Origin of the sequence: Acidovorax sp. LjRoot74, from assembly GCF_964254355.1 — a bacterium.
Classification (GTDB): Bacteria; Pseudomonadota; Gammaproteobacteria; order Burkholderiales; family Burkholderiaceae_C; genus Acidovorax.
In genome coordinates, this window is record NZ_CAXUTI020000001.1 from 5279009 (window position 1) to 5501496 (window position 222488).

Annotated in this window: 203 protein-coding genes and 1 pseudogene (2 of these 204 running past the window's edge); 93 read left to right on the forward strand and 111 right to left on the reverse strand. The window is 65.9% G+C overall.

The features are described from left to right. Window positions 1-199 carry the start of a D-alanyl-D-alanine carboxypeptidase/D-alanyl-D-alanine endopeptidase gene (dacB, locus tag ACSQ3O_RS25065; RefSeq protein ID WP_436140830.1) on the reverse strand. Its footprint begins 1274 nt before the window's first position, so 199 of the gene's 1473 nt are visible here — the first part of the coding sequence; it begins with the start codon at window positions 197-199; its stop codon lies beyond the left edge, outside the window. A 76-nt stretch (window positions 200-275) separates the two neighbouring features. On the opposite strand from dacB, the gene ACSQ3O_RS25070 reads away from it, so the two are divergent. The 5 genes from ACSQ3O_RS25070 (at window position 276) to corA (ending at window position 4536) form a co-directional block, all read left to right on the forward strand. After that, window positions 276-1271 (forward strand): DMT family transporter, encoded by a 996-nt coding sequence (locus tag ACSQ3O_RS25070; protein WP_436140831.1) that lies wholly within the window; start codon window positions 276-278, stop codon window positions 1269-1271. Window positions 1272-1319: 48 nt separating this feature from the next. Next, a complete protein-coding gene (gene tsaB / locus ACSQ3O_RS25075; protein ID WP_436140832.1) occupies window positions 1320-2057 on the forward strand; it encodes a tRNA (adenosine(37)-N6)-threonylcarbamoyltransferase complex dimerization subunit type 1 TsaB in 738 nt (245 codons plus the stop codon). Next, complete coding sequence (rimI, locus tag ACSQ3O_RS25080; protein ID WP_436140833.1) at window positions 2054-2557, forward strand: ribosomal protein S18-alanine N-acetyltransferase; 504 nt, start codon at window positions 2054-2056, stop codon at window positions 2555-2557. Before tsaB ends, rimI begins: the two co-directional genes overlap by 4 nt. 58 nt (window positions 2558-2615) lie before the next feature. Then, window positions 2616-3362: a uracil-DNA glycosylase family protein gene (locus ACSQ3O_RS25085; RefSeq protein ID WP_436140834.1), complete on the forward strand. Its 747-nt coding sequence runs from the start codon at window positions 2616-2618 to the stop codon at window positions 3360-3362. A 184-nt stretch (window positions 3363-3546) separates the two neighbouring features. Next, on the forward strand, window positions 3547-4536 hold the full coding sequence (gene corA, locus ACSQ3O_RS25090; RefSeq protein WP_436140835.1) for a magnesium/cobalt transporter CorA: 990 nt from the start codon (window positions 3547-3549) through the stop codon (window positions 4534-4536). 203 nt (window positions 4537-4739) lie between these two features. Here corA and ACSQ3O_RS25095 read toward each other — a convergent pair whose 3' ends face one another. The 9 genes from ACSQ3O_RS25095 to ACSQ3O_RS25135 form a co-directional block, all read right to left on the reverse strand. Next, a complete protein-coding gene (locus ACSQ3O_RS25095) occupies window positions 4740-5495 on the reverse strand; it encodes a 5'-methylthioadenosine/adenosylhomocysteine nucleosidase (protein WP_436140836.1) in 756 nt (251 codons plus the stop codon). A gap of 127 nt (window positions 5496-5622) precedes the next feature. Beyond that, on the reverse strand, window positions 5623-7302 hold the full coding sequence (locus ACSQ3O_RS25100) for a long-chain-fatty-acid--CoA ligase (RefSeq protein WP_137749226.1): 1680 nt from the start codon (window positions 7300-7302) through the stop codon (window positions 5623-5625). Window positions 7303-7397: 95 nt separating this feature from the next. Continuing rightward, a complete protein-coding gene (pntB, locus tag ACSQ3O_RS25105) occupies window positions 7398-8810 on the reverse strand; it encodes a Re/Si-specific NAD(P)(+) transhydrogenase subunit beta (protein ID WP_137749227.1) in 1413 nt (470 codons plus the stop codon). A gap of 34 nt (window positions 8811-8844) precedes the next feature. Beyond that, a complete protein-coding gene (locus ACSQ3O_RS25110) occupies window positions 8845-10446 on the reverse strand; it encodes a Re/Si-specific NAD(P)(+) transhydrogenase subunit alpha (protein ID WP_436140837.1) in 1602 nt (533 codons plus the stop codon). A 62-nt stretch (window positions 10447-10508) separates the two neighbouring features. Further along, complete coding sequence (locus tag ACSQ3O_RS25115) at window positions 10509-11048, reverse strand: phenylacetic acid degradation protein (protein ID WP_436140838.1); 540 nt, start codon at window positions 11046-11048, stop codon at window positions 10509-10511. A 62-nt stretch (window positions 11049-11110) separates the two neighbouring features. Further along, window positions 11111-11815, reverse strand: a complete 705-nt coding sequence (locus ACSQ3O_RS25120; RefSeq protein WP_298455044.1) for a hypothetical protein — start codon at window positions 11813-11815, stop codon at window positions 11111-11113. Between the two features lie 297 nt (window positions 11816-12112). After that, the gene (gene fba, locus ACSQ3O_RS25125; RefSeq protein WP_137749231.1) at window positions 12113-13177 is read right to left on the reverse strand and encodes a class II fructose-bisphosphate aldolase; all 1065 of its coding nucleotides are present in this window, start codon (window positions 13175-13177) and stop codon (window positions 12113-12115) included. 79 nt (window positions 13178-13256) lie between these two features. After that, on the reverse strand, window positions 13257-14648 hold the full coding sequence (locus tag ACSQ3O_RS25130; protein ID WP_436140839.1) for a histidine kinase dimerization/phospho-acceptor domain-containing protein: 1392 nt from the start codon (window positions 14646-14648) through the stop codon (window positions 13257-13259). Further along, window positions 14645-15349, reverse strand: a complete 705-nt coding sequence (locus tag ACSQ3O_RS25135) for a response regulator transcription factor (RefSeq protein ID WP_137749233.1) — start codon at window positions 15347-15349, stop codon at window positions 14645-14647. The genes ACSQ3O_RS25130 and ACSQ3O_RS25135 overlap by 4 nt, the downstream gene beginning before the upstream one ends. Window positions 15350-15440: 91 nt before the next feature. On the opposite strand from ACSQ3O_RS25135, the gene ACSQ3O_RS25140 reads away from it, so the two are divergent. Both ACSQ3O_RS25140 and ACSQ3O_RS25145 read left to right on the forward strand, forming a co-directional pair. Then, a complete protein-coding gene (locus ACSQ3O_RS25140) occupies window positions 15441-16202 on the forward strand; it encodes a phosphatase PAP2 family protein (RefSeq protein ID WP_436140840.1) in 762 nt (253 codons plus the stop codon). After that, complete coding sequence (locus tag ACSQ3O_RS25145) at window positions 16195-16758, forward strand: phosphatase PAP2 family protein (protein ID WP_436140841.1); 564 nt, start codon at window positions 16195-16197, stop codon at window positions 16756-16758. The genes ACSQ3O_RS25140 and ACSQ3O_RS25145 overlap by 8 nt, the downstream gene beginning before the upstream one ends. 70 nt (window positions 16759-16828) lie before the next feature. On the opposite strand, the gene pyk is transcribed toward ACSQ3O_RS25145, so the two are convergent. The 3 genes from pyk to ACSQ3O_RS25160 form a co-directional block, all read right to left on the reverse strand. Continuing rightward, window positions 16829-18265: a pyruvate kinase gene (gene pyk / locus ACSQ3O_RS25150; protein WP_436141172.1), complete on the reverse strand. Its 1437-nt coding sequence runs from the start codon at window positions 18263-18265 to the stop codon at window positions 16829-16831. A 106-nt stretch (window positions 18266-18371) separates the two neighbouring features. Beyond that, a complete protein-coding gene (locus tag ACSQ3O_RS25155) occupies window positions 18372-19157 on the reverse strand; it encodes a CPBP family glutamic-type intramembrane protease (RefSeq protein WP_436140842.1) in 786 nt (261 codons plus the stop codon). 14 nt (window positions 19158-19171) lie between these two features. Further along, window positions 19172-20569 carry an aminopeptidase P N-terminal domain-containing protein gene (locus ACSQ3O_RS25160; RefSeq protein ID WP_436140843.1) on the reverse strand — a complete coding sequence of 466 codons (1398 nt, stop codon included), beginning with the start codon at window positions 20567-20569 and terminating at the stop codon, window positions 19172-19174. Window positions 20570-20715: 146 nt separating this feature from the next. On the opposite strand from ACSQ3O_RS25160, the gene ACSQ3O_RS25165 reads away from it, so the two are divergent. The 4 genes from ACSQ3O_RS25165 (at window position 20716) to ACSQ3O_RS25180 (ending at window position 24318) form a co-directional block, all read left to right on the forward strand. Then, complete coding sequence (locus tag ACSQ3O_RS25165) at window positions 20716-21225, forward strand: hypothetical protein (protein WP_436140844.1); 510 nt, start codon at window positions 20716-20718, stop codon at window positions 21223-21225. Window position 21226: 1 nt separating this feature from the next. Beyond that, complete coding sequence (locus tag ACSQ3O_RS25170; protein ID WP_436140845.1) at window positions 21227-21901, forward strand: PspA/IM30 family protein; 675 nt, start codon at window positions 21227-21229, stop codon at window positions 21899-21901. After that, window positions 21898-22530: a YqiJ family protein gene (locus ACSQ3O_RS25175; protein WP_436140846.1), complete on the forward strand. Its 633-nt coding sequence runs from the start codon at window positions 21898-21900 to the stop codon at window positions 22528-22530. The genes ACSQ3O_RS25170 and ACSQ3O_RS25175 overlap by 4 nt, the downstream gene beginning before the upstream one ends. Before the next feature lie 81 nt (window positions 22531-22611). Beyond that, window positions 22612-24318, forward strand: coding sequence for a flotillin family protein (locus tag ACSQ3O_RS25180; RefSeq protein WP_436140847.1), 1707 nt, complete (start codon window positions 22612-22614; stop codon window positions 24316-24318). A gap of 24 nt (window positions 24319-24342) precedes the next feature. On the opposite strand, the gene ACSQ3O_RS25185 is transcribed toward ACSQ3O_RS25180, so the two are convergent. Together ACSQ3O_RS25185 and speD are read right to left on the reverse strand one after the other, a co-directional pair. Next, a complete protein-coding gene (locus tag ACSQ3O_RS25185; RefSeq protein ID WP_436140848.1) occupies window positions 24343-25107 on the reverse strand; it encodes a nucleotidyltransferase family protein in 765 nt (254 codons plus the stop codon). Next, complete coding sequence (gene speD, locus ACSQ3O_RS25190; protein WP_298455062.1) at window positions 25104-25493, reverse strand: adenosylmethionine decarboxylase; 390 nt, start codon at window positions 25491-25493, stop codon at window positions 25104-25106. Before speD ends, ACSQ3O_RS25185 begins: the two co-directional genes overlap by 4 nt. A gap of 120 nt (window positions 25494-25613) precedes the next feature. On the opposite strand from speD, the pseudogene tkt reads away from it, so the two are divergent. Together tkt and gap are read left to right on the forward strand one after the other, a co-directional pair. Further along, window positions 25614-27686, forward strand: a pseudogene (gene tkt / locus ACSQ3O_RS25195) (transketolase); the annotation flags it as partial. 88 nt (window positions 27687-27774) lie between these two features. Next, window positions 27775-28773, forward strand: a complete 999-nt coding sequence (gap, locus tag ACSQ3O_RS25200) for a type I glyceraldehyde-3-phosphate dehydrogenase (RefSeq protein ID WP_063461695.1) — start codon at window positions 27775-27777, stop codon at window positions 28771-28773. Between the two features lie 108 nt (window positions 28774-28881). Here gap and ACSQ3O_RS25205 read toward each other — a convergent pair whose 3' ends face one another. Further along, window positions 28882-29985 (reverse strand): mechanosensitive ion channel family protein, encoded by a 1104-nt coding sequence (locus ACSQ3O_RS25205; protein WP_137749240.1) that lies wholly within the window; start codon window positions 29983-29985, stop codon window positions 28882-28884. A 373-nt stretch (window positions 29986-30358) separates the two neighbouring features. On the opposite strand from ACSQ3O_RS25205, the gene ACSQ3O_RS25210 reads away from it, so the two are divergent. Further along, window positions 30359-30736, forward strand: coding sequence for a DUF4398 domain-containing protein (locus ACSQ3O_RS25210; protein WP_056643773.1), 378 nt, complete (start codon window positions 30359-30361; stop codon window positions 30734-30736). Window positions 30737-30847: 111 nt separating this feature from the next. Beyond that, window positions 30848-31768, forward strand: a complete 921-nt coding sequence (locus tag ACSQ3O_RS25215; RefSeq protein ID WP_436140849.1) for an OmpA family protein — start codon at window positions 30848-30850, stop codon at window positions 31766-31768. Between the two features lie 194 nt (window positions 31769-31962). On the opposite strand, the gene ACSQ3O_RS25220 is transcribed toward ACSQ3O_RS25215, so the two are convergent. The 3 genes from ACSQ3O_RS25220 to ACSQ3O_RS25230 form a co-directional block, all read right to left on the reverse strand. Continuing rightward, window positions 31963-32982, reverse strand: a complete 1020-nt coding sequence (locus tag ACSQ3O_RS25220) for an aldo/keto reductase (RefSeq protein ID WP_436140850.1) — start codon at window positions 32980-32982, stop codon at window positions 31963-31965. A gap of 67 nt (window positions 32983-33049) precedes the next feature. Next, window positions 33050-33658 carry a YdeI/OmpD-associated family protein gene (locus tag ACSQ3O_RS25225; RefSeq protein ID WP_436140851.1) on the reverse strand — a complete coding sequence of 203 codons (609 nt, stop codon included), beginning with the start codon at window positions 33656-33658 and terminating at the stop codon, window positions 33050-33052. 62 nt (window positions 33659-33720) lie between these two features. Continuing rightward, complete coding sequence (locus ACSQ3O_RS25230) at window positions 33721-34539, reverse strand: RNA polymerase sigma factor (protein WP_436140852.1); 819 nt, start codon at window positions 34537-34539, stop codon at window positions 33721-33723. Between the two features lie 172 nt (window positions 34540-34711). On the opposite strand from ACSQ3O_RS25230, the gene ACSQ3O_RS25235 reads away from it, so the two are divergent. The 3 genes from ACSQ3O_RS25235 (at window position 34712) to ACSQ3O_RS25245 (ending at window position 37578) form a co-directional block, all read left to right on the forward strand. Continuing rightward, on the forward strand, window positions 34712-35206 hold the full coding sequence (locus ACSQ3O_RS25235) for an ASCH domain-containing protein (RefSeq protein WP_298455095.1): 495 nt from the start codon (window positions 34712-34714) through the stop codon (window positions 35204-35206). Between the two features lie 186 nt (window positions 35207-35392). Continuing rightward, complete coding sequence (locus ACSQ3O_RS25240) at window positions 35393-36709, forward strand: flavin-dependent oxidoreductase (protein ID WP_436140853.1); 1317 nt, start codon at window positions 35393-35395, stop codon at window positions 36707-36709. A 269-nt stretch (window positions 36710-36978) separates the two neighbouring features. Beyond that, a complete protein-coding gene (locus tag ACSQ3O_RS25245) occupies window positions 36979-37578 on the forward strand; it encodes an ATP-dependent Clp protease proteolytic subunit (RefSeq protein ID WP_436140854.1) in 600 nt (199 codons plus the stop codon). A gap of 79 nt (window positions 37579-37657) precedes the next feature. Here the strand turns inward: ACSQ3O_RS25245 and ACSQ3O_RS25250 are convergent, their stop codons facing one another. The 8 genes from ACSQ3O_RS25250 to ACSQ3O_RS25285 form a co-directional block, all read right to left on the reverse strand. Further along, window positions 37658-38611, reverse strand: a complete 954-nt coding sequence (locus tag ACSQ3O_RS25250; protein WP_298455104.1) for a Gfo/Idh/MocA family oxidoreductase — start codon at window positions 38609-38611, stop codon at window positions 37658-37660. A gap of 24 nt (window positions 38612-38635) precedes the next feature. Next, a complete protein-coding gene (locus tag ACSQ3O_RS25255) occupies window positions 38636-39502 on the reverse strand; it encodes a class III extradiol dioxygenase subunit beta (protein ID WP_436140855.1) in 867 nt (288 codons plus the stop codon). Between the two features lie 2 nt (window positions 39503-39504). After that, window positions 39505-39945 (reverse strand): protocatechuate 4,5-dioxygenase subunit alpha, encoded by a 441-nt coding sequence (ligA, locus tag ACSQ3O_RS25260; protein WP_298455110.1) that lies wholly within the window; start codon window positions 39943-39945, stop codon window positions 39505-39507. A gap of 4 nt (window positions 39946-39949) precedes the next feature. Then, window positions 39950-40879: an amidohydrolase family protein gene (locus ACSQ3O_RS25265; protein ID WP_436140856.1), complete on the reverse strand. Its 930-nt coding sequence runs from the start codon at window positions 40877-40879 to the stop codon at window positions 39950-39952. A gap of 34 nt (window positions 40880-40913) precedes the next feature. Next, window positions 40914-41921 (reverse strand): Bug family tripartite tricarboxylate transporter substrate binding protein, encoded by a 1008-nt coding sequence (locus ACSQ3O_RS25270; protein WP_137749252.1) that lies wholly within the window; start codon window positions 41919-41921, stop codon window positions 40914-40916. 90 nt (window positions 41922-42011) lie between these two features. Continuing rightward, entirely contained in the window at window positions 42012-42695 is a 684-nt protein-coding gene (ligK, locus tag ACSQ3O_RS25275) for a 4-carboxy-4-hydroxy-2-oxoadipate aldolase/oxaloacetate decarboxylase (protein ID WP_298455120.1), read from the reverse strand. A gap of 160 nt (window positions 42696-42855) precedes the next feature. Next, window positions 42856-43890 (reverse strand): amidohydrolase family protein, encoded by a 1035-nt coding sequence (locus ACSQ3O_RS25280; RefSeq protein WP_436140857.1) that lies wholly within the window; start codon window positions 43888-43890, stop codon window positions 42856-42858. Window positions 43891-43929: 39 nt separating this feature from the next. After that, window positions 43930-44622, reverse strand: coding sequence for a substrate-binding domain-containing protein (locus ACSQ3O_RS25285; protein WP_436140858.1), 693 nt, complete (start codon window positions 44620-44622; stop codon window positions 43930-43932). Between the two features lie 163 nt (window positions 44623-44785). On the opposite strand from ACSQ3O_RS25285, the gene ACSQ3O_RS25290 reads away from it, so the two are divergent. Further along, a complete protein-coding gene (locus tag ACSQ3O_RS25290; RefSeq protein ID WP_436140859.1) occupies window positions 44786-45751 on the forward strand; it encodes a LysR substrate-binding domain-containing protein in 966 nt (321 codons plus the stop codon). Window positions 45752-45876: 125 nt separating this feature from the next. Here the strand turns inward: ACSQ3O_RS25290 and ACSQ3O_RS25295 are convergent, their stop codons facing one another. The 8 genes from ACSQ3O_RS25295 to ACSQ3O_RS25330 all read right to left on the reverse strand — a co-directional run bounded on the left by ACSQ3O_RS25295 (window position 45877) and on the right by ACSQ3O_RS25330 (window position 53661). Continuing rightward, a complete protein-coding gene (locus tag ACSQ3O_RS25295) occupies window positions 45877-46791 on the reverse strand; it encodes a DUF1932 domain-containing protein (RefSeq protein ID WP_436140860.1) in 915 nt (304 codons plus the stop codon). Between the two features lie 52 nt (window positions 46792-46843). Next, entirely contained in the window at window positions 46844-47824 is a 981-nt protein-coding gene (locus tag ACSQ3O_RS25300) for a tripartite tricarboxylate transporter substrate binding protein (protein ID WP_436140861.1), read from the reverse strand. A gap of 8 nt (window positions 47825-47832) precedes the next feature. After that, a complete protein-coding gene (locus ACSQ3O_RS25305) occupies window positions 47833-48564 on the reverse strand; it encodes an ABC transporter ATP-binding protein (protein ID WP_137749259.1) in 732 nt (243 codons plus the stop codon). Further along, window positions 48557-49330, reverse strand: coding sequence for an ABC transporter ATP-binding protein (locus tag ACSQ3O_RS25310; RefSeq protein ID WP_436140862.1), 774 nt, complete (start codon window positions 49328-49330; stop codon window positions 48557-48559). The genes ACSQ3O_RS25305 and ACSQ3O_RS25310 overlap by 8 nt, the downstream gene beginning before the upstream one ends. A gap of 1 nt (window position 49331) precedes the next feature. After that, entirely contained in the window at window positions 49332-50342 is a 1011-nt protein-coding gene (locus ACSQ3O_RS25315) for a branched-chain amino acid ABC transporter permease (protein ID WP_436140863.1), read from the reverse strand. A gap of 134 nt (window positions 50343-50476) precedes the next feature. Beyond that, entirely contained in the window at window positions 50477-51349 is an 873-nt protein-coding gene (locus ACSQ3O_RS25320) for a branched-chain amino acid ABC transporter permease (RefSeq protein WP_436140864.1), read from the reverse strand. A gap of 203 nt (window positions 51350-51552) precedes the next feature. Beyond that, window positions 51553-52737 (reverse strand): ABC transporter substrate-binding protein, encoded by a 1185-nt coding sequence (locus ACSQ3O_RS25325; protein ID WP_137749261.1) that lies wholly within the window; start codon window positions 52735-52737, stop codon window positions 51553-51555. 147 nt (window positions 52738-52884) lie between these two features. Further along, window positions 52885-53661, reverse strand: coding sequence for a GntR family transcriptional regulator (locus ACSQ3O_RS25330; RefSeq protein WP_436140865.1), 777 nt, complete (start codon window positions 53659-53661; stop codon window positions 52885-52887). A gap of 267 nt (window positions 53662-53928) precedes the next feature. Here ACSQ3O_RS25330 and ACSQ3O_RS25335 point away from each other — a divergent pair, with 267 nt between their 5' ends. Next, entirely contained in the window at window positions 53929-54981 is a 1053-nt protein-coding gene (locus ACSQ3O_RS25335) for an aromatic ring-hydroxylating dioxygenase subunit alpha (protein WP_436140866.1), read from the forward strand. Then, on the forward strand, window positions 54978-55943 hold the full coding sequence (locus ACSQ3O_RS25340) for a PDR/VanB family oxidoreductase (RefSeq protein WP_436140867.1): 966 nt from the start codon (window positions 54978-54980) through the stop codon (window positions 55941-55943). The genes ACSQ3O_RS25335 and ACSQ3O_RS25340 overlap by 4 nt, the downstream gene beginning before the upstream one ends. A gap of 174 nt (window positions 55944-56117) precedes the next feature. Here ACSQ3O_RS25340 and ACSQ3O_RS25345 read toward each other — a convergent pair whose 3' ends face one another. From ACSQ3O_RS25345 to ACSQ3O_RS25355, 3 genes are all read right to left on the reverse strand, one after another. Then, a complete protein-coding gene (locus tag ACSQ3O_RS25345; RefSeq protein WP_436140868.1) occupies window positions 56118-56471 on the reverse strand; it encodes an HPF/RaiA family ribosome-associated protein in 354 nt (117 codons plus the stop codon). A 99-nt stretch (window positions 56472-56570) separates the two neighbouring features. Continuing rightward, complete coding sequence (locus ACSQ3O_RS25350) at window positions 56571-58583, reverse strand: CHASE2 domain-containing protein (RefSeq protein WP_436140869.1); 2013 nt, start codon at window positions 58581-58583, stop codon at window positions 56571-56573. Continuing rightward, complete coding sequence (locus ACSQ3O_RS25355) at window positions 58555-62121, reverse strand: TonB-dependent receptor domain-containing protein (RefSeq protein WP_436140870.1); 3567 nt, start codon at window positions 62119-62121, stop codon at window positions 58555-58557. Before ACSQ3O_RS25355 ends, ACSQ3O_RS25350 begins: the two co-directional genes overlap by 29 nt. Window positions 62122-62717: 596 nt before the next feature. Between ACSQ3O_RS25355 and ACSQ3O_RS25360 the strand changes: the two genes are divergently transcribed. Both ACSQ3O_RS25360 and ACSQ3O_RS25365 read left to right on the forward strand, forming a co-directional pair. Further along, complete coding sequence (locus ACSQ3O_RS25360; RefSeq protein WP_137749268.1) at window positions 62718-63602, forward strand: gamma-glutamyl-gamma-aminobutyrate hydrolase family protein; 885 nt, start codon at window positions 62718-62720, stop codon at window positions 63600-63602. Between the two features lie 60 nt (window positions 63603-63662). Continuing rightward, complete coding sequence (locus ACSQ3O_RS25365) at window positions 63663-63827, forward strand: hypothetical protein (RefSeq protein WP_436140871.1); 165 nt, start codon at window positions 63663-63665, stop codon at window positions 63825-63827. 6 nt (window positions 63828-63833) lie between these two features. On the opposite strand, the gene ACSQ3O_RS25370 is transcribed toward ACSQ3O_RS25365, so the two are convergent. Further along, window positions 63834-64757 carry a LysR family transcriptional regulator gene (locus ACSQ3O_RS25370; protein ID WP_436141173.1) on the reverse strand — a complete coding sequence of 308 codons (924 nt, stop codon included), beginning with the start codon at window positions 64755-64757 and terminating at the stop codon, window positions 63834-63836. A gap of 76 nt (window positions 64758-64833) precedes the next feature. Here ACSQ3O_RS25370 and ACSQ3O_RS25375 point away from each other — a divergent pair, with 76 nt between their 5' ends. Both ACSQ3O_RS25375 and ACSQ3O_RS25380 read left to right on the forward strand, forming a co-directional pair. After that, on the forward strand, window positions 64834-65181 hold the full coding sequence (locus tag ACSQ3O_RS25375) for a protocatechuate 4,5-dioxygenase subunit alpha (RefSeq protein WP_436140872.1): 348 nt from the start codon (window positions 64834-64836) through the stop codon (window positions 65179-65181). Between the two features lie 11 nt (window positions 65182-65192). Continuing rightward, window positions 65193-66038: a class III extradiol dioxygenase family protein gene (locus tag ACSQ3O_RS25380; RefSeq protein WP_436140873.1), complete on the forward strand. Its 846-nt coding sequence runs from the start codon at window positions 65193-65195 to the stop codon at window positions 66036-66038. 25 nt (window positions 66039-66063) lie between these two features. Here the strand turns inward: ACSQ3O_RS25380 and ACSQ3O_RS25385 are convergent, their stop codons facing one another. Together ACSQ3O_RS25385 and ACSQ3O_RS25390 are read right to left on the reverse strand one after the other, a co-directional pair. Beyond that, window positions 66064-66408 carry a VOC family protein gene (locus ACSQ3O_RS25385; RefSeq protein ID WP_436140874.1) on the reverse strand — a complete coding sequence of 115 codons (345 nt, stop codon included), beginning with the start codon at window positions 66406-66408 and terminating at the stop codon, window positions 66064-66066. Window positions 66409-66508: 100 nt separating this feature from the next. Beyond that, window positions 66509-67378: a helix-turn-helix domain-containing protein gene (locus ACSQ3O_RS25390; protein WP_436140875.1), complete on the reverse strand. Its 870-nt coding sequence runs from the start codon at window positions 67376-67378 to the stop codon at window positions 66509-66511. A 222-nt stretch (window positions 67379-67600) separates the two neighbouring features. Here ACSQ3O_RS25390 and ACSQ3O_RS25395 point away from each other — a divergent pair, with 222 nt between their 5' ends. Beyond that, window positions 67601-68875: a putative DNA modification/repair radical SAM protein gene (locus tag ACSQ3O_RS25395; RefSeq protein WP_436140876.1), complete on the forward strand. Its 1275-nt coding sequence runs from the start codon at window positions 67601-67603 to the stop codon at window positions 68873-68875. A 15-nt stretch (window positions 68876-68890) separates the two neighbouring features. Continuing rightward, complete coding sequence (locus ACSQ3O_RS25400) at window positions 68891-69766, forward strand: TIGR03915 family putative DNA repair protein (protein WP_436140877.1); 876 nt, start codon at window positions 68891-68893, stop codon at window positions 69764-69766. A gap of 107 nt (window positions 69767-69873) precedes the next feature. Here ACSQ3O_RS25400 and ACSQ3O_RS25405 read toward each other — a convergent pair whose 3' ends face one another. Then, window positions 69874-70902, reverse strand: coding sequence for a flavin-nucleotide-binding protein (locus tag ACSQ3O_RS25405; protein ID WP_436140878.1), 1029 nt, complete (start codon window positions 70900-70902; stop codon window positions 69874-69876). Next, the gene (locus ACSQ3O_RS25410; RefSeq protein WP_436140879.1) at window positions 70899-71564 is read right to left on the reverse strand and encodes a glutathione S-transferase family protein; all 666 of its coding nucleotides are present in this window, start codon (window positions 71562-71564) and stop codon (window positions 70899-70901) included. Before ACSQ3O_RS25410 ends, ACSQ3O_RS25405 begins: the two co-directional genes overlap by 4 nt. Before the next feature lie 109 nt (window positions 71565-71673). Between ACSQ3O_RS25410 and ACSQ3O_RS25415 the strand changes: the two genes are divergently transcribed. Beyond that, the gene (locus ACSQ3O_RS25415) at window positions 71674-72597 is read left to right on the forward strand and encodes a LysR family transcriptional regulator (RefSeq protein WP_436140880.1); all 924 of its coding nucleotides are present in this window, start codon (window positions 71674-71676) and stop codon (window positions 72595-72597) included. A gap of 68 nt (window positions 72598-72665) precedes the next feature. Here the strand turns inward: ACSQ3O_RS25415 and ACSQ3O_RS25420 are convergent, their stop codons facing one another. The 6 genes from ACSQ3O_RS25420 to ACSQ3O_RS25445 all read right to left on the reverse strand — a co-directional run bounded on the left by ACSQ3O_RS25420 (window position 72666) and on the right by ACSQ3O_RS25445 (window position 77642). Next, a complete protein-coding gene (locus ACSQ3O_RS25420) occupies window positions 72666-73016 on the reverse strand; it encodes a hypothetical protein (protein WP_436140881.1) in 351 nt (116 codons plus the stop codon). A 38-nt stretch (window positions 73017-73054) separates the two neighbouring features. Next, a complete protein-coding gene (locus ACSQ3O_RS25425) occupies window positions 73055-73525 on the reverse strand; it encodes an FKBP-type peptidyl-prolyl cis-trans isomerase (protein ID WP_137749279.1) in 471 nt (156 codons plus the stop codon). A gap of 185 nt (window positions 73526-73710) precedes the next feature. Further along, window positions 73711-74802, reverse strand: coding sequence for a pirin family protein (locus tag ACSQ3O_RS25430; RefSeq protein WP_436140882.1), 1092 nt, complete (start codon window positions 74800-74802; stop codon window positions 73711-73713). A gap of 226 nt (window positions 74803-75028) precedes the next feature. Further along, window positions 75029-76468, reverse strand: coding sequence for an MFS transporter (locus ACSQ3O_RS25435; RefSeq protein WP_436140883.1), 1440 nt, complete (start codon window positions 76466-76468; stop codon window positions 75029-75031). Between the two features lie 175 nt (window positions 76469-76643). Beyond that, the gene (locus ACSQ3O_RS25440) at window positions 76644-77129 is read right to left on the reverse strand and encodes a DUF1579 domain-containing protein (RefSeq protein ID WP_436140884.1); all 486 of its coding nucleotides are present in this window, start codon (window positions 77127-77129) and stop codon (window positions 76644-76646) included. 84 nt (window positions 77130-77213) lie between these two features. Next, on the reverse strand, window positions 77214-77642 hold the full coding sequence (locus ACSQ3O_RS25445) for a VOC family protein (protein WP_298455214.1): 429 nt from the start codon (window positions 77640-77642) through the stop codon (window positions 77214-77216). Window positions 77643-77752: 110 nt separating this feature from the next. On the opposite strand from ACSQ3O_RS25445, the gene ACSQ3O_RS25450 reads away from it, so the two are divergent. Next, window positions 77753-78415, forward strand: a complete 663-nt coding sequence (locus tag ACSQ3O_RS25450; RefSeq protein ID WP_298455217.1) for a TetR/AcrR family transcriptional regulator — start codon at window positions 77753-77755, stop codon at window positions 78413-78415. Between the two features lie 75 nt (window positions 78416-78490). On the opposite strand, the gene ACSQ3O_RS25455 is transcribed toward ACSQ3O_RS25450, so the two are convergent. Next, entirely contained in the window at window positions 78491-79504 is a 1014-nt protein-coding gene (locus ACSQ3O_RS25455; RefSeq protein WP_436140885.1) for a helix-turn-helix transcriptional regulator, read from the reverse strand. 264 nt (window positions 79505-79768) lie between these two features. On the opposite strand from ACSQ3O_RS25455, the gene ACSQ3O_RS25460 reads away from it, so the two are divergent. Both ACSQ3O_RS25460 and ACSQ3O_RS25465 read left to right on the forward strand, forming a co-directional pair. After that, a complete protein-coding gene (locus ACSQ3O_RS25460; protein WP_436140886.1) occupies window positions 79769-80542 on the forward strand; it encodes an NIPSNAP family protein in 774 nt (257 codons plus the stop codon). Window positions 80543-80562: 20 nt separating this feature from the next. Next, complete coding sequence (locus tag ACSQ3O_RS25465; protein WP_436140887.1) at window positions 80563-81096, forward strand: hypothetical protein; 534 nt, start codon at window positions 80563-80565, stop codon at window positions 81094-81096. Between the two features lie 128 nt (window positions 81097-81224). On the opposite strand, the gene ACSQ3O_RS25470 is transcribed toward ACSQ3O_RS25465, so the two are convergent. Next, complete coding sequence (locus ACSQ3O_RS25470) at window positions 81225-82121, reverse strand: oxidoreductase (protein WP_436140888.1); 897 nt, start codon at window positions 82119-82121, stop codon at window positions 81225-81227. Window positions 82122-82283: 162 nt separating this feature from the next. Here ACSQ3O_RS25470 and ACSQ3O_RS25475 point away from each other — a divergent pair, with 162 nt between their 5' ends. Then, the gene (locus ACSQ3O_RS25475; RefSeq protein ID WP_436140889.1) at window positions 82284-83273 is read left to right on the forward strand and encodes a LysR family transcriptional regulator; all 990 of its coding nucleotides are present in this window, start codon (window positions 82284-82286) and stop codon (window positions 83271-83273) included. 18 nt (window positions 83274-83291) lie between these two features. On the opposite strand, the gene ACSQ3O_RS25480 is transcribed toward ACSQ3O_RS25475, so the two are convergent. Next, entirely contained in the window at window positions 83292-84071 is a 780-nt protein-coding gene (locus tag ACSQ3O_RS25480; RefSeq protein ID WP_436140890.1) for an SDR family oxidoreductase, read from the reverse strand. Between the two features lie 139 nt (window positions 84072-84210). Between ACSQ3O_RS25480 and ACSQ3O_RS25485 the strand changes: the two genes are divergently transcribed. Further along, the gene (locus ACSQ3O_RS25485) at window positions 84211-85134 is read left to right on the forward strand and encodes a LysR family transcriptional regulator (RefSeq protein ID WP_137749447.1); all 924 of its coding nucleotides are present in this window, start codon (window positions 84211-84213) and stop codon (window positions 85132-85134) included. A 109-nt stretch (window positions 85135-85243) separates the two neighbouring features. Beyond that, the gene (locus ACSQ3O_RS25490; protein WP_436140891.1) at window positions 85244-86314 is read left to right on the forward strand and encodes a serine hydrolase domain-containing protein; all 1071 of its coding nucleotides are present in this window, start codon (window positions 85244-85246) and stop codon (window positions 86312-86314) included. A gap of 124 nt (window positions 86315-86438) precedes the next feature. On the opposite strand, the gene ACSQ3O_RS25495 is transcribed toward ACSQ3O_RS25490, so the two are convergent. The 6 genes from ACSQ3O_RS25495 to ACSQ3O_RS25520 form a co-directional block, all read right to left on the reverse strand. Further along, on the reverse strand, window positions 86439-87011 hold the full coding sequence (locus ACSQ3O_RS25495; RefSeq protein WP_436140892.1) for a DUF1439 domain-containing protein: 573 nt from the start codon (window positions 87009-87011) through the stop codon (window positions 86439-86441). Between the two features lie 245 nt (window positions 87012-87256). Further along, window positions 87257-87508, reverse strand: coding sequence for a hypothetical protein (locus ACSQ3O_RS25500; protein WP_063459727.1), 252 nt, complete (start codon window positions 87506-87508; stop codon window positions 87257-87259). Window positions 87509-87693: 185 nt separating this feature from the next. Beyond that, the gene (locus ACSQ3O_RS25505) at window positions 87694-88167 is read right to left on the reverse strand and encodes a GNAT family N-acetyltransferase (protein WP_436140893.1); all 474 of its coding nucleotides are present in this window, start codon (window positions 88165-88167) and stop codon (window positions 87694-87696) included. A gap of 137 nt (window positions 88168-88304) precedes the next feature. Then, complete coding sequence (locus ACSQ3O_RS25510) at window positions 88305-88727, reverse strand: hypothetical protein (RefSeq protein ID WP_436140894.1); 423 nt, start codon at window positions 88725-88727, stop codon at window positions 88305-88307. A gap of 254 nt (window positions 88728-88981) precedes the next feature. After that, window positions 88982-89761: a tRNA-uridine aminocarboxypropyltransferase gene (locus ACSQ3O_RS25515; RefSeq protein ID WP_436140895.1), complete on the reverse strand. Its 780-nt coding sequence runs from the start codon at window positions 89759-89761 to the stop codon at window positions 88982-88984. Then, window positions 89758-90366, reverse strand: coding sequence for a class I SAM-dependent methyltransferase (locus ACSQ3O_RS25520; RefSeq protein ID WP_137749294.1), 609 nt, complete (start codon window positions 90364-90366; stop codon window positions 89758-89760). The genes ACSQ3O_RS25515 and ACSQ3O_RS25520 overlap by 4 nt, the downstream gene beginning before the upstream one ends. Window positions 90367-90468: 102 nt before the next feature. On the opposite strand from ACSQ3O_RS25520, the gene ACSQ3O_RS25525 reads away from it, so the two are divergent. Both ACSQ3O_RS25525 and ACSQ3O_RS25530 read left to right on the forward strand, forming a co-directional pair. Continuing rightward, on the forward strand, window positions 90469-91713 hold the full coding sequence (locus ACSQ3O_RS25525) for a helix-turn-helix domain-containing protein (protein ID WP_436140896.1): 1245 nt from the start codon (window positions 90469-90471) through the stop codon (window positions 91711-91713). Between the two features lie 68 nt (window positions 91714-91781). Then, window positions 91782-92516, forward strand: a complete 735-nt coding sequence (locus tag ACSQ3O_RS25530; RefSeq protein WP_436140897.1) for a Vgb family protein — start codon at window positions 91782-91784, stop codon at window positions 92514-92516. A gap of 7 nt (window positions 92517-92523) precedes the next feature. On the opposite strand, the gene ACSQ3O_RS25535 is transcribed toward ACSQ3O_RS25530, so the two are convergent. Beyond that, on the reverse strand, window positions 92524-92904 hold the full coding sequence (locus ACSQ3O_RS25535; RefSeq protein WP_137749296.1) for a VOC family protein: 381 nt from the start codon (window positions 92902-92904) through the stop codon (window positions 92524-92526). 242 nt (window positions 92905-93146) lie between these two features. Here ACSQ3O_RS25535 and ACSQ3O_RS25540 point away from each other — a divergent pair, with 242 nt between their 5' ends. Next, window positions 93147-93734 (forward strand): flavin reductase family protein, encoded by a 588-nt coding sequence (locus ACSQ3O_RS25540; RefSeq protein WP_436140898.1) that lies wholly within the window; start codon window positions 93147-93149, stop codon window positions 93732-93734. A 115-nt stretch (window positions 93735-93849) separates the two neighbouring features. On the opposite strand, the gene ACSQ3O_RS25545 is transcribed toward ACSQ3O_RS25540, so the two are convergent. From ACSQ3O_RS25545 to ACSQ3O_RS25565, 5 genes are all read right to left on the reverse strand, one after another. Then, entirely contained in the window at window positions 93850-95271 is a 1422-nt protein-coding gene (locus ACSQ3O_RS25545) for a DUF2130 domain-containing protein (RefSeq protein ID WP_137749298.1), read from the reverse strand. Window positions 95272-95318: 47 nt separating this feature from the next. After that, window positions 95319-97433: an ATP-dependent nuclease gene (locus ACSQ3O_RS25550; protein WP_436140899.1), complete on the reverse strand. Its 2115-nt coding sequence runs from the start codon at window positions 97431-97433 to the stop codon at window positions 95319-95321. Between the two features lie 29 nt (window positions 97434-97462). Continuing rightward, window positions 97463-99286 carry a DEAD/DEAH box helicase gene (locus ACSQ3O_RS25555; protein ID WP_171012384.1) on the reverse strand — a complete coding sequence of 608 codons (1824 nt, stop codon included), beginning with the start codon at window positions 99284-99286 and terminating at the stop codon, window positions 97463-97465. Window positions 99287-99728: 442 nt separating this feature from the next. Further along, window positions 99729-100214, reverse strand: coding sequence for a hypothetical protein (locus tag ACSQ3O_RS25560; RefSeq protein ID WP_436140900.1), 486 nt, complete (start codon window positions 100212-100214; stop codon window positions 99729-99731). Window positions 100215-100382: 168 nt separating this feature from the next. Beyond that, window positions 100383-101132, reverse strand: a complete 750-nt coding sequence (locus ACSQ3O_RS25565; RefSeq protein WP_436140901.1) for a tyrosine-protein phosphatase — start codon at window positions 101130-101132, stop codon at window positions 100383-100385. Window positions 101133-101287: 155 nt separating this feature from the next. Between ACSQ3O_RS25565 and ACSQ3O_RS25570 the strand changes: the two genes are divergently transcribed. Then, a complete protein-coding gene (locus ACSQ3O_RS25570; protein WP_436140902.1) occupies window positions 101288-102118 on the forward strand; it encodes a helix-turn-helix domain-containing protein in 831 nt (276 codons plus the stop codon). On the opposite strand, the gene ACSQ3O_RS25575 is transcribed toward ACSQ3O_RS25570, so the two are convergent. The 6 genes from ACSQ3O_RS25575 to ACSQ3O_RS25600 all read right to left on the reverse strand — a co-directional run bounded on the left by ACSQ3O_RS25575 (window position 102079) and on the right by ACSQ3O_RS25600 (window position 107781). Further along, on the reverse strand, window positions 102079-102426 hold the full coding sequence (locus ACSQ3O_RS25575; protein ID WP_298455282.1) for a DUF2834 domain-containing protein: 348 nt from the start codon (window positions 102424-102426) through the stop codon (window positions 102079-102081). The two genes, ACSQ3O_RS25570 and ACSQ3O_RS25575, sit on opposite strands and share 40 nt — an antisense overlap. Before the next feature lie 141 nt (window positions 102427-102567). Next, window positions 102568-102918: a DUF4124 domain-containing protein gene (locus tag ACSQ3O_RS25580; protein WP_137749305.1), complete on the reverse strand. Its 351-nt coding sequence runs from the start codon at window positions 102916-102918 to the stop codon at window positions 102568-102570. A gap of 67 nt (window positions 102919-102985) precedes the next feature. Beyond that, window positions 102986-103579, reverse strand: coding sequence for a YbhB/YbcL family Raf kinase inhibitor-like protein (locus ACSQ3O_RS25585; protein ID WP_436140903.1), 594 nt, complete (start codon window positions 103577-103579; stop codon window positions 102986-102988). A gap of 231 nt (window positions 103580-103810) precedes the next feature. Further along, window positions 103811-104587, reverse strand: a complete 777-nt coding sequence (locus ACSQ3O_RS25590) for a helix-turn-helix transcriptional regulator (RefSeq protein WP_137749307.1) — start codon at window positions 104585-104587, stop codon at window positions 103811-103813. 63 nt (window positions 104588-104650) lie between these two features. Next, on the reverse strand, window positions 104651-104875 hold the full coding sequence (locus ACSQ3O_RS25595; RefSeq protein ID WP_436140904.1) for a hypothetical protein: 225 nt from the start codon (window positions 104873-104875) through the stop codon (window positions 104651-104653). Continuing rightward, a complete protein-coding gene (locus ACSQ3O_RS25600) occupies window positions 104872-107781 on the reverse strand; it encodes a DNA topoisomerase III (RefSeq protein ID WP_436140905.1) in 2910 nt (969 codons plus the stop codon). Before ACSQ3O_RS25600 ends, ACSQ3O_RS25595 begins: the two co-directional genes overlap by 4 nt. A gap of 137 nt (window positions 107782-107918) precedes the next feature. Here ACSQ3O_RS25600 and ACSQ3O_RS25605 point away from each other — a divergent pair, with 137 nt between their 5' ends. The 3 genes from ACSQ3O_RS25605 to ACSQ3O_RS25615 are packed head-to-tail and all read left to right on the forward strand — an operon-like array spanning window position 107919 to window position 110081. After that, on the forward strand, window positions 107919-108473 hold the full coding sequence (locus tag ACSQ3O_RS25605; protein WP_137749309.1) for an SET domain-containing protein: 555 nt from the start codon (window positions 107919-107921) through the stop codon (window positions 108471-108473). Then, the gene (locus ACSQ3O_RS25610; RefSeq protein ID WP_436140906.1) at window positions 108470-109324 is read left to right on the forward strand and encodes a biotin--[acetyl-CoA-carboxylase] ligase; all 855 of its coding nucleotides are present in this window, start codon (window positions 108470-108472) and stop codon (window positions 109322-109324) included. The genes ACSQ3O_RS25605 and ACSQ3O_RS25610 overlap by 4 nt, the downstream gene beginning before the upstream one ends. 37 nt (window positions 109325-109361) lie before the next feature. Beyond that, entirely contained in the window at window positions 109362-110081 is a 720-nt protein-coding gene (locus ACSQ3O_RS25615) for an SPOR domain-containing protein (protein ID WP_436140907.1), read from the forward strand. Window positions 110082-110160: 79 nt separating this feature from the next. On the opposite strand, the gene ACSQ3O_RS25620 is transcribed toward ACSQ3O_RS25615, so the two are convergent. Beyond that, window positions 110161-111612 carry a sensor histidine kinase N-terminal domain-containing protein gene (locus ACSQ3O_RS25620; RefSeq protein ID WP_436140908.1) on the reverse strand — a complete coding sequence of 484 codons (1452 nt, stop codon included), beginning with the start codon at window positions 111610-111612 and terminating at the stop codon, window positions 110161-110163. Window positions 111613-111692: 80 nt separating this feature from the next. Further along, window positions 111693-112367 carry a response regulator gene (locus ACSQ3O_RS25625; RefSeq protein WP_063459706.1) on the reverse strand — a complete coding sequence of 225 codons (675 nt, stop codon included), beginning with the start codon at window positions 112365-112367 and terminating at the stop codon, window positions 111693-111695. Window positions 112368-112527: 160 nt separating this feature from the next. Here ACSQ3O_RS25625 and ACSQ3O_RS25630 point away from each other — a divergent pair, with 160 nt between their 5' ends. The 3 genes from ACSQ3O_RS25630 (at window position 112528) to ACSQ3O_RS25640 (ending at window position 115905) form a co-directional block, all read left to right on the forward strand. Continuing rightward, on the forward strand, window positions 112528-113184 hold the full coding sequence (locus tag ACSQ3O_RS25630; RefSeq protein ID WP_436140909.1) for a response regulator: 657 nt from the start codon (window positions 112528-112530) through the stop codon (window positions 113182-113184). Beyond that, window positions 113181-114593: a sensor histidine kinase gene (locus tag ACSQ3O_RS25635; protein ID WP_436140910.1), complete on the forward strand. Its 1413-nt coding sequence runs from the start codon at window positions 113181-113183 to the stop codon at window positions 114591-114593. Before ACSQ3O_RS25630 ends, ACSQ3O_RS25635 begins: the two co-directional genes overlap by 4 nt. Before the next feature lie 100 nt (window positions 114594-114693). Next, window positions 114694-115905 carry a serine hydrolase domain-containing protein gene (locus tag ACSQ3O_RS25640; protein ID WP_436140911.1) on the forward strand — a complete coding sequence of 404 codons (1212 nt, stop codon included), beginning with the start codon at window positions 114694-114696 and terminating at the stop codon, window positions 115903-115905. A 23-nt stretch (window positions 115906-115928) separates the two neighbouring features. Here ACSQ3O_RS25640 and ACSQ3O_RS25645 read toward each other — a convergent pair whose 3' ends face one another. Together ACSQ3O_RS25645 and ACSQ3O_RS25650 are read right to left on the reverse strand one after the other, a co-directional pair. Then, window positions 115929-116864, reverse strand: a complete 936-nt coding sequence (locus ACSQ3O_RS25645) for an N-formylglutamate amidohydrolase (protein WP_436140912.1) — start codon at window positions 116862-116864, stop codon at window positions 115929-115931. Between the two features lie 157 nt (window positions 116865-117021). Further along, window positions 117022-117987: a tripartite tricarboxylate transporter substrate binding protein BugE gene (locus ACSQ3O_RS25650; RefSeq protein ID WP_137749316.1), complete on the reverse strand. Its 966-nt coding sequence runs from the start codon at window positions 117985-117987 to the stop codon at window positions 117022-117024. 107 nt (window positions 117988-118094) lie between these two features. Here ACSQ3O_RS25650 and ACSQ3O_RS25655 point away from each other — a divergent pair, with 107 nt between their 5' ends. Next, on the forward strand, window positions 118095-119063 hold the full coding sequence (locus ACSQ3O_RS25655; RefSeq protein ID WP_436140913.1) for a LysR substrate-binding domain-containing protein: 969 nt from the start codon (window positions 118095-118097) through the stop codon (window positions 119061-119063). Here the strand turns inward: ACSQ3O_RS25655 and ACSQ3O_RS25660 are convergent. Beyond that, entirely contained in the window at window positions 119036-119536 is a 501-nt protein-coding gene (locus ACSQ3O_RS25660; RefSeq protein WP_436140914.1) for a MarR family winged helix-turn-helix transcriptional regulator, read from the reverse strand. The two genes, ACSQ3O_RS25655 and ACSQ3O_RS25660, sit on opposite strands and share 28 nt — an antisense overlap. Window positions 119537-119677: 141 nt before the next feature. Between ACSQ3O_RS25660 and recA the strand changes: the two genes are divergently transcribed. Together recA and recX are read left to right on the forward strand one after the other, a co-directional pair. Next, on the forward strand, window positions 119678-120763 hold the full coding sequence (gene recA, locus ACSQ3O_RS25665) for a recombinase RecA (RefSeq protein ID WP_137749319.1): 1086 nt from the start codon (window positions 119678-119680) through the stop codon (window positions 120761-120763). Between the two features lie 154 nt (window positions 120764-120917). Next, window positions 120918-121376, forward strand: a complete 459-nt coding sequence (recX, locus tag ACSQ3O_RS25670) for a recombination regulator RecX (RefSeq protein ID WP_436140915.1) — start codon at window positions 120918-120920, stop codon at window positions 121374-121376. A gap of 57 nt (window positions 121377-121433) precedes the next feature. Here recX and argC read toward each other — a convergent pair whose 3' ends face one another. After that, the gene (argC, locus tag ACSQ3O_RS25675; protein ID WP_436140916.1) at window positions 121434-122366 is read right to left on the reverse strand and encodes an N-acetyl-gamma-glutamyl-phosphate reductase; all 933 of its coding nucleotides are present in this window, start codon (window positions 122364-122366) and stop codon (window positions 121434-121436) included. Window positions 122367-122546: 180 nt separating this feature from the next. Between argC and sucC the strand changes: the two genes are divergently transcribed. The 10 genes from sucC (at window position 122547) to tfpZ (ending at window position 135719) form a co-directional block, all read left to right on the forward strand. Next, window positions 122547-123707, forward strand: coding sequence for an ADP-forming succinate--CoA ligase subunit beta (gene sucC, locus ACSQ3O_RS25680; RefSeq protein WP_137749322.1), 1161 nt, complete (start codon window positions 122547-122549; stop codon window positions 123705-123707). A gap of 15 nt (window positions 123708-123722) precedes the next feature. After that, window positions 123723-124619 carry a succinate--CoA ligase subunit alpha gene (sucD, locus tag ACSQ3O_RS25685; RefSeq protein ID WP_137749323.1) on the forward strand — a complete coding sequence of 299 codons (897 nt, stop codon included), beginning with the start codon at window positions 123723-123725 and terminating at the stop codon, window positions 124617-124619. Window positions 124620-125091: 472 nt separating this feature from the next. Continuing rightward, the gene (locus ACSQ3O_RS25690) at window positions 125092-127683 is read left to right on the forward strand and encodes a CHASE2 domain-containing serine/threonine-protein kinase (RefSeq protein WP_436140917.1); all 2592 of its coding nucleotides are present in this window, start codon (window positions 125092-125094) and stop codon (window positions 127681-127683) included. Between the two features lie 17 nt (window positions 127684-127700). Next, entirely contained in the window at window positions 127701-128489 is a 789-nt protein-coding gene (locus ACSQ3O_RS25695; protein WP_137749325.1) for a Stp1/IreP family PP2C-type Ser/Thr phosphatase, read from the forward strand. Between the two features lie 41 nt (window positions 128490-128530). After that, complete coding sequence (locus ACSQ3O_RS25700) at window positions 128531-129181, forward strand: FHA domain-containing protein (RefSeq protein ID WP_436140918.1); 651 nt, start codon at window positions 128531-128533, stop codon at window positions 129179-129181. Window positions 129182-129263: 82 nt separating this feature from the next. Then, the gene (locus ACSQ3O_RS25705; protein WP_436140919.1) at window positions 129264-131528 is read left to right on the forward strand and encodes a CHASE2 domain-containing protein; all 2265 of its coding nucleotides are present in this window, start codon (window positions 129264-129266) and stop codon (window positions 131526-131528) included. 47 nt (window positions 131529-131575) lie between these two features. After that, a complete protein-coding gene (locus ACSQ3O_RS25710; RefSeq protein WP_436140920.1) occupies window positions 131576-132364 on the forward strand; it encodes an MBL fold metallo-hydrolase in 789 nt (262 codons plus the stop codon). Window positions 132365-132676: 312 nt separating this feature from the next. Further along, window positions 132677-133192, forward strand: coding sequence for a pilin (locus tag ACSQ3O_RS25715; RefSeq protein WP_436140921.1), 516 nt, complete (start codon window positions 132677-132679; stop codon window positions 133190-133192). A gap of 7 nt (window positions 133193-133199) precedes the next feature. Then, on the forward strand, window positions 133200-134921 hold the full coding sequence (locus ACSQ3O_RS25720) for a Wzy polymerase domain-containing protein (RefSeq protein ID WP_436140922.1): 1722 nt from the start codon (window positions 133200-133202) through the stop codon (window positions 134919-134921). A 21-nt stretch (window positions 134922-134942) separates the two neighbouring features. Then, window positions 134943-135719 carry a TfpX/TfpZ family type IV pilin accessory protein gene (gene tfpZ / locus ACSQ3O_RS25725; RefSeq protein ID WP_436140923.1) on the forward strand — a complete coding sequence of 259 codons (777 nt, stop codon included), beginning with the start codon at window positions 134943-134945 and terminating at the stop codon, window positions 135717-135719. A gap of 12 nt (window positions 135720-135731) precedes the next feature. Here tfpZ and moaC read toward each other — a convergent pair whose 3' ends face one another. After that, the gene (moaC, locus tag ACSQ3O_RS25730; protein ID WP_436140924.1) at window positions 135732-136205 is read right to left on the reverse strand and encodes a cyclic pyranopterin monophosphate synthase MoaC; all 474 of its coding nucleotides are present in this window, start codon (window positions 136203-136205) and stop codon (window positions 135732-135734) included. A 194-nt stretch (window positions 136206-136399) separates the two neighbouring features. On the opposite strand from moaC, the gene ACSQ3O_RS25735 reads away from it, so the two are divergent. Next, a complete protein-coding gene (locus ACSQ3O_RS25735; protein WP_436140925.1) occupies window positions 136400-137860 on the forward strand; it encodes a M48 family metalloprotease in 1461 nt (486 codons plus the stop codon). Here the strand turns inward: ACSQ3O_RS25735 and ACSQ3O_RS25740 are convergent. From ACSQ3O_RS25740 to ACSQ3O_RS25750, 3 genes are all read right to left on the reverse strand, one after another. Beyond that, complete coding sequence (locus ACSQ3O_RS25740) at window positions 137828-138181, reverse strand: phage holin family protein (protein ID WP_137749333.1); 354 nt, start codon at window positions 138179-138181, stop codon at window positions 137828-137830. The genes ACSQ3O_RS25735 and ACSQ3O_RS25740 overlap by 33 nt on opposite strands. 119 nt (window positions 138182-138300) lie before the next feature. Continuing rightward, on the reverse strand, window positions 138301-138768 hold the full coding sequence (locus ACSQ3O_RS25745; RefSeq protein WP_137749334.1) for a hypothetical protein: 468 nt from the start codon (window positions 138766-138768) through the stop codon (window positions 138301-138303). Window positions 138769-138835: 67 nt separating this feature from the next. Further along, the gene (locus ACSQ3O_RS25750; protein ID WP_137749335.1) at window positions 138836-139588 is read right to left on the reverse strand and encodes a TerC family protein; all 753 of its coding nucleotides are present in this window, start codon (window positions 139586-139588) and stop codon (window positions 138836-138838) included. A 481-nt stretch (window positions 139589-140069) separates the two neighbouring features. On the opposite strand from ACSQ3O_RS25750, the gene ACSQ3O_RS25755 reads away from it, so the two are divergent. Together ACSQ3O_RS25755 and ACSQ3O_RS25760 are read left to right on the forward strand one after the other, a co-directional pair. Then, entirely contained in the window at window positions 140070-140504 is a 435-nt protein-coding gene (locus ACSQ3O_RS25755; RefSeq protein WP_436140926.1) for a DUF3717 domain-containing protein, read from the forward strand. Between the two features lie 54 nt (window positions 140505-140558). Beyond that, window positions 140559-140864 carry a DUF2007 domain-containing protein gene (locus ACSQ3O_RS25760; RefSeq protein WP_298455401.1) on the forward strand — a complete coding sequence of 102 codons (306 nt, stop codon included), beginning with the start codon at window positions 140559-140561 and terminating at the stop codon, window positions 140862-140864. Between the two features lie 104 nt (window positions 140865-140968). Here ACSQ3O_RS25760 and ACSQ3O_RS25765 read toward each other — a convergent pair whose 3' ends face one another. Both ACSQ3O_RS25765 and purB read right to left on the reverse strand, forming a co-directional pair. Continuing rightward, complete coding sequence (locus ACSQ3O_RS25765; RefSeq protein ID WP_298455404.1) at window positions 140969-141529, reverse strand: YaeQ family protein; 561 nt, start codon at window positions 141527-141529, stop codon at window positions 140969-140971. An 80-nt stretch (window positions 141530-141609) separates the two neighbouring features. Next, complete coding sequence (gene purB, locus ACSQ3O_RS25770; RefSeq protein ID WP_436140927.1) at window positions 141610-142989, reverse strand: adenylosuccinate lyase; 1380 nt, start codon at window positions 142987-142989, stop codon at window positions 141610-141612. A 131-nt stretch (window positions 142990-143120) separates the two neighbouring features. On the opposite strand from purB, the gene ACSQ3O_RS25775 reads away from it, so the two are divergent. The 8 genes from ACSQ3O_RS25775 to ACSQ3O_RS25810 all read left to right on the forward strand — a co-directional run bounded on the left by ACSQ3O_RS25775 (window position 143121) and on the right by ACSQ3O_RS25810 (window position 150502). Next, window positions 143121-143735 carry a glutathione S-transferase N-terminal domain-containing protein gene (locus ACSQ3O_RS25775; RefSeq protein ID WP_436140928.1) on the forward strand — a complete coding sequence of 205 codons (615 nt, stop codon included), beginning with the start codon at window positions 143121-143123 and terminating at the stop codon, window positions 143733-143735. A 67-nt stretch (window positions 143736-143802) separates the two neighbouring features. After that, entirely contained in the window at window positions 143803-144519 is a 717-nt protein-coding gene (locus ACSQ3O_RS25780; RefSeq protein WP_298455412.1) for a TetR/AcrR family transcriptional regulator, read from the forward strand. Window positions 144520-144706: 187 nt separating this feature from the next. After that, window positions 144707-145291, forward strand: coding sequence for a TRAP transporter small permease (locus tag ACSQ3O_RS25785; RefSeq protein ID WP_436140929.1), 585 nt, complete (start codon window positions 144707-144709; stop codon window positions 145289-145291). 27 nt (window positions 145292-145318) lie between these two features. After that, window positions 145319-146599: a TRAP transporter large permease gene (locus tag ACSQ3O_RS25790; RefSeq protein ID WP_436140930.1), complete on the forward strand. Its 1281-nt coding sequence runs from the start codon at window positions 145319-145321 to the stop codon at window positions 146597-146599. Between the two features lie 55 nt (window positions 146600-146654). Next, window positions 146655-147659, forward strand: coding sequence for a TRAP transporter substrate-binding protein (locus ACSQ3O_RS25795; RefSeq protein WP_436140931.1), 1005 nt, complete (start codon window positions 146655-146657; stop codon window positions 147657-147659). Between the two features lie 129 nt (window positions 147660-147788). After that, complete coding sequence (locus tag ACSQ3O_RS25800) at window positions 147789-148649, forward strand: shikimate dehydrogenase (protein WP_436141174.1); 861 nt, start codon at window positions 147789-147791, stop codon at window positions 148647-148649. Window positions 148650-148681: 32 nt separating this feature from the next. Beyond that, a complete protein-coding gene (locus ACSQ3O_RS25805) occupies window positions 148682-149581 on the forward strand; it encodes a VOC family protein (protein ID WP_436140932.1) in 900 nt (299 codons plus the stop codon). Window positions 149582-149596: 15 nt separating this feature from the next. Further along, window positions 149597-150502: a sugar phosphate isomerase/epimerase family protein gene (locus tag ACSQ3O_RS25810; protein WP_436140933.1), complete on the forward strand. Its 906-nt coding sequence runs from the start codon at window positions 149597-149599 to the stop codon at window positions 150500-150502. A 15-nt stretch (window positions 150503-150517) separates the two neighbouring features. On the opposite strand, the gene ACSQ3O_RS25815 is transcribed toward ACSQ3O_RS25810, so the two are convergent. The 15 genes from ACSQ3O_RS25815 to glnE form a co-directional block, all read right to left on the reverse strand. After that, complete coding sequence (locus tag ACSQ3O_RS25815) at window positions 150518-150973, reverse strand: nuclear transport factor 2 family protein (protein ID WP_137749348.1); 456 nt, start codon at window positions 150971-150973, stop codon at window positions 150518-150520. A gap of 6 nt (window positions 150974-150979) precedes the next feature. Further along, window positions 150980-151762, reverse strand: a complete 783-nt coding sequence (locus tag ACSQ3O_RS25820) for an SDR family NAD(P)-dependent oxidoreductase (protein WP_137749349.1) — start codon at window positions 151760-151762, stop codon at window positions 150980-150982. Then, window positions 151759-152298, reverse strand: a complete 540-nt coding sequence (locus tag ACSQ3O_RS25825) for a DUF3833 domain-containing protein (RefSeq protein ID WP_298455438.1) — start codon at window positions 152296-152298, stop codon at window positions 151759-151761. The genes ACSQ3O_RS25820 and ACSQ3O_RS25825 overlap by 4 nt, the downstream gene beginning before the upstream one ends. 20 nt (window positions 152299-152318) lie before the next feature. Then, window positions 152319-153611 carry an MFS transporter gene (locus ACSQ3O_RS25830; RefSeq protein ID WP_436140934.1) on the reverse strand — a complete coding sequence of 431 codons (1293 nt, stop codon included), beginning with the start codon at window positions 153609-153611 and terminating at the stop codon, window positions 152319-152321. Then, window positions 153608-154129, reverse strand: coding sequence for a chalcone isomerase family protein (locus ACSQ3O_RS25835; RefSeq protein WP_298455444.1), 522 nt, complete (start codon window positions 154127-154129; stop codon window positions 153608-153610). Before ACSQ3O_RS25835 ends, ACSQ3O_RS25830 begins: the two co-directional genes overlap by 4 nt. 71 nt (window positions 154130-154200) lie before the next feature. Beyond that, entirely contained in the window at window positions 154201-155424 is a 1224-nt protein-coding gene (locus ACSQ3O_RS25840; protein ID WP_436141175.1) for a class I SAM-dependent methyltransferase, read from the reverse strand. A 26-nt stretch (window positions 155425-155450) separates the two neighbouring features. Then, window positions 155451-156254: a DUF1365 domain-containing protein gene (locus ACSQ3O_RS25845; RefSeq protein ID WP_137749353.1), complete on the reverse strand. Its 804-nt coding sequence runs from the start codon at window positions 156252-156254 to the stop codon at window positions 155451-155453. Next, window positions 156251-157561, reverse strand: coding sequence for an NAD(P)/FAD-dependent oxidoreductase (locus ACSQ3O_RS25850; protein WP_436140935.1), 1311 nt, complete (start codon window positions 157559-157561; stop codon window positions 156251-156253). The genes ACSQ3O_RS25845 and ACSQ3O_RS25850 overlap by 4 nt, the downstream gene beginning before the upstream one ends. A gap of 244 nt (window positions 157562-157805) precedes the next feature. Further along, window positions 157806-158390, reverse strand: a complete 585-nt coding sequence (locus ACSQ3O_RS25855) for a glutathione peroxidase (RefSeq protein ID WP_436140936.1) — start codon at window positions 158388-158390, stop codon at window positions 157806-157808. Window positions 158391-158673: 283 nt separating this feature from the next. Then, window positions 158674-159885, reverse strand: a complete 1212-nt coding sequence (locus tag ACSQ3O_RS25860; RefSeq protein ID WP_436140937.1) for an HD-GYP domain-containing protein — start codon at window positions 159883-159885, stop codon at window positions 158674-158676. Between the two features lie 109 nt (window positions 159886-159994). Beyond that, window positions 159995-163114 (reverse strand): efflux RND transporter permease subunit, encoded by a 3120-nt coding sequence (locus tag ACSQ3O_RS25865; RefSeq protein ID WP_436140938.1) that lies wholly within the window; start codon window positions 163112-163114, stop codon window positions 159995-159997. Window positions 163115-163125: 11 nt separating this feature from the next. Beyond that, entirely contained in the window at window positions 163126-164337 is a 1212-nt protein-coding gene (locus tag ACSQ3O_RS25870) for an efflux RND transporter periplasmic adaptor subunit (protein ID WP_436140939.1), read from the reverse strand. Window positions 164338-164409: 72 nt separating this feature from the next. After that, window positions 164410-165846: an efflux transporter outer membrane subunit gene (locus tag ACSQ3O_RS25875; protein ID WP_137749358.1), complete on the reverse strand. Its 1437-nt coding sequence runs from the start codon at window positions 165844-165846 to the stop codon at window positions 164410-164412. Continuing rightward, complete coding sequence (locus tag ACSQ3O_RS25880) at window positions 165843-166574, reverse strand: TetR/AcrR family transcriptional regulator (RefSeq protein WP_137749359.1); 732 nt, start codon at window positions 166572-166574, stop codon at window positions 165843-165845. Before ACSQ3O_RS25880 ends, ACSQ3O_RS25875 begins: the two co-directional genes overlap by 4 nt. Window positions 166575-166691: 117 nt before the next feature. Next, a complete protein-coding gene (gene glnE, locus ACSQ3O_RS25885) occupies window positions 166692-169448 on the reverse strand; it encodes a bifunctional [glutamate--ammonia ligase]-adenylyl-L-tyrosine phosphorylase/[glutamate--ammonia-ligase] adenylyltransferase (RefSeq protein ID WP_436140940.1) in 2757 nt (918 codons plus the stop codon). A gap of 98 nt (window positions 169449-169546) precedes the next feature. Here glnE and ACSQ3O_RS25890 point away from each other — a divergent pair, with 98 nt between their 5' ends. From ACSQ3O_RS25890 to ACSQ3O_RS25905, 4 genes are read left to right on the forward strand one after another with little or no spacing between them, the layout of a single operon-like run. Beyond that, the gene (locus ACSQ3O_RS25890; RefSeq protein WP_436140941.1) at window positions 169547-173695 is read left to right on the forward strand and encodes a YhdP family protein; all 4149 of its coding nucleotides are present in this window, start codon (window positions 169547-169549) and stop codon (window positions 173693-173695) included. Continuing rightward, the gene (locus ACSQ3O_RS25895; RefSeq protein ID WP_436140942.1) at window positions 173692-174510 is read left to right on the forward strand and encodes a carbon-nitrogen hydrolase family protein; all 819 of its coding nucleotides are present in this window, start codon (window positions 173692-173694) and stop codon (window positions 174508-174510) included. Before ACSQ3O_RS25890 ends, ACSQ3O_RS25895 begins: the two co-directional genes overlap by 4 nt. Next, window positions 174507-176606, forward strand: coding sequence for a two-component system sensor histidine kinase NtrB (locus ACSQ3O_RS25900; protein ID WP_436140943.1), 2100 nt, complete (start codon window positions 174507-174509; stop codon window positions 176604-176606). The genes ACSQ3O_RS25895 and ACSQ3O_RS25900 overlap by 4 nt, the downstream gene beginning before the upstream one ends. Continuing rightward, window positions 176606-177235, forward strand: a complete 630-nt coding sequence (locus ACSQ3O_RS25905; protein ID WP_137749364.1) for a response regulator transcription factor — start codon at window positions 176606-176608, stop codon at window positions 177233-177235. The genes ACSQ3O_RS25900 and ACSQ3O_RS25905 overlap by 1 nt, the downstream gene beginning before the upstream one ends. Window positions 177236-177321: 86 nt before the next feature. Here ACSQ3O_RS25905 and ACSQ3O_RS25910 read toward each other — a convergent pair whose 3' ends face one another. Beyond that, on the reverse strand, window positions 177322-177450 hold the full coding sequence (locus tag ACSQ3O_RS25910; protein ID WP_283202047.1) for a hypothetical protein: 129 nt from the start codon (window positions 177448-177450) through the stop codon (window positions 177322-177324). On the opposite strand from ACSQ3O_RS25910, the gene mltA reads away from it, so the two are divergent. Both mltA and ACSQ3O_RS25920 read left to right on the forward strand, forming a co-directional pair. Beyond that, entirely contained in the window at window positions 177398-178606 is a 1209-nt protein-coding gene (gene mltA, locus ACSQ3O_RS25915) for a murein transglycosylase A (protein WP_436140944.1), read from the forward strand. The two genes, ACSQ3O_RS25910 and mltA, sit on opposite strands and share 53 nt — an antisense overlap. A gap of 63 nt (window positions 178607-178669) precedes the next feature. Continuing rightward, window positions 178670-180706 (forward strand): DUF3482 domain-containing protein, encoded by a 2037-nt coding sequence (locus ACSQ3O_RS25920; RefSeq protein ID WP_436140945.1) that lies wholly within the window; start codon window positions 178670-178672, stop codon window positions 180704-180706. A gap of 74 nt (window positions 180707-180780) precedes the next feature. On the opposite strand, the gene ACSQ3O_RS25925 is transcribed toward ACSQ3O_RS25920, so the two are convergent. The 5 genes from ACSQ3O_RS25925 to ACSQ3O_RS25945 form a co-directional block, all read right to left on the reverse strand. Further along, entirely contained in the window at window positions 180781-181212 is a 432-nt protein-coding gene (locus ACSQ3O_RS25925) for a hypothetical protein (RefSeq protein WP_249368352.1), read from the reverse strand. Between the two features lie 103 nt (window positions 181213-181315). Beyond that, complete coding sequence (locus tag ACSQ3O_RS25930; protein WP_436140946.1) at window positions 181316-183079, reverse strand: MFS transporter; 1764 nt, start codon at window positions 183077-183079, stop codon at window positions 181316-181318. A gap of 81 nt (window positions 183080-183160) precedes the next feature. Further along, complete coding sequence (locus ACSQ3O_RS25935) at window positions 183161-184657, reverse strand: DUF3999 family protein (protein ID WP_436140947.1); 1497 nt, start codon at window positions 184655-184657, stop codon at window positions 183161-183163. After that, entirely contained in the window at window positions 184654-187617 is a 2964-nt protein-coding gene (locus ACSQ3O_RS25940; protein WP_436140948.1) for a DUF2339 domain-containing protein, read from the reverse strand. Before ACSQ3O_RS25940 ends, ACSQ3O_RS25935 begins: the two co-directional genes overlap by 4 nt. A 343-nt stretch (window positions 187618-187960) precedes the next feature. After that, window positions 187961-188446, reverse strand: a complete 486-nt coding sequence (locus ACSQ3O_RS25945; protein WP_137749371.1) for an Lrp/AsnC family transcriptional regulator — start codon at window positions 188444-188446, stop codon at window positions 187961-187963. A gap of 188 nt (window positions 188447-188634) precedes the next feature. On the opposite strand from ACSQ3O_RS25945, the gene ACSQ3O_RS25950 reads away from it, so the two are divergent. From ACSQ3O_RS25950 to ACSQ3O_RS25970, 5 genes are all read left to right on the forward strand, one after another. Beyond that, window positions 188635-192210 (forward strand): indolepyruvate ferredoxin oxidoreductase family protein, encoded by a 3576-nt coding sequence (locus ACSQ3O_RS25950; RefSeq protein ID WP_436140949.1) that lies wholly within the window; start codon window positions 188635-188637, stop codon window positions 192208-192210. A gap of 300 nt (window positions 192211-192510) precedes the next feature. After that, window positions 192511-192846, forward strand: coding sequence for a preprotein translocase subunit YajC (yajC, locus tag ACSQ3O_RS25955; protein WP_094289651.1), 336 nt, complete (start codon window positions 192511-192513; stop codon window positions 192844-192846). Window positions 192847-192980: 134 nt separating this feature from the next. Then, on the forward strand, window positions 192981-194864 hold the full coding sequence (gene secD, locus ACSQ3O_RS25960; RefSeq protein ID WP_436140950.1) for a protein translocase subunit SecD: 1884 nt from the start codon (window positions 192981-192983) through the stop codon (window positions 194862-194864). A 12-nt stretch (window positions 194865-194876) separates the two neighbouring features. After that, entirely contained in the window at window positions 194877-195827 is a 951-nt protein-coding gene (gene secF / locus ACSQ3O_RS25965; protein WP_436140951.1) for a protein translocase subunit SecF, read from the forward strand. 17 nt (window positions 195828-195844) lie between these two features. Further along, on the forward strand, window positions 195845-198199 hold the full coding sequence (locus ACSQ3O_RS25970) for a DUF1631 domain-containing protein (protein ID WP_436140952.1): 2355 nt from the start codon (window positions 195845-195847) through the stop codon (window positions 198197-198199). 70 nt (window positions 198200-198269) lie between these two features. On the opposite strand, the gene dprA is transcribed toward ACSQ3O_RS25970, so the two are convergent. Further along, the gene (gene dprA, locus ACSQ3O_RS25975) at window positions 198270-199454 is read right to left on the reverse strand and encodes a DNA-processing protein DprA (RefSeq protein ID WP_436140953.1); all 1185 of its coding nucleotides are present in this window, start codon (window positions 199452-199454) and stop codon (window positions 198270-198272) included. A gap of 85 nt (window positions 199455-199539) precedes the next feature. Then, entirely contained in the window at window positions 199540-200751 is a 1212-nt protein-coding gene (locus ACSQ3O_RS25980) for a LysM peptidoglycan-binding domain-containing protein (protein WP_298455528.1), read from the reverse strand. Window positions 200752-200950: 199 nt separating this feature from the next. Between ACSQ3O_RS25980 and def the strand changes: the two genes are divergently transcribed. The 10 genes from def (at window position 200951) to ACSQ3O_RS26030 (ending at window position 209471) form a co-directional block, all read left to right on the forward strand. Then, window positions 200951-201460: a peptide deformylase gene (gene def, locus ACSQ3O_RS25985; protein ID WP_298455530.1), complete on the forward strand. Its 510-nt coding sequence runs from the start codon at window positions 200951-200953 to the stop codon at window positions 201458-201460. Beyond that, a complete protein-coding gene (locus ACSQ3O_RS25990) occupies window positions 201457-201975 on the forward strand; it encodes a hypothetical protein (protein WP_436140954.1) in 519 nt (172 codons plus the stop codon). Before def ends, ACSQ3O_RS25990 begins: the two co-directional genes overlap by 4 nt. Before the next feature lie 32 nt (window positions 201976-202007). Beyond that, window positions 202008-202982 (forward strand): methionyl-tRNA formyltransferase, encoded by a 975-nt coding sequence (gene fmt, locus ACSQ3O_RS25995; protein ID WP_436140955.1) that lies wholly within the window; start codon window positions 202008-202010, stop codon window positions 202980-202982. Further along, window positions 202979-203803, forward strand: coding sequence for an AzlC family ABC transporter permease (locus ACSQ3O_RS26000; RefSeq protein ID WP_436140956.1), 825 nt, complete (start codon window positions 202979-202981; stop codon window positions 203801-203803). The genes fmt and ACSQ3O_RS26000 overlap by 4 nt, the downstream gene beginning before the upstream one ends. After that, window positions 203803-204138 (forward strand): AzlD domain-containing protein, encoded by a 336-nt coding sequence (locus tag ACSQ3O_RS26005; protein ID WP_436141176.1) that lies wholly within the window; start codon window positions 203803-203805, stop codon window positions 204136-204138. Before ACSQ3O_RS26000 ends, ACSQ3O_RS26005 begins: the two co-directional genes overlap by 1 nt. A 176-nt stretch (window positions 204139-204314) precedes the next feature. Then, entirely contained in the window at window positions 204315-205514 is a 1200-nt protein-coding gene (locus ACSQ3O_RS26010; RefSeq protein ID WP_436140957.1) for a phosphoglycerate kinase, read from the forward strand. Between the two features lie 206 nt (window positions 205515-205720). After that, entirely contained in the window at window positions 205721-206407 is a 687-nt protein-coding gene (locus ACSQ3O_RS26015) for a hypothetical protein (protein WP_436140958.1), read from the forward strand. Next, entirely contained in the window at window positions 206404-206961 is a 558-nt protein-coding gene (locus tag ACSQ3O_RS26020) for a FlgO family outer membrane protein (protein ID WP_063461550.1), read from the forward strand. The genes ACSQ3O_RS26015 and ACSQ3O_RS26020 overlap by 4 nt, the downstream gene beginning before the upstream one ends. 246 nt (window positions 206962-207207) lie before the next feature. Continuing rightward, window positions 207208-208407 carry a tyrosine-type recombinase/integrase gene (locus ACSQ3O_RS26025; protein ID WP_004883034.1) on the forward strand — a complete coding sequence of 400 codons (1200 nt, stop codon included), beginning with the start codon at window positions 207208-207210 and terminating at the stop codon, window positions 208405-208407. Next, window positions 208404-209471, forward strand: a complete 1068-nt coding sequence (locus ACSQ3O_RS26030) for a PDDEXK nuclease domain-containing protein (RefSeq protein WP_004883035.1) — start codon at window positions 208404-208406, stop codon at window positions 209469-209471. Before ACSQ3O_RS26025 ends, ACSQ3O_RS26030 begins: the two co-directional genes overlap by 4 nt. Window positions 209472-209710: 239 nt before the next feature. Here ACSQ3O_RS26030 and ACSQ3O_RS26035 read toward each other — a convergent pair whose 3' ends face one another. Together ACSQ3O_RS26035 and ACSQ3O_RS26040 are read right to left on the reverse strand one after the other, a co-directional pair. Next, entirely contained in the window at window positions 209711-210958 is a 1248-nt protein-coding gene (locus tag ACSQ3O_RS26035; protein ID WP_004883036.1) for a hypothetical protein, read from the reverse strand. A gap of 288 nt (window positions 210959-211246) precedes the next feature. Further along, window positions 211247-211978 carry a 3'-5' exonuclease gene (locus ACSQ3O_RS26040; RefSeq protein ID WP_436140959.1) on the reverse strand — a complete coding sequence of 244 codons (732 nt, stop codon included), beginning with the start codon at window positions 211976-211978 and terminating at the stop codon, window positions 211247-211249. Window positions 211979-212191: 213 nt separating this feature from the next. On the opposite strand from ACSQ3O_RS26040, the gene istA reads away from it, so the two are divergent. Further along, entirely contained in the window at window positions 212192-213838 is a 1647-nt protein-coding gene (istA, locus tag ACSQ3O_RS26045; protein ID WP_374258795.1) for an IS21 family transposase, read from the forward strand. A gap of 5 nt (window positions 213839-213843) precedes the next feature. Further along, on the forward strand, window positions 213844-214608 hold the full coding sequence (istB, locus tag ACSQ3O_RS26050; protein WP_374258801.1) for an IS21-like element helper ATPase IstB: 765 nt from the start codon (window positions 213844-213846) through the stop codon (window positions 214606-214608). Here istB and ACSQ3O_RS26055 read toward each other — a convergent pair. The 4 genes from ACSQ3O_RS26055 to ACSQ3O_RS26070 all read right to left on the reverse strand — a co-directional run bounded on the left by ACSQ3O_RS26055 (window position 214554) and on the right by ACSQ3O_RS26070 (window position 219641). Continuing rightward, window positions 214554-215693, reverse strand: a complete 1140-nt coding sequence (locus ACSQ3O_RS26055) for a UvrD-helicase domain-containing protein (protein WP_436140960.1) — start codon at window positions 215691-215693, stop codon at window positions 214554-214556. The genes istB and ACSQ3O_RS26055 overlap by 55 nt on opposite strands. A gap of 2 nt (window positions 215694-215695) precedes the next feature. Further along, window positions 215696-217834: an AAA family ATPase gene (locus tag ACSQ3O_RS26060; RefSeq protein ID WP_004883041.1), complete on the reverse strand. Its 2139-nt coding sequence runs from the start codon at window positions 217832-217834 to the stop codon at window positions 215696-215698. 105 nt (window positions 217835-217939) lie between these two features. After that, a complete protein-coding gene (locus ACSQ3O_RS26065; RefSeq protein WP_436140961.1) occupies window positions 217940-219349 on the reverse strand; it encodes a Shedu immune nuclease family protein in 1410 nt (469 codons plus the stop codon). A gap of 61 nt (window positions 219350-219410) precedes the next feature. Further along, window positions 219411-219641, reverse strand: coding sequence for a type II toxin-antitoxin system RelB/DinJ family antitoxin (locus ACSQ3O_RS26070; protein ID WP_050554911.1), 231 nt, complete (start codon window positions 219639-219641; stop codon window positions 219411-219413). 640 nt (window positions 219642-220281) lie between these two features. Between ACSQ3O_RS26070 and ACSQ3O_RS26075 the strand changes: the two genes are divergently transcribed. Together ACSQ3O_RS26075 and ACSQ3O_RS26080 are read left to right on the forward strand one after the other, a co-directional pair. After that, window positions 220282-221112 (forward strand): DUF932 domain-containing protein, encoded by an 831-nt coding sequence (locus tag ACSQ3O_RS26075; protein WP_004883049.1) that lies wholly within the window; start codon window positions 220282-220284, stop codon window positions 221110-221112. Window positions 221113-221192: 80 nt separating this feature from the next. Then, a protein-coding gene (locus tag ACSQ3O_RS26080; RefSeq protein WP_004883050.1) for a ParB/RepB/Spo0J family partition protein crosses the window boundary here: on the forward strand, window positions 221193-222488 show its 5' portion. It continues 771 nt past the right edge of the window; only the first 1296 of its 2067 coding nucleotides appear in the window; its start codon is at window positions 221193-221195; its stop codon lies off the right edge, out of view.

Below are 222488 nucleotides of genomic sequence, written 5' to 3' on the forward strand. Positions count from 1 at the left end.
CCTGCGCCTCGACCACCAGCACCGACAGCGCATCGCGCGGTAGCCGGGCCCGGCCCAGGGCTGCCTCCACCTCGGCGGGCAAGGGGCTGGGCGCAGGGGCCTGGGCACCCGCGCTCCCCGCCAAAGCCAGCCACAGCATGGCCCCCAACAGCACCGCACGCGGCGCAGCGCGGCGCCAAACAACAGAAACAGACAGCATGGCGGGAGTCTATCGCCCGGCACCGGTCCACCCCCATGCGCCAGCACCACGGGCGGCGGCCGCCGATAATCCCAGGATGCGTCTCTCTCCTCGTGCCATGGGCTTTCTGGCGGCCGTTGTGACGGTCACCATCTGGACGGGCTTCATCGTCATTGCCCGCGCCTCGGCCCAGCGCACGCTCACGCCGTTGGACATTACCCTGCTGCGCATCGCCGGCGCCAGCCTGGTGCTGCTGCCCTGGGGCTGGTGGATGGTGCGGCGGCGCGTGCAGGCTGTGGGCACGTCAGCCCCGCCCTCCAGCCTGGCGGGCCTCTCGCCCCTGCCCCTGCGCACCACCGCCTTGCTGGGCCTGTTTGGTGGCCTGCTCTATGCACTGCTGGCCTATGCGGGGTTCTTCCACGCACCGGCCACCCATGCGTCGGTGCTCATGCCCGGCAGCCTGCCGCTGTGGACGGCGCTGCTGGCCGCCTGGCTGCTGCGCGACTACATCACCCCGCAGCGCGCGGCAGGGCTGGCGCTGATCGTGGCGGGCGACCTGCTGGTGGGCGGGCGCAGCCTGCTGGCCGCTTTTTCGGGCGGCGATGTCTGGAAGGGCGACCTCTTGTTCATGCTTGCCGCGTCGTGCTGGGCCACCTACAGCGTGCTGGCGCGGCGCCATGCAGTGGACGCGGTGCAGGCCACCATGGCCATCACGGCCTTTGCCTGCCTGGTGTATGTGCCCGCCTATGCCCTGCTGGCCGGGCTGGGGGCCGTTACCAGCCATCTGGCGCAGGCGCCCTGGAGCGAAATCGCCTTCCAGATGCTGTTCCAGGGCGGGGGCTCGGTGGTGGTTTCGGGCATTGCCTTCACGCGCATGATCCAGCACTTTGGCCCCGTGCGCTCCACCATGATCACGGCACTGGTGCCCGGGCTGTCGGCCATCGGGGCGGTGCTGTTTCTGGACGAGCCGATGCACTGGAACCTCATCGCCGGATTGCTGCTGGTGACCGCCGGTATCCTTGTGGGGGTGCTGCGCACAAGCCAGGCGAACACAGCCACGGCCGCTGCGGCCACGCGCCGCGCCGCGCACTGACCCCGGCTGCACCCTGCACACACCCCTGACAACGACTCTCCCCGGCCCATGAATCTGCTCGCCTTCGACACCAGCACCGACACCCTCTCCATTGCCGTACAGCACGGCGATGGCGTCTGGCAGCACCAGGGGCCGGGTGGCGCGCAGGCGTCGGCCACACTGATCCCCACCGTGCGTGCCCTGATAGCGCAGGCGGGCCTGTCGTTCGACACGCTGGATGCCATCGCCTTCGGGCGTGGCCCCGGCTCGTTCACCGGCCTGCGCACGGCCTGCGCCGTGGCCCAGGGGCTGGCCTTTGGCGCACGCGGCGGCCAGGGGGTGCCCGTGCTGCCCGTGGACACCCTGCTGGCCGTGGCCGAAGAAGCCCGTGCGCAGCATGGCTGCACCCAGGTCGTGGCCGTGCTGGATGCACGCATGGACGAGGTCTACCACACGCGCTGCCGATATGTGCCGGGATTGCAGGCGGCAGGTGGCCCATGGGTGACCGACGCCGACTTTGGCTTAGGCAAGCCCGAATCCGTGCAGGCGCCCGCAGACTGGACGGTGGCCGGCAACGCACTGGCGCCCTACGGCGAGAGACTGGCGCCCGGTGCCCGCCATGTCACCGCCCTGCCCACAGCCGCCGCCCTGCTGCGCCTGGCGCCCGCCCTAATCGCGGCAGGTGCAGCCGTGCCCGCCAGCGACGCGCTGCCGCGCTACATCCGCGATAAAGTGGCGCAAACCACCGCCGAGCGGGCCGCCCTGCGCGCCGCCCAGGCCATGGCCACGCCCCCGAGCACCCCATGAGCGCCTTGCCCACCTCTTCTTCCACCGCCGCAGACGACACGGCCTCGGCCCGCCCCGAGGCGCGTTTTGAAGCGCTCACACTGGCCCGGCTCGACGCCGTGCTGGCGGTGGAGCAGCGCGCCTACTCGCACCCCTGGACGCGCGGCAACTTCACCGACGCCCTGGCATCGGGCTACCAGGCCCAGGTGCTGATGGCGGGCGACCACCTGCTGGGCTACTTCGTGGCGATGATGGGCGTGGACGAGGTCCACCTGCTCAACATCACCGTCACCCCTGAGTTCCAGCGCCAGGGCTGGGCGCGTGTGCTGCTCGACGCACTGGCCCTGTGGTCGCGCGGGCGCGGCGCGCAGTGGCTGTGGCTGGAGGTGCGCGCGAGCAACCTGCGCGCCCAGGCCATCTACCAGGCCCACGGCTTTCGCCGCGTGGGTGACCGCAAACGCTACTACCCGGCCGACCAGGGCCAGCGCGAAGACGCGGTGGTCATGAGCCTGGGGCTATAAACCCCACCTGCGCCCCACTTGCCCCCGCCTGCCAAGAACCCACCGACTGCCTGCCTGTATGAGCCTTCACCTCGATGCGCGACAACGCGCCATGCTGCAAGAAATGGGGGTCACCGTATGGGGGCCGCCACCGGCAGCGGCTCCGATCACCCCACCCGCCCCGGCCACCAGCGCTGTGGCGGTCCAAGCGCCCGTGGCCATGGCCGTGCCACCTCGCAGCGCAGAGCCCCCTGTTGTTGCCCCTCTGCGCACGCCGCCCCCCAGTGCCGCCCCGGTGCCCCCGCCAGCAGGGGGCTCCACCACAGCACTGCAACTGCACACGCCCCAGGCACTCTACCCTTCGGGCGACCCGGCACAGACACCCAGCAGCCTGGGCCGTGGCTGGCTGATCGTGGCCGAAAGCCTGACACCTGCCGACCCGCTGGGCGGAGACGCGGGGCGCCTGCTGGACAACATGCTGCGCGCCATGCAGCTGCACAAGCACCCGCGTGTTTATTTCGCGGCGCTGGAGCGTTCTGCCCCCGGCGCTGAAGCCAGCCCCCACATCCCCACCACCCTGGCCGATGCCGTCGCCACACTGCAACCCGCCATGGTGCTGGTGCTGGGCCATGTGGCTGCCCGCGCGGCGCTGGGCCGCACCGAGCCGCTGGGCCGCCTGCGCGCGGGCCCGCACCAGCTGGCGGGCTGCCCTGCAGTTGTGACCTACGACCCGGCCTTTTTGCTGCGCTCGCAGGACACCAAGGCCGCCGCCTGGGCGGACCTGTGCCACGCCCTGGCGCTGGTGCGTGGCGCTTGCGCTCTGTGATCCCGCTCTGCGCAGCCGCCCGGCGCCCTCCCGGTGCCATAATCCGCGACTTGCCCATTTTTTAACGGAGACAGCTCCTTGGAAACCTACCCGAGTTGGTAGCTTTCCGCTCCCCGGCCTGCCGTGGGGCTGAAAGCACCCCACAACCCCCACCGCAGATGCCACACAACAAGGGAGTGAGCCCATGCTCAACATCTTTACGCTCGCCAATGGCCGGCTGTTCCAGGAAGAAATCGAGTCCCTGGAAGAGCTGACCAAGTTCCAGCCGATCTGGGTGGACCTGGAAGCCCCCACGCTCGAAGAAAAACGCTGGATCAAGCAGCACTATGGCCTGTCCATCCCCGAGGATGCGATGGACGAGGACATCGAGGAATCCGCCCGCTTCTACGAAGAAGACAACGGCGAGCTGCACATCCGCAGCGACTTCTTGATTGATGACGATGAAGACCCCCGCTCGGTGCGTGTGGCCTTCATCCTGAACCAGCACAACGCCAACCTCAAGAGCCGGGGCGTGCTGTTTTCCATCCACGACGAAGACGTGCCGGTGTTCCGCCTGCTGCGCATGCGCGCGCGCCGCGCTCCCGGGCTCATCGAGGATGCCAAGGAAGTGCTGCTCAAGCTCTTCGATGCCGACGCCGAGTATTCGGCCGACACGCTCGAAAACATCTACGACGAGCTCGAAAAGGTGAGCAAGCAGGTGCTGGCCGGCGACGTGACCGACGCCCTTGCTGGCGAGGTGCTGGGCGCCATTGCCCGCCAGGAAGACTTGAACGGCCGCATCCGCCGCAACGTGATGGACACGCGCCGCGCGGTGAGCTTCATGATGCGCTCGAAGATGCTCAATGCCGAGCAGTTCGAGGAAGCCCGCCAGATCCTGCGCGACATCGAGTCGCTGGACAACCACACGGCCTTCCTGTTCGACAAGATCAACTTCTTGATGGACGCCACGGTCGGCTTCATCAACATCAACCAGAACAAGATCATCAAGATCTTCTCGGTGGCCAGTGTGGCGCTGCTACCCCCGACGCTGATCGCCAGCGTGTATGGCATGAACATGAAGTTCCCGGAGCTGGAGCTGCTGGGGCCGGCTGCTTATCCGTATGTGATCGGGCTGATGCTTGCGAGTGCGCTCGGACCTATGTGGTACTTCCGCAAGCGCGGCTGGTTGAAGTAGCCCCCTGTGGCGCTGTGCGCCCTCCCCCCCAAGGGGAGACGCCTCCAGCGGCCCGGCGGAGCCGGTGCCGCGGTGGCGCTGGCGTGGGGCACGCCCTTGGCATCGCCCCGCTACGGCAGGCGCTTCAGGTAGCTTTTGAACTGAAAAATTTGAGCAAAAATCGGCTTCTCCGCGCGCCCACATTTCCCTTTTAGCTATCAAATTTATAGCTTTTGCAGCAGCGCCAGCACCATGTGCTCGGCATAGCGACTGGCCACGGTCTGCACGAACAGGGCGAAGTCCCCGTGGGCGGTGTCGTCGGCGCGGTCGGAGATGGTGCGCACGGCGGCGAAGGGCAGGCCGTAGTCCTGGCAGACCTGGGCCACGGCGGCGCCTTCCATTTCCACGGCCAGCACATCGTGCCCGGCACTCTCCAGTGCGACGCGCAGCTGGGTGGATTCGGCGGCGGTGGAGACAAAGCGGTCGCCGCTGGCCACCAGGCCGTGGTGCACTTGGTGTGCACGTTGCCCGGGCGCTGATTTCAGCCCAAACTGGCTGCTTGCGCCTGCCACACAAGCGTTTGCCGCTTCCAAAAGCAGAGCAGTCAGTGCCGGATCGCAGGGCAGGCGGCTGCGGGCATAGCCCGGCAGCTCCCAGCGCGGGAACAGGGGCGAGGCGTCCATGTCGTGCTGGATGTAGTCCTGCGCCACCACCACATCGCCCACGTTCACCCCCCCCCCCAGGCCCCCGGCCACCCCGGTGAACACGATGCGCGCCACGCCAAAATGCTCGATCAGCGCCGTGGCCGTGGTGGCAGCGGCCACCTTGCCAATGCCCGACAGCGCCAGCACCACCGGCCGGTCGTCCAGCTCGCCCCGCCAGAAGGCGCGGCCCGCGTGCGTCACTCGCTGCGGGTGGGCAAGGCGCCCAACCAGGGAGCTTTGCTCTTCGGTCAGTGCGCTCAGGATGGCGGTACTCATACAACAACCTTTCGGATCAGGGGGCAACGGCGTGCAGCCACCGCCCCTTGCGGCGCGGCCATGAAAAAAGGCGGCCGAAGCCGCCCGGGGATTGTGGCGCGCAAAACCCTGCGCGCCACCAGGCCCGTTATTTCTTGTCGCGCAGCTCGCGGCGCAGGATCTTGCCCACGGGGGTCTTGGGCAGCTCGGTGCGGAACTCGATCACCTTGGGTTGCTTGTAGCCCGTGAGTTCGTGGCGGCAGAACTCCTTGACCTGCGCCTCGGTGAGCGCCGGGTCCTTCTTCACGATCACGAGCTTGACGGCCTCGCCAGTCTTCTCGTCGGGCACACCCACCACGGCACATTCGAGCACGCCGGGGCAGTTGGCCACGACTTCCTCGACCTCGTTGGGGTACACGTTGAAGCCGCTGACCAGCACCATGTCTTTCTTGCGGTCCACGATCTTGAAGAAGCCGCGCGCATCCATGATGCCGATGTCGCCGGACTTGAAGTAGCCGTCGTCGGTCATGACCTTGGCGGTTTCGTCGGGGCGCTGCCAGTAGCCCGCCATGACCTGCGGACCCTTGATGGCGATTTCGCCCGGCTCGCCCAGCGTGGTGACCTCGCGGCCCTCATCGTCCAACAGCTTCATGGAGGTGCTGGGCAACGGCACGCCGATGGTGCCGGTGTACTCGGTGGCCGTCACGGGGTTGCAGCTGGTCGAGGGGCTGGTTTCGGACAGGCCATAGCCTTCGCAGATCGGGCAGCCAGTCTTTTCGAGCCAGAGCTTGGCCACCGCACCCTGCACGGCCATGCCACCACCCACCGACACCTTGAGGTTCTTCCAGTTGACGGTATTGAAGTCGGGGTGGTTGGCAAGGCCGTTGAACAGCGTGTTGACGGCGGGGAAGCTGTGGAAGGTGTGCTTGGACAGCTCCTTGAGCACCGCAGGCAGGTCGCGCGGGTTGGGGATCAGGATGGTCTTGCCGCCGGTGCGCATGGACAGCATCATGTTCACGGTGAACGCGAAGATGTGGTACAGCGGCAGCGCGCACACGGCCGTGGGCTGTTCGCCCGCAGGCACCTTGCTCATCACGGGCGAATTCCAGGCCTCGGACTGCAGCACGTTGGCGAGGATGTTGCGATGCAGCAGCACCGCCCCCTTGCTCACGCCCGTGGTGCCGCCGGTGTACTGCAGCAGTGCGATGTCATCGGGCTTGATGTCGGGCTTCTTGAGCGTGCTGCGCGTGCCTTGGGCCACGGCCTGGTTGAAGCGCACGGCCCCTGGCAGGTTGTAGGCGGGCACCATCTTCTTGACGTTGCGCACCACGTAGTTAACCAGCGTGCCCTTGAGCAGGCCCAACTGGTCACCCATGGCGCACAGCACCACATGCTTGACGGGCGTGTGCGCAATGCATTGCTCCAGCGTGGCGGCGAAGTTCTCGATGATGACGATGGCCTTGGCGCCCGAGTCCTTCAGCTGGTGCTCCAGCTCGCGCGGGGTGTACAGCGGGTTCACATTGACCACCACAAACCCCGCGCGCAGCACGGCGGCCACGGCAACGGGGTACTGCGGCACGTTGGGCATCATGATCGCCACGCGGTCGCCCTTGACCAGGCCCAGGCTCTGCAGGTAGGCCGCAAACGCGCTGGAGAGCGAGTCGGTCTGGGCATAGGTCACGTCCTTGCCCATGAAGCTGTAGGCCACGCGGCCAGCGTACTTCTTGAACGCCTCGTCCATGAGGGCGACAAGGGAGGTGTACTGCGAGGTGTCAATGTCGGCAGGTACCCCTTGCGGATAGGCGGCCAGCCATGGGCGGTCGGTCATGTGTTTTGTCTCCTGGTAAATTTTTAGTGGCGGTGAATGGACCGTGCCGCCATTTTCAGCACGGTCGTGCTTTTTTCACAGACGAATTATGCCCGTCAGCCCTTGAGCGCGGCGAGCACTTCGTCAAGCATTTTCTTGGCATCGCCGAAGAGCATGCGGTTGTTGTCCTTGTAGAACAGAGGGTTGTCCACGCCCGCATACCCCGAGGCCATGGAGCGCTTCATCACGATCGAGGTCTTGGCCTTCCACACTTCGAGCACCGGCATGCCCGCAATGGGGCTGGTGGGGTCGTCCAGCGCGCTGGGGTTCACGATGTCGTTGGCGCCGATGACCATGGCCACGTCGGTGTCCGGAAAGTCCTCGTTGATCTCGTCCATCTCCATCACGATGTCGTAGGGCACCTTGGCCTCGGCCAGCAGCACGTTCATGTGGCCAGGCATGCGACCGGCCACCGGATGGATGCCAAAACGCACTTGGACGCCCTTCTCGCGCAGGGTCTGGGTGATTTCGTTGACCGTGTGCTGCGCCTGGGCCACGGCCATGCCGTAGCCGGGCACGATGATGACGCTCTTGGCCTCGCGCAGCAGCTCGGCCGTCTCGGCAGAGCTGACAGGCACGGCCTCGCCCTGGGGTTCGGCGGCCTCGCCCTTCTTGGCCGGTGTGCCAGCCCCCGAGCCGAAACCACCCGCGATCACGCTGATGAAGTTGCGGTTCATGGCATTGCACATGATGTAGCTCAGGATGGCGCCCGAAGAGCCCACGAGCGCACCGGTCACGATGAGCAGGTCGTTGCTGAGCATGAAGCCCGTGGCAGCGGCGGCCCAGCCCGAGTAGCTGTTGAGCATGGACACCACCACCGGCATGTCGGCGCCGCCGATGGCCATCACCATGTGGACGCCGAACAGCAGCGCAATCGCCGTCATCACCATCAGCGGCACCATGCCTTGCTCCACTGTTTCGGCGCGCAGGAATTCACGGCCGAACCAGATCACCACCAGCAGCGCCGCCAGATTGAGCCAGTGGCGGCCGGGCAGCAACAGCGGCTTGCCGCCGATCTTGCCGTTGAGCTTGCCGAAAGCGATCAGCGAGCCGCTGAACGTGACGGCGCCGATCAGGATGCCCACATAAATCTCCACTTCGTGGATGATCTTTTCGGCGCCCTGCAGCTGGATGGAGGTATCGACGTAGCTGGCAAAACCCACCAGGCAGGCCGCCAGGCCCACCAGGCTGTGCATGAGCGCGACCAGCTCGGGCATCTGGGTCATCTTCACGACCTTGGCCGCATACAGGCCAATGCCGCCGCCAACCACCAGCGCGCCAACGATCCAGGCCATGCCCGAAGGGCTGACGCGCGGACCAAACACGGTGGCCAGCACGGCCAGCGCCATGCCAACCATGCCAAACAGGTTGCCCCGGCGCGAGGTTTCGGGGTTGGAGAGCCCGCCCAGGCTCAGGATGAACAAAATGGCCGCGCCCAGGTAGGCGACGGTGGCGAGACTTTGGGACATGTTCTGTGCTCCTCGTTGTTCTTGTCGTTGTGTCTTATTTGCGGAACATGGCGAGCATGCGGCGCGTGACCGCGAAGCCGCCGAACATGTTGATGGCCGTGAGCACCAGAGCCGCAAACGCCAGCCACAGGATGAGGCTGTCAGGTCGGCCGTTCACACCCGCGTCGGGCGGCGCGATCTGTACCAGCGCACCGATGGCGATGATGCTGGAGATGGCGTTGGTCACGCTCATCAGCGGCGTGTGCAGCGCTGGCGTGACGTTCCACACCACCATGTAGCCGATAAAGCAGGCGAGCACAAACACCGTGAAGTGCCCCAGGAAGGCCACCGGCGCGTAGGCACCGATGGCCCAGAACAGCACGGCCAGCACGGCAAACACGATGGTCAGCGCCTTGGCGGACATGGGTTCACCCGGGCCATGGCTGGATTTCTTGGCGGCCACGGGTGCCGCTGCTGCCTTGGGAGCGGGCGGTGGAGCCTGCTTGAGTGGCGGTGCGGGCCAGGTGATGGCGCCATCCTTGACCACGGTGAGGCCACGGATCGCATCGTCCTCCATGTTGACCACAGCGATACCGTCCTTGGCCTTGCACAGCTCTTCGGTCAGGCGCAGCAGGTTGGTGGCGTACAGCGTGGACGATTGCTTGGCCAGGCGCGAGGCCAGATCGGTGTAGCCGACGATGGTCACGCCATGGCGCACCACGGCCTCGCCGGGCACGGTCAGCTCGCAGTTGCCGCCTTGCTCGGCGGCCATGTCCACGATCACGCTGCCGGGCTTCATGCTCTGCACCATCTCGGCGGTGATGAGCTTGGGCGCAGGCTTGCCCGGGATCAGCGCGGTGGTGATGATGATGTCGGCATCTTTGGCCTGCTCCGCATACATCTTGCGCTGCGCGGCCTGGAAGCCTTCGCTCATGACCTTGGCGTAGCCGCCACCGCCCGAGCCTTCTTCTTCATAGTCCACCTTTACGAATTCGCCACCCAGCGATTTGACTTGGTCGGCCACTTCGGCGCGCGTGTCGTTGGCGCGCACGATGGCGCCCAGATTGGCTGCCGTGCCAATGGCCGCGAGGCCTGCCACGCCAGCGCCAGCGATGAACACCTTGGCCGGTGGCACCTTGCCTGCGGCCGTGATCTGGCCGTTGAAGAAACGGCCGAAGGCGTTGGCAGCCTCGATCACGGCTCGGTAACCGCTGACACCAGCGGTGGACGTGAGCGCATCCATCTTCTGGGCGCGCGACAGGGTGCGCGGCAGGCAGTCGATGGCGAGCACGGTGGCCTTCTTGGCGGCCAGCTGCTGCATCAGATCGGGGTTCTGGGCAGGCCAGATGAAGTCGATAAGGGTGGTGCCCTCGCGCATCAGCGCCACTTCGTCGCTGCTGGGCGGGCGCACCTTGAAGACGATGTCCGACCCGGCCCACAGCGCCGCAGCACCGTCCACCACCTCTGCCCCGGCGGCGCGGTAGGCGTCATCGCTGAAGTTGGCGGCCTCCCCGGCCCCCGACTCCACGGCGACCGTGAAGCCCAGCTTGACCAGTTTTTCGACCACATCGGGCACGGTGGCCACACGCTTTTCGTCGGGGAAGGTTTCCCTGGGGATGCCTATGCGCTGAGGCTGCGGGACGGGGCTGGTCTGCATGGGAGGTCTCCTCGAAGTTATGGAATCGTTGTGTGCCAGAGGCCAGTGCGCCTGCCGCTGCGTCAGCCCGCCCAGGGGCGCGCAGCGGCCTGCTTCTTGGCAAAGCAGGCGTCCACGGCCTCCAGGAGCTGCTGCTGCGCAGCGCTGGCGGGGGGCACGATCTGCGCTGCGCCCTGCATCACGGAGCGCAGGGTCTGCACGTGGTAATCGGTGAACTTTTCGATGCAGCGCTCCAGCACAGCAGGCACTTCGGTGGGCGCCAGCGCGCGGTTGCGCAGCATGTGAGAGCTGGCCACCCAGAGGTTGTTCGCATCGGCATCCCCCAGGCCCAGGTGCTGGCGCAGCAGGGCCAGCACGCCTTCTTTCTGCTCCACGGTCACGGCGCCCGTCGCCTGCACCATGGCCAATGCCATCACCGCCACCACGTCCACCGGGTGCTCCAGCGCGTACAAGGGCGGCGTTTCAACTTTCTTGGCCCAGGCACGGCGGCGGAAAAAGGCCAGCGGATTGAGCCAGCCCACATCGATGCCAAAGCGGCGCAGGGCCTCCATCGCCATCGTGAAGGTGATGATGAGCCCCAGGATCTGCAGGATCACGCCCATGGTGAATCTCCCTCTCTCGTGTTGTCTTGCTGTCTTGTTGTTCGGCTGTCTGTTTGCGCCGCTTATTTTTTGGATGCGGCTTCGGCAAACGGGAACGGCGGCACGGCCAGGTAGCCGTCCATCATGCTGACACTCAGGCGTGCAGCCTGGGCCAGGTCCTGGCCCCATTGCTGGGCGGGCCGCCCCGCGACCAGGAACTCTTCGTTGTTGCGGGGCCGGGTGCTCAGCAGCCGCTGGTCCACGAGCGCATCCACCACCACCCAGGCGCCGGTGGGGGTGGCGTAGCGGTAGCTCAGGTACGAATACGGCTGCTTCAGCACGATCTGGCGACCACCCAGCCATTGGGCCAGGTCGGGGCGGTTCTTTTCCAGCCACTGGGCGCTGCTGCCCCAGTTCTTGAGGCGCAGGCAGTCTGCACGCACCGGGCTGCCAGCCGCTGCATCCACCACCGTCACATTCTGCTGGTGCGGACAGTCACCGGGCCCGATCGGAAACCCGGCCAGATCGCCGGTGCGGTTGGTCTGCACGCGCAACACGGCCAGCCATTCCCCCTGCGCACCGCTCAGGCCCACAGCCCGTGTCTGCAGCGTGGCACGGGCTTCGTCGGTGGAGCCCAGGTCTTGCCAGGCCCCCGGCGGCAGCACGAGGCGCGCACGGCCCACGGGGTATTCCGCCTTGGGCGGAACAGTCAACGGCGCACATCCAGCCACCAGGACAGCCAGAGCGCAGGGCAACAGATACCGGAACTTCGAAATCATCAGAGTCATAGAAAAAGGTTCATGCGGATTCGCCTTCCATCATCCCATCCCATGCCACCCCATTCCGTTCGGGCGGAGCAAAACCGAAGGGGATTTCTGGCACGCACCCCACGGCCAGGCCGCGCTACACATACCCTTGCGAAAAAGCTGACCGCGAGCTTACATGAAGAATTTCTTATCGCTGTCGCCTTTGTCTGATGTAGAGGGAACTCCCCAGCCAGTGCTGCGCCCGGCCCAAAAAAAGCCCGGCCGCAAACGCGGCCAGGCTGTGCTGTGCGGCCCTGCGGGGCCTGGTGCCAGAAGAGATCAGTTCACCACTTGTGCCAGCGCACCCGAGGCGTACTGGGCGGCCACCACCTGCAGGCTGTGGCCCTTGATCTTGGCGCCCTGGCCTTCGCAGCCGAACTCCAGGTAACGGGCCTTGCAGACCTGCTTGGCGGCTTCGCGGGCGGGCTTGAGCCACTCGCGTGCGTCGAACTTGTCGGGGTTCTCGGCCAGGAACTTGCGCACCGCGCCGGTCATGGCCAGACGGATGTCGGTGTCGATGTTGATCTTGCGCACGCCGTGCTTGATGGCTTCCTGGATTTCCTCGACGGGCACGCCGTAGGTCTCCTTCATCTTGCCACCGTACTGGTTGATGATGGCCAGCAGTTCGGCCGGCACCGACGAGGAGCCGTGCATCACCAGGTGGGTGTTGGGAATGCGCTTGTGGATTTCCTTCACGCGGCTGATGGCCAGGATGTCGCCCGTGGGCTTACGGCTGAACTTGTAGGCGCCGTGGCTGGTACCGATGGCGATCGCCAGTGCGTCGAGCTGTGTGGCCTTGACGAACACGGCCGCTTCCTCAGGGTCGGTCAGCATCTGGCTGTGGTCCAGCTTGCCTTCGGCGCCAATGCCGTCTTCTTCGCCCGCTTCGCCGGTTTCCAGGTTGCCCAGGCAACCCAGTTCACCTTCCACCGTCACGCCAACCTTGTGGGCCATGTCCACGACCTTGCGGGTCACGTCCACGTTGTACTCGAAGGAAGAAGGCGTCTTGCCGTCTTCCATCAGCGAGCCGTCCATCATCACCGAGCCAAAGCCCAGGTCGATGGCACCGGCACACACCTTGGGGGAAGTGCCATGGTCCTGGTGCATCACCAGCGGGATGTGCGGGAAGGCTTCGACCGCCGCCTGGATCAGGTGCTTGATGAAGGGCTCGCCCGCGTACTTGCGTGCGCCAGCGCTGGCCTGCAGGATCACGGGGGCACCCACCTCATCGGCGGCCGCCATCACGGCCTGGACCTGCTCCAGGTTGTTGACGTTGAAGGCAGGGATGCCATAGCTGTTGGCTGCGGCATGGTCGAGCAGTTCGCGCATCGAAACGAGGGGCATGGTCGTGGGGTCCGTTGAGGGTTGGGGAAGGCGCTGTAAGCCGGGCTTGGCGGTGGTAACCGCTTGGTAACCCGTGATTTTAACCGGGGGGCGTGACCACTGAAGGGGGCAAATCCAACCGATAACAGGTGGTAAAGGGCGAAGGGGCGGATGCCGGACCGAATGCTCCGCTGTGGATGTCGGCCACCCGGCGCAGGATTTCGTGCCCCAGATGCAGGCTGTCCACCGGTACCGCTGCCGTGCGGCCAGAAACGCTTCCCGCTCGCTGGCGTGCCCCGTCGTCACACACCTGCAACCATGCGCCACCGGTGTCGGCAGAGCCCAACTGGACCGCAATCTGCGTGCCTTCGGGCGTGTGCTTGAGCGCGTTTTCCACCAGATTGCGCACCGCAATGTCCAGCAGCACCGCATGGCCGGGCACGGTGAGCGCGGGCGGAGCGGACAGAGCCAGGTCGTCACCCCGCTTCCACGCCGCCTGGGCATAGTCTGCGCACACCGACCGCGCCAGAGCGCTCAGGTCCACGGGCGCCTTGGCTTCGTGCAGCTCTGCCCGGCTGGCGCGGGCCAGGGCCAGCAACTGGTTGAGCACATGGCCTGCGCGCAGGGCGTCCTGGCCGATGCGCGCCAGCGCCTGGGCCCGGGCCTCTTCCGTCAGCTCCCCCGCCAGGGCGCTGGCCTGCAGGGCGATGGAGGACAGCGGTGTGCGCAGCTCGTGGGCCACCTCATTGGCCAGGCGGCGCTCGCGCACCATGGCGACCTGCTGGCGATCCAGCAATGTGTTGATTGACGCCACCACCGACTCGAACTCGCTCCAGGCATGGCGCGAGGCCAGGCGCTGGGCGCTGGCCGGGTCCAGCGCCGCCACGTCGGCCGACAGCGCATACAACGGCCGCAAGCCGCGCCACAGTGCCAACCCCAAGGCCAAGGACACCACAGGCAACAGCCACAGACCGGGCTCGATGAGCTGTCCGGCAATGTCATCCGCCAGCTCGTCCCGCTCGCGCAGCTCCAGCATCACCATGATCTTGCGGGTGCGCCCGGCATCCCATTGCGAGAAGCTGCGCCAGGCCACCTTGTCAGGTCCCAGTCTCAGGTCGGCAAACCCTTCGGCACCGCTGAAAGGCGGCTCGGGCACCGAGCCGGTCAGGGTGAGCAGCCGCCCCTGCGCATCCCACTGCACCACGCTGATGCTCTGCTGGTAATCATGCGACTTGAGCCAGGGCGTGGGGGTGCGCTCCGTCCGCTGCGGCCCCTCCATGGCTTCGGTGGCCCGCAGGTTGAGCAGCAGCGCAGCCACGCTGGCCAGGTGCCCGTCGGTCAGCTCATCGGCCTCATGCACCCCTGTCTGGTAGCCAATGAAGACGAAGCTGCCCCAGACGATGGCCAGCGCCCCCAGGGACCACAGCAACAGCTGCCGGGTGAGCGAGGGGCGGCGCCCCGACGCGGGACGAGAAGCATGGGGCGCATTCATGCGGGCTTTTCCTGCGGCATGAAATAGCCCACTCCGCGCATGGTCTGGATCGAGGCACTGCCCAGCTTGCGGCGCAGGTGGTGGATATGGACCTCGACCGCATTGCTCTCCACGGCAGCGTCCCAGCTGTACAAGCGCTCCTCGATCTGCTGGCGCGACAGCACCCGGCCCCGCGCCTCCAGCAGCACCAGCAGCACCGAAAACTCGCGCGGGGACATTTCCACCGGTTTGTCTTGCTGGCGCACCGTGCGGGTCGCGGGATCCAGCTCGATGTCGCCCAGGCGGATGGTCGGCGACGCCCGCCCCGCAGCGCGCCGCAACAGCGCGCGCAGGCGTGCATCCAGTTCATCCACATCAAACGGCTTGGTCAGGTAGTCGTCGGCGCCCTGGTCCAGCCCCGCGATGCGCTGGTGCACCTGGTCGCGCGCCGTGACGATCAGCACGGGCGTGGCGGGGTCCGGCAAGGCGGCCGACGCAGCCCCGGTGGCGGGCGGGCTCAGGCGCAGGCGCCTGAGCAGTTCGCTGCCGTCACCGTCCACCAGCCCCAGGTCCAGCAGCACCGCGTCAAAACGCTCGGCGCGCAGGGCACTCCAGGCGCTGGCAACGCCGTCACTGACATCCACGGCATAGCCGCGTTGCTGCAGGTTGCTGCGCAGGCCACTGGCTATGCCCGCATCGTCTTCGACCACGAGTATTCGCATGCAGGCATTGTCGCAGCCCATCAGACAGGGGCGTGACAAGGCAGCGCCTGTTTTAAGACGGCGTTAAGTACGGTTTCCTATCTTCCGGCCCATGCAGCATTCGTCCGCCAGGCCTTCCATCGCGCCCATCCCGCCCCACGCACCGACCCACCGCCGCACGCTGCTTCTCTGGACACTGGGAGCACTGGCCTGTGTGGTGGCCTGGGATGCCGCTGGGCAAGACTTGGCGTTTGCCCAGGTGTTTGGCTCGTCCAACGGGTTCCCGATGCGGGACCAATGGTTTTTTGTGCAGGTGCTGCATGAAGGCACCCGCCGCCTGGGATGGCTGCTGGTGCTCCTGCTGGCGCTGAGCGTGTGGTGGCCGCGCGGCTTTTTGCGCAAGTTGGACGCCAGTGAGCGTCTGCAGATGGCCGTGAGCGCCCTGCTCTCGCTGGCTGTGATCAGCATCACCAAAAACCTCAGCGCCACCAGTTGCCCCTGGGACCTGGCGCAGTTTGGCGGCGTGGCACGCCATGTGTCGCACTGGGCGCTGGGCGTGCTCGATGGCGGCAGCGGCCGCTGCTTTCCGGCGGGCCATGCATCGGCCGGCTTCGCCTTTCTGGGTGGCTACTTCGCACTGCGCCACAAGGCGCCGTCGGCCGCACGCTGGTGGCTGGCGGGCGCTGTGTTGGCGGGGTTTGTGCTGGGTGCGGCCCAGCAGGTGCGCGGCGCCCATTTCATGAGCCACACGCTGTGGACGGGCTGGCTGTGCTGGACCACCGGCTGGCTCTGCGACCTGGCGGCCACCGCACTGCGCCCCCGCTTCCCGCATTTCGCCAGCACCACCACGCCACCGGACGGCTCCCATGCTTGACATCGACCTGGCCTTGTTTCAGGCCCTCAACGCCGACGCCGCTACGTTGCCTGCCGTGGTGACGGTGGCACGGTGGGTATCGCAGCAACTGCCCACCGCCATGGGGGGCCTGCTGCTTGGCAGCTTTGTGCTGGGCAATGCAGCGCAGCGGCGCGCTCTGGCCCTGGCGCTCGCATCCATGGCTTTGGCGTGGGTGGGTGTCCAACTGTTGCGGCTGGCCGTCCCTTCGCCGCGCCCGGCGCAACTGGGCATGGGCGTGCAGTGGATTGAGCACGCCGCGCGGGCAGGCTTTCCCAGCATGCATGTGGCAGGAGCCGCAGCGCTCGCAGCCAGCCTCGCCCTGCGGCCGGTCGCGGGGCTGACCTGGCTGGCCTCCGCAGTGACGGCGGCCATGGTGTGGAGCCGCGTATGCCTGGGCGTGCACTTTCCGTCCGATGTGCTGGCCGGCTTGCTCACAGGTGGACTGGCGGCCGCAGCCATCCATGCACTGGCCGCGCGGGCGCCCCGCTGGCAAGCAGCCCTGCTGCACAAGTCGCCACAAGGCAGCACGCACTGACCGCCACCCGGCGGGACCGCCCCCAAAGGCGCAGCCCCGGAGCCGTGAGGAGGGGTAACCCCTCAACCCATCAGCTCGCCACGCAGATCTTCAACATGTTCGTACCGCCGGGTGCGCCCATGGGTTCGCCGCAGGTGATGGCGTACACGTCGCCCTTTTGCACGATGTTGCGGTTCTTCAGGTGGCGCTCGGCCTGCTCCAGCGCGGTGTCGCGGTCGGCGCTGGTGTCCATGAGCAGCGGGCGCACATTGCGGTACATGGCCATCTTGCGCTGCGTGGCCACCTTGGGGGTGAGGGCGTAGATGGGAATGCGGATACTGTGGCGGCTCATCCACAGCGCCGTGGCGCCGCTGTCGGTCATGGCCACGATGGCCTTGGCGCCCAGGTGGTGGGCCGTGAACAGCGCACCCATGGCGATGGACTGGTCAATGCGGCCAAAGGTCTGGCCGGTGAAGTCGGCATCGAGCTGGTGGTCTTCCGCCGCTTCAGCGGCGGCGCAGATGGTGGCCATTTCTTCCACGGTTTCGAGCGGGTAACGGCCTGCGGCCGTTTCGGCGCTCAGCATCACGGCGTCGGTGCCGTCCAGCACGGCGTTGGCCACGTCGCTCACCTCGGCGCGCGTGGGCACGGGGTTGGTGATCATGCTTTCCATCATCTGCGTGGCAGTGATGACGACCTTGTCCATGTCGCGCGCCATGCGGATCATCTTCTTTTGCAGCGCAGGCACGGCGGCATTGCCCACCTCCACCGCCAGGTCGCCGCGCGCCACCATGATGCCGTCGCTCACGCGCAGGATGGCTTCGAGGTGCGGGATGGCTTCGGCGCGCTCGATCTTGGCGATCAGGCCCGGCTTGTGGCGGAACTCGGAGGCCGCCACATTGCACAGCTGGCGGGCCATTTCCATGTCGGTCGCATTCTTGGGGAAGCTCACGGCCACGTAGTCGGCCTGGAAGCTCATGGCCGTGCGGATGTCTTCCATGTCCTTGGCCGTGAGGGCCGGCGCCGTGAGGCCACCGCCCTTCTTGTTGATGCCCTTGTTGTTCGACAGCTCGCCGCCCACCTTCACCGTGGTGTGCACGGCCTCGCCACGCACGGCATCCACCGTGAGCACGATCAGGCCGTCGTTGAGCAGCAGCACATCGCCCGCTTTCACGTCGCGCGGGAGTTCCTTGTAGTCCAGGCCCACGCCTTCGATGTCGCCCGGCTCTGTGCGCGAGGCATCGAGCACAAATTGAGCGCCGGATTCGAGCATCACCTTGCCCTCGGCAAACTTGCCCACGCGGATCTTGGGGCCCTGCAGGTCGGCCATGATGGCCACCTCGCGGCCCGCACGCTGGGCGGCAGCACGCACGGTGGCGGCGCGGTCAATGTGATCCTGCGCCTTGCCGTGGCTGAAGTTCAGCCGCACCACGTTCACCCCCGCTCGGATCATCGCCTCCAGCAGCGCCGGGTCGCTCGATGCGGGGCCCAGGGTGGCAACAATCTTGGTGGCGCGGCGGGTAGGCATGGACATGTCTCTTTCTCTCGGTCGTTGGGGATGTAATCGAGTTTCAATTCTCACACGAAGCGGTTACATGCGAGTTACCCATGCTGCAGCAACACGGCTCAGCGCTTCAGAGCAGCGGGTATGACAACAGATGCGCCAGCACATGCGCAATGATCGCGGCCTCCAGCCCGTGGCGCGCAAAGAGCCCGCCCGCCAGCAGGCCAAAGGCCGTGTTGCCCACCAGCACAAACGCCACCACCGGCACGGTCAACACCCCCGCCAGGGCTTGCGCAGCGGGAAGGTGCCCCAGGGCAAAAAACACAGCGCTCAGCAGCACCGCCACAGCCACCAGCCCCTTGCCTGGCCGCCCCTGCCCGCGCTGCAGCAGGCGCCAGCCCAGCCACAGCAACAGGGTCATCACGCCCCAGCGCACCAGCAGCTCTTCGGTGATGCCGCCATACAGCAGCTTGACCACCAGCGGCATGGCACTGGCAGGATCGGAAGGCTGGAGCGCCGTGGGCGCCAGCCGGGACAGCATCCACAGCCACGCAGCGCCCGCCACACCACCCACGATGCCGGGCAGGAGTTGGACCCGCAGTGCAGGCCCCGCAGGCCGACCGGCCAGCCAGGCAGACATGGCGGACGCCTGCAGACCCACGCGGGGCGCCAGCCACACCCCGAGCGCCACGGCCAGCGCCAAGAGCGCCGCCGCCTGCAACCCACTGAGCAAAAGCACGGCCTCTGGCGGCAGCGGCAGCAGGGCTGCGTTGGCCTTCAGGGTGGGTAGCAGCGTCCAGACCACCGCCACCACGCCCGGCATGCCCAGCAACCACAGCGCGCCGCCCAGCCGCCACTTGCCGGGCTGAGCCGGAGCATGCGCCGCATCGGCTCCGGCAGCTTTGTCCACGGCCATGGTTTTGCCCACGCTCAGGCGCGCATCAGCGCTTCGATCTCGTCGGCCTTCACCGGCACACCACGCGTGATCAGCTCACAACCCGTCTCGGTAACGATGGCATCGTCTTCGATACGGATGCCGATGTGGTGGAACTGCTCGGGCACCCCTTCGGCCGGGCGCACATAGATACCGGGCTCGATGGTCAGCACCATGCCGGGCCGCAGGATACGGCTGGGGCGGTTGGTGATGGTTTCGCCCGAAAGCGGGTCCTTGCGTTCGCTGGTCTGGCCCACCTCGCCGGGCTCCACATAGCTACCGCAGTCGTGCACGTCCATGCCCAGCCAGTGGCCGGTGCGGTGCATGTAGAACTGGAAGTAGGCGCGTTTGTCGATCACGTCCTGCGCGGTGCCCACCTTGTTCTTGTCGAGCAGGCCCAGGTCCAGCATGCCCTGCGCGAGCACGGCCACAGTGGCGTCGTGCGGGTCGTTGAAGCGGGCGCCCGCCCTCGTGGCGGCCACGGCCGCATCCTGGCTGGCCAGCACCAGGTCATACAGCGCGCGCTGGGGGCCGGTGAACTTGCCATTGGCGGGGAAGGTGCGCGTGATGTCGCTGGCGTAGCCGTGCAGCTCGCAGCCCGCGTCGATCAGCACCAGCTCGCCGTCACGCACAGGCGCGTCGTCGGCGCGGTAATGCAGCACACAGGCGTTGGCCCCGGCGGCCACGATGGAGTTGTAGGCGGGGTACTGCGACCCGTACTGGCGGAACTCGTGCAGCAGTTCGGCTTCGAGGTGGTATTCGCGCACATCCTCCCCGGCGCGCAGCATGCGGGCGGCGCGCTGCATGGCGCGGATATGGGCCTGCGCGCTGATGCTGCTGGCGCGGCGCATGATGTCTTGCTCGTAGGCGTCCTTAAACAGGCGCATCTCGTCGAGCAAGGTGCACAGGTCGTTCTGCTCGGCAGGGCAGATGGCGCCGTAGCGCACACGACCGCGCACCACGTTGAGCCAGCCCTCCACGCGCGCGGCCAGGCCGCTGTGCGTGGCAAACGGGTACCAGACGCAGGCCGTGTTTTCGAGCAGGCGCGGCAGCTTGCTGTCCAGCTCGGCCAGCGAATGCGCAGCATCCACGCCCAGGGCGGCGGGCGCGGCGGCGGGGCCCAGGCGGTAGCCGTCCCAGATCTCGCGCTCCAGGTCCTTGGGCTGGCAGAACAGCGTGCTGCGGCCATCGTGCGCCAGCACCAGGCAGGCGCCGGGCTCGGTGAAGCCGGTCAGGTAGTAGAAATAGCTGTCGTGGCGGTACAGAAAGTCCGTATCGCGGTTGCGCGGGCGCTCGGGCGCCGTGGGGATGATGGCGATGCCCCGTGGGCCAAGCTGTGCAGCGAGGCGCGCGCGGCGCTGGGCGTAAATGGAGGGCGAGGACGTTGAGCTCATTCGCTATTTTTATCGCGAATCCATGGCCTGCCCTCGCGTACTAGCATCCTCGAACCCACAATTGCCGAAAACTGGGGGTACAGAAGTCCGTTGACAAACGTATTCAATTGAATACTATTGCACTCAAATACTGCGCGAGGTCCCCCATGTCTACCACTTCCACCACGATGGAGCCCCTTTCCGCCCGGATACCGAGCGACCTCTACCTGTGGCTGGCCCAACTGCAGGTAGAGGGCGCCACCACCAACAGCGACAAGCTGCGCGTACTGCTGGGGCAACTCAAGCGCCACCATGATGGGGCCCTGGACTACGTAGCGGCCCATGCCTGGGCAAGGGACATCACGGGGCGGCTGCGCGAGTCGCTGGTACGCACCGAAGGCCAGACCGGTCGGCATTCCGACGTGCTCAATGCCATGCTGGACCATGTCACCACCTGCCTTGCCATTGTGGTGAGCAACGCCCCCGGCTCCGAGCAGGAGGCCGCCCGCCTGGAAGACCTGCTGGTGCGCCGTGGCTTTGCGCTCAGTGAAATGCTGCTGCGCCAAGCAACGACCAGCCAAGCCAGCGCCTACGATCCGACCGTTGTCCAGCGACATGCTGCGGCCACGCTGGAGCTGGCCCACACCATTCACCCTTCATTGTCAAAAGGAGCCTGAGATGGCAGATTCACTCAAGACCCGCGTTGGACGTGTAATCACCGGCAGCGTCCACGCCCTGGTGGACCACCTGGAAAATCAGGCCCCGGTGGCCGTGATGGAACAGTCGCTGCGCGAGGCCGAAGCCGTCAGCGGCGATGTGCGCCATGAACTGGGCCTGGCCAGCGCCAACCGGCACCTGGCACAGCAGCAACATGCCAACCTGAATGGCCAACACGGCAAGCTGGGCGAGCAGATCGAGCAAGCCCTGAACGCGGGCCGTGAGGATCTGGCGCGCGCCGCAGTGGCTCGCCAGCTCGACATAGAGGCCCAGATTCCCGTGCTGGAAACCACCTTGGCGGAACTGGCGCGGCAAGAGAGCGAGCTCACGGGCTATGTGACAGCGCTGCTGGCCAAGCAACGCGAAATGACCGAAGCACTGGAGGCGTTTCGCAAGAGCCGCGCCAGCGCCACACCGTCGGCTGGTGCGGTACAGCCTGGCGGCACCAACCCGGCCCAGCGCATGGAGGCGGTTGCCGGGGCGTTTGATCGCATCTATGCCCGCCAGACGGGCCTGTCGGGCACGGACCGCAGCAACACCCTCGACCAGGCGGCCAAGCTCAAGGAGCTGGATGACCTGGTGCGCGACAACAAGATCGCCGAGCGCATGGCCCAACTGAAGGCCATCAAACCGTGATCACCGGCCTGTTCACGGCGCCAGAAACATGGCCCTTCGGCGTGGCGTTTGCGCTCATCGTCGGCATTGCCCTGGTAGAGGGGCTGGGCATGCTGATCTCGTTGAGCCCGAGCAACTGGCTGGACGACCTCCTGCCCGACGTGCACGGCGACAGTGGCCTGGACCGGGTGCTGGGCTGGCTGCACCTGGGCAAGGTGCCCTCGCTGGTGCTGCTGGTGCTGTTCCTCACGGGTTACGCCGTGTTCGGCTACAGCCTGCAGAAAGTCGCGCACGGCCTGCTGGGCTTTTACCTGCCGGTGTGGATCGCAGGGCTTGCCGCAGTGGCCCCGGGCATGGCCACAGTGCGCAGCCTGGGCGCGCTCATCGCCCACATCATCCCGCGCGACGAGACGTCGGCCGTGAGTGAAATGTCGCTCATCGGCCGCCCAGGCGTGGTCTCTGCAGGGTCCGCACGCCGAGGGCTGGCGGCGCAGGCCCGCGTCCGCGACACGCATGGGCGCACCCACTACCTGATGGTGGAGCCGGATGTGGATGACGAGGTGTTCGACGAAGGCGCGCAGATCCTGATCGTGCGCAAAGTCGGGGCGTTTTACCGCTGCATCGCCAACCCGCATCCCGCGCTGATGTAAGCCGCGCCTGGGCACACCAACCCGACCGATAACCAGACTGACAACCAGACCAACACACCGTCAAAGAGGGAGATATTGCATATGACCAACCTGATCGAAATGGGCGCTATCGCAGGCATTGCCCTGCTGGCCCTTCTGACCATCGGCATCGTGTTTTCGCGTTTGTACAAGCGCTCCACCAAAGAAACCGCCTTCGTTCGCACCGGTCTGGGCGGGCAAAAAGTCATCATGGATGGCGGCGCCATTCTGCTGCCGGTGTTCCATGAACGCGTGCTGGTGAACATGAACACCCTCAAGCTCGAAGTGGTGCGCCGCGCCAAAGAGAGCCTGATCACCAAGGACCGCATGCGCGTGGACGTGACGGCCGCCTTTTTCGTGCGCGTCAAGCAGACCGAAGAGGCGGTGAGCATCGCCGCCCAGACCCTGGGAGCGCGCACCATGAGCCCCGAAGAGCTCAAAGCGCTGGTGGAAGACAAGTTTGTGGATTCGCTGCGCGCCACCGCCGCCACGATGACCATCCAGGAGTTGCAAGACAAGCGCCGCGACTTCGTGCAGGCCGTGCAGAACGCGGTGGCCGAAGACCTGGAAAAGAACGGCCTGGAGCTGGAGTCCGTCTCGCTGACCAGCCTGGACCAGACCGAAAAGCAGTTCTTCAACCCCAACAACGCCTTCGATGCCGAGGGCCTGACCCGCCTGACGGAACAGACCGAGGCCCGCCGCAAGCAGCGCAACGATGTGGAACAGGACACCGAGGTGCAGGTGCGCACAAAGGACCTGGAGGCCACGCGCCAGAAGCTCACCATCGAGAAGGACCAGGAGTTCGCCTCGCTCTCGCAAAAGCGCGAGATCGAAACCACGCGTGCCGAGCAAGCCGCACTGATCGCCACACAGCAGGCAGAGCGCAACCGTGAGGCCGAAGCCGCCAAGATCGAGGCCGAGCGCCAGGTGAGCCAAAAGCGCATCGAGGCCGAGCGCGAGATCAAGGCCGCCGAGATCGAGAAAAATCTGGTCATCCAGACCCGCGAGATCGAACTGGAGCGCCACACCGAAACCAAGCGTGCCGAGCAGCGCAAGCAGGTGGAGATTGCACGCCAAGACACGCAGATCGCCATTGCCACCAAGTCGCGTGAGCAATCCGATGCCGACGCCGCAGCCAACCTCGCCCGCGCCGAAGCCGTGAAGGCCGAGGAAGCCGTGAACACCGCGCGCCAGGTGGCCGTGGCAGAGCGGGACAAGAACATCCAGCTCATCGAAGCCTCGAAAGACGCCGAGCAAAACGCCATCGCGATCCGGGTATCGGCATCGGCCGAGAAGGAGGCCGCCCTGGACCGCGCCGAGGCCATCACCATCGAGGCCCGCGCACGCCAGGCGGCCGCGCTGGCCGAAGCCGAAGGCAAACGCGCGCTGAACGAGGCCCTCAACACACTCTCGGCCGCGCAGGTGGACCTGCAGGTGCGCAGCCTGCTGCTGCAGCAACTGCCGCAGATCATCGAGCAGGCGGTGCGCCCCATGGAGAAGATCGACTCCATCCGCATCGTGCAGGTGGGCGGCATGCCCGGCAGCCAGGGCACTGCAGGCGCTGGGCGGGAGGGGGCGACGGGCACTTTCCCCGAACAAGTCATGAACTCGGCCCTGCAGTACCAGATTGCCAAACCGATTGTGGATGCGGTGATGAAAGACGCAGGCTTGTCCAACGAAGGCATCACAGGCATGGCCCAGAGCCTGGCAGGCATGCTGGGCGGGCAGGCGCAGGCCCCGCAGCCACCCGCCACCAAATCCGGCGACTGACCACGCCAGAAGAACCGAAACCCGTCAGCCGCTGCGGTTCAGTTGCGCAAGCCGCTCGGGCGTGCCCACATCGGTCCAGCGGCTGGTGTAGAGCTGCGCACTGACGCGGCCACAGTCCATCGCACGGCGCAGCAGCGGCGCCAGCGGGGCTTGGATGCCCGCCGGGTTGCCCGGCGGAATGTCGCACCAGGGCAGCGCAAACAGCTCGGCGCGCAGCAGGGCAATGGTGCTGTAGGTGTAGCGCGGCGCGGGGTCGTCGGCGGGCAGGTTCAGCGCCAGGCCGTCGGCCGACAGGCCAAAGTCGCCGCGCAGGTTGTGCGCGGGGTTGGGCACCAGCCACAGGTGGGCCAGGTGGTCGCTGGCCTCGAAGGCCGCCACCGCCGCGCTGTCGAACACGAAGTCAGGCGCAAACACATCGCCCGCCGCCAGCCAGAACACCGGCCCCAGCCGGGGCAGCGCGCGCGCAATGCCCCCGGCGGTTTCCAGCGCGCCGCCAAAGTCCACGCCTTCATGCGAGTATGAAATTGATAGCTGCTCAGGCTTACCTGTTGCGCGGTAGCGGCCAAAAACATCTGAAAAATAATCGCTGATCTGGCTGCCCAGCCAGGCGGTGTTGATCACCACCTGGTCCACACCCGCCTCACACAGCGCTGCCAGATGCCATTGCAGCAACGGCTGGCCCTGCACCTGCAGCAGGGGCTTGGGGGTGGCGTCGGTCAGCGGGCGCATGCGTTCGCCCCGGCCTGCGGCAAGCAGCAGGGCAGGCACCTGGTGGTGGACGGGACTCATGCGGCCACCCCGCTCACCACACCCCGCTGCAGCGCATGGCGGTCCACGGCCGTGGGCTGGAACAAGGCCAGCAGCGCGTCCATCAGCGCACGCGCCTTGGCCGAATGGTCGGCGCCGAAATTGCACACATACACATCCAGCGTCACCGCGCGCTGCTCGGGCCAGGTGTGCACACACAGGTGGGATTCCGCTAGCAAAACGGTAGCTGTCACCCCGCCGGGGCCGTGCGCTGTGGCCGGAAATTCATGAAACAACTGCCCCACGGCCTGCAGCCCGGCGGCACGCACGGCGTCGGTGCATGCCCCCCCCAGGGCGGCGGCATCCAGCAACCAGGCACTGGCGCAGCGGCAGCCCTGAAGATCGGCGGTGAGGTGCAGTCCTTGCATGGCCCGCACTGTAGTGCATTGACGCCGTGCTCCGGGGGCCGTGGCATGCCAATTCCGGCGGGTGAAAGCCGCCCCGGTAAAATGCCGGGTTTCCCCTGAACCTCCCACCCCGAACCACTCCCCATGGCCAACACCCAGCAATCCCAACAGATGGCAAATGCAATCCGCGCATTGGCCATGGACGCCGTTCAACAAGCCAATTCCGGCCACCCCGGCGCCCCGATGGGCATGGCCGACATGGCCGTGGCACTGTGGAGCCGCCACCTCAAGCACAACCCCACCAACCCCCAGTGGTTTGACCGCGACCGTTTTGTGCTCTCCAACGGCCACGGCTCCATGCTGCTGTACGCGCTGCTGCACCTCACGGGCTACGACCTGCCCATCGGCGAGCTGAAGAATTTCCGCCAGCTGCACAGCAAGACCCCAGGCCACCCCGAAGTGGGCTACACCGCTGGCGTCGAGACGACCACCGGCCCGCTGGGCCAGGGCATCACCAACGCCGTGGGCTTTGCGCTGGCTGAAAAGCTGCTGGCCGCAGAGTTCAACCGCGAAGGCCATGCCGTGGTGGACCACCACACCTACGCCTTCCTGGGCGACGGCTGCCTGATGGAAGGCATCAGCCACGAGGCCGTGTCCCTGGCCGGCGCCTGGAAGCTCAACAAGTTGATCGCCCTGTACGACGACAACGGCATCAGCATCGACGGTCAGGTCGCCCCCTGGTTTGCCGACAACACCCCCCTGCGTTTTGTGGCCAGCGGCTGGAACGTGATCGGCCCCATCGACGGCCATGACGCCGACAAGGTGGCTGCCGCCATCGAAGAAGCCAAGAAGCAGACCGAGCGCCCCACCCTGATCGTGTGCAAGACGCACATCGGCAAGGGAAGCCCCAACCGCGTGAACACCGCCAAGGCCCACGGCGAGCCCCTGGGCGCTGAAGAAATCGCGCTGACCCGCGAAGCCCTGGGCTGGACCAGCGAACCCTTCGTGATCCCCGAAGACGTGTACGCAGGCTGGGATGCCAAGGCCAACGGCCAAAGCGCCGAGGCCGCCTGGAACGAGCGTTTTGCCGCCTACACCGCCGCCTTCCCCGAACTGGCCGCCGAGCTGACACGCCGCATGAACGGCGACCTGCCCGCCAACTTTGCGCAAGTGGCCGTCGATACGGTGGTGGCCGCCCACACCAAGGGCGAGACCGTGGCCAGCCGCAAGGCCAGCCAGCTGGCGCTGGAAGCCTTCACCGCCGCCCTGCCCGAACTGCTGGGCGGCAGCGCTGACCTGACCGGCTCCAACCTCACCAACACCAAGAGCACGCCCAACCTGCGCTTTGACATGCAAGGCCACGTGGTGAAGAACGAGGCTGGCGTGGGCGGCCGCCACATCAACTACGGCGTGCGTGAGTTCGGCATGGCCGCCATCATGAACGGCGTGGCGCTGCACGGCGGCTTCATCCCCTACGGCGGCACCTTCCTCACGTTCAGCGACTACAGCCGCAACGCCATCCGCATGGCCGCGCTGATGAAGCAGCGCGTGATCCACGTGTTCACCCACGACTCCATCGGCCTGGGCGAAGACGGCCCCACGCACCAGTCCATCGAGCACGTGGCCAGCCTGCGCCTGATCCCCAACCTGGATGTGTGGCGCCCCGCCGACACGGCCGAAACCGCCGTGGCCTGGAGCGTGGCCCTGTCCAACCGCAACAAGCCCACCGTGCTGGCACTGTCGCGCCAGAATCTGCCCTACGCACCCAAGCGCGACCTGGGCGACATCTCGCGCGGCGCCTACGTGCTGAGCGAGCCTGCCGATGTGGGCATCAAGAAGAAGCCTGTGGCCGTGATCATCGCCACCGGCTCCGAAGTGCAGCTGGCCCTGAAGGCCCAGCGCCTGCTGGCCGACAAGAAGGTGCCGGTGCGCGTGGTCTCCATGCCCAGCACCACCACCTTTGACCGCGAAGACGCCAAGTACAAGAGCAGCGTGCTGCCCGCCGGCGTGCCGCGCGTGGCCGTGGAAATGGGCGTGACCGACGGCTGGTGGAAGTACGGCTGCGCCGCCGTGGTGGGTATCGACACCTACGGTGAATCGGCCCCCGCACCCGTGCTGTTCAAGCACTTCGGCTTCACAGAAGAGAACGTGGCCGATGCCGTGCTGGTGGCCACCGGTGCTGCGCGCCTGAAGCCCGCCAAGAAGGCCCGCTAAAACTTCTCCTGCCCGCTGTGCCCCGCTGCCAGCGGGCGTGCAGCGGCAGATTCCCGATTTCGACTTTGCAACTTTGAAGAGGCTCCCTATGACGATCAAGATTGGTATCAACGGCTTCGGCCGCATCGGCCGCAACGTGCTGCGCTCGGCCATCCAGAACTTCAGCGACATCGAAGTCGTGGGCATCAACGACCTGCTGGAGCCCGACTATCTGGCCTACATGCTGCAGTACGACTCGGTGCACGGCCGCTTCGACGGCACCGTGGCCGTGGAAGGCAACACACTGATCGTCAACGGCAAGAAGATCCGCCTGACGCAAGAACGCGATCCCGCCAACCTGAAGTGGAACGAAGTCGGCGCCGACATCGTGATCGAATCCACCGGCCTGTTCCTGGACAAGGTCACGGCACAGAAGCACATCGACGCAGGCGCCAAGAAGGTCGTGCTGTCGGCCCCCTCCAAGGACGACACCCCCATGTTCGTGTTCGGCGTGAACCACGACACCTACGCGGGCCAGGCCATCATTTCCAACGCATCGTGCACCACCAACTGCCTGGCCCCCGTGGCCAAGGTGCTGAACGACAAGTGGGGCATCAAGCGCGGCCTCATGACCACCGTGCACGCCGCCACCGCCACGCAAAAGACCGTGGACGGCCCTTCGAACAAAGACTGGCGCGGTGGCCGTGGCATTCTGGAAAACATCATTCCTTCGAGCACTGGCGCTGCCAAGGCCGTGGGCGTGGTGATCCCTGCGCTGAACAAGAAGCTGACCGGCATGTCCTTCCGCGTGCCCACCTCCGACGTGTCGGTGGTGGACCTGACGGTGGAGCTGGACAAGGCTGCTACCTATGACGAAATCAAGGCCGAGATGAAGGCCCAGTCCGAAGGCGCGCTGAAGGGCGTGCTGGGCTACACCGAAGACAAGGTGGTGGCCACCGACTTCCGTGGCGACACCCGCACTTCGATCTTTGACGCGGACGCCGGCATCGCACTGGACGGCACTTTCGTGAAGATCGTGAGCTGGTACGACAACGAATGGGGCTACTCGAACAAGTGCCTGGAAATGGTACGCGTGGTGGCCAAGTAAGCTTTCTTTGAGAAGTTGAAAAAGCGCTAGAAGCAACTACCCTGTTCAAGCCGGCGGCCTGCAAAGGCTGCTGGCTTTTTTTTGGCTGCGCGGTACTGGCCCACGAAATCAGGCCACCGCAACGGCGGGTGCCTGCGGCGGTGCGCTGGCGATGTGCACCGTGCGGGTGGGGAATGCAAACTCCACCCCCATGGCCTTGAACTCGCGCAGCAGCCCCAGGTTGATGGACTGCTGCAAGTCCATGTAGAGGTTGTAGGCCGGGTCTTCGACGATGTAGACCACCTCGTAGTCCAGCGAGTTGGTGCCCAGCGCCTTGAAATGTGCGCGGTCAAAACGCAGCTCTGGGTGCGCCTCGATGAGCTTGCGCACCACGCCTGGAATCGCCTCCGCCTGCTCGGGGGTGGTGCCATAGGCCACGCCAAAGGTGAACACGATGCGGCGCCGCTCCAGCATGCGGAAGTTGCTGATGGTCTGCTTGAGCAGGTCGGTGTTGGACATCACGATCTGCTCACCCTGCAGGCTGCGAATGCGCGTGGTCTTGAGGCCGATCACCTGCACCGTGCCCGACACGTTGCCCACCACGATGAAGTCGCCCACCTCAAAGGGCTTGTCCACCGCAATCGCCAGCGACGCGAACAGGTCGCCCAGGATGTTCTGTACCGCCAGCGCCACGGCAATACCGCCCACCCCCAGGCTGGCGATGAAGGCCGTGATGTTCACCCCCACGTTGGACAAGATGGCCAGCAGCACCACACTCCACAGCAGCGTGCGCAGCCCCCACGACATGAGCGTGGCCGAGGCGCTGACCTGCGTCATGCCGCTGGACGAGTGCCGTTCCACATAGCGGCGCACGCCGATGCCAATCGCACGCATGCCCCACAGCCCCATCTGCAGCGCCACGGCCACAAACCACAGCTGGCTCAGGCGGCTCTCCCAGCGGCCTGGAAGATCCAGCAGACTTGCGCCCACCAGCAGCGCCACCACCAGCATCAGCGTGCGGCTTGTGCCTTCCAGCACGTCCACCAAGGTCAGTGCCATGCCGCTGTGCGACTGCGTGGCCCACCCCTTGGCGCGACGGGTCAGCAGGCGCAGCACCACAAGGATGGCGGCGTAGGTAGCGACCGCCGCCGCCAGGGCCACACACAGGCTCCATAGCGGCACACCCGCAAAAGTGGTCTCCTGGACCCAGGTGGAAAACGTGGATGGCGGCATGCAGTAACTCTCCTCTTCGTTGTGCAATGGGGATAGGCCGAAGGCGGGCGTACGGTGTACGCAAACAGCCCGCGCAAAGGCATCGGCAGCAGATGGCGCAGCCTGGGGACGACGCGGTGAACGCGCGTGTTGCCCTTGATCGAGACCCCTGCAAAGCGAGAGTTCCCCAACGCGCCTTCACATCCGTCGCACTCACAGTGTCGGCGCCCGGCGTGCAAATGTTCGTAAGACATGCCCGACAGCGATACAGAGGCAGGACCTACGCCCGCTCGCCGAGCGGGCCCCAACAATGCATCAACACCAGAACCCCTGGTTGCCCACCCCACACACGGGTGCGGCGTCTCCAACAACCTCCAGAGGAGTCCCACACACCATGCATTCATCTGCACTGATCCGCACCGCCACAGCGGCACTCGCACTGGGCGCACTGGCCGCCTGTTCGTCCACCCCCGCCCCCACCGAACAGATGGCGGTCACCCGCACCACCGTCAACCGCGTGGCGGCGGCACCGGCGGTGGCCACCAGCGCCCCCGTACAACTGCAGCAGGCCCGCGAGAAGCTCATCCAGGCCGAGAAGGCCATGGCAGAAAAGGACTATGTCGCCGCGCGCCGCCTGGCCGCAGAGGCCGAGGTGGATGCTCGCGTGGCCGAGACCCGCGCCGACGCAGCCGGCAATGCCGCCACCCTGGCCCAGGTGCAGGACAGCATCCGCGCACTGCAGGAAGAAATCAACCGCCGATCGCCCCGCTAAGCCAGTGCCCCGTATGGCGCCCCGTGCGCCCTGCCTGGCAGCTGAGCCTCTCGCAACTGGCGTTGAGGCTCCCGCGATTGCCTTCACTCCAACACCAAGGAACACCCGACCATGCCACGCTTTTTTCACCGCACCACCGCCCTGTGCACCAGCCTGATTGCCGTGGGCCTGCTGGCCGCCTGCGCCAGCACCACCCCGTCGCCCGCCCTGGAAGAAGCCCGCACTGCCGTGAGCACTGCGGCAGGCGACCCGGCCGTCAACCAGTACGCCCAGCTCGAACTCAAGCAGGCCACCGATGCCCTGGCCCAGGCCGACCGCGTGTGGGCCGATGACAAGGACACCTCCGAGACCAACCACCTGGCGTACATCGCCCGCCAGCGTGCCGAGATCGCCACCAACACGGCCCGTGCGCGCCAGCTCGATGCCAATATCAAGCAGGCCGGCAGCGAAGCGGATCGCATCCGCCTGCAGGCCCGCACCCAGGAGGCCGATGCCGCCCGCCTGCGCGCACAACAGGCCCAGCAGCAGGCCATGAGCGCCGAGCAGCGCGCCGCACAACAGCAGGCACAAGCCACCGCCGCCATGGCCCAGGCCAACGCCGCGCAGGACCGTGTGCGCGCACTCGAAGCCCAGCTGCGCGACATGGAAGCCCAGCAAACCGAGCGCGGCCTGCTGGTGACCTTGGGCGATGTGCTGTTTGCCTTCAACAAGGCCGAGCTGTCGGCCCAGGCGGCCCCACGCCTGGACAAGCTGGCCAACTTCCTCAAGCAGTTTCCGGACCGCAAGCTGCTGATCGAGGGCTACACCGACAGCGTGGGTGGCGACAGCTACAACCAGGACCTGTCAGACCGCCGCGCGCAGGCCGTGCGCGATGCGCTGGTGCAGCGCGGCGTGGACACCAGCCGCATCACCGCACGCGGCTATGGCAAGGCCCACCCGGTGGCTGATAACGCATCACCCGAAGGCCGCGCCATGAACCGCCGCGTGGAGATCGTGATTGCGGATGACAAGGGGAATCTGCGCGGAAGATAAAGTACCCCCCCTGAGGCGCTGCGCGCCTTTCCCCCGCTCTCGCACCGCTGCGCGTTGCGGGCAGGGGGACGGCGCCATCGCACGCTAGCGAAGCGCCGCCCGTGCGGCTTGGCGGCCCTTGCGCGGCGGCCGCTGGCTTGAGCCACACCGGTTTCTGCGGCCTATATCAATAAACCCAACGAAGACCGCGCCGCTCACGCTGCGCGGTCTGCAAACGTCTCAGTATCCACTTCGCTCGCAGCTTGCGCGTTGTAACGGTTGCCCACCACCGTGCGCTCGTTGATCAGCGCGTCCAGCCGCGCCATGGTGGCGGCATCCAGCCGCACATTGGCGGCGCCCAAGTCGTCCTGCAAATGCGCCACGCTGGTGGTGCCGGGGATGGGGATGATGTGCTCGGCCTTGTGCAGTAGCCATGCCAGCGCCAGCTGGGCGGGCGTGCAGCCCACATCGCGCGCAATGGCCTGGTAGCCGTCGAGCAGCGCCAGGTTGGCCGCATAGGCGTCGGGCGCAAAACGGGGCATGGCGCGGCGGATGTCCTTGGCGTCGAGCGTGCTCACATCGCGCAGCTCGCCACAGAGAAAGCCCCGCGCCACGGGGCTGAACGCCACAAAGGCGGCGCCCAGCTCGCGGCAGGCATCCAGCACGGCGATCTCAGGGTTGCGCGTCCACAGCGAATACTCGGTCTGCACCGCCGCAATGGGATGCACCGCGTGGGCCTTGCGCAGGGTGGCGGCAGACACCTCCGACAGGCCGATGCTGCGGATCTTGCCCGCGCGCACCAGGTCGGCCAGCGCACCCACGCTGTCTTCGATGGGCACCTTCTTGTCCCAGCGGTGCAGGTAGTACAGGTCGATCACATCGGTCTGCAGGCGGCGCAGGCTGTCTTCGCAGGTCTGACGCAGCGTGGCGGGCCGGCCATCGATCACGCGCACCAGCTTGCTGTCGCCGTTCACATCCACGCCCTGCATGCCGCATTTGCTGGCCAGGGTGAAACGGCTGCGGTGCTGCTTCAGCACACGGCCCACCAGGGTTTCGTTGGCGCCAAAGCCATAGAGCGTGGCAGTGTCGAACAGGGTCACGCCCGCATCCAGCGCGGCCAGCAGCACGCGCTCTCCCTGCTCGGCAGACACCGGCGCGCCATAGGCGTGTGAGAGGTTCATGCAGCCCAGGCCGATGGCCGAGACGGAGAAAGGTCCAAGGTTTCTTTGTTGCATGCCGCGAGCTTACGGCAAGCGCAGCAACCTACCGGGTGGCTAGGGCTTGGAGCTGGACTAAGAGCGGCTAAGTCTTGGTATTGGGCGGTCGCTTCGCCCACAGCTCAATGCGCTCACCCGCTGCGCAGGCGGCCACCAGCTGCGCAAACCGGGCCTCCCGGGTCGCATCGCGTTTGGCGGATGTGACCCAGTGCAGCATCACCTTGCGGTAGCTGGGCGGTGTGGATTCCTGAAAGTACCGCCACGCGGCCTTTTTGCGCTGGAACGCACGCTGCAGCGCCACCGGCAGCTCGGCCACTCCCGCCTGTTCGTGCGAGTAGATGGCCGACTTGTCGGCCTTGCGGTGCGCAAAGGCGGCCAGCCCCGCAGGCGTCATGCGGCCCGCCGCCTGCAACTGCTCCACCTTCGCGATGTTGACCGCACTCCAGATCGACGACGGCTTGCGCGGCGTGAAGCGGATCGAGTACGTGTGCTCGTCAATACGCCGCCGAATGCCATCGATCCAGCCAAAGCACAGGGCTTCGTCCACCGACTCCGACCAGCCCATGCTGGGGCGGCCCGAGCCCACTTTGTGAAAACCCACCAGCAACTCAGGCGCGCTGGCCGCATGGTGCTCCAGCCACTGGCGAAACGCCTGCGGCGTGGCGAAGAACATGGGGATGGTCTGCGGGGCCATGGTGCTGCGAACCTGCTTCCGTCTAGTCTTCTTGCTGGTGGCTGCTACTGCGGGTGCGCGGGCTAGGCCACCACGCCTTCGTGCACCTGCTCAGCGCATGGCCCCAGGGGCACCACACACAGCGTCACACCATCGAGCGTGAGCACCAGCCCCAGTTGCCCGCCCACCTGCACCACCCCACCCACCGTGGCCGGAGCGCGCGATGCATGCGATTGCACGGGTTGCACGGAGCGCTGCACGGCCACCGCACTCACAGGCGGCTGGCGCAGCAAGGCCCACAGCGTCTGCGGGTCCCGCGACTGCAGCGACTGCAGGTACAGGCGCAGCACTGCGGGGTCGTTGTCCTTGGGCTCACTCTGCCCATCGCCATGGCGGGCGCAATCTTCCGCCTGCCGCAGACGCTGCAACGCGCGGAGCAATTGCTGGCGGCTGGACGCTTCAGACCGACCACTGGCCTGGGCCAGCTCGGCATGGCTGGCATCGAACACCGCATGCAGCAGCACCACAGCACCTTCGGTGGGCGTCACGCACGCCGCCAGACGTCGCAGCGCCAGCGCGGCCTGCTGCGCAAGGGCCGCATCGGCCTCCGCCGAGGGTGCGACCGTGCCAGCGGCATCGCCCTGCGCGGTCTGTGCCGCTTCGGCCAACCACTGCGCCATCCACTGGCGCCGCCGCAAACGGTCAATGGCCAGATTGCGCACCACCGTCAGCAGCCAGGCCTGGGCGGCATTGAGCGCAGGGGCATTGGCCTCCAGCGCGCGCACGTAGGCATCTTGTACAGCGTCCTCGGCATCGGCCGGACCCAGCAGGCGGGTGGCAGCGCGCACCAGGGCGCTGCGGCTGGCGTTCACAAGTATGGTGGTGCGTTCGTCTTCTTGCATTGGGGCATGGTGCCACAGGCTGCCCAGACGCAGACCAGGTCCAAAGTGGGCGGGCGAATGCCTGCTTGCAATCCCATGCTGCAAGCCACTTCCCAAAGGAATCAATGTCCAAAATATTCTGCACGGTCCCGCTTGTCCCGCAGATTGTGCGGACTGGATTACGCTAGGCCCTATGAAAACAGAGTCTCCTTCACCCGCCCTGCTTCCGTTCTGGAACGAGTTCCTGGCCTCCACTGGCCGCCACGACGATGCGAGGTTCTACGAGTCCTTCTACTTCGCCGACAGCGAGGACGTTGCAAACAGCCTTGCGCAATTGGTCTTGGCCGGCGTCAAGCGCGCAACCGGTGCGCTCGTCTGGGGTCTTGAGGCACAAGCCAAGCGCCCCCCGGCGCCTGGAGACCTCAGCATCGTGACGGACTGGGCGGGCACACCGCTGTGCATCATTGAAACCACCGACACCGAGGTTGTGCCGTTCGAGGAAGTCACTGAAGAGTTTGCGGCGACCGAAGGAGAGGGGGATAAATCACTCCGATACTGGCGCGAGGAGCACTGGGCGTTCTTCGGCCGCGAGTGCAGTCAGATCGGGCGGGAGCCGTCAAGCCGGATGCCCGTACTCTGCGAGAGATTCAAAGTCGTCTTTCCGCCACCGCGCGCCCATGCAGCCTGAGCCCTGGTTCATTCAACCGGGCCCGCTATGGCACAGGACACCGGAGCCCAGGTAGGAGGTAGCAAGCCTGGCGGAGCTGGCACAACCCGCAGCACAAAGCCTCCCGCCATCGTCCCCATTCATCGCCCACATTCGCCAGCGCTGTCCGCGACAAACACCGCCCGCCATTGCATGGACAATCCCCGCATGTCCGGCACCCCCACTACTTCACACACCTCCTCCCCCCGCCCCGTCCTGATCGCTGGCGGCGGCATCGGTGGCATGGCCACTGCCCTCACCCTGCACCAGATCGGCGTGCCCTGCATCGTCTTTGAGACGGTGCCGGAACTGCAGCCGCTGGGCGTGGGCATCAACCTGCAGCCCAATGCCGTGCGCGAATTGCATGACCTGGGGTTTGGCAACGAGGTGCTGGACACGATTGGCCTGCAGGCGCGCGAATGGGCGCTGGTGGGCCGCAACGGCAACGAGGTGTATGCCGAGCCGCGCGGCCTGGAAGCGGGCTACCACTGGCCGCAGTATTCGGTGCACCGGGGGCAGCTACAGATGATGCTGTTCAACGCCGTGAAAGAGCGCCTGGGCAACGACGCCGTGCAGCTGGGCCAGCGTGTGGTGGGCTACCGGCAGGATGCGAATGGTGTCGCCGCCATCGTCGAGACACGCGACGGCGAGAAGCGCGAAGTGGCGGGCTCGCTGCTGATTGCGGCCGACGGCCTGCACTCGGCCGTGCGGGCGCAAATGCACCCCACGCAGCCGCCCATCCAATGGGGTGGCGCCATCATGTGGCGGGGCACCACGCCGGGGGTGCCGGTGCGCACAGGCGCGTCGTTTGTGGGCGTGGGCTCGTTGCGGCACCGGGTGGTGTTCTACCCCATCACGCCGCCCGACCCGGCCACAGGCCTGGCCACCATCAACTGGATCGCCGAGATCACGGTGGACAACCAGGGCGGCTGGCAGCACGGCGACTGGAACCGGCGCGTGGCGCTGGAGGAGTTCATCCACCACTTTGACGGCTGGAACTACAGCTGGCTGGACGTGCCCACCATGCTGCGCGGTGCCAAGGATGTGTTTGAGTACCCCATGATCGACCGCGACCCGGTACCCACCTGGGTAGACGGCCGCGTGGCGCTGCTGGGCGATGCGGCGCATGTGATGTACCCCGTGGGCTCCAACGGGGCCAGCCAGGCCATCGTGGATGCGCGCGTACTGGGCGCGCAGCTGATTGCGCATGGCGTGGGCCCGCAGGCGCTGCGCGCCTACGACGACAAGCTGTGCAAAGACATCTCGGCGCTGGTGCTGCGCAACCGGGGTTCTGGGCCCTTTGGCCTGCTGGGGCTGGTGGACGAGCGCTGCGGCGGTGTGTTCGACCACATCGACGACGTGCTGCCGCGCGAGGAGCGTGAGGGCTTTATGGCCCGCTACAAGGCGGCGGCGGGCTTTGCGATCGAGACACTGAATGCGGCGCCGCCCACCATCGCACCAGGGCAGCGCGTGGCGGTGGGCTGAGAAAGGCTATCGGGCCGGGCAGTGTGCACTTGAAACAGCCGTTCGGGCTGAGCTTGTCGAAGCCTTGCGCAGCGCTTCGACAGGCTCAGCGTGAACGGTTCCCATGGGGCTGATACCAACTTGCCAACGCAAAAGCCAAACCGCCCTGGCGCCGCACCGGGGGTCCGCCACGCAGGGCATTCCTGAACGCACAGGCGCACGGCCATGTCACGCCCGGCGTGTCTCGTTCGTCAAGGCAGTCCTGTCACTCTTTTCAAGGACTTGGCCCCATGGACACGCCAGACACCCACACCCCATCCTCCGCCCCAGGCGCCGAACCGCGCACGTCGTACCTGGAAGAAAAGGCCTTCAAGGCCCGCACTCTGCTCGTCTTCGGCACCATCACCGACACGCTGGCCGCCGATGTGGCGCGGCGGCTGATTGCGCTGGATGCCGAGAGCGCCGAGCCCATCGACATGCTGGTGAGTTCGCCCGGCGGGCACCTGGAGTCAGGCGACACAATCCACGACCTGGTGCGCTTTATCGCTGCGCCGGTGAACATGATCGGTACCGGCTGGGTGGGCAGTGCCGCCACGCACCTGTACCTGGCGGCACCGCGCGAGCGGCGGTTCTGCCTGCCCAACACGCGCTTTCTGATCCACCAGCCCAGCGGGGGCGCGGGTGGCCCGGCCAGCGACATCGCCATTCAGGCGCGCGAGATGGTGAAAGCGCGTGAGCGGATTGCGGGCACCATTGCCCGGCAGACGGGCAAACCGCTGGAGGTGGTGCTGGCCGACATCGAGCGGGACCGCTGGATGTCGGCCGAGGAGGCCGTGGACTACGGCCTGGTCTCACGCATCATCGAGAACAAAGCGGCACTCAAGGGATGAGGCTGTGCCGCCATTTACTATCAAATAGATAGCCATCAGCGCTTGATGGTCGCGCGGAAACGGCTTTTTTGGCTTGAAATCAACCCGCGTTGAGCTGCAGCTCCAGGTTGTGTAGCACCTGGTAGCAAGGCAGCACCTGCGCCACGCTGGCGTTGGGCTCACGGCCCTCCTTGATGGCGGCGAAGAACTCGCGGTCCTGTAGCTCGATGCCGTTCATCGACACATCGACCTTGCTCACGTCGATCTTCTCTTCCTTGCCGTTCACCAGATCGTCGTAGCGGGCGATGTAGGTGGCGGTGTCGCCGATGTAGCGGAAGAAGGTGCCCAGCGGGCCGTCGTTGTTGAAGCTCAGGCTCAGCGTGCAGATCGCGCCGTTGGCCGCCTGCAGCTGGATGCTCATGTCCATGGCAATGCCCAGGTCCTTGTGGATGGGGCCCTGGATGGCGTTGGCTTTGACGATGGGGCTGCCCGCCTGGTAGGCGAAGAGGTCCACCGTGTGGGCAGCGTGGTGCCACAGCAGGTGGTCCGTCCAGCTGCGGGCCTGGCCCAGCGCGTTCATGTTGGTGCGGCGGAAGAAGTAGGTCTGCACATCCATCTGCTGGATGTTGAACTCGCCTGCGGTGATCTTCTTGTGCACGTACTGGTGGCTGGGATTGAAGCGGCGGGTGTGTCCGCACATGGCGACCAGGCCGGTCTGCTTTTGCAGGGCGACGACCTTCTCGCCATCGGCCAGGATGTCGCACAGCGGGATCTCGACCTGCACATGCTTGCCCGCTTCCAGGCAGGCGATGGACTGGCTGGCGTGCATCTGCGTAGGCGTGCACAGGATCACGGCGTCCACTTCCTTGATAGCCAGGCTGTCGGCCAGGTCGGTAGTGACGTGTTTGATGCCGTACTTGTCGGCCACTTCCTGGGTCTTGGCCAGGTCGCGGCTGATGAGGGAGACGACTTCAACGCCGTCGATGTTCTTGATGCCGTCCAGGTGCTTGATGCCGAAGGCGCCAGCGCCTGCGAGTGCGACTTTGATGGTCATGGTGTGTGTCCTTTGGCGTGTTTTTTACGTGTTCTCAAGAATCAGGTGGCCCACGGCGGTGTTGGACGCGGGCACATGGTAGAAGCGGTGCGCCAGCTTCGGCGGCTTGCCGCCGGCCACATCCGCCATCGCACCCCGCGCGATGAGCCACATCACCAGCTCGATGCCTTCGCTGCCCGCCTCGCGCACGTAGTCAATGTGGGGGATGCTGGCGGCGGCCTCGGGGTCGTTGATGAGCTTGTCGAGGAAGGCGTTATCGAACTCCTTGTTGATGAGCCCCGCGCGCGGGCCCTGCAGCTGGTGGCTCATGCCACCCGTGCCCCAGATGTGCACGTTGATGTCTTCGTCGTAGCTCTCCACCGCCTTGCGGATCGCCTGGCCCAGGTTGTAGCAGCGGCGGCCGCTGGGCACGGGGTACTGCACCACGTTAACGGCAAACGGGATCACCGGGCAGGGCCATGCGCCCTTCACGGGGTCCTGCTCGCCAAACATCAGCGACAGGGGCACAGTCAAGCCGTGGTCCACGGCCATCTTGTTGACGATGGTGAGGTCAAAGTCCTGCTGGATGACCGACTGCGCAATGTGCGCGGCCAGGTCCGGATGGCCGATGACCTTGGGCACGGGGCGCGGGCCAAAGCCTTCGTCGGCCACTTCGTAGTCGGCGGCGGTGCCGATGGCGAAGGTGGGGATCAGGTCCAGGCTGAAGGCGGTCGCGTGGTCGTTGTAGACCAGGAAGATCACATCGGGCTTGTTGTCCTTGACCCATTGCTTGCCAAACTCGTAGCCCGCGAACACGGGCTTCCAATAGTCTTCGTGGGTCTTGCCCAGGTCCATGGCCGCGCCAATGGCAGGTACATGCGATGTGAACACGGAGGCGGTGATTCTGGCCATCGTCAAAGTCCTTTCTTGCCCGCGCTGCCCTGGGGCTGGCGGTGCGCCTGCGCGTCGCCGTCTTCGCCAATCACGCGGTTGCCGTTGGCCGACCGGCCACCATTGATCATCATGTTGCGGTATTCCTCTTCGGTCATGCCGGTCATGCTGCCTGCCATCTGCTGAAAGCTCTTGCCATCGGTGGAGCCGATCTTGGCCAGAAAGTAGATGTTGCCGCCCAGGCGAATGCACCAGTTCAGGTCGCGCGCCAGCACAGCCTGCTTCTGCTCTTCGGTCATCGCCCATTCATCCAGGTAGACGCGTTCATCGGCCTTGAAGCGCGCGCGGTTCTCGGCCTTCATCAGGCTCATGCAGAACTGGTTGAGCCAGTAGCCCTTGCGGCTTTGCTCGGCGTCGAAGATGGTCGTGCCAGGCACGTCCAGGTAGGGTTTGTCGAGTGGCATGGCATCAGCCTTTCTTTGTCACTTCTTCGGGCCAGTAGAGGCGCATGGGGTTGTCCACCAGCAGCTTGTGCTGCAGCTCGGCCGTGGGCGCGATGTGCGGGATGAAGTCCACCAGCAGGCCATCATCGGGCATATGGTCCTTGAGGTTGGGGTGAGGCCAGTCGGTGCCCCACAGCACGCGATCGGGGAATTCTGCAACCACCTTGCGGGCAAAGGGCACGACGTCCTGGTATGCGTTCTGTTCGCCATTCAACGCCTTGGGGCCGGTCACGGAGAGGCGCTCGGGGCAGCTCACCTTGCTCCACACATTGGGGTGCTGGCGCATGAATTTGAGGAACAGCTCGAACTCGGGACCGTCCACAGGTTTGTTCACATCCGGGCGACCCATGTGGTCCACCACCACGGTGGTGGGCAGGGCAGTGAAGAAGTCCCACAGTTCGGGCAGGTCCACCGCCTCGAAGTAGATCACCACATGCCAGCCGAGCTTGGCGATGCGCGCGGCAATCTCCATCAGCTCGTCCTTGGGCGTGAAGTCCACCAGGCGCTTGACGAAGTTGAAGCGCACGCCGCGCACACCAGCGTCGTGCATGGCCTGCAGCTCCTGGTCGGTGACCGAACGCTTGACGGTGGCCACGCCACGCGCCTTGCCGCCGGAGTGCACCAGCGCATCGACCATGGCGCGGTTGTCCGCACCGTGGCAGGTGGCCTGCACGACCACGTTGCGCGCAAAGCCCAGGTGGTCGCGCAGCGCGTACAGCTGGTGCTTGCTGGCGTCGCAGGGGGTGTACTTGCGCTCGGGCGCGTAGGGAAACTCTGCGCCCGGGCCGAACACGTGGCAGTGCGCGTCCACCGCGCCCGCAGGCACCTGGAAGCGGGGTTTGCTCGGACCCGAGTACCAGTCGAGCCAGCCAGGGGTTTTTATGAATTCGCTCATGCGCGTACTCCTTGGTTTCTTACAGGCTCGCAGATCAGTCGAGCGAGACGTTGGCCTTGCGGATCACGTCGCCAAAACGCTGGCTCTCGTCCTTGACGAACTGGTTGAACTGCGCGCGCGTGGTGGGGAACTGCTCGTAGCCAAAGGTCTTGAACTTCTCGGCCACTTCGGGGCCGGTCAGGGCCTGTTCGATGTCCTTGCGGATCTTGTCGGCCACGGCGGCGGGCAGGCCAGGTGGCACTGCGATGGCGTTCCAGCCGGTCACGGCAAAGTCCTTGGGGCCACCCGATTCGGCCACGGTGGGCACGTCGGGGAACTCGGCCGAGCGCTGGGGCCCGGCAAACGCGACCAGGCGCAGTTTGCCCGCCCGGTACAGAGGGCCTGCGGTGGCAGCGCTGCCCAGCGCAAAGTCGATCTCGCCGGTGGACACCGAGGTGTAGAGCTGCGTGGTCTCCTTGAAGATCACATGCTCCATCTGCGTGCCGGTGGCGGACTCGAACAGCTCCGAGCCCAGGTGCACCGGGTTGCCAACGGACCAGCTGCCATAGTTGAGCTTGCCGGGGCGCGCTTTTGCGTCGGCCACGATGTCGCCCACCGTCTTGTACTTGCTGCCCGTGCCCACGGTGAAGAAGAAGTGCGTCTTGAACAGCGGCAGCAGGGTGTCGAAGTCCTTGACGGGGTCGTAGGGAAGCTTCTTGAACAGGCTGGGGTAGGCCGCCAGGTGCACGTTGTCCAGGATGAGCAGGTCGTGGCCGTCCTTGGCGCCGCGCTTCCAGGCGTCGATGGCGATGAAGCCATTGCCGCCGGGGCGGTTCTCCACGATGACGCCTGTGCCCCAGGCGCGCGAGAGCTTGTCAGCCACCAGGCGGGCCACGCCATCGGGGCCGCCGCCCACAGGGAAGGGGCTGATGATGCGCACTTGCTTGGTGGGGAACTGCTGTGCGGCTGCGGGTTGCACCAGCGCGCCTGCCACGGCGGCCACGCCCAGTGCCAGGGTCAGCGTGCGGCGGAGTCGGAAAGAAGAACGGGCAGAAGAAATCATCGCTTCAGGAACAAAGAAAAATCAAAATTGATAGCTGTCAGCGCATGATGGACGCGCGCAACTGGCCAAAAAAGCTTGTGAAAATTGGATTCAGTCGATGTACTTGAGCCCCGCAGCCGCCAGCGGCTCGCGCATCTTGTACATATCGAGGCCCAGCACGCCGCTGGCGAGCTTGGCGCGCTTTTCGCCTTCAAAGCTCTCGCGCTTTTGCGCGGCTTCCAGCGTCTGCACGGCGCGGGCGGCGGGCACGCACACGATGCCATCGTCGTCCGCCACGATCACATCGCCGGGCGAGACGAGCATGCCTGCGCACACCACCGGGATGTTGACCGAGCCGATGGTGGCCTTGATGCAGCCCTTGCTGGAGATGCACTTGCTCCACACCGGGAAGTTCATTTCGTTGAGCGTCTTCACATCGCGCACCCCGGCGTCGATGATGAGCGCCCGTGCGCCACGCGCCTGGAAGGACGTGGCCAGCAGGTCGCCAAAGTAGCCATCGGTGCACTCGGCCGTGATGGCAGCCACCACGATGTCGCCGGGCTGGATCTGTTCGGCCACCACGTGCATCATCCAGTTGTCTCCCGGGTGCAGCAGCACGGTGACGGCCGTGCCGCTGACCTGCACGCCGCTTTGGATGGGGCGCATGTAAGGCTTGAGCAGGCCCACGCGGCCCATGGCCTCGTGCACGGTGGCCGAGCCCAAAGCAGCCAGGCCATCGGCGGCTGCGCGGTCGGCGCGGGTGATGTTGCGGTAGACAACGCCTAGTTCGTACATGGTGATTTCTCTTCGGTGGATTGGGTGATGTGAGGGCCTGGAGCGAACAACATTCGATGCACCCCGACCGTTCGGGCTGAGCCTGCCTGTCCTGAGCTTGTCGAAGGGTCGAAGCCTTGCGAGGCGCTTCGACAGGCTCAGCGTGAACGGTTTCGGGGGATCAAAGCCCCTTGGCCTTCAGGCGGGTGTCGAGGCGCGAGAACACGCGGCGCGTGTTGGCTTCGTAGATCTGGTGCTTGTCATCGGCGCTCAGGATGGTGGAGGCCTCGATGTAACGCTTGGTGTCGTCGTAGTAGTTGCCAGTGGTGGGGTCGATGCCACGCACCGCGCCGATCATCTCGCTGGCGAACAGCACGTTCTTCACCGGGATCACGGTGTTCAGCAGGTCGATGCCCGGCTGGTGATACACGCAGGTGTCGAAGTAGACGTTGTTCATCAGGTGCTCGTCGAGCAGGGGCTTCTTCATCTCTTGCGCCAGCCCACGGAAGCGGCCCCAGTGGTAGGGCACCGCGCCGCCGCCGTGCGGGATCAAAAACTTGAGTGTGGGGAAGTCCTTGAACAGATCGCCCTGGATGAGCTGCATGAAGGCCGTGGTGTCGGCATTGAGGTAGTGCGCGCCCGTGGTGTGAAAGCAGGCGTTGCAGCTGGTGCTCACGTGGATCATGGCGGGCAGGTCGTACTCCACCATCTTTTCGTAGATGGGGTACCAGTGCTTGTCGGTGAGCGGGGGGCTGGTCCAGTGGCCGCCAGAAGGATCAGGGTTCAGGTTGATGCCCACCGCGCCGTATTCGTGCACGCACTTTTCCAGCTCGGGGATGCAGGTGGCGGGATCCACGCCGGGGCTTTGCGGCAGCATGGCCACGGGCACGAAGTGGTCGGGGAACAGCGTGGAGACGCGATAGCAGAGTTCGTTGCAGATGGCCGCCCAGGTGCTGGACACATTGAAATCGCCAATGTGGTGGGCCATGAAGCTGGCGCGGGGGCTGAACAGCGTGATGTCGCTGCCGCGCTCTTTCATCAGCTTGAGCTGGTTGGTCTCGATGGACTCGCGCAGCTCGTCGTCGCTGATGTGCAGGTCGGCCACTTTGGGCATGGCTGCGGGGTCTTTGATACCGGCGATCTGCGCATTGCGCCAGTTCTCCAGCGCCTTGGGGGCCGTGGTGTAGTGGCCGTGGCAGTCGATGATGAGGCTCATTTTTTGGGTGCTCCTGGAAGGTGTTCTTGTGATGGTTGGTCAGGCGGGTTCCATGCCTTGCTTTTGCTTGGCTTCGGCGGCAGTGGGAGATGCCAGGTAGGCCAGCAGCGAGCGCGCCGCATCCACCTGCTGCGAATGCACGCCAACGCCTGCGGAAAACGTGGTGGTGATCTGGATGGCCGGTGGCAGCGGGCCCGCGATCTGGAGGCCCTGCACATGCAGCAGCTCGCTCAGTTGCTGAAAGCCCAGCGCCACCTCGCCCTTGGCCACCAGCGAGCCCACGGGCACGCCAGGGGGCGCTTGCACCATGCGTGGCGCAATCTGCTCGGCAATGCCCCAGCGCTCAAACAGTTTGCTCAGCGCCACGCCGCTAGGGCCGGTAGACAGGCTGATGCTGGGCGCGGCCAGCACGGCAGCGCGCACGGCATCTTCGCTCGACAGGTCGGGCAGCGGCGCGCCCGCAGGCACGGCCACGGCCACGCCAGAGTGCACCCAGTCCACCTTGCTGCCAGGCACCAAGTGGCCCGTAGCCAAAAGCTTGTCGATGGCATCGGACGCAAGGATGACGACATCGAATGCCTCACCAGCCGCCACGCGCTTGGCGGCGTCCACACCGCCCACCGATTCGATGGCGGCCTGCGTGCCCGACTGCTGCGCAAACCCGGCCACCAGATCGGCCAACACCTGGCGCGTGGCCATGGAAGAAATGCCTCGGATCACGGGCTGCGTCATGCGTTGTCTCCTGCCGGGCTGCGGGTGGCCCAGGCGGTGCGTGCAGTTGTATACATGCCGCTGATTGTGGGCAGCGGCGGCCCAAACATGAAGGCGGCACCGGCACTACCAGATATATCATTCCGTGATCGTTGACCTACAGCTATAGCAGAGAGCCTTGCCCATGGACCTCAAGCAGATCGAATACTTCGTACGCGTGGCCGAGCTGGGCAGCTTCACCCGCGCCTCGGTGGTGCTGGACATTGCCCAGCCCGCCCTGAGCCGCCAGGTGCGCCTGCTGGAGGTGGAGCTGCGCCAGAACCTGCTGGTGCGCAACGGCCGGGGCGCCACGCCCACCGAGGCGGGCAAGCTGCTGCTGGAGCACGGGCGCGGCATCCTGCACCAGGTGGAGCGCGCACGGGAGGAGCTGGGCCGCGTGCGCGGTGCGCTGGCCGGGCGCGTGGCGATTGGCCTGCCGCCCAGCATTGCCAAGGTGCTGACGGTACCGCTGACCCGCGCGTTCCGCGTGAAGATGCCGGACGCGGCGCTGGCCATCAGCGAGGGCCTGTCGGTGGCCATGCGCGAATCGCTGACCACCGGGCTGCTGGACATTGCGCTGCTCTACAACACCACGCCCGCGCCGGGCATCGAGACCACGGCGCTATTGGAGGAGGACCTGTTCCTGGTGCAGCGCCGCGCCCCCGGCCAGAGCGAGGCAGAGGCTGATGCCCTGGCCCGCACGCCCCTGCCGCTGGACGAGCTGCCGCGATTTCCGCTGGTGATCCCCACGCGTCCCAACTCCATCCGGATGCTGGTGGAATCGGAGCTGGCCGCGCGTGGCAAGCGCCCGCAGATCAGCCTGGAGATCGACGGCGTGGCCGCCATCCTGGACCTGGTGGCCGATGGCGCGGGCTGTGCGGTGCTGCCCATGAATGCGGTCACCACGTCGGGCAAGCCAGAGGTGTTCAGCACCCGGCCCATACACGGTGCGGGCAGCGAAGGTGATGACGCGGAGGCGGGCGGCAACACGCGCCTGCGCAGCAAGCTGTTCATGGCGGTGAGCTCGCAACGCCCGGCCACGCTCACGCAGCAGGCGATGGCGGAGTTGATTCGCAGCACCCTGCAAGCGTTGTACAGAAGCCCCCCCTGAGGCGCTACGCGCCTTCCCCCTCCAGGGGGACGACGCCCTCGCTGCGGGGCGGCCCTTGCTCGGCGTCCCTGGTGCTAGGCCGCGCCAGTTGCATGGAGCAGAGACGAATCAAAGGGGACGAGGCGTCAGTCCCCAGCAGCTGGGGATGACAAGCTTTCCAACAAACGGTCCGCATAGTCCTGCCAGCGTGCGTCCTTGGGCAGGCCTTGAAACACGCCTTCGCGGGCCAAGTCGGCCACCCACTGCTGCTTGGCGGCGATGGCCGAGGCCATCAGAGGCTCCATGTTGGCCTCGTGCACCGTGTGGGCGGACTCGCGCATCTCTTCGGCGCGGCGCTGGCCGTGTTGCACCACGCGGCTGAAAAAGTAGCGGCCTTGTTCGTGCCAGTCGATGGACGGGAAGGTCTCGGCCAGCGTGGGCAGCACATGGTCTTCCACGCCGTAGTGACGGGCGGTGGTGTAGCTCTCGATCACCAACGCCTCCAGCCCTTTGATCATGATGCTGCGGCACATCTTGATGGCGCTGGCCACGCCCAGTTGCTCGCTCACGGGTTGGGCATCCATGCCCCAGCCGGTCAGCAAAGCCGCCAGTGCGGCAGCCTGCGCGCCGCCCAGCAGCATGGGCACACGGATGCCGTAGGGCGGCACGGAGGTCATGACACCCGCCTCGACATAGTGCGCACCCCGCGCCTCGATGAGCCCCGCCGCTTGCTGCTTGGTGCCGGGTGATGCGGAGTTGAGGTCCAGGAACACGGTGCCGGGGCGGATGTGCTGCGCAGCCTCCTGCGCCACGGCCAGCGTGTTCGACGCGGTGACCGCCGAGATGATGCAGTCGCAGCGCGCACACAGCGCCTGCATCGCATCCACCGCCACCACACCCGCCTGCGCGGCGTGCTTCTGCAGGGCGTCGCGGTGCGCGGGTTCGGCCAGCTTCAGGTCCCAGGCGGCGACGGAAGCCACGCCGGGCTGCACGCGCAAGCCTGCGCTGAAGATCTTGCCCACCTCGCCATAGCCCACGAGGCCGATGTGTGTGATGTTCATTCGATGGTCCTTTCCGCCTTTCACCACCGCCAGCGATCAGCAGCGGCAGCGCTCACTGGCGCGCGATCTTGGCCTTGGCGATCACGTCGCTCCAGCGGCGCACATCGGCGGCCAGGTGCTCGCCCAGCTGCGCAGGGGTGCTGCCCTGGGCATTCAGATTCAGCTCTAGCAGGCGCTTTTTGACGTCGGGCCGGGCCAGCGCGGCTTGCACCTCGCGCGAGAGGCGCTCCACCACGGCCGGGGGCGTCTTGGCAGGCACGGCCAGGCCGTTCCACGACGTGACGTTGAAGCCCCCAAGAGGCCCGCCGCTCTCGCGCACCGTGGGCACATCGGGCAGCTGCGGCGCTCGCTGCGCGCCCATCACGGCCAGCGGCCGCAGGGCCTTGGAGCCGATCTGCGGCATGAGGCCGCCCAGGATGTCGACCATTACGTCGATCTCGCCGCCCCGCAGCGCCGTGATGACTGGCGGCGTGCCGTTGAAGGGCACCACCTGCGCATCGATGCCCGCCGTCACCTTGAACAGCTCGGCCGCCAGGTTCTGTGTGGTGCCGATCTGCGGCGTGCCGATGTTGAGCTTGCCGGGGTGCGCGCGGCCGTAGGCCAGCAGCTCGGCCAGGGTGGCAAAACGCCCGCCCTCTTTCACCACCACGGCCAGGTCGAACGTGGCCAGCAGGGAGACGGGCGCAAAGTCCTTGAGCGTGTCGAACGGCAGCGACTGGAACAGCGCCGCACTCACCGCCGTGCCGCTGCTCACCAGCAGCAGCGTGTGGCCGTCGGGCTCAGCCCGCGCCACCAGGTCTCCCGCCACCACGCCGCCTGCGCTGGGCTTGTTCTCAATGACCACGCTTTGCCCCAGCGGGCCCGCGATCTTCTGACCCACCGTGCGCGCCGTGATGTCGGCCGCGCCGCCTGCCGCATTGGGCACGACGATGCGCAGCAGGCGTGAGGGAAAAGCGGCCTGCGCGCTGGCTGCACCGCCGAACGACGCTGCCAGCCATGCCAGGAGGGTTCTGCGGTGCACGGCGCTGCCCATGGTGCGCGCTACCGTGCCACGCCCAGCAGGCGGTCCAGCAGCTCGGGCTGGGCGCTCAGTTCGACCGCGCTGCCGGTGTGCACCACGGTGCCCCGGTCCAGCACGGCGGCATGGTCCGAAATGGCCAGGATGGCCTGCGGGTGCTGCTCCACGATGATGGCCGACAGACCCTCTTCGCGCGTGATGCGGCGGATGGCGCGCAGCAGCTCCTCCACGATGATGGGTGCCAGGCCTTCCAGCGGCTCGTCGAGCAGCAGCAGGCGCGGGTTGAGCACCAGCGCACGGCCCACGGCCAGCATCTGCTGCTCGCCGCCCGACAGCTGCGTGCCCAGGTTGGTCTTGCGCTCGGCCAGGCGCGGGAACATTTCGTACACACGCTCGGGCGTCCACGGCCGTGCGGTGGAGCCTTTGCGGCCCGGGCGCGCCACGGCCGTGAGGTTCTCGTGCACCGTGAGCGACTTGAAGATGTTGCGCTCTTGCGGCACCCAGCCGATGCCGGCCGCCGCGCGCTCATGCGGCGGCAGCTTGTGCAGGGCCACACCACCCAGGCTCACCGTGCCCGCGTGCTGGCGTGTGGCGCCCGCCAGGGTGTTGATGAGCGTGGTCTTGCCGGTGCCGTTGCGGCCCAGCAGGGCCAGCGTGTCACCTTCGGGCAGGGCCAGCGAAATGCCTTGCAGCACCACGGCTTCGCCGTAGCCCGCGCTCAGGCCTTCAATGCGCAGTAGCTCGGTCTTAGACATGGGCGTCCTCCCCATGGCCCAGGTACACGGCCTTCACCTGCGGGTCGTTCGCAATCGTGTCCGGGTCGCCCTCGGTGAGCACGGTGCCGTTGACCAGCACCGTCATGCGGTTGGCAAAGCTGAAAACCAGGTCCATATCGTGTTCGATCAACAACACCGAGACATCGGCGGGCAGGGCCGCTACGGTTTGCAGCAGTTCTTCGCGCTCGCCGGCGGGCACCCCGGCCACGGGTTCGTCGAGCAGCAGCACGCGCGGCTCGCAGGCCAGCGCAATCGCTATCTCCAGCAAGCGGCGCTTGCCGTAGGCCAGCACGCGGGTTTCCTCGGCCATCACGGACGTGAGGTGAAACTGCTCCAGCAACTGTTCGCAGCGCTCATTGACCGCTTTGCGCGCGCCCAGCGGCTGCCACCACTTGCCCCCCAGGCCCTGGTGCTGCGACACGGTGAGCGCCAGTGTCTCCAGCGGCGTGAGCGTGTCGAACAACTGGTTGATCTGGAAGGTGCGCACCATGCCGCGCTGCACGCGCTGGTGTGGCGCCAGGCGTGTGATGTCCTGGCCTTCGAGCGTGATGGAGCCTTCGGTGGGCTCCAGCACGCCGGTCAGCAGGTTGATGAGCGTGGTCTTGCCCGCGCCGTTGGGGCCGATGAGCGCATGGCGTGCGCCCTTTTGAAGGTTCAGCGTGACGTTATTGGTGGCCGTGATGCCGCCAAAACGCTTGACCAGGCCTTGCGCCGACAACACGGTGTTGGAGGTGGTGGTGTTCATTTCAGTGGCCTCCCGCGTTGGAGGCAGCCCCAGCCTTGCGGCCCGCGCCAAACCAGGTCCAGGGGCGGAACAGGCGGTCGCGCCCCACCAGCACCAGCACCACCAGGAACAGGCCGACCCAGAAGGTCCAGTACTGGGGCGTGATGGACGAGATCACGTCCTGCAGTAGCTTGAAACCGATGGCACCGAGGATGCCGCCATACAGCCAGCCCACGCCGCCGATCACAAGAATCAGCATCACGTCGGCCGAGCGGTGGAACTCGAACAAATCGAGTGATGCAAAACCCGTGGTCTGCGTGAGCAGCGCGCCTGCAGCCCCGGCCAGCGCCGCGGCCAGCGTGTACACCTGCGCTAGCTTGGCCGTGACCGGGATGCCAATGGCCATGGCGCGCAGCCGGTTGTCGCGGATGGCTTTGAGCGTGGCACCAAAGGGCGACTGCACGATGCGGCGCGCGAGCAGAAAGAACACCAACAGCACGGTGAGCGAATACCACGCGGCCGTACGGCCATACAGGTCAAATTCGAACTTGCCGAGCACCGGGCCCATCATCACGCCCTGCAGGCCGTCGGCACCGCCGGTCAGCCAGTCGAGCTTGTTGGCCAGTTCCAGCATCACCAGGCCTACGCCCAGCGTGACCATGAGGCGCGTGAGGTCGGTGCCGCGCATGATGGTGAGCGACGCCACCGCCCCCAGCACCGTGGCCGCACCAATGCCCACGGCCAGGCCCACCAGCGGGTCGGGCATCACATGCTTGGCAAACAGCGCGGCCGCGTAGCCGCCCAGGCCAAAGAAGGCTGCGTGGCCCAGCGAGACGATGCCGGTGTAGCCCAGGATGAGATCCAGCGAAATCGCGAACAGCGCCACGATGGCGATCTCGTTGATGATGAGCGCATGGCTGGGCAACGCGAGCGGCGCGGCAAAGGCCAGCAGCCACAGCACGGGCTCCCACCAGCGAAAGCGGCGCACGCGCAGCAAAGACTCTGTGGTGGAGGATGGGGTTGCGGGGCTCATTGTTCAGAATCCGACGAAGAGGGCGAATACGCCAGCGCACCCGTGGAACTGGCTTTGCCAGGCCACCGGGTGCGTCCCCCTCCCGCGCAGCGAGAGAGGGGTGAAGACGCGAAGCGGCTCAGGGGGTGCTTCATCTATTTGCCCCCCTTGCGCACGAAGAGGCCCTGCGGGCGCCAGATGAGGATCAGGATCATGAGGCTGTACACGATGAAGGCGCCCAGCTTGGGGATGTAGTACTTGCCCGCCACGTCGGCAATGCCGAGCAGCAAGGCGGCCAGCAGCGGGCCGGTGATGGACGAGGTGCCGCCCACGGCCACCACGATCAAAAAGTAAATCATGAACTTGAGCGGAAAGCTCGGATCGAGCCCCAGCACTTCCGCCCCCAGCGCGCCGCCCAGGCCCGCCAGGCCGGAGCCAAAAGCGAAGGTGGAGAGGAACACGATGTTCACGTTGATGCCCATGCCCGCAGCCACGCGCTGGTCGTCCACACTGGCGCGCAGGCGGCTACCGAAGCGGGTTTTGGTGAGCACATATTGCAGGCCCACGGTGAGCGCAGCGCACACCGCAATGATGAACAGGCGGTAGTGGCCCATGCCCAGCATGAGGGCACCGCTGCCGATTTCGGTGCGGCCCTTGAGCCATTCGGGCAGCTGCATGATCTGCTGCGTCGAGCCCACAAAGTAGTCCACACTGGCCACAGCCATGAACACCAGGCCGATGGAAAACAGCACCTGGTCCAGGTGGGCCTTGTGGTACAGCGGGCGGTACAGCGTGCGCTCCAGCACGCCCCCCAGCAGTGCCGTGCCCACGAACGCGAGCGGCAGGCAGATCAGAAAGGGCACATCCAGCCGCTGCATCAGCAGCACGGTGATATAGCCCCCGGCCATGGCAAAGGCCCCGTGCGCCAGGTTGATGAAGTTCATCAGCCCCATGGTCACGGCCAAGCCGACTGCCAGGATGAACAGCAGCATGCCGTAGGCAACGCCGTCGAAAAGAATGGTCAGCATGAAATCACTTCATTGAAGACGAAGAAGGGAGGCGGTACGCGAGCAGGGCATCGGCTTCTACAGGCTCAGCCCAAACAGATCGAGAGAAAGCCCCGCCCTTAAAAACTGGCGCGCCCAAGGCCAGTGCCGCCGTGCAAGGGCCGCCCCGCGGCAGGGGCGGCGTCCCCCTGGGGGGAAGCCGCGCAGCGGCTCAGGGGGGCTTCTTATTTCGTCTTGCCGGGATCCTTGACATCCTTGATCACGTCGAATTCCACGTTGTACAGCTGGCCGTTCACACGCTCCACCTTGCGCAGGTACACGTCCTGCACGATGTCGCGGGTCTGCGCATCGATGAACACCTTGCCGCGTGGGCTCTCGAAGATCTGGCCCTTCATGGCGGCCAGCAGGGCGTCGCCGCCGCCGGCACCCTTGGTGGTCTTGAGCGCTTCATAAATCACGCGCATGCCGTCATAGCCACCCACGGCCATGAAGTTGGGGCGCAGGCCCTTGTTGGCCTTCTCGAAAGCTTCCACAAACTTCTTGTTCATGGGCGAGGGGTGCGCGGCCGAGTAGTGGTGCGAGGTGACCACGCCCAGCGCGCCGTCGCCCATGTCGTTCAGTTGATCGTCGTCCGTCACGTCGCCGGTACCGATGAGCTTGATGCCGGCCTTGTCCATGCCGCGCTCCAGGAACTGCTTCATCACCGCAGCGCCCGCACCCGAAGGCACAAAGACGAACAGCGCATCGGGCTTGGCGTCACGCACCTTCTGCAGGAAGGGGGCGAAGTCGGGGTTGCGCAGCGGCACGCGCAGCGATTCGGTCACCTGGCCACCGTTGAAGGTGAGGCGCTGGTTGAAATACTTTTCTGCATCGATGCCGGGGCCGTAGTCGCTCACCAAGGTCACGACCTTCTTGATGCCATTCTTGGGCGCCCAGTCGGCCAAGGCCACAGACACCTGCGGCAGCGTGAAGCTGGTGCGCACCACATAGGGCGATGCCTCGGTGATGCTGGAGGTGGCAGCGGCCATCACCACCAGGGGCGTCTTGGACTGCGTAGCCAGGGGGGCGGTGGCCATGGCCGAGGGCGTGATGCCCATGCCGGCCAGCACGTTGACCTTTTCGTTGACGACCAGCTCCTGGGCCAGGCGGCGCGTCACGTCGGGCAGGCTGGTGTCGTCCTTGATGATGAGCTGCACCTTCTTGCCGGCCACGGTGTCGCCGTTCTGGGCCATGTACAGGCGCGCTGCGGCTTCGATCTGGCGGCCGGTGGTGGCTTGCTGGCCGGTCATGGGCAGGACCAGGCCGATCTTGAACACATTGTCTTGCGCCACGGCGGGCAGCACGGCCAGGCCGGTGGAGAGCGCAATGGCGGCAGCGGCCGAGGCACGAAGAAGGTGGCGTTTTTGCATCGTTGTCTCCTGTGGAAAGTCGTTGTATACAGAAAATGCTGGCGGGAGTTTGGCGTGGGGTCGGTTATTTCACAAGCGCAAATTCAAGCATTCAGGTATCACCAAATGCAATAACCCAACCCCATGCGCACCGGCGTGCGACCGCCGTTATGCCCGCTCGCGGATCAGCTGTACACCGGGCAAGCCCTGCACCTGCGACGCCTGCACCGCCGCCAGCAGGTTGCGCCGGGTGATGCGCGAGTGCTCGCGCAGGATGGCCTCGGCCCGCGCGCCTTCGCGCCGCTCGATGGCGTCCAGCGCCTGGCGGTGCTGGTCTTGTGCCACCACCAGCATGTCGCGTGCCTGGGCCGAATGGGTCTGCACCACCACAAACGCCGAGGGCGACGCAAACGGCAGGCCCTTGACGCGGTCCAGCTCGCGCGCCACCACGTCGCTGCCCACCATGCGGCTGAGCAGCAGGTGGAACCGCGCATTCAGCTCCACATAGCGCGAGAAACCCTCGTCATCCAGCGTGGAGGGGGCCAGCGTGGCGTCGATGGCGTCGAGGCAGGCGTGGGCCTCGGCCAGCAGCGCGGGGGCCACGCCCCGCTCGGCTGCCAGGCGGGCGGCCAGACCTTCCATGGTGCCGCGCAGCTCAATGGCGTCGGCCACATCGGTTTCAGAGAACGTGCGCACGGCGTAGCCACCGCCGGGCAGCCGGTGCAGCAGGCCCTCCTGCTCCAGCCGCATGAGCGCGGCACGGATGGGCGTGCGCGACACCCCCAGCTTCTCGACGAGGGTCAGCTCGGCAATGCGGGCGCCGCCGGGCAGCTCGCCCGCCAGGATCATCTCGCGCAGGCGCAGCTGCGCCTTGACGGCCTGCGAGGCACCCGCCTCGGTGGCATCGGCCGACGGAGCAATGGTCAGGGGGTCGGGAAGATTCATGGTGGCAAGGGGCTATGGCGGCTAGCGGGTGAAGTTCAGCCACCAGAATGTATACATAAACCATTGCAGCATCCACCCCAAAGCATATCGATCCATTACAAAACAACAGCTTACGAGATATACAAGATTGAAATAGCTGTTTTACGCCTTTCTTATGTATACAGAAAATCACCTTTTTCGCACAATCACGGCACCCAGCCAGCAAATTGCGAGTGGGCTGTATACCAAGCCCGCCACAACACCACCCACCCACGGAGAGAGACAACCATGTATCCCAAGAACGCCTGGTACGTAGCCTGCACGCCCGACGAGATCGCCGAGAAGCCCCTGGGCCGCACCATCTGCGGCGAGAAGATCGTGTTCTACCGCCCCGCGCCCGACCAGGTCGCCGCGCTGGACGACTTCTGCCCGCACCGTGGCGCCCCGCTGTCGCTGGGCACGGTGTGCGAGGGCCACCTGCAGTGCGGCTACCACGGCCTGCGGGTGGAATGCACGGGCAAGTCGGTCTCCATGCCCGGCCAGCGCGTGCAAGGGTTCCCCAAGGCGCGCAGCTTTCCGGTGGTGGAGCGTTACGGCTTCATCTGGGTGTGGCCCGGTGACGCCGACAAGGCCGACCCCGCCACCATCCACCACCTGCCCTGGGCCAACAACCCCGAGTGGGCCTACGGCGGCGGGCTGTACCACATTGCCTGCGACTACCGCCTGATGATCGACAACCTGATGGACCTGACGCACGAAACCTATGTGCACTCCACCAGCATCGGCCAGAAGGAAATTGACGAGGTGCCCTGCAAGACCCGCGTGGAGGGCGACGAGGTCATCACCAGCCGCTTCATGGAAGGCATCGAGGCCCCGCCGTTCTGGAAGATGGCGCTGCGCATGAACGGCCTGCCCGACGACCAGCCGGTGGACCGCTGGCAAATCTGCCACTTCACGCCCCCCAGCCATGTGCTGATAGAGGTGGGCGTGGCGCTGGCGGGCCATGGCGGCTACAACGCCCCGGCCGACAAGAAGGCGTCGAGCATCGTGGTGGACTTCATCACGCCTGAGACGGAAACCTCGATCCACTACTTCTGGGGCATGGCGCGCAACTTCAAGCCGCAGGACCCTTCGCTCACCACCCAGATCCGCGAGGGCCAGGGCAACATCTTTGCCGAAGACCAGGACATGCTGGAACAACAGCAGCAAAACCTGCTGCGCTACCCAGACCGCAAGCTGCTCATGCTCAACATCGACGCGGGGGGCGTGCAATCGCGCAAGATCCTGGACCGCATCCTGGCGGCCGAGCAGGCCCCTGCAGCCCAGGCGGTGGCCGCATGACCGCGCAGGAAACCCTGCAGGTCCGCGTTGTCCAGAAGCGGGCTGAGGCCGACGGCATCACCAGCTTTGAGCTGGCGCGCGTGGACGGCGCGGCGCTGCCCCCCTTCAGCGCGGGCTCGCACATCGACGTGCACCTTCCTGGCGGGCTGGTGCGCCAGTACTCGCTGTGCAATGCCTCGCACGAGTCGCACCGCTATCGCATCGCCGTGCTGCGCGACGCCGCATCGCGCGGCGGCTCGGTGGCCATGCACGACAGCGTGCACGCGGGCGACCTGATCACCATCAGCACGCCGCGCAACCACTTTGTGCTGCACCCCGCGCAGCGCACCGTGCTGCTGGCGGGCGGCATTGGCGTGACGCCCTTGCTCTGCATGGCCGACCGGCTGGCCCGCACGGGCGCCGAATTTGCGCTGCACTACTGCACCCGATCGGTGGAGCGCACGGCGTTTGCAGCCGAGATCGCTGCATCGGCCATGGCGCCCCACACGCACTTCCACTTCGATGCGGGTGCGCCCGAGCAGAAGCTGGACCTGGCGGCCGTGCTGGCAGCCCCGGGCCCCGACAAGCGCCTGTATGTGTGTGGCCCCGCAGGCTTCATCGACCATGTGGTGAGCACCGCCAAGGCCATGGGCTGGGCGCAGGACCACATCCACCTCGAATACTTTGGCGCGCCTGCGCAGGACACCTCGGGCGACCAGGGCTTTGAGGTGCGCATTGCCAGCACCGGCAAGGTCTATCCCATTGCGGCCGATGTGTCGGTGGTGGAGGCACTGCGCAAGGAGGGCATCGACATCCTCACGTCCTGCGAGCAAGGGGTGTGTGGCACTTGCCTCACGCGCGTGCTGGGGGGCGAGGTGGACCATCGCGACATGTACCTGACCGATGAGGAGAAGGCGGCCAACGAGCAGTTCATGCCCTGCTGCTCGCGCGCACGCAGCAAGCTGCTGGTGCTGGATCTGTAAGGCGCCCCACCGGGGCCTGGTGAGGGCCCGATGGGCGCCCAAAAAGCCTGGTGGCGCCCGGCCTGCTCAAGCAAGGAAGCAGGCAGGCGGGGCGCCGGGCGCTGCGAAATACTCCTATTTTGATAGCTTAAAAGGCTTATCTATCGCGCGCAGGCGGCCTTTTTTTCCTTGGATTCACTCTTCAGAGGTTGCTGCGCGGATGGTCTCCCGGCCGTTGCGGTCCTTCACGCGGCCCAGGTCGGTGTCGAGGGCACGGGCCAGCTTGTCGGCCGCGCCGATGAAGGCATTGGCCATCTTGTCGGCCTCGTCGGTCACGGTGACAGGCTGGCGGCCGGTGACGCGCGCCTCGATGCGGCAGCGCTTGTCATTGGCGCCGGACTTGCCCGCGTCCAGATCGCTTAGGAACACCTCCAGCCGCGTCACATGGTCCTGAAAACGCGACAGCCGGCTCTTGCATTCGTCCGTGATCCAGCGGGCCAGTGAATCGCCGCCGTGGATGTGGTCATCGGTGTTGACTTGTACTTGCATGGGGAGGGTCCTTCCTGATGAAGTTGCGAAGGCCCCATGATGGCACCGGCGTCCATACCCCCGGTAAACACATGTCAAAGGATGTTGGATTCGTCCAATCTAGAGCTTGTCGAGCGACACAGCAGGTTGCCAGGGCGCATCAGGGGGCAGCGCCCGCGCCTCGGCCACGCGCGCCAGCAGGCGGGTGGCGGCCAGGTCGCCGGGCAGCCGCTCCAGCACCCGCGCCAGCTGCGCCTCGGCGCCGTGCCAGTCGCGCGCATGGAAGGCGGCCAGCGCGGCGCTGCTGGCCTCGCGCACCGTGGCATCGTCACAGGGTGTGAACACCCGCACAGGCTCGGTCTTGCCCTTGACGATCACGTCGTCCAGCGCGCGCAGCGCCACCGTGGGCGGCAGCTGCGCTGCCGTAGCGGCCGACAGCAGGATGCCGGTGCCAAACGCCTTGTTGGCGCCCTCCAGCCGAGCAGCCAGGTTCACCGCGTCGCCAATCGCGGTGTACGAAAAGCGCTGCTCCGAGCCCACGTTGCCCACCACCACGCGCCCCGTGTGCAGGCCAATACGCATGTGGATGGGCGGCAGCCCGCGCGCAGCCAGGCCGGCCACCAGCGCCTGCATGGCCTGCTGCATGGCGACGGCGGCGGCCACGGCGTGTTCGGCATGCTGCGGGTCGTCCAGCGGCGCCCCCCAGAAGGCCATCACCGCGTCGCCGATGAACTTGTCCAGGGTGCCGCCTGTGGCGTGCACGATGGGCGTCATCGCGTTGAAGTAGGCGGTGAGCACTTCCACCGTCTGGTCGGCGCTGAGCTGCTCGGACAGCGTGGTGAAGCTGGCCAGGTCGGTGAACATGAGCGTGACCTCGCGCGACTCGCCACCCAGGCGCATCAGCTCGGGGTGCGCAATGAGGCGCTCCACCACAGCGGGTGGCACATACTGCGCAAACATCGCGCGCGTCTGGCGCGCGCGCTGGCGCACGGCGGCATAGCCCGCCAGCGCCGCCGCACCATAGATGGCCACCGCTGCGGCCGCTGGCAACAGCGGCGGCCACCACAGCTGAAACCGCGCAAACAGCCACCACGAACCCAGCGCGATGGCCCCCACCAGCGTGGCCGCCAGCGCCGCCGCACCGGCCAAGGGCAGCCTGCGGTTGCCCCACAGCAGCACTGGCAACACAAGCAGCACCAGGGCCAGCGTCCAGCCCTCGTGCACACTGCGCAGCCCCCCGCCCGTGAGGTAGTTGTCCACCAGCGTGGCCTGCAGCTCCACACCGGGGAACAGGCGCTCGCCGCCCGCCGTGCCAAACGGCGAGTTGAACAAGTCAGCCTGCCGCCGCGTCAGCTCGGTGGCCGTGCGCGTTGAGCGCCCCACCAGCACGATCTTGTTCTTGAAAAAGCCCGCGGGCAGCAGCCCCGGCTCCAGCGCCTGGTAGTACGAGCGGGTGTCGAACGTGCCGCGCGCGCCCCGGTAGCCGATCCAGTCGAAGTGGCGCAGCGCGGGCCGCTGCTGGCCGCGCGCCTCGGCCGCACGCTGGGCCAGCCGCAGCGCAAAACTCTCGCGCGCCACCGGGGCCCGGCGCACCACAAAGTCGTCATCCGGCTCCACCCCGGCATCGCCCGCGTCGGCGCCCGCATCCAGAAACCGCTGCAGCGGCAGCACATCGAGCCAGAGCGCGGCGTTGCTGCTGTCGATCTTTTCGCGCTCGGCGGCCAGCACCACCGGGCCCGCTAGGGCAATGGCGCTGTCCAGGGCCGCGTCTTCGGCCTCGGTGGAGGGCTCGGCAAACACCACATCGAACCCCACGGCGGCAGCGCCGTCGGCATGCAGGCGCTGCAGCAGCGCCGCGTGCACGCTGCGCGGAAAAGGCCAGGTCTGCTGCAGCTCCTGGAAGGTGGGCTCGTCAATCGCCAGGATCACCACCGGCAGCGTGCTGCGCTGCGGCGCCGCCAGCGCGGTGAGCACGTCAAAGGTCTTGAACTCCAGCGCATGCCAGGTGCGCGTGAACGTGGCGGCACCCACCAGCAGCAGCGCGAGCAGGCAGGCCGCCAGGGGCCACCACGGCTGGCTGCGCCAGGTGGCGGGCGATGCCCGGTCAGAAGCGGTAGCGGGCGTCCAGGACATAGCGGGTCTTGCGGCGGTCGGACTTGGGTGCCCACAGGTTCATGGCGGCCACCCCCACCACCCAGTGTTTGTCCTGCGACTCCCAGTAGCCCATCAGGTCCACGCCCCAGCCGGGTGCGATGCGCGTGAGGTTTTCCGCGTCTTCAAAGCGCTCGGACCGGTACACCGCCCGGCCACTGACGTAGAAGCGCTGCGGGCTGACCCAGGTAGCACCCAGCACGGCGGTGTGGCGCGGGATGTAGGGGATGCGGCCCACGGCCACATCGGCGTCGTAGCTACGGCTTTCGCTGCCCTGGTACAGGTATTTGGCATAGGCCGACCAGCGGCGGCTGAACATGTGGTTGACGCCCGCGCCCAGGGTCTTGAGCGTGCCGGAGTCAAAGCTGGGCGTGTCTTCCAGCAGGTCGGCGGTCGAGAGGTTGACCATCTGCACGTTGCGCATTTCTTCGAGGAACGGCAGGCTGGGCGTGCGCAGGTCCACCCCCACGGTGCCCGGGTTGCGCACCCGCAGGTGGTCGGCCCGCAGGCTCACAAAGGTGCTCTTGCCCAGCTCCATGCCCAGCTGCGCCACCACACGCTTGTGGCGGCCACCGGCTTCGACCAGGCGGTCTTCCACCGGGATGCCCGCCGTCTCCACGCTGGTGAGGGTGGACACACTGAGTGGCCGCAGCCAGTCCTGGTAGGCCATGCGCACCGTGGTGCCCGCAGCGGGCTGCCACACCAGGCCCACGCGGGGCGTGACCACACGCTCCATCTCAGCGCGGCGCGCCTGCTCTTCGCTCAGGTGGTCCAGGTTCACCAGGTAGCTTTGGGTCAGGCCGTCCACCCGATGGCGGATCTGCTGCAGGCCCAGGGTGGCGTCCAGGTTCAGGGCCGGGTCCAGGCGCTGGGTGGTGGCCAGGGTCAGGCCGGTGTAGCGGCGGTCCACGTTGTTGTAGCCCCCCACAAAAAGAGAGTCGCGGTAGGTGCCCACACCCGGGATGTCGGCCGCCACGGCGGCCTCGCCCGCAATCAGGTTGTGCTGGCGCTCCCGCACATGCTCCAGCGCCACGCTCCAGCGGCTGCCGGGGGCGGTGTCCACCGTGTGGCGAAGCTGCAGGTCATTGAACTGCTTCTGGGGCAGGCTGCTCACGCCCATCAGGCTGATGAACGGAGGCTCCAGGTACAGCGTGGGGTAACGCTGCAGCAGGATGTGCTCCATACTGCGGCCGAGCTTGATCCAGGTCTGCTCGGTGGGCCCCCAGCGGTAGGCCAGGCCCACGGCGCCCTGGGTGCTTTTGTTGTCCATGGCCGTCTCGAACAGGTTCTGGCTGGCCAGGCGCATGTCGAACTGGTTCACATAGGCAAACAGGTTGATGCGTTCGGTGGGCTGCATGCCTGCCCCCACGGTGACGGCACGGGCACGCACATCGCCATAGCCCCCACGCACGGCGGGTGCGTTGTTGACCTGCAGATCAAACGGAAACTCGCTCGCGCGGGCCGACTGGGCCTTGAAGAACCACGACACAGGCACATGGGTGTTGTTCATGCCGTTGAGCGTAACGGCGGGGGCGCGCATGCGGTACAGGTCGCGGTCCCACGTCACACCCACCGCCCCATGCGCCCCCGGCTGCTGCAGCAGCGACGCATACCGCTGGCTCGCACCGAACGCCATGGGGTCGGTCAGAAAGCCCTGGAACAGCGCCGAGTTCTTGTTGAACTCACCCGCATAGCGGTCCGCCATGAACAGATGGCTGCCGCCCCAGTACGGATAAAAGCTCTGCTGCGCCAGCTCCAGCGCCCAGTCTTCCATGCCAAAAAAGGCGAGCGACGCACCCAGGTTGGCGCTGCCCTTCTGGTCGTTGGCGACCTGGTTGAGCGACTTGAGGTAGGGCATGCGCTCCACGGCGGCGCGGGCGGCGTCCACCGCCTCGCCGGGCTGGAACAGATCGGTGTGGATCTGCGCGAGCAGCATGTGGGGCACCGGGTCTTTGTCATCCAGCACGACCGCCTGGTGCAGGGTGGACAGCGCATCCTGGTGGCGGCCCAACTGGTAGTAGGCCACGGCCGTCCAGGTCTTGGCCCGGGCGTAGCGCGGCTCCATGACGCCCGCACGCAAGAACGCATCCAGTGCGGCCTGCGGGTGGCCCTGCTTGAGGTGCAGCAGGCCCTGACCGGTGAGCGCCACATAGTCCGCCGGGTTGTCGCCCAGGGCTGTGGAAAAGGCCGCCCCGGCTTCGGTGAACTGGTTCACAAAGGTCTCCAGCGTGCCCAGCTCCCCCCAGGCGCCGGGCTGCTGCGGGGACAGCGCCAGCGCGCGCTGCAGGTTGTCGCGGGCGGGGCGCGGGTCTTCGCGCTCCACATGCGCACTGCCCAGGCCCTGCCAGGCACGCGCGTCGCCAGCGGCCAGCTGCGTGGCCTCGGCGTAGGCGGCCAGCGTGGCGGGCGCATCGCCCCGCCGCCGGGCCAGCTCGGCCCGCACCATGGCCACCTCGGCGTGGGCCGTGGCCTGCACGGGGGCCAGCGCGGCACTGGCCTCTTCCATGCGGTCGCTGAGCATCAGCACACGGGCCAGCTGGGCCGTCAGCGCGGGGTGGCCGGGCCAGCGCTGCAGGGCCGTGCGCAGGGTGTTGGCGGCTGCGGCGCCTTCGCCCTCGACCAGCTGCACATCGGACTGCATGAGCCAGGTGGGCAGTGGCGCAGCGGGCAGCGCCACCTGGCGGGCCAGTTGCTCGCGGGCGGCCAGCAGGTCGCCCGCCTGCAGGGCGATGGCAGAGTCCATCACAGCCAGCCAGGGCGCGGGCGCGCCCTGGCTGCGGGCCTGCGCCAGGGTAGCGCTTGCAGCGGCCAGGTCGCGGGCAGCAAGCGCGGCGCGCACCGGAGCCAGGGTGTCGGGCACAGGCTCAGCGGCCAGATGGGGCAGCGGGTCGGCGCGCAGCGCATTCACCCACTGGATGCGGTCGCGCGGCTGGCTCAGCACCAGCTTGACCGGAGCCTTGCCCACCTCGGCCACGGCGGCTTCGTTGGCGCCCACAGACACCGCGCCCTGCGCGTTGGAAAACTCCACCGTGCCCGACAGCACGGTGATCAGCGTGCGCCCATCGTCCTCCACGCTGATGTCCCAGTCCGTGCCTCGGATCGCAGCCGTGGCGGCGGGGGTTTCCAGGTTCAGGCGGCTGCCATCGGCGCGTTTGGTCTGGGTCCAGGCTCGGCCCGCGTTCAGCAGCAAGGTGGTCACCGGCTGAGCCGGGGTGGCCACGCCCTTGACCTGCAGCACCGTGTTCTGGTGCAGGCGCAGTTGCGTGTCGTCGGCAAACAGCAGCGCCATGCGGGCCGCCTGGCGGGTGCGCACAAAGTCGCCCGTGGCCAGCGGCTGTGCCAGGCGCGCGGGGCCCCAGTCGGTCGCAGCGGCGGCGCGCTGGTCGCCCGTGCCTTGCAGGCTCACGATCTCGGCAGCGGCCCCGGGGGGCACAACAGCCTGGGCGAGCTGGGGCCAGGCCATGGCAGCCAGTGCCGCGAGGGTGGTGAGGGCGGGCAGGCGGTTTTTCTTTTGGTGCATATGGGGCTTTCGCGGAAGGCGGGAAACACATCAACTTCGCCGGGGCCTCAGAGCCTGTTCAAAGCCTTTTTGGAGTCGCACAAGTACCTTGCCGGGATGGGATGCAAGGCGCGGTGCGCAGTGGATAGCCCGGCTATCCACAAGCGCCGCAACGCCGCAGACCGCCCGGCAAGGCACTGGCCCGAAGGGTTGGAGTGAAATCGGGCGATTGGAAGCCTCTGCAGCTTGCATGGGCATGAGCCCATGCGGCGCATCCGAAGCCTCCACTCATCCCGATTGCACTCCAATGCGATCTCCAAAAAGGCTTTGAACAGGCTCTCAGCACCCGGCAAACAGAAATTATCGCGAGCGCCCTGCTCTCCCGCCCCTCGGCGCAGGGGCCTCTGCCGCGCGTTTCATGAAGAAAGCCACATTTCGTAGCACCACGTAACAGAGGGAGGTGCCGCGCATCGGCGAAGCCTGCCCCGCACGGCCCTTTCCTACAGACGGCCAAAGAAGGCGGTGATACAAACAAACCCGTGGGCTCTCCCGCCCCCTCCACCCCCTTCTTCTTGTTGCCCGCCACGCCTCGCGTGTGCCGCCCGGAGCCCTTTGCCATGCCCGCTGCCCCCCGCCTCAAGATCGGCCTGTCGGCCTGCTTCCAGCACGCCGACCCCACCCGCCCCCTGTTCACCAACAAGACGCTGCAGTACGTCGAGCAATCCATCGCGCACTGGATCATGTCGTCAGGCGCCATCGTGGTGATGGTGCCCTGCCCCACGGGCGAGACCGCGCGCGGCGACGTGACGCTGCAGCACTACGCCGAGTGGCTCGACGGCGTGGTGATGCACGGCGGTGCCGATGTGTGGCCCGGCAACTATGGCGAGGAGCCGCTGCGCGACGAGTGGGTGGGCGACCGCGTGCGCGACATCTACGACCTGGCTCTGGTCAAGGCCTTTGCCGAAGTGGGCAAGCCCATCTTTGGCGTGTGCCGGGGCCTGCAGCTGATCAATGTGGCCTTTGGCGGCGCGCTGTACCAGGACATCGAAACCCAGCACCCCGGCGCGCTGCAGCACCGCAACGCCACCACCTACGACCAGCATTTCCACGGCATCCAGATCGTGCCCGGCTCGCGCCTCGCCCAGCTCTACCCCGATGCACCCCGTGCGCGCGTGAACAGCATCCACCACCAGGGCATCAAACGCCTGGCGCCCGAGTTCGAGGTCGAGGCATTGAGCGAACCCGACGGCGTGCCGGAGGCCATCCGCCTCAAGCCCGCACCGGGACGCGGCTACATCGCGGCCACGCAGTGGCACCCGGAGTTCCACAAGCGCGGATCGGACACGCTGGACGACACGGCCATCCTGAATGACTTTTTGGCGGCCTGCGCCGAGGCCAAGGCGCATCCGGTGCGGCCCGGCAAGCCAGCGGGGCTGCGTGACCGGGCGACGCGGTTGTTGCGCGGTGCGCTGCGCAGCGATCGCAAGGCCGCCGAGAAATGACCCAGCCCCCCTGCGTTCTGGCAGCCCTTACGCAGAGCCGCTCCCCTCTCAGAGAACCTCATGAAGCCTTTTCACTATGTAGCAATTCTTAGCGTGGTTGCCGCCTTGGCGTTGTTCGTAGCCGGGTTCAGTGGTGCGGCGGGCTTCGCACTGGTACTCGGCACTGCCGTCGAGATCATCGGCGCCATGATCACAGGCAAGCAAGGAAACGACACCGAGCAGTAGCAGGCTTCATGACCTGCCATGGGTGAGGTCAGGCCCCACCACCGCTTCCACCTCCCCCCGCAGCCACCGGTGCGCCGCATCCTGCTGGTACCGCGCATGCCAGATCAGATACATCGGCATGGCCGGGCACACCACCGGCACGGGAGCGCTGGCCAGGCCTGCCAACGCCGTGCGGGCCAGCAACGAGGGCGCAGTGGTGAGCAGCGCGGTGCCGCGCACAAACGCCGGTAATGCGGCAAAGCCCGGCACGCGCACGGCAAAGCGTCGGCGCACGCCACGCGCCAGCAGCTGGCGGTCCAGGTCCAGCCCCCGGTGCGCTTCGTAGGCCACGGTGGCGTGGTCGGCGGCCAGGTAGTCGGCCTCGGTGGCGGGGGCGCTGCGCACGCTGGCGTCGTAGAACACGCGATACAGGTCTTCAAACAAGCGCTTTTGCACGATGTCGGTGCCATCCGGCGGGCGGGGGCTGATGACGAGCTGGCACGCATCCGAGCGCAGCAGCTCGGCACTGGGCGCGCCGCTGGGCACGATGCGCAGCGCGACGCCCGGTGCGGCGGTGCGCAGGCGGGCGGCCAGCGCGGGCAGCAGCAAATCGCGCTGGAAGTCGTTGGCCGCAATCGTCAGCTCGGTCTGCCACGCGGCAGGGTCGAACGCGGCCCCTTGGGCAAACCGCTGCATCTGCTGCAGCATGTCGCGTGCAGGCTGGGCCAGCGCCTCGGCGCGGGCCGTGGGCACGATGCCGCGCCCGCGCTTCACAAACAGCGGGTCGCCGGTGATGGCGCGCAGCTTGTCCAGCAAGTGGCTCACGGCCGACTGGGTGACGCCCAGGCGCTCGGCCGCTGCCGTGATGCTGCCTGTCTCCAGCACCGCCAGCAGCAGCTTCAGCAGGTGGCCGTCCAGCTGCGATCCATCGAATTTGCTCATGCATTCGATGATGTTTTCAGGCTTCATCTTTGGCAATGGCGTCACGACACTCTGGGCTGACTTACATCAAGACCCGGAGACTTCCATGCCTTCCCCACTGCCCCCGATCCCCGGCACCACGCCGTTCGATGGCGACCAGGCCCGCAAGGGCTATGCGCTGAACAAGATGTGCTTTTCGTTCAACGACGAGGCCAACCGCAAGGCCTTTGTGGCCGACGAAGAGGCGTACATGAAGAAGTACCACCTGAACGAGCAGCAGGCCGCCGCCATCCGCGCCAAGAACGTGCTGCAGCTGATTGCTGCGGGCGGCAACGCCTACTACCTGGCCAAGTTCGCGGGCATTTTCAAGCTGGACATGCAGGACATCGGCGCACAGCAGACGGGCATGACCAAAGACGAATTCAAGGCCAAGCTGGTCGCAGCGGGCCAATAAGGAGACACCACATGGCACAACTCATCGGCGGCCTCGGCACCTCGCACATCCCAGCCATTGGCAACGCCATCCACAAGGGTCTGCAGAACGAGCCTTACTGGAAGCCCTTCTTCGACGGCTTTCCGCCCATTCGCCAGTGGCTGGGCGAGAAGAAGCCTGACGTGGTGGTGATGTTCTACAACGACCACGGCCTGAACTTCTTCCTCGACAAGATGCCCACCTTTGCGGTGGGTGCTGCCGCCCAATACAACAACGCCGACGAAGGCTGGGGCATCCCCACGCTGCCGCCCTTCCCGGGCGAGGTGGACTTGTCCTGGCACCTCATCAACACGCTGATCGAGCAGGAGTTTGACGTGACCACCTGCCAGGAGATGCTGGTGGACCACGCCTGCACGCTGCCGCTCAAGCTCTTCTGGCCCGAGGGCGATTGCCCCGTGACGGTGGTGCCGGTGTGCATCAACACCGTGCAGTTTCCGCTGCCGTCGGCCAAGCGCTGCTACGCGCTGGGCAAGGCCGTGGGCCGGGCGATCCAGAGCTGGGACAGCAGCAAGAAGGTGGCGGTGATTGCCTCGGGCGGCCTCAGTCACCAGCTCGATGGGGAGCGCGCAGGCTTTATCAACAAGGCGTTTGACCTGCAGTTCATCGAAAGCCTGACCACCAACCCCGAATGGGCCACGCAGTTCAGCGTGCACGAGCTGGTGGAAAAGACCGGCACCCAAGGCGTGGAGCTGCTGATGTGGGTGGCCATGCGGGGCGCCTTGGCCACGGCGAGTGCGGGCGTGCGCCGGGTGCACAGCAACTACCACATCCCGATTTCGAACACGGCGACGGCGGTGATGGCGCTGGAGACGGTATAGCGCAGAGCGCTTCGTCCGCGGCCCGTCAGCGCCGCGCAGGTTGGTGCAGCCCGAAGCGGACGCCACCCGGGTCGGTGCACATCAGGAACACGCCAAAACCGGGCTCCTCCGGGCCCGGCGGCTGCACGGCCCCGCCCAGCGCCCGCACACGCTGGGCCGCCTGCACCGCATCGGCCACCTCAAAGAACGGGGTGATGGACTGCGCAGGGTCTGCGCCATGCAGGCCGACCTTCATGCCTCCATTCACAAACCAGCCTTCGCCCGCCTTTTCCGTGGGCTCGAAAGTCCATTGAAAAAGCTGGCTGAAGAACAGCTGAGAAACCGGGGCGTTTTCGGCACCGATTTCAAGAAACGAGACAGGGGCAAACATCGGCATCTCCATTGGGATACATGGCAAGTGCGCCAGTCTGGCCGCCTCGCGTCCGCCCGTCTTGAAGAAAAATGACCTGTGCGCCTGGTTCCTTGGGTGCTCAGTCCCCGTGCTCCGCCAGCTCCACCAAACTGGCAGGCTTGCCCGGAACATCGGCAAAGCCCGCACGCTGGTAAGCCGCTGGCGAGCAACCGGCAAAGTGCCGAAACTCCCGGCTCAGGTGGCTCTGGTCGGCATATCCGCAGCGGGCGGCCAGATCCGCCAGATCTGCCAGCCCAGCGGTGCCATTGATGCCCTCCAGGGCCTGGTGGGCGGCGCCAAACCGCAATCGGCGCGCCAGGCGCTTGGGCGTGTCTCCCAACTGGTTGCACGACTGCAGCGCCAGGTGCCGCTCGCTCCAGCCCACGGCGCGGCACAGGGCCGACACGGACAGGTTGCCGCGTTGCGCGCTCAGCATGTCCCAGGCCTGCCGCACAGGCGCCTGCACCGTGCGGCGCGACCGGGCCAGCATCGCTTGCAGGCACTGCTGCACCAGCGCAAAGCGCGTGGGCCAGTCTGTCGCGTGGTGCAACTGCTCGGACAGCTGCGTGGCCGCAGGGCCCCATACATCGGCCAGTGCAACCACAGAACACGACAGCACATCCGGGCTGCCGTGGAACAGCTGAAAACCCAGCCAGGGCGCCAGCGTCACTTCCACACAGGCCTGCGCACCCACGTGCTCGGTGACGACCGGCCCGCCACCCAGCCCCACCACCAGGGATTGGTACGGCTGCATGGCACCAGCGGGCAGCTTGACGCCGTAGGCCGCATGCCAGCCAATGATCAGCTTGATGCCCGCATGCGCGACCTCCAGGCGGCGCACGGTGTGGGGCAGGGCTTCCTCGAAGCCCCACGTCACGCAGGCGGCGGCGGGTTGCCCCGGCAGACCGGGGCCCGGTATGGCGCGGCTGGAGGCGGTGAGCGGGGGCATGGGGTTCCTTCTGTCGGTCCGTCCTGGGTGCCGACGGGCCACCTTACACCGCTTGGCAGCGGGCTGGCCACGGCGGCGCGGACAAGGCGGGCGGTGCAGCCAACAAATTTCAAGCTTTTTTGGCCTTCTGCGCCCGATGCATCTGCGCTAGCAGCTACTCTTTCAATAGCAAATAAATCCTTGGGGTTGGCTGGACAAAGGAATTTACTGTAAATTCATACAGTGAATTTACAGTCCAAACTCGCCATCCTGGCCGACGCGGCCAAGTACGACGCCTCGTGTGCATCGAGCGGCGCTGCGCCGCGCAACTCGGTGGGCGGGCGCGGCATGGGCTCGACCGAGGGCATGGGCATCTGCCACAGCTACGCGCCGGACGGGCGGTGCATCTCGCTGCTCAAGATTCTGCTCACCAACTTCTGCCAGTACGACTGCCTGTACTGCGTCAACCGTGTGACCAGCAACGTGCCCCGGGCGCGCTTCACGGTCGATGAGGTGGTGCAGCTCACGCTGGACTTTTACCGCCGCAATTGCATCGAGGGGCTGTTCCTCTCCAGCGGCATCATCCAGAGCCCCGACTACACCATGGAGCAGGTGGTGGAGGTGGCCCGCGTGCTGCGCGAGGAGCACGACTTTCGCGGCTACATCCACCTCAAGACCATCCCCGACGCATCGCCCGAGCTGATGCAGCGCGCGGGCCGCTATGCCGACCGGCTGTCCATCAACATCGAGCTGCCCACGGCCGAGAGCCTCACGGCCCTGGCGCCGGAGAAAAACAGTGCGGCCATCGACCGGTCCATGGCTCGCATGGCGGTGCACATTAGCGAATCGCGTGCGGCCCGCAAAGAGCAAGCCGCGCAGGCCATCGTGTCGATGCCGCAATCGCGCACCACGCGCCGGGCCAGTGCGCCGCTGTTTGCGCCCGGCGGGCAAAGCACGCAGATGATCGTGGGGGCCGATGCCACGGACGACCGCACCATCCTCGCCACCAGCGCGCGGCTGTACGGCGTGCACCGGCTGCGGCGGGTTTACTACTCGGCCTTCAGCCCCATCCCCGACGCCGCTCGCGCCCTGCCGCTGGCCGCGCCGCCCACGGTGCGCGAGCACCGGCTGTACCAGGCCGACTGGCTGATGCGCTTTTACGGCTTCACGCATGACGAGATCGTGCCATCCTCTCAAGTGGGCATGCTGGCGCTGGACATGGACCCCAAGCTGGCCTGGGCGCTGGCGCACCGCGAGCGTTTTCCGGTCAACCTCAACACCGCCCCGCGCGAACTGCTGCTGCGCGTGCCCGGCTTTGGCGTGCAAACCGTAGAGCGCCTGCTGGCCGCCCGCCGCGTGCGGCGCTTGCGGCATGCCGACTTGGCGCGGCTGCATGTGCCGCTCAAGAAGGTTCTGCCCTTTGTGGAGGCGGCCGACTACCGCCCCGGCCGTGCGCTGGACGCCGCCGACCTCGCCGCACAACTGACCCCGCCGCCGGTGCAACGCAGTCTGTTTTGAGCCGGAGCGGAACACATGCAGCGCCACACCATCACGCTGGACCACCCCACCGACTGGCCCGGCTTTCGCACCGCCGCACGCGCCCTGGTGCAAGCCAACGTGCCCCCGCAGGCCGTGGACTGGCGCTGCCAGGCCGATGCGGCTGAAGACCTGTTTGCGCCCGAACCCCACAGCCACAACGCCCTGCCACCGCCAGCCCCCGATGCGCCCGCGCTGCGCGTGCCACCCGACTTTGTGCACCTGTGCGAGCAGCTCATCCTGCACCGCGACCCGGCCCGCTTTGCGCTGATGTACCGCCTGCTGTGGCGCATGGCCCAAGGCGGCGCGGAGGCCGAAGCCGCACGGCACGACCCGCTGGACGCAGACCGCATGCAAGCCCACCTCATGGTCCGCGCCGTGGGGCGCGACAAACACAAGATGCACGCCTTTGTGCGCTTTCGGCCCGTGGTGGAGCCCGATGGCAACACCCTGCACATGGCCTGGTTCGAGCCCGACCACTACATCACCGTGGCCAATGCGGGCTTCTTCATCCGCCGCTTCACGCAGATGCGTTGGGCCATCCTCACGCCCGACGCCAGCGTGCGCTGGGACGGGCAGCAGCTGCACACCGGCCCCGGCGCGCAGCGCAGCGACGCGCCGCCGCCCGACGCGGGCGAGGCACTGTGGCTCACCTACTACCGCCACATCTTCAACCCCGCGCGGCTCAAGCTCACCATGATGAAAAAGGAGATGCCCACGCGCTACTGGCACAACCTGCCCGAGGCCGCACTCATCACCGAACTGGCGCAAACCGCCCACGAGCGCAGCGCGCAGATGGTGGCCGCCGAGCCCACCACGCCGCGCAAGGCGATTGCGCCGCTGCGGCGTGACAGCGGCGTGAAATCGGCGTGAAAGGCCCACCAACGCTTGTTGAGCCGGACCAACAGCACTCACACACCCGTTCGGGCTGAGCCTGCCCGAGCCTTGCGCGGCGCTTCGACAGGCTCAGCGTGAACGGTTCAGGTGGGTGGACGCCGCCCCTGAACGCCCTCGGCCTGGCGCATCGCATTGAACTGCGGCGCAGGCTGCGCCGCCGTCCACCGCCAGGGCAGTGCCTGCGCACGCCACACCCCGCCCAGCACCTGCAGCCGCAGCACGCGCTGCGCGCCGGGCCAGGGCGCACGGTCGGCCTCGCCCCACAGCAGCTCGGCGCGCGCGGCCACGTGCAGTAGGCCGCCGTCGTCGTAGTCCACCCACAGCAGCCCGGCCAGCGGGTGCTGCGCGAGGTTGCCCAGGGTGTTGAAGAACAGGTTGCCGGGGTAGTCGGGCAGCCACAGTTCCACACCGTCTGCGGTGTGCTTCGCCAACACAAAGCCGGGCTCGCCACCCCGGTGGGAGATGTCCACGCCCTCGCCCCGCTGCGCACCGGGCCGGGCGGCCGAGGCACTGGCGATGAACAGCGTGTCACTGCGCGCAATCAGGGCCAGCGCGGCAGCATCCAGAGCTGGGCCCAGCGCCTGCGCAGGCTGCGGTGGCGTGACGGCGGCGCGCAGGCCCGGTGCACGCGCCTGGATGTACTTGGGGCAGTTGCCAAAGCTCTGCGCCACCGTGATCGACAGGCCCTGCTGCGCGCCCCAGCGCACCACATGGCCGTTCATGCGGTTGCGGCGGCGCGTGTGCGGCTCCAGCCCCAGCACACCCACGGGTGCGCCGGTGCCGTGCGCGGCCAGCGCCGCAAGGGCGGGGTCAACGGGGTCGATGGCCGCTGCAATGTCCATGCGCTGCGCGTGGGGCGTGTGCACAAAGCCCGGTGGGCCCGCCAGCATGGTGGCCCAGGGCTGGCCCTGCGCGTCGGTTGCACCCAGCAGCAGCGTGGGCAGCTTTTCGAACAGCTCGCGGTGCTGGTCGGGCATGTGGTCGCGCATCACCACCTCGCCCACGGCGGCCATGCGCTCGTGCACGCCAGCGCGGGCTTGCAGCGCCTGTTCACCGGCGTGCCAGGCGCTGGGGGCAGGGCCTTCGCTGCCGCCTGCCGGCAGGGCGGTCATGCGGCCTCCGCAGGCTGGGGAGTGATGCCGCTGAGGTGGTCCAGCAGCGGCACATAGCCGGGCAGCGCCTGCAGGCGTGCCACCCAGGCGGCAACGCGCGGGTAGGCGGTGGGCAGCGGCAGGCCTGCCAGATGGGCCTGCGAGGTGTAGCTGACCATGGCCACATCGGCCAGGCTGGGCGTGGCGCCGCCCAGCAGCCAGTCGCGCCCCTGCAGCGCGGCTTCCATGAAGTCCAGCAGGCGTCGGCCTTGGGCCTGGGCCGCCTCGTTGATGGGCTTGCCCGTCAGCGTGGCAAAGCGCGGCCCACCGATGCCCGCCGCCAGAAAGCCTGCCGCCAAACTGAGCCAGCGCTGCAGCTGCGCCTGGCCCACGGGATCTTGCGGCATCCATGCGCTGCCGGGCGCGTAGCGCTGCACCAGGTAGACCAGGATGGCGTTGCTGTCGCTCAGCACCACATCGCTATCCACCAGCACGGGCACCTGGCCCAGCGGGTTCAGCGCGCGGTGCGCGGGCAGCTGGTGCTCGCCCTGCAGCAGGTTCACCTCCACCAGCCGATGCGGCAGGGCGAGCAGGGACAGCAGCAGCTCCACACGGTGGCAGTGGCCAGAGATGGCCGTGCGGTGCAGCGTGAGCGGGGCGGCAGGAAGGTGGGTAGCGGCCATGAGATCAGTCCTTGTCAAAACGGATTGTGTGAAGGGCTCGACCTTATCTATTGCACTTGACGGCGTGAATAGCGATAGTGCGTCTTTCAGAATTTCGCGAGACGCAACAATGGACCACCTCGACACCCTGCGCTGCTTTGTGACCGTGGCCGACGCGGGCGGCTTTGCCGTAGCGGGGCGGCGCCTGGGCTGCTCGGCAGCGGCCGTCACACGCGCCATTGCGGCGCTGGAGGCGCGGCTCGGTGTGCTGCTGTTTCAGCGCAGCACGCGCATGGTGCGGCTGACGGAGGCGGGCGAGCGTTTTCTGACCGACTGCCGCCCCATCCTGAACGACCTGCACGAGGCCGAGCAGACCGCCAGCGGCGCGCAGGCGCAGCCGCAGGGGCTGCTGTCCATCACCGCGCCACAGATGTTTGGCATCCAGCATGTGGCGCCCATCGTGCGCGACTTTTTGCAGGCCCAGCCGCGTGTGCAGGTGCGCACGCTGTTTGTGAACCGGCTCGTGCACCTGCTGGAAGAGGACATGGACGTGGCCGTGCGCATTGCCCACCTGCCCGACTCAGGCCTCACCGCCCTGCCCGTGGGCGCGCTGCGGCATCTGGTGGTGGCGTCGCCCGACTACCTGGCGCACCACGGCGAGCCGCAGCACCCGCAGGACTTGGCACAGCACCGGGCGATTGCGTTCTCGTTCGACGCGCGCGCTGCCGCGCCCTGGAAGTTTGGCGACTCTCTGGTGGGCCAGCCGCAGATCGCGTGGATCAGCAACGCCAACGAGGTGGACATCGCCGCCGCCGAGGCGGGCCTGGGCCTCACGCGCTGCCTGGCCTACCAGGCCGCTGCCAGCCTGCGCGCGGGGCGGCTGCGCATTGTGCTGGCCGGGTTTGAGCCCCCGCCGGTGCCCGTGCACATCGTCTACCCCGCCGGGCGGCGCGCACCCGCCAAGGTGCGCGCGTTTGTGGAGTTTGCGCGCGAGCGGCTGGCGGCCGAGCCGGTGTTGCAGGGCCGGGGGCTGGTGCGGGGTGGAAGGCGCTGATTCTTGGTACTTTTTTGGCCGTTACCGCGCGCCCATCATGCCCAACAAGCTATCAAATAAATAGCAAACTAACCAAGAGAAGGGCTGGTGAACCAGATTGCGGCGATGACCAGCGCCAGCACCACACACAGCACCAGGGCAGACGCCGCCTGGCCCGGTGTTTCGTCGAACTCGAAGTGAAGAATGCCGGACACCGTGTCGGCAACGGCATCGGCCGCCCGCGCACGGAAGATGAAGCCCAGCACCGCAAACGCCGCCGCGCCGTACTGCACCCAGTGGCGCAGCACCGGATCCATGCCCGGGCCGTCGTAGGCAAGCGAATGCGCCAGGCCATACAGCCACCAGCCCGCCACGCCAACCAGCGCACCAAAGAAGGCGCCGATCAGCGCATAGCCCAGACGGTCCAGAAAACCGTGCATGCAATGCGGCGGTGGCTTTTTAACGGCCGCCCATCAAATCAATGGTGGTGGCCATGGCCGCCGTGCACATGGCGGTGGGCCACTTCTTCGGCCGATGCCGCGCGCACTTCGGTCACCTTGCAGCTGAAGACCAGGGCCTGGCCCGCCAGCGGGTGGTTGCCGTCCAGGTGCACCTCGGGGCCCTTGATCTTGACCACGTTGAACACGGCGGGCTGGCCGTCGTTGCCCACGCCCTGCAGCTGGCCGCCCACCTTCACACCGGGCGGGAACTCGCTCTTGGGGATGGTGCGCACCAGGCTTTCATCGCGCCCGCCGAAGGCGTCTTCCACGGCCAGCTGCAGCGTGGTGCTGAAGCCTGCGGCCTGGCCTTCGAGGGCGGCTTCGACCTTGGGGAAAATGTTTTCATAGCCGCCATGCAGGTAGGCCAGGTTACCCGCGTCCAGCGGTTTGCCCTGGGGCGTGGTCACCTTGTAGCTGATGGTGACGGCGGAGTCTTTGGTGATGTTCATAGGTCTTGCTTAACAACGCGGATCGGGACCGTGGATTGTCCACGACCCGCGAGTTGGGGCATTGGCAGCGGAATGTGGAAGTTCGCGCCTCAAACACGAAACACCCGTTCGGGCTGAGCCTGTCGAAGCCCTGCGCGGCGCTTCGACAAGCTCAGCGTGAACGGCTGCAAGGGGTGGCCGACAACTCACCCAGCCGCTGCGGCACTTTCGGCCGGGCGCTCTTCCTCGGTCTGCCCGGGGTAGCGCGCAAACCGGCGCGGCGTGGCGCCGTGCACCGGGTCCTGCTCAGGCCAGGGCCAGCCGCCAAACTGGGTGCGGCGGTAGTCGTTCATGGCCTGCATGATCTCGGCCTGCGTGTTCATCACAAACGGGCCGTACTGCGCCACGGGCTCGCCAATCGGGCGGCCTTGCAGCACCAGGCATTCCACGGCGGTGGTGCCGGTGTTGGTCAGCAGCCAGTCTTCACCGGCGCGCATTTCGAGCGCGGCGTGGCGGTCCACCTCTTGCGGGCCCACGCGCAGGCGGTCGCCCACAAAGAAGTACAGCATGCGCTGCGTGTTCTCCCCCTTGGCGGCGGGCAGGGTCCATTCGGCGCCAGGCTCCAGGTGCAGCGTCCAGATGGCCACGTCGCCCTCGGGCTGCGAGGCCCAGGACTCGGGCGGCGGCGACAGCGGATCGGGCACACCGGGTGGCGTACCGGGCAGCGCACCGGCCACCACCGTCACCGTGGTCTTGCGGCCTGCGGCGTCGGCATGCACCACGCGCGGGATGCGCTCGTTCCACAGCATGGTGAAGTGCGGCTCCACCATCTTGTTGCGCGCGGGCAGGTTCAGCCAAATCTGGAACAGCTCCAGCGGATTCGGCCCGTCGGCGTTGAGCAGCGGGAACATCTCGGAATGCACGATGCCCTTGCCCGCCGTGACCCACTGCACATCCCCACCGCCAAAACGCGCTGCCGCGCCCAGCGAGTCGGAGTGGTCGATGAGGCCCTTGCGCACCAGCGTCACCGTCTCGAAACCCCGGTGCGGGTGGCCGGGGAAGCCGGGCACCGGGTCGCCGTGGTACATGCTCCAGCCGTCCTTGCGGCTGAAGTCGCTGCCGATCTGGCGGTCGTCGATGGGCACGGCGGGCGCGAAGGCGCCATTGCCTGCGGGGTAGGCATCGTCGTGGTGGGCGCAGAAAAGAAACGGGTCGAGCGTGGGCCACTGCGGCCCCAGCAACTGGGCGCGCACGATGGGCACCAGGGGGGTGGTTGCAGCAGGTGTGGACGACGACATACGAAGGCTCCTCGTGTTGTGCGCCACCACTATCGGGCGGCATGCCTGTGGAATATGGTGCCAATGGTGCCCGAGCAGAAGTGCGCCGCGTGGAACAGTGCGGTACACCCCGCAGGACAGTGGGGCGCTGGATGCCCGCGCTCACTGCCAGAAATGCAAGAAAAAATGGGCATCACCGCGCATTGGCATTGCCCTAATAGCTATACTATTTATAGCAATCCATCTCTCAGTGCGCCACCACCTGCGCCCCCGCATTCGGCGGCGGTGCAGGCCGCAGCACCAGGCCGCCCAGCAGCGCCGCCACCAACGAGCCCGTTGCCGCCACCCAGAAGGCCAGTTGGTAGCCACCGTTCAACGCCACCTGCGCCGATGCGCCTGCCTCACGCAGCGCCCCGGTGCGCGCATCGGCCAGGCTGGCCAGCACGGCCAGGCCCAGCGCACCGCCCATCATGAAGGCGGTGTTGACCACGCCCGACGCCAGGCCCGAGTCCTCGGGCTTCACATCGCCCATGGCGGCCAGCAGCAGCGGGTTGAGCGCAATGCCCGCGCCCACGCCCAGCAGCACCATGCCGGGCAGCACATGCAGCACAAACTGGCCGTCCACCGGCGCCAGCGCAAACAGCACCAGACCCACGGTGGCCAGCACCAGGCCCCAGCCCAGCGTGCTGCGGATGCCATAGCGCATCACCACCCAGGCCGACAGCCCCAGCGAGCAGCCCGCCATGATCAGGTTGGAGGGCAGGAACGCCAGGCCCACCTGCATCGCGTCGTAGCCCAGCACCAGTTGCATGTACAGCGCCGACAAAAAGAACCACGCAAACATCCCGGCCGCCCACAAAACGCCCACCACGTTGGAGATGGCCAGGTTGCGCAGCCGCAGCAGGGCCAGCGGCACCAGCGGCGCGGCCACATGCGATTCGATGTACAGAAACACCAGCAGCAGCGCCACCGAGGCGCCCAGCAGGCCCAGTGACTGCGGCGAGGTCCAGCCCGCCTCGTTGCCGTTGACGATGGCATACACCGCCAACATCAGCGACGCGGTGATGGTGACCGCGCCCGCCACATCCAGCCGCTGCCCGTGCGCCTGCCCCTTGCCACCCGGCAGCAGCACCAGGCAAGCCGCATAGATGGCCACACCCACGGGGATGTTGACCAGAAAGATCCAATGCCAGCTGAACGCGCTGGTGAGCACCCCACCCAGCAGCACGCCTATGCTGCCCCCGCCCGCACACACAAAGCCATACACCCCCATGGCCCGCGCGCGCTCGCCGGGTTCGGTGAACAGATTCATGATGAGCGACAGCGCCACGGCCGACACCACCGCCCCGCCCACACCCTGCACCGCGCGTGCAGCTACCAGCAGCCCCTGCGTGTGGGCCAGCCCGCAGGCCAGCGATGCGAGGGTGAACAGCGTGATGCCCGCAAGAAACAGCCGCCGGTGGCCATACAGGTCCCCCAGCCGCCCGCCCAGCAGCAGGCAGCCGCCAAACGTGAGCATGTAGGCGTTGACCACCCACACCAGCGAGGTCTCGGTAAACCCCAGGTCCGCCTTGATGCTGGGCAGCGCCACGTTCACGATGGTGGTGTCGAGCACGATCATCAGCTCGCCCAGGCACAGCAGGATGAGCGCGGGCCAGCGTGCGCGGCCTTCGATGGGGAGAGTCATGGCTATCGATGTGAGATGTGGAAGGCGCGGCGTGGAGAGCGCCTGCGAAACGCCCACAGTGTGTCACGCGCGCGGCGCTTGCAACCGGCGCGGCGCAAAGGCCAGTGCACCCTTGGATCTGGCGCCGCCAGTCCACCGGGTGCGTCCCCCTTTCAGGGGGAAGCCGCGCGGCGGCTCAGGGGGTCTTCACATATTTTGCTTGCATGATCTGGCTCCAGCTGCCGTCCGGCTGCTGGCTGAACGAGGTGAGCGTGCGTTCGCCCGGCCCCACCAGGGTGATCACATCGCGGTAGCGCGCCGTCTTGCCATCGCCCTGGAAGCTCGGGCCTTCGGTCTCCAGCGTCAGCACCTTCTGGTCGGCATCGAGCGTGCCCCGATAGATCCACATGTGGCTCATCATCGAGCCCACCCAGGTGCCCAGAAACACCTGCTTCTCGGGGTCGTAGCCCAGTGTCATCTGCATGCGCGCCGCGCCGCCGTCGGGCATGGTGCCCGTGCCTTCGAGGATCACCCACAGGTCGCCCAGCGCGCGCCCGCGCTCGGTGCCCACGGATTGCCCGGCAGGCTCGCCGGGGGGCGCGTCGCAGCTGGAGCTGCTGGTCCAGTCGCCGACCAGCTGCTGCAGCCAGCGGTGCATGGCATGGGGTTCGGGATTCATCATGGGTGTCTCCTGGGGGGTGAATCGATCAAAGGAAGGGAGGGTGCAGGGCGGGGTGACTCGATGCGCGGCCAGCGCGTTTCACGTTTATTCCGGCCCCACCACCATCCACGGCACACCAAAGCGGTCGGCCACCATGCCAAAGGCCTGCGAGAAGAAAGTCTTGGACAGCGGCATCTGCACCTGGCCGCCGTCTGCCAGCGCGTGGAACAGGCGCTCGGCATCGGCCACGCTGGCGGGGCTCAGGGCCAGCGAGATGCCCTGAAAGCTGGCCTTGCCCGAACCCATGCCGTCCGACGCCATCAGCGTGGTCTGGCCGACGGAGAACTCTGCGTGCATCACCATCTCGGGCGTGGGCCCGCTGCCACTGCCGTCGGCACAGCCCGGGGCGCCGGCCGGGTCGGGGTTGTCCTTGTAGCGCATGAGAACTTTGACCTGGGCGCCCAGCGCACTGCGGTAGAAATCCAGCGCCTCTTCGCAGCGGCCTTCAAACATCAGATAGGGCTCGACTTTCATGGGGGTCTCCTGGCGGGTTGGGGGAGCAAAAGAGAGGGTCGGCGCACAATTGTGAACACCGTCCACAAACCATAACAAAGATAATGGACAGTGTCCACATCCAAAACAACATGCACGTAACCACCGGCAACACGCCCGAACCGGCCCGCGCTGCGGCCCGCAGCACCTACCGCCATGGCGACCTGCGCCGCGCACTGCTGGACGCAGGCATCGAGCTGGCCCGCCAGGGCGGCCCCGATGCCGTGGTGCTGCGCGAGGCCACGCGCCGCGCGGGCGTGGCGCCCAACGCGGCCTACCGCCACTTTGCCAACCGCGACGACCTGCTGGGCGCCGTGCGCGCCGCCGCCGTGGCCGCCGCCGCACGCTTCATGGAGGCCGAACTGGCCCAGGTGCCCGCCACCGGCACCGCCACCCAGCAGGCCCATGCCAAGGTGCGCGCCGTGGGCGCGGGCTATCTGCGTTTTGCCCAGGCCGAGACAGGCCTGTTCCGCACCGCGTTTGGCGGCCGCTTCACCGTGCAGCAACAGCCCGACCCGGCCCTGGGCGGCGCCACAGGCCTCAACCCCTTTGAGCACCTGAGCGCAGCGCTGGACGACCTGGTGGCCGCAGGCGCACTGCCCGCCGCGCGGCGCCAGGGCGCGGAATACCTGGCCTGGTCCACCGTGCACGGCATGGCTCTGCTGGCCATCGACGGCCCGCTGCGCGGCACGCCGCAGACCATGCTGGACGGGCTGGGGCAGCGGCTGCTGGACATGGTGGAGCGGGGGATCTAAGCCCGGAGCTTCAGAGATCCCTCAAGGGTTTTAGGCCCTCTGCGCGCGTCCATCATCCCTTTTTAGCTATCCAATTCATAGCATTTCAACACCATACAACTGCGCCGTGGCCCGCAGCCGCTGCACCAGCGCACGGCGCAGCGCGGCGGGGCGCAGCACCTCGACCTGGGGCGACAGGCGCATCAGCTGCCCGCAGGCATGTTCCACCGACTCGATGGGCATTGACACCGCCACGCGCCCATCGTTTCGGCGCGATGGCGGGGCGGCGGCCACCGCACGCGCCACGGCGCTGCTGAGCGCGCGCAGGCCCTGGAGCCCGGCGGGCGTGGCCAGCACCTGCGCGTGGCCGGTGTAGATCTCCGATTCAAAACGCTGGATCGACGCGGCCCAGTAGCCCGGCAGATCAAACCGCGCGGGGCGGCGCACCGGCGTGGCAAGTGCGGTGGCGGCGCGGATGCTGGACACGCGGTAGGTGCGTGGGCCACCCTTTGCCGCGCCCGGTGCGGCCGCCGCCCCTGCGGACGCCACGGGCAACGCCACCAGGTACCAGACCCCGGCCTTGAGCACCAGGCCCAGCGGGCTCACCGTGCGCTCCACGGTGTCGGCCCAGCTCTCATAGCGCATGCGGATCTGGTGGCCGTTCCACACGGCGGCGGCCACGGTCGTCAGGTGCGGCGTGGGCTCGCTCTCGCGGTACCAGTCCACCGGGTCCAGGTGCAGGCGGGTGCTCACGCGCTGGGCGTCGTCGCGCCACCCGGCGGGCAGCGCGGCCAGCAGCTTCAGCCGCGCACCCTCCACATCACCACCCAGGCCCAGGTCCTGCGCGGGGCCGGGCAGGCCGCTCAGGAACACGGCCTGCGCCTCGGACGGCGTGAGCCCGGTGAGCGTAGTCTTCCAGCCCGGCAACAGCGCAAAGCCGCCATGGCGCCCACGCTCGGCATAGATGGGCACACCGGCGGCGCTCAACTGGTCCACGTCGCGGTAGAGCGTGCGCACCGACACCTCCAGTGCATCGGCCAGCGCGGTGGCGCTCATGCGGCCCCGGGTTTCGAGCAGCATTTGAAGGGAGAGCAGGCGGCTGGCGCGCATGGGGCAAAAAAGGGCGTGGTGGGAGCAACAAGAGCGGCCCAAAAAACTCAGCGAGGCGGTTCTGGCCAGGCGCCGCGTCGCAGGCAGTGCGCGTAGTAAGAGCAATACGACATGACACGGCAACGACGCCAGAAGAGTTTTGTGAGCCGCTCTGACAAGCGATGCACAAAGATATCCCAAATACCTGCCACAAGGTGGCAGGTATGGCGGCGCAGACTGCGGGCTCGTTGTGTTTTTCGCCCGTTTTCTCACCAGGAGCCCCGCATGCCCGAAGCCCTCATGGCCCCGCCACCCCCACCCTGCGCAGCCCCGCCCGCCGCCGACGAATGCGCCGTGGTCGAGCTGCGCCAGTACACGCTGCACCCGCAGCAGCGCGACGCGCTCATCGACCTGTTCGACCGCGAGTTCGTGGAGACGCAGGAGGCCCACGGCATGCGCGTGCTGGGCCAGTTCCGCGACCTGGACCGGCCCGACATGTTTGTGTGGCTGCGCGGCTTTGCCGACATGGAATCCCGCCGCCGCGCGCTCGAAGGCTTCTATGGCGGACCCGTGTGGGCCGCGCACCGCAATGCGGCCAACGCCACCATGGTCGATTCGGACAACGTGCTGCTGCTGCGCCACGCCTGGCCCGGCGCCGCCATCGCCCTGCCCCAGCACGCGCGCCCCGCGCCCGGCAGAAGCGGCGCAGCCCCTGGCGTGCTCACCGCCACCGTCTTCCCACTGCGCGAGAACCCCACGCCCGCGCTGCTGGCGTTCTGCCGCCACCGCATGGCCCCGCTACTGCAGCGCAGCGGCGCGCGCCAGGTGGCGTGGTACTGCACCGAGGCCAGTGCCAACACCTTCCCCCGCCTGCCCGTGCGCGAGGGCGAACCCGTGCTGCTGGCGCTGGCCCTGTTTGGCAGCGCCGCAGCGGCCCAGGCCGCGACCCACAGCCACGCCTGGGAGCGCGGCGTGGCCCCGGACCTCGCGCCCTGGCTGGCGGGCCCACCCGACACCTTGTGCCTGCAGCCCACGGCGCGCAGCGCCCTGCACGCATGAAACCCCACCAGAACACCACCATGACCACGCCCCATCTCATCACCATCCCCTCGCCCGCCGTGGCCCCCAGCGCCGCGCGCGACTTCGACTTCCTCATGGGCCCCTGGCACATCCGCAACACGCGGCTGGTGCGGCGCCTGGCAGGCTGCAACGACTGGGAGGTGTTCGACGCCACCGGCACCGTGCACCCGCTGCCCGCCGGCATCGGCAACTACGACAGCTTCACGCCCCAGACCTGGAAGCCCGGCTTTGTGGGCATGGCGCTGCGCGTGTTCAGCCCCGCGTCGCAGCGCTGGAGCATCTACTGGCTCGACAACCTCACCGGTGGCCTGGACCCGGCCACCGGCCAGCTGCTGCCGCCCGTGGTGGGCGGCTTCCAGAACGGCGTGGGCCTTTTTGAAGGCGAGGATCTGTTCGAGGGCCGCCCGGTGCGCGTGCGCTTCGAGTGGTCGCAGATGCACACCGGCGCACCGCGCTGGCAGCAGGCGTTTTCGGCCGACGGCGGCGCGACCTGGGAGGTGAACTGGGTGATGGAGATGGCGCGGCCGGTGTGAGCGTGGGCGGGGGCATCTGGAGTGACGTTCCAGTCCCCCGCCGCACACTGGTCCAAAAAATGTAAGCCAAAATTGTCTCTACCGCCTGATGGTATTGCGCCATTAGCTATCAAACCAGGAGCATTGGCTCACGCTGTCTGGAGCGCAGCTTCCTGCACCGGGAAGTCCGTGGACGCTGCCACCGCACGCCACTGCGCCGTCTCTCTCGCCACAAAAGCATGTTTGTCGGCGATGGTCTGCAGCGTGTCGGTGCCCAACGGCAGGCGCAGCGGGGGCGTGGGGCTGGCCACCAGCTGCATCACTGCCTGGGCCAGGCGCACGGGGTCGCCGGGCTGGTTCAGGTTGATGCGGCGCGCGGCCTCGCGCACGGCGCCGGCGCTTTGGGCGTAGTCGTCCAGCACGCGGGGCGACACGGCCAGCGAGGCGCTGTCCAGGAATTCGGTGCGGAAGTACCCCGGCTCCACCACCGTGGCGTGGATACCCAGCGGTGCCAGCTCGGCGTGCAGCGCCTCGGTGATGCCCTCGACCGCGAACTTGGTGGAGCAGTACAGGCCGAACCCGGCGGCGGACTGCACCCCGCCCAGCGACGAGATGTTGACCACATGCCCGGCGCGCTGCGCGCGCATGGCGGGCAGCACGGCGCGGGTCACGTGCAGCAGGCCGAACACGTTGGTGTCATACAGGCGCAGCACCTCGTCGGCGGTGGCTTCCTCCACCGCGCCCAGCAGGCCGTAGCCCGCGTTGTTGACCAGCACGTCGATGCGGCCGAAATGCGCCAGTGCGCGCTGCACGGCGGCCTGTGCCTGGGCTTCGTCGGTCACGTTCAGCGCCAGGGGCAGCAGGGCGTCGTGTGCGCCCAGGCGCTGCTCGACGGATGCAGCGTTGCGCGAAGTGGCGATGACGGCGTCGCCCTGGGCGAGTGCGGCCTCGGCAATGCGCGCGCCGATACCACGCGAGGCGCCGGTGATCATCCAGACGCGCGGGCACGAAGACGATGAAGGGGTGGGTGGAGAGGCAATGGCCATGGCAGTTCCTTGGGTGGTGATGTTCGGTGGTGGGTAGGCGCCTTGGGGTGCCCACGGCGGTGAACTTTAGGGACTCCATTGCCATTCGAATAGCCCATAATTCGGCGATTCATTCGCAAGCACTGCTTGCCAATCTCCCCGCCACCATCGCACCGCATCACCATGGCCATCAACGAACTGCGCGCCATCGCCAACTTTGCCAAGGCCGCCGAGCTGGGCAGCCTGCGCCAGGCGGCGGCTGCGCAAGGCATCACGCCGCAGGCGTCCAGCCAGCTGCTGGTGCAGCTCGAATCGCACCTGGGCGTGCGGCTGTTCCACCGCACCACGCGCAGCCTGGGGCTGACCGAAGAAGGCCGGCAGTTTCTGGCCTCGGCGCAGCCAGGCCTGTCCACGCTGCAGCAGGCGGTCCAGGGCGCACGGCGCGGTCGCGAGGAGATGGCCGGGCCGCTGCGCATCGTGGCGCCGCGCTCCATCCTGCTGGAGGTGATCTGGCCGGTGCTCGACGCGTTCTGCCGCCGCCACCCGCTGGTGGAGCCCGATGTGCAGCTGGACGATCGCATCGGCAACTGGGTGGAAGACCGCGTGGACGTGGGATTCCGCTCGGGCTACCCGCCCGAGGGCGGCGTGGTGGCGCGGCGGCTGCTGACGCTGCAGCTCATCGTGTGCGCAGCGCCCGCCTACATCGCGCGCCACGGAGCGCCCGCCAGCATCGACGACCTGGCGCAGCACCGCTGCAGCGGCTTTCGCCACGCGTCCACCGGCAAGCCCATGCCGTGGGAGTTCCAGGTGGGCGACGACATCGTGGCGCGCACCATCCCCCCCGCGTTCTGCACCAACGACATCGAGGTCGAGGCGCGCGCGGTGCTGGGCGGCCACGCAGTGGGCCAGCTGGTGGGCGTCACGGCCGCGCCGCTGGTGCGCAGCGGCCAGCTGGTGCCGCTGCTGCCCCAGCATGTGGCAGAGCACTTGGCGCTCTACGTGTACTACGGCAGCCGCACCGCGCTGCCCGCGCGGGTGCGGGCGTTCATCGACCTGGCGGTGGAGATGGTGGCCCGCAACCCGGCCTATGTGCTCACACCGCAGGAGCTGGCGGCAGGCACCGCACCCACAGCACCCGCGAAGAAGCCCCGGCCCCGCAAGCCCGCGCAGTGAACACGCGCGGGCAGCCGGTCAGGCCGCGAAACCGCCGTCGATCAGCAAGCTCGCCCCCGTCACCATGCCCGATTCAGGCCCAGCCAGGTAGGCCACCATGCCCGCGATCTCGTCGGGGTGGGCGTGGCGGTCCAGCGCCATCAGTCCATGCATGTCGCCCGCCATGGGGCCGTCGGCGGGGTTCATGTCGGTGTTCACGGGGCCGGGCTGCACGTTGTTCACGGTGATTCCACGCGGCCCCAGGTCGCGCGCGAGGCCCTTGGTCAGGCCCACGATGGCGGCCTTGCTCATGCCATAGACGCTGAAGCCGGGCCATGGCACGCGGTCGGAGTTGGTGCTGCCGATGGTGATCACGCGGCCGTAGGCGCCGCCCTGGCCCATGTGGCGCACAGCGGCCTGTGTGGCCACGAACACGGCGCGCACGTTCACGTTGAGGGTGTGGTCGAAGTCGGCCAGCGCAAAGCTGTCCAGTACGCCCGCCACGGCCACCCCCGCGTTGTTGACGAGGATGTCCAGGCGCCCCAGCACGCGGGCGGCGTGGTCCACCGCCTGCGTGAGGGCGGCCGCATCGGCGCTGTCGGCCTGCAGGGCCAGGGCCTTGCCGCCCGCAGATTCGATGGCCGCCACCAGCGCCTGGGCCGGTGCGGCCGAGCTGCTGTAGGTGAAAGCCACGGCCGCGCCGTCGCGCGCCAGGCGCCGCACGATGGCCGCGCCAATGCCGCGTGCGCCACCGGTGACGAGTGCCACCTTGCCCGCCAGGGGCTGGTGGGTGGGGGAGGTTGCCAAAACAGAAGACATGGTGTTTCTCCAAAAAAAGGGGGATCAAAAAAAGGTTCCACAACGAACCAGGAACCCCTGCAGTGTCAGAAAACCATTGCCCGCGCGGTAGCCACCAATGGGATGGATAACTTTCAACCAAAGGTTGAAAATACCGGCCATGCAACCGCTCAGTCACCTCGAATCCTTTGTGCAGTCCGCCGAGTCCGGCAGCTTCTCGGCCGCTGCGCGGCACATGGGCCTCACGCCTGCGGCGGTGAGCAAGAACGTGGCGCGGCTCGAAGCCAGCCTGGGCGTGCGCCTGTTCCAGCGCAGCACGCGGCGCCTGACACTGACTGACGGCGGGCAGCGGCTGCTGGCGCAGATCGGGCCGCCGCTGACGGCACTGGCCGATGCGGTGGACCATGCGGCCGAGGCCGAGCAGCAACCCGCAGGCACGCTCAAGGTGAGCATGGGCCAGGCCTTTGGCCGCGCCTACCTGGTGCCGCTGCTCACCGAGTTTTTGCAGCGCTACCCCGCCATCCAGCCCGACTGGCGTTTCGAGAACCGGCAGGTGGACCTGATCGGCGAGGGCTTTGACGCGGGCATTGGCGGCGGCCTGAACCTAAACCCCGACATGGTGGCGCGCACGCTCGGGCCCATCCACCTGGTGGTGGTGGCGGCCCCTGCGCTGCTGCAGGGCCGCAAGGCGCCGCGCCACCCGGCCGACCTGGCGGCCTGGGACGGCATTGCCCGCCGCGCCATCCGCACCGGGCGCGTGCCGGTGATCACCCTGCGCAACAAGGCAGGCGCGGCCGCGCCGGTGGAGTTCCGCCCCCGCATCGTGTTCGACGACCCCGAGGCCATGTGCCAGGCCGCGCTGATGGGCCTGGGCGCGGCCGTGCTGCCCATGCCGTTTGCGCAGCCCTGGCTGGCACGCGGCGACCTGGTGCGCCTGCTGCCCGGCTGGTGGGCCGACGCGGGGCCCACCATGCTGTACTACCCCAGCAAAAAGCTGCTGCCCGCGCGCACGCGGGTGTTTGTGGACTTTGTGGTGGAGCAGTTCAGCCAACGCGGGTTTGCGCAGCGGGTGCGGGCGGATTGAGGCGACAGGCCCTGCAGCTGCATCCATTCACCACTTCCTCTTTGGCTGGCGTAAAGGTGGCGGCTTCTACACTGGCAAGCACATCCCGCGTCCCACCCAAGGAGTCCGCATGCCCATCCGCCAGCCCGCCTGTTGTGTCTCGTTGTCGCTGTGCCTGCTGGTCGGCGGGGCCGGCCTGACGGCGGGCGCTGTGCATGCGCAAACCGCCGCTGCATCCACCTGGCGCGAAACGGCCACCGCAGAAGAACAGGCGCTGGACGCCGCCGCCTTCCAGCCCGTGGAGGCCGCGCTGGCCACGCAGTACCCCGATGTGCAAAGTGCGGTGGTCGTGCTGCGCGGCCGGGTGGTGTACCGCTTCTACCGCGACGGCGAGCCGGAGAGGCTACGCGATACCCAGTCCGCCTCCAAAAGCGCGCTCTCGGCACTGCTGGGCACGGCCCTGGCCCAGGGGCGCATCGGCAGCGTGGACCAGCGCGTGGTGGACCTGGTGCCCGAATGGGCGCCACTCAACCCCGACCCGCGCGCCGCCACCATCACGCTGCGCCACCTGCTGACGCTGACGGCCGGTTTTGCGCTGGACGGCGGCCCGCGCACCCGCGCGGGCACCGCAGCGCCTTTGCCCGTTCGCGAGGCCTGGGCCAGGCCGCTGGCGGCCGACCCGGGGCAGGTGTTTGCGTACGACAACTCCGTGACGCCGCTGCTGGTGGCCGTGCTGGAAAAAGCCACCGGCATGCCCCTGGCCGACTATGCGCAGCAGCAGTTGGTGGCGCCCCTGGGCCTGGCTGCGCCGCGTTACCAGGGCAGCATCGCGCACCTGCGCACGCTGGACATGGCCAAGCTGGGCCAGCTCTATCTGCAGCGTGGCCAGTGGAACGGCCAGACCCTGGTGCCCGAGGCGTTTGCCGATGCCTCGATACAGGTGCAACACGCGGGCGGCCCGCCCGTGGGGCTGCCCTACGGCTACCTGTGGTGGGTGGTGCCCGGCAAGGCCGCGCGGCCCACCTTCATGGCCAGCGGGTTTGGCGGGCAGTTCATCTGGGTGTATCCGCCGCTCGACCTGGTGGTGGCCACCACTTCCACCGTGTCACCCGAAAGCGGCCAGCGCGGGCAGGCGCTGCAGCTCATCCGCAACCCCGTGTTTGCAGCGGCGCAGCGGCGGGTTGCGGGCGAGCCCCGGTAGAGCATCGGACGCCCCAAATTTGAAGTTTTTTCAGCCCTTACCGCGCGTCCGTCAAGCGCTGATAGCTATCATTTTTGGACCACCACCACGCAGCCTGCGGTACGGCCAGGGCTGAGAGCCTGTTTTAAGGCTTGCGCACAAACGCCACCTCCAGCCCCTTGGCCGTCACGGTGATGGGCCCCGGCTGCAGGCCCAGGCCGTCGAACACGGCGGTGTCCTGCGGGCGCAGCTGGTGCAGCGTGACTTCACGCAGCGACTGCTCGGCCAGCACCGGGCCGTAGGCGTTGAGCAGATCGGTGACGGCGGGCTTGAGGGTGGGGAAGTCCAGCCGCCCCAGCTTGATCTGGTGCGCCCGCAGCGTGCGGTCACTGGCCTCGTAGCGCAGCGCAAACTCCACATCGAAGGTGCCGCCGTGGCTGCGCCGCAGCGCCGGGCCTGCCGCGTCCACGGCCATGGTGGCGCCCAGGCGGTTGACCTCGGGCAGCAGGCGCAATTGCGGTGCCTGCAGGTTCAAATCGAACAGGCCCTGCACCGGCACACTGCGCGGGAACTTGGTGGCCACCATCTCCTGCAGCTGGGCCAGCGGCACGGTGTAGCTGGGGAAGGCCCATGCGCCGCGCACTGCCAGCAGCCATGCCGCGCTGCCCAGCGCGAGGCGGCTGGCGGTGGTGGTCAGAAATTGGCGGCGGTGCAGCATGGGCAAAAACTCCTTGAACGGAGGTGGGATACCGGCGCGGGCAAAAGGTGCCACCCGGTTGGCCCGAACGTGTGCTGGCAGGCGCCGCTGCGGTGGCTAAAGGACGCGGGGCGGCGTTTTTGGGAGGCCATGGGGGTGCCCATGCCTGTGCGCCATGGTGGCGCGGCTCGGAGCCTACAGAAACCCAATCAAAATAGCTTCCACCGCCTGTCAGTCATGCGCTGGCAGCTATCCTTTTTGAATCGTCAACGGCCCACCACCGACCAGCCCGCCTGCTGATTGGTCTTGTCGTTTTCGTACTCCCAGGCCGTGCCGCAGCGGTCGCACACGTAGCGGGTGAAGGTCACCGGTCCGTGGTCGCGGTCTTCCTTGCGGTTGCCGCGCTGCACCAGTTCGGCGTGGCCGGGGGCCTTGCGCCAGTTGCGCTGGATGCCCTGACAGGGCTCGCACAGGGCCATGGGTTGCAGTTCGCGTTGGCGGGCCGGGTCTTTGGTCATGGTGGGGTGGCCTTCTTGTGTTGGCAAACGGTGGGGGATGAGGGTGCGCCGCATGTGCGGTGGGGCGGCTACTGTAAGGCACCGGCGCCCCGCCCCGGCAGCACGCAGGCCCGGACGCATGCAAAAAAGGCCGTTACCGCCCAATAGATAAGCGTTTTAAGCTATTAAAACAAGAGCGTCAACAGCTACAGCGCCTTGCCCATGCGGGCGTTGTGCAGCACCACGCCCGCGCGCTCCACCGCCTGGCGCGCTTCCACGGCAAAGCCCTGGGCCGCAAAAAAGGGCTCGGCCACCAGGCTGACATCCGCCCACAAACGCACCAGCCCCTGCTGCGCAGCCTGTGCATGGATATGCGCCATCAACGCCTGCCCCACGCCCTGGCGTGCGAACGCCGGGGCCACAAAAAACATGTCGATGTAGCCACTGGGCTGCAGGTCCGCAAAACCTGCGATGGCGCCGTCTTTAGCCTCGGCCACAAAGGGCTGGTTGGCCTGCATGCGCGCGGCCCATTGTGTGGCGTCGTGTTCGGCGGGGCCCCAGGCGGCCCGTTGCTCGGCGCTGTAGTGGCTGCTGGTGAGATGGTGCACTGCTGCGTGGAAAACACTGCGCAGCGCTGGGGCGTCGCCGGGGCGGAAGCTGCGGATGAAAAAGGTGGGCATCAGCTGGCGGCAAGAAGGTGGGTGTCTGCGCCGAGTGTGCCCTTTGTGCGCGTGGCGTTCGCGTGTTGTATGCCCCGCGCGGGCCATGCGCCGGTGCAGCCATGGCACCGGCGGTGCCATGGCTCGGGCGGTATGACTTACTTGTCCAGCTCTGCGGCCAGCATGTCCCAGCTGGGGTACGAGCTTTCGTCCAGCGTGATCACGCCCTTGCCAGCGGCAAATTTGAAGGCGGTGGTGCCGGTGCGCGCAAATTCCAGGGTCTTGAGCTTGCACACGGCGGTCTTGGAAGGCGCGTCGCTGCAGTAGCGCGGGGCGTTGTCTACGATGGCGCCTGCCGCGTAGCGCACCTGGCGCAGGTGGTCCACGGTCTGGAAGCTGTCCTGCTTCACATCCATCTTCACATCGCAGCCGCACGACTGTTTGAGGGTGCTGGCCGCCGTCTTGAGGGCCGGGGTCACCTCGGCGGCAAAGAAGTCACGTTCGGCCTTGCCCGCGTGGGCCAGCGATGCCGCAGCCAGGCTCAGGGTGGCGACGAGCAACAGGGAAGTCGTTTTTTTCATGGTTCTCCAACGGGTTGTGCATGCGCTGCAGGCCCCGCCCATCCCGGGCAGACGGGCAACGGTGGAAGTGGTCACGCAGGCGCTGAAATTGTGGAGCGCGCCCCACCCGGCACTTGTAACGGGGTGGTAACGGCGCATGCATTTTGAGCAACAAGTCATGCAAGGCCATGGCCCGCGCGGCGCGTTCTGTGCGCGACGAACCTGGCGGGTTGCTGCACCTGTCCTGGCGGACCGGGCGGGCCAGGCTGTTGGCCTCAGCCCCGCGCCAGCGCCGCCCGCAACTGCGCGTGGGCCGACCCGTTCACATCGGGCGGCAGCTGGTGCTTGGACTGCAGGTAGTGGTGGGTGAACACGTCCAGGTAGGCGTCGAGCACCTGCGCGGCCTGCTCCTCGCCCGCCAGCTCCAGGCACAGCGCGGCGACTTCGGCGGTGCAGAAGTGGTCTTCGCGGCGCGAGCGGCGCAGGCGGTAGCGCGAGATCTGTTCGGGCTGCAAGCTCAGCACGGGGAAGCGGTCGAGGTACGGGCTTTTGCGGAACATCTTGCGCGCCTCGGGCCAGGTGGCGTCGAGCAGGATGAACAGCGGGCGTTTGCCATCCGGCGCGCCCTCAGGCGCTACCTGCGTCACCACCCGTTCAGGCGCCACAAACTCGCCGGGGAAGACCACATAGGGCTGCCACTGCGGGTCGGCCAGCAGCGCCAGCAGGCCGGGCTGCACCTCGGTGCGCGCCCAGCCAAAGGCATAGGTGTCGGCCACCACGTCGGCGATCAGCCAGCCGGTGTTGCTGGGCTTGAGGGGTTCGGTGTCGGCCATGAGCAGGCACATGCCCGCACGCGTTGGCACCTCGGGGCGCAGCGCACACAGGCAGTGGCTGGGCACCAGGCGGCAGCCTGCGCAGCGCTCGCCCTTGGGGCCGCCCCGCGCCAGAAAGGGCTTGGCGCTACGGGCCAGGCGCTCGGCGCGCAGGCGCGATACCGCATGGGGAACGCGCGCGCTCGCCTGCGGCGCAGGTGCTGGCACAGGGGTTGTGGTCACTGCCCGCCCGCCTGCTCCAGCGCAAACAACGGCAGCTCGGCCTGGCGGCTCAGCCACACGCCGCCGCCCAGCTCGATCGCGCCCTGCTGCAGACCACGCCGGTACAGCTCGGCCCGGTGGCGGAACACGCGGTTGTCGGTCAGGTCTTCGTCGATGATGTCCCGCTCATAGTCCTCGCGCGAGACGGCTTCCACATACAGCGCGCCTTTGGAAAGGCGGCCCAGGTTGTGCAGCGCGGTCTTCAAGTCCGGCGGGCTCAGGTAGGGCAGCACGCCCTGGCAGATCACAAAGTCAAACGGCGCATCGGCCACATAGTCCACCACCGAGCCCTGCTGCCAGCCAAAGCGCTCGCACAGGTAGGGGCTGAACTCCACGCCCTGGTAGCTCGCTGCGGGAAAGTGCTGCGCCACGATGTCCTTCCACAGCCCGATGCCACAGCCCACGTCGAGCACGCGGTGCACCGGCACACGCAGGTACTTGAGGTAGCTGCACACAAAGGTGCCCAGGCGCTCCATGTGCTGCGGGTCCACCACGCTGGTCTTTTTGTCGAAGTAAAAGCGCTGGTAGTAGGCCTCGTCGAAGGTGGTGGCGCTGGCGGATTTCAATGGGCGGTCCTTGTGGGCGGGGTACGGGAAGAGAGAGGGCGAGAGTATCCCGCACCTGCGTGAGGGTGAGCGTGCCCGTGGGCAGGCGTGTAGTCTGTCGCCATGGATTCGATGATTGCTGCCGCCGCCCGAGCGCTGGCTGCGGGCGATGCCCTTGCCGCGCTGCAGCGCGTGGCCTTGCGTGACGACCCGCCCGCGCTGGCCCTGCGCGGCATCGCCATGGCCCAGCTGGGCGAACACCCGCGCGCCCGCGAGCTGCTGCGCCGGGCTGCGCGTGCGTTTGGCACCCACGAGCCCGTGGCCCGCGCCCGCTGCGTGGTGGCCGAGGCCGAGGTGGCGCTGGCCCAGCGCGACCTGGGCGGCGACGGCGCTGCGCCCCTGCTGGCAGCCGCCCACACGCTACAGGCCCATGGCGACACCACCAACGCACTGCAGGCGCGGCTGGTGGCGGCGCGCAGGCTGGTGCTGCTGGGGCGGCTGGCCGAGGCATCCGACCTGCTGGCCACCCAACCAGCCAACGGTGCGCCCACGCCCACACACCTGCCCGCCCCGCTGGCCGCCGTGGCCGCACTCACCCACGCAGAGCTGGCGCTGCGCGCGCTGCACATCGACGCCGCCCACACTGCCTTGCAACATGCCGAGCGGGCCGCGCAGCACGCCGGTGTGCCCGCACTGCAGGCCGAGGTGGCCCACGCGCGTGCGCTGCTGGCCCAGCCCGCCGCGCGCCTGCTGGGGCCGGGCGGCGAGCAGGTGCTGCGGCTACAGGACGTGGCCGCACTGCGCGCATCCCGCCACACGCTGGTGGTCGATGCGTGCCGCCACGCTGTGCATGCCAGCGGCGTGGTGCTGCCCCTGGCACGCCGCCCCGTGCTGTTTACGCTGGTGCGCGCGCTGGCGCAGGCCTGGCCCGGCGATGTGGACCGCGAGGCGCTGATTGCGAGCGTGTTCCGCACGCGCCACCCCGACGAGACGCACCGCGCCCGGCTGCGCGTGGAGATGGGCCGCTTGCGCAAGCTCATCGCGCCGCTGGCGGGCGTGGAGGCCACGGCGCGCGGCTTTGTGCTGCGCCCCCTGGGCGGTCGCACCGTGGCTGTGCTGGCGCCGCCGGTGGATGGCGCGCAGGGCGCGCTGCTGGCGCTGCTGGCCGATGGCGCGGCCTGGTCCACATCGGCCCTGGCACTGGCCCTGGGCGACAGCCAGCGCACCGTGCAGCGCGCACTGGCCGAGCTGGAGGCCAGCGGCCAGGTGCGCGCCATCGGCCAGGCCCGCGCCCGCCGCTGGGTGGCTGCGCCGCTGGTGGGATTCACGACGATCTTGTTACTCCCCACCACGCCGCCAAATCCCTAAAGTGGCCTCACCGCCCACCGCACCACTTCTTCAGCGTGCACCGGGCACCCTCGCAAGGAGCCATCGACATGACCGACACCACCCTGGAATCCCCCCGCGACGCCGCCTGCAGCAGCCAGACCGGCGACACGCCCGCGTCCCACCTGCACCTGCCCATTGCCTCGCGCCGCCCCGCCGAGGTCGTGCGCGAATACGGGCCCTTTGGCAGCGCCAGCGCCGTCCACGGCGTGACGCACGACGGCCAGCGCGTGTGGGCCGCCACGGGCGAGCAACTGGTGGGCTTTGACCCGGCCAGCGGCGCCACCACCCACACGCTGGCGGTGGTGTGCGACGCGGGCACGGCATTCGACGGCACCCACCTCTACCAGATCGCCGAAGCGCGCATCGACAAGATCGACCCGGCCACCGGCCAGGTGCTGGCCACCATCCCCGCACCCGGCGGCGGCAACGACTCAGGCCTGACCTGGGCCGAAGGCAGCCTGTGGGTGGGCCAGTACCGTGACCGCAAGATCCACCAGATCGACCCGGCCACGGGCGCCATCCGCCGCACCATCGAATCCAACCGCTTTGTGACCGGCGTGACCTGGGTGGACGGCGAGCTGTGGCACGGCACCTGGGAGGGCGAGGAAAGCAGCCTGCGCCACATCGACCCCACCAGCGGCGCCGTTCTGCAGCAGTTGGACATGCCCGCAGGCGTGGGTGTGAGCGGGCTCGAATCCGACGGGGCAGGCCTTTTCTACTGCGGCGGTGGCGGCAGCGGCAAGGTGCGCACCGTGCGGCGGCCCGGCGCCCACAGCGCCTGAACCCGCATCACTTGGGTGGGCGGTGCAGCGCGCAGAGCTTGTTGCCGTCCGGGTCGCGCACATAGGCCAGGTAGAGCCGCCCGCCCGGGCCTTCGCGCCAGCCCGGCGGGTCTTCGCAGGTGGTGCCGCCATTCGCCACCCCGGCCGCGTGGAAGGCATCGGCCTGCTCGGGCGACTGCATCGCAAACCCGATGGTGCCGCCATTGGCAAACGTGGCGGCCTCGCCGTTGATGGGCGTGGTGATGCCAAAGGTACCGTGCGGGCCCCGGTAGAAATAGCGGTTCTTGTTGGCCACACCGGGCGGCACATCCAGCGTGCCAAGCAGTGCGTCGTAGAACACCTTCGACACCTCCAGGTCGTTCACGCCGACCATCACATGACTGAACATCGTCTTGTCTCCATAGGGCCCCGGGGGGCTGGTTGATATGCGCTCAAAAGCACGAGCATGTTACTTGTTGGTAGCCCCGCACCCCGTCCCGCCCAGCGCACGCGGCATTCTCCAAAACCCTGCAGCCCTCTTGCCCCATTTTTCAAGCCAAAATGGCCTTCTGCGCGCGACCATCAAGCGCTATTAGCTATTAAAAAAATAGCAAACATCCTCACTCCACAGCGCCCACCGCACAGCCGCCCATGCCCGCCCCTTCCCACGCCCGCCCCGTCCCCCTCGACAAGGCCTACCGCCTGCTCAACCACGGCCCCACCGTGCTGGTGTCGGCCGCGCACGCGGGCCAGCACAACGTGATGGCGGCATCGTGGGCCTGCGCGCTGGACTTTGCGCCGCCCAAGGTCACGGTGGTGCTCGACAAGGCCACACGCACGCGCGAACTGGTGGAGGCCAGCGGGCTCTTTGCCCTGCAGCTGCCCACCGTGCCCCTGGCCGCCCTCACCGTGGCCCTGGGCACCGACAGCGCCAAGACCCAGCCCGACAAGCTCCAGCGCCACGGCGTGGAGCTGTTCGACGCCCCCGGCCACCCCACCCCAACCACGCCGCCGCTGGTGCAAGGCTGCGCCGCCTGGCTCCTGTGCCGCGTGATCCCCGAGCCCCACAACCAGCAGGCCTACGACCTGTTCATCGGCGAAGTGGTGGCAGCCTGGGCGGACGAGCGCGTGTTCCGCGAAGGCCACTGGGAGTTCGACACCGCGCCGGATGAGCTGCGCACGCTGCACTACGTGGCGGGGGGGCAGTTTTATGCGACGGGGGCTTCTGTCACGGTGTGAGCCCGGGTGCAGGGGGCGCATCGCCGTTGCGGCAGGCAGTGCGGGCTCCTGATCACCGCCAGCAGCGATGGGTGTGCAACGCACAGCCGCACGCCTTCCACCGCGCCGCACTGTCTCACTCCCCCTCTGACATCCCCACCTGCTTGAGCTCCGCAAACTTGGCCGCCATCGTCGGGTTGCCGCGGGTCAGCTTCTTGATCGTCAGGTCGTCGGCCTTGTCGTTGGCCAGGCGCAAGTTGTTGGCGGACTTGTGCAGCGCCTCCTTGGTTTTTTCCAGGTCCTTGATTGCTTCGTCAATACGCTTCACGGCTTCTTCAAAGCCCTCGGAGGCCAGGCGCCAGTTGCGCCCAAACGCCGTCTTGAACTCGTCCAGCTGGGTTTCAAACTTGGTGATGTCCACATTCTGCGAGCGCACCAGCGCCAGCTCGGACTTGTACTTCATGGAGTTCAACGCCGCATTGCGCAAGAGCGTAATCAGCGGCACAAAGAACTGCGGCCGCACCACATACATCTTGGGGTAGCGGTGCGACACATCGACGATGCCGCTGTTGTACAGCTCGCTCTCCGGCTCCAGCAGGGACACCAGCACCGCGTACTCGCAGGCCTTCTCGTTGCGGTCCTTGTCCAGCTCTTTCAGGAAGTCTTCGTTGCGCTTCTTGGTGGCCGTCTCGTCGCTCTCGTTCTTCATCTCAAACATGATGGAAACGATCTCGGTGCCGTGCTCGTCCGCTTCGCGAAAAATGTAATCGCCCTTGCTGCCGGTGCGGGCGTCGTTGTCTTTCTCAAAATGCGCGCGCTGAAAGGCTGCCGCACGAATGCGGTTGAACTCAATCTCGCAGTGCTGCTCCAGCGTCTCGCCCACCATCTTGGTCGATAGCCGCGCCTTCATGTCCCGCAGGCGCTCAATCTCGCCTTCGCGGTCGCGCAACTGCAGGGCGAATTGCTCTTTGATGGCTTTCTCTTCCAGCTGGTTTTTGACGGTGATGAGGTTCAGCTCGCTCTTCAAGGCATCGCGCTCTTGGGCGACCACGCCTACGGCTTGGTTCACCGCCTCCGTCACCGCCAATTGCCGCGCCACGTCGCTGGCAGCCAGCTTGGCTTGCAGCGCCTGAATCTCGGTGTCCTTCTTGGCGGCTTCGGTCTGCAGCGCATGGGCCAGCTTGGCCTCGGCCAACTGGGCTGCGGCCTGTTGTGCGCTGCGTGCTTGGGCCAGCTCGTTCGCCAGCGCATCGCGCTCTTGGCTCACCGTGCCCAAGGCCTCGGTCACCGCCAGCTTGCGCGCTACCTCGCCCGCGTCCAGCTGGGCTTTAAGCGCCTGAATCTCGGTATCTTTGGCAGCCGCTGCCTTTTGCAGCGTGTTGGTCACCTCGGCCTTGGCCAGGGCAATCGCGTCGCGCTTTTCCCGTTCGGCCAATTCGAGGCGCTCGTGCAAAGCTTGCTCGAACGCGCCATCGCGCACCTGCTTGAGGATGTCGGCATACCCCGCCTCGTCGATCTTGAAGGCTTTGTTGCAGTGGGGGCAGATGATTTCGTGCATGGCGGATGGGGCTTTTCTTCTGTTGGTTGACTGGTATCGGTTGAAACCTACGCAGCGAATACTTGTTTCATGATGACTTCGAGTTCTGGTGTCGGTATACCGTCTACATCGATCAAGTTGCAAAGTGCAAGCACTTCCTCCCTGGTACTTGCCAAATTACAGAACGATTGCGCTAAAGACGGTTTGTCGGCCCCTTTCACTGTATTGGGGTAGTACTCCTCGATTGCACCCTTCTCAAGAACACATATTCCTTTGGTTCGAAGTGAGGCAAGAAGTCGGCGTTTTTTCAAAACTATGTTTTCTCTGGAAAAATCAGACAGTACCGCAAGGCGGGGGACCGTTCTTTCGAAGACAAAGATTTCATCAAGGATGCGGCATTGCTCAGCAACATCACCCTTAACTCTGGCGGCAACGAGTGATGAGTGAAGTGCCTTGACCCTGTCTCGCTGAAGCTCCTCTTTGAGCAATTTTGGGCTCGGAACAGGCAACAGATTTTCATCTGCAATGATCTCGTCTACATCCGCGAGTAAATCCGCCCGCAATGCCTTCATTTCATGAGTAGGCTCGGTCTTATCGAAGCCCTCCAGTAGTACATCCAAGTCCGACACCAACAATATGCTGATGTTGAATTTCGAGAAAAAATCTAGGTAACGCTTAAAACTTCCCTTCCCATTGATTTTTACCAAGCTGATCGAATTGGCTTTTAAATCCCATTGAGCATTGAGCGTTTTCGCGATGTGCGGAAGTGCAATAAGTTCACTGTCTCCTTCGACCAAAATGACTCGTCGGGAGAAGAAGGCATGGCTACCCGTTTCAAAAGAAATGATCTGAAACTGATCTTTGGTCGGCATGTCATTCAGATCAATGGTTAGGCAGACACTTTGCGGCTTTATCTGATTCGGTATTCGCTGCTTGTAAATCTTGATAAACGTCTTCGTAATAGTCGGCGAGAAGAAAAGTGGCGAATGAGTTGTTACTACGACTTGTTGAGTCTTTGAGATAAGCGAAAGGGCCTCGAACAAGACATTTTGTGCTTGTGGGTGAAGATAGAGCTCCGGCTCCTCGAAGAGAAAGAGAAATCGGTCTTTCGTCGCTTTTAGCTTCTCGTCGGCTTTCTTCCAGTCAGCTTGTTGAGACAACTGAACATAAGTCCGCAGGATACTGAAAGTGATTGCACGTTTAAAGCCATCACCTTTGTTTTCAACTGGCCCCCTCATGCCATCGTCAGCAACAATTGTCGCGTTCGAAAGGATCGACTTCACTTCCGGTGGAGGAATATTGATTTCAATTGAGACATCACGAAATGTTTCCTGCAGATTCCTTTGAATCGTCGCCTCAATTGCTTTCACCCTTTCCATTCGCTCGTCGGAAACCTGACCGTTCTCGCCGGTGATTCGATTCAATTTTTTCTTCAGGGCTTCAAACGTTTCCACAGCGTCTGAAAGATCACTTTCGATAACCTCCAGGAGAATGTGTAAGAGTTTGCCGAATGTTGCACTCTCCTTGGTCTTTAGATCATCGGAAAAGTCCTTTACAGCCGGAATGTATACAGGTTCAGGCAATATTCCTCTAATGCTGTTGTCTATTCCTGTGGGAAGCGCAATATCTGCCAGAACAAGTTTTTCTTCGGGCATTCCGGCGACATATTTTTCAATCAGATCCTTCGCGGCCTTTTGCGTTGTGATTAATTTAGATTCTTCGATCGTGGCGACCTCGGGATAGAAGGCAAGTAGCGCCTCTCCGAGCTCTTTGCCTTTCTTGCCTTTGAAAACCTCTTCAAATTTTTCATCACGATATTTGAGTTCACTCGGTATTTTTGTGATGATCCTCAGCTTTGAAGATCCATCAATCGCATACCGCCGTGCCAAGGTTATCGAGGCGTCAACTACATAAGGCTCAATCTTCTTCTTGTTTTCTTCACCTATCTTCTCAAGCACTTCATCGGTCAGCCCTGAAAACATGCCGGCAATCAGAATCTCCTTTTTGGGATCGAAGTACTCGTGTGACGAAAGCTTTGTGCCGTTGATGAGTAGCAAAACAGATTGCAAGAGAGAGGATTTTCCCGCATTGTTTTCTCCGATAACACAAGAAAAATCATCGAGCTTTGAACTTGCGTTTGCAAGTCCTTTGTAATTCTCAATTGCGATATGTTGAAGTTTCATACATAGAGTCTTTAATTTGGTGAATGCCGTTATGAAAATAAGAACTTGGAGAAGTGGCTGTCTGCACTTTGAGTAATCAATAACTTCTGCGTCGCCCTGGTAGCCGCGACATAAAACACCCGCGCCGCTTCCCTCTCATCCTCCCCCGCCGCTGGCATATGTCCCACCCCGGGAAGCGCCACCACGGGGAACTCCAGGCCCTTGCTCACCTTCATGGTCATCACCTTGATCTTGTTGCTGGTAGGGTCATAGTCGCCCGAGCCCAGCCGGTTCTCCACCGGCAGCTTGCGTTGCGCCAGCGTGCGGGCGCACAGGTCGCGCGTCGTGGTGTCTGCGCACAGCACGGCCATGTCGCCCCAGGCAAAGCCGTCGGCGTGTGCGCCTTGCAGCAGCTCGGCAATCTTGGCGGCCTGTTCGGGCAGGGTGGGCAGGTTAATGATGATGGGCTCGGGGCCGTCGCGGCCGCAGCTCACGGGCTTGACGAGGGGGATGCCGTCGTCGTCACGGTCTTCGGCAGTGAGCAGGTCGCCCGCGATGGCGTTGGCGGTTTGCAAAATCTGCCGCGTGTTGCGGTAGTTGATCTTCAGGATGGTGGTGCGGCCCTGTGCTTGGATACCCACACTTTTGAAGCTGAAGTTCTTTTTGCGGCCCCGGTCGTAAATGCTCTGGGCGTCGTCGTACAGCACCAGCAGGCTGTCGGTGGCAGGGTCCACCATTTGGGTGACGAGCTTGAGCCATTCGGGCGCAAAGTCGTGGCCTTCGTCGATGAGAACGGCCAAGTACTGGCCGGTGGGGATGTGGCCGCGATCCACGCCTGTGATGACGCGCTGGACCATGTCGGCCATTTTTGCATCCACGCTCTGGTTGTCGGCGGGTAGCGATTGCCCGTAGGCCACCAGTTGGGCGCGTGCCCATTTGTGGAAGTGCACGCAGTGCACGCGCTCGCCCAAGCCCTTGGCGGCCATGGTGGCGGCCAGCTTCACGGCCAGGGGCTCGTTGTAGCAGAGCACCAGCACAGGCTTGCCCGCAGACGTGGCACGCGCCAGGTACTCAGCACGGTAGCCCAGGATCATGGTTTTGCCAGAGCCCGCCACGCCGTGGATAACACGGTGGCCGTCGCCCAGGCTGCGGGCCAGTTGCTCTTGCTGCAGGTCCATTACGCGCAGCATGTCGGGCACTTCGGCCTGCATATTGGCCTCGTCGAACAGGATGGCTTGTTCGGGGATGCGCACCTGCGGGAAAAGTATCCAGCGCACGCGGTCAATCTGCGGCAGGGTCAGGGTCTGGTAGCGCTCGTAGGGGAACATCTCCCACAGGCGGCTTTGGAAGGCCTCGGCCTCCACGCTGTCGGTCATTTCGTCACTGCAGATGACGCGGTGGGCTGCAATGGCCTGGCCTAGCTGCGCATCGGTGAACTGTTTGCGGGTGATGTTGGGCAGCACCACGCCGTAGCTCCAGGCAAACACCACCTCGCCCTGGCGGCGGCCATCGGGGTGCACCAGGCGCTTGTCGGCACGCAGCGCGCCGAGCACGGCATGGGCGTAGTTGCGGGCCTGGGCGAAGGGCGACTGGATGTGTTTCGGCGCACCGCTGGCGTTGTCCAGAATGGTCCACTCGTCTTTGGTGGCCTGCACGATGGTGCTCAGGCGGAAGTCCTTGACTTCCAGAATCAGCAAACCCCGGCTGGGGTGCAGCACGATGAAATCAGGATGCAGTTGCTGGGGGCCTACGGGCACGTCGTACCAAAGCAGGTAGTCGTCGTCGAGCTTTTGCTCCAACCGCTCTGCCAGGCGCCGCTCGCCACTTGTCATGCGCGATGTGCATGCGCCCAATGCCGGTATCAATATCGCCATGCCGCCAGTTGCCTCCCTTGCTGGTGTGCCGCCCATGTGTGCATTTGTAAATGCACTGTAGGGGGTGCGAGGGTGGTGCGCAACCTTTGGATGTCAAAGAGCGAAGTCAAAGGCGCGCGGCGAACGCCCTCGCCCCGAGACGGCGCCAAGGCAAGAATTCAAGATGGATCGACCACCGTCACTTGCAAGCAGCGCACTGAGGCACGGGCTAGTCCAGCCCGCTGCGCCTGTCTGCTCCGGCGTGGGGGGCTAGCGCGCAGCATGGGGCGGCCCCGCCGAGCCATCTCCCTCATCTCCCTCATCTCCCTCATCTCCCTCATCTCCCTCATCTCCCTCATCTCCCTCATCTCCCTCATCTCCCTCATCTCCCACATCTCCCACATCTCCCACATCTCCCACATCTCCCACATCTCCCACATCTCCCACATCGCCCACATCGCCCTCACAGCCCGCCGGACGACTGCGACTGCAGCTCCCGGATACGCAAGCCAGCAGGGGTGCGGGCCAGCACCAGCGCGTCTTCGCTGACCACCGTCATGCTGGGCAGGCCGCCTGCCTGCACTGTGGTGCGCTGGGTGTACTGCAGCCGGGCGGTGGTCCACGGAAAGCCGCCGCGTGTGATGCGCACGTTGTCAAACTCGGTCTGCGTGCTGGCCTGCAGCACGGTCAGCGCTGCGGCCGATTGCTTGAGGTAGCCACACATCTCTGCCTTGCCGCCTTCGACCTCCCAGCGCCCGCGCTGGCCCTTGGCGGTCAGCTCGACCTTGAGGTCGTCGGCATAGTCTTCACAGGCCACGCTGTCGCCCTGCATGCTGCGCGCGGCGTGTTGTGTCATCCAGCCCATCACACGCGGCTCGGAAAACGCCAGACGGCCATGTGCATAAAAGCCCCCCAGCAACACCAGGGCGATCAGTACCAGTCGGATCATGAGAGCAAGGGCGCAGGCAAGCGCCACCAAAAAGTGAAGCTGGGCATGCTACCCACCCATGCCTGCGGAGTCAGGGAAATCGGCGCCGAGCTGCAGAAAACAGGGTGGTCTGCAGCGCACAAGCAACAGTGACCGTGGGGCCGCGCACAAGCGACGCCCACCGTGGCATCACGCCGTATGCAGATACCGCCCCGCCAATTCCTTCTGCGCTGCGGCATCCACGCCCAGCACGTCCACCAGGTACGCCTGCAGCCCGCCAAAGTCGTTGTCCACCATGTGCAGCGCAGCGTCCAGAAACTCCTCTTGCACGCGCCACAGCACGGCCAGCACTTCTTCGGGGGCGTGGCTGCCCATGCCGGGCGGGCGCTGGTAGAGCGCGTTGGTGAGCAGGTAGTCGTGCATGACCACGTCGCGCGGCACGCCCAGGGTGAGCAGGATGAGGGCGGCGGCAAAGCCGGTGCGGTCCTTGCCTGCGGTGCAGTGGAACACCATGGGCGCATCGCTGGCCAGCAGCAGGCGGAACAGCTCGGCAAAACGCGGGGCGTTGTCGAGCACAAAACCCCGGTAGGTGTCCTGCATCAGGCCCACGGCGTCTTGCGCGGTGAGCTGGCGGCCGGTGCGCTGCAGCTCCAGCGCGCGCTGCACCACGGTGGGTTCGATGTGCAGGGGGTGGTAGGCCACGCCCGGCAGTGCGTAGGCATGGGCAGCGCTTTCGGCCTGGCCGCGAAAGTCCACTGCGCGGGCCACGCCCAGCTCGGCCAGCAGGGCCTGGTCTTGTGCCGTGAGGCCCGCCAGGTGATCGGAGCGGAAGATGCGCCGCCACTTCACGGGCCGCCCGCCGTGGCCGGTGTAGCCGCCCAGGTCGCGGAAGTTGGTGGCGCCTGCCATGGGCAGGGATCGGGTGGGGGTGGTCTGCATGGTGCGGGCGTGGGCCGGTGGGCGAAGCGCACAGCATAGTCGGGGCGTGCGGCAGGCGCGTGTCGCGCGGGTGGCTGGCAGGCCTGCCAAGACGCTGGTGGATTTGCCACCGCGCCTGGCCCGCTGGTGTGCAAAATCCGGGCATGCAGCGTTTGGTGCCCGTCCCCTCCGATCTAAAACCCTGGCTGATGGCCGCCGTGGTGGTCGATGCCCCGGCGGCACTGGCGCAGTCGCATTTTCCGGCCATGGTGTCGAGCATGCTGGTGGTGCGGCTGGCGGGCCAGGTGGAGTGCCGGGGCGCGCCCGTGCCACCAGCGGCCTGGATGAGCGCCTGCACCACGGCCACGGTTTACACCCACAGCGGGCCGGTGCAGGCCGTGGGGCTGGTGCTGCAGCCCGAGGCCGCAGCAGCGCTGTTTGCCAGTGCACGCGGGCAGGTAAACACGCTGCGGCCGCTGGCCGAGCTGGTGGGCCCGGAGTGGGCGGAGGTGGAACACGCGGTGCGGGCAGCGCCCCGCGATGGCGCGCGGCTGCAGGTGCTGTGCGACTTCATCCGGCAGTGGGTTGCGCCGCCATCCTCTTGCGAAGCCAGGCGGCTACAGGCGCTGGCCCTGCTGCAGGCGGCCAGCGATGGCGCTACCGAGGATGGCCAACGCATGGGCCTGGGCCAGCGGCAGTTTGAACGGCGCTTTGTGGCGCACTGGGGCATGGCGCCCAAGCAGTTCCAGGTGATTGCACGGCTGAACAGCACGCTGGGGAGCGCCCTCGCAGCGCCCGGCGGCCCGGTGGTGGACCTGGCGGTGGACCAGGGCTACTACGACCAGTCGCACATGGCGCGCGATGTGCGCCGGCTGGCGGGCGAGCCGCTGCAGGCCCTGGTGCAGGGCAGCCGCAGCCCCGTCAGCGCCCACTGGCCCCTGCAGGTGGGCGCGCAGGCGCAGCCGGTTCAGCCCGCCGAGCGGGCGGCGTCCATGCGCAAGCGCTGAGCCAGGTACAGCGGCATCACAAACGCAAGGCCGATGCCAAAGCAGGCCGCAATGCACGCCCAGCGCCATGCGCCCAGGCGGCGGTCTGCCGCCACCCAGACCGAGAACGCCACGGCCGCCAGGTACACGTCGAAGGTGATGCCGGTGGTGAGCGCATTCGCGAAAGCGTCGCGCCAGAAAACGTCGGGCATCACACTGCCACCGGCCAGGAAGTACACGGTGTTGAAGTACCAGGGAACGGCCAGGCCCAGGGCGGCCAGCAGCCACAAAAAAACGCGCAGAGATCGAGAAGCAGGGAGGTGTTGCATCGGTGAAAAGCGCCTGTTCGTGCAGAGCGCCGGTGGTGAATCCAGGCCCCGATTGAATGCGCGCCACCCCCTAGCGGGCTAGGAAAAAAACGACATGCCTCTCACGGGCCTGATCGCCTCGGGCGGCCCGTCAACCGCCGCCTACTGCGAGGGCGGCAACGATGTGACGGCGCCATCCACCGGCAGTTCCTGACTGCCCTTGGGGCACGGCTGGTCGGTGTAGGTGGTGCGGCCATCCCGCACACATTTGCGCGGCTGCGGAGCCACGGGCTGGGACGCGCCCGCCTGCGCGGGGCGGGCCTGCGTGGCGGCGGGGCGCTTGTCGAGCGGCAGGGATTCGGGCCCGGGGCGGGTCATCCTTTTCCAGGCCTGCTCGGTCCAGGGCCCGGCCTGGGGCAGCCACTGGTCGGCGGTCCACCAGGCCGCCGCTGCGGCGGCCAGCAGCAGTGCAGCCAGGAGGGACCAGAGTGCTCGTTCGCGGGTGCTGCGCATGGGGTGGGCCTGCAGTGGGGTGGAGGACCACCAAGCTTAAAACATCACAGCGCCCCAGCCCACACGGTCACTGCTGCTTGGCTTGGGCCGCAGGGCGCCCGTAGCGCGCCGTGAGCGTGGCCTTGCCCAGGCTGTGGGCGTTGATCATGTACCCGGCCAGCGCGGCAGTGGCGTCGGCGGGCAGGTCCAGGCGCGGCACCTTGAGTGCGTGCACGGTGAAGATGTAGCGGTGCGGCGCATCGCCCTCGGGCGGGCAGGCGCCGCCCCAGGCGGCCACGCCGTAGTCGATGCGCACATGGCTCGCGCCTGCGGGCAGTTGTGCGCCACCGGCGGCACCCGCGTCGGCGCGCAGCGCGGTCACGCTGGCGGGGATGTTGACCACCGACCAATGCCACCAGCCCGAGCCCGTGGGCGCGTCGGGGTCGTACACGGTGACGGCATAGCTCTGCGTACCAGCAGGTGCGCCGCTCCAGCGCAGGGCGGGCGACTGGTTGTCGCCTGCGCAGCCAAAGCCCTTGAATTCGAAACGCTGAGGCAGCGTGCTGCCTTCGGCAAAGTCGGGGCTGGTGAGGGTGAAAGCCTGAGCCTGGGCGGACAGGGCAAGGCCCAAGGTAGCGACGGCGGACAGAGCGCGGAGAGTGCGCGAGAGGGGTGAAGGCATCAGAAAGGCTCCTTGCGATAGCGGGGTGAAACAAGGCCTTGATGGTGGAGCGCGCCGTGGCATGGCACTGGCCCGGCGGCGTCAAAGGCTGTGCGCGGCGCGTCAGTCAGATGGGCGCTCAATCAGTGCTCCACCCGTTCAGGCTGAGCCTGTCGAAGCCTCGGGCAGCGCTTCGACTGCGCTCAGTGAAGGGTTTGCTTTTTTAGATGCCAGTCGGCACCAGCACCCGCCTCAAGGCCGCAGCTGCGAGGGCGGAAAACCAAAACGCTCGCGGAACGCGGCGCTGAAGCGGCTGTGCGATTCATAGCCGCAACGCGCCGCGATCTCGGACACCTGCAGCGCGGAGCTTTGCAGCAGCACCAGGCCTGTCTCCAGCCGCACATCGCGCAGGCACTGGCTCACCGTTTCGCCCTCTTGCGCCAGGCGGCGCTGCAGGGTGCTGGCGCTGGTGGCAAAGGCGGCGGCGATGCGCTCCACCGTCCAGTCAGCCTGAGGGCTGGGGCCCACGAGGCGGCGCACGCGCTCGGCCCATCCCAGCTCGCCGGGTGGGGCAAACACAATGCCCGCCTCGGCCAGCACCAGCAGCACTTCAAGCGCGCGGTGCTCGCGCAGGGCCTGCGAACTGGTCGCGTTCTCCAGCGCGGCCACAGCGCGCCGGTAGCTGTCTTCAAACGCTGCATCGGCCGCCAGGCCCGCGCAGCCCTGCACCGCAGGCACCGCCGCAAACTGGCCAAACTGGCGGTGGAACTGCCCGACCAGCTCGGGCGCAAAACACAGCAGCCGCGCCACATAGCGGCCCTGGGGTGCCGGGTCGTTGACGATCTCCCACTGCGCGCCACGCGGCAGCACAAACACCCGCCCGCTGGGGTAACGGTGCCCGCCGCCCGGTGTGACGAGGTGTTTGGTGCCAGAGACCACCCAGCCCACCGAATCCATGCGCACCGTGACCGTGTGGACGCGGTGGTGGACCGTGGTGGCGATCTGCAGGGACAGTGCGGGTTCGGCCATCCATTTATTCCTTGCGGCTCACGCCCCTCTGTCAGCCCCGGCTTCGCGCGGGTGCCGGGCAGGTCAGCGCGAACGCTCGCGTGTCACGTTCGCGTCGATGTCGCCAAACACGGTCACGCCGCTCGCCCCCTGGGGCTGCTGCTGGCTGGCCGGGTCGCTGGAGCGTACAGAGCCCGCCGTGCTGGTGCAGCCCCCCAGCGCACCGGCAAGCGCCAGAACCACCAGCGCGGTGCGCCAGCGGCCTTTTGCGCACGATGCCGTGGGTGCCGGGCCGAGCGCCTGCATCATTCGCCGCCCAGGTGGTTGCCCAGGATGCCCGCCAGCTCGAACATGCCTGCGCTGTCCTTGCCGAACACGGCGCGCAGCTTGTCGTCGGCGACGATGGTGCGCTTGTCCTTGGGGTCTTGCAGGTTGTGGGTCTTGATGTATTCCCACATCTTCTTCACGGCCTCGGGGCGGGCCACGGGTTCGTTGCCAATCACGGCGGCCAGGGCGGCGCTGGGGGCCTTGCCTGCGGCGGCCTTGCGCGGGGCTTTGGCTGCGGTGGTTTTGGCAGCGGCCTTCTTTGCAGGGGCTTTTTTGGCTGCTGCGCCTGCCTTGCTTGCCTTGGCCGCTACTGTTTTTGCAGCAGCGCCCGGGCGTGGAGGGAACTTGGATGGCGCAAATTCAAAGTTGACCTTGCCCGCTTCCTTGTCCCACGCCAGGTGAGCCTTGAAGTTGCGGCGCGTGCGCATGCTCACAAACTTGTCGAGCAGGTCGGTCTTGCCTGTTTCGAGCAGCTTGGTCATCTGCTCGCGCTCCACGGGCTGCTGCAGGATGATCTTGCCACTCTTGAAGGTGCAGCTGGGCGTGGGCTGCGCGGTGGTGGGCACGGCCTTGCTGCACACGTAGTTGCTGCCGTGCTCGTGCACTTCCGATCCGCAGATGGGGCAGGCGCCGAGTGCGGCGTCTTCAAACTCCACAATCTCGCCGGACTCTTCGCCCTTCTTGTCGTCGCCAAAGTCGAATTCGAGCTTGTAGTTATGCGCCTCGTCGTCGTACTTGATGACGATCTCGGACGTGAAGGGCCAGCCTGCCTTGGAGCGGAAGCCTTCCAGCGGGCCGATCTTCTTGTCGCGCAGCAGGGCGTTGGCCTCAGCCGTCTCGAAGGTGCGGCCAGCGGGCGACTTGCCGAAGCTGAATCCGCAAGGCTCCGCGCCTGGCTTGCCCACGCAGGCAAAGCGGCGGTAGTTCTCTTTCACCACACCGCCGCAGTTGGGGCAGGGCGATTCGAGCGTGGCGTAGTCTCCGGGGATGGTGTCGCGGTCGTATTCCTTGGCCTTTTTCACCATGCGCTCGGTCATGGCGGCAATCTCGGCCATGAAGGCTTCGCGGCTGAGCTGACCCTTCTCCATTTGCGAGAGCTTGTACTCCCACTCGCCGGTCAGGTCGGCGCGGCAGAGTTCTTCCACCTCCAGCCCGCGCAGCAGCGTCATGAGCTGGAAGGCCTTGGCCGTGGGGATGATTTCGCGGCCTTCGCGCAGCATGTACTTTTCAGTCAGCAGGCCTTCGATGATGGCGGCGCGGGTGGCTGGCGTGCCCAGGCCCTTTTCCTGCATGGCTTCGCGCAGCTCATCGTCGTCGATCTGCTTGCCCGCGCTTTCCATGGCGCCCAGCAGCGTCGCTTCGGAATAGCGGGCGGGCGGCTTGGTCTTGAGGCCCTTGGGGTCCACCTGCAGGGTGTTGACCATTTCGCCGGGCTTCACAGGCACCAGGTTCTGGCCCTTGTCGCCGTCCTTGCCGCCTTCGACTTCGTCGGCCGCTTCCTTGCCGTAGATGGCCAGCCAGCCAGGTTTGACCAGCACCTTGCCTTCGGTCTTGAAGCTGTGGGGTGCCACGGTGCTGATGCGCGTGGTGACGGTGTATTCGGCGCTCGGGAAGAACACGGCCATGAAGCGGCGCACGACCAGGTCGTACAGCTTCTGCTCGGCCTCACTCAGGCCGCTGGGTGCCTGCAGCGTGGGGATGATCGCAAAGTGATCGCTCACCTTGCTGTTGTCGAAGATGCGCTTGGACGGGCGCACGTAGTTGTTGTTGAGCGCCGTGAGCGCGTGCGGCGCCAGGTGGCGCATGCCGCTGTCAGCCAGCATCTCGAAGGTCTGCTTGGCGACGGGCAAATAGTCTTCGGGCAGCGCGCGCGAGTCGGTACGCGGGTAGGTCAGGGCCTTGTGGCGCTCGTACAGACTTTGCGCCAGGGCCAGCGTGGTTTTGGCGCTAAAGCCGAACTTGCCGTTGGCCTCGCGCTGCAGGCTGGTCAGGTCGAACAGCAGGGGCGACGCCTGGGTGGTGGGCTTGCTTTCTTCGGTGACCGTGGCCTGCTTGCCGCGCACGGCATTGGCAATGGCCTGGGCTTCTGCGGCCGACCACACACGGTCGGCCTTGGCTTCGGCATCCTCGCCTTTCTTCCACTTGGGGTCGAACCACTTGGCGGGGTACTCACCCGCCTGGGCGCCGAAGGTGGCGTGGATTTCCCAGTAGTCGCGGCTCACGAACTTGCGGATTTTTTCTTCGCGCTCCACCACCAGCGACAGCGTGGGCGTCTGCACCCGGCCCACGGTGGTCAGGAAGAACCCGCCGTCGCGCGAATTGAAGGCCGTCATGGCGCGGGTGCCGTTGATGCCGACCAGCCAGTCGGCCTCGGAGCGGCTGCGTGCGGCGCTGGCCAGGCCCGCCATCTGCTGTTCGGTGCGCAAGGCACCAAAGCCGTCGCGGATGGCCTGGGGCGTCATGGACTGCAGCCACAGGCGCTTGACGGGCTTGCCCAGGGGCTTGGCGCCACCGGCGTACTGCTCGATCAGGCGGAAGATCAGTTCACCCTCGCGGCCCGCGTCGCAGGCGTTGATGAGTTCGGTCACGTCCTTGCGCTTGGCCTGCTTGACTACCGCGTTCAGCCGCGTCTTGGTCTTGTCCACGGGCTTCAAGTCAAAGAACGGCGGAATCACGGGCAGGTGGGCAAAGCTCCACTTGCCGCGCTTGACGTCGAACTGCTCGGGGGCCTGGATCTCCACCAGGTGGCCCACGGCGCTGGTGACCACATAGCGGTCGTTCTCGAAATGGTCTTCGTGCTTGTCGAACTTGCCCGCCACGGGCGTGAGGGCGCGCACGATGTCTTGTGCCACCGAGGGTTTTTCTGCAATTACCAGGGTCTTGGTCATGTTGGGGCTCTCGCCAGTCATTCTGGTTGCCCGGGGCCGGCCCGGGCGCTTCTACAATTCGTCTCTCACGCGCATGCACACGCATGTACGCGCACGCACACACATGTGTGCACCATCAAGTTAACAGAGTTTTTGCCATGCCCCGCTCCGCATCGCCCGCCGCCCCTACCGTTGCACCCGGCCGCCGCATCCAGACCCGGCGCTCGGGCGTGCATGGCAAGGGCGTGTTTGCCGTGCAGGATATTGCAGAGGGCGAAGTCCTTGTGGAGTACACGGGCGAAGTGATCGGCTGGCAGGAGGCGCAGGACCGGCACCCGCACGACCCCCTGCAGCCCAACCACACGTTCTACTTCCATGTGGATGAAGACCATGTGATCGATGCAAAGTTCGGCGGCAACTCGTCGCGCTGGATCAACCACAGCTGCAATCCCAACTGCTACGCCGACGAGCAAGACAAGCGCATCTTCATCACGGCGCTGCGCAACATCAAGGCCGGGGAAGAGCTGAACTACGACTACGGCCTGATCATTGAAGAGCGCTACACGCCCAAGCTCAAGGCCGAGTACCCCTGCTGGTGCGGCAGCCCCAACTGCCGGGGCACGCTGCTGGCGCCCAAGCGCGGCTGGGCACCACCGGTGCCGCTGCCGCCATCCAAACCCTCCGCCAAGGCAGCCAAAAAGGCCCGGCGATGAATGCCCCCATCCGCTGGCCCGCCGAGGCCATCTGGGAAGCCGTCTCGCCCCTGCTGCCGGGTTTCACGGTCGAGGTGCTGCCCTCCATCGACTCCACCAACACCGAGCTGATGCGCCGTGCGCGCAGCGGCCAGTGCGAGCCCACGCTGCTGGTGGCCGAGCAACAGACCGCCGGGCGCGGGCGGCTGGGGCGGGTGTGGCAGAGCGATGTGGGGGCTTCGCTGATGATGTCCCTGGGCCTGCCGCTCGCGCCCAAGGACTGGTCCGGCCTGTCGCTCGCCGTGGGCGTGAGCGTGGCCGAGAGCCTGCAGCCCGTGCTGCCGCCGCTGGGTGCCCACCAGCCTGCGCGCGTGGGCCTGAAATGGCCCAACGACCTGTGGCTGGGCGGCGCGGCGGGCGACCGCAAGCTGGGCGGCATCCTGGTGGAGACCGCGAGTTTTGTGACGCCCCAGGCCGCTGCCCCGCAAACGCACACCAGCACCGCGCGTTATGTGGTGGTGGGCATCGGCATCAACGTGCTGCCGCGCAGCCCCGAGGGCATGAGCATGCCGCCCGGCTGCCTGCAGGACGTGGAGCCGGGCCTGGACGCGCCGACCGCACTGCAACGCATCGTGCCGCCCCTGGTGGCCATGCTGCAGGCCTTTGAAGGCTATGGCTTTGCGCCCATGCAGCCCCGCTTTGCAGCCCGCGACGTGCTGCAGGGCCGCGCCGTGACGCTGAGCGACGGCCACACCGGCACTGCGCATGGCGTGGGCGACGATGGCGCGCTGCTGGTACACACGGCCGGTGGCATGCAGGCCATCACCAGCTCCGAGATCAGCGTCCGGCCCAGTGCTGTGCCGCCGGTATGAAGCCCCTGCCCCCCCGCGCCCCGAAAGGCTTTTGCCCATGCTCCGACTTGCCGTGATCGTGCTGCTGCTGGCCAACGCGAGCTACTTCGCGTGGTCGCAAGGCCATCTGCGCCCCTGGGGCTGGGCGCCGCAGGAGCAGGCCGAGCCCCAGCGCATGGACCAGCAGATCCGGCCCGAAACGCTGCAGATCCTGAAGGTGAACCCGGGCAAGACCTCCTCCAGCGCGCCGGTGCCGCCCCCTGCCACCGCATCCACCGCTCCTGCCGCCACGAGCGCCGCGCCCTCCGACACCCCCACCCCACCCGCCGACCCTGCCGAATGCCTGCAGGCCGGTGTTTTTGACGAGCGCCAGGCCGAGGCCCTGCGCGCGGCGGCGGCGGGCCTGCCGCAGGGCAGCTGGGCGCTGGAGCCCACCCCCATCGCGGGCCGCTGGATGGTCTACATGGGCCGCTTCGAAGACCTGGAGACGCTGGACAGGAAACGGGCCGAACTGCGCGCCCGCAAGGTGGACCACGACCGCGCCGGTGGCACGCTGGAGTTCGGGCTCTCGCTGGGCCGCTTCGCCACCAAGGAAGCCGCCGAGCGCGAGCTGACCAACCTGGGCACCAAGGGCGTGCGCACCGCCCGTGTGGTGCAGGAGCGCCCCGACGCCCCCGGCTTCACGCTGCGCCTGCCCGCCGTGAACGATGCCCTGCGTCCCCAGCTGGACGCCCTGCGCAGTGCCATGGCAGGCAAGACGCTGCGCAGTTGTATCTGACAACAACCCCCTGAGCGGCTGCGCCAGCGCCAAAGAAAGGCTGCACGCAGCATACGGCGCCCCCGCAATCGCAGACGCGCTAGCCCCCTGCCACCACGTCCCGCGCCACAAACCGCACGCTGAAGCGCGCCCCGGGTGGCTGCTGGCCGGGGCGGGCATCTTCGAGCGTGACTTCGGCGCCGTGCTGGCGCGCGATCTCCAGCACGATGGGCAGGCCCAGGCCCGAGCCGTCGGCCTCGCTGCCCAGCGCGCGGTAGAAGGGCTGGAACACCAGTTCGCGCTCGACCTCGGGCACGCCGGGGCCGGAGTCTTCGACCTGCAGCAGCAGCACCTGGCCAAAGGTGTCGGCCAGCACACGGGCCGTGACCACGCCGGGTTTCTCGGCCGTGGAGGGGGTGTAGTTGATGGCGTTGTCCAGCAGGTTGCGCACCAGCTCCTTGAGCAGCGTGGGGTTGCCGTCCAGGGCCACGCCGGGGGTGCCGGGCTCGGCGCCGTCGTAGCCCAGGTCGATGTGCTTGTCGAGCGCACGGGGCACCGAGTCGCGCACCACCTCGATGGTCAGGCGCGCCAGGTCGCAGGGCTGGCGTGCAAACCCCACACCGCTGCCTTCGGCGCGTGCCAGCGCCAGCAGCTGGTTGACCGTGTGCGTGGCGCGAATGCTGGAGCGCCCGATCTGCTGCAGCGAGCGCTTGAGTTCTTCGGTGCTGGTGCCCTCGCGCTGGGCCAGGTCGGCCTGCATGCGCAGTCCCGCCAGCGGCGTCTTGAGCTGGTGTGCAGCGTCGGCCAGAAAGCGCTTTTGTGTGGCCAGCGAGTCGTTGAGGCGTTGCAGCAGGTCGTTCACCGACGCCACCAGGGGTGCCACCTCCAGCGGCACGGTGCGGTCGTCCAGCGGCGAGAGGTCGTCGGGCTTGCGGGCCCGGATGCGCTGCTCCAGCTGGTTCAGCGGCTGGATGCCACGCGCCAGCGCCAGCCACACCAGCAGCACGGCCAGCGGCAGGATGACGAACTGCGGCAGCATCACGCCCTTGATGATTTCGGTGGCCAGCACGCTGCGTTTTTCGCGCGTTTCGGCCACCTGCACCAGAGCCACAGGGGTGCCGGGCAGCGGCAGGCGCACCCAGATGTAGGCCACGCGGATCTCGATGCCGCGCATTTCGGCGTCGCGCAGGCGCACCTCGCCCGACAGGGGCACCTCGTCGGCAGCGGGCTCGGGCAGCTCGCGTTCGCCCGAGAGGAATTCGCCGCCCGGCCCGATGACCTGGTAGTAGACGATGTCGGAGTCGTCGGCGCGCAGGATCTCGCTGGCAGGCTGGGGCAGGTTGAACTGGACGGTATCGCCCGCCACGCTCACGAGCTGGGCCAGGGCGTGGGCGTTGTATTCGAGCGCGCGGTCGAACGGCTTGTTGGCCAGGCCCTGGGCCACCAGCCAGGTCAGCGCCAGGCTCACGGGCCACAGCAGCAGCAGCGGCGTGAGCATCCAGTCGAGGATCTCGCCGAACAGGGAGCGCTGCTCTCGCTGAAAGATCTTCAAGGCGTTTGCCGTGCTGGTTTTATGAAGAAAAAAGGCCGCTACCGCGCGTCCATCATTCCCTGACAGCTATCAATTTCATACTATCCGGGGATTTTCTCAAGGCAGTAGCCCAGGCCGCGCACGGTGGCGATGCGGATGGGGCCGCCCTCGATCTTCTTGCGCAGGCGGTGGATGTAAACCTCGATGGCGTTGTTGCTCACCTCTTCGCCCCACTCGCACAGGCGCTCGACCAGCTGCTCCTTGCTCACCAGGCGGCCCGCGCGTTGCAGCAGCACCTCCAAGAGGCCCAGCTCGCGCGCCGACAGCTCGATCATCTTGCCGTCGATAGTGGCCACGCGGCCTGCCTGGTCGTACACCAGCGGGCCGTGCTTGATGGAGCTGCTGGTGCCGCCCATGCCCCGGCGCGTGAGTGCGCGCACGCGGGCTTCCAGCTCCTGCAGGCTGAAGGGCTTGGCCATGTAGTCGTCGGCGCCAAAATCCAGACCCTTCACGCGCTCTTCGACGCTGTCGGCGGCCGTGAGGATCAGCACTGGCAGGGCCGAGCCCCGGCTGCGCAGCTTCTTGAGCACTTCCAGCCCGTGCATCTTGGGCAGGCCAAGGTCCAGGATGAGCAGGTCGAACTCGTTGTTGGTCATCAGCGCCGCGTCGGCCTCGGTGCCGCTGGCGACATGGTCCACCACGGCGCCCGAGGCGCGCAGGGTGCGCAGCAGGCCATCGGCCAGCACCTGGTCGTCTTCGGCAATGAGGATGCGCATGCGGACTGTCTCCTTGGGTGGTGCGGCCCGTGGGCGGGCCTGTGTCGTCATTGTCTGCCTGTGCGAGGATTTTAGGGTGCCCAAGGCGCCAGCGCCCTGTCCGGCGCCCTGTCCGGCGCCTTTGGCTGGATGCAAGCTTGGGGCACGGAAAATGGCGGCCATGCACATCCTGCTCATCGAAGACGACCTGGACCTGGGTCAGGCCCTGCTGCAAGCCCTGCAGCAGGGCGGCTTCACGGTGCAATGGCTGCGCAGCGTGGCCGCCACGCCGCCCCTGCCCGACGCCAACGAGGTCGCCGCCGTGCTGCTGGACCTGACCCTGCCCGACGGCCAGGGCATGGCACTGCTGCGCCGCTGGCGCCGCGCGGGCCTCAGCCTGCCGGTGATCGTGATCACGGCCCGCACGGCGCTGCAGGACCGGCTCGATGGCCTGGACGGCGGCGCCGACGACTATGTGCTCAAGCCCTTTGATGTGCCGGAGCTGCTGTCGCGCCTGCATGCCGTGTTGCGTCGCAGCGCGCGCCAGGCCAGCGAGGAGTGGACCCTGGGCGCACTGCGTCTGGCACCCCGGCGGCACGAAGCCTGGGTGAGCGGCGAGCCCCTGGCGCTGTCGCCGCGCGAGTTCCGGCTGCTGGTGGAGCTGGCGCGCGAACCCGGCAAGGTGGTGGCCAAGAACGTGCTTGCCCAGCGGCTCGAACCCCTGGGCGACGCGCTGGACGCCGCCACGCTGGAGGTGCATGTCTCCAACCTGCGCAAGAAGATCGGCGCCGAGCGCGTGGTCACGGTGCGTGGCGTGGGCTACCGGCTGCAGCCATGACACCACCGACCGAAACCCCCGCGCGCCCACGCGGCTGGTGGGGCCCCAGCCTCATGCGCCGCACCCTGCTGGCGCTGCTCGCGGCCATGGCGTTGGTGTGGCTGGTGCTGCTGGGCCAGGCGGCCATCACCCACTACCGCGCCATGGACACCAACCCCGGCGTGCGCCAGCTCGCGCAGGGGCTGGCAGGGGCGCTGGCCGCGCTGGACCAGCCCGCCGAGGCCCGCGCGCTGGTGCACGGCATGGCCCACACCCTCAACGCCATGCGCGCCGATGTGGACCTGCTGCAGGGCACTTCGGTGCTGATGCAGCTGCAGGACCGCACAGGCCAGCTGCTGCACAGCAGCACCGCCGGGCTCCCCGCCGTGCCGCTGGCAGGCGACTCCGGCCATGCCGCGATGGAGGTGGCGGGCACGCCCCATTGGGTGGCGTGGGAAAGCACGGGCCCCTGGCGCGTGGTGGTGGCCGAGCCCCGCCTGGCCGATGCACGGCTGCTGGGCTTCATGGGCGAAGACCTGGCGGCCTCGGTGCTGCTGGCGCTGCCGCTGGTGGGCCTGCCGCTGTGGTTGGCCGTGCGCACGGGGCTGCGCCCGCTGGCGCGGCTGGATGCCCAGATCGCCGCTCGCTCGGCCCATGACCTGCGACCGTTGCAGCACCTGCCGCCCCAGCGCGAGCTGCACGGCCTGGTCCAGTCGTTCGACCAGTTGCTGGCCCGCCTGCGCGCCCACCTGGCGCGCGAAAAGGCACTGGTGCACGACGCGGCCCACGAGCTGCGCACGCCCATGGCCGTCATCGCCACGCAGGCCCATGTGCTGGCGCAAGCCCCCGAAGGGCCCGCACGCGCGCAGGCCAGCGAGGCGCTGAAGCTTGCTGTGCAGCGCGCCGCGCACCTGAGCGAACAGCTGCTCACGCTGGCGGCACTGGAAGAAGCCCCCGCGCTGCACCCCACCGCGCCCCAGGACCTTATGGCGCTGCTGCAGGACTGCCTGGCCGAGCGTGCGGGCTGGGCCGAGGGCCTGGGCGTTGAGCTGTCACTCGACGGCCCGGACACCCTGGAGCTGCCGTTGGACCGCCAGTTGCTCTGGTCCGCCCTGGGCAATGTGCTGGACAACGCGCTCAAGCACGGCTGCGGCCCGGGCGCGGGGCGCGAGGTGCAGTTGCGGGTGGTGCAGGAGGGCGGCGATGTGGTGGTCTGGATTGCCGACGACGGCCCGGGCATAGCGGCAGGCGAGCAGGACCGGGTGTTCGAGCGCTTCTGGCGCTCGCCCCGCGCGCGCAGCAGCGGATCGGGCCTGGGACTCACCATCGCGCAGCAGGCCATCGGCCACCTGGGCGGGCAGGTCTGCCTGGGCCCCGGCCTGCACGGGCGGGGCGTGGGCTTCACGCTGCGCTGGCCGGTGGCGGGCTGACCACCCGCGCCCGGCAGCAGCCCCCTCTGCGCCAATCTTTGGGTTCGCCCAAGGTTGGCGTTTCAACAATCCCGGCATCTTCTTCACTTCACGAGATGCCATGACCCCTACCCGCCTTGTTCCCCCTTCCACAGCGCGCGGCGCCCTCCTCCTCTCACGCCGCCACTGGCTGGCAGCTGCAGGCCTGTCCACGTTGGGCAGTGTGCTCACCGCCTGCGGTGGGGGCGACGATGACGGCCCCCGCGAAGCTCTCCAGCGGGTGCAGGCCCTGGCCCAAGGGCTGGTGAAGCAAGGCGTGGTGGGCGCCGCAGCCGGGTGGGCGGACCCACGCCAGGTCCACACCGCCGTCGCGGGGCTGCGCCGCCTGGGTGGCAATGCGCCCCTGGCCACCGGCGACCTGATGGCCATCGGCTCCAACACCAAGGCCATGACTGCCTGCGTGGCCGCCAGCGTGGTGGACCAGGGCCTGCTGCGCTGGGACAGCACCCTGGCCCAGACCTTGCCCGAGCTGGCGCAGAGCGCCTTGCCCGCCTACCAGCAGATCACGCTGCGCGACCTGCTGGACCACCGCGCCGGGGTGATGGGCTTTTCGGCCATCGAAGACGTGGAGCTGTTCGTCAATGCGGTGGGCCCCGAGGTGCTGGCGCGCTGGCAGCAACCTGCGCAGGCGGAGGCGTTCTTCCTGCAATGGCTGCTGCGCCAGCCGCCCGTTCGCGGGACGGGCGCGGACCCGGGCTTTGCCTACTCGAACGCAGGCTATGCGCTCGCGGCCCGCATGCTGCGCGCGGCCACGGGCTTGGCGTGGGCGGATCTGCTGCGCCAGCGTGTGGCCCAGCCTCTGGGTCTTTCGCTCTTCGTGGGAGAGCCAATGCGTGCTGGCAGCCAGCAGCCCTCCGGGCACGAGATCCTGGGTGGTCGGCTGCAGCCCCTGCCCCTGGTCGAGGCCCCGGAGAGGGTGTGGCTGGAAATCCTGGACCCCGCAGGCGCCGTGAGCCTGACGGTGGGGGAGGATGCGCGGTGGCTGCAGTGGCACCTGCGGGCATTGCGCGGGGATGCCACCCCCTTGCCGCGCAGCTACGTGAAGGGACTGCAGGGCCTGGGGCACGCCCCCGCAGGCCGCTATGGCCTGGGCTGGCTGGTGCATGCGGCGCACGGCACGGGCTGGCTGCTGCACAACGGCCAGGACGCAGGTTTTCAGGCCATGTCGGTGGTCGCACTTGATGGCTCGCGCGCGGGCCTGGCCCACAGCAACATCGCCACGGCGGACAGCATGGGCCTGCTCTACGAAGGGGTCTCCACGCTGGTGGCCTGAGCCCACCGGCCCGCGCCGGGTGCTCAGCGCGGGTCGTGCGCCAGCAGCTTCTGCACCAGGGTTTTCAGGTCGGCCTGCAGGCGCGCCATGCCCTCGGGTTGCTGCGCCAGCGTGCGCTCGTCCATGTAGAGCTTGCGGTTGATCTCGACCTGGATGCTGTGGCGCTGCTGCGCCGGGTGGCCGTAGCGGCGCACCAGCTCCACACCCTTGTAGGGGTGGTTGTATTCGACGCTGTAGCCGCACGCCCGCAGGTGTTCGCAAATCAGCGCGGACAGTGCCGGGCTGGCGGTGGTGCCGTCGCGGTCGCCGATCACGAAGTCGGCATGTTCGAGCCCCGGGAACTCGGTGGCAAAGCGCCCGGCCACGGCGGGCATGGAGTGGCAGTTGAGGTGGATGCTGTAGCCATGGCGCGCATGGGCCGCGTCAATGGCCTGGGCCACCGCGGCGTGGTAGGGGCGCCAGCAGCGGTCGATGCGCGCGCGCACCTCGGCCACGGTGAGCAAGCGGTTGTAGATGGGCTCACCTTCGTCGGTGAACTTCCAGACCAGGCCCTTGCCCAGGCGCACTTTGCTCAGCACCTTGGGGTCGGTGGAGATGGGGTCGGACCACTCACCATCGAGCAGGGAAGTGTCCAGCTCGGTCGTGTCGCGGTTGGCATCGAGGTAGATGCGGGGGAAATGGGCCTCGACCCAGGCCGCGCCCATCGCCGGGGCAAAGGCATAGATCTTCTCGACATGCGTGTCTTCGGCGCGGCGCAGGGTGGGCAGATCGCAGGCGGAGCCGAAGTCGGCCGGATACTGCGTGCCGCTGTGGGGCGAGTCGAGCACCAGCGGGGTGCTGCCGGACTGGGCCGTGACCATGCCAGTGGCGCTGGGGGCCGAGGCCAGGCCCGGCGAGCCGGTGACGCCGGGCTGGGCTTGCAGAAAACGGTGGTGGATCAGTTTCAAGGCTGCATGCATAGGCAGAGTGTGCGCAAAGTGGGGCGGCTGGCCTAGCCACCCAGACCGGTTTGAAGCCATGGTTATCCCTCAGGAATCATGGCGTCCGGCTCACGGCCGGGCAGGGAGCCCCCGCCCATGGGGCGGCCTTGAACCTGGGGAACAAGGCCTGCCCGGATCAGTCGAGGGCGATCTTGGCGTAGGCTGCCACGCGCTTCATCTTGTCGATTTCGCTGGCAATCTGGGCTGTGAAGTCCTTGGGTGTGGTGCCCGAGGGGTACAGGCCCTGGCCCGCCAGCCGCTCGCGCACGGCGGGCTCCTTCAGGGCCTGGGCCACGGCCTGCTGGATGCGGTCCACCGCCGCAGCGGGCGTGGCGGCGGGGGCCACCAGGCCAAACCACGAGGGTTCGTTGGCCTGCTTGTAGCCCAGCTCGGCATAGGTGGGCACCTCGGGCAGCACGTCCAGGCGCTCGGGCCAGGACACGGCCAGCGCCTTGAGCTTGCCCGACTTGACGTGTGGCAGCGACGACGCCACCTGGTCGAAATACACCGCCACCTGGCCCGCCAGCACGTCGTTGACGGCCGGGCCCGCGCCCCGGTAGGGGATGTGCACCATCGAGGTGCCGGTGCTGCTCTTGAACAGCTCGCCCCACATGTGGCCGATGGTGCCATTGCCGGGCGTGGCGTACGAGACCTTGCCGGGATTGGCCTTGAGGTACTTGACCAGCTCGGCAAAGTCCTTGACCGGCAACACAGCAGGGTTGATGACGATCACGCCCGGAGCCTTCACGATCTCGGTCACGCCCACAAAGTCCTTGGTGGGGTGGTAGGGCAGCTTGCTATACACGGCGGGGTTCACGCCGTGGGTGGACAGCGTGGCCACGCCAATGGTGAGGCCGTCGGCCGGGGCCCGCGCCACCTCGGCCATGCCGATGGAACCACCTGCTCCGCCCCGGTTGTCCAGCACCACGGGCTGCTTGAGGATGCGGGCCAGCGACTCCTGCAGGCTGCGGGCCGTGATGTCGGTCGCGCCCCCGGGCGGGAAGGGCACGACCAGGCGCAGCGGCTTGCCCTCTTGCGCCAATGACATTCCTGGAACGAAAGATACGGCAGCCATGGCAGACAGCAGATGACGGCGTTGCATGAAGACTTCTCCTATGAATGGAACTGAGGTTAATGGAATCGATGGTCTCTACCAAGCAATGGATGTGCCTGATAACATTCCCATTTGGAATAATTTGATTACTTACGATGTCGTCCCTGCGCCGCCTCTCGCCGCCTTTGCACCTGCTGCGGGCGTTCTCGACCGTCACCCGGTTTGGCGGCGTGTCGCGCGCGGCCGAGGCGCTGCACCTCACGCAAAGCGCGGTGAGCAAACAGGTCAAGGAGCTGGAGGGCTGGGTGGGCGTGCCGCTGTTCGAGCGCAGCCGCAAACGCCTGGCGCTGACCCCGGCGGGCGAGCGGTACGAGAAGGCCGTGCGCGCGGTGCTGGCACAGCTGGAGGCCGCCACGCTGGAGCTGATCACCAGTGACGACGGCGGGGGCGCGCTGCACCTGTCCAGCCTGCCCACATTCGCCGCCAAGTGGCTCATCCCGCGCCTGCCGCAGTTCCAGCAGCAGCACCCGCAGGTCACGCTGCATTTCGTGCCGTATGTGCACAGCTACAACTTCGACCGGCCCGAGCTGGACTGCGCCATCCTGTTCGGCGACGGCCACTGGCCGGGCGCCCACGCGCACTACATCACGGGCAATGATGTGGCCCTGATCGCGCCGCGCACCAAGGTGGCCGACTGGCCCATCCGCACCCCGCGCGACGTGGCAGGCCACACCCTGCTGCGCCACGTGACCGTGCCCGAGGCCTGGCTGCGCTGGAGCGAGACCCATGGCGTGACGGGCCACCTGGACCCGCTGGGCGGCCCGCAATTCGACCAGTTCCAGACCATGATCCGCGCCGTGATGGCGGGCATGGGGCTGGCGCTGGTGCCGCGCTGCCTGGTGCAGGACGAGATCACCGCCGGGCTGGTGCGCGAGCCGCTGGCCGATGTGCCGCTGCGCGGCGGCTACCCCAGCGACGTGGGCTACTGGCTGTGCTACCCCGAGGGGCGCACGCAGTTGCACGCGCTGCAGTGTTTTCGGCAGTGGCTGCTGGCCTGCGCTCAGCCAGTGGCGGCGGGCGAGGGCGCCAGCCCTCCTCAGCCTGCGGCAGCCCCGCCCGCATAGGCCTCCAGCCCGATCGCCACCACCGTGGCCACGTCACGCCCCACCTCTTCGCGGAACTCGGCCTCGGCCTGGGCCACGGCGTCCTGAAAGGCCTGCAGCCAGGCCAGCCCCACGGGCGTGAAGCACACGCGGCGCGCGCGGGCGTCCAGCGGATCGGCCTCGCGCGTGACCAGGCCCCAGGCCTCGCACTGGTCCACCAGGTTGGCCATGGCCTGCTTGGTCATGCCTGCGCGTTGGGCCAGGTCGGTCAGCCGGTCGCCCTGCAAGGCCAGATGGCGCGTGATGTGCACATGGGCAGCACTGACCTGGTCCCGCGCCGCCAGGTTGGACAGGGCCAGCGGCACCTCCACGTTGTGCGCCATGAGCTGCAGCACCCGCGCATCGAAGCGGCGCATCGCATGGCCCAGCAGGCGGCCCAGATGGGTCTGGCGCCAGCCGTCCTGGGCGGGCGCTGCAGGGGAAATTTCAGGCATGGCCAATTGTCATGCAAACTGACTAAATTGCGCTTGAATGCATTTGAACAGCTCGCATAAACTACTGTTCAAGCATCCAGCCTGTGATTAATTGCAGAACGGTGCAAACACCCAACCCGTTGTTTCTCAAGGAGTTTTCTCATGGACGTCGCAGTCAAAGGCACCAACCCCGCATTGCCCGTGAACACCGAAAAGGCCAAGGCCCTGGCCGCCGCGCTCGCCCAGATCGAGAAGCAATTTGGCAAGGGCACCATCATGCGCCTGGGCGAAGGCGAGGTGATCGAGGACATCCAGGTGGTCTCCACCGGCTCCCTGGGCCTGGACATTGCACTGGGCGTGGGCGGCCTGCCGCGTGGCCGCGTGGTCGAGATCTACGGACCGGAATCCTCGGGCAAGACCACGCTCACGCTGCAGGTGGTGGCCGAGATGCAAAAGCAGGGTGGCACCTGCGCGTTTGTCGATGCAGAGCACGCCCTGGATGTGCAATACGCCCAGAAGCTGGGCGTGCAGCTGTCCGACCTGCTGATCAGCCAGCCCGACACCGGTGAACAGGCCCTGGAAATCGTGGACAGCCTGGTGCGCTCGGGCGCCGTGGACCTGATCATCGTGGACTCGGTGGCAGCGCTCACCCCCAAGGCCGAAATCGAAGGCGAGATGGGCGATGCCCTGCCAGGCCTGCAGGCCCGCCTGATGAGCCAGGCGCTGCGCAAGCTCACCGCCACGATCAAGAAGACCAACTGCATGGTCATCTTCATCAACCAGATCCGCATGAAGATCGGCGTGATGTTCGGCAGCCCCGAAACCACCACCGGCGGCAATGCGCTCAAGTTCTACGCCTCGGTGCGCCTCGATATCCGCCGCACCGGCACCATCAAAAAGGGCGACGAAGCCATCGGCAACGAGACCAAGGTCAAGGTGGTCAAGAACAAGGTGAGCCCGCCCTTCAAGACGGCCGAGTTCGACATCCTGTTCGGCGAAGGCATCAGCCGCGAAGGCGAGATCATCGACATGGGCGTGACGGCCAAGATCGTGGAAAAGAGCGGTGCCTGGTATGCCTACAACGGCGAGAAGATCGGCCAGGGCCGAGACAACGCCCGCGAGTTTTTGCGCGAGAACCCGGACCTGGCCCGTGAAATCGAAAACAAGGTCCGCGAAGGTTTGGGCATTGCGCTGCTGCCCGCCGCATTGGCGCAAGCCGGCGCAGCCGACGCCGCAGACGAGGCCTAAGCCCAGCACAACTGCCGCGCCACCGCAGCAAGGCCCGCGAGGGCTTTGCCGTGGCCAGACAGGCAAGCAGGCCTCCAAAATTCGAACAAAATTGGCCGTTTGCGCGCGATAGCAAAGCTTTCTTTGCTATGAAATTTGACAAATCACACCCACCATGGGCTTCACCACGCTGTCGCTCAAAGGACGCGCACTGCGGCTGCTGAGCCAGCGCGAACACTCGCGCGCTGAGCTGCTGCGCAAGCTGGCCCCGCATGTGCAAGAGGGCGATGACCTCGGCGCCTTGCTCGACGACCTGCAGGCACGCGATTTCATCAGCGAGGCGCGGGTGGTGGAGTCGGTGCTGCATCGCCGCGCGGGCCGACTGGGGGCAGCGCGCATACGGCAAGAGTTGCAGTCCAAAGGACTGGGGGCCGAAGCGGTGCAGGACGCCGTGTCCCAGTTGCAAGGCAGCGAAATGGAGCGTGCCCGCGAGGTGTGGCGCCGCAAGTTTGGCGAACCCGCCACAGACCCGCAAACCCGCGCCAAACACATGCGCTTTTTACTGGCGCGGGGATTTTCTGGTGATGTGGTGCGGCGCGTGGTGCAAGGCGCCGACGGGTCTGACGAAATCTGAGCACATCACCCACCTGCGGGGCGTGGCCACCACGTGCTGGTTGATGCGCTGGGGTGGTTAGACGCTCAGCATCAGCTGCAGGTTCTGCACCGCAGCACCACTGGCGCCCTTGCCCAGGTTGTCCAGGCGCGCAATGACCACGGCCTGCCGGTATTGTTCGCTGGCAAACACGCGCAGTTCCAGCTTGTTGGTGTCGGTCAGTGTGTCGGCGGCCAGCTTCAAATCATCGGTGGGCGGCAGCACGCTGACCCACTGCTCGGGCGTGTTGGTGCGGCTGTAGTGGCTGGCCAGCGCGTCGTGCAGATCGCTGGCCTTGGGAGCGCCGGGCAGCAGATCCAGATGCAGCGGCAGCTGCACCAGCATGCCCTGGCGGAAGTTGCCCACGGCGGGGATGAACACGGGGCGGCGTGTGAGGCCGGTGTAGCGCAGGATTTCGGGGATGTGCTTGTGCGACAGGCCCAGCGCATACGCCTCATAAGGCGCTGCAGTGCCTGCCTCGTAGGCCTCGATCATCGTACGGCCACCGCCGGAGTAGCCCGACACCGAGGGCAGGCTCAAGGGATAGTCGGCAGGGATCAGGCCCGCATCGACCAGCGGGCGCAGGATGGCAATGGCGCCCGTGGCATAGCAGCCGGGGTTGGAGACACGGGTGGCATCGCGCACCGCCTGTATTTGCGATGCCGCCAGCTCTGGAAACCCATACACCCAGCCGTCGGCCGTGCGGTGTGCGGTGCTGGCGTCGATCACCTTGACCTTGCGGCCCGCGCTGCGCTCGATCTCATCCACCATCGCCACGGTGTCGCGCGCAGCATCGTCGTGCAGGCACAGCACCACCAGATCCACGCCCGCGATCAGGTCGCGCTTGGCAGCCGGGTCCTTGCGCAACTCGGGCGCAATGCTGACCAATTCGATCTGCGGCATGGCCTGCAAACGTTCACGAATCTGCAGGCCCGTGGTGCCGGCTTCGCCATCGATAAAGACTTTGGACATGGGGTGTTCCTTCGTGTGCAACAACGGGCTGTGGCCCGATGGTAAGGGGATGTACGTACTAGGCACATGGGATGGTGCGTTGCAACATGATACAGTCGCTGGTTGCCATGTCCCAAGCCCGCGGCCAGACATCTGATCATGGCAAACGGGTAAATACCACCCTTCCCTGAGAGAGACCTCATGAAGATTCACGAATACCAAGGCAAGGAAATCTTGCGCAATTTTGGTGTGCCCGTTCCGCGTGGCATTCCCGCATTCACGGTACAAGAAGCCGTGGAAGCAGCCCAGAAGCTCGGCGGCCCCGTGTGGGTTGTCAAGGCCCAGATCCACGCCGGTGGCCGTGGCAAGGGTGGCGGCGTGAAGGTTGCCAAGACCATTGACGACGTGAAAGCACGCGCCAGCGACATCCTGGGCATGCAACTGGTCACGCACCAAACCGGCCCCGAAGGCCAGAAGGTCCGCCGCCTGTATATCGAAGACGGCGCCGACATCAAGAACGAACTGTATGTGTCGCTGGTCACCGACCGCGCCACGCAGAAGGTGGCCCTGATCGCTTCGAGCGAAGGCGGCATGGACATCGAGGAAGTGGCCCACTCCACGCCCGAGAAGATCATCACCGAGATGATCGACCCCATCGCTGGCATCACCGAAGCGCAAAGCCGCAAAGTGGCCGCCGCCATTGGCCTGACTGGTGCTTCCGTTGACCAAGCCGTAGACATCTTCGCCAAGATCTACAAGTGCTACATGGAAACCGACGCGTCGCTGGTGGAAATCAACCCGCTGAACTGCGACTCCAAGGGCAACCTGATGGCCCTGGACGCGAAGTTCAACTTTGACGCCAACGCCCTGTTCCGCCACCCAGAAATCGTCGCCTTCCGCGACCTGGACGAAGAAGATCCGGCCGAAGTCGAAGCCTCCAAGTTCGACCTGGCCTACATCAGCCTCGATGGCAACATCGGCTGCCTGGTGAACGGCGCTGGCCTGGCCATGGCCACCATGGACACCATCAAGCTGTTCGGCGGCGAGCCCGCCAACTTCCTGGACGTGGGCGGCGGTGCGACCCCCGAGAAGGTCACCGAAGCCTTCAAGATCATGCTGAAGAACCCCAAGGTCGAAGGCATTCTGGTCAACATCTTCGGCGGCATCATGAAGTGCGACACCATCGCCACCGGCGTGATCACCGCCTGCAAGGCCGTGAACCTGAACGTGCCGCTGGTCGTGCGCATGAAGGGCACGAACGAAGAGCTGGGCAAGAAGATGCTGGCCGAGTCCGGCCTGCCCATCATCGCCGCAGACACCATGGCCGAAGCCGCGACCAAGATCGTTGCTGCCGTCAAGTAAGCCCGGAGAACACACATGTCGATCTACATCAACAAAGACACCAAGGTCATCACCCAGGGCATCACGGGCAAGACCGGCCAGTTCCACACCGAGAAGTGCCAGGAATACGCAAACGGCAAGAACGCCTTCGTGGCGGGCGTGAACCCGAAGAAGGCTGGCGAGTCCATCTTCAACATCCCAATCTACGCCTCCGTCAAGGAAGCCGCTCACCAGACCGGCGCTACCGTGTCGGTGATCTACGTGCCTCCAGCAGGCGCTGCTGCCGCGATCTGGGAAGCTGTGGAAGCCGACCTGGACCTGGCCATCTGCATCACCGAAGGCATCCCAGTGCGCGACATGCTGGAAGTGCGCAACAAGATGAAGGCCAAGGAAGCTGCTGGCGGCAAGAAGACCCTGCTGCTGGGCCCCAACTGCCCTGGCCTGATCACGCCTGAAGAAATCAAGATCGGCATCATGCCCGGTCACATCCACCGCAAGGGCCGCATCGGCGTGGTGTCCCGTTCGGGCACGCTGACGTACGAAGCCGTGGCCATGCTGACCGAAGTGGGCCTGGGCCAGTCGAGCGCTGTGGGCATTGGTGGCGACCCCATCAATGGCCTCAAGCACATCGACGTGATGAAGGCGTTCAACGACGATCCAGACACCGATGCCGTGATCATGATCGGTGAAATCGGCGGTCCAGACGAAGCCGAAGCCGCCCAATGGTGCAAGGCCAACATGAAGAAGCCTATCGTGGGCTTTATCGCTGGCGTCACGGCGCCTCCCGGCAAGCGCATGGGCCACGCCGGCGCGCTGATCTCTGGCGGTGCCGATACGGCCGATGCCAAGTTGGCCATCATGGAAGAGTCGGGTTTCATCATCACCCGCAACCCTTCGGAACTGGGCAAGCTGCTCAAAGCCCAGCTCAAGTAAACCGCGTTTCGCCCGCAGCAACGGCCATGCGCACCGCGTGGCCCTGCCAGATGGGCGAATTTGCAGTGCCCCAAGCGCCCGGAACCCAAGTTCCGGGCGCTTTTTTTATTCTCTTCGCCAGCTCGGGGGCTTCTCCCAGAGCCAGTGGTCGCCGGCCTTGTGCCCCATCAAAGGTACCCGCACGAATCACCAGGTGGCATACCCGTCTCGCACCGAGTGACAAAAATGGCACCTCCCCCATCCAGGATGGAGGCCCGCCCCCGACAAGAACGGCACGGGACGAAGGGCCATCGCCTGCTTTGCTGCTGAAATTCGCCTGAATCTACCTCCCACGACCTGGGCGCGGTTATTGCTTGAAACGCCACTCAATACCTGAGCGGAACAACAGCAAGTGGGCAGAAAATCCTCGGCACGACGGCTTGACATATGGCGTACCGACGGCTTTTGGAGCGCATTGGCGGGACTGGCGGTCGTGGCCTTGTGCGCCGTTACCGGTGTCTCGCAGCGACTGGACCTTGTGCTGTACGACGCGGCGACCCGCGCCTCCTCCCCAGCCCCCCTGCCTGAAATCACCCTCGTCAACATCGACGGCGCGAGCCTGTCGGCACTGGGCCCCTGGCCCTGGTCCCGCGACACCCATGCGCGGCTGGTCGATCAACTGGCTGCCAGCGGCGCCAAGACCATTGTTCTCACCACCGACTTCACAGAGTCCCAAAGCGACCAGGGCCTGGGCCATGTGCGCAAGATCAGGGAAGTGCTGGCAGCCTCCGGGGACACCGGCCCGCTGGCCACCGAACTCGGCCGCCTTGCCGCAGAAGCCGACCGGGCGCTCGACACGGACACACGCCTGGCCGGTGCCATGCAGCGCGCGGGCAATGTGCTCCTGGCTTCGCGTTATGCGTCCACGGGCACGCCTGCAGCGCTTCCGTCCTATGTGCGCCGCAGCGCGCTGCCCGACCCAGGCGCCTACGCCAGCCCCGTCCAGGCAGCGCAGCACCCGATGGGCGCACTTGGAACATCGGCCGCTGCCGTGGGCCACCTGTTTTCGGAGGCTGACGACGACGGCAAAATTCGGCGTGCGCCCATGCTCTTGCGGTACGACAACGCCGGGATTCCTGCATTGGCCCTGCTCGCCGCCCAGCACAGCCTCCACCTGGGGATGAGCGATTTGCGCATCCAGGAGGTGCCTTCTGGTCTGCGCCTGGGTGGCCTGTACATACCGACGGATGCCACTGCGGTGATGCGCCCTCGGATACAGACAGCGGCGGGCGACGCCCCGGCGTTCCCAACCCATTCCTTTGCCAGCGTGCTTGACGGCAAAGCACCCGCTGGCAACTTCAAAGACAAGATCGTGCTGGTGGGGAGCACTTCCGATGTGCTGGCAGGGAAGCTTATTCCACCGGAGCGACTGGGCCCGCAGCACCCTGTTGACGCGCTCGCTTACACCATTTCCTCCATTCGGCTGGGTCTCGGCGTGCAAGAGCCTGGCTGGGCCGCCTGGGCCTCCGGGTTGGCTGCGGCAGCAGCGCTGGCGTACGTGGTGCTGCTCGCCCACCGCGGCCGCCCCCCCATCGCACTGGGTGTTGGCGCGGCGCTGGTGCTGGCCTTCGTAGCTGTCGAGTGGGTGTTGCTGCGCTATGCAGGCCTGTGGGTGGCGCTGACACTGCCCGCCTTGGGGCTCGCCGCTGGGGTGGCTGCCGGCGTGCTACTCGGGTGGAGAAACGGTCAGGGCCGCCCCCATTCGACGGAGGCCGCAGAGGCGGACCGGATGATGGGCCTGGCGCTGCACGGGCAGGGCCAACTGGACATGGCGTTCGAGCGGCTGCGCAAAGTCCCTGCAAGCGATGCTCTGCTGGACAACCTTTACCACCTGGCCGAGGACTTTGAGCGCAAACGCAACTTCGCCAAAGCCAAAGCCGTCTATGAACACATCCTGCGGCACAACAAGCAATACAAAGACACCCGCAGCCGCTACAAGCGGGCACGCGCCAAGGCCGACCGCAGCGGCCCCAGCAGCCAGCCCGCGTCCGTGCCTCCCAGTAGTGGTGGTGCCGCCAGCCCACGGCTGCCTGGTGACGCCACGCTGGGCATGCCCATGCTGGGGCGCTACCAGATCGACCGGGAAATCGGCAAAGGGGCCATGGGCATCGTTTACCTGGGCCGGGATCCCAAGATCGGGCGCGTGGTGGCCATCAAAACACTGGCCCTGGGCCAGGAGTTCGAGGGCGATGCGCTGATTGATGCACGGGCCCGGTTCTTCCGCGAGGCCGAGACGGCAGGGCGCCTGCAACACCCGCACATCGTGACCATCTTCGATGCGGGCGAAGAGCATGACCTGGCCTACATCGCCATGGAATTCCTCAAAGGCCGGGACCTGGCCTATGCCTGCGCAAAGGAGCACCTGCTGCCCGTGCCCACGGTGCTGTCGATTGCCGCCTGCGTGGCGGATGCGCTGGACTATGCCCATGCCCACAATGTGGTGCACCGCGACATCAAGCCCGCCAACATCATGTACGACAGCGCCACCCATGCGGTGAAGGTGACGGACTTTGGCATTGCACGCATCACCGACTCCAGCAAGACCCGCACAGGGCTGGTGCTGGGCACCCCCAGCTTCATGTCTCCCGAACAGCTCGCCGGGAAGAAGGTGGATGGCCGGTCGGACCTGTACTCGCTGGGCATCTCGCTGTTCCAGTTGCTGACGGGCACCCTTCCTCTGCGCGGCGCCTCCATGACGGAGTTGATGCACAAGATCGCCAGCGTGGATGCGCCTGATATCCGCGAATTGCGCCCCGACCTCTCCCCCGCCATTGCCAGGGTAGTGGCGCTGGCGCTGCAAAAGCGCCCTGAAGCACGCTATCAGACAGGCCGCCAGTTTGCCGCCGATCTGCGGCAGGCTGCCGCCGGAACAGCTGGCGCCCATGGCCTGCCCACGCCCGAAACAGTGGTCTATGATGCGGACCGCGATGCAACAGGGCATGAGATGACGGATTTTCAGGAAACCGTGATGGATCCCCCCGCTGTGCGGGGAGCGTCAGCCCCGCCCGTTTCAGGCGCCCAATGACGCTCGCCCACACATCCATGACCTATGAATTTTTCGCACGGACCGACAAGGGCCGGGTGCGCAGCAACAATGAAGATGCGGTGGCGGTCGATCGCGAAGCGCAGGTCGCCATACTTGCCGACGGGATGGGCGGCTACAACGCAGGCGAGGTGGCCAGCGGCATGGCCACTACCTTCATCCGTACCGAGATGGCCCGCTGGCTGGCCCAGGCAGGCACCACCCCACAGTCCACCGATGTGCGCCGCGCACTGGAAATCTGCGTGGAAAACGCCAACCACGCCATCCTGGGTGCATCGCTGTCGAACCCCCAATACGCCGGCATGGGCACCACCCTGGTGGTGGCCGTGTTCCACGGCAGCCGCCTGATCCTTGGGCACATCGGCGATTCGCGGTGCTATAGGCTGCGGGATGGCACGTTGCAGCAAATTACGCGGGACCATTCGTGGCTGCAGGAACAGATCGATGCGGGCCTGCTCACGGCCCAACAGGCGGCACAGTCCTCCAACCGCAACCTGGTGACCCGCGCTCTGGGCGTGGAGCCCAACGTCATGATGGAGGTCAACGAGTTCCAGGTGGCCGCCAACGACCTCTTTCTTTTGTGTTCGGACGGGCTCACTGACATGGTGACCGATGCCGATCTCGCGGAAATGGTGCGAGCGCCACTCGCCCTGGAAGAAAAAGCCACATTGCTCATCGACACAGCCAACGCGAACGGCGGCCGTGATAACGTGAGCGTGCTGCTGGTGCAGGCCGCTGCGGGAGGCAAGAAGCGCGGCCTTATGTCCCGATTGCTAGGGGCCGCTTGAATGGCCCAAACCACAACAATTCATCACATCAGGAGTGGATCATGCCGAGAATGATCGTTTCAATCGACGGGGTCGTCATCAAGGAAGTGCAACTGACCAAGGAGCGGACCACGCTCGGCCGACGCCCGTACAACGACATCGTGATCGACAACCTTGCCGTGAGCGGTGAGCATGCCGTGATCCACATGGCCGAACATGAGGTCGAGATCGAAGACCTGGGCAGCACCAACGGCACCTATGTGAATGCCAAAGCCGTTAAGCGCCATGAGCTGCGCAACGGCGACACCATTGAAGTTGGCAAATACAAGATCCGCTTCCTGCAGGAAGCCGAAGGCCAGAACTTCGAGAAAACCATGATCTTCAAGCCGGGCATGGTTCCCCCCATGGGCACGGCTGCGCGGCCGACCCCCACGGCGCCCGCCCCCATGCCCATCTCCGCAGTGATCCGAGTCATGTCGGGTGCGGCGGCCGGGCGAGAAGTGTCCTTGCAAAAGGTGGTGACAACCATCGGCAAACCAGGTGTGGCCGTGGCCTCCATCACCAAACGCCACCAGGGATTTGTGCTGGCCCATGTGGAGGGCCCCGAAACACCTCTGCTTAATGGCGCCTCGATCGGAACATCTCCCGTGCCGCTCAAGCATGGAGACCGGCTGGAACTGGCTGGCACCGAGATGCAATTCGAACAGGTCTGAGGGCTAGCGCTGGTGTGGGGCCTTCACGGCTGCCACAACAGTGCTGTTACCGCACACCTTTCCACTCCATGCGGCCAGGACCATGCGACAGCAGCTATCGCACCTGTTCCTGCGCCGCTGGCGGCGTATCGCTGTCACCCTGATCCCGCTGGTCTTTGCGCTGCTGCACATTGCCGATGTGCTGCACCTGCAGGTGCTGGAACGGCTGGACAACATCATCTACGACACGCGCCTGCGGGTCACCATGCCCCGCACGCTGGACGAGCGCATCGTCATCATCGACATCGATGAAAAGAGCCTGGGCCAGGTCGGCCAATGGCCATGGAGGCGCGACAAACTGGCTGCCCTGACGCGCGAACTGTTCGAACGGCAACAGGTGTCGGTGCTGGGTTTCGATGTCGTGTTTGCAGAAGCAGATGAAAGCTCGGGGCTCTCCACACTGCGCGAGCTGGCGCAAGGAGCATTGCGCGAACAACCCGGGTTCCAGGAACAACTTGCACGCCTTGCCCCGTCGCTGAACTACGACGCACTGTTTGCACAGTCCCTGCAGGGCCGCCCTGTGGTCCTTGGCTACTACCTCTCGGGCAGCGACCGGGACGGCATCACCAAGGGGGCGTTGCCCCCTCCAGCGCTGCCGCTGGACCGCTTGCGCGGCTTGCCACTGATCGCCACGTCGTGGAAGGGCTATAGCAGCAACATCGAGAGTCTTGCGAACACCGCACCCGCTGCCGGGTTCTTCAATTCGATCACCGACGAAGATGGCGTTGTGCGCTCCCTCCCGCTGCTGGCCGAGTACCAGGGGCAATACTACGAATCACTGGCCCTGGCCATGTTCCGCGCCGTGATTGGTTCACCCGAGATCCACCCGGGCTTCGCCAATCCGGTCCCCGGCGGCACTTATGATGCCTTGCAAAGCATCGTGCTACGCGCCGATGGCCGCTCCCTCGCGCTGCCGGTGGATGATCAGCTGGCAACCCTTATCCCTTACCGAGGTCCGGGCGATGCCCGGGGTGGCTCCTTCCGGTATGTCTCTGCCTCGGATGTCCTGGAAGGCAAACTGCCACCAGGCCAACTCAAAGACCAGTTGGTGCTGGTGGGCTCCACAGCGCCCGGGCTGCTGGACCTGCGGGTGACCCCCGTCGGCCGAACCTATCCGGGGGTGGAAGCGCATGCCAATGTGCTTTCAGCCTTCCTGGATGGCAAGAACATCGTACGGCCCGACTACGCCATTGGCTTTGATGCTTTGCAGCTGCTGTGCGCTGGACTGCTGCTGGCCATTGCGCTGCCCTTGCTGTCGGCATCCGCAGCAGTGCTGCTGAGCGGGGGCGTGGTGACCGCGCTGGTGAGCGTCAACCTTTGGCTGTATCTTGCGCACGGACTCGCTTTACCACTCGCCACGGCAGTCGTGATGGCGCTGCTGGCGTTTGCACTCAACATGGCGTATGGCTACTTTGTGGAGAGCCGCTCCAAGCGTGAACTGGCCACCCTGTTCAGCGCGTATGTGCCACCCGAGCTGGTGGCTGAGATGGTGAAGCAACCCGAGCACTACAGCATGCAAGCCACCAACCGCGAGTTGACCGTGATGTTCTGTGACATGCGTGGCTTCACGGCGATGTCGGAGCGCATGGAGCCACTGCAGCTGCAGGCGTTGCTCAACGAGGTGTTCAGCAAACTCACCCACATCATCCGAAGTCACCGGGGAACCATTGACAAATACATGGGCGACTGCGTGATGGCATTTTGGGGTGCCCCCGTTGCCACTCCGGACCATGCCCACCTCGCCGTGTCGGCCGCCATGGAAATGGCCCAGGCCATCGGGCAGATCAATGCCGACCACCGGCAGCGTGGCCTGCCTGAAATCGGAGTAGGCATCGGGCTCAACACGGGCGTCATGTGCGTGGGCGACATGGGCTCGGACATACGCCGCGCCTACACGGTCATCGGCGATGCCGTGAACCTGGGATCGCGTCTGGAGGGCCTGTCCAAACACTACGGCACTGCCATTGTGGTAAGTGAAAGTGCCCAGTCACTGGCCCCTCAGTTTGTCTGGCAGCAGATGGACCGCGTGCGCGTCAAAGGCAAAGCCCAGGCTGTTCCCATCTACCAACCCTTGGGCAAACTGGGGCAGGTGCCCCATCGCCAAGCGGAAGAGCTGGAAGTGTGGACGCAATTTCTAGCAGCCTATGCTGTGCAGGAATGGGCACAATGTGATGCATTGTTGACTCAGTTGCGAGAGTTCGAACCCAACGCTGTGCTGCACGCGCTGTACGCCGAACGCGTGGCGAGCCTCCGGTTGTTGCCCTTCAACCCGGAGTGGGACAGCGCCACCAACTTCGACACCAAGTAAGTAGACAGAGTAAGCAGGCAACCAAAACAACAGCGGGAAGGCTTGACATGCAGATTCGCGTGCTGGGTTGCTCCGGTGCCATCGCCAAGGACTGTCGCACGACGTCCTTCTTGGTTGGAGACCGCATCCTGATCGATGCGGGCACCGGCGTGGGCGACCTTACGCTGGAGGAAATGGGCCGAATTGACCATGTCCTGCTCACTCACTCGCATCTCGACCATATCGCCGCACTGCCCCTGATGCTGGACGCGGTCTCGTCCTCGCGCCGCAGCCCCTTACAGGTTCATGCCTTGCCTGCCACGATCGCAGCACTCCAGGCACACGTGTTCAACAACGTGATCTGGCCAGACTTCAGCACAATCCCATCGCAAGCATCCCCATTCCTTCAGTACCAAGCCTTTGCGACCGGCGAGTTGCTGGCGATAGACGGCACCGAAATCGAAGTTCTCCCCGCGCGCCACACCGTCCCTGCCGTAGGCTTCGCCGTACGCGGAGACGCGGGCTGGTGGGTGTTCAGTGGCGACACCGAACGCAACCAGGCCTTCTGGGACCGCGTTAACACGCTGCCCGTAGCCTACCTCGTCATAGAAACCGCCTTCAGCAACCGCGAACGCGATCTTGCCTGCCGCAGCCTGCACCTGTCACCAGACACCCTGGCCCAGGAACTGGCGCATATCCACCCGGCAAACCGCTACCCCATCTACATCACACACACCAAGCCTTCAGAAACCGAACTCATCATGGAGGAGATTCGGCAGCTTGATGGCACAGCGGGCATCCAACTTGGTCCTCATGACATCCGCTGGCTGAGAGCAGGTCAAACGCTTGAGGTGTGAGAGTCGGCTTGACAATACTGACTGACAAAAATGTAAAGTCACATGATCGACGGGGGCTTTTTTTGGCGCGAGACAGATCTATCTAGTGCGCTCCCCCGAAGAGGTCTGTGAACAATGTTGAAGAAGAACCTTTTTTTCGGATGTTTGCTCATCAGTTGCTTGACTTTGCTGATCCAGCACCCCTTTCAAAGGCGCCGGCTGTCTTTTTCAGGGCTCTTACAGCAGTCGAGCAGTCGGCAGACAAGACCCGCCCTGGCAGGCACGGGGATTGCATAGCAACTGCGCATTTGCAACTTTTCCTAGGAGTTTTTCATGAAGCGCTCTATCCAAAAGGGTTTTACCCTGATCGAACTGATGATCGTGGTTGCGATCATCGGTATCTTGGCTGCCGTGGCTCTGCCTGCGTACCAGGACTACACGGCTCGTGCAAAGGTGTCTGAAGCCATTCTGGCAGCATCTTCTTGCCGCACCAGCATCACCGAAACCATCCAATCGGCATCGTCCGGTACGGCAATCGCCGCAAACGGTTGGGGTTGCGAAGTCTCGGTCGGCTCTGGTACCAAGTATGTGAGCCGAATTGACACGACCGCATCTGCGCCTGCCACTGCGGGTGGTGGCGTGCAAATCATCGTGACTACGCAAAACATTGCCACCGGCGCCAACGGTACTCTTCGCATGGCTGCTTGCAGTGCTGCAACACAGACCACCTTCGCGACCTGCCAGCAGCCTAACTTCGGCTTGGCTGTGAACAGCTGGCTGTGCGGTCCTGGCACTACTGGCACGCCTATGCTGGCCAAATTCTTGCCTGGCTCGTGCCGCGCCGCATAATTGCCAATTGACCTCTAAAGAGCGGCTCAGGCCGCTCTTTTTATTTATGCCCGCCTCGTTGCTTCATGCCTTCGGCATTCTCGGTTTCTTCCTCTCCTGGCTCTCCTATGATCACTACCGGCCTTGGGTGAACTTTCATGCTGAGACACTGGCGTTGCTGGGGCTTTGGCTGCTGGTAGCCAGCCGCACTGTGGGTGGGCAATCAGGCTCTACATTGATGGCACCCAAGTGGATCTGGATTCCAGCAGTTACGATCCTCCTGCCATGGCTTCAGTTTTTTGGTGGCATTGCATTGTTCGCTGGCGATGCCTTGGTCAACTCCATTTACTTGACGGCATTGACGGCGGCTATTGCGCTCGGCTACACCTACGCATCCACGGAGCCCAGTAGAAAACAGAACCTGTTCCCCATTTTTTGTGCAATCTGGCTGGCCGCATTGATCTCGGCAGCCATAGGCCTGCTGCAGTGGCTGGACCTCCAAGGGCCGCTGGCAATGTACGTTGTACAAACCGACTTCGGCGAACGGGCACTTGGAAATCTAGGCCAACCCAATCAACTCGCCACGCTGCTGTTGATGGGCCTTGCTGCGCTGACTTGGACTTATGAGCAAAAACGCATAGGCCCGTGGGGGTTGGTATGTGGCGGAGGCTTTTTGACACTCGTACTCGTGCTCACCCAGTCTCGCGCAGGGATCTTGAGTGCAGTGGCGATGGCCCTCTTTGTTGCCTGGAAAAACATTGGCCATTCATCTCGCCTGAAGCCTCGGTATATTCTCGGTTGGCTGTTGTTGTTGCTTACAGCAGCACAACTATTGCCGCTGGTGAGCGAAGCAATGCTCATGGACGAGAGCCGAAACCTCATTGGCCTCAGAGATAATGGGCGACTGGTGATATGGCACCAAGTGTTCAATGGTATTTTGGAAGCCCCTTGGACAGGATATGGCTGGAACCAGACACCCACAGCCCATTCGGCAGGCAGTCTCACGGTACAAAGCTCGATGACTTACACCAATGCCCACAATGTCGTTTTAGACATATTGGCATGGACTGGCATTCCTCTGGGACTTGTGCTCACTTCGCTCTGCGCCTATTGGTTGCTTTCCAGGATCCAATTGTTGAGGGAGGTTGGTGGAGTCTATGCCATGGCCTGCCTTACCCCAGTTGTGGTGCACAGCCTCCTGGAATATCCATTCGCATACTCTTATTTTCTTATTTCCGCAGGTCTAATGATAGGATTTGTAGAGGCATCTTGCCTGCGCGCGCCCTCAACCTCCATCACACGAGCCCCATTGGCTGCAATCCTAGCCTTATTTCTCTCTGTGGCGGTCATTGCGATTCATGAATACGTAAAAGTTGAGGAAGATTTTCGTGTCGTGCGCTTTGAAAATCTTCGAATCGGACAAACACCAAAAGATTATACGCCTCCCGAGATATGGATGCTCTCCCAGATGAAGTCGATGTTAATCGCAGCAAGACAGGAAGCCAAGCGCGATATGACGCCGGATGAGCTGGATAATCTCAGAAAATCTTCTCTGCGCTTCCCCTACGGAGCGCTCAGCCTGAGATATGCCATCGCACTAGGACTCAATGGAAATCCCCAGGCAGCTACCAAACAAATGCAAATCATTCGTGGCATGTATGGAAAAATGTATTACGATGCAGCAGTATTCGTCCTACGAGACTTGGAGGAAAGCAAGTACCCCGAGCTTGCCGCCATCAAAACTCCATAAATTGTAGAATACTCAAAACCCATGAGAACCTCGATCACCAACTCCATCAAAATCAGGTTGATTGCAAGTGGCACCCATCTGGCCATTAGTTTGCTCATCGCGGTGTTTGCTGCGCTCCTGGTTTTTGGACTCTGGTATCCTTACCCATATCGAGAAATTTCCAGTGGAAAATCACTTTTCGCCCTACTTATCACCGTAGATGTAGTGATTGGCCCCTTGATAACGTTTGCAATTTTCAATAAATCAAAACCCAAACGAGAACTGGCAACCGACCTGACCATTGTGGGGATTCTACAAATAGCGGCACTAGCTTACGGTTTGTGGACAGTTTTTGAGGCGCGTCCAGTCCATTTGGTATTCGAATACTCACGATTCAGCGTAGTGCATGCTGCGGAGATTGAACCTAGTTTATTGAGCAAAGCCCCTCCTGCTCTGAGAAATTTGCCGCTGACAGGCCCAACCCCAATTGCTTTACGCCCCTTCAAGGATCGAGCGGAAAGTTTCGATGCAACAATTGCGGCCCTCGGAGGGGTACCGCTCGCCGCCCGCAGTGATTTATGGCACTCCTATGCAGAATCAACCGCAGATATTATTAAAGCATCGAAACCTATTTCCGATTTACTCACACGCTTCCCTGCTCAAAAAGACAATATTCACGCAGCCGCAGAAAAAACAGGACGCACTACGGAGAATTTGAACTATCTTCCTCTTGTTGGGCGAAATGGTGCTGCCTGGACTGTATTAATTGACGCTTCAACTGCCGAACCTGCGGCCTACCTACCAATTGATTCTTTCTAGCGAGCGGTGTTGCTATCTTTCAAAGCTTCCGGATTTCCCTCCATGCTTTTCCAACAGCAGCACGCCACTTATCGTCATCTGCTTATCAACCGCCTTGCACATGTCATAAACAGTCAGCAAGGCCACCTGCACCGCCGTCAGCGCCTCCATCTCCACCCCGGTGGGGCCCACTGTTTCTGCCGTGGCGGTGCATTGAATAGCATTGGCGGCGGGCACTGACTCCAGCTCCACCGCCACCCGGGTCAGCGCCAAGGGGTGGCATAGTGGAATCAATTCGCTGGTCTTCTTCGCGGCCATGATGCCCGCGATGCGCGCGATGCCCAGCACGTCTCCTTTTTTGGCTGTGCCGCTTTCTATGATGGCAAGCGTTGCCGGCTGCATCTCGATACGGCCGGTCGCCACTGCGATGCGGTGGGTGGCGGGTTTAGCGCCCACATCCACCATATGGGCTTGGCCTTGGGCGTCGAAATGGGTGAGAGAGGACATAGCGGAGTACTGGTAGTAGGAGTTGTTGCGAAACAATCGGCGGCTCAGGGCATCATAAGGACATGCGGAACTGCTTTTGGCCACGGGGGCTTGCCGTCTTGCCCCGGCACCATCTTCTTGCTGATTTCTGTCTTTTTTCGCCCTTTGCGCGCGTCAGACGGGCTCATATTGCTATATTATTTATAGCAATATGGTTGGTACTACCAGCCAATGCGCAGTCCCCGCTGCCTACGCTAGGCGAAAACAGCGACCTCACCACCAGCGCCGAGCGTCGCCTGGGCGATCGCATCATCCGGGAGCTGTACCGGGATCCCGACTATATCGACGACCCCGTCGTTGCAGACTATGTGCAGGGCATATGGCAGCCACTGATGGCAGCGGCCAAAGCACGGGGTGAACTTTCTGGCGAGCTGGACGAGCGCTTCGCCTGGGAGATCCTGCTGGGACGGGACCGCACGGTGAACGCGTTTGCGTTGCCTGGCGGTTACCTGGGGGTGCACCTGGGCCTGGTGGGGGTGGTAACAACGCGCGATGAACTCGCATCTGTGCTCGCACACGAACTCAGCCATGTCACCCAGCGCCACATCTCACGCCTGATCACGCAGCAGAGCAAGCAAACCCCGCTCCTGCTGGGCGCTCTGGTGCTGGGCGCGCTGGCGGCCAGCAAGAACCCCGGCGCCACGCAAGCCCTGGTGGTGGGGGGTCAGGCACTGGCGATGCAGAACCAGCTCAACTTCTCGCGCGACATGGAGCGCGAGGCGGACCGCATCGGCTACGGGCTGATGGCACCGGCAGGGTTTGCGCCCCAAGGCTTTGTGAGCATGTTTGACAAGCTGCAGCAGGCCAATCGGCTCAATGACAATGGCTCGTGGCCCTATCTGCGCAGCCATCCGTTGACCAGCGAGCGCATGGCAGACATGCAATCGCGCAATCCGCCTGGCAGCGGTTCAGGCCCAACCGCTCCCACCTCCTTGGACCATGCTTTGGTGGCCGCCCGCGCGCGGGTGCTCTCCAACCCCGGAGTGGACACCTTGCGCCAATGGGTCAATGAGCCCCAGGGCATCGGGTTCGCTGGCCAGCCGCTGCAGCGGCGAGCAGCAGCGCTGTATGCCGCTGCCCTCGGGGGCCTGCAGCTGCGTGACATGGGGGGCGCGCGATCTACCGCGCTGAAGCTCGAAGCACTGGCCCAGTCCGACCCTGCCGCGCTGCGCCTTGTGCGCTTGTTGCGTGCAGAGATCGAGCTGACCGCTGGCGATGCAGCAGCGGCGATGGCCGCACTGCCAGAAGCCCAGGGCGCCAGCACTCGCAGGCCGGAGCTGTTGCTGCGCAGCCAAATCTTGCTCAAGGCCAGCCAGGCAGCCACAGGAACGGGTCCACTGCAAACCTGGGTGGCCAGCCATCCCAAAGACGCCGGCGCATGGCTCCTGCTGGCTGCCTTGTGGCAAGCCCAGAACCAAGGCCTGCGCGCCATCCGCGCGGAGGCCGAGGCCCATGCCGCGCGGTATGACTATGCGGCGGCCGTAGACCGGTTCAAAGCAGGCCAGGATATGGCCCGCCGTGGTGGTGCTGCGGCGGACCACATTGAGGCGTCCATCATCGACACCCGGCTGCGCGCCATGGAGTCACTTCTTCGTGAACAGGCCGCCGAGCGCTGATTCGATCAGTACGCCCAGCACAGAGTAAATGAGCGAGCCCAACAGGGCTGCGCCAAAACCGGTGACATGGAAGCCGTCAAGCACGCTGGCGGCTGCCCAGAACATCAGTGCGTTGATGACGAACAAGAAGAGCCCCACGGTCACGATGGTGACCGGCAGTGTCAACACCACCAGCACCGGCCGCAGGACCACATTGAACAAGCCGATCACGAAGGCCGCGATCAACGCCGAGGAAAAGCTTTTCACCTCGACGCCACTGTAGATGTACGCCACGAACAACAGCGCGGCTGCGCTGAGCAGCCATTTGAGAAGAAGTTTCATAGCCAAAGAATAGCACCGGCCAGCGGGCAAGAAAAAGGGCCCTACAGGCCCTTTTTTGATCACCTATCGCCCGACCCACGAGAGGCAGGCGTGTCCTTGTGGCGCACCATGGCGCCCGGTCACTCCAGCGCCAGTACCCACAGGGTGCCAAAACCGGTAAGCAAGCTGCCCATCAGGGTGCCCGGCCTGGGGGTGGGCCAGCGGCGGCCCGTCGCCTGGCCTTGCGCCCCGTCCTCCGGGGCTTCCGACTTGGGACGACGGGCATCCACAACCTGGGCGGCAGAGGGTTGGGCGGCCTGCAACTGCTCCGTCAGCTCCACCAGGGGCCCCTTGGCAACCACGGTGGTCACGCTGTTCGCGGGGGCCCGCAGGACGGGGAGAATCTGGGCAAACAGCTTGTCTGCCCACTTGGTGCGCCAGTTTTCACGGGCGCTGTGGCTGACCCATTTGCTGATACGGTGGGTCATGCGCGGCGCGCAGGCCACCAACACCCACTGGGTCTGCGCCATCGGCGCACGGGCAAACAGGGGCGCTAGCACCTGCTGGGCATACGCTGCGTCGTCCACGTACACGATGACTCTGTCCATACCACCTCCTGTGTAAGCCACAAGGCCCCGGTGTGCAAGGAACACACCTGCGGGGCCATCGATCAGATCAGTGCTGCTGTTCGGCAGGTGCCGCAGCGCCTCGGCGCGAAAGAATGAACTTCCCAGCCGCCAGCACCAGCAACGCACCGGCCACGCTGGCACCGTACTTGACCGTGTCGAGCACATCGCCAGAAGCGTCCAGCGGCATCTTCAGCATCCACTGCCACTTGTCAGGGTTGGCCAGGGCAGGGTCAGTGACCAGCATGCCACCCGCGATCCAGCCCAGCAGCATGCCGCCCAGCGTGATGATCATCGGGAAACGCTCCATGAGCTTGATGACCAGCTGGCTGCCCCAGACGATGATCGGGATGGAGATCAGGAGGCCCAACACCACCAGCAGGAACTGGTGTTCGCCCGCGTTCTGCGCAGCACCGGCAATGGCGATCACGTTGTCCACGCTCATCACCAGGTCGGCCACGATGATGGTCTTGATGGCCGCCAGCAGCTTGTCGCTGCCCTGCACGTCGCCATGGCCTTCTTCATCCGGGGCCAGCAGCTTGACACCAATCCACACCAGCAGGATCGCGCCCACAAACTTGAGGAAGGGCAACGCCAGCAGCGTCATCGCAAACGCGATCAGGATCACGCGCAGCACAATGGCACCGGCCGTGCCCCAGATGATGCCCTTGGTGCGCTGTGCAGGGGGCAGCTTGCGGCAAGCCAGCGCAATGACCACAGCGTTATCGCCACCCAGCAGGATGTCGATGATGATGATCTGGCCCAGTGCGAGCCAGAATTCGGGCGATGCCAAAAAGTCCATAAATTCCTCTGTATCAGTAGCGCGAAGGGAGGATCTCGCCGCCACTGTAGCGCCGAGTCCATCCCAGGGATAGAGGGCCTGCGGTCGGAGGATCAGGGACTTGCAGCCACGCGGCGGGGGCGCGGCACACGAAGAGGCAGCCTTGATCAGCCCACAGCGGGCCCATCAAAGGTCTTGCTCAGTTCCGCACATGGACCATGTGCGTGGAACCCGGAACGCCGGAAGCAATGCTTCGTATTGACGACGAATCCGATGCCCTGCACTGCGAACACGAGGGCGTGGCCCCGCTGCAATGCAAGTCGGGAGCTACTCCCCTTCGAGCCTTCGATTGGAACATCGCCAGCGCAGCCACGCAAGGGTCGGCATGTTGTGGTTACTGCGTACGTCCGTCTTGGCGCGCGGGGGATGGGGCAGATAACACCACGGCCCGCATCCCACGCCCGGGCGGCTATGATCCAGCCCCCTTGTGTCCCGCCCCTCCATGGCCGCCATCCACATCACCGACATCGAAGCCGCCATCAACCACTGGCGCCACCGCGCGCCGTCGCCGGACGGCGTTGCGCTGGCGCCCGAGATCGAGGCCCTGGGGGAAGCGTATGCGCTGATGGTCTACCACCGCCAGACCACCATCGACGAAAACGACCTGCCTGCCCACGCGCTGGCCGCATGGCTGGCCTGGTACGACACCACCCCCGACACCCCCTGCATCGCTATCTGCTCCACCAGCCAGGGAGACGATCTGTGCAAAGGCTGCGGCCGCACCTTCGAAGAAGTGCAGCACTGGCCGTCCCTGAGCCCTGCTGAAAAGCGGGTGGTGTGGCGCCGCATCACCATGGAACATTCTGCGTGGCGCTTCAATCGTTATGCCGAGCGTGCTGCCGAGGGCGCCTCAGCGCCACAAGCGCCCGCGCCCTGAAACCAGCAAGGACGGGGGCTGTACGCCGCCCCCCGCAGCCGCTATGGTGGAGCCATGCTGCGCCTGACCCAAGCCCCGAACATTGCCATCGCCACGCTGTGGGCCGACCTGCTCTGTGAGGCGGGCATGGCAGCGTCGGTGCAACGGCAATATCTGGGTGCCGCTGCGGGGCACCTGCCGCCCGACCAGTGCCTGCCCGAGATCTGGCTGGATTACGAAGAACACGCCACCCGCGCACGCGCCCTGTTGCAGGAATTGCAGACCCTGCCCCAGCGCCACTGGGCCTGCCGCTGCGGCGAAATTGTGGAAGGCGGCTTCGAACAGTGCTGGCAGTGTGGCGCACTCATGCCACGCGACTGAGGCCCGCTCACGTCTGGGCGGGCAGACAGTTAACCAATCACTCCTGATTTGATAGCTAAAAAGACATACCTATCAGGCGAAAACGGCCTTTTTTACTCAAGAATCTACTTCCAGCGCACAGGCTCCACATGCACACTGCCCTGGGTGCTGCTCAGGGTGATGGCCCCTTCCTGCACCGTGGCCTGCAGCTGCATGCTGCGCTCGGCCAGCTGGGCCAGGGCCTGGGATGCCTCGGTGGGAATGCGCCAGACCTGCAGTTTGTCCAGGCGCGAGAGCTTGCTTTCGATGCCCTTCCACCAGATTTCCGAAGCGTGGTTGAAGCAGTAGACGATCACGGAGTCGGCCTTGCTGCAGGCCTTGGTCAGCGGCTTGTCCTCGGGCTGGCCCACTTCGATCCACACACGCTTGCGCCCGGTGAAGTCGGTGAGCGACGCATCCGGGTCATCCGGGTCCGACAGGCCCGCGCCAAACGCCAGCGTGCCGTCGCCGTTGCATAGGTCGTTGAGCTGGTGCGCCTGGATGGCCAAGGCGGCCAGCCGGACCATCATGCGCTCGTCCGTCTCGCTGGGGTGGCGTGCCAGGGTGAGCGCATGGTCAGCGTAGTAGCCATGGTCGATGTCGGCGATCTGGAGGTTCGCCTTGAAGATGGTGGATTTGATGGCCATGCAGCCTCGCTACAAAATAGATAGCCGCTAGTGCTTGACAGACAAGCGCTAGCGGCCAAAGAAGCTTGAAAAAGCTGCGATCAGACCCGGCGTGCCAACTCGGCTGCCTTGCCCACGTAGCTGCCGGGCGTCATGGCAAGCAGGCGGTCCTTTTCAGCCTGGGGAATCTCCAGCGACTGGATCAGGCCGTGCAGCGCCTCGGCCGTCACGGTCTTGCCACGGGTCACTTCCTTGAGCTTTTCATAGGCGCCCTGCACGCCGAAACGGCGCATCACGGTCTGGATGGGCTCGGCCAGCACTTCCCACGCGGCGTCCAGGTCTTCGGCCAGGTTTTCTTCGTTGATTTCGAGCTTGTTCAGGCCGGTGAGCAGCGAGGCATAGGCCAGCGTGGCGTAGCCCAGGGCCACGCCCATGTTGCGCAGCACGGTGCTGTCGGTCAGGTCGCGCTGCCAGCGGCTGACGGGCAGCTTTTCGGACAGGTGCTTGAGCAGCGCATTGGCAAGGCCCAGGTTGCCTTCGGCGTTCTCGAAGTCGATGGGGTTGACCTTGTGCGGCATGGTGCTCGAACCAATCTCGCCCGCCTTCAGGCGCTGCTTGAAGTAGCCCAGGCTCACATAGCCCCAGATGTCGCGCGACAGATCGATGAGGATGGTATTGGCACGGGCCACGGCGTCGAACAGCTCGGCCATGTAGTCGTGCGGCTCGATCTGGATCGAGTAGGGCTGGAAGGTCAGGCCCAGGCCCAGCGGCTCGGGCGTTTCGATGACCTTCTGGCTGAAGGCTTCCCAGTCAAACTCGGGCCAGGCGGACAGGTGGGCGTTGTAGTTGCCCACGGCGCCGTTCATCTTGCCCATGATCTTGACGGCGGCGATCTTCTCGCAGGCCGTCTGCAGGCGCATCACCACGTTGGCCATTTCCTTGCCCACGGTGGTGGGGCTGGCGGTCTGGCCGTGGGTGCGGCTGAGCATGGGCACGTCGGCAAAGGCGTGCGCCATTTCGCGCAGCTTGAGCACGATGCGGTCCAGGCCCGGCAGCACGACCTGGTCGCGGCCGGAGCGCAGTTGCAGCGCGTGGCTGGTGTTGTTGATGTCTTCGCTGGTGCAGGCAAAGTGCACGAATTCAGAGGCCTTTTCCAACTCGGGGCGGGCTTCGAACTTGCTCTTGATCCAGTATTCGACCGCCTTCACGTCGTGGTTGGTGGTCTTTTCGATCTCCTTGATGGCGGCAGCGTCGGCTTCGGAGAAGTTCTTGACCAGGCCCAGCAAGTAAGCGCGCGCTCCGGTGGTGAGGGGCTTGAATTCAGCAAACCCCGCATCCGAGAGCGCAATGAACCAGGCCACTTCCACCTGCACGCGGCGGTGCATGTAGCCATGCTCGCTCATGATCGGGCGCAGGGCGGCAAGTTTGGTGGCGTAACGGCCGTCAAGCGGCGACAGGGCAGTGATGGTAGACAGGCTCATGGCGCGCAATTGTAGGCGGGGTGGGTCGGCGGGGTTTGTGGGGGCGGCGCATCAGTCAGCCTCATGCCGGGTCGCTGTCGATAGAATCAAACCCGAATTGTTCAGCATCCCCGCGCACTGGAAGACACACCATGAAATTGATCGGAGCCACCACCAGCCCCTACGTGCGCAAGGTACGTATCGTGATGGCTGAGAAAAAGCTCGACTACCAGTTCGTGCAAGAAAACGTCTGGGCAGACGACACCCACATTGCCACCTCCAACCCACTGGGCAAGGTGCCCTGCCTGGTCATGGAAGGGGGCGAGGCCGTTTTTGACTCGCGCGTGATTGTCGAATATCTGGACACCCTCTCGCCCGTGGGCAAGCTGATCCCGTCGCAAGGCCGCGAACGCGCCGAGGTCAAGACATGGGAAGCCCTGGCCGACGGCGTGATGGATGCCGGCATCCTGGCCCGCCTGGAAGCCACCTGGGTCCACCGCAAGGACAGCGAACGCAGCCAGGCCTGGATTGACCGCCAGTTGATCAAGGTGAACGACGGGCTCAAGTCCATGAGCCAGGGCCTGGGCGACAAGCCCTACTGCAGCGGCATTCACCTGAGCCTATCCGATATCGCCGTGGGCTGCGCCCTCGGCTGGCTGGAGTTCCGCTTTCCCGAGATCGCCTGGCGCAGCGAGTACCCCAACCTGGGCAAGCTGCTCGACAAGCTGATGCTGCGCCCGAGCTTCGCCGACACCAAACCGTCCTAAGCGGCCAGCATGGCAGCCCAGGTTGGGTAAAGCCCCCACGCTGGGCTTGCCGTATGCTCGGGTGCTTATGAACGAAATGGTTCAAAACCCCTCGAAGGCCACCGGCACACGGGCTACGCGGCAGCGCGCGGCCCGTGATGCCGCGTCCACCCCCGGGGCGGACCGCGTGCGCATCAACGACCCTGATCGCACCATGGCCAACATCCTGCAGGTGGCCACAGCCGAATTTGCCGACAAGGGGCTGGCCGGGGCGCGCATTGATGAGATAGCCGCGCTGACCAGTACCAGCAAACGCATGATCTACTACTACTTCGGTAGCAAGGAAGGTCTGTATGTGGCGGTGCTGGAGGATGCCTACCGGCGCATCCGGCGCATTGAGTCGGAACTGCACCTCGAAGACCTCGCGCCCGAGCAGGCCCTGCGCACCCTGGTGGGTTTCACGGTGGACTACCAGCTCGCCAACCCCGACTTCATCCGCCTGGTGATGAACGAAAACATGCACCGGGGCGAGTTCATCAGCCAGTCCACGACCATCCAGGAACTCAACATCCCGGTCATCCATGCCGTGCGTGACGTGTACCAGCGTGGCGTGGCTGCGGGGGTTTTTCGTCCGGATGTGGACCCGGTCGATCTGCACATGTCGATCTCGGCCCTGTGTTTTTTCAATGTGGCCAACCGCCACACCTTTGGCGCGATCTTCAAGCGCTCGCTCGATACCCCCGCCGCCACGGCGCAACGCCGTGAATCGATCATCGAGATGATCGTGCGCTTCCTGCGGCCCTGATCCGCCTGGCGCGTGCGCGCACCGACGCCCGCGCCACACAGTCATCCCCCCTTCGTCAGCACCCTGCGTGCGCCCCTGGCGTGGCGGCGCCCTGCCATGACCACGCATGCAGGGTTTGCACCTAGATCAAATACTAACCAGTTCGTACAAAATTTAAAAACAGCAACCGATAACGACTGGAGACACCATGTTTGCACTGGCCGACCGCTGGCTCGGGCGATACACCCGCGCACTCGACATGCTTTCCGGCCTGTGCCTGGCCATCATGGTGGTGCTGGTGTTTGGCAACGTGGTGTTGCGCTACACCGTGAACTCGGGCATTACGGTGTCCGAAGAGCTGTCGCGCTGGTTGTTCGTGTGGCTGACCTTCATGGGAGCCGTGGTGGCTTTGCGGGAGCACGGACACCTGGGTACCGACGTGCTGGTGTCCCGCCTGCCTGCGGCGGGCAAAAAGGTCTGCCTGGTTCTGGCGCAGGTCGCCATGCTGTATGTCTCCTGGCTGCTGCTCAAGGGCAGCTGGGCGCAGATGGTGATCAATGCCGACACCGAAGCACCGGTCACCGGGGCATCGGTGGGCATCTTCTACGCCAGCGGTGTGCTCATGGGCGGGTCCGCCATTGCCATCTTGCTGCGTGACCTGCTGCGCACACTCTTTGTGCCGCTGAGCGAAAACGAACTGGTCATGGTGCAGGAAAGCGAAGAACTCGCAGCGCTGCAACACCGCACGGAAGACGCCAGTGCAACCCCTCCCTCGGCAGGCCCGCGCCACTGATCCCCCTTTTGCACTGGAACGCGCACTATGACCGTCACCATCTTCCTGGGCTCCCTTTTGCTTGCCATGGCGATCGGCGTCCCCATCGCTTACGCGCTGCTGATCTGCGGCGTGGCGCTGATGTGGCATCTGGACCTGTTCGACGCACAAATCCTGGCGCAGAACGTGATCAACGGCGCGGACAGTTTTCCGCTGCTGGCCGTGCCTTTCTTCATGCTGGCGGGCGAGATCATGAATGTGGGGGGGCTGTCCAAGCGCATCGTGAAGCTGGCGCTCACCATGGTGGGCCATGTCCCCGGTGGCCTGGGCTATGTGGCCATCATGGCGGCTGTGATCCTGGCAGCTGTGTCCGGCTCGGCCGTGGCGGATGCGGCGGCCTTGGCGTCGCTCCTGCTGCCGATGATGGTGGCGGCTGGGCACAACAAGGAGCGGTCGGCAGGCCTGATTGCCTCCGCCGGGATCATCGCTCCGGTCATCCCGCCGTCCATCGGTTTTGTGATCTTTGGTGTGGCCGCCAACGTGTCCATCAGCAAGCTGTTCCTGGCGGGCATTGTTCCGGGCGTGCTGCTCGGGCTCTCGCTGGCCGTGACGTGGTGGTGGCTCGTGCGCCGCGAGGATGTGGCGCCACCGAAGCGCGCCACGCGCGGAGAGCTGCTGCTGGCGCTGCGCGAGGCCGTGTGGGCCCTGGGCCTGCCCATCATCATCCTTGTGGGCCTGCGCATGGGTGTATTCACGCCGACAGAAGCCGCTGTGGTGGCCGCCGTGTACTCGCTGTTTGTCGCGATGGTGGTGTACCGCGAGCTGAGCCTGCGCCAGCTGGTGGAGATCTTTCAGACCTCTGCACGCACCAGCGCCGTGGTCATGTTCCTGGTGGCTGCCGCCATGGTGTCTGCCTGGCTCATTACCGTGGCCGATCTCCCGTCTGCGGTCATCGGCATGCTGGAGCCTTTCATGGGCAACCAGACGCTGTTGCTGATCGCGATCATGGTGCTGGTCATGGTGGTGGGCACCGCGATGGACATGACGCCCACCATCCTCATTCTCACGCCCGTGCTGATGCCGGTGGTCAAGGCAGCCGGCATTGACCCGGTGTACTTCGGCGTGTTGTTCATCATCAACAACGCCATTGGTCTTATCACACCGCCCGTGGGAACCGTGCTCAACGTGGTGGCCGGGGTGGGCCGCATTTCCATGTCGCAGGTCACCCGGGGCGTCATGCCGTTCATGGTGGCGCAGTTCATCGTCATGTTCCTGCTGGTGCTGTTCCCGTCCATCGTTCTCGTGCCCTTGCGCCTGCTGGGGGGCTGATCCGCCCTTCCGCCCTCACCGTTTCTGCCCGCCCAAAACCCAAGGAGACCATCCCATGAAGCTGCTCAAAACCCTGCTCGCCACGGCTCTCATCGCCGCATCGCTGCTGCCCGCCGCGCACGCGCAGGAGCGCACCATCAAGTTCGCCTTCCAGAACCAGAAGGACCACCCGCAGGCCCAGGGCGCGCAAAAGTTTGCCGACCTGGTGGCGGCCAAGACCAACGGCCGCATCGCCGTGAAGCTCTTCCCTGGCGGCACGCTGGGCGGCGACCTGCAGACCGTGTCGGCGCTGCAAGGTGGCACGGTGGAGATGACGGTGCTCAATGCCGGCATCCTGTCCGCCCAGGCCAAGGAATTCGGTATCTACGACTTCCCCTTCCTGTTCGCGACGCCCCAAGAGGCTGACGCCGTGACCGACGGCCCCTTCGGCAAGAAGCTGCTCGACAAGCTGCAGGCCAAGAACCTGGTCGGCCTGGGCTACTGGGAGCTGGGCTTTCGCAACCTCACCAACAGCAAGCGCCCCATCACCAAGGCCGAAGACATTGCAGGTCTCAAGATCCGCGTGATCCAGTCGCCCATCTACATCGACATGTTCAACGCGCTGGGCGCCAACGCCGTGCCCATGCCGTTCCCCGAGCTGTACACCGCCATGGAGCAAAAGGCCGTGGACGGCCAAGAGAACCCGTTCTCCACCATCCTGTCGTCCAAGTTTGCGGAGGTGCAGAAGTACCTGACCGTCACGCGCCACATGTACAACCCCCAGGCCGTGATCGTGAGCAAGAAGTTCTGGGACAGCCTGAACCCTGCCGACCAGAAGGCGCTCACCGACGCCATGGCCGAGGCCACCACCTTCCAGCGCGGTGTGTCGCGCGTGCAGGCCAACGTGGCGCTGGAAGACCTCAAGAAGGCCGGCATGCAGGTGTCCGAGTTCTCGCCCGCCGAGCTGGACAAGCTGCGCGCCAAGGTCAAGCCTGTGGTCGAAAAGCACAGCGAAAAAGTGGGCGCCGAGACGGTGAAAGAGGTCTACGCCACGCTGGCCAAGCTGCGCGGCGGCAAGTAAGCCCCACGCTGCCCTCCTCGCACGGCCGCCCATGGCCTAGCCACGCCCGGCCGTGCATTCACCCCGTATTCCGCCCGCCCCATGAGCACCCAGCTGCTTGAACCCCCGGTCACCACACCCACGTCCGCCATGCCATCCACAAGCCCCCGCAAGGTGCTGATCGGACTGATCGGTGCCGGCATCCAGAAGTCGCTGTCGCCCGCGCTGCACGAAGAAGAAGCACGCCACCACGGTATGCGCCTGCACTACCAGCTCATTGACCTGGACCGCTCGGCCTCCTCGGCGGAGCATCTGCCCACGCTGTTATCCGCGGCACGCATCATGGGCTACGCCGGCTGCAACGTGACCTACCCCTGCAAGCAGGCGGTGATCCCGCACCTCGACAGCCTGTCCGAAGAAGCGCGCGCCATGGGCGCCGTGAACACGGTGGTCATCCGTGACGGACAACTGGTGGGGCACAACACTGATGGATCCGGCTGGGCCTGGGGCTTTACCCGCGCGCTGCCCGGCGCCGACCTGCGCCGCGTGGTGCTGCTGGGCGCAGGTGGTGCGGGCGCCGCCATTGCCCATGCCGTGCTGCGCCTGGGCGCCGAGCACCTGAGCATTGTCGATGCGCAGCCCGAGCGCGCAGCGCAACTGGCCGCCGACGTGAATGCGCTCTATGGCGCCCGGGCCGAAGCGGCTGACATCCAAACGGCCATGGCACAAGCCACCGGTCTGATCCACGCCACTCCCACGGGCATGGACAAGCTGCCCGGCCTGCCGCTGGACGTTGCGCTGCTGCGGCCCACGATGTGGGTGTCCGAGGTGGTGTATTTCCCGCTCGACACCGCGCTGGTGCAGGCGGCGCGCGCACTGGGCTGCCGCGTGTCGGACGGCGGCGGCATGGCCGTGGGCCAGGCCGTGGGCGCGTTCGAGCTGTTCACCGGCGAGGCGCCCGATGCCGCACGCATGGACGCGCATTTCCGCCGCCTGGTCAGCGCCCGCTGATGCCCCCCGCAACGAACAAGGAGCCCCCATCCATGAGCACCCCGATGATGGCCGCCCGCGAAGCGCTGGGCGAACTGCCCAACCCCCTGGGCCTGCAGGGCGTGGAGTTCATCGAATACGCCACCAGCCGCCCCCAGGCGCTGGGCCAGGCGCTGGAGCGCATGGGTTTTCAGCCCGTGGCGCGCCACCGCTCGCGCGAGGTGCTGCTGTATCGCCAGGGCGACATGAACATCATCGTCAACGCGCACCAGGATGCCGAGCGCACGGGCCTGCATGCGCCGCCAGCGCTCACCGAAGCCCCCGTGCTGGCCGCTGTGGCGTTCCGTGTCGGCAATGCCGCCGCAGCGTTTCGCCGCGTGCTGGAGCTGGGCGCCTGGGCCGTGCACACCGAGGTCGAGGTGATGGAGCTGAACATCCCCGCCATCCACGGCGTAGGCGCAAGCCGCATCTACTTCGTAGACCGCTGGAAAGAGTTCTCCATCTACGACGTGGACTTTGTGCCCATCCCCACCGTCAACCCCTGCCCGCCCGCACTGCAGGGCCTGCACCTGTTCGGCGTGGTCCAGTACATCGGCCTGGGCCGCGCAGCGGACTGGATCCACTTCTACAGCGAGCTGTTCGGCTTTGCCGAGCTGGCGCCCAACCAGTCGTTTGGCGTGCTCACCCACGGCCGCATCCTGTCCAGCCCGTGCGGCACATTGCACTGGCAACTGATTGAGCCGCAGGTCGATGCGCTGGATGCCGACCCCGAGGAGCTGCTGCAGCGCGTGGCCTTTGGCACGCCCGACGTGCTGGCCACCGTGAATGCACTGCGTGCGCGCGGCGTGGAGTTTGTGGAGTCGCCCACGGGCGTGCACACCGGCACGCGCGGCGCGCTCACGCGTGCCGATGCGGCCTCGCCCAGCTTTGAGCTGGTGCTCGACGCCCGCTGAGCCTGGAGACTGCCCATGCGCCGATCCACCATGCAACGCAACGTCGCCGATTTCGGCATGGACACCATCAGCCTGGCTGGGCCACTGGAGGCCAAGCTCGCCGCCGTCAAGGCCGCAGGTTTTGGCCAGATCATGCTGGCCGCGCGCGACATCGTGGGCCACCCTGAGGGCATCGAAGCCGCCGTGCACGCCGTGCGCAACAGCAGCCTGCGCGTGACGGGCTTTCAGGTGCTGCGCGATTTTGAAGGCCTCTCAGGCCACCTGCACAGCTACAAGGTGGACATTGCCAAGCAGATGATCCTGATGGCGCGCGACCTGGGCGCGCCCGTGCTGCTGGCCTGCAGCTCCACGTCATCGCATGCCACGGCCGACGCCGATGCCGTTGCGCGCGACCTGCGCAAGCTGGCGCTGCTGGCGCTGCCCCACGGCATCCGCGTGGCGTTTGAAGGCCTCTCCTGGGGCCGCCACATCAACGAGGTGCACCAGGCCTGGGCCGCCGTAGAGCAGGCCGACTGCCCCAACCTCGGGCTGGCCATCGACTCGTACCACCAGTTCGCCACCAGCACGCCACTCTCGGCGCTGGAAGACGTGGACCCGGCCAAGATCTACCTCGTGCAGCTGTCGGACTTCATGTGGCAGGAGACGCGCACGGTGCAGGAGCGCATCGAGACTGCGCGCCACTTTCGCGTGTTCCCCGGCGAGGGCGTGCACAGCCAGGCGCTGGCCGAGCTGGTGCGCACGCTGGACGGCATGGGCTACCAGGGCGACTACAGCTTTGAAGTCTTCAACGACGACTACCAACAGCTGCCGCTGCCCTATGTGGCGCAACGGGCGTGGAACAGTGCGCTGTGGCTGGCCGAAGGCGTGCTGCGGCGCGCGGTGCCGCTGCCGGGGCATCCGCGCATCCGTGCGGTGGGCTGATGAAGGCCCGGACCGTCAGCTATTGGCGCGCTTCTTGAGCCAGCGCATCAGCGCGCCCACCACGGGCAGCTTCTCATACAGCTCTTCGGCCGCGTCCCAGTAGTCGCGGTGCAAGGTCACCTGACCCTGGGCGTCCAGCACCAGGTGCGAGGCGCCACGCACCGTCTGCGTCACGCCCTTGTGGAAGTCTTTGAACGCGAACAAAAAGTCCCAGGTCAAAAAGCACTGCTGCCCCTGCACCACGCGGCCCGTGACCACAAAACGCGGCTGCTCCAGTGCCTCGAACATGTGGGCAAAGATGCCCTGGATGGCAGGCACGCCCACCACCTCGTTGAACGGGTCTTTGAAGCGCGCCTGGGGCGCGTAGAACTGGCCGATGGTCGCCACATCGGCGGGCGACAGGTTCTCAAAAAACGCAATGACGCGCTTGACGGCTTCTTCGGTGGCGGGGGCGGTGTAAGGAGGCTGCATGGAAACTCAGAGTCCCGTGAACTTGCGAACCGCCGGAAAGTACCACCGGTACGGCAATAAGCGCAGCAGCTTCATCACACGCGTGAAGCGCTTGGGAAAGTGGATGTCGAACTGCCCCCGAGCCCAGCCTTGCAGGATCTCATCGGCCGCCGCTTCGGGGGAGATGAGCGCAGGCATGGTGAAGTCGTTGCCCGCCGTGAGCGGCGTGGCCACAAAGCCCGGGTTGATCACGCTCACGCCCAGGCCCAGGTCGTGCAGGTCCAGGTACAGCGCCTCGGCCAGGTTGATGAGCGCGGCCTTGGTGGGCCCGTAGGCCAGGCTCTTGGGCAGGCCCCGGAACCCCGCCACGCTGCTGATCAGGCTCACATGCCCCGGCCGCCCTGCCTGCGCGGCGGCGAGCATGGCGGGCAGCACGGCGGCCAGCACGTGCAGTGCGCCGTTGTAGTTGATCTGCTCATGGCGCAGCATCACGGTCAGGTCGAAGTCGGTCGCGCGCATGTCGCGGTAGTAGCCCGCGCAGTAGCACACCAGGTCGGGCGCGCCATCCGCCAGCACCTGCGCGGCGGCGGCCTGCACCTGGGCCGGTTCGGCCGTGTCAAAAGCCAGCGCCGTGCTGCCGGGGTGCTGCACCACAAAGGCGTTCAGCGCATCGCTGCTCCGGGCCGAGACGATGACCTGCGCGCCGCGCGCATGCAGCGCTGCCGCCGTTGCCCGGCCTATGCCGCTGCTGGCCCCGATGAGCCAGGCCCGGCGGCCCTTCCAGTCGCGCAAGGGTGGGTTGAGTTTCATGGTGCGCGCTTGGTGAAGGACAGGGTGATTTCGCCCAGCCGCACGCCGAACTTGCTCATGGTCGCGCGGTTGAGCATCACGCGGTCGTCGATGAGGTACATCCAGTCGTCCAGGTCCACGTTGTAGACCTTGCCATCCACGGGCAGGGCCAGCGTGTAGTTCCAGCGGAAGGCGTTGCCGCGCGTCTGGCCGTTGGCCGTGCCCACCACATCGTCGGCAGTGCCGGTGTAGCGGCCGTCGGCGTGTTTGGTCAGGCGCCAGATGCGGCGCTGCGTGGTGCCGTCGGAATAGGTGAAGGCTTCGTCCAGCACGCCCTCGTTGCCCTTCCAGCTGCAGTCCATCACCACGGTGAAGCGTTTGACGATCTGGCCGCTGCGGTCCTGGAAGATGCCGTAGGCGTCGATCTTGCCGTTGAAATACTGGGCCAGGTCCAGCACGGGTTTTTCGCTGGCGTAGCCGTCAATGCTCTGGCTGGCGCAGCCCGACAGGACCACAGGTGCGGCCACGGCGGCGGAGAGAAGAAGGCGTCTTTGCATGTTGAGCATCCCTTGAAAAATCAGGCACTGGCCGCGCCGCGCGCGGGCCGAAGCACCAGCCCATACAGCGCCCCCGCTGCCAGCAGCTTGAGTGCGCAAGGCAACACGGCATAGGCCCAGCCCAGGGTCTGCAGGCCTTCTTCGCTGCGTGTGCCGGGGGTGTAGCCCCACCAGCCCAGTAGCGGCAGCGCGAGGCCTGCGGCCAAAGCCAGGTTGAGCTTGGTGGCAAAGTTCCACCAGCCAAAGTAAGCGCCCTCGTGCTGGCCGCTGTCGCCCTCGGCGGCGATCACCCCCGCCAGCAGGGCGCTGGGCAAGGCCAGGTCCGTGCCCAGCGCTACACCCGACAGCGCACAGACCACCAGGAAGGGCAGCATGTCGCCGCGCCCGAGGAACGCAGTCCACACAAACACTGCAATCGCCAGCAGCATGCCCGCCAGCCAGGTGCGCGCCAGCCCCCAGCGCGCCACGGCACGCAGCCACAGCGGAATGGACAGCGCCGCACAGACGAAATAGACCGCCAGAAACATCGGCTCCTGCGCGGGCGGTGCCTGCAGGCGGTCCTGGATGAAGAACAGCACCAGCGTGGCCGGGATGGCACTGGCAATGCCGTTGAGCATGAACACCACCAGCAGGCGGCGGAAGGCAGGCCGTCCCCAGGGACGCCACAGGCTGGCACGGTGGGGAGGGCGGTACACACCCGCCACGGCACCCGCGTGGCCTGTGGGGCGCGGGGCGCGCGCCCAGCACCACCAGCCCAGCAGCAGGGCGAGGGCAAACACGCTGAGCATCACCGGCAGGCCCAGCAGCGCAGGCAACACCGAGGCCAGCACCACACCCATCAGCGCGGCCCCTTCGCGCCAGGCCACGATGCGGCTGCGCTGCAGTTCGTCACCGCCCAGGCGCGCGCCCCAGGACTGGTGCGCAATGCTGAGCTGGCTGTAGGCGGTGTAAGTGATGAGCAGCGCCACCAGCGCCCAGGCGACGAGCGCATCGGCCCCGCGCACCAGGGGGAAGAACAGGCTGGTCAGCCCCAGTGCCAGCACCGTGGCCGACACCGCGCCAACCGCCAGCACCGAACGCACCGAGCGGCCAAACAGGTAGTCGGCAAGGCGACCCAGCAGCGGGTCGATGAAGGCATCGAACAGCCGCGCCGCCAGCAGCACGGCGCCCAGCGTGGCCAGCGGCATGCCAAATTCGCGGGCGTAGTGGTTGGGCAGCAGCACATACAGCGGCAGCGCCACAAACGCCAGCGGCAGGCCCAGCAGCCCATAGGCCAGGCCGTGGCCGGCGCGCATGGGCGTGGTGGTGGTCATTGCGGGCCCTGGCCTGCGGTGCGGGTGGCCGCGATCAGCTGCTGCCGCAGCCCGGGCTCGGAGGTCTGGGGCGACAGCCAGATGCCGAAGAACAGGCGCGAGAACTCGGCATCGGCCACCTCGCCCACCACGCGGCCGCCCATCTTGAAGACGGCGCCTGCGCCGGGCTGGTACAGGCCCAGCAGGCGGTCGCCGGGCTTCACATCCGGCAAGGCCGCCTGCAGCGCCTGCTGCCAGCGAGTGGCCTGCTGCGGCGTGAAGCTGCCCACGCGGCGCATCTCTTCGATGGAGCGTTTGGCAATCGCCTCGGCCGTGAAGTTGCGCTGGTAGGTCAGCTCCAGCGCCAGCGGGTGGGCGCTGTACTGGTCGGCGTCAAAACCGGGCTGGGCCCACAGGCGCGCGCGGTACACGTCAAAACCCAGGAAGCGCATCGTGCCTTGCCCCACCAGGCGCGCGCCCGCCAGCGGTGCGCTGGCGCCGGGCGACGCGCTCGCCACCCCTTCCGTCCCCTGCGCCATTGCAAAATTTGAGAAAAAAACGGCCTCTGCGCCTGCTAGCAAAGCGCTGATAGCTATGTTTTTTATAGCAATCATGCTTTCACCAGGGTGTACTGCACCAGGTCGATGTTGCGCATGGCGAACGCAGCCTCGCAGTAGGCCAGGTAGAACTCCCAGATGTGCATGAAACGCTCATCAAACCCCAGCTGCAAGATCTGTGTGCGCTGCGCCAGGAAGCGCTCGCGCCAGCGCTTGAGGGTTTCGGCGTAGTCCTGGCCAAACGCGAACTCGTCCACCACGCGCAGGCCTGCGGCCTCGGCCTCGCGGCGAAACTCGCGCGGGCAGGGCAGGCAGCCGCCGGGGAAGATGTACTGCTGGATGAAGTCGGTGGAGCTGATGTAGCGCTCGAACAGACTGTCGTCGATGACGATGCTCTGGATGCAGGCCTTGCCACCGGGTTTGAGCAGGCGGTTCACCGATTGGAAGTAGGTGGGCCAGTATTCTCTGCCCACGGCCTCGACCATCTCGATGGAGCAGATGGCGTCGTAAGGGCCGTCCTGGATGTCGCGGTAGTCCTGCAGGCGCAGGTCGGCACGCTCGGCCACCCCCTGCTGCGCCATGCGCTTTTGCGCAAACGCGAGCTGCTCGGTGGAGAGCGTCACGCCTGTGAGGTCGGCGCCGAATTCGACAGTCGCCATCTCGGCCAGCGCGCCCCAGCCGCAGCCGATCTCCAGCACCCGGGAGCCTGGCTCCACCCCCGCCTTGCGCAGCGCGCGGCGCACCTTGGCATGTTGGGCCTTGCGCATGTCGCCGCCCGCATCGCCCTCAAACCAGGCGGACGAGTAGTTCATCGTATCGTCCAGCCAGAGTTCGTAGAACGCATTGCCCAGGTCGTAGTGGGCGTGGATGTTCTTCTGGCTGTTGGTGCGGGTGTTGCGGTTGAGCAGGTGCTTGATGCGGTACAGCAAACGGCCCGCCCAGGTGCCGTAGATCACGCCTTCCACCTGCTGGCGGTTGGCGATGAAAAGCTTGAGCAGGTCGGTGAGGTGCGGCGTGGTCCAGTCACCCGCGATGTAGCTCTCGGCAAAGCCGATGTCGCCGGACTTGAGTGCGGCACTGCACACGTTCCAGTTCTTGAGCGTGATGGCGGCCGAGGGGCCATCGCCGTGCCCGAAGTGCTGCAACGTGCCATCGGGCAGCTGCACCGTGAGGTGGCCGTGCTGCAGGCGCTGCAGCAGCTTGAGCGCCGTGCGGGCGGCAGCGGGGGTGCCTGCGGGCAGGGCCAGCGCGGTGCGGGGGGCGGTGGTGGAGTTCATGGCGGCGTTCTCGTTCGTCATGGAAATCAGCGGGTCACGATGGATGCAGGCGCCTCGGGCTTGCGGTGGAAACGCACGCGCTTGAGCCACAGCTGCAGCGCGTGCCAGTGAATGCGGGCAATGATGGCCAGCGTCATGGCGGGGTAGCCCCAGAGCGCCTGGCGCAGGGTCTGTGGGGTGATGGCTTGCAAGGTGCCGCTCACGCTGGTCTGGATGAGGGGGCCGGTGTCGTCGTCGTGGTCAATGCGGACCACGGTACGGCCAGCATCCTGCGCACCAACTTCGGTGCGCATGAAGCGGAAGCGGTAGCCGCCACTCACCGCGCAGAACGGCGACACATGGAACACCTTGCGCGCCTGCTGTTCCACGCCGTACTGCGGCGCGTCCAGCAGGTAGCAATGGCGCTCGCCAAAGGTGTTGTTCACCTCGACCACGATGGCACGCAGGGGGCCGTCCGCGCGGTGGCAGTACCAGAAGCTCACAGGCTTGAAGGTGTAGCCCAGCACGCGCGGGTAGCAGTGCAGCCAGACCTCGCCGGTGGCGTCGGTGATGCCTTCGGTGCGCAGCAGCTCGTCCAGCCAGGCCAGCGCACCGCCCTGCGCGGCGCTGCGTCCGTCGCCGTGGTCCACGTCATGGAAGCTGATGGCGCCGCTGCGGTTCACCGCCAGCGGTGTGTGTGTGCTGGTGTGTGCGCCGCTCAGGCCGCGCATCGGCAGCATGAGGAAAAAAGTGGGGTAGGCAAATGCATGCCGCCGGGGCCGCAGCCGCGTGTGGCGCACCTGGCCGAAGCCGATGAGGGGCGCTGCGGGGGCGGCCGGGGCGTGGCTCACGCAGCCTCCGCCAAAGGGGCTGGCAGGGCTGCCCGCAATTGCTCGGCCACGGCCAGGCCGGATTTCAGCCCGTCTTCGTGGAAGCCGTAGCCCGTCCAGGCGCCGCAAAACCAGGTGTGCTGCTGCCCTTGCAGCTTGCCCACCTGCTTCTGCGCGCGGATGGCGGCCATGTCGAACACCGGGTGGGCGTATTCGTAACTGCCGATCACGTGCTCGGGCGCAATGTCGCGCACCGGGTTCAGAGACACCACCACGGGCTGCGCAAAAGGCACGGGCTGCAGCTGGTTGATGAGGTAGTGCAGGCACACGCGGGCCGACTCGCGGCTCCTCTGCGGGGCGCGCTCGTAGTTCCACGCAGCCCAGGCGGCGCGGCGCTGGGGCAGCACAGACGTATCGGTGTGCAGCACCGCGCGGTTGGCCTGGTAGCGGATGGCGCCGAGCACAGCGCGCTCCTGGGTCGTGGGCTGGGCCAGCAGCGCGAGCGACTGGTCGGAGTGCGTGGCCAGCACCACCTTGTCAAAGTGTTCGGTGCGGTCTGCGGTCACCACGCGCACACCGGCGGCATCGCGCTCGATGCGGCGCACGGGGGTGTTCAGGCGCTTGTCGGCAATGCCCGCCACGATCTTGTCCACATAGTGGCGCGCGCCGCCGGACACCGTCCACCACTGCGGCCGGTTGCTCACCTGGATCAGGCCATGGTTGTGGCAGAAGCGGATCATGGTGGCCACGGGGAACTTCAGCATCTGGTCGGTGGGGCAGCTCCAGATGCAGCCCAGCATGGGCAAGAAGTACCAGTCGCGGAACGCGTCGCCAAAGCGGTGCTCGCGCAGGAAGTCGGAGAGCGGCTGTGCCAGCGCCGCCTCGGCCTGCTGCTCGGCAATGCGCGTGCAGAGCTTGTTGAAGCGCAGCAGGTCGCGCAGCATGCCTAGAAAACGCGGGTTGACCAGGTTGGAGCGCTGGGCAAACACGGTGCTGAGGTTGGTGCCGCTCCATTCCAGGGCTCTGCCGCCGCCCAGCGCTGCGGGCACTTGCACCGAGAACGACATGTCGGATTTGGCTGTCTCCACGCCCAGCTCGGCCAACAGGCGAATCAGGTGGGGGTAGGTGCGCTCGTTGAACACCAGAAAGCCGGTGTCCACGCCGTGGGTGACAGGGGTGCCAGACGCATCGGGCAAGGTGACATCAACCGTGTGGGTGTGCCCCCCGAAGTAGTCGCCCGCTTCAAACAGTGTGATGTCCGCCTGGCCGCGCAGCTGGTGCGCGACCGACAGCCCGGAGATGCCGGAGCCGATGATGGCGATTTTCATGGCCGGCCCCCTCTGGCCGGCGCCTGGAATAAAAAGGTTGCGAAGCGTCCCGAAACGAATAAGAGAGGGAGGGAGGAGAAGCGCTCCAGGAGGTCAGTCGGAACCCGGGGGCCCGAAAGGCTTCGCAACGTTAAAACTGTACGCCGCGCAATCGTCTTGCGCAATGGATAGAGTGCGGCCATCTGCGCGAAGTTCCAGAGCCCGCCTGGATTTTTTTTAAAGAAACGTAAAGAAGTCATGGCGCTTACCGGGGAGTAGGCAGTGCGAGCTGCTGTTCGATGGCGCGCACCAGGCCCTTGTTGTCGGGCCCGGTCAGGCTGGAATAGTTGTCCACCAGCTGGCCGTCGCGCCCCAGCAGGTATTTATGGAAGTTCCAGCGCGGCGCGGTGCCCGAGAGCTGCGCCAGCTGCTGGAACAGCGGCGAGGCCTCGGGGCCTTTCACGCTGCTCTTGGCGAACATCGGAAATTTCACCCCGAAGGTGCTTTCGCAGAAGTCCGCGATTTCCTTGTTGCTGCCTTTTTCCTGGGCAAAGTCGTTGGACGGGAAGCCCAGCACCACCAGGCCCTTGTCCTTGTAGCGCGCATACAGCTCCTCCAAACCCTTGTACTGGCCGGTAAAGCCACAGAAGCTGGCCGTGTTGACTACCAGCACCACTTTTCCGCTGTACTGGCACAGCGACTGGGGCTTTTCATCCTGCAGGCGCAGAAAGCTGTGCTGCAACGTGGCCGGGCAGCTGGCGGGCGCATCGGCCGCCTGGGCGGCGGGCGCCAGCAACAGCCCTGCCGCCAGCAGAGCGGCCAGAGAGAAGCGACGAGACAGTGTGTTCATGGTGTGGTGTGCAGCAGGCGGTCGATGGGGGCAATTTAACCGCTTCATTATTTTTTGTCCACATGAGTTTTTATTTGTACTGAACGGTATACGCAGTATCCCCGCGTTTGGATTCAGATTTCCGACATGGCGGCATGGATGACCCCGCCCGCCGCCCTGCACCCAGCCCCCGGGCAGGCGCACGCAGGCCATGCCCGCAAGGCACAGGGCCGGCAGGCAGACCAGGGGAAAAAGGGAAAGGAGGGGGAGAAACGGCTGGCCACACCCGGGGTGCGGCCAGCGGTCAGACCATCTGCAGCAGGCGGCCCAGCGAGAGCTTGACCCGCACGTCCTTGAAGGCCACCACGCCGGTGATCTTCCAGGGCGGCATGCCCGTGTCGCGCGGGATGGGCTCGCCCGTGGGCATGCCGTCGCGGTTGGTCAACACGGCCACCTTGGGCGTGGTGGCGGTGGTGCCCCTGCGGATGACCACGCCCACCTCGCGGCTTGCCAGCCGCACAAAGGCGCCAGGCGGGTACACGCCCAGCGTCTTGACCAGCGCCGCACCGGCTTCGTCAGCCTGCTGCTCTTCGTCGTAGTAGCTGGCCTGCATGGCCGCCGTGACCGGCATGGGCCAACGGGCCGCGCGGGGCGCCAGACGGGCTCCGAAGATGTCGGCACGCTGTATAAGGCGCGCCATCTGCTGCGCTTCGGTTTTTTTGTCGAGCGGACCAGGGGTACGGTGGTGGTGACAGCGCACGGCCTCCAGCCAGGCGGGGTCGGCCACACCCAGGTGGCGCAGCAGCGCCTCGGATCGAGCGGCATGGTCTTCCACGGCCGCAATCTGCGCGGCAGTCAGTGGGTGACTCTGCTGGGCCAGTTGGTCCTGCAGTTCGGTCATGGCAATATTCATGCTGAGGGCTGCGTGCCCCAGCTTCTGGACCTGGGCGCTGGGCCAGCGCAGCATCTCGCGCGCCACCACCATGCATACGCAGCTCACCAGCATTGAGTGCGTCGCGCTGTACATGCGGGTTTCCTGGGTGGACAGGTAGATCAGCGCCAGCAGGGTGGCGTCGGGCGTCTGCTCGCAGTGGCGCACCAGCTCGTCATGCAGCGCCTGGAAGCGCCCGCCAAAGTCGCTGGGCGAGGGCGAACGCAGCAGCTGCGTGGCGCGCAGTTGCAGCTCAGGCCAGTCTGCCTGGGCCCGGGCTGCGGCTGCACGGTCCCGGCTCGCGGACTCCTCGGCGGCCGTCATCTTCATCGAGGCGATTTCGCCCAGATTGGTGTCGGCCATCAGCATGCGCTGCAACTGGGCCAGGTAGGCGCGGTGGCTACCGCCCGACTCGTCGGTGTCCACACACAGCTGGCGGCCCCGGGCCACCATCTTGGCCAGCTCCTCCCTGGTGCGGATCACATAGCCCTTCTGGGCCAGCAGAGCGCCATCGGAGCCCCGCAGCACAAAAGGCAGCGGGTGGCCGAGCTGGATGGATTCGATGTTGAGGCTGACGAGGTTCATGGTGCTCGTTACATTATCTAACGCATCCCACCCCGCCAAAGCCCTGGCCTACCGGGTGATTTCCCGGCTTTTCGGCCGAAAGAGTCCTCCAGAATGTAAGCACCTGCTTTCAATGGGTGGCAGGTGGTGCGTCTGGTGTGGGTGGCACCGCTGGCGGATGCGCCGGGTGCCGCCCCCGCAACCGGCGCAGCATACGCCCGAACCACTGGCCCAGGTCGTCCACGCTGGTGAACACCGGCGGAATCACCAGCAGGCTCAGCAGCGTGGAGGTGATGAGCCCCCCGATCACCGCCACCGCCATGGGCGAGCGGAAGCTCGCGTCCGCCGCGCCAAAGCCAATGGCGATGGGCAGCATGCCCGCGCCCATGGCCAGCGTGGTCATGATGATGGGCCGCGCACGCTTGTGGCAGGCGTCGATGAGTGCCTCGAAGCGCGTCATGCCATGCTCGCGCCGCGCCAGGATGGCGTACTCCACCAGCAGGATCGAGTTCTTGGTCGCAATGCCCATGAGCATGATGAGCCCGATGAGCGACGGCATCGAGAAGCTCTTCTGCGCCACCAGCAGCCCCACAAACGCGCCCCCCAGCGACAGCGGCAGCGCGGCCAGGATGGTGACCGGGTGCAGGAAGTCCTTGAACAGCAGCACCAGCACGATGTAGATGCACAGCACGCCCGTGAGCATGGCCAGGCCGAAGCTCGCAAACAGCTCGCCCATCATCTCGGCATCGCCGATGGTGATCTGGCGCACGCCCGGCGGCAGGTTCTGGATGGAGGGCAGGGCCGCGACGGCCTTGGTCACATCGCCCAGGGGCTGGCCCGAGAGTTCGATCTCAAAGTTCACATTGCGCGCACGGTCGTAGCGGTCCACCACGGCCGGACCGCCGCTGAACTCCAGCGTGGCCACCTGGCCGAGCATGACCGGGCCCTTGCTGCCCTGCACCGGCAGGCGCTCCAGCAGCGCGAGGTCCTTGCGCGCATCGTCCTGCAGCTTGACCACGATGGGCACCTGGCGCGACGCGAGGTTGAGCTTGGGCAGCGACACGTCGTAGTCGCCCACGGTGGCGATGCGCAAAGTCTCGGCAATGGCGCTGCTGGTCACGCCCAGGTCGGCGGCACGCGCGAAGTCGGGGCGCACGGCGATCTCCGAACGGATCAGGCTGGCGGTGGACGACACGCTGCCCAGGCCGGGAATGGTGCGCAGGTCCTTCTCGACCGCGAGCGCCGCCGTGGTCAGCGCCTGCGGGTCGTCGCCCGTGAGCACCAGCACGTATTTTTCGCCCGAGCCGCCCAGGCCCACCTTGCTGCGCACGCCGGGCAGGGTCTCCAGCGCGGCGCGGATCTGGTTCTCGATGCCCTGCTTGCGCGGGCGGTCGCCGCGCTCGGCCAGCAGGATGGTGAGCGTGGCCTTGCGCGTCTCGGCGTTGGAACTGCCCATGAACGGGTCGCCCCCGGCCGTGCCGCCGCCAATGGTGGTGTAGACACTCTTCACATGGTCCACCCGGGCGATGCGCTCGCGCGCGTCCTCGGCCACGGCGCGGGTCTGCGACAGCGTGGCGCCGGGGGGCAGCTCCAGGTACACCTGTGTCTGCGAGTTGTCGTCCGGCGGGATAAAGCCCGTGGGCAGCAGCGGAATCAGTGCCAGCGAGCCGATGAAGAACGCCGCCGTGCCCAGGAACGTGATCCAGCGGTGCTTAATGCACCAGGCCGCCCAGCGCAGGTAGGTCGTCATCCAGCGCGGGTCCTTGTGCTCGCCCACGATGGGCTTGAGGATGTACGCCGCCATCATGGGCGTGAGCAGGCGCGCCACCACCAGGCTGGCAAATACCGCGAGCGACGCCGTCCAGCCGAACTGCTTGAAGAACTTGCCCGCAATGCCGCTCATGAAGGCCGTGGGCAAAAACACGGCGATCAGCGTGAAAGTGGTGGCCACCACGGCCAGGCCAATCTCGTCGGCGGCTTCCATGGCCGCCTGGTAGGGCGTCTTGCCCATGCGCAGGTGGCGCACGATGTTCTCGACCTCCACGATGGCGTCGTCCACCAGGATGCCCACCACCAGCGACATGGCCAGCAGCGTGATCACGTTGATGGAAAAACCCAGCCAGTACATGCCGATGAACGCCGGGATCACCGACAGCGGCAGCGCCACGGCCGAGACGAACGTGGCGCGCCAGTCGCGCAGGAACAGCCACACCACCAGCACGGCCAGCAGCGCGCCTTCATACAGCAGGTGCATGGAGCCGTCGTACTCCTCCTGCACCGGCAACACGAAGTTGAAGGCCTCGGTGATGCTGAGGTCCGGGTGCTGGTCACGCATCTCCTGCAGCGCCAGCTGCACGGCGGAGCCCACCTCGACCTCGCTCGCGCCCTTGCTGCGCGCCACCTCAAAGCCCACCACGGGCTGGCCGTTGAGCAACGCCAGAGCGCGCGGCTCGGCAATGGTGTCGGACACCGTGGCCACCTGGTCCAATCGAACATGGCGGCCATCGGACAGCGCGAGCGTGAGGCCCGCAAGTTCCTGCGCCGACTGCACAGTGGCCAGCGTGCGCACGGGCTGCTCGCTGCCGCCCAGGTCGGTGCGGCCCCCGGCGCTTTCGGTCTGCACCTGGCGCAGCTGGCGCGACACATCGGCCGCAGTGGCGCCCAGGGCCTGCAGCTTGACCGGGTCCAGCGCCACATGCACCTCGCGCTGCACGCCGCCCACGCGGGTGACCGCACCCACACCGCGCACGGTGAGCAGCTTCTTGGCCACGGCATCGTCCACAAACCACGACAGCGCCTCGTCGTCCATGCGGGTCGAGGCGATGGTGAACGCCAGCACGGGCTGCGCGGCCAAGTCCATCTTGGTCACAATGGGGTCACGCACATCGCCCGGCAGCTCGCCGCGCACACGCGCCACGGCCGAGCGCACGTCGTCCAGCGCCTCCTGCGTGGGCTTCTCCAGCCGGAACTCGGCGGTGATGGTGGCCCCACCATCCTGCACCTTGGTGTAGATGTGCTTGAGGCCCTGCAACGTGGCGATGCTGTTCTCGACCTTGCGCGCCACGTCGTTTTCGAGCTGCGCAGGGGAGGCACCCGGCAGCGCAACGGTCACCGAGATCGTGGGCAGGTCGATGTCGGGAAAGTTCTGCACCTTCATCGCGTTGAAGGACAGCAGGCCGCCGAAGGTCAGCAGCACAAACAGCATCAGCGCCGGTATCGGGTTCTTGATGGACCAGGTGGATAGATTCATCCTGATGCTCCTCAATTAGTAGCATTCAGCGTTTTACCATCGCGCGGTGAAGGCTGTTTTTGCCTTGAACTTTCGACTGCCGATGTCTGCACGGCCGCGCCTGGGGCTGCCGGGGCTGCGGCCACACGCACCAGGTCGCCATCGTTGAGGAAGCCCGCGCCGCGCACGGCCACCGAGGCGTTGGCGTCCAGGCCGGTGAGCACTTCCACCCGGTCGGCCACGCGGCGGCCCGCCTGCACCTTGCGCTGCTGCACGCGCTGGTCGGCCCCCACCACAAACACATACGAGAAGCCATCGCGCACCACCAGCGCCTCCTGCGGCACGGTGAGTGCATCGCTGGTGCCCAGCGCAAATTCGCCGCGCGCAAACATGCCCGCGCGGAAGTCGGCATTGGCGGGCAGATCCACATACACCAGCGCATTGCGCGTCTGCGGGTCCACCGTGGGCGCAACCATGCGCACTGTGCCTTCGGCCGTGGCGCCGCTGGCCGCCGTCACGCTGACCTTGGCGCCCGGGGCAATGCGGCGCAGCTCGGTCGATGTGACTTCGGCACGCCACTCCAGGCGGCCTTTGCGCACCATGCGGAACAGCTCGGTGCCTGCGCCCACCACCGCGCCCACCGTGGCGGTGCGGGCCGAGATCACGCCGCTGTCAGGCGCCACCACCTGCGTGTACTTCAGGCGCAGCTGCTGCGCGTTCAACGTGGCCTGGGCCGCTTCCACCCGCGCCTGGGCCGTCTTCTCGGCGGTGGTGAACTGCTGGATCTGCTGCTGGCTCAAGGCGCCCGTGGCCTGCAGCGAACGCGCGCGGTCGGCGTTGGCCGCGGCCTCGGCCGCATTGGCCTGGGCTTCGAGCAGGCTTGCGCGCATCTGCGCCACATCGGCTTGCACCGTCTCGGCCGAGAAGGTGGCCAGCACCTGGCCCGCCTTGACCACGTCGCCCACGTTCACGCGCACGTCGGTCAGGCGCAGGCCATTGCTCTCGGCCCCGATGCTGGCCTCCTGCCACGCGGCCACATTGCCATTGGCGGCCAGTTGCACCGGCACGGCGGTGCGCTGCGGCTGGGCCGTGCTCACGGTGAGCGCGGGGCGGGGCTGGCCCGCCTTGGGTTCATCGGCTGCGCGCGATGCGTCGGAGTACACCAGGGCGCCCCCCGTCGCCAGCACACAGGCGGCGATCACGGCAAAGGCGGTGGCAGAAAATTGAAAGCGTTGCTTTGGCATGTTGTCTATCCGTTCATCCAGTCGGTGTCAGGAAAAGGAGGTCGGCGATCGGCCAGGCCTCCGGGGTTGTGTTCAGCGTGCAGCGGTGGCTGCCGCCGAGGGAGCGGCCGTGGCGACGGCCGTCTGCCCGTCCCATCCTCCGCCTGCGGCGCGGTACAGCGCAATCCAGGCGGCCTGGCGTTCGTGCTGCAGCGCGACCAGCGCGTTTTCGGCAGCGAGCGAGGTGCGCCGCGCATCCTCCAGCTCCACCAGGCTGGCCAGCCCGCCGCGCCAGCGGGCCTCGGTCGCGTCGAACGAAGCGCGGTAGCCCTCGGCCGCCGTGCGCGCGCTGGCGTTGCGCTCGGCCGTGCTCTGCAGCCGCACCAGCGCCTGCTCGACCTCGCTCACGGCCTGGCGCACCTTGGCACGGTACAGCGACGCGGCCTCGTCATAGCGGGCCTGTGCGGCGTCGGTCAACGCGGCGCGTCGGCCACCGTCGAACAAGGGCACGCTCAGCGCCAGCGGGCCGATGGTCCAGGTGTTCAGGTCGGTCGTGACGCCATTGGCGCGCACCCAGGCACTGCCCACCGAGCCACTGAGCGACAGGCGCGGGTAGCGCTGCGCCTGCGCGCTGCCCACCTCGGCACTGGCGGCGGCCACTTCGCGCTCGGCGTTGTACACATCAGGACGCTGGGCCAGCACCTGGGCAGGCAGCGCAGCAATCGCAAACAGCGTGTCGGGCGCCGCAGCCACGGGCGCGGCCAGTCGGGTGCGCAACGTGGGCTCTTCCCAGCCCGTGAGCGCCACCAGGGTCTTCACATCCACATCGCACAGCATGCGCTGCTGCGATGCGCGGGCCTGGGCCTCGGCCGCACTCGCACGTGCCAGGGCCGCCGTGGCGGGCGCCGTGAAGCCCGCACGTTCGCTCAGGCCGGACAGGCGCGAGGTCTCGCCCCGCGACTGCGCATCGCGCTCCGCCACCTGCAGTTGTGCGAGGCAGGTGCGCAGGCTGCTGGCCTGCAGTGCCACCTCGGCCGCCACGCTCACGCGCGCCTCGTGCCACAGCGCCTGCGCACCGGCCAGCCGCTCATCGGCGGCCGTTTTGGTGGCCCGGTTGGCCCCGAAAAGATCGATCTCCCAGCTCGCCTGCAGTCCGGCCTGGGTCGTGGTGGCCACACGCGCCAGTTGCTCGTTGAGGCCCCGGCTCGCGCTGGCCTGCGCATCGAGCGACGGCAGCAGCGCGGCGCGGCTGCTGACCTGCGTGGCGCGGGCCTGCGCCAGGCGTGCCTGGGCCTGCGCGATGCCGGGGCTCACGGCCTGGGCGGCGTCGATCAGCTCCACCAGCAGCGGGTCTTGCAGCTGGGTCCACCACCGGGCCATGTCGCCCAGCGAGCCCTGGTGTGGCAGGGGGGCCTGCCAGGCCACGGGCGGGGCTGCGGACACCTGGGCAGGCGGCGCGGTAGCCGCGCAGGCGCCCAGAACCAGGGGCAGGCAAGCGGCCCAGAGGGAGCGGGTGATGCTCAATGTCATGCGTTGGATTCCTTCTTGTGCGAAGTCCTGGAAGCGCGGCGCACAGGCCCTTGTGTGGCCTGCCGCCGGATGATTTCTCCGTGCACCATGCTCAATGCGTAGCCGGTGAGCCGCTCGACCCACTGGTCCACCGCCCCCGCTGTCGCGAGCTGGGGCGCAATGGCCTGCAGGGGGTCGCGCTGTGTCCACAGCTGCATGATCAAACCTGCCAGGGAGAAGGCGAGGCGGTGCATATCGTCGTCCACCACCGAGACACCCATGTGTCGGCACAGGACCTGGATGAGTGCCATGTGGGGGGCACGGCACTCGCGTTCGATGAGTTCGGGCCAGACATGGGTAGGGTCCAGCAGCTCGCGCACATGCAGGCGCAGCGATTGCGTCACCAGGTCATCGTGCTTGAGGGGCTCCAGGAAACCCGCGAAGTAGTGGCGCAGCGCGCCCGCCAGGTCCAGGGCCGGGTCGGCAAACACCGGGATCAGGTCGCTGCCGCTGCCAAAGGGCTCGTAGAAGGTGGCGGTGTAGAGCTGCGCCTTGTCGCCAAAGTGGTAGGCAATGGCCGCCACATTGGTGCCCGCCGCCTGGGCGATGGCGCGCACGGAAGTCTGGGCAAAGCCCTTTTCAGAAAAGAGCTGCAGCGCGGCCTGCAGCAGGCGTGCGCGCGTGTCTTCGCCGTCGCTGCGGGCCGTGCGCTGGGAGGCAGGAATGATGGAATGGGCACCGGAACTCATGGCCCCGGATTAAACCACCACAATTCAAACAGTTGTTTGAATTAATGAATTTTTCATGAAGCGGTGCTGCGCCAAGATGCAACCATTTGTCACCGCCAAGCGGCTGTTCAAAGGGCGCTACGCCCCCGCGCCAAACACGGCCCGCCACAGAGCCAGCACCGCGTCGCGCTCGGCCTGCAGCGCGGGCGGGGTCACCTGGGTGGGGGCTTCGTCCAGCCGCGCCACATGCTGCACCCGGCGCAGTTCGCGGTAGGCGTCGGCGGCCGCCACGCCCACACCGGCGGGCAGCAGCCCCACTTGCTCGGCACGCTGCAGCAGCGCAATGTTGCCCACGTTGCCGCGCAGTTCGGGGTGGGCTGCCGACTGCGACAGCACCAGGTACTGCACGGCGAACTCAGCGTCCACCATGCCACCCGGGCTGTGTTTCACATCGAAGCGCCCGGCAGGCGTGGGGTGGGCCGAGCGCACCCGCTCGCGCATGGTGACGATCTCGCCCTGCAAGGCCAGCGGATCGCGGGACGAGGTGATCACGGCTTCGCGCACGGCGTCAAAACGTGCCTGCAAGGCATCGCTGCCCATCACAAAACGCGCCCGTGTCATGGCCTGGTGTTCCCAGGTCCAGGCGGTGTTGCTGCCGCGCTGCTGCTGGTAGTTGGCGTAGGCCTCGAAGCTGGTCACCAGCAGGCCGGAGTTTCCGTTGGGCCGCAGGGCCGTGTCGATCTCGTACAGGTCACCCTCACCGGTCTTGACAGTGAGCCAGTTGATGAGCTTGCGCACAAAGGCCGCATACACCTCGGGCGCGCGCTCGTCGTCGTCGTCGAACACAAACACGATGTCGAGATCGCTGCCATAGCCCAGCTCCTTGCCGCCCAGCTTGCCGTAGCCAATGATGGCGAACTGGGGTTCGTCGCGGTGGCGGTTCTTGAGTCGGCTCCAGCACCACTGGCTGGTGATGCGCAGCACGCTGTCGGCCAGGGCGCTGAGGTCGTCGGCCACCTGCTCGACGGTGATGCGGCGCTCCACATCGCGCGCCAGGGTGCGGAAGGTTTCGGCGTGCTGCGCACGGCGCAGCAGGTTGAGCAGGGTCTCGTCGTCGTCTTCGCCGGTGGACCGCAGCGAGGCAAGGCGCATGCCCAGCTCGCGCTCGAAGTCGGCCACCACAAAACGCTCGGACAGCAGGTGGTCGCCCACCAGTTCGTCGATCACGCCGGGGTGCTGCAGCAGGTAGCGTGCGGGCCACTTGGCCGCGCCCAGCAGGTGCAGCAGCTGTTCGTGCACCGAGGGGCGCTCCAGCAGCAGGGCCAGGTAGCTCTCGCGGCGCAGCAAGGGTTCGAGCCAGTTGACCAGCCGCACGGAGGCTTCTTCGGTCACGCGGCCTTCTTTCAGCCACTGCGCGGTGCGCTGCACCAGGCGGAACAGGCGCGCACGCGCCTCGTCGCGCAGGCCTTCCACACGCGGATGGCTGCGCCATTCGGCCACGCGCTCGCGAAAGCCGCCAGACAGTTGCTCCAGCAGGGCCTCCAGCTCGGGCGGTGGGGGCGCGGCGGCACGGGGGCCACCACAGCCACCGCCGTTGCACTGTTTTTTGCCCGCGCCACCCAGCAGGGTGTCGAACTCCTGCGCCACCAGCTCGCGGTGGGCGTCCAGCTCGTGCAAGAACGCGCAGCAATCCTTGAAGCCCAGGGTCTGGGCGATCCAGGCCAGGTCGTCGTCGCGCGTAGGCAGCACATGGGTCTGCTGGTCGTCCAGGTACTGGATGCGGTGCTCCACCCGGCGCAGGAACACATAGGCCTGCGCCAGCGCGTCGGCCGTTGCCTGGGGCATGAGGCCCGCATGGGCCAGCCGCTGCAAGGCATCGAGCGTGGGGCGGCGGCGCAGCTCGGGGAACTGCCCGCCGCGCACCACCTGCAACAGCTGCACGGTGAATTCGATCTCGCGGATGCCGCCGCGCGAGAGCTTCACGTCGTTGGCGCGCTCCGGGTGGCCCGCGCTGCGCTTGGCCGCGTGGTCGCGGATCTGGCTGTGCAGGGAGCGCAGCGCATCGAACACGCTGTAGTCCAGGTAGCGGCGGAACACAAAAGGCAGCACCACCCCGCGCAGCGCCTGCACCTCGGGGCGGCCAATGCAGTCGCGCGGGGCCACCACCCGGCTCTTGAGCCAGGCAAACCGCTCCCATTCACGGCCCTGGATCTGCAGGTACTCCTCCAGCGCCGCCAGGGACACCGAGGCGGGACCGGAGTTGCCATTGGGCCGCAGCGCCAGGTCCACGCGGAACACAAAACCATGTTCGGTGGTGTCGCCCACCAGGCTGTAGATGGCCTTGACGGCGCGCGCAAAGTATTCGTGGTTGGAGATACGGCCCCGGCCATCCGGCATGCCCGCCGTTTCGCCGTCGTGCTCGTAGACATAGATCAGGTCAATGTCGCTGGACACATTCAGCTCGCGGGCGCCGAACTTGCCCATGCCGATGATCCAGAGCTGCACGGGCTGCCCGTCGGGCCCGCAGGGTGCGCCATGGCGTTCGTCGAGTTCTCGGCGCGCCTGGGCGCAGGCGCGGTCCAGGGCCAGTTCGGCCAGCTCGGTCACGGCCCGGGTGATGTCGGCCAGCGGGGCCTGGGCTTCGCAGTCGAGCTGGATGAGACGCTCCATGACCAGCTGGCGCAGCATGCGCAGGGCGGTGCCGGTGTCGCAGCCCCGCGCGCGCAGCGCGTCGTACGCCTGCTCCATGGTGGCCAGCACCGGGTTCCCGGGCGGCAACAGGCCCAGGTCGCCTGCGTAGCGGCGGTGCAGGCGCTGGTAGAAGCGCGAGTGTTCTGCCAGCGGCCCCGCAGGGAAAGGCTGGCTGCAACGGGGGTCAGAGGACGGTGCGTTCATGGCGGGTAAGGCACGGGAGGCCCGAAGCTGCGTACTGAGTTTGTAGTGAACCCACGCGAGGCCCGCGGGTCATAATTCCTGCCACATTCAATCCCACCATGATCGATCCCACCACGCACCCCTCACGCCTGCTCAAAATAGTGGCAGGTTTTGCGCGGTGGTCACTGGGTCTGCTGCTGGCCTTCTGGCTGCTGCTGGCCATCGCGTGGGGGGCCCTTCATGGCTGGATTGTGCCGCGAATCGGGGACTTCCGCCCACAGCTGGAAGCGCATGCCGCACGGGCTCTGGGGGTTCCCGTCCAGATCGGTGCCATCACGGCCAGCACCGAAGGGCTGGTGCCGTCGATCGAGCTGTCGAACGTAGCGCTGCTGGACGCGGCAGGCCGCGCGGCCCTGCAGCTGCCCCGGGTGGTGGTGGCACTGTCGCCACGCTCCCTGCTCAACGGCGGTTTCGAGCAGCTGTATGTGCAGGGGCCGGAGCTGGACGTGCGCCGCGCCGCCGATGGGCGCATCTATGTGGCGGGCCTGGAGTTTGCTCAGAACCAGGGCGACAACAACGACGCGGCCGACTGGCTTTTTTCGCAGGGCGAGGTGTTCATTCAGGACGGCACCGTGCGCTGGACCGACGAGCAGCGCGGCGCCCCCGAACTGGCCCTGGAGAAGGTCAACCTGTTGCTGCGCAACGGCAACTGGCACCACCACATGCGCCTGGATGCCACCCCGCCACCCGCCTGGGGCGACCGCTTCACCGTGGTGGGCCTGTTCCGTGCGCCGCTGCTGCGGGCGCGCGATGGCAACTGGAAACACTGGAACGGCCAGGTATTTGCCGATTTCACGCGCGTCGATGTCTCGCAGCTGCGCCACCATGCCGATGTGGGCATTGCGGTGGCGCAGGGCCGTGGGGCGCTGCGCGCCTGGGCCGATGTGCGCAGCGGGCAGCTGGTGGGCGGCACGGCCGACCTGGCGCTGGCCGATGTGAACACCACCCTCAGCCCCGACCTGCAGGCGCTGGTGCTGCCCTCCATCCAGGGGCGCCTGGGCGGGCGGCGGCTGAGCGGCGGGTTCGAATTCTCCACCCAGGGCCTGCAGTTCCAGACCGATGACGGCCTGACCTGGCCCGGCGGGAACCTGCGGCTTATCCACACCGCTGCTACGGGCAAAGCCCCGGAGCAGGGCGAGTTCCGCGCCGACCGCCTGGACCTGGCCGCGCTGGCGCAGATCGCCAGCCGCCTGCCGCTGGGGCCCACGGCCCACGATGCCGTGCACATCTATGCGCCCCAGGGCCTGGTCGATGAGATCCAGGCCACCTGGAAAGGCCCGCTGGACAGCCTGCAGCAGTACCAGGTCAAGGGCCGCATCCGAGGCCTGGCGCTGGCCGGGGCCCCCACGGATGCCGCACCCACCCACCTGGGCCTGCGCGGCGCCACGGTGGACATCGACATGACCCAGGCCGGTGGCAAGGCGGCGCTCACGATGGCCTCGGGCGCGCTGGTGCTGCCCGGTGTGTTTGAAGACCCGGTGCTGCCGCTGGACCGGCTCAGCGCCGACGTGCGCTGGCAAATCGAAGGCAGCCGCATTGCCGTGCAGGCCAACGATGTGCAGTTTGCCAACGCCGACGCCCAGGGTGAGGCGCGCGCCACCTGGCACACCAGCGATGCCGCCAAGGCGCCACACAAATCGCGCTTTCCGGGCGTGCTTGACCTCACCGGCACACTGAACCGCGCCGACGGCACGCGCGTGCACCGCTACCTGCCCCTGTCCATCCCCGCCGAGTCGCGCCACTATGTGCGCGATGCTGTGGTGGCGGGCACCGCCAGCAATGTGCAGTTCCGCGTGAAGGGCGATCTGCACGACCTGCCGTTCAACGACCCCAAGCTGGGCGAATTTCGCATCGCTGCGCGGGTCAAGGATGTGACCTATGCCTATGTGCCGCCCTCGCTGCAGCCTGCGGGCACCCTGCCCTGGCCCGCGCTCACGGAACTGGGCGGCGAACTGATCTTCGAGCGGTCGTCGATGATGGTGCGTGGCGCCAGCGGCGGTTTTGCGGGCAGCAAGGGCCTGCGGCTGTCCAAGGTGGACGCCAAGATCCCCGACCTGGCGCATACCGTGGTGGGGGTGAATGCCGACGCACGCGGCCCGCTGGCCGAGCTGCTCACGCTCATGACCACCTCGCCCCTGGGGGGCATGACGGGCAACGCCCTAGGCCAGGCCAGTGGCACGGGCAATGCCGACTTCCAGCTGCGCCTGAGTCTGCCCATCAGCGACATCCACAAGTCCAGGGTACAAGGCAGTGTCACGCTGGCGGGCAACGAGCTGCGCATCACCCCCGACACGCCCGCACTGAGCCGGGTGCGGGGCGCCGTGCAGTTCAGCGAAACCGGGTTCTCGCTGACCAATGTGCAGGCCCAGGCGCTGGGCGGCAATGTGCGGCTTGAAGGCGGCATGCGGGCGCTGGCGCCCAACGCGCCCGCCACCGAATCGGCCGTGCAGTTGCGCGCCCAGGGCACAGCCACCGCCGAGGGCCTGCAGCAGACGCCGCAGCTGGGCATGCTGGCGCAACTGGCCCGCCGCGCCACCGGCAGCACGCCCTACACCCTGGCCCTGGCGTTCCGCCGGGGCGTGCCCGAGCTGCAGGTAAGCACCACCCTGCAAGGCCTGGCGCTGGCACTGCCGCCGCCGCTGGGCAAACCCGCTGACAGCAGCCTGCCGCTGCGCTTTGAGAGCCAGGTCGCGCGCGAATCCCTCACCGGCCTGGCTGCCAACGGCAATGGCAACGGGGCGCCGCCGCTGCGCGACCAGATCACCCTCGACCTGGGCGCCCTGGGTTCCGCCACCTACCTGCGCGACCTAAGCGGGCCCCAGCCCCGTGTGCTGCGCGGCGCCATTGGCCTGGGGCTGAGCAGTGGGGAATCTGCCCCGCTGCCGGTGCAAGGTGTGGCGGCCAACATCAGCCAGGGCAAGGTGGACGTGGACGCCTGGGAGGATGTACTGACCCAGGCCACCACAGCCGAGCCCGCAGCCCGCACGGCCCCGGCCGCAACCCCCACCGGACCCGCCGTAGCGCAGGACTATCTGCCCACCACCCTGGCGCTGCGCGCGCGCGAGCTGACACTGCAGGGCCGCACCCTGCACAACGTGGTGGCGGGCGCGCTGCGCGACGGCGCCATCTGGCGCGCCAACCTGGACGCCACCGAACTCAATGGTTATCTCGAATACCGCCAGCCGGGCAGCACCGACCATCCCAATGGGCGCCTGTTTGCAAGGCTCTCGCGCGTCAACATGCCGCAAAGCGACGTGAACCAGGTCGAGGCGCTGCTGGACGAACAGCCCGGCACCTTGCCCGCGCTCGACATCGTGGTGGATGACTTCGAGCTGCGCGGCAAACGCCTGGGCCGGGTCGAGATGGAAGCCCAGAACCGGGGCGGCGAGGGCGCCCAGCGCGAATGGCGCCTCGCCAAGTTCAACATCACCGCGCCCGAGGCCAGCCTCACAGCCAACGGCAACTGGGCCGTGCTCAATGCCGCGGGTACCACACCACGTGCGGCCGAGCGGCGCACGGTGCTCAATTTCAAGCTCGACATCCGTGACTCTGGCGACCTGCTGGGCCGCATGGGCATGGCCAACGTGGTGCGGCGCGGCAAGGGCCGCATGGAAGGGCAGGTGGCCTGGATCGGCGCACCGTTCAGCCCCGACTACCGCAGCATGACCGGCCAGATCAACCTCAACATCGAGTCCGGCCAGTTCCTCAAGGCTGACCCGGGCCTGGCCAAGCTGCTGGGCGTGCTGAGCCTGCAGTCGCTGCCGCGCCGACTCACGCTCGACTTCCGCGACGTGTTCAGCGAAGGTTTTGCGTTCGACTTCGTGCGCGGCGACCTGCGCATCGAGCAAGGCGTGGCCACCACCAACAACCTGCAGATGAAGGGCGTGAACGCCGCCGTGCTGATGGAAGGCCACGCCAACATCGACCAGGAAACCCAGGACCTGCGCGTGGTGGTGGTGCCCGAGATCAATGCCATGACGGCCTCGCTGGTGGCCACGGCCATCAACCCCGTGATCGGGCTGGGCAGTTTCCTGGCCCAGGTGTTCCTGCGCGGCCCGCTCATCGAAGCCGCCACGCAGGAGTTCCGCGTGGACGGCACCTGGGCCGACCCGCGCGTGGTGCGTGTGCCACGCCGCGCACGCGATGCCAGCCCCGCCACCGACGCCACGCCCCGCAGCAGCCCCCCCAAGACCGGAGAGCCCTCATGAAAGTAGCCGCCATCCAGATGGTGTCTGGCACCCAGCGCGACAACAACCTGCGCGCGGCGCGTGCACTGCTGCAAGAAGCCGCGCAGGGCGGCGCCGAGCTGGCCGTGCTGCCCGAATACTTCTGTGTGATGGGCCACAAGGACACCGACAAGCTCGCGCTGCGCGAGGCCGATGGCGACGGGGTGATCCAGCGCTTTCTGGCCGACACGGCACGTGCGCTGCAAATGTGGATCGTGGGCGGCACCCTGCCTCTGCAGACCACGGCACCCGACCGCGTGCGCAACACCACGCTGGTCTTCAACCCCAGTGGCGCCTGCGTGGCGCGCTACGACAAGATCCACCTGTTCCACTTTGACAACGGGCGCGAGGTCTATGACGAAGGCCGCGTGATCGAGGCGGGCAACACCCCGGTGCAGTTTGACCTGCAGGCGCGCGACGGCCAGCACTGGCGCGTGGGCCTGTCGGTGTGCTACGACCTGCGCTTTCCCGAGCTGTACCGCGCCCATGCCCGCGCGGGGACCGACCTGCTGCTGGTGCCCAGCGCCTTCACCCACACCACGGGGCAGGCGCATTGGGAGGTGCTGCTGCGCGCCCGCGCCATCGAAAACCTGGCTTACGTGCTGGCCCCCGCCCAGGGCGGCGTGCACGAGAACGGGCGCCACACCTGGGGCCACAGCATGCTGGTGGACCCCTGGGGCACCGTGCTGGCACAGCAGGACCAAGGCCCCGGCACCGTGGCTGGTGTGCTCGACGCCCAGCGGCTGCGCGCCGTGCGCGCCAAGCTGCCCGCGCTGACGCACCGCGTACTGCCGTGACCGAGCCCCGCGCACCGCGCCCCCCCCGCACCCTGCTGCAGCGCTGGCGTGGTGCCTGGCGCCGCTGGTCGCTGTGGACGGCGCTGGTGCTGCTGGTGGTGTCGATGCTGGCCACCATGGTGTGGCTGGCGGGGCGCTACGAAGCCAGCCAGGTGCAGACGCGGCTGGAGCGCGACACGGCCGATGCGGTGTCCGACATCCGCACCGCCCTCATGCACAACCTGCAGAGCCTGCAGGCCCTGCCCGCCGACACCCCGGGGCAGCTGGCCTGGGAGGTCGAGGCATCGGAGCTGCTGCGCATCCGCCGCGAGCTGGTGCGCATTGAATGGCGCGACGCCCACCTGAAGCTGCGCACCCATGTGCAGTCGCCCTACCGCCCCGTGGCCTGGGATGTGCGGGCGCGCGACAGCAACCAGTCCGACCTGACCATTGCGTGCACCAATGCCCGGCGCCTGGGCAGCCCGGCGTATTCCACCAGCTACTTCCAGCCGCACGGCGACGGCCTGGGCTCCGAGATGATGGAACTGTGTGTGCCCCTGACCGCAGGCGGGCGCACCACCGGGTTCCTCGTGGCCACCTACGGGCTGCAGGACATCCTGCTGAACCTGGTGGCACACAACCTCACGCGCAGCCAGGAGGCCTCGTTCACCGAACCCGACGGCACCCGCCTGGCCGTGATGGGCGCGGCCCGCCGGGGCTCGCGCATGTTCACCGCTCAGCACCTGCTGGACCTGCCCGGCGCCACCCTGGTGCTGCGCATGGACGGCTGGCATACCGCGCCCAGCGTCTTCCCCAACGTGCTCACGGCGCTGGTCACGGCCATGTCGATTGCGCTGGTCACGGTGATGGTGGTGCTGGTGCGCGACAACCGCCGCCGCCTGCGCGCCGAACGCGACCTGGCCGACGCACTGGCCTTTCGCAAGGCCATGGAGGACTCCCTCGTCACCGGCCTGCGCGCACGCGACCTGGAGGGCCGCATCACCTATGTGAACCCGGCCTTCTGCGAGATGGTGGGCTTCAGCCCGCAGGAGCTGCTGGGCCTGAGCATGTCGGCCCCGTACTGGCCGCCTGAGCGCGTGGAGGAATACCAGCAACGCCAGGCCATCCGCTTTGCGGGCACCATGCCACCGCGCGAGGGCTTCGAGTCTGAATTCATGCGCAAGGACGGCACGCGCTTCCCGGTGCTCATCATCGAGGCGCCGCTGATCAACGCCCAGGGGCAGCACACGGGCTGGATGAGCGCTTTCCTGGACATCAGCGAGCAGCGCCGCGTCGAAGAACTCTCGCGCGCCTCGCAGGAACGGCTGCAGGCCACGGCCCGGCTGGCCACGGTGGGCGAGATGGCCTCGCTGCTCAGCCACGAGCTGAACCAGCCGCTGGCCGCCATCTCCAGCTATGCCAACGGTTCGCTGAACCTGCTGGAGCAACCAGCCACACCCGCGCTTGCCACAGCATCCGCAACCACATCCGCCGGCACCGCTGCAGCCCCGCCCGGCCCCGATGCGCTGGACGACGTGCGCATGGCCATACGCCAGATCGCGCGCCAGGCCGAACGCGCGGGCCGCGTGATCAAGAGCGTGCACGACTTCGTGCGCCGCCGCGACCAGGCGCGCGAGGCCGTCTACGCGCAGCAACTGCTCGACGCCATCCTGCCGCTGGTGAGCCTGCAGGCGCGCAAGCTGGGTGTGCGCGTGCACACCACCGTGGAGCCCGGCCTGCCCCCCACGCTGTGCGACCGCACCATGGTCGAGCAGGTGCTGCTGAACCTGGCGCGCAATGCCATGCAGGCCATGGACGACCCCACCGTGCGCGCCCGCGTGCTCGACATCCGGGTGCGGCGCGCGGCCTCCAACCAGCACAGCGGCTGGATCGAATTTGTGGTGACCGACCAGGGCACCGGCATCCCGCCCGAGGTGGGCGCCAAGCTCTTCACCCCCTTCTTCACCACCCGCCCCGAAGGCATGGGCCTGGGCCTGAGCATGTGCCGCACGGTGATCGAGCAGCACGGTGGTTTTCTCGGGTTCGCGCCCCATGAGCCGCGTGGTACGGTGTTCACATTTACGCTGCCTGCGTCCCAACCTGATTCAAGACCCTGATGGAACCCATCACCAACGCCACCGTGTACATCGTGGACGATGATGCCAGCGTGCGCGAAGCCCTGGCCTGGCTGCTGCGCTCGCGCAGGCTGCCCAGCGAGTCCTACGACAGCGCCGAGGCCTTTGACGCCATGCTGCAAAGCCGCCCGGCCCAGCGCCAGCCCTGCTGCCTGCTGCTGGACGTGCGCATGCCCGGCATGAGCGGGCTGGCGCTGTTCGACCTGCTGGCCGCACGCGGCGACCTGGCCACCATGCCGGTGATTTTTCTCACCGGCCACGCCGACGTGCCCACGGCGGTGGACACCGTCAAGCGCGGAGCCTTCGACTTCTGCGAAAAGCCGTTCTCCGACAACGCGCTGGTGGATCGCATCGAACAGGCCCTGGCCCAGTCCAGCGAACACCTCACCCAGCTGCGCGCACGCAGCGGCCTGCAGGAGCGGCTGGCCGAGCTGACCGACCGCGAACGCGATGTGATGGACCTGGTGGTGGCGGGCCTGCCCAACAAGCTGATCGCCGACCAGCTCGACATCAGCGTGCGCACGGTGGAAGTGCACCGCTCTCGTGTGTTCGACAAGATGCAGGTGAAGTCGGCCGTGGAGCTGGCCAACCTGCTGCGGGGAGCGGCCTGACTGTCAGCAGTCCTGGACTGCGGATTCAGAGCTTTTTAGGCCGTCTCCGCGCATCCAGTGGCGCTTTAAAGCTATCAAAAAATGAGTTATTTGGGAGGCTGATTGGCGTCGTCGCTCGGCAGCTCGCCCTTCTTGCGGCCCGAGAACATGGTCCACCAGACGATGGCCACCAGCACCACCAGCGCCAGCAGCGCTTCAAGCAAAATCAGCCCCATGACCCTGAACCCCCTGCGCCTTGTTGTGACGGCGCTGATTGTAGGAACGCTGGCCGCCTGCTCCACGCCGCCCGCCCCAAGCCCCTCCCGCCCCGGGGCCATCCCGCCCCCGCCGCCGGCCAGCACCGTGGTGCTGCCCGGCGACACCGGCCCGCTGCCCCCGCCCATGTCGCAGCCCAAAAGCCGCTGGGTCCCCGTGCGCTGGGCCGAGCTGCCAGGTTTTGGCGACGACGCCCTGCACGAAGCCTGGAATGCCTGGATCAAGAGCTGCGAGCGGCCCGTGCCCCCCTTCACCGCGCTGTGCAGCGACGTGCGCCAGCTGAGCATTGCCACCGCCGACGAGCAGCGCGCCTGGCTCATCGCCCGCCTTCAGCCCTATCGCGTCGAGGCCGCCGATGGCAATGCCGAAGGCCTGCTCACCGCCTACTACGAACCCATGATGGACGCCGCGCGCCAGCCCGGCAACGGCTTCACCGTGCCCGTCTACCGCCTGCCCGCAGGCTTTGGCGCACGCAAGCCCTGGTACACGCGCCAGCAGATCGAGACCCTGCCCGAAGCCCAGGCCGCGCTCGCGGGCCGCGCCATCGCCTGGCTGCGCGACCCGGTCGAATCCATGGTGCTGCACATCCAGGGCTCGGGCCGGCTGCGCATTGCCGAGGCCGACGGCACCACCACCACCGTGCGTGTGGCTTACGCAGGCACCAACGACCAGCCTTACCAGAGCATCGGCCGCTGGCTGCTGGACCAGGGCTACACCCGCGACGCCACCTGGCCCGGCATCCGCGCCTGGCTGGCGGCCAACCCCCAGCGCACCAACGAGCTGATGTGGACCAACCCACGCTACGTGTTCTTCAAGGAGGAACCCCTGGTGGGCATGGACGCGGGTTTTGGACCCAAGGGCGCGCAGGGCGTGCCGCTCACGCCTGGCCGCTCCATCGCGGTAGACCGCCAGAGCATCCCCTACGGCACGCCCGTGTGGCTGGCCTCCAGCGGCCCGCAGGTGCAACTGAGCCGCATGGTGCTGGCGCAGGACACGGGCAGCGCCATCCTGGGCGCGGTGCGCGCCGACTACTTCACCGGCTGGGGCCCCGAGGCGGGCGACATTGCCGGGCGCCTCAAGCAGAACCTGCGGCTGTGGGCGCTGTGGCCAAAATAAGACTCAAAATGCCCTTCTGCGCCCGACCATCATGCGCTGATAGCTATTGAATCAGGATCATCCATGCGCGTGACCGAGCCCCAGCTGCGCACCCTGCTGCTGGCCCAGGCCATCGAGCAGGCCGACACCCGACACACCCTGGTCAGCCCGGTGGAGCTGCAGGACGCCACGCGCAGCGCCGTGGCCGCCGCCCGGGCGCGCGGGCTGCCCCGTGTGGGGGTGGCCGAGGTGATGCTGGAGCGCGCGACCACCATCGCCGACCACGCCAGCGGCCGCGACACCACCGTGGCTGCGCTGCACGCCCCACACACCGAGGGGCCCGGCGCAGGCGGGCTCGGGCCCTGGGTGGCGCGTGGCCTGCCGCTGGCGGCGCTGCTGCTGGGCCTGGCCATCGACCGCATCAGCAACGCGCACCGGGTGGACCTGCTCTCGCCCCCGCTGCTCACCGTGCTGGCCTGGAACCTCGCCATCTACCTGCTGATCGCCTGGCGCGCATGGCGCCCGCCCTCGCAGCCCAGCGCATGGCTGCAGCAAGCGCTGCGCCCCCTCAGCTATCCCTTTGGCCGTGCCGAGCGGGGGCGCGGGCTGGTCGCGCGCATTGCGGCCGACTTTCACCAGCGCTGGTGGGCCCATGCGGCCGACCTGCTGCAACAGCGCGCCGCGCGGGTGCTGCACCTGTGCGCCGCCGCCTGGGGCGCGGGCATTGCGCTGTCGCTGCTGTTGCGCGGGCTGGTGGTGCGTTACCAGTTTGGCTGGGAGAGCACCTTTCTCGACGCCACCCAGGTGCACGCCATCGTCTCGGTGCTGTTTGCACCGCTGACCCTGCTGCTGGGCCTCGCGCCTTTCACGCTGGAAGAGATCGCGGCCACGCAGAACTTTGCGGGCGAAAGTGGCGTGGCAGGCATGGCAGGTGGGGGTGGCGCCGCAGGCAGCCGCTGGGTCGGCATGTACGTGGGCCTGCTGCTGCTGGCCGTGGTGCTGCCGCGCCTGGCCCTGGCCGCCTGGGCACGCTGGCGCGAACACCGGTGGCAGGGCCACATCGACCCACAAGGCGCCGCCTTTGACACACTGCGCGCCAGCCTGCCGGGCGACCTGGTGATCGGCCTGCACGGCCCGCAGGCCCAAGCCCAGGTGCTGCTGGGCGCCAGCCTGCAGACCCCACAGGGCGACCGGCTGCAGTGGGTGGTCGATGCCAGCGCCCCCGTGGACGCCGTGCTGGCCTGGACCACCGACCCGCTCCCGCCCGCCTGGCAGGCCGCCCCCCACGTGGTGCTGCGCTGGGAAGACTTTGGCGCCAGCTGGGTGCTGGAGCCCACGCTGTTCGACCGGCTCAGCGCAACCCTGCCCGCCCACCACCATGCCCTCAACCGCCTGCGCGCCGCCTGGGTGGAGCGCAACGAGCAGCGTTTTGGGCAGGCCCTGCTGGCGCTGGCGCAGCACCTGCGCGCCTGTGCCGCACTCACCCGCCTGCCGCCAGACGATGCCGCCGCACGCTATGCCGAGCGGGTGCATGCGCTGGACGCCACGCTGCGCGCCCTGCATGGCGAGCCCGCCACGCCAGCCCCCCACCCCGTGCCAGCGGCACACCTGGCCCCGCCGCCCACCGCACCACGTCGCCTCGATGGCACGGCCCTGGCCCTGGGCACCTCGGCCGGAGCTGCTGCGGGCGCCGCCGCCGGGGCCAAGGCGGGCGCGCTGATCGACCTGGGCACGGGCGGCCTGACCCTGGGCGCAGGCACGGCCCTGGGCGCGCTGCTGGGCGGCACCACGGCCTGGGTGGTGCGATCGCTGCAAAAGAAGGACACAGGGCGGCAGGACCTGCTGCAACACGCCACCGAAGCGGCCTGCAGCCACTACCTCGCCATCGCCCACCAGCAGCGCATGCCACCGGACGATGCCCACCCCTGGACCGCGCGCTGGCACGCCGAGGTCACCGGCACGGTGGCCGCCCACGGCACCGCACTGACCGCCGCCCTGCAGGACGGCGCAGACGCTGAGGCCCTTATGCCACTGCTGCGCACGGTGCTGATGGGGATCCTGCAGCGCAGTTGTGTAGCAGAGGGGAGCGGCACAGCCCCAGCGGGCTCATCGGCAGGTTGACTATCGCCTTTTTGGCCTCTACCGCCCGATGGTATTGCCCTGATAGCTATCAAAACAAGAGTGAATCACCGCCTTCAGGGGCAGGCCACCCGGGCCGCCTCGGTCTCCACGCGGGGGGCCGCAGCCGCCGCCGCGAACGCCATGGCCGGGGGCACGGTCACGGTGCGCAGCCGGTCGCCGTCGATGCGGTACTCGTACTCGCGCGTCGAGCCCACCATCTCGGTGCGAAAGCTGCTGCTGGCCATGGTGGCCGCATACACCTGGGGCCGCACCACCTGGTAGCGGTAGGTGGTGGTGGACACGCCACTGGAGGTCTTGCAGACGGAGTCGAACTGATCGTCCTTGAACTGCAGCGTGCAGCGGCCCGAGCTGTCTTCGGCCTTCTCACCGGCAGGCGTGTGCAGCACGATCTTGGTAGCGCGCCAGCAGCCGAGCAGGGCGGGGTCGGGTGCGGCGGCGTGGATGGCAGGGGCCCCAAGGGCCAGGGCCCAAAGGGCAGAACGCAAATAGCTCGGCATGCGGAATGGGCGGCCCCGCCAGGGGCACGCGGTCAAGCTGGGAAGGCCGCCATGGTAGGCGAAGCCGGGGAGGCTCCCCCCATGCAGGCGCCTACTCCACCGACCACCGCGTCACGCGCGGCGGGGCATCGCCCACATGGAAGGCCAGCTTGCGGTCCCGCAGCGCCACGTCCGAGGCGGTCACGCGGTCGAAGCGCCGCAGGTGCTCCGTCCACGACTCGTCCTCGATGCGCTCCACATAGCGAGCGGGCTGGGCGATGTCGTGCAGCAGTTGCCAGCCCAGCGCGCCCTGGCGCAGGCGGCTGCGGCGGCTTTCCTGCATCACGGCGCGGAATTCAGGGGCGCGGACGGGGTCGATGAAGTATTCGATGGTGACCACCACATGCCCCGCGCCGGGCGGCACTTCGGCCACCGGGGCCTTGAAGGCGCGCGAAGGGCTGAGGTCTTCTTCCATGCTGCGGTCGGCCACCAGACGCTGCACCAGCAACATGGCCACCACGCCGGTGGCGGCGGCAATGCCCAGGCTCACATGCACGTCGGTGACCGTGGCCACCTGGCCCCACACGGCAGCGCCCAGCGCGGTGGCGCCCATGATGGACATCTGGTAGATGGACATGCCGCGCGCCCGCACCCAGTTGGGCAGGGCAAGCTGGGCCGACACGCTGAGCGAATTGGCCGTGGTGATCCACGCCATGCCCGCCACGAACATCGCGGGCACGGCCACATACACGTTGGGCGCCACGGCCATCACGCCCGTGGCGGCGGCCTGCAGCGCCGTGCCGCGTATCACCAGCACATCGCGCGCCATGGCCTGGCGCAGGCGCGGCAAAAACATGGCCGCCGTGATGGCGCCCGCGCCCATGCTGGCCAGCAGCAGCGTAAAGGTGCCCGCGCCGCCGCCTTCGAGCCCCTTGGCCAGCAGCGGCAGCAGGGCCAGCAGCGCGGTGGCGTGCAGGAAGAAGACGGAGATGCGCCACAGCACAGCCCGCATGCGCGGCGACTGGCGCACAAACTGCAAGCCCACGCGCATGGCGCTGGTCAGCTTTTCGCGGCCCAGCGGGCTGGGCGTGTGCACCCGCTTCCAGCGCATGATGGTGAAGCCGGAAACGATGGACAGCACCGCGTTGAGCACAAACACCCAGGCGCTGCCCGCACTCGCGATGATGGCGCCCGCCAGCAACGGGCCGATGATGCGCGAGGCGTTCATGGCCACACCGTTGAGCGCGAGCGCGGCAGGCAGTTGTGGGCGGCTGACCAGCTCGGGCACGATGGCCGCGAACACCGGCCAGCGCATGGCCAGGCCGATGCCGTTGGCAAAGGTGAGCGCCAGCAGCAGCGGCGCCGTCATGCCCCCAGCCAGGATGGCCACACACAGCACCAGCGCAACGGCCGCCACCCAGAACTGCGTGGCGATGAAGTAGCGCCGCCGGTCCAGGATGTCGGCCAGCGCGCCGCTGGGCAGGCCCAGCAAGAAGACGGGCAGCGTGGAGGCGGTCTGCACCAGCGCCACCAGCACGGGCGAGGTGGTGAGCGTGGTCATGAGCCAGGCGGCGGCCACGTCGTTCATCCACATGCAGGTGTTGGCCGCCACCCAGGTGAGCCAGAGCATGCGGAACACGGGGACGGACAGCGGGGCCAGGGGTGAGAGCGAGGCGGCCTGGTTCAGCGCCGCAGGCCCAGCGCCGAGCTGCGCGGCGACGGATTCCTCCGTGCCCTGGGCCAGATCTGCTGCGCGCGCGGCGCGGTCTGCGGCTGCGTCGTCCTGCGGCGGGGCGCCCGGGTTCAGAGCCTGCGGGTCAGGGGAGGGCGGGGGCGCAACGCTGCGCGGGCTTTCGTGGGACGGCAATGGCGGCATGTCTGCACATTGTGCGACGGTTGGCGCAGCCGTGGTGGTTCAACGCCCAATAGCCGACTGCAGGCATGCCCCCGCGCTTCGTCACGCCACATCGGTCGACTCAGCCGCTGCCTGCTTGTCCGCCTGTTGGGTCTGCCGCAGCAGCAGCCAGGCCATTAGCGCCAGCGCGGCCACGCCTGCCACCAGCACACCCCACAGCACGGCACTGCGCAAGGAGACCCCGCTGCTCACGGCGGCTGCAGGCACCAGCGCGCCGCCCGCAGGCGAGCCGCCGGTGATGTCGGCCCGCGCCACATCCACCTGCGCAAGGGGCAGGCTGTTTTCTTGCTGGGGCTGGTAGCCCGGCACCAGGCTCGCCAGGGGCAGGAAGGCGCTGGCTGCCCCCGTGGCGCCGGTCAACCCAGCCGCCAGGGTGAAGGGGCCCTGCCCGCTGGCCAGAAAGACCAGCTGCACGGGCTCGAACTGCAGCGCCACCTGGGGCGCGGCCGCAAAGCCGGGCGTCTTGGCGTCGGCCTCGATCTTGACCTCGCGCACCGAGGCGCCGCCCAGCTCGATGGGGCCGCTGGCCTGTTCCTTTCCGCCCGTGGCCATCTTGTAGACCACGGCACTGGCCAGTGGCGACCAGGGCTGCTCGCGGTGGTTGCGGCCCAGCACGCGCACCGGGATCAGAACATTGCTGACGGGCGGCGTGATGGCGAGCGCGGCCACCGGCGTGGCAAACGGCAGGGCCAGCACCAGCTCGCGGGGTTGGGCTTGGAATTGGGTCAGCGGGGGCATGGCCAGGCGGGCGCTGACACGTTCGCGCGCCACTGCGCTGTGCGTGGTGACCAGCGTGGCGCCGCGCAGGGTCACGGCGGCGTCGCCCCAGGTCACGCGCAGGTAGTGGCCCTGGAGGCTGGTGCGGTGCAGGTCGATCTGCTCGGCACCCAGGCGGCCCGGCGCGGCGGGGGTGGCGGCGGCATCGGCGCGGTAGAGCACCGTCTCGGCCAGTGGCCGCCAGGTTTTCAGGTCTTGGCTGGACTGCACCTGGAAGGTGACCGGCTGCCCGGCGGGCAGGTCCGCATCCAGGGCCATGCGGGCCACGGGCTGCTGCAGGCCGCGCGCATCCAGCAGCGCACCCCGGACGACCTGGGCGGCCTGGGCACCCGCCGTGCCGGGCGTGTCGATCTGCACCACCCGCTGGCCCTGGCGCTCTTCGATGCGCAGCGACAGGCCTTCGAGTGGGGCCGATCCCGCCGTAGTCGCCGTAGTGGCCGAGCCCAGGATGGGGTAGGCAGGCAGCACCACCGAGGCCTCTGGCGCAGGGGCCGCCGCCACCCCCGCCAGGGCCATGGGCACGGGCTGGCCCGCGCTGTTGAAGAGGCGCACATCGGCATAGCCCGGGCTTTGCAGGCGCACCAGCACCTCGGCGGGCAGGGCGACGCGCTGCAGCGGCGCATCGGCGGCCAGCGCCACAGGGATGCGGATGGCATAGGAGGCAGGGCTGCTGGCATCGGCTGCCGCCCGCGCGGCACCGGCGGACAGGGACAGGGCGGCGGCTGCCAGCACCAGGAACCGTTTGGTTTGGAGGGTGGTCATGACGGCATCTCCTGTTCCGATGGCGCCACCGGCGGCGTTCCAGGCGCTGCAGGCGTTGGCGCGGCCTTGGGCGGCAGCGGCGCAAAGTAGCCCACCACCAGCATCAGCACACCCACGGCGATGAAGGCAATGATGCGCTCGGCCCCACCGGCATTGGACAGGTCGATCACCAGCAGCTTGACCACCACCACGCCCAGCAGGCCCGCGCCCACCAGCCACAGCGGCCGCTGCGCGCGGCGGTGCGCCAGCACCATCATGCTGAGCGCCAGCAACGTCCACAGGATGGCGTAGCCGGTCTGCACCACAAAGCTGTTGAACAGCGCCGAAGCATCCCAACGCACACCGAAGAAGTGGTGGGCCACGCGCAGCCACACGGTGTTGATGACGATGAACGCGAGCAGCGCCAGGGCCACCAGCGCGTTGCGCCCCGTGGCCCAGCCCGTGCCCGCCGGGGGCGGCGCCGCAGACAGCAGCACCCGCCGCCAGAACACCAGGCTGCCCAGCGCCAGCGCCAGCGTGAGGTCGGTGGGGTTGAGCAGCGGGATGTAGGGCAGCGGCGCGGTGTGGCCCGACGAATGCACGGCGGCCAGCAGTGCGCCCCCAAACACCAGCACCGCCAGGGGCAGCGCGGCCAGACCGTAGTACGCCTCGGCATGGGGGTTGAGTGGCCAGGGCAGCGCCGCGCGTGCAGCGGGCTGGTGGCCACGCCCCGCCCAGAGCGCCAGCAGCATCAGCACCGCAATGGCGCTGACCAGCAGGACCACACCGGCCCATGAAGTGCGCCACAGCTCGCCCTTGGCGATGCCGGACCACAGGCAGTCGGCCAGCAGCAAGGTCACCAGCCAGGCGGTGGCGGCGTGGAACCAGCCGAAGCGCGAGGCGCCATGGGAGGGCAAGCCCTCCGCGCCCGCCGCCTGCAAGCGGTCGGTCTGCAACAGCATCCACCCATGCAGCGCCAGCACGACGGGCCACACGGCCCAGGCGGGCGTGGTCAGCACGCGGTGGCCATCCACCACCTGCGCGACAAAACCCAGCGCCAGCACGGCGATGGTGCCGCGCGCGGGCCAGGTGGCCACGGCCCAGCGCGTGCGCAGGCCCAGCACCATCGACAGGGCGGCGCTGACCACCACGGCCAACATGCCCAGCAGCTCGGCAACGCGGCCCGAAAACACCGGCACAGGCCACTGGTTCGCCTCGGTGGCGGGCACGCTGCGCGTGATCTCCAGCCACCAGGCCAGGCACCAGAACACAAAACCGTAGAGGTAGGCCGGGCTGGACAGCTGCGCCTCCACGCCTGCATAGCCCCGCGCCCAGGATGAGCCACTGTGTGGCAGCGGCTGGCGCAGCCACCAGGCCAGCAGCAGCGCGGGCAGCGCAATCAGCAGGGCGCCGATGAAGGCCGGGTTGGCCAGTGGCAGGGACGAGACCTGCAGGCCGCCACCGTCCACACCGGACATGAAAACCAGCATCGCCACGCCCTGCAGCACCAGGCCAAAGGCACGCGGCATCCAGCGCGCCTGGCGCATGCCGACCCAGAAGGCGCCTGCGCCTTCGAGCGCCCAGACCGCCGAGGTCCACCGCGCATCCAGCGCGAGCGGCACGGCCAGCGTGGCAAAACCCACGCCGATGGCGATGAAACATTCAATGAGCAGGCGCCAGCTGGCTTGCGCGCGGCGCACCAGAACGGTCGCGGTCAGCAGGTAGACCGCCGCAAAGGCCAGCGCCGAGAAAGCCGCACCCAGCTCGAAGGGCTGCACCAGCCCCGCCTGCAGGCCGAAGCCCACGAGTGGCGTGCCAAAGACCAGCATGGTGTCCACCGTGTGGCCCAGCTTGGTCGGCGTGTTGCGCGCATACAGGATGGCGGTGAACAGGTAGATGAGCACAAAGACCGCAAGGAAGGGCTGCGTGCTGGCGTAGTGATCGGGGACATATTTGAGTGCCCCCCAGGCCGTGGCCACGCCAAAGGTGGCCACAAAGCCCACCACGTTCAGCACCCGCCACGAGCGCTTGTGGGCGATGAAAAGAATCGCCAGATTGAGCAGCGTGTAGTAGCTGAACAGGCCCACGTGGCTGCCCTGGCCGGTGGACAGCAGGATGGGCGCCGCAAAGCCGCCCGCAAACGCCGCCACCGCCAGGGCGCGCGAGTCCTGCAGCAGCGCCAGCGCGCAGCTGGCCGCGCAGACCACGATCATCAGCCCGAAGGCCCACAGCGGTGGCAACAGCCCATAGAGCCGGAAGGCCGCAAACACGGTGAGGTACATCACCGCCACGCCGCCGCCCTGCAGGGCCAGCGCAAAACCGGGTTTGTCGGTGCGCTTGCGGAACCCCACCACCAGCAGTGCAATGCCCACCGCGGCGACGGTGGCCAGGCGGAACTCGACCGGCAGCAGCCCGGCGGAGGCGGCGTAGCGGGCGAGGAAGGACAGGCCGATGAACAGAATCACCAGCCCCACACGCACGATGGTGTTGCCGCCCAGAAGCCAGTTTTTGGCGGCGAGCACGGCCAGGTCGATGGGGTTGGGCTGGGCGGGCTGTGCCGTCTTGCGGGGCGCGGCCGGCGGGATGGGCGCGTCCGCGCGTGCGGTTGCCGGGGCGGAAGCCGGAACGCGCGGCAGGCCTTGGGGCGTGAGTTCGCCGGTCCAAAAAGCGTCGTCCGCGTCCCGGGGGCTGTCGATGGCAGCGGGACGTGGCGGAGGTGCGGGTGGCACGGGCCCCTGCGCCACGGGCGGTGCCGCCACAGGCCGCTCTTCCGCAACTGCTGCCTGCGGTGCCAGCGTGGGCGGGGCGACGGCCTTTGCGGCCTGCGCCTGCAGTTCGGTGCGGATGGCGGAGCGGATTGCCCAGCGCAGCGACAGCCCGGCGAAAAAGCCCAGGATGCCGCCCACAAACGGCCCGAAGTCGCCGTAGCCACCGAACCACGACCCCAGCACCGCGCCCCAGAAAATGCCCCAGATGATCATGCCGCCCTCGCCCTCTTGGTGGGCTCCGGTCGGCAGGCCCTGGGCCTGTGCGCGAAAGGAGCCGTTCTATTGGTAGACCCACCGGCAACTGCTCGCGCCGCCACCTTGCGGGCGGGTGATGGAGAGAGTGCGTGCGGCGGCTTGGCAGCCCCGCTGTGGTTCCGCAGGCTTATACAGCACACCCCGCGCAGGAACCACGCCCTAACGCCTTGTCACCTTGCAGGTCGCCCAGCCATATCGCGCCCTTCACCTTGGGGCGAGGGCCTGTTCTGCCGGGATGACATGCCAAAACGGGCCCTGCCGCTCGTCCATCAAGCACTATTAGCTATCAATAAAATAGCATCTACCCTTTGACCCGTGCGAGGTGCGCCAGTGGCAGTGCCCCGCTGGCCTTGACTTCGCCCAGCGAGAAGCTGGTGTGCATGTCTTTCACGTTGGGCAGGTTAAGCAGCACGTCGCGCGCGAACTGGGAGAAGCTGTCCAGGTCCCGCGCCACCACCTGCAGCTCGAAGGTGCCGGTGCCGCTGATGTAGTGGCAGGACACGACCTCGGGGATCTGGCGGATGGCTTCCTCCATCTTGCGCGTGAGGTTGCCGGTGCTGCGGTCGGCATCCAGCCGCACAAAGGCCAGCACCCCCAGGCCGATCTTGTGCCGGTCGATCTCGGCGCGGTAGCCCTTGATGAAGCCTTGTTCCTCCAGCGCCCGCACGCGCCGCCAGCAAGGCGCGGCCGACAGGCCCACGCGCTGGGCCAGCTCGGCATTCGTCAGGCGGGCGTCAGCCTGTAGCTCGTTGAGGATGGCGATATCGAATTTGTCGAGAGTGTTCACAAAGCGGCCAAAAAGAGAAAGATCCTTTCTCAGAATAGCCTAAACACGGCACACAACGCAAAGACATATCAGCCACGCAGACATACACTTACCTCCACATTGGAGCCGCTGCCCTAAACGGGCGGATGGCCCCTGCCCCACCGGCCCACAAGGCCCGGCCCCACAAAGAAGCCATTGGAGACATAGCCATGAATGCCCCGTTGCCCGAATCCATCCGCAAGGCGCTGGAAACCGTCACCCTCGACGACAAATACTCCCTGGACCACGGCCGGGCCTTCATGAGCGGGGTGCAAGCCTTGGTGCGCCTGCCCATGCTGCAGCGCCAGCGCGATGCCGCCGCCGGGCTGAACACCGCCGGCTTCATCAGCGGCTACCGGGGCTCCCCGCTGGGCACCTACGACCAGGCGCTCTGGGCCGCCAAGAAGCACCTGGCGGCCAACAACATCGTCTTTCAGCCCGGCGTGAACGAAGAACTGGGCGCCACCGCCGTCTGGGGCACGCAGCAGCTGGACCTGTACCCACAAAGCAAGAAGTTCGACGGCGTATTCGGCATCTGGTACGGCAAGGGTCCCGGTGTGGACCGCTGCTCGGACGTGTTCAAGCACGCCAACATGGCCGGCACGGCCAAACACGGCGGCGTGATTGCGATTGCGGGCGACGACCACATCAGCAAGAGCAGCACGGCCGCGCACCAGAGCGACCACATCTTCAAGGCCTGCGGCACACCGGTGTTCTTTCCGAGCAGCGTGCAGGAGATTTTGGACATGGGCCTGCACGCCTTCGCCATGAGCCGCTTCTCGGGCGTGTGGTCGGGCATGAAGACCATCCAGGAAGTGGTGGAGTCCTCCAGCAGCATCAACATCGACCCCGACCGCGTGAAGATCGTCATGCCCGAGGACTTCGCGATGCCGCCCGGCGGCCTGCACATCCGCTGGCCCGACGCGCCGCTGGAGCAGGAAGCGCGCCTGATGGACTACAAGTGGTATGCGGCCCTCGCGTACATCCGCGCCAACAAGCTCAACTACAACGTCATTGAAGGCAAAAACGACCGCTTCGGCATCATCGCCAGCGGCAAGGCCTACAACGACACGCGCCAGGCCCTGGTGGACCTGGGCCTCGATGACGACACCTGCCGCCAGCTCGGTATCCGCGTGCACAAGGTCAATGTGGTCTGGCCGCTCGAAGCAACCATCACGCGCGACTTTGCCGAGGGCCTGCAGGAAATCCTGGTGGTGGAGGAAAAGCGCCAGGTCATCGAGTACCAGCTGAAAGAAGAGCTGTACAACTGGCGCTCGGACGTGCGCCCCCACGTGCTGGGCAAGTTCGACGAGCCCGAGGGCGACGCCACGGGTGGCGAATGGTCCATGCCCAACCCCAGCCAGAACTGGCTGCTGCGCGCCAAGGCCGACCTGACGCCCGCCATCATCGCCAAGGCGATTGCCAAGCGCCTGAAGAAGCTGGGCGTCTCCGGCGACATCATCGCCCGCATGGATGCGCGCATCGCCGTCATTGAGGCGAGCGAGCGTGGCATGGCCGAGCTGAAGGTGGACACGGGCGAGCGCGCGCCCTGGTTCTGCAGCGGCTGCCCACACAACACCAGCACCCGCGTGCCCGAAGGCTCGCGCGCCGTGGCTGGCATCGGCTGCCACTACATGGCCAACTGGATGCCCGACCGCAAGACCAGCACCTTCACGCAGATGGGTGGCGAGGGCGTGACCTGGGTGGGCCAGGCACCGTTCACCACCGACCAGCATGTGTTTGCCAACTTGGGCGACGGCACGTACTTCCACAGCGGGCTGCTGGCCATCCGCCAGAGCATTGCAGCAGGCACCAGCATCACCTACAAGGTGCTCTACAACGACGCGGTGGCCATGACCGGCGGCCAGACCGTGGGCGAGCGGCCCGAGGGCCACTCGGTGCTGCAGATCATGAACAGCCTGAAGTCCGAAGGTGTGGTCAAGCTGATCATCGTGACCGACGAGCCGCAGAAGTACGACGGCGTGGCGCTGGCCGATGGCGTGACGGTGCACCACCGCGACGAGCTCGACACGCTGCAGCGCCAGTTCCGCGAGATCAAGGGCTGCACGGTCATCATCTATGACCAGACCTGCGCCACCGAAAAGCGCCGCCGCCGCAAGCGCGGCACGCTGGCCACGCCCGACAAGACCGTGGTCATCAACGACCTGGTGTGCGAGGGCTGCGGCGACTGCTCGACCAAGTCCAACTGCCTCTCCGTGGAGCCGGTGGAGACGGAGTTCGGCCGCAAGCGCCGCATCAACCAGAGCACCTGCAACAAGGACTACTCCTGCGTCAACGGCTTCTGTCCGAGCTTCGTCACGGTGGAAGGCGGCAAGCTCAAGAAGCCCAAGAAGGAAAAGAAGGGCGACCTGTCGGCGCTGCCCTCCATTCCTGAACCGGTGCTGCCGGTGGCGGAAAGCGCCTGGGGCATCGTGGTCGGCGGCGTGGGCGGCACGGGCGTGATCACCATCGGCTCGCTGCTGGGCATGGCCGCGCACCTGGATGGCAAGGGCGTCATCACGCAGGACGCGGGCGGCCTGGCCCAAAAGGGCGGCGCCACCTGGAGCCATATCCAGATCGCCAACCGTCCCGAAGCCATCTACACCACCAAGGTCGATACCGCCAAAGCCGACCTGGTGATCGGTTGCGACTCCATCGTGGCGGCACACAAGTACACGCTGACGGTCATGCAGCCGGGCCGCACCTTTGTGGCGCTGAACACCCACAGCACGCCCACGGCGGCTTTTGTGACCAACCCGGACTGGCAGTTCCCCGGCGCCAATTGCGACAGCGCGATTGCCGCAGCGGTCGGCGCAGGCGGTGTGGGCAGCTTTGACGCCGAGCAGGTGGCCACGCAGCTGCTGGGCGACAGCATCTACACCAACCCGCTGATGCTGGGCTACGCCTGGCAAAAGGGCCGCGTGCCGCTCACGCTGGCGTCGCTGATGCGCGCCATGGAGCTGAACGGCGTGCAGGTGGACAACAACAAGGCTGCGTTTGAATGGGGCCGCCGCTGCGCGCACGATCTGGCGTCGGTGCAGGCGTTGTTCCAGGCAGCGCAGGTGATCCAATTTGTGAAGAAGCCTTCGCTCACCGACATGGTGGCCAAGCGGGTGGAATTCCTGACCGGCTACCAGCATGCCGCCTACGCGTCCGAGTACCAGGCGTTTGTCGAGAAGGTGAAGGCGGCAGAAGCGAATCTGGGCAGCAGCACCCGCCTGTCCGAGGCCGTGGCCCGCTACCTGTTCAAGCTCATGGCCTACAAGGACGAGTACGAAGTGGCGCGCCTGCACACCGACAAGGCCTTCACAGACAAGATCGCCAACATGTTCGAAGGCGACTACAAGCTGGTGCACCACCTGGCGCCGCCGATGACGGCCAAGAAGAACGACAAGGGCGAACTCGTCAAACAACCGTTTGGCCCCTGGATGCGCAGTGCCTTTGGCCTGCTGGCCAAGATGAAGGGCCTGCGTGGCACGGCGCTCGACATCTTCGGCAAGACCGAGGAGCGCCGCATGGAGCGTGCGCTGATCGTGGAATACCGCGCCTGCATCGACGAGCTGCTTGCCCGCCTGAACGCCGACAACCTGGCCCTGGCGGTGGAGATTGCCCGCATCCCCGAAGAGATCCGTGGCTACGGCCATGTGAAGGAGCGCCACCTGGCCGCCGCCCGCCCCAAGTGGGACGCCCTGATGGCCCAGTGGCGCAGCGGCCAGGGAGCCCCCAGCCACCGTCAGGCCGCTTGAAGTTCTGCGAACCAGCAGCACCTTTGCAGAGAAGCCCGCGCTTGCGCGGGCTTTTTACTATCAAAATGAGAGCTATTAGCGCTTATCCAATGCGCGCAAAGGCCGATTTTTAATGGTGTTTGACTGCCCGCCTGTTGCGCCCTGGCCCCCTGCACAAACACCCGGTGCAGGCCTGGGTCTTACCCCTTGGGGGGCGGGCAAGGCGCCGCATACAATGTCCTGTTCCGCCCTGGCGGGCGCGTTGGCGCTGGCTGTTGGCGGTTTTTGTGTATTTTGACCATCCGTTGTGGAGTCCCGTCCGTGTTTATTTCTTCCGCTTTTGCCCAAACCGCACCTGCCGCAGCCGCTGGTGGCGGCGACATGATGTCCACGCTCACGGGCATGCTGCCCCTGGTGCTCATGTTCGTGGTGCTGTACTTCGTCATGATCCGCCCCCAGATGAAGCGCCAGAAGGAACACCGCGCCATGATCGACGCCATCGCCAAGGGCGATGAAGTGGCCACCGCCGGGGGCATTCTGGGCAAGGTCACGCGCCTGTCCGAAGGTTTCCTGCACATCGAGATCGCCAGCAACGTGGAAGTGCAGATCCAGCGCAGCGCCGTGGTGCAGGTCCTGCCCAAGGGCTCCGTCAAGTAATCAATGAACAGCCCCTGCGGGCGCTGCACACTGCCTCCCGTCGCCTGCGCAGCGCGCAGACCGGGTGACGGAGCCAGCGCAGCAGGGCGGCCCTTGCACGGCATTGGCTGGCAGGGCGTGGAAAAGGCGTAAACATGAACCGTTATCCGGTCTGGAAGTACGCGATCCTGGTGATCGTGCTGCTGGTGGGGGCCTTGTACACCCTGCCCAATTTCTTTGGCGAAGCCCCTGCGGTGCAGGTGTCGTCGGCCAAGGCCACCGTCAAGGTGGACACCGCCGTGCAGCAGCGGGTGGAAGAAGCCCTCAAGGCCGCAGGCGTCACGCCCGACTTCGTGGCGCTGGAAGGCAACTCGGTGCGTGCACGTTTTGACACGCCCGACACCCAGCTCAAGGCCAAGGACGCCATCCAGAAGGCCCTGGTGCCCGATGCCAACGACGCCTCGTACATCGTGGCGCTGAACCTGGTGTCGCGCTCGCCCCTGTGGCTCAAGGCCTTGCACGCCAACCCCATGTACCTGGGTCTGGACCTGCGCGGCGGCGTGCACTTCATGCTGCAAGTGGACATGCAGGCGGCCCTGACCAAGAAGGCCGAGTCGTACGCGGGCGACATCCGCACCGCGCTGCGCGACAAGAGCATCCGCCACGGCGGCATCAGCCGCGAAGGCCAGAACATCGACATCAAGGTGCGCGACGAGGCCACGCTCACGGCCACCCGCAACCTGATTGCCGACCAGTTCACCGACCTGCAGGTCACCAGCACGCCCGAAGGCACCGAGTTCAAGCTGCGCGCCTCCATCAAGCCCGAGGCCACACGCCGCGTGCAGGAACAAGCCCTCAAGCAGAACATCGTCACGCTGCACAACCGCATCAACGAACTGGGTGTGGCCGAGCCCGTGATCCAGCAACAGGGTCTGGACCGCATCGTGGTGCAGTTGCCCGGCGTGCAGGACACCGCCAAGGCCAAGGACATTCTGGGCCGCACTGCCACGCTGGAAGTGCGTCTGGTGGACGAAGGCACCGAAGCGCGCGCCGCCGAAACCGGCCGGGGCCCCGTGCCGTTCGGCTCCGAACGCTACCTGGAGCGCAGTGGCCAGCCCGTGATCGTGAAGAAGCAGGTCATCCTGACCGGCGAGAACCTGACGGACGCCCAGCCCGGCTTTGACGGCCAGACGCAGGAGCCCACAGTGAACCTCACGCTGGACGCCAAGGGCTCGCGCATCTTCAAGGACATCACGCGCGAGAACATCGGCAAGCGCATGGCCATCGTGCTGTTCGAAAAGGGCAAGGGCGAGGTGGTCACGGCCCCCGTGATCCGCTCCGAAATCGGCGGCGGCCGCGTGCAGATCTCTGGCCGCATGACCACAGCCGAGGCCAATGACACCTCGCTGCTGCTGCGCGCTGGCTCCCTGGCCGCGCCCATGGAAATCATCGAGGAATACACCATCGGCCCCAGCCTGGGCGCCGACAACATCGAGCGTGGCATCCACAGCGTGGTCTGGGGCATGGTCGCGATTGCGGTGTTCATGTGCATCTACTACGCGCTGTTTGGTGTGTTCTCCACCGTGGCGCTGGCCGTGAACGTGCTGCTGCTGCTGGCCATCCTGTCCATGCTGCAGGCCACGCTGACCTTGCCCGGCATTGCCGCCATGGCGCTGGCGCTGGGTGTGGCCATCGACTCCAACGTTCTGATCAACGAACGCATCCGCGAGGAACTGCGCGACGGGGTCTCGCCGCAGGCGGCCATCCACGCAGGCTACGAACGTGCCTGGACCACGATCCTGGACTCGAACGTGACCACGCTGATCGCGGGCCTGGCGCTGCTGGCCTTCGGCTCCGGCCCGGTGCGCGGCTTTGCCGTGGTGCACTGCATCGGCATCCTGACCAGCATGTTCTCGGCCGTGTTCTTCTCGCGCGGCCTGGTTAACCTGTGGTACGGCCGCCAGAAAAAACTCAAGAGCGTGTCGATCGGCCAGGTGTGGAAGCCTGAACCCGATAGCGCTGTGGCCAAGACGAACTAAAGGAGGAAGACCATGGAATTCTTCCGCATCCGAAAAGACATCCCCTTCATGAAGCACGCGTTGATCTTCAACGCGATCTCCTTCATCACCTTTGCGCTGGCCGTGTTCTTCCTGGTCACGCGCGGACTGCACCTGTCGGTGGAGTTCACGGGCGGCACCGTGATGGAAGTGGCCTACAGCCAACCCGCCGAGCTGGCCAAGGTCCGCGAGACCGTCTCCGGCCTTGGCTACGCCGACGTGCAGGTGCAGAACTTCGGCACCGCGCGCGACGTGATGATCCGCCTGCCGGTGCAAAAGGGCGTGACCTCTGCGCAGCAAAGCGAACAGGTGCTGGGTGCGCTCAAGGCCGCCGACCCCGAAGTCACACTGCGCCGCACCGAGTTCGTGGGCCCGCAGGTGGGCGAGGAACTGGTGCACGGCGGCCTGATGGCACTGGCCATGGTGGTCGTGGGCATCGTGATCTACCTGGCCTTCCGCTTCGAGTGGAAGTTCGGCGTCGCGGCCATCATTGCCAACCTGCACGACGTGGTGATCATCCTGGGCTTCTTCGCGTTCTTCCAGTGGGAGTTCTCGCTGGCGGTGCTGGCCGGCGTGCTCGCGGTGCTGGGCTACTCGGTGAACGAGTCGGTCGTGATCTTCGACCGGATCCGCGAGGCCTTCCGCAAGTACCGCAAGATGAACACCCACGAGGTGATCGACCACGCCATCACGAGCACGATGAGCCGCACGATCATCACCCATGCCTCTACCGAAGCGATGGTGCTGTCGATGCTCTTCTTTGGCGGCCCGAGCCTGCACTACTTCGCCATGGCACTGACCATCGGGATTCTGTTCGGCATCTATTCGTCTGTGTTCGTGGCCGCTGCCATTGCCATGTGGCTCGGGGTCAAGCGCGAGGATCTTGTCAAGCCTGCCAAAAAGGAAGGGGATCCCAACGATCCCCATGCCGGAGCGACGGTTTGACCCGCTAATATCTGCCTATGCAGCCCACGCCCTCTTCGGTTCCACAGCGTCGCCTGGCCCGCCAGGCGCGCCAGAAGTTCGTAGAGGGCCTGTGTTCCGGACTCCCTGAACTGGGCAAGACCGTTCAGGAGTTCCTGGCCACCCTGATGACCCAGACGGGCACGGCGCGCGAAATGCAGTCGCGCCGGGACGCATGGATGCAGTACCAGCAACTGCATGACCCCTGGATCCAGCGCACCGCCAAGGCCTGGCAGGAATCTCTGGCCCCCCACGTCAGCAGCACCCGGGGACAACTCGCCGGAGGCGCGGTGGGCAACCAGTTCGAGCTGCTCAGTGACGATGTGGTGGAGAACAAGATCCTGGCCTCGCGCATGGCCCTGACGATTACCGAGCAGGTCGGCCCCCAGTTCGACACCCTGCGCCAGCGCACACAGTCCCTGGAGGGCCAGGAACTCGACGGCAACGACATTCTGCGGCCCGACACCGTGTGCCTGTTGCTGGTGGAACAGTGGGTGGAGTCCGGTCTGTCGCGCACAGACCTGCAGACCGTGGTGGACCCCTTGCAGCGTGACCTGGCCAATCTGCTCCAGAAACATTACCAAGCCGTCAATGTGTTCTATGTCGAGCAGGGCATCACCCCGCAGACAGATCTGAAGTCCCGGGTCCGGCGCACTAGCGGCGGGGCGGTCACAGGCAGTGGGGGCAGCGATTCAGGCTCGGGTGGCCTCGCATCGCAGGCCCTTGCGCAGACCCGTGAAGCCATGGCTGCAGCGCGCGGTAACCCGCTTTTCCCGGCGCAGATGCCACGCATGCCCCAGTTTCCCCCCGGTTACCCCAGGCATGGCATGCACACGGCCTTTGCCACCGGCATGACACCGCTGGCACGGGCTCGCCAACGCGCCCAGGGGGTGATGGGCCAACTGCGCCGCCTGCTCACCCAGCCCGCTACCGGGTTTGACATGGTCAATGCGCCCCCTGCTTCGGCAGCATTGGCCCATGCGCTCACCGCCCACAGGGTGCATGCCGACACCTTCTATACCAATGTCGCCACACTCATGGAGGACTACAGCCCGGCTGCCGTGGTCCAGTTGGCTGGCACGGTGAGGGAGCGGTCCACGGAACTCAAGAAAAAGGCCACGACCACCGGCGAGAAGGCCATCATCGAAGTGGTGGCGCTGATGTTCCAGAGCATTCTGGCCGAAGACCGCATTCCCCCGGCGGTGCGCGTGTGGTTTGCGCGCCTGCAGGTGCCCGTGCTGCGGGTGGCGCTTGCTGAGCCTGAGTTTTTCAGCAACCTGGACCACCCTGCGCGCAAGCTGATCGACCGCATGGGCGCCTGCGTGCTGGGCTTTGACTCCACCAGCATCAACGGCAGCGCGCTGGAGGCCGAAATCCGCCGCGTGGTGCAGGTGATCGAACAATACCCAGAAACGGGGCGTCGGGTGTTCCAGCTCGTGTATGACGAGTTCGAGAAATTCCTGTCCAAGTTCCTCACCGAAAAGCAGGCCACTTCCCGCCTTGTCAGCGTGGCCCAGCAGGTGGAACAGCGGGAAACCCTGGCCATCCAGTACACCATCGAGCTGCGGACCATGTTGCGTGACATGCCGGTGCGCGACGAAATCCGGGAGTTCCTGTTTAAGACCTGGGCGGAGGTGTTGGCCCTGTCCGCGGTGCGTGATGGCCCGCAGCACGCTGACACTGTGGCCTTCAAACGCACGGCGGCCGACCTGGTCTGGGCCGCCAGCGCCAAACCCAACCGCAGCGACCGGGCCCAGGTGATCCAGAACCTGCCGGGCCTGCTCCAGCGCCTGCGCCAGGGCCTCACGCTGCTCGGCGTCAACGGTGCCGAGCAGGACACGCAGGTCAAGACCCTGACCGACACGCTGGCTGATGCCTTCCTGTCCAAGACCGCCTCGATCCCGCAAGCGCACATCGAAGCCATGGCGAAGCGCCTGGCCAATCTTGAGGACTTCATGAGCGATGCCACCTTGGGTGACATGCCACTCAATGCCGACAACATCGAGATGATGCTGGGCATTGATGCATCGTCCATCCATGTGGTGGCCGACAACGGCGCTCCCGTGGATGACGCCATGGTGGCCTGGGCCCAGGAGCTGCAGCCTGGCACTTGGTACACGCTGGATCACAACGGTGCATCGGCCCAGGTGCAGTACGCCTGGCAGAGCCAGCGCAAGCAACTGCACCTGTTCGCGGCGGTCGATGGCAGCAGCTACCTGATCCAGTTGCGCCGCCTGGCCGCCTACCTGCAGGCGGGTCTGCTGGTGGCCCAGGACGAGGAGGGCCTGACGCTGCGCGCCACACGTGACGCGCTGGCCAAGCTCGATGCCAACCCCGAACGGTTGCTGGACTGACGATAGCTTTCAGCCGCCCGCCTCAGAACCCCAGGCAGGGCCCCGTGCCTTCACCGCGAGTTTCTCGGTTTCAGCCTCGTCCCAGACGCTGAAACAGCCCACCGGGCAGACGGGCCACGCTGCCCGCCAGTTCCAACTCCAGCAGCATCACCTGCAGCGAAGCTGTGTCCATGCCGGTGCGCGCCACCAGCGCATCCAGGCCCAGGGGATCAAACCCCAGTGCCGCGAGCACCGGGTTGTCTTCAGGCCCGCTCTCTGTGTGGGGCAGCTCCACAGCAGTCCCGTCACGCTCAGCGGGCATGTCCAGCAAGCCCGGCACTGTGGTGGCAGGGAGCCGTAGCTCTTCCAGGACATCCTGCGCCGACTCGACCAGTTTGGCCCCTTGGCGGATCAGGGCGTGGCAGCCCCGCGACTGGGGGGCATGGATAGAGCCGGGAATGGCAAAAACCTCCCGGCCCTGTTCGACCGCCATCCGCGCCGTGATCAGGGAGCCCGAGGCCAGCGCAGCCTCGACGACCAGGGTTCCTTGGGACAGGCCCGAGATGATGCGGTTTCTCTTGGGGAAATTGGGTGCCAGCGGGGGCGTGCCCAGAGGATATTCACTGACCAGCAGCCCCCGGGCTGCAATGCGGCGGGCCAGGTCGAGGTTCTTGCGGGGGTACACGCGATCCAGGCCGGTCCCCACCACAGCGATGGTCGCCGCAGCCGAAGCGTCCGCCACAGATGCATCCAGCGCGCCCTCGTGGGCGGCAGCATCCACCCCCAGCGCCAGCCCTGACACGATCGTCAGCCCGGCACCGTGCAGTGCACGCGCAAAGAGGCGGGCGTTCTCCGCGCCCTGGGCCGTGGGGTTGCGGCTGCCAACCACGGCCAGGCAACGATCACTCGGGAAAGGCTGGTGCGCCAGCAGATGCTCGGGCCCCGTGAGGTAGAGCAGCAGCGGGGGGTCTTCCGTGTCCAGCAAGGCCTGCGGATAGCGGACATCACCCAGCGTGACAATCGTGCGCGACGGTCCTCCCGGATCCGCGCCAAACAACCACTGGACCGTGGTGTCCCACAAGGCCTGCCACGCGGCAGGGATCTCACACAAATCCCGTGCCTGGGCATTGGTCACACATTGCTGCAACGCCGCCTCGGACTGCTGGAAAATCGCTTGCGGGAGCCCGAAATGGGCCAGCAGCCGCCGCGCGGCGCCATTGCCCACGCCAGGGGTCAGCGTCAAACGCAGCCAGGCGCCCAGCTCTTCATGGTCCATGGGTTTCAATCCGCCCGGGAATAACACGGCGCTACCGCTTCACACCAAAGCGGCGGCACCCCTTCCGCGCCGGAGCGCGCATGGCTTACTTGGGATTGACGAGGCGATCGCCTACGCGCACGCCGTTGCGAATCTCAAGGAGCAGCGCATAAGACACGCGCTCGAAGGTGCGGAACACCATGGCCGTGCCGTTGACCTCGCTGGGCAGCTTGACCATCGCCTTGGACTTGTCGGTGGTGTCCTTGATGCGGTCGCCCTTGGTCATCAGGCTGAGCACATGGCCAGGCTCTACGCCGTCTTCCGAGCCCATGTTGATGGCCACCACCTGGTTTTGCGCAGCGTAGGCCACGGCCGAGCTGCCGTAGATGGACACCACACGGGCGTCCACCTCAACCTCGGGCGCCCGCGGCGTGTAGCTCATGAAGGCGCGCGCGGGTGCGGGCAGCAGGCGGTCACCCGCCTGGACTTCTTCCTTGGTGGCCGACAGGTCTACCGTAGCGGGCACGTACTCGGCGTTGTAGCCGCCTTTGCCATTGGGGGTTTCTTCGAAGGATTCGCCACGCACCAGTTCGGCCTTGCCCACGTACTGCGCTTCGTAGCCCAGCACTGCACCCGTCATCGGGTCCTTGAGGGCCACCGCATTGCGGAAGACGCGGTAGTAGCGTGGTTCACCAGCTTCCGCCAGCATGGGCGAGGCGGCATCTCCACGCACATAGACGCGGTCACCCGACCCCATGAGCACACGCTCGTCGGTCGTGGCGATCACGCGCGGGGCGCGCAGCAGTGTCTGTTCGTCCACCACCAGCGGCTCGACCAGGAAGGGCTCGATCAGGTGCGGCTTGAGGGTGGGGAGTGCGGAATCCATCAGGCTGTCGCTGCGCGTGCGTGGCGAGACACGCACGGTCTCGGGCTCGCCGGTGCCGCCAGGGCGGCTGGTGCTCAGGCGGGCATACCCGCCGTCCTTTTCCAGATAGAGCGTCTGGCCCGGGAAGATCAGGTGTGGATTGGGAATGGCCTTGAGGTTCATGCCCCAGAGTTCAGGCCAGCGCCAGGGGCGCTTGAGGTACATGCCCGAGATACCCCAGAGCGTGTCGCCGCGCTTGACGGTGTAGCTGTCGGGTGCGTTGGGCGCCAGCTCTTCGAGGGGCACGCCCCGCTCGGACACCTGCTGCGCCGTGGCGCGCTGGCTGCTGGAGATGGGGTAGTTCTGCGCCTGAGCCGGCATGACCAGCAGGGCGCCAGCGATGATGGTGAGCGCGCCCAGGGCGGTCCGCCGCACGCTGGTAAATGCCGTCATGTTGTTCCTTTTCTCATGCATTGTGAAACGCCCCCTCACTGGCAACCCGGCGCCTGCAGCATGCGGACGCCCGGGTAACTACGTTACAAACCTTCTTAGATTCTCTGCTCAAGCCCTTGATTCGGCAACGATTATTGGCCTGCAACCCTGCTGCAGGCCGCAAAAGTGGCGAAAATAGCGACATCTTCTACCTGCAGCCATGGCAATCCTTCCCATTCTCTGTTACCCGGACCCCCGGCTCCACAAGGTCGCACGCCCCATCGCGGTGGTGGACGATCGCATCCGTACGCTGGTGGCTGACATGCTGGCCACCATGTACGACGCCCACGGCATCGGCTTGGCGGCCACCCAGGTGGATGTGCACGAGCGCCTGGTGGTAATTGATGTGTCCGAGGAGCGTGACCAGCCCCTGGTGCTGATCAACCCCGAACTCGTCTGGACCAGCGCAGAAAAGCACTTGAACGACGAAGGCTGCTTGTCCGTCCCCGGCATCTACGACGGCGTGGAGCGGTTTGACGCCGTGCACGTGAAGGCGCTTGACGCCCAGGGCGCGTCCCGTGTCATCGAGGCAGACGGCCTGCTGGCCGTGTGCATCCAGCATGAGATGGACCACCTCATGGGCAAGGTGTTTGTGGAATACCTCTCGCCCCTCAAGCGCAACCGCATCAAGACCAAGATGATCAAGCAGCAACGGGAGGCCCGCGAGTGAAACGGGCAGCGCTCTGCGCCCTGCGGGGCGGCGGAGTGCTGGCGCGTGTAGCGCTCGCGGCGCTGGTGGTTCAGCTGGCGGGCTGTGCGCTTCCTGCCCGCGAACAGCCCGGCGCGCTGCGCGCCGAGGTGCTGGCCCGCCTGGGCCCGCCCAGTGCCACTTTTGCACTGGCGTCGGGTGAGCGGCTGCTGTATTCCGAGCTGCCTGCAGGTTTTGAAGCCCACGCCCTCGACTTCGATGCCAGCGGCCGCCTGCTGCGCAACGAGCAAGTGCTGACGCAGGCACGTTTCGAAAACCTTCCGATCGGTGCCTGGACCCGGGCCGATGTAGAGCGCACCTTTGGTGCCCCCCTGCGGGTGGAGCGCGTGGCACGGTTTGATGGCGACATCTGGACCTACCGCTTCCGCCAAAACTCCGACCTGCGCCTGGCCCATGTGCACCTCGACCGCCAGGGCATGGTGCAGAAGGTGCTGTTCACCGACGAACTCCCCCACCTTGACAACGCGCGCGACTGAGCGCGCGCCCAGATATCCGCATGCAGCCATCCATGAGAGTCATTTTTGCCGGTACCCCCGAATTTGCCCGCGTGGCGCTGGAGCGGCTGCTGGCTGCGGGTTTCACCGTCCCGCTGGTGCTCACCCAGCCCGACCGCCCAGCGGGCCGGGGCATGAAACTGCAGGCATCGCCGGTCAAGCAGTGTGCGCTGGACCACGGCATTCCGGTGGCCCAGCCGCGCAGCCTGCGCCTGGACGGCAAGTACCCCGAAGACGCCGCTGCCGCGCGCGACGCGCTGCTGGCCGCCCAGGCAGATGTGATGGTCGTGGCCGCCTACGGACTGATCCTGCCGCAGTGGACCCTGGACATGCCGCGCCTGGGCTGCCTGAACATCCACGCCAGCCTGCTGCCACGCTGGCGCGGCGCGGCGCCCATCCACCGTGCCATCGAAGCAGGCGATGCCGAAACCGGCGTCACCATCATGCAGATGGATGCGGGGTTGGACACGGGCGACATGCTGCTCACCGAGCGCCTGGCCATCACCGCCGACGACACCACGGCGGCGCTGCACGACCGACTGGCCCACCTGGGCGGCCGCATGATCGTGGAAACCCTGGAGCTGGCAGCATGCGGCGGCCTGCAGCCCGTGGCCCAGCCCCCCGAGGGCATCACCTACGCCCACAAGATCGAGAAGGCCGAAAGCAGCATCGACTGGTCCCAACCCGCCAGCGTGATCGGCCAGCGCATCCGCGCGTTCGACCCGTTTCCGGGCGCCAGCACCGAGTGCAGCGGCGAGACCATCAAGATCTGGAGTTATGTTATTGATAGCTTAAAAGGCAATAAAGACGCGCGCAAAGGCCTTGTTTTATCTGCAGACGACACCGGCGTGGTCGTGGCGTGCGGCGCGGGCACGGCCCTGCGCCTGACCACGCTGCAGCGCGCGGGCGGCAAGCGCCTGCCTGCGGCCGACTTCCTGCGCGGCTTTGCGCTGCAGCCCGGCATGGTGCTGGGCACCGCCACCGCATGAGCACACTCGCTGCCCTGCGCAGCACCGTGCGCCACCCGTCGTTCCGGCTCGCGGCCACGGACATGGCAGGCACATCGCTGGGCATCGCCGCCTGGGGTCTGGTCACGGGCGTGGCCATGGTCAAGAGCGGCATGCCGGTGGGCATGGCAGTGTTCATGTCGCTGCTGGTGTACGCGGGCAGCGCACAGCTGGCGGTCATCCCGCTGCTGTCCGTGGGCGCGCCGCTGTGGGTCATCTGGCTCACCGCCGCCTGCGTGAACCTGCGTTTTGTGATTTTCAGCAGCATGTGGCGCAGCTACTTTGCCCACCTGCCGCTGCGCCAGCGCCTCGCGCTCGGGTACTTCAGCGGCGACGTGATCTATGTGGCCTTCATGAAGCGCTTCCCCGAACCACGCCCCGCGCCCGAACAGGTACCGTATTTCTGGGGCGCTGCCACCACCAACTGGCTAGCCTGGCAGGTACCGTCCATCGCGGGCATCCTGCTGGCCAATGCCGTGCCGCTGTCATGGGGGCTGGGGTTTGCCGGGGTGCTGGCCCTGCTGGGCGTGCTGCTGTCGCTGCTGTTTGACCGCGCCACCTGGCTGGCCACGGGCGTTGCGGCCACGGCCGCGATTGCAGCATTTGCGCTGCCGCTCAAGCTCAACATCCTGGTGGCCCTGGCCGCTGCCGTGGCCGCCGGGCTGCTGATGGAGGCGGTAGACCGCCGCCGCCACAAGCCGGAGCTGCTGCTGGTGCCCGCCAACAGCGTCATGCCACCCGAAGAACGCGAGCATGTCGCGGCGGGCGACGTGGTGCCGCTGCGTGAGGAGCGCCATCCATGATGAACGGATCCTGGATCGAACCGGTGCTGGCCATCGTGGGCCTGGCGGTCATCACCGTGGTGTCCCGCTCCTTCTTCATGGTCCCTGAGCGCGAGCTGCCGCTGCCTGGCTGGCTCAAGCGCGGACTCAAGTACGCCCCCCTGGCGGCACTCACCGCCGTGATTGCGCCCGAGATCGTCATGACCCAAGGCGAACTCATCGACACCTTCATGGACGCCCGCCTGCCCGCCGTGGTGTGCGCCAGCGCCTACTACTTCTGGCGCCGGGGCATCCTGGGCACGATCCTGGTGGGCATGGCGGTGTACCTGCCGCTGCACATCGGCTGGGGCTGGTGAAAATAGGCTCCCCCTGAGTCGCCTTCGGCGCCATCCCCCTGCGGGGGACGCACCCCGTGGCCTGGCAAAGCCCGTTCCACGGGAGCACTGGCAAAGACAGAAGGAGAAGGGCTCCCTCCACTGCGGTCACTAAAATGGCCGCCGCGAGAGCCCTCCTTCCCCCTTACACCTCTGCTATGAACATCCTCCGCTTTTCCGATCTGTGTGCCCAAGGCAAGGCCCAAGGCCAGCGCGTTTTCATCCGTGCGGACATGAACGTCCCGCAGGACGACGCAGGTCGCATCACCGAAGACACGCGCATCCGCGCCTCGATCCCCTGCATCCGCATGGCACTGGACGCGGGCGCTGCCGTGATGGTCACCAGCCACCTCGGCCGCCCGACGGAAGGCGAATTCAAGCCTGAGGACTCGCTGGCCCCCGTGGCCCAGCGCCTGTCGGAGCTGCTGGGCCGCGACGTGCCGCTGGTGGCCAACTGGGTGGACGGCGTCACCGTGGCCCCCGGCCAGGTGGTGCTGCTGGAAAACTGCCGCCTGAACGTGGGCGAAAAGAAGAACAAGGAAGAACTGGCGCGCAAGATGGCCGCCCTGTGCGACATCTTCGTGAACGACGCGTTCGGCACTGCCCACCGCGCCGAAGGCACGACCTACGGCATCGCCCAGTTTGCCCCCGTGGCCTGCGCAGGCCCGCTGCTGTCGGCCGAGATCGACGCCCTGACCAAGGCCCTGGCCCAGCCCCAGCGCCCCCTGGCCGCCATCGTGGCAGGCTCCAAGGTGTCCACCAAGCTCACCATCCTGCAAAGCCTGGCCGACAAGGTGGACCAGCTCATCGTGGGCGGTGGCATTGCCAACACCTTCATGCTGGCCGCAGGCCTGCCCATCGGCAAGAGCCTGGCCGAACCCGACCTGCTGGAGGCTGCCAAGTCCGTGATGGCCGCGATGAAGGCTCGGGGCGCCGAAGTGCCGATCCCCACCGACGTGGTCGTGGCCAAGGCGTTCGCCGCCGATGCCCCCGCCACCGTGAAGGCCGCGACCGATGTGGCGCCCGATGACCTGATCCTGGACATTGGCCCCGACACTGCCGCACGCCTGGCAACCCAGCTCAAGTCCGCAGGTACCATCGTCTGGAACGGCCCCGTGGGCGTGTTCGAGTTTGCCGCTTTCGAGAACGGCACCCGCGCCATCGCCACGGCCATTGCCGAATCGGCAGCGTTCAGCATTGCGGGCGGTGGCGACACCCTGGCCGCCATTGCCAAGTACGGCATTGAGAAACAGGTGGGTTACATCTCGACCGGCGGCGGCGCCTTCCTGGAAGTGCTGGAAGGCAAAAAACTGCCCGCTTTCGACATCCTGGAGCAGCGCGCAGCCGCTTCTGTGTAAGCAAATGCAAGGCAAACCGGGTTATTTGGCACCGCATGCCTTGCAGCAGCACACAACTGTGACCAAAAACAACGAACTGTGTACGGCGGAGCGCAGTTAGCGTAATTTTTTCTTGTTTTTGTTGAGGAACCCGCCCAGAATTATTTTTCAATCGTGCGGGCTGTATCTGTCCAGATCCTCGCAAATCTAGTCCGTAGGAGGGAATCATGTCGTTTTCAAAGGCAATCAGCTTGGCCGTTCTGGCTGGCGCTGTAGCAACCTTGGTTGGGTGCGCACAGAGAGCGCCTATTCCCGTTGCGGAAAATTTTGAATACACCTCGCAACCCAAGGTCCGCTCCGCAGGCCATTGGGATCTAGTTTCGCGCGACGTGGTCGGCCAGACGCTGGGCACCCTGGACAAGGCCGGTGTGGCCCCAGGCACACCCATGCATGTGTCGCTGCCTGCCAATCCCACGCAGTTCGAAACCGCGTTCCGCGAGTTCCTGATCACCAAGCTGGTCCAGAACGGTGCCGTGGTGCAGCAAAGCCCCGGTCAGGCGCTGGACGTCTCTTACGGCATCCAGGTGGTGCGCCACAACAGCGAGCGCCCCCGCTTCATCCCCGGCCAGTTCACCATGCTTGCCGCTGGCCTGTTTGCTGCCTACGGCCTGCGCCACGAACACATCGACGCACAGCTGGCCGCCGGCCTGGGCTTGAAGATTGCAGCCGACTACGCCAACAGCATCAACTCGGGCGGCCCGACCAACACCGAGCTGATCCTGACCACCACCGTCACGCGTGGTGGCCAGTACTTGGCCCGCAAGACCGACGTGTACTACCTGGAAAACGCTGACACCCCGCTGTTCACGCGCCCCTCGTACAAGAACGTCAACATGAAGGTTGTCTCGCAATGAAAACCCCCGCACTTCTTCTGACGGTGCTGGCTGGCGCGGTGCTGGCCGGTTGCGCCAACAACTCCGCGCCGGTGCGCGTCGAGCCCACCTACCAGGAAGCCGCCAGCAGCCAGTTCATCCAGACCAGCCGCGATGCCGTCACCAAGCTGACCACCGGCTTTGACATGAACGCACTGGGCGCAGGCCCCGTGCTGGTGGCTACCGTGGTCAACGTCAACGACCTGAGCCGCGCTGCCCCCCTGGGCCGCACGCTGTCCGAGCAATACGCCACCAGCATGGCTGCCAGCGGTTTCAACGTAAAGGAAATCAAGCTGCGCGGCGACGTGTTCGTGCGCGAAGGCCAGGGCGAGCTGCTGCTGTCGCGCGAGATCAAGGACATCGCACGCAACCACAACGCCTCGATGGTGCTGGTGGGCACCTACTCGGCCGCCGCCAACTACACCTACGTGAGCCTGAAGCTGGTGCGCACCGAAGACAGCCGCATCGTGCGCGGCCACGACTACGCACTGCCCAACGACCGCGACGTGCAGCGCCTGCTGGCCGTGCCACGCTGAGCTGCTGCTTGCACTCGCAGGTGTTCCCCACCTGCTCCAACAAAAAGGCCGTTTCGACGGCCTTTTTTTATTTCACCATGACTCCAGCACCGAAATTCGCTGGACTACGCTACAGCCCGATACAGCAGGTTTATCAATGACTTAAGCGAGTTCAACATATGCCGGTGCTTTCCGAAACCTGACCTGACTTCCGACCGCCTGACTCCTATCCGGCCCTTGGAATCCAGGTCTTTCCAAGGAGTCATCATGGCTAAGATCAAACTCACTAAGTCCGCTGTCGATGCGGCGCAACCCCAGGCAGAGGCCGTCGAACTCCGGGACACGCTGGTCCCCGGCTTCCTGTGCAAGATTACCCCGGCGGGTCGCAAGGTGTTCATGCTCCAGTACCGGACGAACGCTGGCGAGCGCCGCAAGCCCTCGCTAGGACTGTACGGGGAGCTGACCGTCGAACAGGCGCGGTCGCTGGCGCAGGAATGGCTGGCCCAAGTCCGCCGAGGCGGAGATCCCGCCGCAGAGAAGGCGGAGGCGCGCCAGGCACCTACGGTCAAGGAGCTATGCACGAAGTTCATGGAGGACTACTCCAAGAAGCGCAACAAGCTCAGCACCCAAGCCGGCTATCAGGCTGTCATCAATCGCAACATTATTCCGCTGCTGGGACGCAAGAAAGTTCAGGACGTGAAGCGTCCTGAAATCGCCGGACTGATGGAAAAGCTTTCGTACAAGCAGACCGAGGCGAACAAGGTATTCAGCGTCTTGCGCAAGATGTTCAACATGGCCGAGGTATGGGGCTATCGGCCCGACGGTACCAACCCTTGCCGTCACGTCCCGATGTTCCCTGCCGGCAAATCGACTCACCTCATCAGCGACGAAGAAATGGGCAACCTGTTCCGACAGCTCGACAAGATCGAGTCGGAGGGGCTGGAGAACTACGTCATCCCTTTGGGAATCCGCCTGCAGTTCGAGTTCGCCGGCCGCCGCTCGGAAATCATCGCGCTGGAATGGAACTGGGTTGACTTGCAGAACCGGCGCGTCGTCTGGCCTGACAGCAAGACAGGCGGCATGTCTAAGCCCATGAGCGAGGAAGCCTATCGGCTACTCTCGACGGCACCCCGGCAGGAGGGTAGCCGCTATGTGCTGCCTTCTCCTAGCCACGCTGGCAAGCATCTAACCACGGGCGAGTATTACGGTGGCTGGAGCCGTGCGCTCAAGGCGGCTGGCGCTACGCACGTGGGCACGCACGGCATCCGCCACCGTTCGGCGACCGACATTGCCAATTCGGGCATCCCGGTCAAGGTCGGCATGGCGCTAACGGCGCACAAGACCGTCGTCATGTTCATGCGCTACGTCCACACCGAGGATAAGCCGGTGCGAGAGGCGGCCGAACTGGTGGCGAATCGGCGTAAGACGATCACCGGGATGCAGGGAGCCAAGGAGGTGGCCGCATGACCCGGCGCAAGGCATCCGTCTCAGCGCCAGCAGCGCCGCCCGCGCTGCTGGGCGACATCCGGGCACTGATCGAAGCGTCGCGCCAGCGCGTCGCCTCGGCGGTCAATGCCGAGCTGACATTGCTGTTCTGGCGCATTGGCCAGCGCATCCATACGGAAGTGCTTGCCGGGCAGCGGGCCGGGTACGGCGACGAAATCCTGCCGACCCTGGCGGCGCAGCTTGTCCGCGACTACGGACGTAGCTTCGCGGACAAGAACCTGCGCCGGATGGTGCAGTTCGCCGCCACCTTCTCGGACGAGCCAATTGTCGTGACGCTGTCACGACAATTGAGCTGGTCGCATTTCGTGGCGCTGCTGCCGCTAAAAGACCCGCTCCAGCGGGACTACTACGTGCAAATGGCCAGCGCCGAACGCTGGAGCGTGCGGACGCTACGCGAGCGCATCGACTCGATGCTATACGAGCGCACGGCGCTGTCCAAGAAGCCGGACGAGACGATCACGCAAGAGCTGGCGGCGATGCGCGATGCGCAGCGCATGTCGCCGGCGCTGGTCATGCGCGACCCGTACATCCTCGACTTCCTGGGCCTGCGCGATACCTGGCAGGAAGGCGACCTGGAAGCCGCGATCATCCGCGAAATGGAGTCTTTTTTGCTGGAGTTGGGCGCGGGCTTCTCTTTCCTAGCCCGGCAGAAACGCATCCAGATCGACGACGAGGATTTCCACCTGGACCTGCTGTTCTATAACCGCAAGCTGCGGCGGCTGGTGGCGGTGGAGTTGAAGATCGGCGAGTTCAAGGCAGCATACAAGGGGCAGATGGAGCTTTATTTGCGTTGGCTCGACAAGCACGAACGCGAACCGGAGGAAGCCTCGCCGCTGGGCATCATTCTTTGTACCGGCAAGAAGTCAGAGCAGATCGAGTTGCTGGAGCTGGACAAGTCGGGCATCCACGTAGCCGAATACCTGACGACCCTGCCGCCGCGTGCGGTGCTGGGGGAGCGGTTGCAGCAGGCGACCGAACGGGCGCGGTTGCAGATCGAGCAGCGGCAGCCTGGCGAGAAGTCCTGACAGCAGCATCTGTCCAACCGTACACCCAAACCACAGCACGAGCATGTGGCAACGGATCTCTTGCTCTATCGAGGCTCCATGCTAGTGTGGAATCGCCATAGGCCGATAAGGAACTGGCCTGCGGCTCAAGGATGCGCTGGGGCTAGTGGGCGCGAGCGCCCAATCACATGATTATCGCGGGCAGCAGCGCCATGTTCTATGCCGATCGCTGTTTTAATTAAATATCTCAAACTATAAAGTCAGTTAATTTTTTCAAAATATTCACGAATCAAGTCATCATTTTTTAAATACGAATCGAGAACCTGAAACAGAAAAAGATCCCCGCTAATATTTATATCAAACGGGATCATTGAGTTATCTATTTTGAATGTCTTTATTTTTCTATGCCCCTTGATGTTGGCATTGCTCAATCTTTCTTGATAGCTATCCAACGTATATACGATAAATTCGTGATCCAAGTGAGTTATAAAAAAATCATCGCCTTTTGAACTGTATTCAAGATGGATGACTTGCGTTACGACGTCGTCGCCTGCCACCTCAAAGTCCTCCATCAATTCTTCAAAAGTCAAACTTAGCTTCTCTGCGTCATGGTGAATCCATAGATTGTTCTCATATTTATCGGTGGAGTAGAACTTTGACAATCTAGGAAGGGAAGATATTTTCAATCGCAACGGAGCGCCAAACTCCATCTCCTCCATTGCAGGGACATAATCGGAGACGTAATCAATCCTGAATGCTATTTCGGACAGCATTCCTTTTTCAATGAGTTCCTCGATAGAGGTAAGCAGCTTCCTCGGAACTTTTATCCAGAAGTGTCGCCCTATGCGTTCATCGCGTATTGTCTGACTATCCTTGTCGTTGAATATCTGAATATTCTCGTTCAGGCTGACAAGACTATATTTAGAGAACTGAGCATCTTCCTTTCTTATGTCAATTCCAATTTTCTCGTACTCACGTTCAACTACCTTGGAATATTTTAGCTCCAGCATCTCAGCCCTCCCCATGATTGATTGGTGCTTGGAATAAAAAATGCAGCCAATGCGATAATTTGCGTAATTTTCTTTTATGTACGAAACACCATCTTCGTCATGGATATGCTTGTAGGAATTGTTGAGAATTTCTAGCGATCCCGGATACTCGTTGAGATAATTATTTAAGTAGTCCATTAAATGCTGGATTGTCTTTATAGCCAATCGCTTGTCCACTAGATCAAGCTGTGGCCCATAAAACTTGGCTGCGTTTGGATGGTCGCGTTTGGCTTCAAATTCTTTCAGAATGGCCGCCTTTTCATTCATGCAGCCCTCCGTATAAGCACGCATTACGTCTGCCTGAAAGCTCTCATTTGCCAGAGAGGTTTGGATGAGGGGAAGCAATTTCTTGACAAAGATCGGGTCTTTATTAAGAAAGACGTAGCAAAATTTCCCAAAGCTGAATAACGCGATTTTTTCCGAAGAAAATTCATTGATTTCTTCAAAGATATTTTTCATATTTTTTACTCAACTCGCCGTAGTCCAAATAGTAAGCGACGGAACCTTGAGCGTCTCCACTTTGTGGATCGCGCTGCTCCACGTTCGCTATTCGCTCATCCCTGACGGGACTGGCATTCGCCAGCCCTCCACGGCCCGACACTGTGATCCGGGCCTGCGCGCTCCGCTTGCATGTTGAGCTGGCGACAGCAGGGCATGCAGAGCGAGCCGCGCGCAGATGATTCAGCCAAACGCTAAACAAAGCTGTAGGGCATCCCATAGAGAGCGCGGTTGCGCTACTCGTGATTTCTATGGAATTTGATCGTATCCAAAACTGCATGAGGCAAGCTTGCGAGTTACTTGATACTCTTCGCCAGAATACTGGCGAACTCGACCTCGTTCCGAAACAAGGTGCAGGTTCTTCCTTGCCCGCGAACCAATGACATACAGCAATTTCATCGCGCTTTCTTGACCGTTCGGATCATTGAAATGCGGCACCATATCTTCTAATAATGCATAAGCGATCACTGCATCGAACTCGGCTCCCTTGACGCCGTGTATCGTCGAGATGGTGATTCCAGTCCTATGCTGAAATACCTTCCTGAATGTCTCAATATCGCCTATAAATTCGCTACCTTCACTCTTCAATCGATTTACCCGGGCTTGCGAACTATCGAAGAAGGCAACGTGATGCTCTTGAAGCAGCGTGAAAAGGCGAAAGTCGATTGCTAAGTTTGCAAACAGACGCTCGAAAAATGCGCTCAAGTAGGTAAGACCATCTGTTTCATCGATCTTAATTGCATTGCACTCCCTCAACAAGGACCTCCGCGTGAGCTTCGACACGCTAGCCCCGGCCGCCTCTAGGTCATTCAGAATCTCCCCGGCCCACCGCAGTCTGCGCACATACATTCCCGGCGATGCCTGAGTAAGTGCAATCTTAGAAAGCCTGTACCAGAAATTCTCTGTGTCCCGTGCAAAGGGAACCATACCGGGGCCATCGAATGAGTACTCCGGCATGCTGGCGACCAAACGACGTGTCATGCTTGCAAGATGCGTCCACTGTGGCGCGAGAATGCACACCTCGTGAGGTGAGATGCCCCCCGGCGGCCACCCAAACTGCCCCACTTATGGCCACCCAAACTGCTCCACCTGGCCGGGGTGAGTTGACCCATTGATTTCGGTGAGTCAGGCGCCTCAGCTCTGACGTGCAGGACGTAACTTCCACCCCCTTGATCACAAGGGGGGATTCACGAGGTGAACGTCTTGAAGCCACATCTACAAACCACGATCTGGACGCTCCTGCGCGCGGGTAACACCCAGCGCGAGATTGAGCGCCGCACCGGCATCTCCCGCCACACCATCCGCGCCTGGGCTAAGCGCTTTGAGGCCCAGGGCGATCCGCCGCCCCCGTCGCCTGACGATTCAAACTGCCCCGGGGTGGCCACCGACCTGGTTGTGCCCCTGGCCAGCCAAACTGCTCCACCCCGGCCACCGGCTTTACTGCTGGCGCCTGCGCCGGCGGCCACCTCGCTGTGTGAGCCCCACCGCGCCTTCATCGAAGCTCAGTTGCGCTTGGGCCGCAATGCCACGGCCATCTACCAGGACCTGGTCGATGCCCACGGCTTTGCTGCACGCTACAACTCCGTCAAACGCTTCGTGGCGCGCATCCGGGTGCGTGAGCCTGAGCAGTTCGACCGCCTGAGCTTCCTGCCCGGCGAGGAGATGCAGGTGGACTTCGGCGAAGGCGCGCCCACCCGCGTGCCCGGCACCGACCGCTGGCGCAAGCCACGCCTGTTCGTGGCCACGCTTCGGTATTCGCGCCGCAGTTTCCGCCGCGTGGTCTGGAATTCTGGCCAACAGGTCTGGGCCGAACTGCACGAACAAGCCTGGCGCTACTTTGGCGGCTCGTGCCGATACGTGGTCCTGGACAACCTCAAGGAAGGCGTGCTCAAGCCCGACCTGTACGAGCCCGAGCTCAACCCCGTGTACGCCGCCACCCTGGCACACTACGAGGTCGTGGCCGACCCGGCGCGGGTACGTGACCCCAACCGCAAGGGCAGTGTCGAGAATGCCATTGGTCACACTCAGGCCACGGCACTCAAGGGCAAGCGCTTCGAGACCATTGAAGAACAGAACACCTACCTGGAGCACTGGGAGACCAAGTGGGCGGCCTCTCGCATCCACGGCTCAGAGCGCCGCCAGGTACAGGCCATGTTCGAAGAAGAGCGGCCCCACCTGCAGCCCTTGCCCACGCTGCCCATGGCGTACTTCCGTGACGAGCAGCGCACCGTGTGCGACGACGGCTGCGTGCGCGTGGCCCATTGCAGCTACGCCGCGCGGCCGGCGCACATTGGCACCAAGGTGCTGGTGCGCATCTTCGAGCGCCGCCTGGAGATTCGCGACCTACAGACCCAGGCCCTGCTGCGCACGCACACCTTGGCCGAGCGGCCAGGCACCGTGGTGCTGCCCATGGACGAGCGCGTCTTCAACCCCTCCCGCGAGACCCTCCACATCCTCAAGCAGGCCGATGCCATCGGCGTGGACGCCGCCCGGCTGTGCCAGATGCTGTTTGCCATCGAAGGCCGTGTGGGCCAGCGCAAGCTGTGGGGCATCGTGCACCTGGCCGACCGCTATCCACGCCAGATGGTCAACACCGCCTGTGCCCAGGCCATCGACGACGGTGTGCACAGCTACCGCCACGTCAAGGCCATCACCGAACGCCTGGTGGCGCAGGCTCTGGCCCAACTCGATGCCGCCCCGACAGCGACGCAGGCCGCACCCGCGAGCACCACGCAAACGCACGACCTCATCCGCAACCCACAGGAGTACGGCGAACTCTTCGCCATGGCCACAGCGGCCACGACACCCGCCATCACACCTCAAGGAGATTTCTTCGCATGACCGCCATGACCCCCCACGACATCGAGGCCACCCTGCGCAAGCTGCGCCTGTCAGGCATGGCTGAGACCCTGCAGACGCGCCTGATGCAGGCCCAGGCCGCTCAGGAGCCCTTTCTGGATACGCTCTCAGCCTTGCTGCAAGACGAACTCGACCGACGCCACAGCAGGCTGATGGCACGTCGCTTCAAGCTCTCCGGCCTGGATGAGAAGCCCTCCCTGGCCGACTTCGACTGGCGCTTCAACCCAAAGCTGCCGCGCGCAGCCTGCTTCGAGTTGCACACCTTGAAGTTCCTCAGCGAAGGCGCCAACGCCCTGATCGTAGGCAAGCCCGGCACCGGCAAGAGCCACATCGCCAAGGCCGTGGCCTACCAAGCCACCTTGCTCGGTCATGACGTGTCCTACATCGAAGCTGACAGCGAGTTCGCTCGCTATGCGCTGGCCGACGCCGACGAGCGCGCCAGTCTGCTCAAGGGCTGGGTGGCGGCCGACTTGCTGGTGCTCGATGACCTGTTCCTGGCAAGGCGCATCAGCGAGCATGCCGCCGAGTTGCTGCAGGCCCTGGTCCACCAGCGTTACAAGCTGCGCCGCTCCATCGTCATCACCTCCAACCGCGTCGTGCAGGACTGGGGTCGCTACCTGGGCGACGCGACCATGGCCACCACCATCCTCGATCGCCTCATGCACCGCTGCGCCATGCTGGAGTTCGAGGGCAAGAGCTACAGGCTCAAAGAGGCTGCTGCACGCCTGATCATCACCTCAGACCCCGCATAATCACCCCGTCCTGCCTGGAGCAGTTTGACTGGCCAACAGTGGAGCAGTTTGGGGTGGCCATCGGGGGAGATGCCCATAGTCTCAATGTTGAAACGGATGAGCCGGATGAGCTCAGCGTCCAGATCATTTTTGCTCACTGTGTCGTCGAATGAAATAAGGCTTGGGTACGCCTTGTCCTCGGATGCGGCTTCGATGCGTGTGTTGTGAACGTTGTAGTTTCCGAAGTACTCAATGATGCGCTCAGAAGAACGGTAGTTCCGCGACAGTTCGAGTTCGTCCAAATCGATATTGGCCATCGCCTTGAAATCCTCGAAGGCAATCGGATATCCGCCAAGCGATTGATAAATCGCCTGGTTAGGATCTCCGACAATAAAGGCCTTGGTCGCACCTTGACCAGCTTTCAGAATGGCGGTGATGATCGAATACTGAATTCGTTTGGTGTCCTGATACTCGTCGATCAGCACGAAAGAGAACAACTGTGCCAGAAGAGTGCTGATCGCAGGATGACGTGCGATCAGTTGGTACGCATAGTAAAGAATGAGCTCAAAGTCTAGCTGCCGACTTTCGTGCAGAATCTCAAAATACTTGCCCAATATGACGTGAAGACCCGAATGCTTCCAATCTTGTGGGCAGGAGAGCACATATCCAGTTTCGGTGTAATAAAACTCACAATCCCAGAATGTTATTTTTGGCTTCTGGTAAGGCTTGCACAATGCCTCCAGGATTTTCTCGCGCTCATGCTGATCGATCACACGGAAGCCTCGATCCAACGCTTCGTGATAGATGCCGTACGGTTTCAATATCCATTCAAGACAGAACGAATGTATCGTTCCTATCCATAATCGGGATGTATCCACCCCAAGGCTCTCAATGCGCTCGTGGATTTCGTCGGCGGCACGGTGCGTATAAGTGATGGCAACGACAAACTGCTTGTTCGATTTCAGCCTGGACAACTCATAGGCGATTTTGTAGGTGAGCGTGCGCGTTTTCCCGCTGCCCGGGCAAGCGATGAGAAAGACGCTCCCTGGCTTCAGAATGGCTGCTTCCTGCTCGGGATTCAGATCATCTTTGTTCCACATGAACATGATCAGAACACCGCGAGTACATCGTTGATGCGATCATCTGGGAACGTGGCAAGCATCTCGTTTCGGATGCCGACGAAGTCGATGTCTCCATTTCGGAAGGCCAGCAGCTTGGCCCTAAAGTCGTCGAATACGGCAGACGCAGTGAAGATATCTTCTGCATCGATGTAGTTCACGCGGTAGCTCAGCACGTTAAACCAGACTTCCTTAGTGACCACCGGATGCGCAAAAGCGATGGCGTCCAAGATGTACTTCGGAATGGCGGTCTGCGGATCGATCTTCTTTCCCAGCAAGATGGCAAACCATCCCTTGCCGTAGTTGTCCGCCATGGTCAATGCGCGCTGACCGAACAACGCGATGTCCGCTGATTCGAGCTCCGCCTTGGCCGTCGCGATGGTTGGTGCATCCTTGTAGACATCAGGAAGGATGCCGACCACCTTACGCGCATTGCCGGCGGCAATGAAGTCGACCTCGAAGGTATGGGGGGCAAAGAATGGAGAAACCCACCCGTTATCTTTGAAGGTGTCTTCCAATAACGCTTTCCTGGCGACCCCTTTTTCCTGGGATGCCTGATACTTGCCCTTGCGCCGGAGCAGCCCTTCGGAGTCTCCCGCCGCCGGCGTTGTGTCAATGATGGACTTGTCAAGGTCGGTGACGATGCTGCACCGCTTCCGGATTCGGGCATCATCGAAAAGAACCGCGACGTTCTGAAATCCAGTGCTGCGGATATTAATTAAACTGATGCCGAGTTCATCAAGGCTGACGCCTAGCACGTTCTTGATCAGGATCGGAACGAGAATTTCTTCTGCATCGCCCTCCACTAAGAGGACGCTCTTGGCAAACAACAAGTTGCTACGGACAGCATCCAGGTAGCGTTGAATGTTGCCGATCTCTTCTGGGTTTAGGCCAATTGCAGGCTGGTATGCCTCGCAACGATCACCTTCTCTGCCGAGGATGTTCACGTTCTGAACATTGCTGACCTCAGAGATGTGCGTCGAATGGGTCGAATAAATGATCTGTGTGTCGTCGTATTTGAGCTTGTCGAACAGTGTTTTCTGGATATGTGTGTGAATGTGAGCTTCCGGCTCTTCGATAAGCAGAAAGTTGGCGATCGACTGTTTAGCCTTTTGATACTTGAATTCAAGCAGTTTCAACGTGAGGAATATCAGGTTTGCTCCACCAAGGCTCAGCTCGTGGATCGGTCCTTCGTGGCTCTCCCCCGATTCGCCAACGAACAGCTTGAGCGACTGGAACAACTTGTCAGCTTCGTCTGGCAGATCCGACTTGATAGAAAGAGAAGACGGCGAATACGCCTCACCCGCCGCATCCTTGATGGTGTCTCTGATATCCGTCCGGACGACCTGCACGTCTGGCAACGCTTCGATGGAGTCATTCAATGCCTTTACCCCGTCGGTGATAGCCTGGAACGCCACGGGGTCGATATCGCCGCTCTTGCCCTTCAGAAGCGAAAAGAGCGGATTTGTCCGGTTGTTGTGAAATTCGGAGACGACGTCCCGTAGCGCCTGGACGAAAGTGAACGAAATTTCTTTGGAGACGGACAGCACGTTCGGAATCTTCGCGCCGATAACACGAAATTCAACCTCTTCATTGAATCGAACATTCGCGAAGTCGCCGACCACATCCTTATAGAAGGCCTCGTCGTTGAAGTCGGCTTCACTCCGACCTGTGAAAATCGTTTCATAGTCGTCGATGGTGACCGGGTTCAGGATAGCGTCGAGGCCTGCCTGATCACCATCGTTCAATTGAGAAAGTCGCAGCCTGATTTCCTTCTTCGGACGAAAGATCAGGTTGTAAGTGGCCTTGCCGTTCGCCTCTTCCTCAATTACGCCCGTCCCATGTCGGAAGAGCGCCTGCACTGATTCATCCGCAGAGATTTCCTCAAACTCAAGACTGATGATGATCCAATGTCCCTGCCAGCGCCCTAGGCCGCGATGAAAGTCGGTATGCTCCAGCCGGTAGGCAGAGCGAATCATGTTGTCATCAAGCAGCAATCTGATTGCGCGAAAGAGATTGGTTTTGCCAGATCCATTTTCGCCGATGACAGTGTTGATACCCTTCTGGAACAGCAGCTTCGTGTTGGGAAAGTTCCGGTAGTTGACCAGGCTGAGCTTGGATATATGCATTTGATTCAATCTTGTTGTTGAAATCCACATGCCGATCGGCCGATGGATTGGTTGAACACTGCAGCCATTGATCCCAACTACGGAATGGCCAACTGTCAGTTGGTTTTAGAACGGCACCGTGTCTAAGGTAGGAATCGGTTGGAGCGCATTTTTAATCTCGGTTAGCCTTGCAAGTAGTTCATCGAAAGTCACGATCACGATCTCTGCGAACGCATTTCGAACGAGCTCGAATGACTTTCTTTGCTGATGCTCTTGTGGCGTCATGCCAGCGACAACTATGCAGCGAACCGCATAGCTGTGGAGGTCGTATCGGTTCATGTTATTTTTTATGACGGGTAGTTCACTCTGCAATTTGAAACGCTGATCTAGAATTTGAGCAATCGCTCCACCCAATTCTGTCGATGGGCCAAAAACATCATCTCCACGATAGGGAGATTTTCCTAGCAGTTCGGTTTGCGGCTTTTTTATCTCAATGAGGCCAAGATTGCCCGTGGAAGCGGATGCGTATAGAAAATCTGAAAATTTTCCGCCGGACCCGTTAAGTCGCTTGCCACCTGCATAAGCTTGCCCCTGAACCAGCATGGCTGGAACGGCAAATGCAAGACTAAGTATGAAAGGATTTTCCAGAAAGAAGCTTTGCCACTTGCTTTCCGTCAGTCCTTTTCCAAGCATTTCCTGGTATCGCTCAATCAGTTGATTCAGTGTGATGAGCTCAATATCATTCTTTAATGCCAGCAGCGAGCGCGGCTCAGATTCCGCCAGTGCTTCTATATTGTCTTGAACCATGCGAACAGCGGCGCGCCGATCACGCTTGGAAAGCGTCACATGCTGCCGCCCACCATCGGTCATTTCCGTTAGTGCATCAGGTCTTACGCTCTTCTTTAGAGCGGGAAATTGTGCTGAATCGGCAGCATGTAATAAGGTCTGGTAGATATGAAATTGCTTGTCCTTGCGCGCGTCTCTCTGGTGGCGAGAGGCTATGCGATTTAATTCTTTTCTTAATTCATGAAATCTTCTTATTCCGAGAATAAAGAATGGCGAATCAATTTTCGCGTCATTTCCTTTGTGGACAATGAGTATGCTTACGTTTTCTAAGCTGGCGGCTGTTTCGCAAATTTGCCGATATTCCCACAGAAGCCCCAAACCGAATCGAAAATCTTTGGCAAACCCATCCGGCAACTGCTCAAGAAGCCCAACGACATCGTCAGTAGTCTCTGGCAGTATGTAGGGCTCGATAACAGGCCGAGCGACGACGATGCGTTCAAGGGTGCCGTATTTAGGTTGCAGGTAATCGTCGCGATCTTCTCGAATATTAAGAGGCCAAATGGTCAATCTGTCTGGACACACATTGAGCAATCTCGCTATTGGCGAATCCGGCTTGCGCTCCGCTGCGGGAATATCAGTGAAGAAAACGTTAATGCCTTCCTCTTCCGGTTCGGCTGCTTCAATGACAAGGAAGGGGCCGCCGTCCAAACGCTCACGTTGATTGAATGCTGAAGGTCTGATAGATGCCATGAACTATTCTTGATCCCTACTGTTCAGAGAAACGATTTGCGGGCCTTGCCTCAGCGCAACCTTATGGTGCCTTCCGATCAGAATCGGACGACACACGATTGATGTCAAAGGGGAGTGCCTTATCTGCCGCGATTCGGGTCAGCAGCATCCGAATCGCATCCGAAATTGATAACCCCATTTCAGCCAGAACAACAGTTGCGGCTTCTTTAATCTGCCCGTCAATCCGGGCACGAACGACGTCGTTACTTGCCATTGTTGCGCTCACAATAGATGTAGCTACATTGTGGCTCATAAGTACTATTGCGTCACTTACATTTTGTTGTGAACAGTAGAGCATCCCGGCGTGCCGCCGTCGGGCTCGCGGGCGTTGCCCCGCGCCTCGTGCCGAGTCGCGGCCATGCGGCTTTGATCCCTGATGCCTCCGGCCGTCTCTTCGCTCCTGGCCTGCGCGCGGCGCTTGCCCTCCAGGGGATCGGCTGGACAGCCCATCCCCGCCGCGCCTTGCTTGGCGCCCCTCGCATGCACCGAACAGGTTGCACCTGATCGACCAACAGCCATCCAGCTAGGCGTGCCGCTGGCACGCAGGGGCGCTCGCCGCGCGGCGTTGGTTTCAGCGCACCCCCTGGCCCATTGGCCGCTGTTCGTCTTTCCCCAAGTTCATCGCTTTTTCCCGCGACCGTAGCCCGCGGTGCCTGGCCGTCAAGGCGCGCAGGGCCGAGTCCTCGCTGCGCTGCGGGCCGCACCAACCCTGCGCTTCTCCCTTGACGGCCAGTCCCTCGCTGGCCCGGTTTTTCGCGGGCGATGAACTCAGGAAAGACGGCGGCAAACAGGACCGGCCCAGGTCTCTGCGCCGAACCAACCGAAGCCACAACGGGCTCCGAATCTTGGAATCCGGTCAGCTTTGAAACCACAGCAACTCATTGGAGAAAACCATGCAACTCGCATCTCGATTCGCTTCCCATTCCCCGACGCTGCGCAGTGACTACCCGCTGTCCGACGACCAAATCCGCCGCGTAGCCCCGTCCATCTTCGCGGAGGCCCCGCACGATAGCCGCTCCGAACGGTACGCCTACATTCCCACCGCCGCCGTGCTGGCGGAACTGCGCAAGGAAGGGTTTGAACCCTTCATGGCAGCGCAAACCCGCGTGCGGCACGACGACCGCCGCGACTACACCAAACACATGATTCGCCTGCGCCATGCCAGTCAGATCAACGGCGCGGAAGCCAATGAAATCGTGCTGCTGAACTCGCACGACGGCACCAGCAGCTATCAGATGCTGGCCGGAATGTTCCGGTTCGTTTGCAGCAATGGCCTTGTGTGCGGCGATACCGTGGCCGATGTGCGCGTGCCGCACAAGGGCGACGTGGCCGGTTCTGTCATCGAAGGCGCTTTCGAGGTGTTGAGCGGCTTCGAACGCGTGAAGGAATCCCGCGACCTGATGCGCGCTATCACGCTGGACGAAGGCGAAGCCGAAGTGTTCGCCCGTTCCGCGCTGGCCCTCAAGTACGACCCCACCGATAACAAGCCCGCGCCCATCACGGAAAGCCAAATCCTGATGCCGCGCCGGTTCGACGACCGCCGCCCGGACTTGTGGAGCGTGTTCAACCGCACCCAAGAAAACCTGACCAAAGGCGGATTGCATGGCCGCAGCGCCAACGGACGCCGCCAGCAGACCCGCCCCGTGCAGGGCATTGATTCCGATGTGCGCCTCAATCGCGCCCTCTGGATGTTGGCCGATGGCCTGCGCCAGTTGAAGGCCTGATTCCCCACGCGGCAGGGGCAGGCAGCAGCCCTTGCCGCTTTCTTCGCTGCTGCATCCCTGAACCGATAGGAGTTATCACCATGAACGCCATTACCCAAACCGAAGCCCGCGCCCTCAACACCGCCGCCGCTATCCCGCTGGAAGCCGCCGACCCGACCAAGAACCTGATTTTGGTTCCGCTGTCGCGGCTGGTGTCGCGTCCTGCTGGCCGCAACGTGCGCAAGACCCCGCGCATGTCCATTCCCGAACTCGCCGCGAGCATTCAGCGTGTCGGCCTGCTGCAAAACCTCATCGTCATTGCCGCCGCCGATGGCGAGCATTACGAAGTCGTGGCCGGTGGCCGCAGGCTGGCCGCGTTGAAGCTGCTGGCGAAGAAGCGCCGCATCAGCAAGGAATGGGAAGTGCCTTGCCTGTTGGTGGCCGATGGCACCGCCCGCACGGCCAGCCTCACCGAGAACGTGCAGCGCGAAGCCATGCACCCCGCCGACCAGTTCGAGGCATTCGCCGCGCTGGTGGCCGAAGGCCGACCCATCGAGGACATAGCCGCCGATTTCAGCGTCACGCCGCTGGTGGTGCAGCGCCGCTTGAAGCTGGCGAACGTCTCGCCCCGGCTGCTGGCCGACTACCGCGCCGAAGCCGTGACGCTCGATCAGTTGATGGCCCTTGCCATCACCGACGACCACGCCGCGCAGGAAACCGCGTTCTACGACGCGCCGACGTGGCAGCGCAACCCTTCCCAATTGCGCGACCGCCTCACCGAGCGCGAGATTGACGCATACCGGCATCCGCTGGTGCGTTTCGTGGGGCTGGATACCTACGGAGCCGCAGGCGGTGGTGTGCGCCGTGACCTGTTCGCGGAAGGTGACGCGGGCGTGTATCTGACCGATGCCGCGCTGCTGGAACGGCTGGCGCAAGACAAGCTGGCAGGTATCGCCGCCGAGGTGAAGGACGAAGGCTGGGCGTGGGTGGATGCCACCCCCGCCGTGACCCATGCCGACCTGCACGCCTTCCAGCGTGCGCCGAGGGAGCGCCGCGAACCGAACAAGCGCGAAGCGCAGCGCATCGAGAAGCTGCAAACCAAGATGCACGAACTGGCCGCCGCCGTGGATGACGCGCTTGATACCGAGGACGAGGAAAAGGCCGATGCCTTGCAGGAAGAAGGCGAAGCCGTGGGCGAGCAGTTGCAGGCGCTGGAAGATGGCTTGCAGGACTACGGCACGACCGTGAAGGCCGCAGCCGGTGCCATCGTCACCATCGACCGCAACGGGCAGGCAGTGATTCATCGCGGGTTGATGCGCGAGGCCGAGGCCAAGGCGCTGCGCACACTGGAACGCCTGCGCCAAGGTTTCGGCAGCGAAAGCGAAGCCGGGAACGAC

What these genes read in the sequence shown, in the direction of transcription:
- glnE (WP_436140940.1), bottom strand. Translation starts at nt 169,448, where the DNA reads ATGAACGCACCGTCCTCTGACCCCCGTTGCAGCCAGCCTTTCCCTGCG.
- ACSQ3O_RS25950 (WP_436140949.1), top strand. Translation starts at nt 188,635, where the DNA reads ATGAATGCCCCGTTGCCCGAATCCATCCGCAAGGCGCTGGAAACCGTC.
- ACSQ3O_RS25325 (WP_137749261.1), bottom strand. Translation starts at nt 52,737, where the DNA reads ATGCAAAAACGCCACCTTCTTCGTGCCTCGGCCGCTGCCGCCATTGCG.
- ACSQ3O_RS25490 (WP_436140891.1), top strand. Translation starts at nt 85,244, where the DNA reads ATGCCCATCCGCCAGCCCGCCTGTTGTGTCTCGTTGTCGCTGTGCCTG.
- ACSQ3O_RS25910 (WP_283202047.1), bottom strand. Translation starts at nt 177,450, where the DNA reads ATGGGGCTGATTTTGCTTGAAGCGCTGCTGGCGCTGGTGGTGCTGGTG.
- ACSQ3O_RS25310 (WP_436140862.1), bottom strand. Translation starts at nt 49,330, where the DNA reads ATGAACACCACCACCTCCAACACCGTGTTGTCGGCGCAAGGCCTGGTC.
- ACSQ3O_RS25545 (WP_137749298.1), bottom strand. Translation starts at nt 95,271, where the DNA reads ATGCACGAAATCATCTGCCCCCACTGCAACAAAGCCTTCAAGATCGAC.
- ACSQ3O_RS25625 (WP_063459706.1), bottom strand. Translation starts at nt 112,367, where the DNA reads ATGCGCATCCTCATTGCCGAAGACGACCAGGTGCTGGCCGATGGCCTG.
- ACSQ3O_RS25780 (WP_298455412.1), top strand. Translation starts at nt 143,803, where the DNA reads ATGAACGAAATGGTTCAAAACCCCTCGAAGGCCACCGGCACACGGGCT.
- ACSQ3O_RS25085 (WP_436140834.1), top strand. Translation starts at nt 2,616, where the DNA reads ATGAGCCTTCACCTCGATGCGCGACAACGCGCCATGCTGCAAGAAATG.
- ACSQ3O_RS26010 (WP_436140957.1), top strand. Translation starts at nt 204,315, where the DNA reads ATGAACATCCTCCGCTTTTCCGATCTGTGTGCCCAAGGCAAGGCCCAA.
- ACSQ3O_RS26070 (WP_050554911.1), bottom strand. Translation starts at nt 219,641, where the DNA reads ATGAGCCACAATGTAGCTACATCTATTGTGAGCGCAACAATGGCAAGT.
- ACSQ3O_RS25870 (WP_436140939.1), bottom strand. Translation starts at nt 164,337, where the DNA reads ATGCCAAAGCAACGCTTTCAATTTTCTGCCACCGCCTTTGCCGTGATC.
- ACSQ3O_RS25655 (WP_436140913.1), top strand. Translation starts at nt 118,095, where the DNA reads ATGTCGTCCCTGCGCCGCCTCTCGCCGCCTTTGCACCTGCTGCGGGCG.
- ACSQ3O_RS25565 (WP_436140901.1), bottom strand. Translation starts at nt 101,132, where the DNA reads ATGCAGACCACCCCCACCCGATCCCTGCCCATGGCAGGCGCCACCAAC.
- ACSQ3O_RS25495 (WP_436140892.1), bottom strand. Translation starts at nt 87,011, where the DNA reads ATGCTGCACCGCCGCCAATTTCTGACCACCACCGCCAGCCGCCTCGCG.
- ACSQ3O_RS25290 (WP_436140859.1), top strand. Translation starts at nt 44,786, where the DNA reads ATGGACCTCAAGCAGATCGAATACTTCGTACGCGTGGCCGAGCTGGGC.
- ACSQ3O_RS25405 (WP_436140878.1), bottom strand. Translation starts at nt 70,902, where the DNA reads ATGACCGCCCTGCCGGCAGGCGGCAGCGAAGGCCCTGCCCCCAGCGCC.
- ligA (WP_298455110.1), bottom strand. Translation starts at nt 39,945, where the DNA reads ATGCCACTCGACAAACCCTACCTGGACGTGCCTGGCACGACCATCTTC.
- ACSQ3O_RS25430 (WP_436140882.1), bottom strand. Translation starts at nt 74,802, where the DNA reads ATGTCGTCGTCCACACCTGCTGCAACCACCCCCCTGGTGCCCATCGTG.
- ACSQ3O_RS25810 (WP_436140933.1), top strand. Translation starts at nt 149,597, where the DNA reads ATGCGCCGATCCACCATGCAACGCAACGTCGCCGATTTCGGCATGGAC.
- rimI (WP_436140833.1), top strand. Translation starts at nt 2,054, where the DNA reads ATGAGCGCCTTGCCCACCTCTTCTTCCACCGCCGCAGACGACACGGCC.
- ACSQ3O_RS25865 (WP_436140938.1), bottom strand. Translation starts at nt 163,114, where the DNA reads ATGAATCTATCCACCTGGTCCATCAAGAACCCGATACCGGCGCTGATG.
- ACSQ3O_RS25820 (WP_137749349.1), bottom strand. Translation starts at nt 151,762, where the DNA reads ATGAAACTCAACCCACCCTTGCGCGACTGGAAGGGCCGCCGGGCCTGG.
- ACSQ3O_RS25715 (WP_436140921.1), top strand. Translation starts at nt 132,677, where the DNA reads ATGAAGCGCTCTATCCAAAAGGGTTTTACCCTGATCGAACTGATGATC.
- ACSQ3O_RS25480 (WP_436140890.1), bottom strand. Translation starts at nt 84,071, where the DNA reads ATGTCTTCTGTTTTGGCAACCTCCCCCACCCACCAGCCCCTGGCGGGC.
- ACSQ3O_RS25355 (WP_436140870.1), bottom strand. Translation starts at nt 62,121, where the DNA reads ATGCACCAAAAGAAAAACCGCCTGCCCGCCCTCACCACCCTCGCGGCA.
- ACSQ3O_RS25140 (WP_436140840.1), top strand. Translation starts at nt 15,441, where the DNA reads ATGCAGCATTCGTCCGCCAGGCCTTCCATCGCGCCCATCCCGCCCCAC.
- ACSQ3O_RS25595 (WP_436140904.1), bottom strand. Translation starts at nt 104,875, where the DNA reads ATGATGCAGGCGCTCGGCCCGGCACCCACGGCATCGTGCGCAAAAGGC.
- ACSQ3O_RS25750 (WP_137749335.1), bottom strand. Translation starts at nt 139,588, where the DNA reads ATGGACTTTTTGGCATCGCCCGAATTCTGGCTCGCACTGGGCCAGATC.
- secF (WP_436140951.1), top strand. Translation starts at nt 194,877, where the DNA reads ATGGAATTCTTCCGCATCCGAAAAGACATCCCCTTCATGAAGCACGCG.
- ACSQ3O_RS25580 (WP_137749305.1), bottom strand. Translation starts at nt 102,918, where the DNA reads ATGCGCAGCACCCGCGAACGAGCACTCTGGTCCCTCCTGGCTGCACTG.
- corA (WP_436140835.1), top strand. Translation starts at nt 3,547, where the DNA reads ATGCTCAACATCTTTACGCTCGCCAATGGCCGGCTGTTCCAGGAAGAA.
- ACSQ3O_RS25475 (WP_436140889.1), top strand. Translation starts at nt 82,284, where the DNA reads ATGGCCATCAACGAACTGCGCGCCATCGCCAACTTTGCCAAGGCCGCC.
- ACSQ3O_RS25615 (WP_436140907.1), top strand. Translation starts at nt 109,362, where the DNA reads ATGCTCCGACTTGCCGTGATCGTGCTGCTGCTGGCCAACGCGAGCTAC.
- ACSQ3O_RS25710 (WP_436140920.1), top strand. Translation starts at nt 131,576, where the DNA reads ATGCAGATTCGCGTGCTGGGTTGCTCCGGTGCCATCGCCAAGGACTGT.
- ACSQ3O_RS25235 (WP_298455095.1), top strand. Translation starts at nt 34,712, where the DNA reads ATGAAAACAGAGTCTCCTTCACCCGCCCTGCTTCCGTTCTGGAACGAG.
- ACSQ3O_RS25165 (WP_436140844.1), top strand. Translation starts at nt 20,716, where the DNA reads ATGTCTACCACTTCCACCACGATGGAGCCCCTTTCCGCCCGGATACCG.
- ACSQ3O_RS25210 (WP_056643773.1), top strand. Translation starts at nt 30,359, where the DNA reads ATGCATTCATCTGCACTGATCCGCACCGCCACAGCGGCACTCGCACTG.
- ACSQ3O_RS25250 (WP_298455104.1), bottom strand. Translation starts at nt 38,611, where the DNA reads ATGACCATCAAAGTCGCACTCGCAGGCGCTGGCGCCTTCGGCATCAAG.
- fba (WP_137749231.1), bottom strand. Translation starts at nt 13,177, where the DNA reads ATGCCCCTCGTTTCGATGCGCGAACTGCTCGACCATGCCGCAGCCAAC.
- ACSQ3O_RS25340 (WP_436140867.1), top strand. Translation starts at nt 54,978, where the DNA reads ATGACCGCGCAGGAAACCCTGCAGGTCCGCGTTGTCCAGAAGCGGGCT.
- tfpZ (WP_436140923.1), top strand. Translation starts at nt 134,943, where the DNA reads ATGAGAACCTCGATCACCAACTCCATCAAAATCAGGTTGATTGCAAGT.
- ACSQ3O_RS25390 (WP_436140875.1), bottom strand. Translation starts at nt 67,378, where the DNA reads ATGCCCCCGCTCACCGCCTCCAGCCGCGCCATACCGGGCCCCGGTCTG.
- ACSQ3O_RS25335 (WP_436140866.1), top strand. Translation starts at nt 53,929, where the DNA reads ATGTATCCCAAGAACGCCTGGTACGTAGCCTGCACGCCCGACGAGATC.
- ACSQ3O_RS25880 (WP_137749359.1), bottom strand. Translation starts at nt 166,574, where the DNA reads ATGAGTTCCGGTGCCCATTCCATCATTCCTGCCTCCCAGCGCACGGCC.
- ACSQ3O_RS25225 (WP_436140851.1), bottom strand. Translation starts at nt 33,658, where the DNA reads ATGGCCCCGCAGACCATCCCCATGTTCTTCGCCACGCCGCAGGCGTTT.
- ACSQ3O_RS25850 (WP_436140935.1), bottom strand. Translation starts at nt 157,561, where the DNA reads ATGAAAATCGCCATCATCGGCTCCGGCATCTCCGGGCTGTCGGTCGCG.
- ACSQ3O_RS25095 (WP_436140836.1), bottom strand. Translation starts at nt 5,495, where the DNA reads ATGAGTACCGCCATCCTGAGCGCACTGACCGAAGAGCAAAGCTCCCTG.
- ACSQ3O_RS25205 (WP_137749240.1), bottom strand. Translation starts at nt 29,985, where the DNA reads ATGCCGCCATCCACGTTTTCCACCTGGGTCCAGGAGACCACTTTTGCG.
- ACSQ3O_RS26000 (WP_436140956.1), top strand. Translation starts at nt 202,979, where the DNA reads ATGAGCACACTCGCTGCCCTGCGCAGCACCGTGCGCCACCCGTCGTTC.
- recX (WP_436140915.1), top strand. Translation starts at nt 120,918, where the DNA reads ATGGGCTTCACCACGCTGTCGCTCAAAGGACGCGCACTGCGGCTGCTG.
- ACSQ3O_RS25160 (WP_436140843.1), bottom strand. Translation starts at nt 20,569, where the DNA reads ATGAGCTCAACGTCCTCGCCCTCCATTTACGCCCAGCGCCGCGCGCGC.
- ACSQ3O_RS25360 (WP_137749268.1), top strand. Translation starts at nt 62,718, where the DNA reads ATGCCCGCTGCCCCCCGCCTCAAGATCGGCCTGTCGGCCTGCTTCCAG.
- ACSQ3O_RS25575 (WP_298455282.1), bottom strand. Translation starts at nt 102,426, where the DNA reads ATGCAACACCTCCCTGCTTCTCGATCTCTGCGCGTTTTTTTGTGGCTG.
- ACSQ3O_RS25435 (WP_436140883.1), bottom strand. Translation starts at nt 76,468, where the DNA reads ATGACTCTCCCCATCGAAGGCCGCGCACGCTGGCCCGCGCTCATCCTG.
- ACSQ3O_RS25930 (WP_436140946.1), bottom strand. Translation starts at nt 183,079, where the DNA reads ATGCCGCCATTGCCGTCCCACGAAAGCCCGCGCAGCGTTGCGCCCCCG.
- ACSQ3O_RS25365 (WP_436140871.1), top strand. Translation starts at nt 63,663, where the DNA reads ATGAAGCCTTTTCACTATGTAGCAATTCTTAGCGTGGTTGCCGCCTTG.
- ACSQ3O_RS25540 (WP_436140898.1), top strand. Translation starts at nt 93,147, where the DNA reads ATGCCCGCCCCTTCCCACGCCCGCCCCGTCCCCCTCGACAAGGCCTAC.
- ACSQ3O_RS25640 (WP_436140911.1), top strand. Translation starts at nt 114,694, where the DNA reads ATGACCCCTACCCGCCTTGTTCCCCCTTCCACAGCGCGCGGCGCCCTC.
- ACSQ3O_RS25550 (WP_436140899.1), bottom strand. Translation starts at nt 97,433, where the DNA reads ATGAAACTTCAACATATCGCAATTGAGAATTACAAAGGACTTGCAAAC.
- ACSQ3O_RS25825 (WP_298455438.1), bottom strand. Translation starts at nt 152,298, where the DNA reads ATGCAAAGACGCCTTCTTCTCTCCGCCGCCGTGGCCGCACCTGTGGTC.
- ACSQ3O_RS25315 (WP_436140863.1), bottom strand. Translation starts at nt 50,342, where the DNA reads ATGAGCCCCGCAACCCCATCCTCCACCACAGAGTCTTTGCTGCGCGTG.
- ACSQ3O_RS25285 (WP_436140858.1), bottom strand. Translation starts at nt 44,622, where the DNA reads ATGACGCAGCCCGTGATCCGAGGCATTTCTTCCATGGCCACGCGCCAG.
- ACSQ3O_RS25895 (WP_436140942.1), top strand. Translation starts at nt 173,692, where the DNA reads ATGAAAGTAGCCGCCATCCAGATGGTGTCTGGCACCCAGCGCGACAAC.
- ACSQ3O_RS25795 (WP_436140931.1), top strand. Translation starts at nt 146,655, where the DNA reads ATGAAGCTGCTCAAAACCCTGCTCGCCACGGCTCTCATCGCCGCATCG.
- ACSQ3O_RS25890 (WP_436140941.1), top strand. Translation starts at nt 169,547, where the DNA reads ATGATCGATCCCACCACGCACCCCTCACGCCTGCTCAAAATAGTGGCA.
- ACSQ3O_RS25805 (WP_436140932.1), top strand. Translation starts at nt 148,682, where the DNA reads ATGAGCACCCCGATGATGGCCGCCCGCGAAGCGCTGGGCGAACTGCCC.
- def (WP_298455530.1), top strand. Translation starts at nt 200,951, where the DNA reads ATGGCAATCCTTCCCATTCTCTGTTACCCGGACCCCCGGCTCCACAAG.
- ACSQ3O_RS25755 (WP_436140926.1), top strand. Translation starts at nt 140,070, where the DNA reads ATGGCCGCCATCCACATCACCGACATCGAAGCCGCCATCAACCACTGG.
- ACSQ3O_RS25265 (WP_436140856.1), bottom strand. Translation starts at nt 40,879, where the DNA reads ATGAGCGAATTCATAAAAACCCCTGGCTGGCTCGACTGGTACTCGGGT.
- ACSQ3O_RS25740 (WP_137749333.1), bottom strand. Translation starts at nt 138,181, where the DNA reads ATGAAACTTCTTCTCAAATGGCTGCTCAGCGCAGCCGCGCTGTTGTTC.
- dprA (WP_436140953.1), bottom strand. Translation starts at nt 199,454, where the DNA reads ATGGACCATGAAGAGCTGGGCGCCTGGCTGCGTTTGACGCTGACCCCT.
- ACSQ3O_RS25835 (WP_298455444.1), bottom strand. Translation starts at nt 154,129, where the DNA reads ATGGCGCAGGGGACGGAAGGGGTGGCGAGCGCGTCGCCCGGCGCCAGC.
- ACSQ3O_RS25400 (WP_436140877.1), top strand. Translation starts at nt 68,891, where the DNA reads ATGCAGCGCCACACCATCACGCTGGACCACCCCACCGACTGGCCCGGC.
- ACSQ3O_RS26030 (WP_004883035.1), top strand. Translation starts at nt 208,404, where the DNA reads ATGACCCGGCGCAAGGCATCCGTCTCAGCGCCAGCAGCGCCGCCCGCG.
- ACSQ3O_RS25775 (WP_436140928.1), top strand. Translation starts at nt 143,121, where the DNA reads ATGAAATTGATCGGAGCCACCACCAGCCCCTACGTGCGCAAGGTACGT.
- ACSQ3O_RS26015 (WP_436140958.1), top strand. Translation starts at nt 205,721, where the DNA reads ATGTCGTTTTCAAAGGCAATCAGCTTGGCCGTTCTGGCTGGCGCTGTA.
- ACSQ3O_RS26025 (WP_004883034.1), top strand. Translation starts at nt 207,208, where the DNA reads ATGGCTAAGATCAAACTCACTAAGTCCGCTGTCGATGCGGCGCAACCC.
- ACSQ3O_RS25470 (WP_436140888.1), bottom strand. Translation starts at nt 82,121, where the DNA reads ATGGCCATTGCCTCTCCACCCACCCCTTCATCGTCTTCGTGCCCGCGC.
- pntB (WP_137749227.1), bottom strand. Translation starts at nt 8,810, where the DNA reads ATGTCCCAAAGTCTCGCCACCGTCGCCTACCTGGGCGCGGCCATTTTG.
- ACSQ3O_RS26075 (WP_004883049.1), top strand. Translation starts at nt 220,282, where the DNA reads ATGCAACTCGCATCTCGATTCGCTTCCCATTCCCCGACGCTGCGCAGT.
- ACSQ3O_RS25230 (WP_436140852.1), bottom strand. Translation starts at nt 34,539, where the DNA reads ATGCAAGAAGACGAACGCACCACCATACTTGTGAACGCCAGCCGCAGC.
- ACSQ3O_RS25660 (WP_436140914.1), bottom strand. Translation starts at nt 119,536, where the DNA reads ATGCCTGAAATTTCCCCTGCAGCGCCCGCCCAGGACGGCTGGCGCCAG.
- ACSQ3O_RS25420 (WP_436140881.1), bottom strand. Translation starts at nt 73,016, where the DNA reads ATGCACGGTTTTCTGGACCGTCTGGGCTATGCGCTGATCGGCGCCTTC.
- ACSQ3O_RS26005 (WP_436141176.1), top strand. Translation starts at nt 203,803, where the DNA reads ATGAACGGATCCTGGATCGAACCGGTGCTGGCCATCGTGGGCCTGGCG.
- moaC (WP_436140924.1), bottom strand. Translation starts at nt 136,205, where the DNA reads ATGTCCTCTCTCACCCATTTCGACGCCCAAGGCCAAGCCCATATGGTG.
- ACSQ3O_RS25505 (WP_436140893.1), bottom strand. Translation starts at nt 88,167, where the DNA reads ATGCCCACCTTTTTCATCCGCAGCTTCCGCCCCGGCGACGCCCCAGCG.
- ACSQ3O_RS25440 (WP_436140884.1), bottom strand. Translation starts at nt 77,129, where the DNA reads ATGATGAATCCCGAACCCCATGCCATGCACCGCTGGCTGCAGCAGCTG.
- ACSQ3O_RS25980 (WP_298455528.1), bottom strand. Translation starts at nt 200,751, where the DNA reads ATGACGGCATTTACCAGCGTGCGGCGGACCGCCCTGGGCGCGCTCACC.
- ACSQ3O_RS25645 (WP_436140912.1), bottom strand. Translation starts at nt 116,864, where the DNA reads ATGCATGCAGCCTTGAAACTGATCCACCACCGTTTTCTGCAAGCCCAG.
- speD (WP_298455062.1), bottom strand. Translation starts at nt 25,493, where the DNA reads ATGCAAGGACTGCACCTCACCGCCGATCTTCAGGGCTGCCGCTGCGCC.
- ACSQ3O_RS25585 (WP_436140903.1), bottom strand. Translation starts at nt 103,579, where the DNA reads ATGCCTTCACCCCTCTCGCGCACTCTCCGCGCTCTGTCCGCCGTCGCT.
- ACSQ3O_RS25350 (WP_436140869.1), bottom strand. Translation starts at nt 58,583, where the DNA reads ATGTCCTGGACGCCCGCTACCGCTTCTGACCGGGCATCGCCCGCCACC.
- ACSQ3O_RS25240 (WP_436140853.1), top strand. Translation starts at nt 35,393, where the DNA reads ATGTCCGGCACCCCCACTACTTCACACACCTCCTCCCCCCGCCCCGTC.
- ACSQ3O_RS26065 (WP_436140961.1), bottom strand. Translation starts at nt 219,349, where the DNA reads ATGGCATCTATCAGACCTTCAGCATTCAATCAACGTGAGCGTTTGGAC.
- ACSQ3O_RS25180 (WP_436140847.1), top strand. Translation starts at nt 22,612, where the DNA reads ATGACCAACCTGATCGAAATGGGCGCTATCGCAGGCATTGCCCTGCTG.
- tsaB (WP_436140832.1), top strand. Translation starts at nt 1,320, where the DNA reads ATGAATCTGCTCGCCTTCGACACCAGCACCGACACCCTCTCCATTGCC.
- ACSQ3O_RS25330 (WP_436140865.1), bottom strand. Translation starts at nt 53,661, where the DNA reads ATGAATCTTCCCGACCCCCTGACCATTGCTCCGTCGGCCGATGCCACC.
- ACSQ3O_RS26040 (WP_436140959.1), bottom strand. Translation starts at nt 211,978, where the DNA reads ATGACACGTCGTTTGGTCGCCAGCATGCCGGAGTACTCATTCGATGGC.
- ACSQ3O_RS25450 (WP_298455217.1), top strand. Translation starts at nt 77,753, where the DNA reads ATGCACGTAACCACCGGCAACACGCCCGAACCGGCCCGCGCTGCGGCC.
- ACSQ3O_RS25650 (WP_137749316.1), bottom strand. Translation starts at nt 117,987, where the DNA reads ATGCAACGCCGTCATCTGCTGTCTGCCATGGCTGCCGTATCTTTCGTT.
- ACSQ3O_RS25305 (WP_137749259.1), bottom strand. Translation starts at nt 48,564, where the DNA reads ATGTCTAAGACCGAGCTACTGCGCATTGAAGGCCTGAGCGCGGGCTAC.
- purB (WP_436140927.1), bottom strand. Translation starts at nt 142,989, where the DNA reads ATGAGCCTGTCTACCATCACTGCCCTGTCGCCGCTTGACGGCCGTTAC.
- ACSQ3O_RS25170 (WP_436140845.1), top strand. Translation starts at nt 21,227, where the DNA reads ATGGCAGATTCACTCAAGACCCGCGTTGGACGTGTAATCACCGGCAGC.
- ACSQ3O_RS25760 (WP_298455401.1), top strand. Translation starts at nt 140,559, where the DNA reads ATGCTGCGCCTGACCCAAGCCCCGAACATTGCCATCGCCACGCTGTGG.
- ACSQ3O_RS25610 (WP_436140906.1), top strand. Translation starts at nt 108,470, where the DNA reads ATGAATGCCCCCATCCGCTGGCCCGCCGAGGCCATCTGGGAAGCCGTC.
- ACSQ3O_RS25535 (WP_137749296.1), bottom strand. Translation starts at nt 92,904, where the DNA reads ATGTTCAGTCATGTGATGGTCGGCGTGAACGACCTGGAGGTGTCGAAG.
- ACSQ3O_RS25255 (WP_436140855.1), bottom strand. Translation starts at nt 39,502, where the DNA reads ATGGCCAGAATCACCGCCTCCGTGTTCACATCGCATGTACCTGCCATT.
- ACSQ3O_RS25380 (WP_436140873.1), top strand. Translation starts at nt 65,193, where the DNA reads ATGGCACAACTCATCGGCGGCCTCGGCACCTCGCACATCCCAGCCATT.
- sucC (WP_137749322.1), top strand. Translation starts at nt 122,547, where the DNA reads ATGAAGATTCACGAATACCAAGGCAAGGAAATCTTGCGCAATTTTGGT.
- ACSQ3O_RS25970 (WP_436140952.1), top strand. Translation starts at nt 195,845, where the DNA reads ATGCAGCCCACGCCCTCTTCGGTTCCACAGCGTCGCCTGGCCCGCCAG.
- ACSQ3O_RS25245 (WP_436140854.1), top strand. Translation starts at nt 36,979, where the DNA reads ATGGACACGCCAGACACCCACACCCCATCCTCCGCCCCAGGCGCCGAA.
- secD (WP_436140950.1), top strand. Translation starts at nt 192,981, where the DNA reads ATGAACCGTTATCCGGTCTGGAAGTACGCGATCCTGGTGATCGTGCTG.
- ACSQ3O_RS25590 (WP_137749307.1), bottom strand. Translation starts at nt 104,587, where the DNA reads ATGGCCGAACCCGCACTGTCCCTGCAGATCGCCACCACGGTCCACCAC.
- ACSQ3O_RS25100 (WP_137749226.1), bottom strand. Translation starts at nt 7,302, where the DNA reads ATGACCGACCGCCCATGGCTGGCCGCCTATCCGCAAGGGGTACCTGCC.
- ACSQ3O_RS25215 (WP_436140849.1), top strand. Translation starts at nt 30,848, where the DNA reads ATGCCACGCTTTTTTCACCGCACCACCGCCCTGTGCACCAGCCTGATT.
- ACSQ3O_RS25415 (WP_436140880.1), top strand. Translation starts at nt 71,674, where the DNA reads ATGGACCACCTCGACACCCTGCGCTGCTTTGTGACCGTGGCCGACGCG.
- ACSQ3O_RS26020 (WP_063461550.1), top strand. Translation starts at nt 206,404, where the DNA reads ATGAAAACCCCCGCACTTCTTCTGACGGTGCTGGCTGGCGCGGTGCTG.
- ACSQ3O_RS25070 (WP_436140831.1), top strand. Translation starts at nt 276, where the DNA reads ATGCGTCTCTCTCCTCGTGCCATGGGCTTTCTGGCGGCCGTTGTGACG.
- ACSQ3O_RS25530 (WP_436140897.1), top strand. Translation starts at nt 91,782, where the DNA reads ATGACCGACACCACCCTGGAATCCCCCCGCGACGCCGCCTGCAGCAGC.
- ACSQ3O_RS25705 (WP_436140919.1), top strand. Translation starts at nt 129,264, where the DNA reads ATGCGACAGCAGCTATCGCACCTGTTCCTGCGCCGCTGGCGGCGTATC.
- ACSQ3O_RS25460 (WP_436140886.1), top strand. Translation starts at nt 79,769, where the DNA reads ATGCCCGAAGCCCTCATGGCCCCGCCACCCCCACCCTGCGCAGCCCCG.
- ACSQ3O_RS25630 (WP_436140909.1), top strand. Translation starts at nt 112,528, where the DNA reads ATGCACATCCTGCTCATCGAAGACGACCTGGACCTGGGTCAGGCCCTG.
- ACSQ3O_RS25635 (WP_436140910.1), top strand. Translation starts at nt 113,181, where the DNA reads ATGACACCACCGACCGAAACCCCCGCGCGCCCACGCGGCTGGTGGGGC.
- ACSQ3O_RS25510 (WP_436140894.1), bottom strand. Translation starts at nt 88,727, where the DNA reads ATGAAAAAAACGACTTCCCTGTTGCTCGTCGCCACCCTGAGCCTGGCT.
- ACSQ3O_RS25345 (WP_436140868.1), bottom strand. Translation starts at nt 56,471, where the DNA reads ATGCAAGTACAAGTCAACACCGATGACCACATCCACGGCGGCGATTCA.
- ACSQ3O_RS25905 (WP_137749364.1), top strand. Translation starts at nt 176,606, where the DNA reads ATGGAACCCATCACCAACGCCACCGTGTACATCGTGGACGATGATGCC.
- ACSQ3O_RS25270 (WP_137749252.1), bottom strand. Translation starts at nt 41,921, where the DNA reads ATGATTTCTTCTGCCCGTTCTTCTTTCCGACTCCGCCGCACGCTGACC.
- ACSQ3O_RS25555 (WP_171012384.1), bottom strand. Translation starts at nt 99,286, where the DNA reads ATGGCGATATTGATACCGGCATTGGGCGCATGCACATCGCGCATGACA.
- ACSQ3O_RS25700 (WP_436140918.1), top strand. Translation starts at nt 128,531, where the DNA reads ATGCCGAGAATGATCGTTTCAATCGACGGGGTCGTCATCAAGGAAGTG.
- ACSQ3O_RS25800 (WP_436141174.1), top strand. Translation starts at nt 147,789, where the DNA reads ATGCCATCCACAAGCCCCCGCAAGGTGCTGATCGGACTGATCGGTGCC.
- ACSQ3O_RS25860 (WP_436140937.1), bottom strand. Translation starts at nt 159,885, where the DNA reads ATGAACCTCGTCAGCCTCAACATCGAATCCATCCAGCTCGGCCACCCG.
- ACSQ3O_RS25130 (WP_436140839.1), bottom strand. Translation starts at nt 14,648, where the DNA reads ATGAATGCGCCCCATGCTTCTCGTCCCGCGTCGGGGCGCCGCCCCTCG.
- ACSQ3O_RS25145 (WP_436140841.1), top strand. Translation starts at nt 16,195, where the DNA reads ATGCTTGACATCGACCTGGCCTTGTTTCAGGCCCTCAACGCCGACGCC.
- ACSQ3O_RS25840 (WP_436141175.1), bottom strand. Translation starts at nt 155,424, where the DNA reads ATGAACTCCACCACCGCCCCCCGCACCGCGCTGGCCCTGCCCGCAGGC.
- pyk (WP_436141172.1), bottom strand. Translation starts at nt 18,265, where the DNA reads ATGCCTACCCGCCGCGCCACCAAGATTGTTGCCACCCTGGGCCCCGCA.
- ACSQ3O_RS25875 (WP_137749358.1), bottom strand. Translation starts at nt 165,846, where the DNA reads ATGACATTGAGCATCACCCGCTCCCTCTGGGCCGCTTGCCTGCCCCTG.
- mltA (WP_436140944.1), top strand. Translation starts at nt 177,398, where the DNA reads ATGGCCACCAGCACCACCAGCGCCAGCAGCGCTTCAAGCAAAATCAGC.
- ACSQ3O_RS25500 (WP_063459727.1), bottom strand. Translation starts at nt 87,508, where the DNA reads ATGACCAAAGACCCGGCCCGCCAACGCGAACTGCAACCCATGGCCCTG.
- ligK (WP_298455120.1), bottom strand. Translation starts at nt 42,695, where the DNA reads ATGTACGAACTAGGCGTTGTCTACCGCAACATCACCCGCGCCGACCGC.
- ACSQ3O_RS25280 (WP_436140857.1), bottom strand. Translation starts at nt 43,890, where the DNA reads ATGAGCCTCATCATCGACTGCCACGGCCACTACACCACGGCCCCCAAG.
- ACSQ3O_RS25220 (WP_436140850.1), bottom strand. Translation starts at nt 32,982, where the DNA reads ATGCAACAAAGAAACCTTGGACCTTTCTCCGTCTCGGCCATCGGCCTG.
- istB (WP_374258801.1), top strand. Translation starts at nt 213,844, where the DNA reads ATGACCCCCCACGACATCGAGGCCACCCTGCGCAAGCTGCGCCTGTCA.
- ACSQ3O_RS25455 (WP_436140885.1), bottom strand. Translation starts at nt 79,504, where the DNA reads ATGCGCGCCAGCCGCCTGCTCTCCCTTCAAATGCTGCTCGAAACCCGG.
- ACSQ3O_RS25765 (WP_298455404.1), bottom strand. Translation starts at nt 141,529, where the DNA reads ATGGCCATCAAATCCACCATCTTCAAGGCGAACCTCCAGATCGCCGAC.
- ACSQ3O_RS25110 (WP_436140837.1), bottom strand. Translation starts at nt 10,446, where the DNA reads ATGCAGACCAGCCCCGTCCCGCAGCCTCAGCGCATAGGCATCCCCAGG.
- ACSQ3O_RS25410 (WP_436140879.1), bottom strand. Translation starts at nt 71,564, where the DNA reads ATGGCCGCTACCCACCTTCCTGCCGCCCCGCTCACGCTGCACCGCACG.
- ACSQ3O_RS25445 (WP_298455214.1), bottom strand. Translation starts at nt 77,642, where the DNA reads ATGAAAGTCGAGCCCTATCTGATGTTTGAAGGCCGCTGCGAAGAGGCG.
- ACSQ3O_RS25185 (WP_436140848.1), bottom strand. Translation starts at nt 25,107, where the DNA reads ATGAGTCCCGTCCACCACCAGGTGCCTGCCCTGCTGCTTGCCGCAGGC.
- ACSQ3O_RS26060 (WP_004883041.1), bottom strand. Translation starts at nt 217,834, where the DNA reads ATGCATATATCCAAGCTCAGCCTGGTCAACTACCGGAACTTTCCCAAC.
- ACSQ3O_RS25560 (WP_436140900.1), bottom strand. Translation starts at nt 100,214, where the DNA reads ATGATCCGACTGGTACTGATCGCCCTGGTGTTGCTGGGGGGCTTTTAT.
- ACSQ3O_RS25935 (WP_436140947.1), bottom strand. Translation starts at nt 184,657, where the DNA reads ATGACCACCCTCCAAACCAAACGGTTCCTGGTGCTGGCAGCCGCCGCC.
- ACSQ3O_RS25600 (WP_436140905.1), bottom strand. Translation starts at nt 107,781, where the DNA reads ATGACCAAGACCCTGGTAATTGCAGAAAAACCCTCGGTGGCACAAGAC.
- ACSQ3O_RS25855 (WP_436140936.1), bottom strand. Translation starts at nt 158,390, where the DNA reads ATGAACACACTGTCTCGTCGCTTCTCTCTGGCCGCTCTGCTGGCGGCA.
- ACSQ3O_RS25375 (WP_436140872.1), top strand. Translation starts at nt 64,834, where the DNA reads ATGCCTTCCCCACTGCCCCCGATCCCCGGCACCACGCCGTTCGATGGC.
- ACSQ3O_RS26035 (WP_004883036.1), bottom strand. Translation starts at nt 210,958, where the DNA reads ATGAAAAATATCTTTGAAGAAATCAATGAATTTTCTTCGGAAAAAATC.
- ACSQ3O_RS25385 (WP_436140874.1), bottom strand. Translation starts at nt 66,408, where the DNA reads ATGTTTGCCCCTGTCTCGTTTCTTGAAATCGGTGCCGAAAACGCCCCG.
- argC (WP_436140916.1), bottom strand. Translation starts at nt 122,366, where the DNA reads ATGTCCAAAGTCTTTATCGATGGCGAAGCCGGCACCACGGGCCTGCAG.
- ACSQ3O_RS25155 (WP_436140842.1), bottom strand. Translation starts at nt 19,157, where the DNA reads ATGGCCGTGGACAAAGCTGCCGGAGCCGATGCGGCGCATGCTCCGGCT.
- ACSQ3O_RS25485 (WP_137749447.1), top strand. Translation starts at nt 84,211, where the DNA reads ATGCAACCGCTCAGTCACCTCGAATCCTTTGTGCAGTCCGCCGAGTCC.
- fmt (WP_436140955.1), top strand. Translation starts at nt 202,008, where the DNA reads ATGAGAGTCATTTTTGCCGGTACCCCCGAATTTGCCCGCGTGGCGCTG.
- ACSQ3O_RS25320 (WP_436140864.1), bottom strand. Translation starts at nt 51,349, where the DNA reads ATGCTGACCATTCTTTTCGACGGCGTTGCCTACGGCATGCTGCTGTTC.
- ACSQ3O_RS25745 (WP_137749334.1), bottom strand. Translation starts at nt 138,768, where the DNA reads ATGGACAGAGTCATCGTGTACGTGGACGACGCAGCGTATGCCCAGCAG.
- ACSQ3O_RS25135 (WP_137749233.1), bottom strand. Translation starts at nt 15,349, where the DNA reads ATGCGAATACTCGTGGTCGAAGACGATGCGGGCATAGCCAGTGGCCTG.
- ACSQ3O_RS25465 (WP_436140887.1), top strand. Translation starts at nt 80,563, where the DNA reads ATGACCACGCCCCATCTCATCACCATCCCCTCGCCCGCCGTGGCCCCC.
- gap (WP_063461695.1), top strand. Translation starts at nt 27,775, where the DNA reads ATGACGATCAAGATTGGTATCAACGGCTTCGGCCGCATCGGCCGCAAC.
- ACSQ3O_RS25300 (WP_436140861.1), bottom strand. Translation starts at nt 47,824, where the DNA reads ATGGGCAGCGCCGTGCACCGCAGAACCCTCCTGGCATGGCTGGCAGCG.
- ACSQ3O_RS25920 (WP_436140945.1), top strand. Translation starts at nt 178,670, where the DNA reads ATGCGCGTGACCGAGCCCCAGCTGCGCACCCTGCTGCTGGCCCAGGCC.
- ACSQ3O_RS25790 (WP_436140930.1), top strand. Translation starts at nt 145,319, where the DNA reads ATGACCGTCACCATCTTCCTGGGCTCCCTTTTGCTTGCCATGGCGATC.
- sucD (WP_137749323.1), top strand. Translation starts at nt 123,723, where the DNA reads ATGTCGATCTACATCAACAAAGACACCAAGGTCATCACCCAGGGCATC.
- ACSQ3O_RS25830 (WP_436140934.1), bottom strand. Translation starts at nt 153,611, where the DNA reads ATGACCACCACCACGCCCATGCGCGCCGGCCACGGCCTGGCCTATGGG.
- ACSQ3O_RS26055 (WP_436140960.1), bottom strand. Translation starts at nt 215,693, where the DNA reads ATGTTCATGTGGAACAAAGATGATCTGAATCCCGAGCAGGAAGCAGCC.
- ACSQ3O_RS25115 (WP_436140838.1), bottom strand. Translation starts at nt 11,048, where the DNA reads ATGGGCGTGATCCTGCAGATCCTGGGGCTCATCATCACCTTCACGATG.
- ACSQ3O_RS25295 (WP_436140860.1), bottom strand. Translation starts at nt 46,791, where the DNA reads ATGAACATCACACACATCGGCCTCGTGGGCTATGGCGAGGTGGGCAAG.
- ACSQ3O_RS25120 (WP_298455044.1), bottom strand. Translation starts at nt 11,815, where the DNA reads ATGACTCTGATGATTTCGAAGTTCCGGTATCTGTTGCCCTGCGCTCTG.
- ACSQ3O_RS25605 (WP_137749309.1), top strand. Translation starts at nt 107,919, where the DNA reads ATGCCCCGCTCCGCATCGCCCGCCGCCCCTACCGTTGCACCCGGCCGC.
- ACSQ3O_RS25785 (WP_436140929.1), top strand. Translation starts at nt 144,707, where the DNA reads ATGTTTGCACTGGCCGACCGCTGGCTCGGGCGATACACCCGCGCACTC.
- ACSQ3O_RS25695 (WP_137749325.1), top strand. Translation starts at nt 127,701, where the DNA reads ATGACCTATGAATTTTTCGCACGGACCGACAAGGGCCGGGTGCGCAGC.
- ACSQ3O_RS25425 (WP_137749279.1), bottom strand. Translation starts at nt 73,525, where the DNA reads ATGAACATCACCAAAGACTCCGCCGTCACCATCAGCTACAAGGTGACC.
- ACSQ3O_RS25525 (WP_436140896.1), top strand. Translation starts at nt 90,469, where the DNA reads ATGGATTCGATGATTGCTGCCGCCGCCCGAGCGCTGGCTGCGGGCGAT.
- ACSQ3O_RS25940 (WP_436140948.1), bottom strand. Translation starts at nt 187,617, where the DNA reads ATGATCATCTGGGGCATTTTCTGGGGCGCGGTGCTGGGGTCGTGGTTC.
- ACSQ3O_RS25815 (WP_137749348.1), bottom strand. Translation starts at nt 150,973, where the DNA reads ATGCAGCCTCCTTACACCGCCCCCGCCACCGAAGAAGCCGTCAAGCGC.
- recA (WP_137749319.1), top strand. Translation starts at nt 119,678, where the DNA reads ATGGACGTCGCAGTCAAAGGCACCAACCCCGCATTGCCCGTGAACACC.